At 70.8% G+C, this 222,268-nt stretch carries 230 protein-coding genes, 2 tRNA genes and 1 other RNA gene (2 of these 233 running past the window's edge); 120 read left to right on the plus strand and 113 right to left on the minus strand.

Annotated elements, in window-relative coordinates; translation table 11 throughout:
• Positions 1–573: the 5' portion of a lipase family protein gene (locus tag OG738_RS12705; RefSeq protein WP_329053838.1), read on the minus strand. It extends 651 nt beyond the left edge of the window; 573 of the gene's 1,224 nt are visible here — the first part of the coding sequence; its start codon is at positions 571–573; its stop codon lies off the left edge, out of view.
• A gap of 88 nt (positions 574–661) precedes the next feature.
• Between OG738_RS12705 and OG738_RS12710 the strand changes: the two genes are divergently transcribed.
• The gene (locus tag OG738_RS12710; protein WP_329053839.1) at positions 662–1,306 is read left to right on the plus strand and encodes a TetR/AcrR family transcriptional regulator; all 645 of its coding nucleotides are present in this window, start codon (positions 662–664) and stop codon (positions 1,304–1,306) included.
• Positions 1,307–1,311: 5 nt separating this feature from the next.
• On the opposite strand, the gene OG738_RS12715 is transcribed toward OG738_RS12710, so the two are convergent.
• The 3 genes from OG738_RS12715 to OG738_RS12725 all read right to left on the minus strand — a co-directional run bounded on the left by OG738_RS12715 (position 1,312) and on the right by OG738_RS12725 (position 4,660).
• The gene (locus OG738_RS12715) at positions 1,312–2,475 is read right to left on the minus strand and encodes a GGDEF domain-containing protein (protein ID WP_329056685.1); all 1,164 of its coding nucleotides are present in this window, start codon (positions 2,473–2,475) and stop codon (positions 1,312–1,314) included.
• Positions 2,476–2,797: 322 nt separating this feature from the next.
• On the minus strand, positions 2,798–4,060 hold the full coding sequence (locus OG738_RS12720) for an MFS transporter (protein WP_329053840.1): 1,263 nt from the start codon (positions 4,058–4,060) through the stop codon (positions 2,798–2,800).
• Positions 4,061–4,369: 309 nt separating this feature from the next.
• Positions 4,370–4,660 (minus strand): hypothetical protein, encoded by a 291-nt coding sequence (locus OG738_RS12725; RefSeq protein ID WP_329053841.1) that lies wholly within the window; start codon positions 4,658–4,660, stop codon positions 4,370–4,372.
• Between the two features lie 185 nt (positions 4,661–4,845).
• Between OG738_RS12725 and OG738_RS12730 the strand changes: the two genes are divergently transcribed.
• Positions 4,846–6,723 (plus strand): FAD/NAD(P)-binding protein, encoded by a 1,878-nt coding sequence (locus tag OG738_RS12730; RefSeq protein ID WP_329053842.1) that lies wholly within the window; start codon positions 4,846–4,848, stop codon positions 6,721–6,723.
• Here OG738_RS12730 and OG738_RS12735 read toward each other — a convergent pair.
• The 4 genes from OG738_RS12735 to OG738_RS12750 form a co-directional block, all read right to left on the minus strand.
• Positions 6,707–7,813 (minus strand): glycosyltransferase, encoded by a 1,107-nt coding sequence (locus OG738_RS12735; RefSeq protein WP_329053843.1) that lies wholly within the window; start codon positions 7,811–7,813, stop codon positions 6,707–6,709. The genes OG738_RS12730 and OG738_RS12735 overlap by 17 nt on opposite strands.
• A gap of 79 nt (positions 7,814–7,892) precedes the next feature.
• On the minus strand, positions 7,893–8,531 hold the full coding sequence (locus tag OG738_RS12740; protein WP_329053845.1) for an HNH endonuclease family protein: 639 nt from the start codon (positions 8,529–8,531) through the stop codon (positions 7,893–7,895).
• A gap of 193 nt (positions 8,532–8,724) precedes the next feature.
• Entirely contained in the window at positions 8,725–9,264 is a 540-nt protein-coding gene (locus OG738_RS12745) for a hypothetical protein (RefSeq protein ID WP_329053846.1), read from the minus strand.
• A gap of 247 nt (positions 9,265–9,511) precedes the next feature.
• Positions 9,512–10,192 (minus strand): hypothetical protein, encoded by a 681-nt coding sequence (locus tag OG738_RS12750; protein ID WP_442875895.1) that lies wholly within the window; start codon positions 10,190–10,192, stop codon positions 9,512–9,514.
• A 78-nt stretch (positions 10,193–10,270) separates the two neighbouring features.
• On the opposite strand from OG738_RS12750, the gene OG738_RS12755 reads away from it, so the two are divergent.
• A complete protein-coding gene (locus tag OG738_RS12755) occupies positions 10,271–11,557 on the plus strand; it encodes an adenylosuccinate synthase (RefSeq protein WP_329053847.1) in 1,287 nt (428 codons plus the stop codon).
• A gap of 3 nt (positions 11,558–11,560) precedes the next feature.
• Here the strand turns inward: OG738_RS12755 and OG738_RS12760 are convergent, their stop codons facing one another.
• The gene (locus tag OG738_RS12760) at positions 11,561–12,058 is read right to left on the minus strand and encodes an OsmC family protein (protein WP_329056687.1); all 498 of its coding nucleotides are present in this window, start codon (positions 12,056–12,058) and stop codon (positions 11,561–11,563) included.
• A 242-nt stretch (positions 12,059–12,300) separates the two neighbouring features.
• Here OG738_RS12760 and OG738_RS12765 point away from each other — a divergent pair, with 242 nt between their 5' ends.
• Positions 12,301–12,498: a hypothetical protein gene (locus tag OG738_RS12765; RefSeq protein ID WP_329053849.1), complete on the plus strand. Its 198-nt coding sequence runs from the start codon at positions 12,301–12,303 to the stop codon at positions 12,496–12,498.
• Positions 12,499–12,510: 12 nt separating this feature from the next.
• Here OG738_RS12765 and OG738_RS12770 read toward each other — a convergent pair whose 3' ends face one another.
• The 4 genes from OG738_RS12770 to OG738_RS12785 form a co-directional block, all read right to left on the minus strand.
• Positions 12,511–14,145 (minus strand): cation:proton antiporter, encoded by a 1,635-nt coding sequence (locus tag OG738_RS12770; RefSeq protein ID WP_329053851.1) that lies wholly within the window; start codon positions 14,143–14,145, stop codon positions 12,511–12,513.
• Between the two features lie 116 nt (positions 14,146–14,261).
• Positions 14,262–15,806 carry an amino acid permease gene (locus OG738_RS12775; RefSeq protein ID WP_329053853.1) on the minus strand — a complete coding sequence of 515 codons (1,545 nt, stop codon included), beginning with the start codon at positions 15,804–15,806 and terminating at the stop codon, positions 14,262–14,264.
• A gap of 70 nt (positions 15,807–15,876) precedes the next feature.
• Entirely contained in the window at positions 15,877–16,809 is a 933-nt protein-coding gene (locus OG738_RS12780) for a serine hydrolase domain-containing protein (RefSeq protein WP_329053855.1), read from the minus strand.
• Between the two features lie 40 nt (positions 16,810–16,849).
• A complete protein-coding gene (locus tag OG738_RS12785; RefSeq protein ID WP_329053857.1) occupies positions 16,850–18,001 on the minus strand; it encodes a glycerophosphodiester phosphodiesterase in 1,152 nt (383 codons plus the stop codon).
• A gap of 181 nt (positions 18,002–18,182) precedes the next feature.
• Here OG738_RS12785 and purD point away from each other — a divergent pair, with 181 nt between their 5' ends.
• From purD to OG738_RS12830, 9 genes are all read left to right on the plus strand, one after another.
• Complete coding sequence (gene purD, locus OG738_RS12790) at positions 18,183–19,457, plus strand: phosphoribosylamine--glycine ligase (protein ID WP_329053858.1); 1,275 nt, start codon at positions 18,183–18,185, stop codon at positions 19,455–19,457.
• A 114-nt stretch (positions 19,458–19,571) separates the two neighbouring features.
• Positions 19,572–19,952 (plus strand): hypothetical protein, encoded by a 381-nt coding sequence (locus tag OG738_RS12795; protein WP_329053859.1) that lies wholly within the window; start codon positions 19,572–19,574, stop codon positions 19,950–19,952.
• A gap of 25 nt (positions 19,953–19,977) precedes the next feature.
• A complete protein-coding gene (locus tag OG738_RS12800; protein ID WP_329056688.1) occupies positions 19,978–20,544 on the plus strand; it encodes a DUF3558 domain-containing protein in 567 nt (188 codons plus the stop codon).
• Between the two features lie 9 nt (positions 20,545–20,553).
• Entirely contained in the window at positions 20,554–22,131 is a 1,578-nt protein-coding gene (locus OG738_RS12805; protein WP_329053861.1) for a hypothetical protein, read from the plus strand.
• 2 nt (positions 22,132–22,133) lie between these two features.
• Entirely contained in the window at positions 22,134–22,892 is a 759-nt protein-coding gene (locus OG738_RS12810) for an ESX secretion-associated protein EspG (RefSeq protein ID WP_329053863.1), read from the plus strand.
• A 133-nt stretch (positions 22,893–23,025) separates the two neighbouring features.
• Positions 23,026–23,337, plus strand: coding sequence for a hypothetical protein (locus OG738_RS12815; protein WP_329053864.1), 312 nt, complete (start codon positions 23,026–23,028; stop codon positions 23,335–23,337).
• 20 nt (positions 23,338–23,357) lie between these two features.
• On the plus strand, positions 23,358–24,488 hold the full coding sequence (locus OG738_RS12820) for a transglycosylase SLT domain-containing protein (RefSeq protein WP_329053865.1): 1,131 nt from the start codon (positions 23,358–23,360) through the stop codon (positions 24,486–24,488).
• A 26-nt stretch (positions 24,489–24,514) separates the two neighbouring features.
• A complete protein-coding gene (locus OG738_RS12825; RefSeq protein WP_329053867.1) occupies positions 24,515–25,687 on the plus strand; it encodes a pyridoxal phosphate-dependent aminotransferase in 1,173 nt (390 codons plus the stop codon).
• Between the two features lie 101 nt (positions 25,688–25,788).
• A complete protein-coding gene (locus OG738_RS12830; RefSeq protein WP_329053868.1) occupies positions 25,789–25,980 on the plus strand; it encodes a hypothetical protein in 192 nt (63 codons plus the stop codon).
• A gap of 3 nt (positions 25,981–25,983) precedes the next feature.
• Here OG738_RS12830 and OG738_RS12835 read toward each other — a convergent pair whose 3' ends face one another.
• From OG738_RS12835 to OG738_RS12845, 3 genes are all read right to left on the minus strand, one after another.
• Positions 25,984–26,799, minus strand: coding sequence for an SAM-dependent methyltransferase (locus OG738_RS12835; RefSeq protein ID WP_329053870.1), 816 nt, complete (start codon positions 26,797–26,799; stop codon positions 25,984–25,986).
• A gap of 83 nt (positions 26,800–26,882) precedes the next feature.
• Complete coding sequence (locus OG738_RS12840; RefSeq protein ID WP_329053872.1) at positions 26,883–27,461, minus strand: HAD family hydrolase; 579 nt, start codon at positions 27,459–27,461, stop codon at positions 26,883–26,885.
• 16 nt (positions 27,462–27,477) lie between these two features.
• A complete protein-coding gene (locus OG738_RS12845; protein ID WP_329053874.1) occupies positions 27,478–28,500 on the minus strand; it encodes a threonine aldolase family protein in 1,023 nt (340 codons plus the stop codon).
• A 135-nt stretch (positions 28,501–28,635) separates the two neighbouring features.
• Here OG738_RS12845 and OG738_RS12850 point away from each other — a divergent pair, with 135 nt between their 5' ends.
• The 4 genes from OG738_RS12850 to OG738_RS12865 are packed head-to-tail and all read left to right on the plus strand — an operon-like array spanning position 28,636 to position 31,398.
• A complete protein-coding gene (locus tag OG738_RS12850; RefSeq protein ID WP_329053876.1) occupies positions 28,636–29,145 on the plus strand; it encodes a SigE family RNA polymerase sigma factor in 510 nt (169 codons plus the stop codon).
• Positions 29,138–29,851 (plus strand): hypothetical protein, encoded by a 714-nt coding sequence (locus OG738_RS12855; protein ID WP_329053877.1) that lies wholly within the window; start codon positions 29,138–29,140, stop codon positions 29,849–29,851. Before OG738_RS12850 ends, OG738_RS12855 begins: the two co-directional genes overlap by 8 nt.
• A gap of 34 nt (positions 29,852–29,885) precedes the next feature.
• The gene (locus OG738_RS12860; RefSeq protein WP_329053879.1) at positions 29,886–30,482 is read left to right on the plus strand and encodes a TetR/AcrR family transcriptional regulator; all 597 of its coding nucleotides are present in this window, start codon (positions 29,886–29,888) and stop codon (positions 30,480–30,482) included.
• Between the two features lie 13 nt (positions 30,483–30,495).
• Positions 30,496–31,398 carry a LysR family transcriptional regulator gene (locus tag OG738_RS12865; protein ID WP_329053881.1) on the plus strand — a complete coding sequence of 301 codons (903 nt, stop codon included), beginning with the start codon at positions 30,496–30,498 and terminating at the stop codon, positions 31,396–31,398.
• A 36-nt stretch (positions 31,399–31,434) separates the two neighbouring features.
• On the opposite strand, the gene OG738_RS12870 is transcribed toward OG738_RS12865, so the two are convergent.
• The 3 genes from OG738_RS12870 to OG738_RS12880 all read right to left on the minus strand — a co-directional run bounded on the left by OG738_RS12870 (position 31,435) and on the right by OG738_RS12880 (position 33,595).
• Positions 31,435–32,046 carry an NAD(P)-dependent oxidoreductase gene (locus tag OG738_RS12870; protein ID WP_329053883.1) on the minus strand — a complete coding sequence of 204 codons (612 nt, stop codon included), beginning with the start codon at positions 32,044–32,046 and terminating at the stop codon, positions 31,435–31,437.
• Positions 32,043–32,819, minus strand: coding sequence for an inositol monophosphatase family protein (locus OG738_RS12875; protein ID WP_329053885.1), 777 nt, complete (start codon positions 32,817–32,819; stop codon positions 32,043–32,045). The genes OG738_RS12870 and OG738_RS12875 overlap by 4 nt, the downstream gene beginning before the upstream one ends.
• A 77-nt stretch (positions 32,820–32,896) precedes the next feature.
• Positions 32,897–33,595 (minus strand): FadR/GntR family transcriptional regulator, encoded by a 699-nt coding sequence (locus OG738_RS12880; protein ID WP_329053887.1) that lies wholly within the window; start codon positions 33,593–33,595, stop codon positions 32,897–32,899.
• Positions 33,596–33,755: 160 nt separating this feature from the next.
• Here OG738_RS12880 and OG738_RS12885 point away from each other — a divergent pair, with 160 nt between their 5' ends.
• Genes OG738_RS12885 through OG738_RS12900 form a run of 4 tightly spaced genes read left to right on the plus strand, consistent with a single transcriptional unit; the run spans position 33,756 to position 38,854 of the window.
• Positions 33,756–35,054, plus strand: a complete 1,299-nt coding sequence (locus tag OG738_RS12885) for an ABC transporter substrate-binding protein (protein ID WP_329053888.1) — start codon at positions 33,756–33,758, stop codon at positions 35,052–35,054.
• 1 nt (position 35,055) lies between these two features.
• Positions 35,056–35,973, plus strand: a complete 918-nt coding sequence (locus OG738_RS12890; RefSeq protein WP_329053889.1) for a carbohydrate ABC transporter permease — start codon at positions 35,056–35,058, stop codon at positions 35,971–35,973.
• Positions 35,970–36,788: a carbohydrate ABC transporter permease gene (locus tag OG738_RS12895; protein WP_329053890.1), complete on the plus strand. Its 819-nt coding sequence runs from the start codon at positions 35,970–35,972 to the stop codon at positions 36,786–36,788. The genes OG738_RS12890 and OG738_RS12895 overlap by 4 nt, the downstream gene beginning before the upstream one ends.
• Before the next feature lie 14 nt (positions 36,789–36,802).
• Positions 36,803–38,854, plus strand: a complete 2,052-nt coding sequence (locus OG738_RS12900; RefSeq protein ID WP_329053892.1) for an alpha-galactosidase — start codon at positions 36,803–36,805, stop codon at positions 38,852–38,854.
• Here the strand turns inward: OG738_RS12900 and OG738_RS12905 are convergent.
• Genes OG738_RS12905 through OG738_RS12915 form a run of 3 tightly spaced genes read right to left on the minus strand, consistent with a single transcriptional unit; the run spans position 38,806 to position 41,331 of the window.
• The gene (locus OG738_RS12905) at positions 38,806–39,810 is read right to left on the minus strand and encodes a lactonase family protein (protein WP_329053893.1); all 1,005 of its coding nucleotides are present in this window, start codon (positions 39,808–39,810) and stop codon (positions 38,806–38,808) included. The two genes, OG738_RS12900 and OG738_RS12905, sit on opposite strands and share 49 nt — an antisense overlap.
• Positions 39,803–40,420 (minus strand): bifunctional 4-hydroxy-2-oxoglutarate aldolase/2-dehydro-3-deoxy-phosphogluconate aldolase, encoded by a 618-nt coding sequence (locus OG738_RS12910; protein ID WP_329053894.1) that lies wholly within the window; start codon positions 40,418–40,420, stop codon positions 39,803–39,805. Before OG738_RS12910 ends, OG738_RS12905 begins: the two co-directional genes overlap by 8 nt.
• Positions 40,417–41,331 carry a sugar kinase gene (locus OG738_RS12915; RefSeq protein WP_329053895.1) on the minus strand — a complete coding sequence of 305 codons (915 nt, stop codon included), beginning with the start codon at positions 41,329–41,331 and terminating at the stop codon, positions 40,417–40,419. The genes OG738_RS12910 and OG738_RS12915 overlap by 4 nt, the downstream gene beginning before the upstream one ends.
• A 123-nt stretch (positions 41,332–41,454) precedes the next feature.
• Between OG738_RS12915 and OG738_RS12920 the strand changes: the two genes are divergently transcribed.
• From OG738_RS12920 to OG738_RS12975, 12 genes are all read left to right on the plus strand, one after another.
• Positions 41,455–43,494, plus strand: coding sequence for a hypothetical protein (locus OG738_RS12920; RefSeq protein WP_329053896.1), 2,040 nt, complete (start codon positions 41,455–41,457; stop codon positions 43,492–43,494).
• Positions 43,495–43,510: 16 nt separating this feature from the next.
• A complete protein-coding gene (locus tag OG738_RS12925; protein ID WP_329053897.1) occupies positions 43,511–44,194 on the plus strand; it encodes an SDR family NAD(P)-dependent oxidoreductase in 684 nt (227 codons plus the stop codon).
• A 12-nt stretch (positions 44,195–44,206) separates the two neighbouring features.
• Positions 44,207–45,352, plus strand: coding sequence for a galactonate dehydratase (dgoD, locus tag OG738_RS12930; protein ID WP_329053898.1), 1,146 nt, complete (start codon positions 44,207–44,209; stop codon positions 45,350–45,352).
• A gap of 52 nt (positions 45,353–45,404) precedes the next feature.
• Positions 45,405–45,845 carry a hypothetical protein gene (locus OG738_RS12935; RefSeq protein WP_329053899.1) on the plus strand — a complete coding sequence of 147 codons (441 nt, stop codon included), beginning with the start codon at positions 45,405–45,407 and terminating at the stop codon, positions 45,843–45,845.
• Positions 45,845–47,182: an N-acetylmuramoyl-L-alanine amidase gene (locus tag OG738_RS12940; protein ID WP_329053901.1), complete on the plus strand. Its 1,338-nt coding sequence runs from the start codon at positions 45,845–45,847 to the stop codon at positions 47,180–47,182. Before OG738_RS12935 ends, OG738_RS12940 begins: the two co-directional genes overlap by 1 nt.
• 22 nt (positions 47,183–47,204) lie before the next feature.
• The gene (gene purB / locus OG738_RS12945) at positions 47,205–48,635 is read left to right on the plus strand and encodes an adenylosuccinate lyase (RefSeq protein ID WP_329053903.1); all 1,431 of its coding nucleotides are present in this window, start codon (positions 47,205–47,207) and stop codon (positions 48,633–48,635) included.
• 114 nt (positions 48,636–48,749) lie between these two features.
• Positions 48,750–49,568, plus strand: coding sequence for a substrate-binding periplasmic protein (locus OG738_RS12950; RefSeq protein ID WP_329053905.1), 819 nt, complete (start codon positions 48,750–48,752; stop codon positions 49,566–49,568).
• Position 49,569: 1 nt separating this feature from the next.
• Positions 49,570–50,337, plus strand: coding sequence for an ABC transporter substrate-binding protein (locus OG738_RS12955; RefSeq protein ID WP_329053906.1), 768 nt, complete (start codon positions 49,570–49,572; stop codon positions 50,335–50,337).
• A 7-nt stretch (positions 50,338–50,344) separates the two neighbouring features.
• Positions 50,345–51,121, plus strand: coding sequence for an ABC transporter substrate-binding protein (locus OG738_RS12960; RefSeq protein WP_329053908.1), 777 nt, complete (start codon positions 50,345–50,347; stop codon positions 51,119–51,121).
• Positions 51,122–51,182: 61 nt separating this feature from the next.
• Positions 51,183–51,944, plus strand: coding sequence for an amino acid ABC transporter permease (locus tag OG738_RS12965; RefSeq protein ID WP_329053909.1), 762 nt, complete (start codon positions 51,183–51,185; stop codon positions 51,942–51,944).
• Entirely contained in the window at positions 51,941–52,681 is a 741-nt protein-coding gene (locus OG738_RS12970; protein ID WP_329053910.1) for an amino acid ABC transporter ATP-binding protein, read from the plus strand. The genes OG738_RS12965 and OG738_RS12970 overlap by 4 nt, the downstream gene beginning before the upstream one ends.
• A 237-nt stretch (positions 52,682–52,918) precedes the next feature.
• Positions 52,919–53,800, plus strand: a complete 882-nt coding sequence (locus OG738_RS12975; protein WP_329053912.1) for an MOSC domain-containing protein — start codon at positions 52,919–52,921, stop codon at positions 53,798–53,800.
• Here OG738_RS12975 and OG738_RS12980 read toward each other — a convergent pair.
• Positions 53,683–54,489 carry an SAM hydrolase/SAM-dependent halogenase family protein gene (locus OG738_RS12980; protein WP_329053914.1) on the minus strand — a complete coding sequence of 269 codons (807 nt, stop codon included), beginning with the start codon at positions 54,487–54,489 and terminating at the stop codon, positions 53,683–53,685. The two genes, OG738_RS12975 and OG738_RS12980, sit on opposite strands and share 118 nt — an antisense overlap.
• A gap of 47 nt (positions 54,490–54,536) precedes the next feature.
• Between OG738_RS12980 and OG738_RS12985 the strand changes: the two genes are divergently transcribed.
• The 3 genes from OG738_RS12985 to OG738_RS12995 all read left to right on the plus strand — a co-directional run bounded on the left by OG738_RS12985 (position 54,537) and on the right by OG738_RS12995 (position 56,702).
• Positions 54,537–55,541 (plus strand): phosphoribosylaminoimidazolesuccinocarboxamide synthase, encoded by a 1,005-nt coding sequence (locus OG738_RS12985; RefSeq protein ID WP_329053916.1) that lies wholly within the window; start codon positions 54,537–54,539, stop codon positions 55,539–55,541.
• The gene (locus tag OG738_RS12990; protein ID WP_329053918.1) at positions 55,462–55,926 is read left to right on the plus strand and encodes an NADPH-dependent FMN reductase; all 465 of its coding nucleotides are present in this window, start codon (positions 55,462–55,464) and stop codon (positions 55,924–55,926) included. Before OG738_RS12985 ends, OG738_RS12990 begins: the two co-directional genes overlap by 80 nt.
• A 74-nt stretch (positions 55,927–56,000) precedes the next feature.
• Complete coding sequence (locus OG738_RS12995; protein ID WP_329053920.1) at positions 56,001–56,702, plus strand: DUF2334 domain-containing protein; 702 nt, start codon at positions 56,001–56,003, stop codon at positions 56,700–56,702.
• A 139-nt stretch (positions 56,703–56,841) separates the two neighbouring features.
• Here the strand turns inward: OG738_RS12995 and OG738_RS13000 are convergent, their stop codons facing one another.
• Positions 56,842–57,447: a TetR/AcrR family transcriptional regulator gene (locus tag OG738_RS13000; protein ID WP_329053922.1), complete on the minus strand. Its 606-nt coding sequence runs from the start codon at positions 57,445–57,447 to the stop codon at positions 56,842–56,844.
• 89 nt (positions 57,448–57,536) lie between these two features.
• On the opposite strand from OG738_RS13000, the gene OG738_RS13005 reads away from it, so the two are divergent.
• Positions 57,537–58,490, plus strand: coding sequence for an SDR family NAD(P)-dependent oxidoreductase (locus tag OG738_RS13005; RefSeq protein WP_329053924.1), 954 nt, complete (start codon positions 57,537–57,539; stop codon positions 58,488–58,490).
• A 17-nt stretch (positions 58,491–58,507) separates the two neighbouring features.
• Here the strand turns inward: OG738_RS13005 and OG738_RS13010 are convergent, their stop codons facing one another.
• The 3 genes from OG738_RS13010 to OG738_RS13020 are packed head-to-tail and all read right to left on the minus strand — an operon-like array spanning position 58,508 to position 60,889.
• The gene (locus tag OG738_RS13010) at positions 58,508–59,143 is read right to left on the minus strand and encodes an MBL fold metallo-hydrolase (protein WP_329053925.1); all 636 of its coding nucleotides are present in this window, start codon (positions 59,141–59,143) and stop codon (positions 58,508–58,510) included.
• A 33-nt stretch (positions 59,144–59,176) separates the two neighbouring features.
• A complete protein-coding gene (locus OG738_RS13015) occupies positions 59,177–59,947 on the minus strand; it encodes a tyrosine-protein phosphatase (RefSeq protein ID WP_329053927.1) in 771 nt (256 codons plus the stop codon).
• 3 nt (positions 59,948–59,950) lie between these two features.
• Complete coding sequence (locus OG738_RS13020; RefSeq protein WP_329053929.1) at positions 59,951–60,889, minus strand: ArsR/SmtB family transcription factor; 939 nt, start codon at positions 60,887–60,889, stop codon at positions 59,951–59,953.
• A gap of 61 nt (positions 60,890–60,950) precedes the next feature.
• On the opposite strand from OG738_RS13020, the gene OG738_RS13025 reads away from it, so the two are divergent.
• Positions 60,951–62,090, plus strand: coding sequence for an MFS transporter (locus OG738_RS13025; protein WP_329053931.1), 1,140 nt, complete (start codon positions 60,951–60,953; stop codon positions 62,088–62,090).
• A 34-nt stretch (positions 62,091–62,124) separates the two neighbouring features.
• Positions 62,125–63,621 (plus strand): aldehyde dehydrogenase family protein, encoded by a 1,497-nt coding sequence (locus tag OG738_RS13030; protein ID WP_329053933.1) that lies wholly within the window; start codon positions 62,125–62,127, stop codon positions 63,619–63,621.
• 94 nt (positions 63,622–63,715) lie between these two features.
• On the opposite strand, the gene OG738_RS13035 is transcribed toward OG738_RS13030, so the two are convergent.
• On the minus strand, positions 63,716–65,275 hold the full coding sequence (locus OG738_RS13035) for a GMC family oxidoreductase (RefSeq protein ID WP_329053935.1): 1,560 nt from the start codon (positions 65,273–65,275) through the stop codon (positions 63,716–63,718).
• Between the two features lie 160 nt (positions 65,276–65,435).
• On the opposite strand from OG738_RS13035, the gene purS reads away from it, so the two are divergent.
• Together purS and purQ are read left to right on the plus strand one after the other, a co-directional pair.
• Positions 65,436–65,675 carry a phosphoribosylformylglycinamidine synthase subunit PurS gene (gene purS / locus OG738_RS13040; RefSeq protein WP_329053937.1) on the plus strand — a complete coding sequence of 80 codons (240 nt, stop codon included), beginning with the start codon at positions 65,436–65,438 and terminating at the stop codon, positions 65,673–65,675.
• Positions 65,672–66,349 (plus strand): phosphoribosylformylglycinamidine synthase subunit PurQ, encoded by a 678-nt coding sequence (gene purQ, locus OG738_RS13045; RefSeq protein WP_329053940.1) that lies wholly within the window; start codon positions 65,672–65,674, stop codon positions 66,347–66,349. The genes purS and purQ overlap by 4 nt, the downstream gene beginning before the upstream one ends.
• 194 nt (positions 66,350–66,543) lie before the next feature.
• Here purQ and OG738_RS13050 read toward each other — a convergent pair whose 3' ends face one another.
• Together OG738_RS13050 and OG738_RS13055 are read right to left on the minus strand one after the other, a co-directional pair.
• A complete protein-coding gene (locus OG738_RS13050; RefSeq protein ID WP_329053942.1) occupies positions 66,544–68,289 on the minus strand; it encodes an ABC transporter ATP-binding protein in 1,746 nt (581 codons plus the stop codon).
• The gene (locus OG738_RS13055; protein WP_329053943.1) at positions 68,286–69,920 is read right to left on the minus strand and encodes an ABC transporter ATP-binding protein; all 1,635 of its coding nucleotides are present in this window, start codon (positions 69,918–69,920) and stop codon (positions 68,286–68,288) included. The genes OG738_RS13050 and OG738_RS13055 overlap by 4 nt, the downstream gene beginning before the upstream one ends.
• 346 nt (positions 69,921–70,266) lie before the next feature.
• On the opposite strand from OG738_RS13055, the gene purL reads away from it, so the two are divergent.
• A complete protein-coding gene (gene purL / locus OG738_RS13060) occupies positions 70,267–72,573 on the plus strand; it encodes a phosphoribosylformylglycinamidine synthase subunit PurL (RefSeq protein WP_442875896.1) in 2,307 nt (768 codons plus the stop codon).
• 65 nt (positions 72,574–72,638) lie between these two features.
• Here purL and OG738_RS13065 read toward each other — a convergent pair whose 3' ends face one another.
• Positions 72,639–73,274: a TetR/AcrR family transcriptional regulator gene (locus OG738_RS13065; RefSeq protein ID WP_329053945.1), complete on the minus strand. Its 636-nt coding sequence runs from the start codon at positions 73,272–73,274 to the stop codon at positions 72,639–72,641.
• Between the two features lie 92 nt (positions 73,275–73,366).
• Here OG738_RS13065 and OG738_RS13070 point away from each other — a divergent pair, with 92 nt between their 5' ends.
• Positions 73,367–74,290 carry an NADP-dependent oxidoreductase gene (locus tag OG738_RS13070; protein ID WP_329053947.1) on the plus strand — a complete coding sequence of 308 codons (924 nt, stop codon included), beginning with the start codon at positions 73,367–73,369 and terminating at the stop codon, positions 74,288–74,290.
• Here OG738_RS13070 and OG738_RS13075 read toward each other — a convergent pair.
• The 5 genes from OG738_RS13075 to OG738_RS13095 form a co-directional block, all read right to left on the minus strand.
• A complete protein-coding gene (locus OG738_RS13075) occupies positions 74,287–75,354 on the minus strand; it encodes a pentapeptide repeat-containing protein (protein WP_329053948.1) in 1,068 nt (355 codons plus the stop codon). The genes OG738_RS13070 and OG738_RS13075 overlap by 4 nt on opposite strands.
• Before the next feature lie 4 nt (positions 75,355–75,358).
• Positions 75,359–76,273 carry a hypothetical protein gene (locus OG738_RS13080; protein WP_329053949.1) on the minus strand — a complete coding sequence of 305 codons (915 nt, stop codon included), beginning with the start codon at positions 76,271–76,273 and terminating at the stop codon, positions 75,359–75,361.
• Between the two features lie 171 nt (positions 76,274–76,444).
• The gene (locus tag OG738_RS13085) at positions 76,445–77,314 is read right to left on the minus strand and encodes a lysozyme (protein ID WP_329053950.1); all 870 of its coding nucleotides are present in this window, start codon (positions 77,312–77,314) and stop codon (positions 76,445–76,447) included.
• Positions 77,315–77,507: 193 nt separating this feature from the next.
• Complete coding sequence (locus tag OG738_RS13090) at positions 77,508–78,308, minus strand: lysozyme (RefSeq protein WP_329053952.1); 801 nt, start codon at positions 78,306–78,308, stop codon at positions 77,508–77,510.
• Between the two features lie 99 nt (positions 78,309–78,407).
• The gene (locus tag OG738_RS13095) at positions 78,408–79,103 is read right to left on the minus strand and encodes a type VII secretion system-associated protein (protein WP_329053954.1); all 696 of its coding nucleotides are present in this window, start codon (positions 79,101–79,103) and stop codon (positions 78,408–78,410) included.
• Positions 79,104–79,164: 61 nt separating this feature from the next.
• On the opposite strand from OG738_RS13095, the gene OG738_RS13100 reads away from it, so the two are divergent.
• Positions 79,165–79,545 carry a sterol carrier family protein gene (locus OG738_RS13100; RefSeq protein ID WP_329053956.1) on the plus strand — a complete coding sequence of 127 codons (381 nt, stop codon included), beginning with the start codon at positions 79,165–79,167 and terminating at the stop codon, positions 79,543–79,545.
• Between the two features lie 12 nt (positions 79,546–79,557).
• Here OG738_RS13100 and OG738_RS13105 read toward each other — a convergent pair whose 3' ends face one another.
• Complete coding sequence (locus OG738_RS13105; protein ID WP_329053958.1) at positions 79,558–80,355, minus strand: SAM-dependent methyltransferase; 798 nt, start codon at positions 80,353–80,355, stop codon at positions 79,558–79,560.
• 200 nt (positions 80,356–80,555) lie between these two features.
• Here OG738_RS13105 and OG738_RS13110 point away from each other — a divergent pair, with 200 nt between their 5' ends.
• The 6 genes from OG738_RS13110 (at position 80,556) to arfB (ending at position 85,463) form a co-directional block, all read left to right on the plus strand.
• A complete protein-coding gene (locus tag OG738_RS13110; RefSeq protein ID WP_329053959.1) occupies positions 80,556–81,434 on the plus strand; it encodes a helix-turn-helix domain-containing protein in 879 nt (292 codons plus the stop codon).
• A 281-nt stretch (positions 81,435–81,715) separates the two neighbouring features.
• Positions 81,716–81,955 (plus strand): DUF397 domain-containing protein, encoded by a 240-nt coding sequence (locus OG738_RS13115; protein WP_329053961.1) that lies wholly within the window; start codon positions 81,716–81,718, stop codon positions 81,953–81,955.
• On the plus strand, positions 81,942–82,247 hold the full coding sequence (locus OG738_RS13120; protein ID WP_329053963.1) for a hypothetical protein: 306 nt from the start codon (positions 81,942–81,944) through the stop codon (positions 82,245–82,247). Before OG738_RS13115 ends, OG738_RS13120 begins: the two co-directional genes overlap by 14 nt.
• A gap of 123 nt (positions 82,248–82,370) precedes the next feature.
• A complete protein-coding gene (gene purF / locus OG738_RS13125; protein WP_329053964.1) occupies positions 82,371–83,897 on the plus strand; it encodes an amidophosphoribosyltransferase in 1,527 nt (508 codons plus the stop codon).
• Positions 83,898–83,927: 30 nt separating this feature from the next.
• Positions 83,928–84,998 (plus strand): phosphoribosylformylglycinamidine cyclo-ligase, encoded by a 1,071-nt coding sequence (purM, locus tag OG738_RS13130; RefSeq protein WP_329053965.1) that lies wholly within the window; start codon positions 83,928–83,930, stop codon positions 84,996–84,998.
• 48 nt (positions 84,999–85,046) lie between these two features.
• Positions 85,047–85,463 carry an alternative ribosome rescue aminoacyl-tRNA hydrolase ArfB gene (arfB, locus tag OG738_RS13135; RefSeq protein ID WP_329056690.1) on the plus strand — a complete coding sequence of 139 codons (417 nt, stop codon included), beginning with the start codon at positions 85,047–85,049 and terminating at the stop codon, positions 85,461–85,463.
• A gap of 72 nt (positions 85,464–85,535) precedes the next feature.
• Here arfB and OG738_RS13140 read toward each other — a convergent pair whose 3' ends face one another.
• The 3 genes from OG738_RS13140 to OG738_RS13150 form a co-directional block, all read right to left on the minus strand.
• Positions 85,536–86,207, minus strand: a complete 672-nt coding sequence (locus OG738_RS13140; protein WP_329053967.1) for a GNAT family N-acetyltransferase — start codon at positions 86,205–86,207, stop codon at positions 85,536–85,538.
• A 167-nt stretch (positions 86,208–86,374) separates the two neighbouring features.
• Complete coding sequence (locus tag OG738_RS13145; protein ID WP_329053968.1) at positions 86,375–87,034, minus strand: VanZ family protein; 660 nt, start codon at positions 87,032–87,034, stop codon at positions 86,375–86,377.
• Between the two features lie 260 nt (positions 87,035–87,294).
• Complete coding sequence (locus tag OG738_RS13150; protein ID WP_329053969.1) at positions 87,295–88,200, minus strand: Gfo/Idh/MocA family protein; 906 nt, start codon at positions 88,198–88,200, stop codon at positions 87,295–87,297.
• 66 nt (positions 88,201–88,266) lie between these two features.
• Here OG738_RS13150 and OG738_RS13155 point away from each other — a divergent pair, with 66 nt between their 5' ends.
• The 4 genes from OG738_RS13155 to OG738_RS13170 all read left to right on the plus strand — a co-directional run bounded on the left by OG738_RS13155 (position 88,267) and on the right by OG738_RS13170 (position 92,709).
• The gene (locus OG738_RS13155; RefSeq protein WP_329053970.1) at positions 88,267–88,899 is read left to right on the plus strand and encodes a hypothetical protein; all 633 of its coding nucleotides are present in this window, start codon (positions 88,267–88,269) and stop codon (positions 88,897–88,899) included.
• Positions 88,889–89,956 carry a CbiQ family ECF transporter T component gene (locus OG738_RS13160; protein ID WP_329053971.1) on the plus strand — a complete coding sequence of 356 codons (1,068 nt, stop codon included), beginning with the start codon at positions 88,889–88,891 and terminating at the stop codon, positions 89,954–89,956. Before OG738_RS13155 ends, OG738_RS13160 begins: the two co-directional genes overlap by 11 nt.
• Positions 89,953–91,551: an ABC transporter ATP-binding protein gene (locus tag OG738_RS13165; protein ID WP_329053972.1), complete on the plus strand. Its 1,599-nt coding sequence runs from the start codon at positions 89,953–89,955 to the stop codon at positions 91,549–91,551. The genes OG738_RS13160 and OG738_RS13165 overlap by 4 nt, the downstream gene beginning before the upstream one ends.
• A 333-nt stretch (positions 91,552–91,884) precedes the next feature.
• A complete protein-coding gene (locus OG738_RS13170) occupies positions 91,885–92,709 on the plus strand; it encodes an ECF transporter S component (protein WP_329053974.1) in 825 nt (274 codons plus the stop codon).
• On the opposite strand, the gene OG738_RS13175 is transcribed toward OG738_RS13170, so the two are convergent.
• Both OG738_RS13175 and OG738_RS13180 read right to left on the minus strand, forming a co-directional pair.
• Positions 92,700–93,554 carry a 3-hydroxybutyryl-CoA dehydrogenase gene (locus OG738_RS13175; protein WP_329053975.1) on the minus strand — a complete coding sequence of 285 codons (855 nt, stop codon included), beginning with the start codon at positions 93,552–93,554 and terminating at the stop codon, positions 92,700–92,702. The genes OG738_RS13170 and OG738_RS13175 overlap by 10 nt on opposite strands.
• Before the next feature lie 120 nt (positions 93,555–93,674).
• Positions 93,675–93,863, minus strand: a complete 189-nt coding sequence (locus tag OG738_RS13180; protein WP_329053976.1) for a DUF3073 domain-containing protein — start codon at positions 93,861–93,863, stop codon at positions 93,675–93,677.
• Between the two features lie 207 nt (positions 93,864–94,070).
• Between OG738_RS13180 and OG738_RS13185 the strand changes: the two genes are divergently transcribed.
• Entirely contained in the window at positions 94,071–94,967 is an 897-nt protein-coding gene (locus tag OG738_RS13185) for a hypothetical protein (RefSeq protein WP_329053977.1), read from the plus strand.
• 66 nt (positions 94,968–95,033) lie between these two features.
• Here OG738_RS13185 and OG738_RS13190 read toward each other — a convergent pair whose 3' ends face one another.
• The 3 genes from OG738_RS13190 to ygfZ are packed head-to-tail and all read right to left on the minus strand — an operon-like array spanning position 95,034 to position 97,712.
• Positions 95,034–95,969, minus strand: coding sequence for an asparaginase (locus tag OG738_RS13190; RefSeq protein WP_329053978.1), 936 nt, complete (start codon positions 95,967–95,969; stop codon positions 95,034–95,036).
• Positions 95,966–96,532, minus strand: coding sequence for an RsiG family protein (locus tag OG738_RS13195; protein WP_329053979.1), 567 nt, complete (start codon positions 96,530–96,532; stop codon positions 95,966–95,968). The genes OG738_RS13190 and OG738_RS13195 overlap by 4 nt, the downstream gene beginning before the upstream one ends.
• A gap of 49 nt (positions 96,533–96,581) precedes the next feature.
• Positions 96,582–97,712 carry a CAF17-like 4Fe-4S cluster assembly/insertion protein YgfZ gene (gene ygfZ, locus OG738_RS13200; protein WP_329053980.1) on the minus strand — a complete coding sequence of 377 codons (1,131 nt, stop codon included), beginning with the start codon at positions 97,710–97,712 and terminating at the stop codon, positions 96,582–96,584.
• A 135-nt stretch (positions 97,713–97,847) separates the two neighbouring features.
• Between ygfZ and OG738_RS13205 the strand changes: the two genes are divergently transcribed.
• Complete coding sequence (locus OG738_RS13205; RefSeq protein WP_329053981.1) at positions 97,848–98,696, plus strand: aminodeoxychorismate lyase; 849 nt, start codon at positions 97,848–97,850, stop codon at positions 98,694–98,696.
• On the opposite strand, the gene OG738_RS13210 is transcribed toward OG738_RS13205, so the two are convergent.
• From OG738_RS13210 to OG738_RS13250, 10 genes are all read right to left on the minus strand, one after another.
• A complete protein-coding gene (locus tag OG738_RS13210) occupies positions 98,675–99,100 on the minus strand; it encodes a hypothetical protein (RefSeq protein WP_329053982.1) in 426 nt (141 codons plus the stop codon). The genes OG738_RS13205 and OG738_RS13210 overlap by 22 nt on opposite strands.
• Positions 99,101–99,198: 98 nt before the next feature.
• Positions 99,199–100,047, minus strand: coding sequence for a biotin-dependent carboxyltransferase family protein (locus tag OG738_RS13215; protein ID WP_329053983.1), 849 nt, complete (start codon positions 100,045–100,047; stop codon positions 99,199–99,201).
• Positions 100,044–100,640, minus strand: coding sequence for a 5-oxoprolinase subunit B family protein (locus tag OG738_RS13220; RefSeq protein ID WP_329053984.1), 597 nt, complete (start codon positions 100,638–100,640; stop codon positions 100,044–100,046). The genes OG738_RS13215 and OG738_RS13220 overlap by 4 nt, the downstream gene beginning before the upstream one ends.
• Before the next feature lie 4 nt (positions 100,641–100,644).
• The gene (locus OG738_RS13225; protein WP_329053985.1) at positions 100,645–101,259 is read right to left on the minus strand and encodes an FABP family protein; all 615 of its coding nucleotides are present in this window, start codon (positions 101,257–101,259) and stop codon (positions 100,645–100,647) included.
• Positions 101,260–101,491: 232 nt separating this feature from the next.
• Positions 101,492–101,803 (minus strand): DUF1416 domain-containing protein, encoded by a 312-nt coding sequence (locus tag OG738_RS13230; protein WP_329053986.1) that lies wholly within the window; start codon positions 101,801–101,803, stop codon positions 101,492–101,494.
• Complete coding sequence (locus tag OG738_RS13235; RefSeq protein ID WP_329053987.1) at positions 101,803–102,639, minus strand: sulfurtransferase; 837 nt, start codon at positions 102,637–102,639, stop codon at positions 101,803–101,805. The genes OG738_RS13230 and OG738_RS13235 overlap by 1 nt, the downstream gene beginning before the upstream one ends.
• A 29-nt stretch (positions 102,640–102,668) precedes the next feature.
• Positions 102,669–103,100, minus strand: coding sequence for a DUF4395 domain-containing protein (locus OG738_RS13240; RefSeq protein ID WP_329053988.1), 432 nt, complete (start codon positions 103,098–103,100; stop codon positions 102,669–102,671).
• An 82-nt stretch (positions 103,101–103,182) separates the two neighbouring features.
• Positions 103,183–103,356 (minus strand): putative leader peptide, encoded by a 174-nt coding sequence (locus tag OG738_RS44660; RefSeq protein WP_442875897.1) that lies wholly within the window; start codon positions 103,354–103,356, stop codon positions 103,183–103,185.
• Between the two features lie 7 nt (positions 103,357–103,363).
• Positions 103,364–103,795, minus strand: a complete 432-nt coding sequence (locus OG738_RS13245; RefSeq protein WP_329053990.1) for a TlpA family protein disulfide reductase — start codon at positions 103,793–103,795, stop codon at positions 103,364–103,366.
• 10 nt (positions 103,796–103,805) lie between these two features.
• Positions 103,806–104,705: an LmeA family phospholipid-binding protein gene (locus tag OG738_RS13250; protein WP_329053991.1), complete on the minus strand. Its 900-nt coding sequence runs from the start codon at positions 104,703–104,705 to the stop codon at positions 103,806–103,808.
• Positions 104,706–104,859: 154 nt separating this feature from the next.
• Between OG738_RS13250 and OG738_RS13255 the strand changes: the two genes are divergently transcribed.
• From OG738_RS13255 to pstB, 6 genes are all read left to right on the plus strand, one after another.
• A complete protein-coding gene (locus tag OG738_RS13255) occupies positions 104,860–105,615 on the plus strand; it encodes a response regulator transcription factor (RefSeq protein ID WP_329053992.1) in 756 nt (251 codons plus the stop codon).
• Between the two features lie 67 nt (positions 105,616–105,682).
• On the plus strand, positions 105,683–106,588 hold the full coding sequence (mshD, locus tag OG738_RS13260) for a mycothiol synthase (protein WP_329053993.1): 906 nt from the start codon (positions 105,683–105,685) through the stop codon (positions 106,586–106,588).
• Positions 106,589–106,813: 225 nt separating this feature from the next.
• Positions 106,814–107,944, plus strand: a complete 1,131-nt coding sequence (gene pstS, locus OG738_RS13265) for a phosphate ABC transporter substrate-binding protein PstS (protein WP_329053994.1) — start codon at positions 106,814–106,816, stop codon at positions 107,942–107,944.
• A gap of 194 nt (positions 107,945–108,138) precedes the next feature.
• Complete coding sequence (pstC, locus tag OG738_RS13270; protein WP_329056692.1) at positions 108,139–109,059, plus strand: phosphate ABC transporter permease subunit PstC; 921 nt, start codon at positions 108,139–108,141, stop codon at positions 109,057–109,059.
• A 2-nt stretch (positions 109,060–109,061) separates the two neighbouring features.
• Positions 109,062–109,979, plus strand: a complete 918-nt coding sequence (gene pstA / locus OG738_RS13275) for a phosphate ABC transporter permease PstA (RefSeq protein ID WP_329053995.1) — start codon at positions 109,062–109,064, stop codon at positions 109,977–109,979.
• Positions 109,980–109,989: 10 nt separating this feature from the next.
• On the plus strand, positions 109,990–110,766 hold the full coding sequence (pstB, locus tag OG738_RS13280) for a phosphate ABC transporter ATP-binding protein PstB (RefSeq protein WP_329053996.1): 777 nt from the start codon (positions 109,990–109,992) through the stop codon (positions 110,764–110,766).
• Positions 110,767–110,845: 79 nt separating this feature from the next.
• Here pstB and phoU read toward each other — a convergent pair whose 3' ends face one another.
• From phoU to OG738_RS13325, 9 genes are all read right to left on the minus strand, one after another.
• Entirely contained in the window at positions 110,846–111,511 is a 666-nt protein-coding gene (gene phoU / locus OG738_RS13285; protein WP_329053998.1) for a phosphate signaling complex protein PhoU, read from the minus strand.
• Between the two features lie 83 nt (positions 111,512–111,594).
• On the minus strand, positions 111,595–113,067 hold the full coding sequence (locus OG738_RS13290) for an LCP family protein (protein WP_329056693.1): 1,473 nt from the start codon (positions 113,065–113,067) through the stop codon (positions 111,595–111,597).
• A 1,052-nt stretch (positions 113,068–114,119) separates the two neighbouring features.
• Complete coding sequence (locus OG738_RS13295; RefSeq protein ID WP_329053999.1) at positions 114,120–114,809, minus strand: GGDEF domain-containing protein; 690 nt, start codon at positions 114,807–114,809, stop codon at positions 114,120–114,122.
• A 120-nt stretch (positions 114,810–114,929) separates the two neighbouring features.
• Positions 114,930–115,493: an isopentenyl-diphosphate Delta-isomerase gene (idi, locus tag OG738_RS13300; protein ID WP_329054001.1), complete on the minus strand. Its 564-nt coding sequence runs from the start codon at positions 115,491–115,493 to the stop codon at positions 114,930–114,932.
• 86 nt (positions 115,494–115,579) lie between these two features.
• Positions 115,580–116,413, minus strand: a complete 834-nt coding sequence (locus OG738_RS13305) for an alpha/beta fold hydrolase (protein ID WP_329054002.1) — start codon at positions 116,411–116,413, stop codon at positions 115,580–115,582.
• Positions 116,414–116,450: 37 nt separating this feature from the next.
• On the minus strand, positions 116,451–116,978 hold the full coding sequence (locus tag OG738_RS13310) for a cysteine hydrolase family protein (protein WP_329054004.1): 528 nt from the start codon (positions 116,976–116,978) through the stop codon (positions 116,451–116,453).
• Positions 116,975–118,414: a purine-cytosine permease family protein gene (locus OG738_RS13315; protein ID WP_329054006.1), complete on the minus strand. Its 1,440-nt coding sequence runs from the start codon at positions 118,412–118,414 to the stop codon at positions 116,975–116,977. Before OG738_RS13315 ends, OG738_RS13310 begins: the two co-directional genes overlap by 4 nt.
• A 13-nt stretch (positions 118,415–118,427) precedes the next feature.
• The gene (locus OG738_RS13320; RefSeq protein WP_329054007.1) at positions 118,428–119,447 is read right to left on the minus strand and encodes an ADP-ribosylglycohydrolase family protein; all 1,020 of its coding nucleotides are present in this window, start codon (positions 119,445–119,447) and stop codon (positions 118,428–118,430) included.
• Entirely contained in the window at positions 119,444–120,142 is a 699-nt protein-coding gene (locus OG738_RS13325) for a GntR family transcriptional regulator (protein ID WP_329054009.1), read from the minus strand. Before OG738_RS13325 ends, OG738_RS13320 begins: the two co-directional genes overlap by 4 nt.
• An 84-nt stretch (positions 120,143–120,226) precedes the next feature.
• On the opposite strand from OG738_RS13325, the gene OG738_RS13330 reads away from it, so the two are divergent.
• Positions 120,227–120,724, plus strand: coding sequence for a DUF2199 domain-containing protein (locus OG738_RS13330; RefSeq protein WP_329054011.1), 498 nt, complete (start codon positions 120,227–120,229; stop codon positions 120,722–120,724).
• Positions 120,725–120,726: 2 nt separating this feature from the next.
• Here the strand turns inward: OG738_RS13330 and OG738_RS13335 are convergent, their stop codons facing one another.
• Together OG738_RS13335 and dusB are read right to left on the minus strand one after the other, a co-directional pair.
• Positions 120,727–121,386 (minus strand): VC0807 family protein, encoded by a 660-nt coding sequence (locus OG738_RS13335; protein ID WP_329054012.1) that lies wholly within the window; start codon positions 121,384–121,386, stop codon positions 120,727–120,729.
• A 145-nt stretch (positions 121,387–121,531) separates the two neighbouring features.
• Positions 121,532–122,671, minus strand: a complete 1,140-nt coding sequence (gene dusB, locus OG738_RS13340) for a tRNA dihydrouridine synthase DusB (RefSeq protein ID WP_329054014.1) — start codon at positions 122,669–122,671, stop codon at positions 121,532–121,534.
• Between the two features lie 60 nt (positions 122,672–122,731).
• Between dusB and OG738_RS13345 the strand changes: the two genes are divergently transcribed.
• Both OG738_RS13345 and OG738_RS13350 read left to right on the plus strand, forming a co-directional pair.
• Positions 122,732–123,694 (plus strand): Gfo/Idh/MocA family protein, encoded by a 963-nt coding sequence (locus tag OG738_RS13345; RefSeq protein WP_329054017.1) that lies wholly within the window; start codon positions 122,732–122,734, stop codon positions 123,692–123,694.
• 45 nt (positions 123,695–123,739) lie between these two features.
• Positions 123,740–125,524 carry a DUF2339 domain-containing protein gene (locus OG738_RS13350; protein WP_329054018.1) on the plus strand — a complete coding sequence of 595 codons (1,785 nt, stop codon included), beginning with the start codon at positions 123,740–123,742 and terminating at the stop codon, positions 125,522–125,524.
• Between the two features lie 27 nt (positions 125,525–125,551).
• Here OG738_RS13350 and OG738_RS13355 read toward each other — a convergent pair whose 3' ends face one another.
• On the minus strand, positions 125,552–126,169 hold the full coding sequence (locus OG738_RS13355; RefSeq protein ID WP_329054019.1) for a GNAT family N-acetyltransferase: 618 nt from the start codon (positions 126,167–126,169) through the stop codon (positions 125,552–125,554).
• A 103-nt stretch (positions 126,170–126,272) separates the two neighbouring features.
• On the opposite strand from OG738_RS13355, the gene OG738_RS13360 reads away from it, so the two are divergent.
• Positions 126,273–126,761: a DUF6328 family protein gene (locus tag OG738_RS13360; protein ID WP_329054020.1), complete on the plus strand. Its 489-nt coding sequence runs from the start codon at positions 126,273–126,275 to the stop codon at positions 126,759–126,761.
• Here OG738_RS13360 and OG738_RS13365 read toward each other — a convergent pair.
• A complete protein-coding gene (locus OG738_RS13365) occupies positions 126,737–127,129 on the minus strand; it encodes a VOC family protein (RefSeq protein ID WP_329054022.1) in 393 nt (130 codons plus the stop codon). The two genes, OG738_RS13360 and OG738_RS13365, sit on opposite strands and share 25 nt — an antisense overlap.
• Positions 127,130–127,209: 80 nt before the next feature.
• Between OG738_RS13365 and OG738_RS13370 the strand changes: the two genes are divergently transcribed.
• Complete coding sequence (locus OG738_RS13370; protein ID WP_329054023.1) at positions 127,210–129,033, plus strand: LamG-like jellyroll fold domain-containing protein; 1,824 nt, start codon at positions 127,210–127,212, stop codon at positions 129,031–129,033.
• Positions 129,034–129,134: 101 nt separating this feature from the next.
• Positions 129,135–131,339 carry an RNA polymerase recycling motor ATPase HelR gene (gene helR / locus OG738_RS13375; RefSeq protein WP_329054024.1) on the plus strand — a complete coding sequence of 735 codons (2,205 nt, stop codon included), beginning with the start codon at positions 129,135–129,137 and terminating at the stop codon, positions 131,337–131,339.
• A gap of 52 nt (positions 131,340–131,391) precedes the next feature.
• Here helR and OG738_RS13380 read toward each other — a convergent pair whose 3' ends face one another.
• The 6 genes from OG738_RS13380 to OG738_RS13405 form a co-directional block, all read right to left on the minus strand.
• Positions 131,392–131,868 (minus strand): Lrp/AsnC family transcriptional regulator, encoded by a 477-nt coding sequence (locus tag OG738_RS13380; protein ID WP_329054025.1) that lies wholly within the window; start codon positions 131,866–131,868, stop codon positions 131,392–131,394.
• A 214-nt stretch (positions 131,869–132,082) separates the two neighbouring features.
• On the minus strand, positions 132,083–133,426 hold the full coding sequence (lysA, locus tag OG738_RS13385; protein ID WP_329054027.1) for a diaminopimelate decarboxylase: 1,344 nt from the start codon (positions 133,424–133,426) through the stop codon (positions 132,083–132,085).
• A gap of 292 nt (positions 133,427–133,718) precedes the next feature.
• Positions 133,719–133,901: an RGCVC family protein gene (locus OG738_RS13390; RefSeq protein WP_329054029.1), complete on the minus strand. Its 183-nt coding sequence runs from the start codon at positions 133,899–133,901 to the stop codon at positions 133,719–133,721.
• A complete protein-coding gene (locus OG738_RS13395; RefSeq protein WP_329054031.1) occupies positions 133,898–134,935 on the minus strand; it encodes a fatty acid desaturase family protein in 1,038 nt (345 codons plus the stop codon). Before OG738_RS13395 ends, OG738_RS13390 begins: the two co-directional genes overlap by 4 nt.
• Positions 134,936–135,410: 475 nt before the next feature.
• Positions 135,411–136,316 (minus strand): dihydrodipicolinate synthase family protein, encoded by a 906-nt coding sequence (locus tag OG738_RS13400; RefSeq protein WP_329054033.1) that lies wholly within the window; start codon positions 136,314–136,316, stop codon positions 135,411–135,413.
• Positions 136,313–137,017 carry a GntR family transcriptional regulator gene (locus OG738_RS13405; protein ID WP_329056694.1) on the minus strand — a complete coding sequence of 235 codons (705 nt, stop codon included), beginning with the start codon at positions 137,015–137,017 and terminating at the stop codon, positions 136,313–136,315. Before OG738_RS13405 ends, OG738_RS13400 begins: the two co-directional genes overlap by 4 nt.
• A 62-nt stretch (positions 137,018–137,079) precedes the next feature.
• Here OG738_RS13405 and OG738_RS13410 point away from each other — a divergent pair, with 62 nt between their 5' ends.
• The 5 genes from OG738_RS13410 to OG738_RS13430 all read left to right on the plus strand — a co-directional run bounded on the left by OG738_RS13410 (position 137,080) and on the right by OG738_RS13430 (position 142,012).
• Complete coding sequence (locus OG738_RS13410; RefSeq protein WP_329054035.1) at positions 137,080–138,306, plus strand: extracellular solute-binding protein; 1,227 nt, start codon at positions 137,080–137,082, stop codon at positions 138,304–138,306.
• Positions 138,303–139,346 carry an ABC transporter ATP-binding protein gene (locus OG738_RS13415; RefSeq protein WP_329054037.1) on the plus strand — a complete coding sequence of 348 codons (1,044 nt, stop codon included), beginning with the start codon at positions 138,303–138,305 and terminating at the stop codon, positions 139,344–139,346. Before OG738_RS13410 ends, OG738_RS13415 begins: the two co-directional genes overlap by 4 nt.
• Positions 139,343–140,236 (plus strand): ABC transporter permease, encoded by an 894-nt coding sequence (locus OG738_RS13420; RefSeq protein WP_329054038.1) that lies wholly within the window; start codon positions 139,343–139,345, stop codon positions 140,234–140,236. Before OG738_RS13415 ends, OG738_RS13420 begins: the two co-directional genes overlap by 4 nt.
• Complete coding sequence (locus tag OG738_RS13425) at positions 140,233–141,060, plus strand: ABC transporter permease (protein WP_329054039.1); 828 nt, start codon at positions 140,233–140,235, stop codon at positions 141,058–141,060. Before OG738_RS13420 ends, OG738_RS13425 begins: the two co-directional genes overlap by 4 nt.
• A gap of 112 nt (positions 141,061–141,172) precedes the next feature.
• Entirely contained in the window at positions 141,173–142,012 is an 840-nt protein-coding gene (locus tag OG738_RS13430; protein WP_329054040.1) for a MerR family transcriptional regulator, read from the plus strand.
• Here OG738_RS13430 and thrS read toward each other — a convergent pair.
• The 3 genes from thrS to OG738_RS13445 form a co-directional block, all read right to left on the minus strand.
• A complete protein-coding gene (gene thrS / locus OG738_RS13435; RefSeq protein ID WP_329054042.1) occupies positions 142,002–143,249 on the minus strand; it encodes a threonine--tRNA ligase in 1,248 nt (415 codons plus the stop codon). The two genes, OG738_RS13430 and thrS, sit on opposite strands and share 11 nt — an antisense overlap.
• An 87-nt stretch (positions 143,250–143,336) precedes the next feature.
• Positions 143,337–143,804 (minus strand): heme-degrading domain-containing protein, encoded by a 468-nt coding sequence (locus tag OG738_RS13440; RefSeq protein ID WP_329054043.1) that lies wholly within the window; start codon positions 143,802–143,804, stop codon positions 143,337–143,339.
• Positions 143,805–143,829: 25 nt separating this feature from the next.
• Complete coding sequence (locus OG738_RS13445; protein ID WP_329054045.1) at positions 143,830–144,207, minus strand: VOC family protein; 378 nt, start codon at positions 144,205–144,207, stop codon at positions 143,830–143,832.
• Between the two features lie 33 nt (positions 144,208–144,240).
• Here OG738_RS13445 and OG738_RS13450 point away from each other — a divergent pair, with 33 nt between their 5' ends.
• Entirely contained in the window at positions 144,241–146,235 is a 1,995-nt protein-coding gene (locus OG738_RS13450) for a phosphocholine-specific phospholipase C (RefSeq protein ID WP_329054047.1), read from the plus strand.
• Here OG738_RS13450 and OG738_RS13455 read toward each other — a convergent pair.
• The gene (locus OG738_RS13455; protein ID WP_329054048.1) at positions 146,232–147,461 is read right to left on the minus strand and encodes a M20 metallopeptidase family protein; all 1,230 of its coding nucleotides are present in this window, start codon (positions 147,459–147,461) and stop codon (positions 146,232–146,234) included. The genes OG738_RS13450 and OG738_RS13455 overlap by 4 nt on opposite strands.
• Before the next feature lie 77 nt (positions 147,462–147,538).
• Between OG738_RS13455 and OG738_RS13460 the strand changes: the two genes are divergently transcribed.
• The 4 genes from OG738_RS13460 (at position 147,539) to OG738_RS13475 (ending at position 148,848) form a co-directional block, all read left to right on the plus strand.
• Entirely contained in the window at positions 147,539–148,021 is a 483-nt protein-coding gene (locus tag OG738_RS13460) for a tRNA adenosine deaminase-associated protein (protein ID WP_329054049.1), read from the plus strand.
• A gap of 23 nt (positions 148,022–148,044) precedes the next feature.
• Complete coding sequence (locus OG738_RS13465; protein WP_329054050.1) at positions 148,045–148,482, plus strand: nucleoside deaminase; 438 nt, start codon at positions 148,045–148,047, stop codon at positions 148,480–148,482.
• Positions 148,483–148,511: 29 nt separating this feature from the next.
• Positions 148,512–148,727, plus strand: a complete 216-nt coding sequence (locus tag OG738_RS13470) for a CsbD family protein (RefSeq protein WP_329054052.1) — start codon at positions 148,512–148,514, stop codon at positions 148,725–148,727.
• 33 nt (positions 148,728–148,760) lie between these two features.
• A tRNA-Ser gene (locus tag OG738_RS13475) sits at positions 148,761–148,848 on the plus strand.
• Positions 148,849–148,937: 89 nt separating this feature from the next.
• Here OG738_RS13475 and OG738_RS13480 read toward each other — a convergent pair.
• The 11 genes from OG738_RS13480 to OG738_RS13530 all read right to left on the minus strand — a co-directional run bounded on the left by OG738_RS13480 (position 148,938) and on the right by OG738_RS13530 (position 157,819).
• On the minus strand, positions 148,938–150,299 hold the full coding sequence (locus tag OG738_RS13480; protein WP_329054054.1) for a tyrosine-type recombinase/integrase: 1,362 nt from the start codon (positions 150,297–150,299) through the stop codon (positions 148,938–148,940).
• A gap of 15 nt (positions 150,300–150,314) precedes the next feature.
• Positions 150,315–150,527, minus strand: a complete 213-nt coding sequence (locus OG738_RS13485) for an excisionase family DNA-binding protein (protein WP_329054056.1) — start codon at positions 150,525–150,527, stop codon at positions 150,315–150,317.
• A 291-nt stretch (positions 150,528–150,818) separates the two neighbouring features.
• Entirely contained in the window at positions 150,819–152,222 is a 1,404-nt protein-coding gene (locus OG738_RS13490) for a DUF3631 domain-containing protein (RefSeq protein ID WP_329054057.1), read from the minus strand.
• Positions 152,222–152,734, minus strand: coding sequence for a hypothetical protein (locus tag OG738_RS13495; protein ID WP_329054059.1), 513 nt, complete (start codon positions 152,732–152,734; stop codon positions 152,222–152,224). The genes OG738_RS13490 and OG738_RS13495 overlap by 1 nt, the downstream gene beginning before the upstream one ends.
• A 246-nt stretch (positions 152,735–152,980) precedes the next feature.
• Positions 152,981–155,248, minus strand: coding sequence for a hypothetical protein (locus OG738_RS13500; RefSeq protein WP_329054061.1), 2,268 nt, complete (start codon positions 155,246–155,248; stop codon positions 152,981–152,983).
• Positions 155,245–156,219 carry a conjugal transfer protein TraI gene (locus OG738_RS13505; protein ID WP_329054062.1) on the minus strand — a complete coding sequence of 325 codons (975 nt, stop codon included), beginning with the start codon at positions 156,217–156,219 and terminating at the stop codon, positions 155,245–155,247. Before OG738_RS13505 ends, OG738_RS13500 begins: the two co-directional genes overlap by 4 nt.
• Positions 156,216–156,545, minus strand: a complete 330-nt coding sequence (locus OG738_RS13510; protein ID WP_329054064.1) for a hypothetical protein — start codon at positions 156,543–156,545, stop codon at positions 156,216–156,218. The genes OG738_RS13505 and OG738_RS13510 overlap by 4 nt, the downstream gene beginning before the upstream one ends.
• Complete coding sequence (locus OG738_RS13515) at positions 156,545–156,781, minus strand: hypothetical protein (RefSeq protein ID WP_329054066.1); 237 nt, start codon at positions 156,779–156,781, stop codon at positions 156,545–156,547. The genes OG738_RS13510 and OG738_RS13515 overlap by 1 nt, the downstream gene beginning before the upstream one ends.
• Entirely contained in the window at positions 156,781–157,170 is a 390-nt protein-coding gene (locus tag OG738_RS13520; RefSeq protein WP_329054068.1) for a hypothetical protein, read from the minus strand. The genes OG738_RS13515 and OG738_RS13520 overlap by 1 nt, the downstream gene beginning before the upstream one ends.
• On the minus strand, positions 157,167–157,577 hold the full coding sequence (locus OG738_RS13525) for a hypothetical protein (RefSeq protein ID WP_329054071.1): 411 nt from the start codon (positions 157,575–157,577) through the stop codon (positions 157,167–157,169). Before OG738_RS13525 ends, OG738_RS13520 begins: the two co-directional genes overlap by 4 nt.
• Before the next feature lie 2 nt (positions 157,578–157,579).
• Positions 157,580–157,819, minus strand: a complete 240-nt coding sequence (locus OG738_RS13530) for a helix-turn-helix domain-containing protein (protein ID WP_329054073.1) — start codon at positions 157,817–157,819, stop codon at positions 157,580–157,582.
• A gap of 202 nt (positions 157,820–158,021) precedes the next feature.
• Between OG738_RS13530 and OG738_RS13535 the strand changes: the two genes are divergently transcribed.
• Complete coding sequence (locus OG738_RS13535) at positions 158,022–158,378, plus strand: winged helix-turn-helix domain-containing protein (protein ID WP_329054075.1); 357 nt, start codon at positions 158,022–158,024, stop codon at positions 158,376–158,378.
• Here OG738_RS13535 and OG738_RS13540 read toward each other — a convergent pair.
• On the minus strand, positions 158,375–158,575 hold the full coding sequence (locus tag OG738_RS13540; RefSeq protein WP_329054076.1) for a hypothetical protein: 201 nt from the start codon (positions 158,573–158,575) through the stop codon (positions 158,375–158,377). The two genes, OG738_RS13535 and OG738_RS13540, sit on opposite strands and share 4 nt — an antisense overlap.
• A gap of 249 nt (positions 158,576–158,824) precedes the next feature.
• Between OG738_RS13540 and OG738_RS13545 the strand changes: the two genes are divergently transcribed.
• The gene (locus OG738_RS13545; protein ID WP_329054078.1) at positions 158,825–160,090 is read left to right on the plus strand and encodes a hypothetical protein; all 1,266 of its coding nucleotides are present in this window, start codon (positions 158,825–158,827) and stop codon (positions 160,088–160,090) included.
• Here OG738_RS13545 and cutA read toward each other — a convergent pair.
• The 4 genes from cutA to OG738_RS13565 form a co-directional block, all read right to left on the minus strand.
• Complete coding sequence (cutA, locus tag OG738_RS13550) at positions 160,025–160,366, minus strand: divalent-cation tolerance protein CutA (RefSeq protein WP_329054080.1); 342 nt, start codon at positions 160,364–160,366, stop codon at positions 160,025–160,027. The genes OG738_RS13545 and cutA overlap by 66 nt on opposite strands.
• Before the next feature lie 20 nt (positions 160,367–160,386).
• Positions 160,387–160,767, minus strand: coding sequence for a hypothetical protein (locus OG738_RS13555; RefSeq protein ID WP_329054081.1), 381 nt, complete (start codon positions 160,765–160,767; stop codon positions 160,387–160,389).
• A gap of 65 nt (positions 160,768–160,832) precedes the next feature.
• Positions 160,833–161,219, minus strand: a complete 387-nt coding sequence (locus OG738_RS13560; RefSeq protein ID WP_329054082.1) for a hypothetical protein — start codon at positions 161,217–161,219, stop codon at positions 160,833–160,835.
• A gap of 2 nt (positions 161,220–161,221) precedes the next feature.
• Positions 161,222–161,518, minus strand: coding sequence for a hypothetical protein (locus OG738_RS13565; RefSeq protein ID WP_329054084.1), 297 nt, complete (start codon positions 161,516–161,518; stop codon positions 161,222–161,224).
• Between the two features lie 31 nt (positions 161,519–161,549).
• On the opposite strand from OG738_RS13565, the gene OG738_RS13570 reads away from it, so the two are divergent.
• Positions 161,550–162,458, plus strand: a complete 909-nt coding sequence (locus OG738_RS13570) for a hypothetical protein (RefSeq protein ID WP_329054086.1) — start codon at positions 161,550–161,552, stop codon at positions 162,456–162,458.
• Between the two features lie 450 nt (positions 162,459–162,908).
• Positions 162,909–163,676, plus strand: a complete 768-nt coding sequence (locus tag OG738_RS13575; RefSeq protein ID WP_329054088.1) for an SDR family oxidoreductase — start codon at positions 162,909–162,911, stop codon at positions 163,674–163,676.
• Here OG738_RS13575 and OG738_RS13580 read toward each other — a convergent pair.
• Positions 163,669–164,241, minus strand: a complete 573-nt coding sequence (locus tag OG738_RS13580) for a hypothetical protein (protein ID WP_329054089.1) — start codon at positions 164,239–164,241, stop codon at positions 163,669–163,671. The two genes, OG738_RS13575 and OG738_RS13580, sit on opposite strands and share 8 nt — an antisense overlap.
• Positions 164,238–164,612: a hypothetical protein gene (locus OG738_RS13585; RefSeq protein WP_329054090.1), complete on the minus strand. Its 375-nt coding sequence runs from the start codon at positions 164,610–164,612 to the stop codon at positions 164,238–164,240. The genes OG738_RS13580 and OG738_RS13585 overlap by 4 nt, the downstream gene beginning before the upstream one ends.
• Before the next feature lie 320 nt (positions 164,613–164,932).
• On the opposite strand from OG738_RS13585, the gene OG738_RS13590 reads away from it, so the two are divergent.
• Positions 164,933–165,853: a TauD/TfdA dioxygenase family protein gene (locus OG738_RS13590; protein WP_329054092.1), complete on the plus strand. Its 921-nt coding sequence runs from the start codon at positions 164,933–164,935 to the stop codon at positions 165,851–165,853.
• A 100-nt stretch (positions 165,854–165,953) separates the two neighbouring features.
• Positions 165,954–166,379, plus strand: coding sequence for a limonene-1,2-epoxide hydrolase family protein (locus tag OG738_RS13595; protein ID WP_329056695.1), 426 nt, complete (start codon positions 165,954–165,956; stop codon positions 166,377–166,379).
• A gap of 293 nt (positions 166,380–166,672) precedes the next feature.
• On the opposite strand, the gene OG738_RS13600 is transcribed toward OG738_RS13595, so the two are convergent.
• Positions 166,673–167,620 (minus strand): CapA family protein, encoded by a 948-nt coding sequence (locus OG738_RS13600; RefSeq protein ID WP_329054094.1) that lies wholly within the window; start codon positions 167,618–167,620, stop codon positions 166,673–166,675.
• A gap of 126 nt (positions 167,621–167,746) precedes the next feature.
• Here OG738_RS13600 and OG738_RS13605 point away from each other — a divergent pair, with 126 nt between their 5' ends.
• From OG738_RS13605 to OG738_RS13625, 5 genes are all read left to right on the plus strand, one after another.
• Complete coding sequence (locus OG738_RS13605; protein ID WP_329054096.1) at positions 167,747–170,224, plus strand: endonuclease/exonuclease/phosphatase family protein; 2,478 nt, start codon at positions 167,747–167,749, stop codon at positions 170,222–170,224.
• Positions 170,225–170,364: 140 nt separating this feature from the next.
• Entirely contained in the window at positions 170,365–171,084 is a 720-nt protein-coding gene (locus tag OG738_RS13610) for a hypothetical protein (protein ID WP_329054098.1), read from the plus strand.
• Positions 171,081–172,283 carry a putative T7SS-secreted protein gene (locus OG738_RS13615; protein WP_329054100.1) on the plus strand — a complete coding sequence of 401 codons (1,203 nt, stop codon included), beginning with the start codon at positions 171,081–171,083 and terminating at the stop codon, positions 172,281–172,283. The genes OG738_RS13610 and OG738_RS13615 overlap by 4 nt, the downstream gene beginning before the upstream one ends.
• Positions 172,283–172,861, plus strand: a complete 579-nt coding sequence (locus OG738_RS13620; protein ID WP_329054102.1) for a hypothetical protein — start codon at positions 172,283–172,285, stop codon at positions 172,859–172,861. The genes OG738_RS13615 and OG738_RS13620 overlap by 1 nt, the downstream gene beginning before the upstream one ends.
• A 124-nt stretch (positions 172,862–172,985) precedes the next feature.
• Positions 172,986–173,414, plus strand: a complete 429-nt coding sequence (locus OG738_RS13625) for a YbaB/EbfC family nucleoid-associated protein (protein ID WP_329054103.1) — start codon at positions 172,986–172,988, stop codon at positions 173,412–173,414.
• Here OG738_RS13625 and OG738_RS13630 read toward each other — a convergent pair.
• From OG738_RS13630 to OG738_RS13655, 6 genes are all read right to left on the minus strand, one after another.
• Entirely contained in the window at positions 173,411–173,818 is a 408-nt protein-coding gene (locus OG738_RS13630) for a hypothetical protein (protein ID WP_329054105.1), read from the minus strand. The genes OG738_RS13625 and OG738_RS13630 overlap by 4 nt on opposite strands.
• Positions 173,815–176,544: an FtsK/SpoIIIE domain-containing protein gene (locus OG738_RS13635; protein ID WP_329054106.1), complete on the minus strand. Its 2,730-nt coding sequence runs from the start codon at positions 176,542–176,544 to the stop codon at positions 173,815–173,817. Before OG738_RS13635 ends, OG738_RS13630 begins: the two co-directional genes overlap by 4 nt.
• Positions 176,545–176,577: 33 nt before the next feature.
• A complete protein-coding gene (locus OG738_RS13640) occupies positions 176,578–176,823 on the minus strand; it encodes a hypothetical protein (protein WP_086677304.1) in 246 nt (81 codons plus the stop codon).
• 4 nt (positions 176,824–176,827) lie between these two features.
• Positions 176,828–177,088, minus strand: a complete 261-nt coding sequence (locus OG738_RS13645; RefSeq protein WP_086677306.1) for a hypothetical protein — start codon at positions 177,086–177,088, stop codon at positions 176,828–176,830.
• Between the two features lie 487 nt (positions 177,089–177,575).
• Positions 177,576–177,660, minus strand: a tRNA-Ser gene (locus OG738_RS13650).
• Between the two features lie 21 nt (positions 177,661–177,681).
• Positions 177,682–178,461, minus strand: coding sequence for a PP2C family protein-serine/threonine phosphatase (locus tag OG738_RS13655; protein WP_329054111.1), 780 nt, complete (start codon positions 178,459–178,461; stop codon positions 177,682–177,684).
• A 77-nt stretch (positions 178,462–178,538) separates the two neighbouring features.
• Between OG738_RS13655 and OG738_RS13660 the strand changes: the two genes are divergently transcribed.
• The 5 genes from OG738_RS13660 (at position 178,539) to OG738_RS13680 (ending at position 185,580) form a co-directional block, all read left to right on the plus strand.
• Positions 178,539–180,230, plus strand: coding sequence for an HsdM family class I SAM-dependent methyltransferase (locus tag OG738_RS13660; RefSeq protein ID WP_329054113.1), 1,692 nt, complete (start codon positions 178,539–178,541; stop codon positions 180,228–180,230).
• Between the two features lie 8 nt (positions 180,231–180,238).
• Positions 180,239–181,129 carry a serine/threonine-protein kinase gene (locus OG738_RS13665; RefSeq protein WP_329054115.1) on the plus strand — a complete coding sequence of 297 codons (891 nt, stop codon included), beginning with the start codon at positions 180,239–180,241 and terminating at the stop codon, positions 181,127–181,129.
• A 217-nt stretch (positions 181,130–181,346) separates the two neighbouring features.
• On the plus strand, positions 181,347–181,988 hold the full coding sequence (locus tag OG738_RS13670; protein WP_329054118.1) for a L,D-transpeptidase: 642 nt from the start codon (positions 181,347–181,349) through the stop codon (positions 181,986–181,988).
• A 111-nt stretch (positions 181,989–182,099) separates the two neighbouring features.
• Positions 182,100–184,925: a PQQ-dependent sugar dehydrogenase gene (locus OG738_RS13675; RefSeq protein ID WP_329054120.1), complete on the plus strand. Its 2,826-nt coding sequence runs from the start codon at positions 182,100–182,102 to the stop codon at positions 184,923–184,925.
• A gap of 130 nt (positions 184,926–185,055) precedes the next feature.
• A complete protein-coding gene (locus OG738_RS13680; protein ID WP_329054122.1) occupies positions 185,056–185,580 on the plus strand; it encodes a L,D-transpeptidase family protein in 525 nt (174 codons plus the stop codon).
• 4 nt (positions 185,581–185,584) lie between these two features.
• On the opposite strand, the gene OG738_RS13685 is transcribed toward OG738_RS13680, so the two are convergent.
• Entirely contained in the window at positions 185,585–187,102 is a 1,518-nt protein-coding gene (locus tag OG738_RS13685) for a 3-hydroxyacyl-CoA dehydrogenase (RefSeq protein ID WP_329054124.1), read from the minus strand.
• A 203-nt stretch (positions 187,103–187,305) separates the two neighbouring features.
• Positions 187,306–187,977, minus strand: a complete 672-nt coding sequence (locus tag OG738_RS13690; protein ID WP_329054125.1) for a TetR/AcrR family transcriptional regulator — start codon at positions 187,975–187,977, stop codon at positions 187,306–187,308.
• Between the two features lie 125 nt (positions 187,978–188,102).
• Between OG738_RS13690 and OG738_RS13695 the strand changes: the two genes are divergently transcribed.
• Positions 188,103–188,549, plus strand: a complete 447-nt coding sequence (locus tag OG738_RS13695) for a nitroreductase family deazaflavin-dependent oxidoreductase (RefSeq protein WP_329054127.1) — start codon at positions 188,103–188,105, stop codon at positions 188,547–188,549.
• On the opposite strand, the gene OG738_RS13700 is transcribed toward OG738_RS13695, so the two are convergent.
• From OG738_RS13700 to OG738_RS13715, 4 genes are all read right to left on the minus strand, one after another.
• Positions 188,539–188,736 carry a hypothetical protein gene (locus OG738_RS13700; RefSeq protein ID WP_329054129.1) on the minus strand — a complete coding sequence of 66 codons (198 nt, stop codon included), beginning with the start codon at positions 188,734–188,736 and terminating at the stop codon, positions 188,539–188,541. The genes OG738_RS13695 and OG738_RS13700 overlap by 11 nt on opposite strands.
• A 9-nt stretch (positions 188,737–188,745) precedes the next feature.
• Positions 188,746–189,411: a response regulator transcription factor gene (locus tag OG738_RS13705; RefSeq protein WP_329054131.1), complete on the minus strand. Its 666-nt coding sequence runs from the start codon at positions 189,409–189,411 to the stop codon at positions 188,746–188,748.
• The gene (locus OG738_RS13710; RefSeq protein ID WP_329054132.1) at positions 189,408–190,559 is read right to left on the minus strand and encodes a sensor histidine kinase; all 1,152 of its coding nucleotides are present in this window, start codon (positions 190,557–190,559) and stop codon (positions 189,408–189,410) included. Before OG738_RS13710 ends, OG738_RS13705 begins: the two co-directional genes overlap by 4 nt.
• A gap of 287 nt (positions 190,560–190,846) precedes the next feature.
• A complete protein-coding gene (locus OG738_RS13715; protein WP_329054133.1) occupies positions 190,847–191,518 on the minus strand; it encodes a hypothetical protein in 672 nt (223 codons plus the stop codon).
• A 175-nt stretch (positions 191,519–191,693) separates the two neighbouring features.
• Here OG738_RS13715 and OG738_RS13720 point away from each other — a divergent pair, with 175 nt between their 5' ends.
• The 11 genes from OG738_RS13720 (at position 191,694) to ffs (ending at position 203,499) form a co-directional block, all read left to right on the plus strand.
• Positions 191,694–192,443 carry a response regulator transcription factor gene (locus OG738_RS13720; RefSeq protein WP_033261680.1) on the plus strand — a complete coding sequence of 250 codons (750 nt, stop codon included), beginning with the start codon at positions 191,694–191,696 and terminating at the stop codon, positions 192,441–192,443.
• Positions 192,421–193,929 carry a sensor histidine kinase gene (locus OG738_RS13725; RefSeq protein ID WP_329054137.1) on the plus strand — a complete coding sequence of 503 codons (1,509 nt, stop codon included), beginning with the start codon at positions 192,421–192,423 and terminating at the stop codon, positions 193,927–193,929. Before OG738_RS13720 ends, OG738_RS13725 begins: the two co-directional genes overlap by 23 nt.
• Positions 193,930–194,047: 118 nt before the next feature.
• Positions 194,048–195,940, plus strand: coding sequence for a glycosyltransferase family 39 protein (locus tag OG738_RS13730; RefSeq protein WP_329054138.1), 1,893 nt, complete (start codon positions 194,048–194,050; stop codon positions 195,938–195,940).
• Between the two features lie 633 nt (positions 195,941–196,573).
• Positions 196,574–197,587: an ABC transporter substrate-binding protein gene (locus tag OG738_RS13735; RefSeq protein ID WP_329054139.1), complete on the plus strand. Its 1,014-nt coding sequence runs from the start codon at positions 196,574–196,576 to the stop codon at positions 197,585–197,587.
• Positions 197,584–198,525 (plus strand): ABC transporter permease, encoded by a 942-nt coding sequence (locus OG738_RS13740; RefSeq protein WP_329054141.1) that lies wholly within the window; start codon positions 197,584–197,586, stop codon positions 198,523–198,525. Before OG738_RS13735 ends, OG738_RS13740 begins: the two co-directional genes overlap by 4 nt.
• Entirely contained in the window at positions 198,522–199,310 is a 789-nt protein-coding gene (locus OG738_RS13745) for an ABC transporter ATP-binding protein (protein WP_329054142.1), read from the plus strand. The genes OG738_RS13740 and OG738_RS13745 overlap by 4 nt, the downstream gene beginning before the upstream one ends.
• A 25-nt stretch (positions 199,311–199,335) precedes the next feature.
• Positions 199,336–202,032 carry a sensor histidine kinase gene (locus OG738_RS13750; RefSeq protein ID WP_329054143.1) on the plus strand — a complete coding sequence of 899 codons (2,697 nt, stop codon included), beginning with the start codon at positions 199,336–199,338 and terminating at the stop codon, positions 202,030–202,032.
• A complete protein-coding gene (locus OG738_RS13755) occupies positions 202,029–202,463 on the plus strand; it encodes a roadblock/LC7 domain-containing protein (RefSeq protein ID WP_072475704.1) in 435 nt (144 codons plus the stop codon). Before OG738_RS13750 ends, OG738_RS13755 begins: the two co-directional genes overlap by 4 nt.
• Complete coding sequence (locus tag OG738_RS13760; RefSeq protein WP_329054147.1) at positions 202,463–202,816, plus strand: DUF742 domain-containing protein; 354 nt, start codon at positions 202,463–202,465, stop codon at positions 202,814–202,816. Before OG738_RS13755 ends, OG738_RS13760 begins: the two co-directional genes overlap by 1 nt.
• Positions 202,794–203,402 (plus strand): GTP-binding protein, encoded by a 609-nt coding sequence (locus tag OG738_RS13765; RefSeq protein WP_329054148.1) that lies wholly within the window; start codon positions 202,794–202,796, stop codon positions 203,400–203,402. Before OG738_RS13760 ends, OG738_RS13765 begins: the two co-directional genes overlap by 23 nt.
• Positions 203,403–203,404: 2 nt before the next feature.
• Positions 203,405–203,499, plus strand: an RNA gene (gene ffs, locus OG738_RS13770) — signal recognition particle sRNA small type.
• A 159-nt stretch (positions 203,500–203,658) separates the two neighbouring features.
• Here the strand turns inward: ffs and OG738_RS13775 are convergent.
• Positions 203,659–204,534, minus strand: a complete 876-nt coding sequence (locus OG738_RS13775; protein WP_329054149.1) for a spermidine synthase — start codon at positions 204,532–204,534, stop codon at positions 203,659–203,661.
• Between the two features lie 84 nt (positions 204,535–204,618).
• Here OG738_RS13775 and OG738_RS13780 point away from each other — a divergent pair, with 84 nt between their 5' ends.
• From OG738_RS13780 to OG738_RS13790, 3 genes are all read left to right on the plus strand, one after another.
• Positions 204,619–206,154 carry an ALF repeat-containing protein gene (locus OG738_RS13780; RefSeq protein WP_329054150.1) on the plus strand — a complete coding sequence of 512 codons (1,536 nt, stop codon included), beginning with the start codon at positions 204,619–204,621 and terminating at the stop codon, positions 206,152–206,154.
• A gap of 43 nt (positions 206,155–206,197) precedes the next feature.
• Complete coding sequence (locus tag OG738_RS13785) at positions 206,198–208,414, plus strand: DNA polymerase III subunit gamma and tau (RefSeq protein WP_329054151.1); 2,217 nt, start codon at positions 206,198–206,200, stop codon at positions 208,412–208,414.
• A 95-nt stretch (positions 208,415–208,509) separates the two neighbouring features.
• Positions 208,510–208,656, plus strand: coding sequence for a hypothetical protein (locus tag OG738_RS13790; RefSeq protein WP_329054152.1), 147 nt, complete (start codon positions 208,510–208,512; stop codon positions 208,654–208,656).
• A 16-nt stretch (positions 208,657–208,672) separates the two neighbouring features.
• Here the strand turns inward: OG738_RS13790 and OG738_RS13795 are convergent, their stop codons facing one another.
• Positions 208,673–209,521 (minus strand): N-acetylmuramoyl-L-alanine amidase, encoded by an 849-nt coding sequence (locus tag OG738_RS13795; protein WP_329054153.1) that lies wholly within the window; start codon positions 209,519–209,521, stop codon positions 208,673–208,675.
• 78 nt (positions 209,522–209,599) lie between these two features.
• Here OG738_RS13795 and OG738_RS13800 point away from each other — a divergent pair, with 78 nt between their 5' ends.
• Both OG738_RS13800 and recR read left to right on the plus strand, forming a co-directional pair.
• A complete protein-coding gene (locus tag OG738_RS13800) occupies positions 209,600–209,959 on the plus strand; it encodes a YbaB/EbfC family nucleoid-associated protein (RefSeq protein WP_329054155.1) in 360 nt (119 codons plus the stop codon).
• A 5-nt stretch (positions 209,960–209,964) separates the two neighbouring features.
• The gene (gene recR, locus OG738_RS13805; protein ID WP_329054157.1) at positions 209,965–210,561 is read left to right on the plus strand and encodes a recombination mediator RecR; all 597 of its coding nucleotides are present in this window, start codon (positions 209,965–209,967) and stop codon (positions 210,559–210,561) included.
• Here recR and OG738_RS13810 read toward each other — a convergent pair.
• Entirely contained in the window at positions 210,558–211,112 is a 555-nt protein-coding gene (locus OG738_RS13810; RefSeq protein ID WP_329054159.1) for a glucosaminidase domain-containing protein, read from the minus strand. The two genes, recR and OG738_RS13810, sit on opposite strands and share 4 nt — an antisense overlap.
• A gap of 58 nt (positions 211,113–211,170) precedes the next feature.
• A complete protein-coding gene (locus tag OG738_RS13815; protein ID WP_329054160.1) occupies positions 211,171–212,268 on the minus strand; it encodes a UDP-N-acetylglucosamine 2-epimerase in 1,098 nt (365 codons plus the stop codon).
• 84 nt (positions 212,269–212,352) lie between these two features.
• On the opposite strand from OG738_RS13815, the gene OG738_RS13820 reads away from it, so the two are divergent.
• The 9 genes from OG738_RS13820 to OG738_RS13860 form a co-directional block, all read left to right on the plus strand.
• Entirely contained in the window at positions 212,353–213,375 is a 1,023-nt protein-coding gene (locus OG738_RS13820; protein WP_329054162.1) for a glycosyltransferase family 2 protein, read from the plus strand.
• 8 nt (positions 213,376–213,383) lie between these two features.
• Positions 213,384–214,679, plus strand: coding sequence for a hypothetical protein (locus OG738_RS13825; RefSeq protein ID WP_329054164.1), 1,296 nt, complete (start codon positions 213,384–213,386; stop codon positions 214,677–214,679).
• 63 nt (positions 214,680–214,742) lie between these two features.
• Positions 214,743–216,722: a DUF6541 family protein gene (locus tag OG738_RS13830; RefSeq protein WP_329054165.1), complete on the plus strand. Its 1,980-nt coding sequence runs from the start codon at positions 214,743–214,745 to the stop codon at positions 216,720–216,722.
• Between the two features lie 59 nt (positions 216,723–216,781).
• Positions 216,782–217,483: a glycosyltransferase family 2 protein gene (locus OG738_RS13835; RefSeq protein ID WP_442875939.1), complete on the plus strand. Its 702-nt coding sequence runs from the start codon at positions 216,782–216,784 to the stop codon at positions 217,481–217,483.
• A gap of 12 nt (positions 217,484–217,495) precedes the next feature.
• Complete coding sequence (locus OG738_RS13840; RefSeq protein ID WP_329054167.1) at positions 217,496–217,930, plus strand: DUF2304 domain-containing protein; 435 nt, start codon at positions 217,496–217,498, stop codon at positions 217,928–217,930.
• Positions 217,931–217,934: 4 nt separating this feature from the next.
• The gene (locus OG738_RS13845; protein WP_329054169.1) at positions 217,935–218,468 is read left to right on the plus strand and encodes a uridine kinase family protein; all 534 of its coding nucleotides are present in this window, start codon (positions 217,935–217,937) and stop codon (positions 218,466–218,468) included.
• Positions 218,469–218,800: 332 nt separating this feature from the next.
• Positions 218,801–220,471 carry an ABC transporter substrate-binding protein gene (locus tag OG738_RS13850; protein WP_329054170.1) on the plus strand — a complete coding sequence of 557 codons (1,671 nt, stop codon included), beginning with the start codon at positions 218,801–218,803 and terminating at the stop codon, positions 220,469–220,471.
• Between the two features lie 86 nt (positions 220,472–220,557).
• The gene (locus OG738_RS13855; RefSeq protein WP_329054171.1) at positions 220,558–221,559 is read left to right on the plus strand and encodes an ABC transporter permease; all 1,002 of its coding nucleotides are present in this window, start codon (positions 220,558–220,560) and stop codon (positions 221,557–221,559) included.
• Positions 221,556–222,268: the 5' portion of an ABC transporter permease gene (locus OG738_RS13860; protein WP_329054172.1), read on the plus strand. 211 nt of this gene lie beyond the right edge of the window; only the first 713 of its 924 coding nucleotides appear in the window; its start codon is at positions 221,556–221,558; its stop codon lies off the right edge, out of view. The genes OG738_RS13855 and OG738_RS13860 overlap by 4 nt, the downstream gene beginning before the upstream one ends.

Consider the following 222,268-nt stretch of genomic DNA (forward strand, 5'->3'; position numbering starts at 1 on the left):
GGCAGGCAGGCTCGCCTCCGGCAGCCGCTGCGCCGCGCGGATCGCGTCGAGCACCGCGTGCCCCTCCGAAGCGCGGTTGACGTACGTGTGGTCGCCCGGCGTGCCGAGGCCCTCGTAGTCGGTGACGACGACGCCGTAGCCCCGCGCCAGCAGCCCGGCGATGAACGGCCCTTCGTACTCGAACCCGGCGGCAAGCGCTTTCGACGGCGCGCAGTCGTCACCCTCGCCTTGCGTGCCGACGGCGTAGGAGACGATCGGGCGCGGCCCTGAGCCGTGCCACACCGCGTGCGGGGTCAGCACCGTGCCGGTGACCGCGATCGGCGCGTCGTGCGTGTCGCGGCTGAGGTACATGATCCGCTGCACGCTCGCGTCAGCCTTGATCAGCTGGATCGGGTCGACGTAGAACGTCGACGCTTCGTGCCGGATGACGTCGCCGTTGCGGCCGGCGGGCAACGGCGACGGCGGGTCGTAGAAGGACGCGGCGGAGGCCTGCGGCGGGCCGAGTGCCACCAGGGCCAGTACGGAAGCCGTGGCGACCGCCGCGGAGAGGGCGCGGCGAGAGAAGATACGCATGCTTGCTCCTCGTTGAGCAGGACTAGTGCGCGGGGAACACCTTTTTGGACAGAGGTGTCGGAAAAAGAATCACGTGAGGTGGGCCACCATGTCAAGCCCGGCGCCGCGCGGTCGGCCGCGCAAGCTCCCCGTCGGAGAGCAGCGTGCGCGCGTGCTGCAGGCGACGGCGAAGGTCGTCGCGCAGCACGGGCTGCAGGGCGCGACGATCGAGCAGATCGCGCGGGAGGCCGGCGTCTCGCGCCAGGCCGTCTACGAGCAGTTCGGCGACCGCGCGACGCTGTTCGCCGAGGTCGTGGCCGAAACCGAGGACCGTGCGTTCGCCGCGATCGCGGGCCCGTCGGTGACCGACCCGCAGCCCGGCCTGCGGGCCTGGGCGCGCGCCAACTACGCCAACATGGTCACCTTCGTCGCGGACCGCCCGGAGGCCTACGGCGTGCTCCGCGCGGCCGAGCGCGCGGGCGACCCCGCTCTCACCCGGTTGAGGGAGCGGCTGGCGGTCGTCTACGCCGACGCGGCCCGCAAGCGGTGGGCCGCGCACGGCATCGACTCCGGCCGCGCCGACCGCGCGCTCGTCACGCTCTTCTTCGCGATGACCGAATCACTGGTGCAGGCGACCTGGGACGGCGAGCCGCCCGACCAGGAAGCCCTGATCGACCTGCTCACCGAGTTCACGGTCGGCGGCGTCGCCCGCCTCCAGACGAAGGCGAGCGACGTCATCGAGCGGCTGCGGTAGGCCGGCTAAGCCGCGGCCAAGGCGACTTCGGCGGACCCCACCACCCGGTTGCGCCCGCCGTGCTTGGCCGCGTAGACGGCCGCGTCGGCGGACGCCATCACTTCCTCGATCGACGACCCGTCGAGCGGGTAGGCGGCGACGCCGATCGACGCCGTCTGCCGTTCGATGTCGACGAAGGCGCCTTCGTTGGTCTTCGTGCTGATGATCAGCTCGCTGACCCGTTGCCGGATCCGCTCCGCCGTGACGATCGCGTCCTCCTTGGACGTCGACGGCAGCAGCGCCACGAACTCCTCGCCGCCGAACCGGCCGACCAGGTCGTGCGCCCGCGTCTCCTGCTTGACCACGGCGGCCACCGCCTTGAGCACGTCGTCCCCCGCGAGGTGCCCGTAGGTGTCGTTGATCCGCTTGAAGTGGTCGAGGTCGATCATCATGGCGCCGAAGCTGCCCTTGTCGCGCTCGGCGCGCGAGATCTCGCGCTGCGCGCCGTCCTGCCAGGTGGTGGCGTTCAGCAGCTGCGTTTTCTGGTCGGTGGTGGCCAGCTCCTCGAGCCGCTTGACCAGCACGGACCGCTGCAGCACGTACAGCGGCAGGATGACCAGCACCGACAGCAGCGCCTCCTGGCCGAGCACCATCACCAGCAGCCCGCCGACGCACAGCGTGGACAGTTCGAGCAGGTTGTCGTCCATGCCGCCGAGGCAGCTCTCGACCGTCGCCTCCTCCGGGTTGGCGAGGTAGAGGCCGAGGCCGGTCAGGGCCGCGTTGACCACGAAGTACACCGCCACCGCGAGCGAGACGGCGAGGACGCTCAGCCCCGGCGAGAAGTGCGTGACCAGCCCGGCCGAGCAGGCCGACAGCGTCGCGCTGGTGGCGTTCGCGGCGACCCGGTGCGGCTGGCCCGGGCGGGTGCCCGACCAGCTGCGCAGCGCCAGGCCGACGTACAGCGTCACCCCGAGCAAGGTGACCAGCTGCGTCGGCAGCAGGAGCGCGGCGGGCAGCAGCCACACCGACGTCATGTTCATGTGCGGGCCGTCGCTCAGGATGCGCCGCTGGCGCTCGATCCGACGGCTGACCTCGGTCTGGGCCAGGGCGAGCGCGCCCAGCAGGCCGAGGATGCCCACGTGCTTCAGCGTGATCGTGGTGGTGACCGTGGCGACGGCCGTCCAGCCCACCAGTACTGCGATCGCCGCGAGCGTGACGGCGATCCAGCGGGGCGGCCGCCGCCACAGCGCCCAGCCCGCAACACCAGAAATCACGCCTTGTCCAGACCGTTCCCCCAATGTGACCATTCTTCCCCCAAACCCTTGCGCTCGGTGGTGGTGATGAACCACTCACGGACAGTTTCAGCCCGTTTGCCGTCTGTCCACAAGGGCCTTAGGTGTGTACATTTTCCGGGACGCCGGATCGAAGGGTGGCCAGCGATGCGTTCCAGAGATCAGTGAGCCGGAGCCGCGCCGCAAGGTCGCGATGACGAAGCCAGCGTGTCGAGCGTGCTCAGGCGTGTTCGGCGCGCTGGGTCTCAAAGTCATGCCCACCTTCGCCCGCCCCCGAAGGCCGTGAGCGCCGCCACGCGAGCGCGAGCGGCGCCGTAAGTATCAATCCGGCAACGCCGAAGATCCCGACGGTCGTCTGCGCGCCGAAGTGGTCCGTCAGCACCCCGCCGATGAGCGGGCTGACGCCGAGCATCGTCGTCAGGCCGGTGTTGGACAGGCCCATCGTCTGCGCGCGGTTCTCGTCGGGCACGGCGAGCGTCAGCGACGCCGTCGCCTGCAGCAGCGCGACCGAGCCGAACGCGCCGGACAGGACGAACAGGATGATCGACACCCACGGGTTCGGCTGGGCGAAGCCGACCAGCATGGGCACGGCGCACAGCGCCGACAGCGGCCCGATCAGCTTCGGCCGGGCGTCCGCGGGCACCCACCGCGTGAAGATGAACGTGCCGATGACGCTGCCCACCGGGTCGGCCGCGAGCAGGAGCCCGACGAGTTCGGGGCCGCCGCCCGCCGATGAGACGTACGGGGCCGCGATCCCCTCGTAGACCGGCAGCAGGCCCATCAGCCAGGTGAACAGCACGAGCGCGCGCAGCGCGGGGTTGGCGAGCGCCACCCGCCCGCCGGTGCTGATCATGGCGAAGAACGACTTCCGCTTTTCGGCGTTCGCGGCCGGCGGCCGCGAACGCACGCCGAACCGGACGAAGCCGGCGGAGAGCAGGAACGTGGCCGCGTCGACGACCAGGGCCACGTGCGGGTCGAGGGCCAGCAGCAGCGCGCCGCCGCCGGCGAACCCGAGCAGCTGCGCCGACTGCACGGTCATGCTCCGCACACCCATGCCGACGACGAACCGGTCACCCTCGAGGATCTGCGGCAGCAGGGCGAGCTGGGCGGCCTTGAACGGCGGGTTCAGCAGCGAGACGCACGCGACCAGGACGCAGACCACCCAGAACGGCAGCGACGGGATGGCGACGAGCAGGATCAGGCCGGCCCGCACCAGGTCGACGGTGACCATCACGGTCCGCCGCGAGAACCGGTCGGCGAGGCCGGTCAGGAAGATGCCGCCGAGCAGCGAGGGCGCGAACGTCAGCGCGTAGGTGAGGCCGGTCAGCGTGGCAGAGCCGGTCACGGTGAAGACGAGGATGGACAGCGCGACTCTGGCCAGCTGGTCCCCGGCGATCGACAGCAGCTCCCCGAACCACAGCGCGCGGAACTCGGCGACCCCGAACACCTCGCGGAACGTGACGCGATCCCGCGGTGCTGCCATGCGCTTTCTCCCGACCTCTTGTGCAGACCGTGCCGTTCTCATGACCGCTGGTGACGAGAAGGCCGATCGGTCATGAGGCAGTCACGGTACGTGAGTTGCCTCAGCCAGTGTCCCGTGACTGTTGGTAAATCTCTAGGTTCTTTCGCCGGTATCCAAGGTGTCACGGAGCTTTCCTGAACGAGTCAGACGATAGCCCGCAGTGTCTGGCCGGTCGCCCAGGAGTCACCAATGGATCATTCCGTACCCGATGGCCGGAGGACCAGAGGCAAAAGTAGCCACCTCGCGTTGGCGAAGTCCGCAGGGTGGAACTCAGGCCCGGTGCTTTTCGATCACCTCGATCGACGCGCGGACCTGCTCGAAGGTGGGCGGGGCCGCCCGGTTGAACACGACGGTCAGGGACCGGCGGGGGATGATCACGAACTCGACGTCGACCCCGGCCGCCTCCGACGCGGCTTCGACGACGTCTCGCCAGTGCTTCGGGTCGATCCCGTCGGGGTCGGCCCATTCGTGCGCGAAGATCGCCCAGTTGCCCCTGAGCAGGGTGCCGACCACGTCCTGCGCGGTGTGGACGCGGTGCGGCGGACCTATCTCAGCGGCCAAGTCTTCGTCGTCGCGGCACAGCTGCGAAGGCCCGGGCGCCTGGGTGGACAACGGACAATTCCGCTCCTCTCGCCGACGTGCCCCGGGGATTCGGCGCCGCGGGCCGGAGTGTTTGGTTTTATTCCCGGAATTCCGGAGTATGGGAAGGACGCCCTGGTCCAGGGCCCCGGCGTAGCTTCGGCTCCATGGCCGAGCGCGCGCCGTTCACCCTCGTTGTCGTGGGCGCCGGACCCCGGGGGGTCGGCGTCCTCGAGCGGCTCGGCGCGAACGCGGACCTCCTGCGCGACCGGCGGCTCGAGGTGCACCTGGTCGACCCGTTCCCGCCGGGACCCGGCCGCGTGTGGCGCTACGACCAGTCACCGCTGCTGCGGATGAACTCCATGCCCGAAGACGTCACGATGTTCACCGACGACTCGGTGAAGATGGCGGGCCCGGTGCGGCCCGGGCCGACGCTGCTGGAGTGGGCGCGGAAGGTGCGTGACGGCTCGCTCGACGCCGAGGTGCCGCCCGACGTCGTCGCCGAGCTGACCGCGCTCGACAGCTTCGACTTCCCGACCCGGCGGCTGCAGAGCGCCTACCTGACCTGGTTCTACCGCACGGTCCTCGGCGATCTGCCCGACGGCATCGCCGTCGTCGAGCACGCCGCGCGGGCGGTCGGTGTCGACGGTCATACCGTCAGCCTGTCCGACGGGACGGCCGTCGCGGCGGACGCCGTCGTGTTCACGGTCGGGCACCTCGACGCGGACCCGGACGAGCGGGAGCGCGAGCTCGTGACGTTCGCCGCGCGGCACGGGCTCGCGTACTACCCGGCCGGCTACACCGCCGACGTCGACTACTCCGGCATCGCGCCCGGCGAAACCGTGCTGGTGCGCGGGTTCGGGCTGGCGTTCGTCGACCTGATGCTGCTGCTGACCGAAGGCCGCGGCGGCCGGTTCGAGGACCTCCCGTCCGGCGGCCTGCGCTACCACCCGAGCGGCGCGGAGCCGGTGCTGCACGTCGGCTCGCGGCGCGGGGTGCCCTACCACGCGAAGATCGGCTACCGGCTGCGCGGGAAACCGTTGCGGCTGCCCAGGTTCTTCGACGCCTACGCCATGGACGGGCTTCCCGGGGAGGCCCTCGACTTCCGCACGGACGTCTGGCCGCTGATCGCCAAGGAGCTTGCCTGGGGCTACTACAGCGAGCTGTTCACCGGGCACCCGGACCGCGTGCGCCTGGACTTCGTCGTGTTCGCCGACGCCTTCGCCGACCTGCCCTGGGATTCGCCGGGCATGCGGGACCTCGTCGAGCGGGCGGTCCCCGCCGAGGCCGACCGCCTCGACCTCGACCGGCTCGACCGGCCGCTGGCGGACCGCGAGTTCGGCTCGGCGGAGGAGTTCGGCAAGGGACTGCGTGAGTACGTCGAAGCCGACCTCACGCGCCGGGCGGACCAGGAGTTCAGCGCCGACCTCGGCGCGTTCATGGCGTTGCTCTCGGTCTACGGCCAGCTGCCCACGCTCGTCCAAAAAGGACGGTTGGCGGCGTCGTCGCAGGTGTCCGATATGGACGGCTGGTTCCACGGCTTCTTCTCGTACTACGCCAGCGGGCCGCCGCCGCGTCGGCTGGAGGAGCTGCTGGCCCTGCACCAGGCCGGTGTGGTTTCCTTCGCCGGCGCGGACATGCAGGTGACGGCGGACGCGGGTGCGTTCGTCGCGTCCAGTGCCAGCTATCCGGGGACGGTTTCGGCGCGGACGTTGGTCGAGGCGCGCCTGCCGGGCCCGAGCGTGACCCGCGCGGCGGACGGCCTGCTCCGGCAGCTGCGCGACACCGGCGAGCTCGCCGAGGAGACGGTGGCCGACCCGGTGACGGGCGCGTTGCTGCCGTCCGGCCGGATCCACACGCGGGTGTCGGACTCCCGCCTGCTCGACGGCACCGGCCGCCCCCATCCGCACCGCTTCGCCGTGGGCCCGCACACGAGCGCCCGCTCGGCGGCGGCGTTCACCCGCCCGCGGACGAACGCGGCGAGCTTCCGCCAGAACGACGCCGTGGCACGCGAGATCCTGGCGCTGGTCAGCTCGCCCAGCTGACGATCTCGGCCAGCACTCGCGACGGCGGGGGCATTTCCGCGATCTCGGCCGCGGTGCTTCGCGCGAGGTCGCGCGGCTTCGGATCGGTGAGCAGTTCGCGCGCCGCCGTTTCGATCGCGGGGATCCGGATCGCCTCGCCTGTCAAGGACTTCGCCGCGCCGAGCGCTTCGAGGTGCTCGGCGTTGGCGAACTGGTCGGCGCCCTGCGGCAGGATCAGCTGTGGCAGCCCGGCGGCGAGCGACGCGAGCACCGTGCCCGTGCCGCCGTGGTGCACCACCAGGCCCGCGTGCTTCAGGACCTCGGCCTGCGGCACGAATCCCGCGACGCGCACGCGGTCCGGCACCGAGCCGAGCAGCGAGGGATCGCCGGGGCCGAGCGCCACCAGCACGTCGGCGTCCAGCCGTGACAGCGCGCGGATCGCGCCGCGCAGCACCTGCGTCGCGCCGAAGACGACGGTGCCGAGCGTCAGGTAGACGAAGCCGTCTTCCGGGAGCGGCGGCAGCGGGACGTCCGGGTCGAACGGCGTCGGGCGCATCCGGAACACCGTCGGGACGGCCGCCGTGCCCGGGTCTCGGACGCTGTCGGGCCAGACGTCCACGCACGCGTCGCCGAACAGGGCGTCCGCGGGGAGGGTGCCCCAGAGCGGCCGCAGTCGTTCGGTCGCGACGGCCAGGATCTCCGGCGGCATCGACCGCCCGATCACGACCGAGACGGCCGGGATCCCCGCCCGGCGCGCGGCGATCCCGGCGCCGACGTCGCTCATCTCGTAGACGACCAGGTCCGGACGCAGGCCCGGAAGCAGCGGCGTCAGGTCCTCGAGCAGCGACTTCGGCAGCAACTCGGCGAACATCGTGACGCCGACGTCGAGGAAGCCGGCGTCCTCGCCGTGCCGCTTCTTGGCTTCGGTCTCCGCCTCGCCGATGCCGATGCCGGCGCGATGGACGTCGAAACCGAGGTCGCGCACCTTGGGCACGAACGCTTCGCCGGTGCCGAACACGACCTGGTGGCCCGCTGCAACGGCCGCGTTCGCCAGTGGCAGCAAGGGAAACAGGTGGCCGTACGCCGGGCGGCACGTGAAGAGGATCCGCACCGCCCTGAGCGTACTCGGCAGCCCTTGCCGACCGGAGCGATTTGCTGCGCCCACTGCCGCGGCGCGGACGTCCCGCCGGTCAGCAGCGGCCGAGCATGTCCGTCAGCGCGCTCTTCTCGGCGGTGTTGACCGTGAGCTTGAACTTGTACTTCACCGCGGTCCACATCTTCGCGTAGGTGCACCAGTAGCTGGTGAGCGGCGGCTTCCACTGGTCGGGCGACTTGTCGCCCTTCTCCTGGTTGACGTTGTCCGTCACGGCGATCAGCTGCGGGTCGGTGAGGTCGTTCGCGTACGCCTGGCGCTGCGCGGTCGTCCACGCCGACGCCCCGGTGCGCCACGCGTCGGCCAGCGGCACGACGTGGTCGATGTCCACATCGGACGCGGCCGTCCAGGTCGCGCCGTCGTACGGGCTCTTCCAGGTGCCGGACGTCGGGGCGCAGTCCGAACCGGTGACGACGTTCGTGCCGTCGCGCTTGAGGACCAGTTCGCGGGTGTTGCAGCTGTTGCCCTGGTCGATCCAGTGCGGGAACTTGTCCCGGCTGTAGCCGGTCTGCGAACCGTCGGCCTTGACGGTGAGGGCCGCGAGCTCCGACTTCGCCGTGGTCGTGGCCGGAATGCCCGGCGGAGTGGCCTCGGCGACGCTGATCAGCGTCCCGGAAAGCACGGTGGTGGCCGCGACGACGGTCAAGCAATGACGAACAGCACGCCTGGTTGGCATTTTGCTGCCTCCGTGTCAGGTGTGGGGACAGCTAACCCTGATACATCGGAGTGGCTGGTGCAACACGTATGGGTGACATACTGACGCAGCTGGGTTAATTCCTCATGACTTCGCCATCGCGGAATTGCGCTGTCGTTCTCGACGGAGCCCGGGCGGGCGGTCGGCCTGCCCGCCCGGACCGCATCCGCCCTGGTCAGCCGATTCCCAGCACCGACTCGGCCGTCGTCCAGTCGGTCAGCATGGCGTGCTGCGCGGCCGTCAGAGTGGCTTTTTTCGCGCAGACGGCTTTCTTCACCGCGTTTTCCACGCTGTCCTTCGAATACGAATTCTCGCTCCCCGAGTGCGGCTCCGGCCAAAGGTTCTTCGGATCCTTCGGCGCGCCGCCGAGTTCGAGCGGGAGGAAATGGTCTTCTTCGTAGTCGGAAAGGCTCGTGTCGGAATACCCGTAGTCCGTGATCCCCTGCACCTTCAGTTTGTTGGTGTAGGAGGTCGACGGCCGGATCGTCGCGGTCCAGCCGGAAACGCAGATGGTCGAGCCGATCGTCGACTGCGTGACGTCCGGGTTCAGCGCGCCGGGCGTGCAGGTCGGGTCCGGCAGCGGTAGATCCGCCTGTGAGCAGGTGGCTTCGGTGGTCGCGGTGGCCGCGCCGGCGACGCCGGTGACGCCGCCGGACAAAGCGGCGACCACGGCGATCGTGGTAAAGGAACAATAAAACGCGCGAATGGTGGGCATCTGACTGCCTCCGTGTCATCGGTGGGGACCGAATAACCATCAGACACGGAAGTGGCAGTAAGCAACACTTGTGGGTGACACTTAGTTAACGCCAGGTGACACCCGTGCGGTTAATGCGTTGCCGATGCAGCGGGAAACATTGTCAAAAAGGGCAATTCGCCGCCGGATTGCCCCGATATGCGCCGTATGACGCTTACCTGGCGGCGGTCAGCCCGGATGAAGAACTTTCATCCGAAAGTCGCGGGGTTCACGCCGCGCCGCGGACCAGCCGGAGGTCCTGCGTGTGCCGGTACCACGTCCACTTGGTCACCGCGCGCTCGTGGACGACGTCGTCGCTGACGGGCCGCGTCGGGATGCAGCCGATCTGGAACGCGCGCGAGTAGAGCGTCGTCGGCCGCTTGAACAGCGTCCCCTTGACGACCCGGACGGCCAGGCCCGGCCCCTCCGGATCCGGGACCACCTCGATCGACGACGCCGGCCCGCGCAGCGCCACCTGCTCGTCGGCGTAGGCCACGCCGCGGACCAGCCGCAGCACCCCCCGCCCGACGAGCACGCCGCCGACGTCGTCGCGGATCAGCGGCACCGGGTCGACCTCGCCGCGCAGGGCCAGCGCGACGGCCTGCAGCGGCGTCTTCGGCAGTCCCCAGAGCGCCGCGACGGCCGAGTCCGGCGACGACGGCACGAACCCGACCGACACGCCGGAGAGGGCGTCCTTGCGGAGCAGGCGCACGACGACCGCGGCGAGGTCCGCGTCGGTGCCCGACACGACGAGGTGATCGTGTTCGCCCAGCAAGGGGTCGATTTCCGTCTTGCCGGGGCGGCTGGGCACGCGGATCGATTCGACGTCATCGACATCTTCGAAGCCGGCCGCGGCCTCACCACAGGCCACCACTAGTCCGCGCACCCGCAGGACCTCCGTTACAGTCATGCACCGGCATTTCCTCAGCGCCACCGGTGTCCGTCCGGGACACTAAACCTCACGTCGTCGAACACCTTGGAGTGTCACATGCCGGCCATCGTGCTCATCGGTGCCCAATGGGGGGACGAAGGCAAGGGCAAGGCCACCGACCTGATGGGTGACCGGGTCCAGTGGGTCGTCCGCTACCAGGGTGGCAACAACGCCGGTCACACGGTGGTCCTGCCGAACGGCGAGAACTTCGCCCTGCACCTCATCCCGTCCGGCATCCTCACCCCCGGCGTGACGAACGTCATCGGCAACGGCGTGGTGGTCGACCCCGGCGTGCTGCTCGACGAGCTGTCCGGCCTCGAAGCGCGGGACGTCGACACGTCCAAGCTGCTGATCTCGGCCGACGCGCACTTGATCATGCCGTACCACGTGGCCATCGACAAGGTCACCGAGCGCTACCTCGGCAGCCGCAAGATCGGCACCACCGGCCGCGGGATCGGCCCCTGCTACCAGGACAAGATCGCCCGCGTCGGCGTCCGCGTGCAGGACCTGCTCGACGAGAAGATCTTCCGGCAGAAGGTCGAAGCCGCGCTGGAGTTCAAGAACCAGGTGCTGGTGAAGGTCTACAACCGCAAGGCCCTCGACGCGAACGAGGTCGTCGACGAGGTGCTGGCGGCCGGCGAGAAGTTCGCGCACCGCATCGCCGACACGCGCCTGCAGCTCAACCAGGCCCTCGAACGCGGTGAAACCGTGCTGCTGGAGGGGTCACAGGGCACGCTGCTCGACGTCGACCACGGCACCTACCCGTTCGTGACGTCGTCGAACCCGACGTCCGGCGGCGCGAGCGCGGGCTCCGGCATCGGCCCGGGCCGGATCACCACGGTGCTCGGCATCCTCAAGGCGTACACCACCCGCGTCGGCTCGGGCCCGTTCCCGACCGAGCTGCACGACGAGTCCGGCGAGTACCTGCGCAAGCAGGGCGGCGAGTTCGGCGTCACCACGGGCCGATCGCGGCGCACCGGCTGGTTCGACGCGGTGATCGCGCGCTACGCGGTGCGCGTCAACGGCATCACCGACTACTTCCTCACGAAGCTGGACGTGCTGTCCGGCCTGGAGAAGGTGCCGGTGTGCGTGGGCTACGAAGTCGACGGGTTCCGCACGCAGGACATGCCGATGACGCAGACCGACGTGCACCACGCGATCCCGATCTACGAAGAGCACCCCGGCTGGTTCGAGGACATCTCGGCGTGCCGCACGTTCGAGGAGCTCCCGGCGAACGCGCGTGCGTACGTCGAGCGCCTGGAAGAGCTGTCGGGCGCCCGGATCTCGGCGATCGGTGTGGGCCCGGGCCGCGAGCAGACGATCGTCCGCCACGAGTTCGTCTGACGTTCAGGTCAGTTTCGTGCTGACCGGGGTCTCGTTGCGGAAGAGGTCGAGCACCGGGCAGTGCTCGTCGACCTCGCGCTTGAGCTCTTCGTAGCGCTCCCGGCTCGCCGGACCCTCCAGTTCGACGGACACCCGCACGTCCCCGAAACCGGGGCGGGTGTTGAAGGAGAAGCCGAAGAAGCCGTGCAGGTCGAGGTCGCCGTCGACGGTGACCTTGACGGAGTCGAGCGGGATGCCGCGTTTCGCCGCCCAGAACTGGTAGGTGATGACCTGGCAGGACCCGAGGGCGGCGAGCGCGAACTCGACGGGGTTGGCCGCGTGGTCGGTCCCGCCGAGCGCCGGCGGCTCGTCGACGGTGAAGCTGTGGTCGCGCACCTTGACCTCGACCTCGGTCTTGGTCCCGGGCTTGAGGTCGTTGGCCACGCTGAAGGAGACGGCGGCGTTGTGCGGGTCCGCGTCGACGGCCTTGCGGGTGCCTTCGATGACGTCGGTCAGCGACATGGGGCTCTCCTCGATGATCGGCATTTCGCCACAGGGTGGGCGAATCTCGCGAGGGGCGCTCGGGTTCTCAAGTCCTGGGAGCACGGGTGCCCGCGATGCGGAAGCACTCGACCGGGGGACGCGAGAACGGTAACGCCGGCGGTAACGGAGCGATAACGAGAGGACAGACCCGCAGCCGGACAGCAGGAGAGCCGTTAGTGAAAAGGCACAGCGTGGAGCCGCCCAGCCGAGGTCCGATCGACGTGACCCGGGTCGCCGGGTTCCGCACCGCCACCGCCGATCCCGACGATCTGCGGCGCGCCGTCACCGCGTCGCCCGGCTTCGCCCGCGCGCACGTCGATCAGCAGGCCGCGGTGCTCGAACTGGTCCTGCAGACGGGGACCACTCAGCCGCGAAGCCGTCTTCGTTCCCTGACAAGGCTTCTGGCTCGCCGACGCTGACTCTCCACGGAGTCAGCTCATCCGGTTCGTGAGGTTCGTCGTCACCGAGAGCTCCTCGAGGTCCAGCTCCCGCAACACCTTCCGCAGGATCTCGTCGTCGAGCCGGCCCGCGCGGTTCTCCTGGAGCATTGCCTTGCGCTGCGTGATCAGGAGCTCCCGCCGCGCCTTCGCGTACTGCGCCTGCGGGCTTCCGGACCGCTCCTCGCCCGTCAACGTGATCGCCGCCTTCGCGAACCGGTAGCGCGTGTCGACGAGCCGTTCCAGGCGCTGCTTCAGCCGGTCGATCTTCTCGGGCGGCAGGTCCAGCGCGGCGAGCCGGTCGCGGCTGATCTCGCGCAGCCGTTCGTGCGCCGCCTTCTGGGCGACCTCGCGGGCGGCCAGCTCTTCGGCTTCGTCGCGCGACGCCTCCGACGGGTCCTGCACCTTCAGCACGCGGATCAGCGGCGGCAGCGTCAGCCCCTGGATCAGCACCGTCCCGATCGCCACGGCGAACGCGAACAGCTGGATCTCCTCGCGCCCCGGCGTACCGGCGGGGACACCGGCGGCCGCGGCCAGCGTCACGACGCCGCGCATGCCGGTCCACGAAAGCACCGCCAGCGACCGCCACGGCGGGGCGGGCCGGCCGCGGCCGAACAGCCGCAACGTCCGCGGCAGGAACGCGAAGACGAACACCGCCGGGATCCGCACCAGCATCGTCACCACCAGCACGACCACCGCGACCAGCGCGAGCGTCCCGTTGTCGCGGGCCGCGTGCTGGGCGCCGTCGAGCACGAACGGCAGCTGCAGCCCCATCAGCGCGAACACCAGCGCCTCCAGCAGGACGTCGATCGACGCCCACACCGATCTGTCCTGCATGCGCGTCGCGGGGGACGCGTACAGCGAGCGGTGCCCCAGGTAGAGCCCCGCGGCGACGACGGCGAGCACGCCCGACCCGCTGAACTCCGCGCCGAACGGGTGCAGGTGCTCGGCGGTGACGTACGCGCCGAACGGCACGACGATCCCGAACGCCGACTCCAGCAGCGGGTCGTCGAGCAGCCGGCGGACCAGCACCACGGCCGCGCCGATCGCCAGGCCGACCGCGATGCCCAGCACGGTCGCCACCCCGAACACCGCGAACCCGTGCCCGGCCGAGCCCGCCGTCCCCGCGACCGCGGCCAGCGCGACCTTGTAGAGCGTCAGCGCGGCGGCGTCGTTGACCAGGCTTTCCCCGGTCAGCACGGTCATCAGCCGGCGCGGCAGCCCGAGCTTGCGCCCGATCGCCACCGCCGTCACCGCGTCCGGCGGCGCCACCACCGCGCCGAGGACCAGCGCCGACGCGAACGGCACTTCCGGCAGCAGCAGGTGCACGACGACCGCGACGACCACCGCGGTCACCGCCACCAGCACCACGCCCAGCGCGACGATCGGGCGCAGGCTGTTCTTGAAGTGCGTCAGCGAGCTTTCCAGCGACGTCGAATAGAGCAGCGGTGGCAGCACGACGGTGAGCACCAGCTCGGGTGCCAGCTCGAACCGCGGCACGCCGGGGATCAGCGCGACCCCGAGCGCGACGACCACCACCAGCAGCGGCGCGGACAGGTTGTAGCGCCGGGCGAGCGCGGTCAGCGCCAGCGAGCCCGCGAGCACGCCCATCAGCGTCAGGATCTCCACGCGCGTGATCCTTCCCCAGGTGGGAAGCGCGCGCTCGGCTTCCCGGCGCGGCGAGGTCGTGAGTGAGAAACAGCGTTAGAACACTGTTTCTCACTCACGACCACTTGCGCCGAGCGTCAGCCGAGTTCCTTCAGCTCCTGCTCGACAGCTGCCAGTTCCGCCTCGGAGCCCTGGACCTTCGGGCCCGTGAACCACTTGCGGGCCGAGAGCACCCACCACAGGGCCGCGCCGCCGAGCACGACCAGGAACGCGATCGGCGTGTAGTTGAAGGAGTCCACCGTCACCGGCGAGACCTGCGGCAGCATGAACAGCACGAAGATCAGCACGACCCACACCGTCGCGACGATGCCGATCGGCTTGCCCCACTTGCCGAGCGTCCACGGTCCCGGCTCGAACGAATCCCCGCGCCGCACCCGCAGGAACACCGGGATCACGTACGCCACGTAGAGCCCGACGACGGCGATCGACGTCACCGCCGCGTAGGCCGTCGCGCTCCACAGGTACGGCAGCGCCAGGATCAGCGCGCCGCCGGCCGCGAGCCACACGGCGTTGGTCGGCGTCTGCGTGCGCTTGTTGATCTTGTGCCAGAACCCCGACCCCGGGATCGCGCCGTCGCGGGCGAACGCGTAGATCATCCGCGAGTTCGCCGTCACCGACGCCATGCCGCAGAACAGCTGCGCGCCGATGCAGATCAGCAGCAGGAACTTGCCGGTGACCGCGCCGGTCGCGTCGATGAAGATCTGCGCGGGCGGCACCCCGGTGGCGGAGTTGACCGCGCCGTCGTAGTCCTGGATCGCGAACGTCAGGCCGATCAGCAGGATCCAGCCCGCGACGAGCGAGACGACGATCGACATGACGATCCCGCGTGGTCCGGCCGTCGCCGCGCTCTTCGTCTCCTCGGTCATGTGCGCCGACGCGTCGTAGCCGGTCAGCGTGTACTGCGCGACCAGCAGGCCGAGCGCGAAGACGTAGAACGTCGAGCCCCAGCCCGTCTGGTTCACGAAGCTGCCGAACACGAACGACGCGTCCTGGTGCTTGGCCGGCACGAAGATCAGCACGCCGACGATCACCAGCACGCCGACGAGGTGCCACCACACGCTGACGTTGTTGAGGATCGCGACGATCCGGACGCCGAAGGTGTTCAGCAGGCCGTGCACCACGAGGATGATCGCGAGCAGCAGGATCGTGTGCCCCGGCGTCGCGGCGTAGCCCCACTGCAGGTCGAGGAACGCGTTGAGGAACAGCGCCGCGCCGAAGTCGATGCCCGCGGTGACCGCGATCTGCCCGATGAGGTTGAACCAGCCGGTGAACCACGACCACACGGGACCGGACTTGTTCGGCGCGAGCTTCGCCGCCCAGTAGTAGAGGCCGCCCGCGGTCGGGTAGCTCGAGCAGACTTCGGCCATGCCCAGGCCGACCAGGATCACGAACACCCCGACCAGTGGCCAGCCCCAGATCATCGCGGCCGGCCCGCCGGTCTTCATGCCGAAGCCGTAGAGGGTCAGGCAGCCGGAGAGGATCGAAATGATCGTGAACGAGACGGCGAAGTTGGAGAACGCCGACATCGTCCGTTTGAGCTCTTGCGCGTAACCCAGCTGGTGGAGGCGAGCGCTGTCGTCGTCGGCGTGCTCGGGAGTGGTCTGCTGGTCGGAAACGTCCATCGGGCACCTCTTGAAAGGTATGCGGCCAGACCATTGAATTCGCCGAAAGTAGCCCCGGTGCGAGGGGGTGTCAAGCCTTCGTCAAGAACTCGTCCAGCTGCCGCAGGAGGCGCCCGCCACCTCGGTGGTCGTTCGAGATCAGCGTCGCGGTGACCCCCGATGACCGCTCGTGCGTGCTCCGGAACGCGACGCCCTGGTCGCCACCTTCCAACCGCACCAGACCGGGGCCGGGCAGCCAGAAACCGAGCCCGTAGTGGTCCGCGCGCAGCATCCGGCCGACCCACTCGCCCGGCACGATCCGGCCGTCGAACAGAGCGGGCCAGAACTTCCGGAAGTCCGGCGCGGAGCTGTAGATCCCGCCGTCGCCGAAGCCTGCGACCGGCAGGCTGAACACGTTGGTGCGGCCGTCTTCCAGGTAGCCGGTGGCCGTCCGGCCGGGCAGCGCGTCCGACCGGAGGAACGCGGTGTCGGTCATCCCGGCGGGCTCGGTGACGCGCGTCCGGACCAGGTCCGGGAAAGGTATGCCCGCGACCCGTTCGGCGATCAGGGCCAGGACGGCGAACGCGCCGTTGTTGTAGTGGAACCGCTCGCCGGGCGGGAACTGCTGCGGGAACCCGTCGAGCGCGGCGAGGTAGTCGGCCGACGTGACGAGACCGGGCGGGGTCTCGGGCGGGTTTTCGTCGTCGCAGTAGTCGCCGATGCCGGACGTGTGGGTCAGCAGGTGCTCCACGGTCACGCGGTCGTCGATCAGCGGCAGGTCGTCGCCGAGGACTTCCCTCGCCGTGGTCCGCAGCTCGAGCCGTCCCTCGGCGACCAGGCCGACGACGACCAGCGCCGTGAACCCCTTGGTGCCGCTGGCGATCGCGAACCGCGTGTCGACGGTGTTCGCCACGCCGTGGGCGCGGTGGGCGTACCCGGAAGCCTCGGCGAGCAACGTCTCGTCACCGCGGCTGACCAGCACGACACCGGAGAAGCCGTCGAATGCCGTGAAGGGCACCTTCATGGACACAGCGTCCGTGCAGGTGCCCTTCATGGCAAAGCGATTACCGGCCCAGGAACGCGTGCAGCGACTCGAGCGCGGTGTCCGCCTGGTCGGCGAAGAAGCCGTCGACGCCGGCCCTGAAGAACGCGGCCTCCTCGGTGAAGACGTCACCGTAGGCGTCCGGCTCGGCCGACGAGCGCAGGTTCGCCGGCAGGAACGGGTTCTCGTTCCGGAACGTGTACGGCTGCACCTTGAGGCCGGCCTTGTGCGCGTCCGCGACGATCGCGGTCGGCGTACCCAGGTTGTCGTTCTTGTCCCGCGGGATGATCTGCGCCTTGTCCGGCCCGAGGTACTTCGCGTACTTCGCGACTTCGCGCAGCCCCTGCGCCGTGACGAGGTCGGCGTACGTCCGCTTGTCGCCCTTCGCGACGAAGTCCGCCGGAGCGCCCGAAGCCGACGTCAGCTGCAGCAGCGGCGTGCGGAGCTGCTTGTGCAGGTCGATCAGGTTCGACACCTCGAACGACTGGATGATCGCCGGCGCGTCCGGCCGGTCGAGGCCGTTGCGCTTGAGGATCGAGACCAGCTTCGGCTCGGTCGGGTTGCCGATCGACTGGAAGAACGTCGAGTGCTTGACCTCCGGGTAGGTGCCGAGCGTCCGGTGCAGCTCCTTGCCGAGCCGCTGGGTCAGGTCGAGCACCTCCTGGAAGGTGGCGATCTGGTAGCGGCCGTTGTAGAGCGTGTTGTGCGGTCGGTTCGCCGGGATCCGCTCGACCGCGCGCAGCGTCTTCAGCTCGGCGAGCGTGAAGTCCTGGGTGAACCAGCCGGTGGTCGAGACGCCGTCGATGACCAGCGTCTTCTTGCGGTTCGCGAACTCGGGGTGCTGCGCGACGTCGGTGGTCCCGCCGATCTCCGGCTCGTGCCGGGCGACGAGCCGGCCGTCCTTGGTCGGCACGAGGTCGACGTCGACGTAGCTCACGCCCATCCGGTAGGCGAGCTCGTACGAGGCGAGGGTGTGCTCCGGCCGGTACCCGGGCGCGCCGCGGTGTCCGATGATCACGGGGTCATCGTGGCCCCGTCCGTGCGCGGCCGCACCGGCGGACCCCCCGCTTTCGGAGGACGCTGCGGACGCGCTCGCCGAACCGACGGCGAGCCCGGTGACGCTCAGCAACGCCAGCCCGGCGAGTGCCAGTACCCCGACACGGTTGCGCTTCATCTGGTGACCTCTTTTCGTACAGGGTGTGCCCTGACTACCCGCGTCACCCTTGATGTCGCAAGCGTCCGAAGTGCGTATCCGGGCGAACCGGGCGGTGAACGCCCAGTGGACTCCTGCTCACACCCGGTGCCGGAGGACGGCGAAATGTCCGGCGCGGACCGGTGCGGATACGCTGTGCGGCGTGCGCGTACTGGTAATCGGGTCCGGCGCCCGTGAGCATGCACTCGTCCTCGCGGCGTCCGGCGACCCCGCGGTCACCGCCATGGCCTGCGCGCCCGGGAACGCCGGGACGGCCGCGATGGCCGAGCAGCTCGGCGTCGAGGCCGCCGACCCCGAAGCGGTCGCCGCGCTCGCCAAGGGCTGGCAGGCCGACCTGGTCGTGGTGGGGCCGGAGGTCCCGCTCGTCGCCGGGGTCGCCGACGCCGTCCGCAAGGCGGGCATCGCCTGCTTCGGCCCTTCGGCCGCGGCGGCTCGCATCGAAGGCTCGAAGGCGTTCGCGAAGGACGTCATGGCCGCGGCGAACGTGCCGACCGCGCGCAGCGAGGTGGTCGACAACCCGGCCCGCCTCGACGCCGCGCTCGCCCGCTTCGGCCCGACGTGGGTGGTCAAGGACGACGGCCTGGCCGCCGGCAAGGGCGTCGTCGTCACCACCGACTACGACGTCGCGCGCAAGCACGCGATCATGCTCCTCGACGGCGGCCACCCGGTCCTCCTGGAGTCCTTTTTGGACGGTCCGGAGGCGTCGCTGTTCTGCTTCGTCGACGGCCACACGGTCGTCCCGCTGCTGCCCGCGCAGGACTTCAAGCGCGTCGGCGACGACGACGCCGGCCCGAACACCGGCGGCATGGGTGCCTACGCGCCGCTGCCCTGGGCGCCGGACAACCTCGTCGACGAACTGGTCGAGACGGTCGTCCAGCCGGTCGCCGACGAGCTGGTCGCGCGGGGCGCGCCGTTCTCCGGCCTGCTCTACGCCGGGCTCGCGCTGACGTCCGACGGCCCGCAGGTCATCGAGTTCAACTGCCGCTTCGGTGACCCGGAGACGCAGGTCGTGCTGGCCCTGCTGCGGACCCCGATCGCGGGGCTGATGCACGCCACCGCCACCGGCAGGCTCGCCGAGCACCCGCCGCTGGAGTGGTCCGGCGGCGCCGCGGTCACCGTCGTGATCGCCGCCGACGGTTACCCCGGCAAGCCGCGCACCGGCGACGTCATCACCGGGGCCGAGCTGGAGGGCGTGCTGCACGCGGGCACCCGCCGCCGCGACGACGGCGCCGTGGTCTCCTCCGGCGGCCGCGTGCTCTCGGTCGTCGGCACCGGCAAGACGCTCAAGTCGGCGCGCAGGCACGCGTACGAGACCGTCGAGAAGGTCCACCTCGCCGGCTCGCACCACCGCACGGACATCGCGCTCAAGGCAGCGAACGGCGAAGTCGGCGCGCCGACGGCCAAGCAGCGCGCCTGATGCGGGGAACCGGCGGGGGACGGAGTTCGTCCGAACTCAGCCTTCTGTCACACCCGGGTTGGTAGCCTCGACGGGAGTCGGCCGGTCACTGTCCGTATGACGTCAGGGGAGCGCATGTCAGGACCCTCGTACGACCTCAGCTCGGCGGTCCCCGTGGCACCGGCGGCCGCGGACGTCCTGGTCCACCCGGACAAGCTCCTGGACGTCGCCCGGATCGTCGAGGAGCAGGCGAACTCCCTCGAAGACCAGCTGCTGACCAAGCTCGGGCTGCTGCGGATCGACGCGCCGTCGGCCGACGTGATCAGCACCCAGTCGATCGACGCCTGGAACACCCTCATCGCCGACGGCGACCGCTCCTACGCGGGCCAGGTCCGCGAGTACGTCGCCGGCCTGAAGCGCCTGGTTTCGCAGCTGCGAGACGCCGCCAAGGACTACCAGATCAGCGACGAGGAGAAGGCGGCGGTGTTCGGTGACCGCGGCAAGCACGGTGCGTAGCCGGCGGCTGCGGATCACCGGGGGCGTGCTCGCGACGGCGGCGCTCGCCGGCTGCTCGGCGGGCACCGACGGCACCCCCTACCCGGTCGAGACGGCCGCGACCGCCGCGTCGCAGAGCGCCAAGGCGGCCCAGCTGCCGCAGCGTCCGGCCGAGCTGACTCTGCAGGGCGTCGACCTGTGCGAGGTCTTCCCCCAGGTGCAGCTCGACGCCATGAAGATCACCAGCGCACCCCGCGAAGCACCGCCGGAAGACGGGCCGACCTGCGTGTTCGACGCGGACGGCGCCGAGCCGGTGCACGCTTACCACGTGCGTGCGGTTTCGGCGGACCTCGACGAGTGGATCACCGGGTCCCGCAAGAAGAACAGCATGACCACCGAGCCGAAGACCATCGGCGGCTACCCGGCGCTGACGAACTACCGCGCGGCCGGCGACCCCGCCGACTGCGAGACGCTCGTCGGCGTCGCGCGGGGCCAGACGCTGGCCGTCCAGACCTTCGCCATCACCCGCGGCAAGCTCACGCAGCCGCAGCTGTGCGAGATGTCGGCGCACGCCGCCGACATCGCGCTGCAGTCCTTGAAAGCACGCAACTAGGGAGGGCGCGTGGAATTCTCCGAGCTCGCGGCCGGCATCCAGAACCACCGGTTCGACGGCTGGACCAACACCGCGATCGCCGACCAGATCACGCGGATGGTCAACGGCGACGGCACCGGCAGCATCGGCACGGCCGTCGACGCGCTGAAGGCCGTCGCGACCGCGCTCGCCCACACCGACCAGACGCTGCGCGCCCAGCTGCTCGAGCTCGGCGTCGAGTGGCAGAGCCAGGCCGGCGGTGCCGCCAGCCAGGTGCTCACCGAGCAGGCCGGGTTCTCCCAGGACGCGACGACGAAGGTCGCGCACGCCGCGGAGATGGTGTTCGAGCAGGGCGAGTCGTTCAACCGGACCAAGTACAAGCTCCCGGACGCCGAGACGGTCCGGAAGGGCGCGGGCGGCTACACGCTCACCGACGGCGTGCTGCTCAGCCTGATCGGGTTCGAGACCGATCACGCCCGGCAGGTCGAGGCCGCGAACGACGCCAAGGCGCAGGCGACCCAGGCGCTGAACGACTACGCGAGCGAGAGCGGCACCAACCTGCTGTCGACGCAGTCGCTGTCCGATCCCGAGTCGCTGAAGCTGGCCGCGCCCGGCATCGCGCCGGGCGTGCTGGACGTCGCGGGTGCCGCCGTCGCGGTGACGCCGGACGGCGGCGTGAAGCCGGCTTCGGACAAGGTCCGCTCGGTGCACGTCGACCCGCCGGTGGTGCAGCCGGTGTCGCACACCGTCCACGCGGACCCGCCGACCCCGGTCTACGGCGTCGCGGCGCAGCAGCCGTCCCGGTCCGTCGCGCAGCCGCCACGTCGGACCGGCACCAGTGGCACGGCTCCCGTGCAGCACACGACGGCTTCGTCGACGACGCCTGCGAGCGCGAAGCCGCCGGCATCGGTGCCCGGCCCCGGCTGGGTCAACGCTCCCGGTCGCGGCCCGTCCTCCGGCGACTCCTCCCACTTCTCGCCCGGTCTCTCGGTCGGGGGCGGCGAGCAGTTCGTCCCGCCGGGTGCGCCCGGCGCCGGGCCGCCCGGCTCGTCGCCGGCGACGGCACCGATCAAGTCGCTCGGCGGCGGTGGGGCGTCCGGCGCCGGCTCGACGGGTGTCGAAGGGTCGCTCGGCGGCACCAACCGCGGTCCCGACGGGGTCTTGGCGAAGGGCCGCACGGTCGGCGCGATGCCGCAGGCGCCGCTCCCGCCCGGCCAGTTCACGTCCGAACGCGGGTTCGTGGCGAAGCCCGGCGCGACACCGGGCGAGCTCGGCGCGGGCGCGGCGGCGGTTGGTGCGGGCGCGGCCGGCGGCGCGCTGAGCGGCGATCGCGAGCGTCTGAAGCGCGAGAAGGGCCAGGCGAAGGGCCCGGTCCGGCCGCTGCCGGTCGGCGAGCTGCCCGAGGAGGAGGCCGTCGCGCTGCGGAAGTCGGAGCAGATCAGTCCGAAGCAGCAGCCCGGCGAGTCGAGGTTCCTGTCCGAGGCGGCCCCGCAGGAGGACGACGCCGAGCACGTCCGCCGCTACGGCGTCGACGACCAGGACCTGTTCGCCGACCAGCGGATGGTTTCGCCCGACGTGATCGGCGACCACAGCGGGGACGGGCGCTGACCGTGTCGCTGGTGCTGTCCGCGCGGGAGTTCGACGTGGTCTGGGAGTCGCTGGGCCTGCCCCGCCGCCACGTCGCGCTGGACGTGCCGAGCGAAGGAACCACCCGCGGCGAGCGGGCCGCGGTCGTGGAAGCGGCGTGGGCGTCGCTGAGCGAGCGGCGCCTGGCCCGCAACGGCCGGGTGTCGGGAGAGGTGGCGGACCTGCTGAACCTGCTGGCGCGCCCCCAGTCCGGCATCGACGTGTGGGTGTGGGCCGAGCGCGAGATCCGCGGCCGCGCGGTGAGCGTCCGCGGCCAGGCGGTCCTGGCGGTGGTGGACCACGGCGAGGTCTGGCTGATCCCGGCCACCGAGGACGGCCTCCCGGAGGCGGCGGTCTCGGTGGCGGGCGACCTCGGCCCGGGCATCGGCCAGACGGTGAGCATCCCGTATTCGTCGTTGAAATCCGCCGACGCGGCCGCTCGCGGTGACGCGAAAGCGCTGGTCACGGCGTTGGAGGATCAGGGCGTGGAGCTGTTCCAGGCCCAGGAGCTGTCGGGCATGCTGCTGGGCCAAGAGGCCCGGGGCCAGTTCGGCGCGGAACGGGTGGGCCGCGACGGAGTGGTCCACCGCGCGGGCCGCGTGCTGGCGTTCTTCGACACGGACGCGGGCCGGTACCTGTTCCAGGTGGCCCCGGACCGCGACGGCCGCGAGTGGGCGACGGTGACCCCGGCGGACAACGCCCTGCTGGCGACCCGGATCCGCGAGCTGATGGCGGAGGCCTGAGCCCCGCCGGGTGGAAGTTGCCGGGATCGGTACGCGTACCCCTCCGGAAGTCATAAAGTAACCGTGGGAACCGTCCTGGTCATCACGACGTCTGATCGGGCGGACACAAGCTTTCCGAAGGGGATGACGAACCGTGCCTGTCTACGACGCCGACTCGATGGCCATCGCGGCCGGCCAGGTGGAGAAACTGAAGGACGAGTTCGAGAAGTCCAAGCACAAGGTCACCGGCCTGGACCACGAAAAGGAAAGCCCCTTCGGTGGGATGGACGCGACGGGCGAGGCCCACGGCGCGGTCGGCAAGTTCAAGGACGGCGTGCACAGCCAGTTCGACGCCGCCGGCAAGCACATGGAGGCGCTGGGGTTCGCCATGCGCAAGGCCGCCGGCCTGATCACCGAGACCGACCAGGTCGGGGCGAGCGACCTCAAGCTGCACGTCGACAAGTGAACTGAGCAGGGGGCACGAGAGTGGGCTTGAACGGGAACGGCGCCGGAACGCCGGACAACTGGGCCGCCTTCATGCAGAAGGTCGACCAGGTCGAAAAGGTCGACCTGAACAAGATCACCGCGGCGGCGGCGCAGTTCCACGAGGCGGGCAAGAACGCCGGCGACCACACCGCGTCCTTGAAGAATTCGACGGACGCGCTCAACGGCGGCGTGTGGGCGGGCCCGGCGGCGGAGCAGTTCTTCGCCTACGTCCGCCAGGTGCGGGACGCCGGTACCAAGGTGCAGACGCACCTCGAGGACGTCGCCAAGGACCTCGACAGCCTCGCGTCGACCCTCGAGCAGATCAAGAAGAACGTCGGGGACAAGCAGCTGGCCGCGGAGAAGGCGGTCAACGCCCGCAACCAGCAGGCCCAGACCGAAATGGACGCGGCGGCCAAGGCGGCCGCGGCCCACGAACAAGACCCGAACAAGCCCGCGCCCAGTCCGACCTCCGCGGAGATCAAGGCGAAGGCGGCGACCGACATCCACACCATCACCGCCGGCTTCGACGGTGACGTGACCGGCCTGCAGACCCAGGCCGACACCGCGATCAAAGCGTCGCAGACGCTGATGTCCCAGCAAATCGAGGGCGGCTACGACCAGGTCCCGCTGCCGAGCAGCTCCGCGACCGCGCCCCAGAGCGCCGGCGGCATCCACAGCAACGGCTCCTCCCACCACGGCGGAGGCGGTGGTGGTGGCGGCGGTGGTGGTGGCGGCCTCGGCCCGAGCGGCGGCCCGCCGTCCTCGCCGCCTCCCGGGAACGTCCAGCAGTGGATCCAGGAAGCCATCAAGGAGCTGCAGGCCGCCGGGGTGCCCGTCACGGATGCCGACATCCCCAACATCTGGGCGATCATCCAGCACGAGTCCGGCGGGAACCCGAACGCCATCAACAACTGGGATTCCAACGCCGCTGCCGGGCACCCCTCCAAGGGACTCATGCAGTGCATCGACTCGACGTTCAACGCGCACAAGCTGCCCGGGCACGACAACATCTACAACCCGGTCGACAACATCATCGCCGGTGTCCGGTACTCCTTCGACCGCTACGGCGGCCTCGGGAACGTGCCCGGCATCAAGGCCATGGCCCACGGCGGTGCCTACCAGGGGTACTGAAGCCCGGCGCCAACTAGCCTGGCCGCATGGTCGATCCCGGAGCCGGGCCCGCGCTGCGGGCCGCCGTGCCGCCCTTCCACGTCATGGACGTCCTCTCCGCGGCCGGCGCCCGGCAGCGCAGTCACGGCGATCTCGTGTCGCTGGCGGCCGGGCAGCCGTCCGCGTCCGCGCCGAAGCCCGTTCTCGACGCTGCCCGCGAAGCGCTGGGCCAAAGCGCCCTCGGCTACACCGAGCAGCTCGGGATCCCGGAGCTGCGCGCGGCCGTCGCCGGGCACTACCAGCGGAAATACCAGCTCGACGTCAGCGCCCAGGACGTCGTCATGACCACCGGGTCGTCCGGGGGCTTCCTGCTCGCGTTCCTCAGCGCCTTCGACCCCGGCGCCAAGGTCGCGATGGCCCGGCCCGGCTACCCCGCCTACCGCAACCTGCTGGCCGTCCTCGGCTGCGAAGTCGTCGAGTTCGCCACCACCGCCGAGACGAACTTCCAGCCGACCGTCGCGCTGCTCGACGAGCTCGGGCCGATCGACGGCCTGATCGTCGCGAGCCCCAGCAATCCCACCGGGACCGTCCTGCCGCCCGGGGAGCTCGCCGCGATCACCGGCTGGTGCTCGTCGCACGGCGTGCAGCTGATCAGCGACGAGATCTACCACGGCATTTCCTACGGTGCCGAGCTCGACTGCGCGTGGCAGTACGGGCGCGAGGCGCTCGTGCTCGGCAGCTTCTCGAAGTACTTCGCGATGACCGGCTGGCGACTCGGCTGGATGCTCGTTCCGCAGCGCCTCCACCGCGCGGTCGACGTCCTGACCGGCAACTTCACCATCTGCCCGCCCGCGGTGTCGCAGTACGCGGCGCTCGCCGCCTTCACGCCGGAGGCGTACGCGGAAGCCGACGCACACGTCGAGCACTACCGCGCCAACCGCGACCGGCTCTTCGCCGGCCTCGAGAGCATCGGTCTCGGCAAGCTCGCCCCCGCCGACGGCGCCTTCTACGCGTACGCCGACGTCAGCGCGTACACCGACGACAGCCTGAGCTGGTGCCAGCGGCTGCTCGCCGACACCGGCCTCGCGATCACGCCCGGCATCGACTTCGACCCGGTCGACGGCGGCAAGTACGTCCGGTTCTCCTTCGCCGGCAGCGCCGAGGACGTCGACGAAGGCGTCCGGCGGCTCGGTGGGTGGCTGCGCCAGGGGGAACCCTGATTCATCCCTGAACGTTGGCTCGACGAGGGGAGTTTCCCCGGCCGGGATGTCAGAGTGGAGTCATCGGGCCGGAGGGGCCACGGGAGCAATCGGAGGAAGCCATGTTCTGGAAGATCGTCGGCGGCCTGATCGTCGCCTGGGTGGCGTTCATGGTGCTGGGCGCTGTGATCGGCTTCGTGTTCAAGGCCGTCCTCTGGATCGCCATTATCGGCGGCATCGCCTTCCTCGGCGCGGCCGGTTACCGCGCGATCACCGGCGGCAAGAAGGACCCCAGGCGCATCAACCGTTATTGAGTCTTACGGGATCCGCGCCACGCCGCCCAGCCACGTCCAGTTGACCGGCGTCAGCGGCGTCAGGCGCGGCCCGTCCGGCCACCACAGGTGCGGCGCGGTCAACCCGGGCTCGAGCAGGTCGAGGCCGTCGAAGAACGACGCGATCTCGGCCCGCGTGCGGTAGAGCGTGTCGAGCCCGGTGCCGCTGAGCCGCTTCTGCAGTGACGTGGCAACGGCGGCCGCTTCGGAGCCGTCGTCCGGGTTGTGCTGGTGGAGCAGGACCAGGTACGACCCCGGCGCCAGCGCGCCGACATAGGACTGGACGACCTGCCGGGCGCGTTCCAGGTCCGTGATGTGGTGGACGATGGCGCACAGCACGAGCCCGACGGGCCGATCGAAGTCGATGAATCGCTTCACATCCGCGAGGGTCTCTTCGGGGCTGAGGAGGTCGCTGCCCGAGATGTGGGTGAAGTCGTTGTCGACGAGCAGCGCCCGGCCGTGCGCCTCCACGACCGGGTCGTTGTCGACGTAGACGACGTGCGCCTCCGGGTTGTACTTCTGCGCCACCTGGTGGGTGTTCTCCACCGTCGGGAAACCGGAGCCGAGGTCGAGGAACTGATCGACGCCGAGCCGTTCGGTCAGGTACCGGACGGCGCGGATGAGCCACTGCCGGACTTCCCGCGCCATCGCCTGCGATTCCGGCGCGATCTCCAGGATCTCCCGCAGCACCACGCGGTCGGCTTCGTAGTTGTCCTGCCCGCCCATCAGCGCGTCGAAGACGCGGGCGATGCTCGGCCGGTCGAAGTCGACGCGGGCCGACGGTCGTTCGCTCGTCGTCATGGCGGCCTACCGGGGGTCGGGGTCCGTGCAGCCTAGGCCAAGGTGGATCACCGCCGGTAGGCGGACGTGCGGTGCGGGTGAGCTCAGCCGAGCCACGCCTGGGCCGCGTCGGCGCCGTTCCACACCTGCGCCTTGAGCCCGACCGCCCGCGCACCCTCCACATTGGACGGACGGTCGTCGAAGAACAGGCAGTCGGCCGGCTCCGCGCCGAGCTCGTCGAGCAGCAGGCGGAAGATCTTCGCGTCCGGCTTGACGCACCGGACGTCGCCCGAGAACAGCGTCACGCGGAAGTGGCGCGCCCACTCCTGCTCGCGGACCCATTCGCCGAAGACCACCGGCGCGTTCGACAGCAGCGCGAGCGACGCGCCGGCCTCGGAGAGCGCTTCGAACAGCGCCTGCGACGACGGTTCCAGGTGACCCCAGCCCTCGACGTCGATGCGGGTCAGCTCGTCCGACAGCTCTTCGTCGACGGACACGCCCACCGCCTTGCCGACCGCCTGCCAGTACTCGAGCGGAGTGCTCCCGGCGTCGAAGGGAATCCGGTAGTCCCAGTACGCCTTCTCGAACTCCGGCAGCGGCGCGCCCATCGCCTCGGCCATGGCCGGGCGGGCCACGCTCGGCTTGCTCAGCACGTCGCCGTAGTCGAACACGATCCAGTTCACGGTTCCCCCAGGGAGTTCACGCGCCGGCCTTGATCCGGCGCAAGGCTTCTTCGACGTCGGTCGCGCTCAGGTCCCGGTGCGTGACGAACCGGACCTTGCCCGCCATCGGCACCGCGCGGATCCCGAGCGAATCGAGCCAGGCCAGCGCGGTCGGGATGTCGGGCACCTGGGCGAGCACGATGTTGGTGTCGGGGACGTTCGTCGCCCAGCCGTACTCGGCCAGGCCCTCGGCCAGGCGCCGCGCGTTCTCGTGCGACTCGGCCAGCTCGGGGACGCGGTCCAGCGCGACCAGGCAGGCCGCGGCCAGGACGCCGCCCTGCCGGACGCCGCCGCCGAGCATCTGCCGCATCCGGCGCGCCCGTTCGACGAACGCGGCGCTGCCCGCGACGACCGAGCCGACCGGCGCGCCGAGGCCCTTGCTGAAGCAGGCCGAGACGGTGTCGACGCCGACGGTCAGCGCGGCCGGCGGCACTCCGAGCGCGACCGCGGCCTGCCAGAGCCGGGCGCCGTCGAGGTGCACGGTCAGGCCGGCTTCCTTCGCGACGGACAGCAGCTGGGCGTGCTCGTCGGGCGGGGTCACCGCGCCACCGGCGGCGTTGTGCGTGTTCTCGAGGCAGAGCAGAGATGTCCGTAATGTGAAGTACGGTCCGGGCTGTCCGATCGCGGCCGCGAGGGCGTCGGGCGAAGGGCGGCCCGGGCCGCCGTCGTGCTCCAGGATGTCCGGCATCCCGCCGGCCAGCCACGCCGCCGAGCCCAGCTCGTTGGCCAGCACGTGGGCACCGCGCGTGGCCAGGAACCGGTCGCCGCGCTGCAGGTGGAGGCTCAGCGCGACGAGGTTCGCCATGGTCCCGCTCGGCACCCACAGGGCGGCCGGCATGCCCAGGACGTGCGCGGCGCGCTCCTCCAGCGCCTGGACCGTCGGGTCGCGCTCGAGGACGTTGTCGCCGACTTCGGCGGACGCCATCGCCGCGCGCATCGTGTCATCCGGACGGGTGACGGTGTCGGAACGGAAGTCCAGCGGCGGCAGCGTGAAGGTCACGGAGCGATCACATCACACCCACCTCGCGGGGATCAATGAGCCCTCGGGTGGTCGAACCCACTCGGTCCGTGCAACCGTGGACGCCCCTGATTCCGTCCTACCCACCGACGACGACAGAGCGGAGCACGACTGCGCGTGGACCAGCGCGACGAGCAGGAGTTCGCGGAGTACTTCGCCGCCAGGCGGGACGCCGTGCGCCGGACCGCGTACATGCTCTGCGGCGACTGGCACCGGGCGGACGACCTCGCGCAGACGGCGTTCGTCGCGCTGCACCGGAGGTGGAAGAAGATCAGGGATCGCGCGGCGACCGACGCGTACGTCCGCAAGACGCTCGTGCGGGCGTCGATCGACGAATCGCGGCGTCCGTGGCGGCGCGAGTGGCAGACCGAGACGCTGCCGGAGCCGGTGGACGACTCGCCCGGCCTCGACGAGCTCGTCGCGACCAGGGAAGACCTGCTCACGGCGTTGAAGGAAGTGCCGCCCCGGCAGCGGGCGGTGCTGGTCCTGCGGTTCTTCGAGGGACTCGACGTGACCAGCGCGGCGACGGAGCTCGGCTGCAGCGAAGGCAACGTGAAGAGCCAGACCGCGCGCGGGCTGGCGAACCTCAAGCAGGTGCTGGAACGGGAGGTGGAGACCAATGGATGAGCAGGAGCTGCGCTCGTTGTTCTCCGCCGCGCCCGGCGACGCGCCTTCGGCGACGTTCACGCAGGACGACGTCGTCCGCGAATCCCGCCGCCAGACCGTCCGCCGCAACCGGATCACCGCCGGGGTGAGCGCCGCGGCGCTGGTGGTCGTCGGGTTCGGTGCATACGGAGTGCTGTCCGGGGGTACCCCCGAGTCGCTGACGTCCGCGAGCAACGGCGTGATGTCGTCGCAGTCCGGGCCGGGATCGGGGCAACCCGGCGTGAGCCCGGCACGTCCTGAAGTCGGTGGGGAGTCACCGAACTTCTCGTCCGCACCACCTCGGCAGGGAGGTGACCAGGGCGGGAAGACCGGCCAGCTGGCCGAAGGCGCCTCCGGGTGCGAACAGGTGGACGGGGAGCTCGCCACCGCCCTCGCTGGCGAGCTCCCCGGCCACGTCGCCGGTACCCCGGCCGTGCCGGGCGGCGCCTGTTCGACGGTGTCGCGCTCCGCGGGGTTCCCGGTCCCGGGCGGTGAGGTGTCCGCCGCGTTGTACCCGAAGGGCGTCCCGGTCGTCTTCAAGTCCCAGCCGGCCGGCGCGGTCACGGCCCAGGTGGCCACCGCGTCCGGTGGGGTGCTGGTGCTGGTCAGCGTGCCTTCGGCCGGGGCGACGGCACCGTACGCGAGCCAGGTCGCCGCGTTCGCGCACGCTCTCGCGCCCCAGTTCTGAGCCCGGGTCCGCCCGGTTGGCAGAATGACCGGTCATGACCGCTGCGACCACCCCGAAGGGGGAACGACGGCGCACCGCGCTCGTCGAGGCCGCCGCGAAGCTGCTCGTCGAGGGCGGGTTCGACGCCGTCCGGCACCGGGCGGTCGCCGAGCGCGCCGGGCTGCCGCTCGCCTCGACGACGTACTACTTCGACTCGCTGGAAGAGCTGGTCACGGCGGCCGTCGAGCACCACTCGAACGCCGAGCTGGAGACGGGCCGCCGCCGGCTGGAGGAGCTGGCGACGCGCAACCGCGGCGTCCAGGCGACCGTCGACCTGGTGCTGGAGATGCTGCTGGGGCCGGAGACCGACGACCCGGAGGCCGACGCGGAAGCCGTGCTGCTGCGGTACGAGCGCCTGGTCGCGACCGGTCGCCGCCCGTACCTGCGGCCGCTGATGCGGACGTTGTCGGTCCAGCTCAACGAGCTGCTGACGGAGATCTTCGCGCGCTCGGGCACGCCGGTTTCCCCCGACGAACTCGAACGGCTGGTGGCGCTGGTCGACGGCGCGGTCGTCAACGCGCTGATCGCGATCGACCCGGCCCCGCGCGCCGCGGCGTCGCGCATGTTGCAGGCGGCCCTGGACGGTTCCTAGCTACTGTCGCCGAGTGGATCTGAACCTGCTGACCGCCCTGGACGCGCTGCTGGAGGAGAACTCCGTACAGGCGGCCGCCGACCGGCTGCACCTGACGCCCCCGGCGATGAGCCGCACGCTGGCCAGGATCCGGGCGACGACCGGCGACGACATCCTGGTCCGCACCGGCCGCACGATGACCCCGACGCCCCGCGCGCTGGCGATGCGCGACGAGGTGCGGGCGCTGGTGGCCCGCGCGAACCGCGTCCTGGCCCCGGCCCGCACGGTCGACCCGGCGACGCTGCGGCGCACGTTCACCATCCAGGGTCACGACGCGCTGCTGGCGGCGCTGTTCCCGGCGTTGCTGCGCACGGCGTCGGCGGAGGCGCCCGGCATCGGCCTGCGGCTGCTGGCGGAGGCCCCGGTGGACACGCCGGACCTGGCCCGCGGCCACGTCGACCTGCAGGTCGGGGCGACGGTGCCGGCAACCCCGGAAATCAGTCACGAAGTGGTCGGCGAGGACCGCCTGGTGCTGGTGAGCCGAGCCGGCGTGCGCCTGGACGTCGAGGAGTTCGCGGCGGCCGAGCACGTGATCGTGTCGCGACGGGGACGGCTGCGCGACGGCGTGGACAAGGCGCTGGCCGAGCTGGGCCTGCGCCGCCGCGTGGTGGCAGCCCTCCCGACGGCGGCGCTGGCCCTGCAGGCGATCGCGCACAGCGGCGTCGTGGGAGTGCTGGCCGACCGGGCCACGGCGCTCGCGCGGGCGGACATCGGGTTGGCGGCGACGGAGCTGCCGCTGGACCCGCCGCCGGCCCCGGTCGTAGTGAGCTGGCACAGCCGCTACGACACCGACCCGGCCCACGACTGGCTGCGCGCCCACTGCCGGACGGCGCTGGCGGACGTGCTGACGGGGTCTGCCGCGGCTGGTCGTGAGTGAGAAACAGTGTTCTAACACTGTTTCTCACTCACGACCTCAGGTGGGCAGTGCCACCAGCACTTCCCCGCGCGGCCCGTCTTCCGCCGCGTCGAGCATCGCCGCCGCCACCGTCGCGTGGCTGATCGTCGACGGGAACAGGCGGCGGGGCACTTCGCCGACTCGCACCGAGCGCCGGGTCGGGCTGATCGGGCCGGTCTTCATCGGGCCCACGTGGACCACCGTCCCGCCCATGCCGAGGATCGCCGCGTCCGCGCTCGTCTTGTCCGGCAGTTCGTCCTTCAAGAAGCGTGCCAGCAGAGTGCGGGTCAGCCAGCCCGCCGCCCCCGCGGAGGGCCCGGTCCCCAACGCCCCGACGGACACCGCACGCGACGGCGCCGCGGCCACGACCGCACGAGCCCCGGCCGTCAGCACGCCCGGCGGGTCACCCTTCCGCAAGCCCAGCGCGTCGAGCACGGTTTCACTGCCCCGCAACGCATCCGCGATCCCGGTGGCGTCGTGGACGTCGGCCGCGATCGGCGTCAGCCGCTCGGCGGGAGCCGGCGAAGGGCGACGGCTGATGGCCACCACCTCGTGCCCGCGCGAAAGCGCCTGCCGCACCAGCTCGCTGCCCACCGCGCCCGAAGCGCCGAGCACCGCCACCCGGCTCATCGCAGCACCTCGAGCGCCGAGGCGTGCAAACCCGGTGCGGCGACGAGGATGTCGGCCGCGTTGACGTCCCAAGCCGAACCCGCCAGGTCCGTGACGATCGCGCCCGCTTCCCCGGCCAGCAGGGACCCGGCCGCCGTACCCGGCAGGTCGGGTTCGTACTGCCAGAACACGTCGTACTGCCCGGAAGTCAGGCCCAGCAACGGAAACACCGTCGGGATCGTGTTGCGCACCAGCAACGCCCGCGAAGCCATCTCGACGAACGCACTCGCGAACCGCTCGTAAACACCACGGTCGTTGCCCGCCTGGCTGGCCGTCACCGCTGCCGCCGAAAGGTCCGTCTTGGCCGACACGCGCAACAGTTCTCCGTTGAGACGCGCTCCCTGCCCGCGCGCCGCCGTCCACGTCAGGTCACCGATCGGCCGGCGGACGACGGTCCGCTCCGGCTGCCCGTCCGTCACCAGCGTGATCGTCACGCCCCACTCCGGCAGGCCGTGCACGTGGTTGACCGCGCCTTCGGCGCCGTCGACCACCCACCACCGCCCCGGCGGCACGACCCGGCCGCGCTCGTCTTCGTCCCACCAGTCCACGCCGGGCACGGCGCCGTCGAGCGCCTCACGCACGATCGTCGTCGAGGTCGCTTCGAGCTGGGTGCCGAGCTCGTACATCGCCGCCCGGCCGGGCGGCCGGCTCGCCGGGTCGTACGAAGCGAGCAAAGCCAGCCCGGCCTTCTCGGCCGCCTGAACCATCAGCGTCAGCACGTTGTCGTTGGTCATGAAGCCATTACGGCACGACCGGCAGCCTGATTCAAATGCAATCTACTTAATCGACGAGTTACCGCCGCGCAGTTGTCTCAGTCCTTCCGCTGCGCCTTCGCCAGGTCGTCGCGGGACTTCGTGACGAGGGCGAGCATCGCCTGCTCCGCCGCCGTGGGATCGCCGGCGACGATCGCGTCGAGCACCTTCCGGTGGCTCGGCACCGGGTCCTCCGCCGCCGACGCCCCGTGCACCAGCTTGTCGCGCTCGGCCAGCCCGATCGCGATGATCCGTTCCATCCGCATCAGGAAGTTGTTGTGGGTGGCGGTCATCAGCCGCCGGTGGAACGCGAGGTCGGCCTGGACGCTCGCCTCGGCGTCGTCGGCCGCGGCCATGTCGGCCAGTGCCTCCCGCAGCGATTCGACGTCCTCCTCCGACGCCCTCTCGGCCGCGATCCGCGCCGCCGCCGGTTCGACGACGGTGCGCACCTCGGTCAGCTCGTCGAGCAGGCCCGGGTCGTCGGCGGCCGCGGTCTGCCAGCGCATGACGTCGGCGTCGAGCATGTTCCACAGCTCGCGCGGCTGGACGAACGTGCCGCGCTTCTGCCGCGCGTCGATCATCCCCTTCGCGGCCAGCACCTTCAGGGCTTCGCGCAGCGCGGTCAGGCTGATGTCGAGCTCCTCGCGCAGCGCGGGCAGGTCCAGGACGGTGCCCTCGCCCCACTCGTCGGAGAGGATCCGGCTGGCCAGTGCCTCCACGGTCTGGCCGTGCAACCCGCGTGGCCGGTGTTCGGTCAATGGAGGGGCCCTCTCAGCTGGCAGGTCGTGATCGGAGCCATCCTACGCCGCACACGAAGTCGTCATAAATTATGAATACATCTTGACACCGGCGTCGCCCGGTTGCACTCTTTGGCAGCAGTCACGCCCGAGCGGGCGCCACCGACAAAGGGGTCACGACATGACGAGTGCAGGCCTGTCCCGCCGTCGTTTCCTGCGCAACGCGAGCCTGGCCGGGCTGGGCGCCGTCGGCTCGGGCAGCTTCCTCGCCGCCTGCGCCACTTCCGCGAACACCGGCCCGGTCAAGCAGGCCGCGGGCGCGGTCACCGTCCAGTCGAACCTGTCCTCGCCCGAGGCGAAGAAGGCGATCGAGGCCCTGGCCAAGGCGTTCGGCGCGAAGGGCGGCGCGACGGCGACGGTCAACACCGTCGCGTCGGAGACCTTCCGCACCCAGCTGCCCAGCTACCTCACCGCGGCCACCCCGCCGGACACCTACACGTGGTACCCGGGTTCGCTGCTGTCCGGCTACGCGCGCAAGGGCCTGCTGCTCGACGTCGGCGATGTCTGGCAGACGATGGGCGACTACAGCGCCGCGTTCCGGGCCCTCTCCGGCGACGGCGCCGGGCACCAGGTCTTCGTCCCGACGTCCTACTACTGGTGGGGCTTCTTCTACCGGAAGTCGAACTTCGCGAAGTGGGGCGTGCGACCGCCGACGAACTGGACCGAGTTCCTCGCGCTGTGCGAAACGGTGAAGGGCAAGGGAATCGCGCCGATCGGCCTCGGTGCGGGCGGCACCACGCCGTGGACCGCGTCGGCGTGGTTCGACTACCTGAACATCCGGATCAACGGCGCGCCCTTCCACCGCGAGCTGCTCGCCGGCAAGCGGCGGTTCGACGACCCGCGCGTCAAGAAGATCTTCGACCCGTGGCGCCAGGCGCTGCCGTACTTCGACCCGAACGGCACCGCGATCGCGTTCCAGGACGCCACGACCGTGCTGCTGCAGGGCCGCACCGGCATGGTCCTGACCGGCACGTTCTTCGCCGACGCCGCCCCGAAGGACGCGCTCGGCGACCTCGACTTCTTCCAGTTCCCGATCCTCGACCCGGCGGTGCCGGTGGCCGAGGAGGGCCCGACCGACGGCTTCTTCGCCAGCGCGCGCACCCCGCACGTCGCCGAAGTCAAGGAATGGTTCAAGTACGTCGCGACGGCCGAAGCGCAGGAGCTCTACATCAAGAACTCCTCCGGCACGGTCCTGCCGACCAACCCGACCGCCAAGGACAACGGCACCCCGCTGGTCCAAAAGGGACGCAAGATGCTCGCCGACGCCAAGGAGATCACGCAGTTCTTCAACCGCGACTCCTCCGACGCGCTGCAGCCGACCGCCGACGCCGCGTTGATCCGGTTCATCCAGAAGCCCACCGAGCTGGACTCGATCCTGAGCGACTGGCAGACCGCCGCGCAGAAGGTCTGGCAGTCCTGAGATGGCGGTGCTGACCGCCGACCGGCCGAAGACCGCGGCGCGGGCCCCCAAGCGTCCTCGCCGATTTTCTCCGGTGCTGCTGGCGTTCGTCCTGGTGCCCCTGGTCGTCGAGGGGTTCTGGGTGTTCTGGCCCGCGTTGCAGGGGTTCTACCTCGCGCTGACGAACTGGGACGGCGTCTCGGCGCCCACGTTCGTCGGCGCCGGGAACTTCGCCGAGATGTTCTCCGACGACATCTTCAAGACCGCCGCGCTCGACACGGTGATCTGGCTCGTGCTCTTCGGTGGCCTCTCGGCCGTCGGCGGGCTCGCGCTGGCGACGCTGCTGCAGAAGGAGCGTCGCGGCGTCGGCTTCTACCGGGCCGCGCTGTTCACGCCGGTGGTGTTTTCGCTGGTCGCGACGTCGTTGATCTGGCAGGTGAGCTACCAGCCGGACGGCGTCGTCAACAAGGTGCTCGGCGCCGTCGGCCTCGGCAGCTGGCAGCACGCCTGGCTGGCCGACCCGAAGACGGCGCTGTACGCGGTGCTCGTCCCGGCGCTGTGGCGGCAGCTCGGGTACGTGATGGTGCTGTACCTGGCCGGGCTCAAGGGCATCGACCCGGCGCTGTACGAAGCGGCCAAATTGGACGGTGCCACGGCGTGGCAGCAGTTCCGCAACGTGACGTGGCCCCAGCTGCGCAGCGTCAACTCCGTCGTGCTGTCGGTGATCATCATCGACTCGCTGCGGTCGTTCGACGTCATCTGGTCGATGACGAAGGGCGGCCCGTACCACTCGTCAGAGGTGCTGAGCACGTACATGTACGCGACGGCGTTCCAGTCGCTGCGCTTGGGCTACGCGTCCGCGCTGGCCGTGGTGATCTTCGTGCTGGCGTTCGGCGTGATCGTGACCTACCTCGTGCGCGCGTTCCGGGAGGACTCGTGAAGACGCGGACCGCCGGGTTCCACCTGCTCGCGGGCGGGCTCTCGGTGCTGTGGCTGCTGCCGATCCTGCTGGTGCTGACGACGAGCGTGCGGTCCTTTTCGGACATCGCGTCGAACGGCCTCGGCGCGCTGCCGGCGTCGTTCACTTTGGACGGTTTCGGGCAGGCGTGGGGCGACGGCGGTGGCGGGCACGCGATGCTGAACAGCCTGCTCGTCACCATCCCGACCGTGCTGCTCGCGCTGCTGCTGAGTTCGGTGGCGGCGTTCGCGCTGAGCCGGTACGACATCCCGTTCCGCCGCACGATCATCCTGGTGATGCTGTCCGGAAACCTGCTGCCGCCGCAGATCCTGCTGGTGCCGGTGGCGAAGCTGGCCGAGCTGCTGGGCATCTACGACACGCTGACGGCGCTGATCGTCGTGCAGGTCGGCTTCGGGCTCGGGTTCTACACGTTCGTGCTGCAGGGGTTCATGCGGTCGATCCCGGGCGAGATCCAGCAGGCGGCGTTGATCGACGGCGCCGGCGTCGCGCAGATCTTCTGGCGGATCATCCTGCCGATGACGCGTCCGGCGCTGGCCGCGCTCGGCGCGCTGGCGTTCACCTGGACGTTCAACGACCTGCTGTGGTCGATCACCGTGCTGCGCACCGGGACGGTGATGCCGGTGACGCCGGCGCTGCTCGGGCTGCAGGGGCAGTACGTGTCGAACTGGAACGTCATCGCGGCCGGCTCGGTGATCGCCGCGGTGCCGACGGTCGCGGTGTTCCTGCGGTTCCAGAAGCACTTCATCTCCGGACTCGCGATCGGGGCGATCAAGTGACGTGGACCTTGTCCATGAAGTCCACTTCGTACACCGTGGCGATGGACCCCTCTTCTCGATGGGCGGAACTCGTCGCATGGGGGCCGTCCGGGGTCGAGGACGGGCCGTCGGTGTTCACGAACGCGGGCGCGGTGCACTTCATCACCGAGGCCGACGCGGCGCCGGTGGAGTACGCCCCGCTGGGCCTGCGCCCGTTCTCCGGCGCGGACGTCTCGGTGCGCGGCGGTTCGTGGTGGCGGTTCGACTCCGCGTCTTCCGGCGACTCTTTGAGGTTGGCTTTCCTCGACGAGCTGACCGGGCTCCGCGCGGTGCTCTGCTATCGCCCGGTGCCCGAAACGGATGTGCTCACGCGGTGGGTCGAGTTCGAGAACACGGGTTCGTCGACGCTGGAGTTCGACCGGCTGGGCTCGGCGGGCGTCTGCGTGCCGACAGTGTCCGGCGCCCGGCTGACGTACTTGACCGGGCAGTGGTCGCAGGAGTTCACCCGGCGCTCGCTGGAGCTGCCGGCCGGCGGGTTCCGGATGGAGAGCCGGTTCGGCGTCCCGGGTCACGCGCACGTGCCGTGGCTCGCGGTGCAAGACGCTTCCGGCGGCCCCGCCTGGGGCGTCTCGCTGGAGTGGCCGGGCTCGTGGTCGATCGAGGCGGATGTCGAACCTTCGGGCTTGACGCGCATCCGAGCGGGCCGGCTGCCTTCGCCAGGCCCGGTCCTGTTGGAACCAGGCGCTTCGCTGACGACGCCGGCGGTCGCGCTGGCGTCCAGTGTGGACGGAATCGCCGGGCTGGCGTCCGTGTGGCACCACTACGACCGCGTGCTGGCCGGTGCACGGTGGCGGCGCCCGCGCCCGGTGCTCTACAACTCCTGGGAAGCGACCGGCTTCGACGTCCGGAGCGCGCACCAACTCGAGCTGGCGAAACGGGCGGCGGACATCGGCGTCGAGTTGTTCGTCGTCGACGACGGCTGGTTCACCGGCCGCGACGACGACACCGGCGGCCTCGGCGACTGGACCCCCGCGGAGGAGTCCTTCGGCTCCTTCGTCGACTCGGTCCGGGAGCTGGGCCTGGAGTTCGGGCTGTGGGTCGAGCCGGAGGCGGTCAGCCCCAAGTCACGTCTGTACGCCGCGCACCCCGACTGGGTGTACCGCATCGACGGCCGCCCGGCGACGCTGATCCGGAACCAGCTGCTGCTCGATCTGGGTCTTCCCGAGGTGGTCGCGTTCGTCAAGTCCACTTTGGACACACTGCTGTCGGCGTATCCGATCTCGTACCTGAAGTGGGACATGAACCGGCCGCCCACGGAACGCGGCCGCCCGGGCTCGCCGTTCGCGGACCTGGACGCCGAGCACGTCGCGGGCTACATCTCGGTGTTGGACCACCTGCGTTCGCACCATCCCCACGTCACGATCGAGGCGTGCGCGGGCGGCGGCGGCCGCACGGACCTGGCGACGGTGGCCCGCACGGACGTCGTCTGGCCGAGTGACAACACGGGTCCGCTGGACCGCCTCACGATCCAGGACGGGTTCCTGCTGATGCACGCGCCGCACCTGATGAGTTCGTGGGTGACGGACTCCCCGGGCGTCTTCGACCCGCGGCCGCGGTCGCTGCGGTTCCGGTTCGTCACGGCGATGGCGGGCGTGCTGGGGATCGGCGCGGACCTCTCGCGCTGGCCTACCCACCAGCTCGCGGAGGCGGCTTCGCTGATTTCTCTGTACAAGTCGATCCGCGGCGTGCTCCACCACGGCGAGGCCCGGGTCCTGCACGGCCCTTCCGAGTCGACGGCGGCGACCCAGTACACCTCGGCGGACGGCGACACGGTGGTCGTGCTGGCGTGGAGCACCGGACCGCTCACGGGTGCACCGCTGGTGCCGGGCCGGTCTACGCGAGTACGTCTCGGAGTGTGCCCGGAATCGTCTTATGTGGACGATTCCGGGGCACGGTACTCGGGGGTGCACCTGAAGTACGCGGGCCTCCCGTTCGACTGGACCACCGACCACGACGCCGACGTCGTGATCCTGCGGCGTCAGGGCAGCGAGACCGGCAACACGAACGTCGGTGACCCGGTCGGGTAGTAGCGCAGCTCCGCCTCACCCGACGCCGTCAGCGTGAATGCCGTGATCGCATCCTCCGACTGGGCCGCGACGTAACAAGTCCCGTCCACCAGGGCGAAGTGCCGCGGGTTCGCGCCGCACGGCTGGTCGGCCACCGCGGCCGCGTCGTCGAGGGCGAACTCCGTCACGCAGTCCGGGCCGCGGTTCGACACGTACATGCGTGAGCCGGCCAGCTCCAGGTGGGCCACCAGGTTCGGCGTCACCGAAGACAGCGTCGACGCGGTCGAAGCGACGACGTCGAACGCGCCCGGGGACGTCTCCCGGACCGTCACCAGCGTCCCGGCCAGCTCCCCGACGACGTACGCCAGGTCCGTCCCCGGCCGCCGCACCAGCTGGCGCGGCCCCGTGCCCGGCGGCAGCGACGAGACCGCCAGCGCCTCGAGCGAACCGTCGGAAGCGAGCGTGTAGCTGCGGATCTCGTCCGTGCCCAGGTCGACCGCGCTCACCACCGTCGAATCGGCCGACGGGACCGCCATGTGGACGTGCGCCGCCTCCTGCCGATCGGCGTCGGGGCCGCTGCCGGTGTGCTGCACCAGCGCGGTCCGAGACTCCAGCGCACCCGAAGAAGACAGCGAGAACACCGCCAGACTGCCGCCGGTGTAGTTGGCGCACAACAGGAACCGGCCGTCCGGCGTCACCGCGAGGTGACACGGGTGCGCGCCGCCCGTCTCGGCCGTGCCCAGCACCGACAACGCTCCCGAAGGCGACATCGAAAGCGCCGTGACCGCGCCGGAGGCCGTCTCGTTCGCCGCGTACAGCACCGGCAACGACGGGTGCCGCACGAGCCACGACGGCGACTCGAGCGGCAGCGAAGCCACTTCGGTCAGCGAACCGGAAGCGGACCGGGAGAAGGTCGTGATCCCGGTACCGTTCCCCGCGTCGCCGGTGTAGCACCCGACGAAGACCAGCTCAGCCATGCGCGCTCCTCAACAGCGTCTCGACCCGGGCGGCGATCTCCGCGGTGGTGCCGCGGGTCAGCGCGGAGCCGACCCCGCACGCCACCGCGCCCGCCGCCAGCCAGCCTGGCACGTCTTCCGGGCCGATGCCGCCGGTGGGCACCAGCGGCGCCTGCGGGAGCGCCGCCCGCACGTCCTTCACCCACGACGGCGTCAGCGCGGACGCGGGGAACACCTTCACCGCGTCGGCGCCTTCTTCCAGCGCCCGCACGATTTCGGTCACCGAGCCCGCGCCCGGGAACGCCGCCGCGCCGTACCGGTGCGCGGTACGGATCACCGCCGCGTCCACCGAAGGCGACACCAGGAACCGCGCGCCCGCACGGATCGCCAGCACCGCCGACGCCTCGTCGAGCACCGTGCCGGCGCCGATCGTCGCGTCCGGGTACGCCGCGGACAGCCCCGAAATCGCGTCGAGCGCGCCCGGGTTCGTCAGCGGCAGTTCGATCGAGCGCAGCCCCGCTTCGATAGCCGCGCGGGCCGCCGAAACCGCCGACTCCGCGTCGTGCGTGCGCACGATTCCGACGACGCCCTGGCGCACCGCGTTCGCCGTGATCTCCCAGCGATAGGTCATCGGTCCACCTCCGTGCCGAGCAGTGCCTTGCTGAGTTCGCCCCGGTCGGGCAGGCCTTCCAGGTCGGTCCGCGTGCCGACGACCAGCGCCGCGCAGGCCGCGCCCGCCCGCAGTGCCTCGTCCGGCGACGCGCCCCGCAGCCACGCCGAGAGGTACCCCGACGTCAGCGCGTCACCCGCCCCGACCGGGTCGACAATCCGCGTGACCAGGCTCGGCTGCGACCATGAGCCGGCAGCCGTCACCGCCCGCGCGACCTTGTCCCGCTGCTTGACGACGACCGTCTGCGCCCGGCCGGCGAGCAGCGCTTCCGGGGCCTGCCCCAGCAGTTCGAGTTCGTCTTCGCCGGTGAAGACCAGATCCGCCCTGGTCAGCAGCGGTCCGACCGTCTCGCGCCAGCGATCCGGCTTCGCGAGCTTCAGCCGGACGTTCGGGTCGAAGGACACCCAGGCGCCCGAAGCGCGTGCGAGCGCGAAGAGTGTCTCGACGGCTTCGCGCGCGTCGGAGGACAGCATCGCCGTGATGCCCGAGACGTGGACGAGTCGAGCGCCGTCGAGACCCGCTTCGCGCACGTACGCAGCCGAAAGGCGCGAAGCAGCGGAGCCGCTTCGGTGGTATTCGACCGTCTCGGTGTCCCTGATCAGGAACCCGGTGTACGCGTCCGGATCGACTTCGACGCGCGAGACGTCGACGTCGTCCGCGCGCAGGGTCGCGAGCACGTGCGCGCCGGACGGATCGTCGCCGACGCGGCTCAGCCAGCGGACGCGGTGGCCGAGCCGGGCCAGGCCGACGGCGACGTTCGTCTCGGCACCGGCGACGGACGACGTGAAGGTGCGGGCGCGCCGCAGCGCGACGCCGGGCTCGGCGAGCAGCAGCCGCATCGTCTCGCCGAGGGTGACGACTTCGGTCTTCATCGGGGAGAGCATAGCGCGTGAAATCTTAATTTAGGATTTATTCTTGACGGAAGCCGAGACACCCCGGCATGCTGCTCCCGGCTTCGCTCGACGCTGTTTCAACGAAGAAGGGTGTCCGGCAACATGCTTCTGAAGAGATCCCTCGCGGTGGTCGCCGCGGTCGCAGCCGCGTTCACCTCGGCTCCCGCGCAGGCCACGCCGGCGGTAGACCAAGGCGCTCCCGACTACTACGACAGCGGGCTCGCGAAGACCCCGTACATGGGCTGGAACACCTACTACGGCCTCGGCGCGCCCAGTGAGGCGTCGGTCAAGTCCGTCGCGGACTTCCTCGTCTCCAGCGGCCTGCGCGACGCCGGCTACCGCTACGTCTGGATCGACGGCGGCTGGACCGCCCCGGACCCGCGCGACGCCCAGGGCAACCTCCACGAGGACCGCACCAAGTTCCCGAGTGGACTGTCCACTTTGGTCACCTACCTGCACGGTAAAGGCCTGAAAGCCGGCATCTACACCGACGCGGGCGCCTCCGACGGCAAGAACTGCGCGGCCGGCTCCGGTGGTTACTACGCGCAGGACACCAAGCGGTTCGCCAGCTGGAAGTTCGACGCCGTCAAGGTCGACTTCCTCTGCGGCATCGCCCAGAACCTCAAGCCCGCCGACGCGTTCACGCAGTTCAGCAAGGCCCTCGCCAAGGCGGGCCGTCCGATGGTGCTGAACGTCTGCAACCCGGTCACCGACGAGTGGGGCGTCCCGCACGGGCCCGACCAGGTCGCCGGCATCGCCTACAGCTACGGCCCGCTCGTCGCCGACTCCTGGCGCACCAGCACGGACATCGCGTTCGGCACGCCGTACCAGGGCATCTGGACCGACGTCCTGCGCAACCTGGACGCCAACGCCGCGCACCCCGAAGCGAACGGGCCGGGCCACTACAACGACCCCGACTACCTCATCCCGATGCGCAAGACCGAACAGGGCACCTACGAGCTGAACGAGGAGGAGTCGACCACCCAGTTCGTCATGTGGGCGGAGATGGCCTCCCCGCTGATCCTCGGCTCGGACCCGCGCACGCTCCCGGCGTCGATGATCAGCACGCTGAAGAACCCGGAAATCGTCGGCGTCAACCAGGACCGCCTCGGCGTCCAGGGCGTGCGCGTCGCGACGACCGGGACCACCGACACCTACAGCAAGGTGCTCTCCCGCGACGGCGACCGCGCGGTCGTGCTGCTCAACCGCGGTGAGACGCCGACGCGGATGACGCTGAACTTCGCCGACGCCGGGCTCGAGAGCCGGGTGTCCGTTCGCGACCTTCGAGCGAGGGCCGACCGCGGCAGCGCGACCGGCTCGTACACCGTCACGGTTCCCGCGCACGGCACCGCGTTCCTCCGCCTGCACGGCACCGACCTCGTCCCGGGCGACGACCTCGGCGGCACCGCGTCCGCCAGCCCGGCGATCGTCCGCGCCGGCGGCAAGACCGTGGCGTTCTTCCGTGACCAGAGCGGGTCCCTGCAGGTCAAGGGCCTCGACGGGCCGCGCCAGGTCGGCGGCGAATTCCTCGGCCAGCCAGCCGCGGTCGCCACGGCCACCGGCATCGACGTGTACGTCCGCGGTCTCGACAACGCTCTCTACCAGCGCAGTTTCACCAAGAAGTGGGGCAACTGGAAGCGGCTCGGCGGGACGCTGACCGATTCGCCGTCCGTCACGAGCGATGGCGCGGTCTTCGTCCGCGGCGCCGACGGCCAGGTCTGGCAGCGGACCAGCGCCGGTCAGTGGTCCGGTCTGGGCGCACCCGGCGGCAAGCCGATCTACGGCCGTCCCGGCGCGGCGACGTCCACCAGCGGCACAGTCGTCGCGGTCCGCACCGCCGACGACAGCGTCTGGGCACGCACGAAGACCGGCGACACCTGGTCGGACTGGACGTCCATCGGCGGGACGGTCAGCAGCAGCCCGACGCTGGTCGCGGTCGGCGCGAAGGTCGCGCTCACCGCGTCCGCGAGCGACTACTCGCTGTGGGCCAACGAGTGGTCCGGCTCCTGGGCCGGCTGGTTCAAGCGGCCGGCGTACCCGAGCGGGAGCATCGTGGGAACCCTCGGCGCCGCGTCCGACGGCGCGTCGCTGTGGTTCGCCGCCCGCGGGCCGGACGACCATGTCCACGTAGCGAAGTTCTAGGAATCAGGAGAAGGCGATGTCCACGCGTACGGCGGTGGTGACCGGAGCGGCGTCCGGGATCGGGCTGGCCACGGCCCGGAAGCTGCTCGACGACGGCTACCGCGTGCTGGGCGTGGACATCGCCGAACTCCCCGAGGGCGTCACGCCGGTCCGGGGCTCGGTCAGCGACGAGACGACCTGGGCGGCCATCGGCGAGGTGGACGCCCTGGTCAGCAACGCCTACGTGCCGAGCACCGGGCCGCTGCACGAGATCGACCGCGCCGAGTGGGAACGCCAGCTCGACGTCAACCTGACCGGCACGTACCTGGCGCTGAAGGCCTGCCTGCCGTCGCTGCGGGCCCGGGCGGGGGCGGTCGTGCTGGTCTCGTCGGTGCACGCGCACTTCGGGCTGCCGGGCCACCCCGCGTACGCCGCGAGCAAGGGCGCGCTGGTCGCGCTGGCCCGGCAGCTCGCCGTCGAATACGCCCCGGACGTCCGGGTCAATTCGGTGCTGCCGGGGCCGGTGCGCACCGAGGCCTGGAACCGCATCTCGCCGGAGGACCGCGAACGCAGCGCCCGGGCGACCCCCGCCGGCCGGCTCGGGCGGCCGGACGAAGTCGCGAACGTGATCGCGTTCCTGCTCTCGGACGCCGCGTCGTTCGTCACCGGAGCCGAGTTGACCGTCGACGGCGGCTGGTCCGCCGCCAAGGATTCCGCGTAGAGGGGGGACACTGTGAAGATCACCGGGGTTGAAACGTTTCTGGTCGCGCCGCGCTGGCTGTTCCTCAAGGTCAGCACGGACGAGGGCGTCAGCGGCTGGGGCGAGCCCGTGGTCGAGGGCCGCGCGGAGACCGTGCGCGCCGCCGTGCACGAGATGTCCGAGCTGCTGATCGGTCAGGACCCGCTGCGCATCGAGGACCACTGGCAGGTGCTGCGCCGCGGCGGGTTCTACCGCGGCGGCCCCGTGCTTTCGAGCGCGCTGGCCGGGTTCGACCACGCGCTGTGGGACATCGCCGGGAAGGTCCGCGACGCGCCGGTGCACGAGCTGCTCGGCGGCCCGGTGCGCGACCGCGTCCGGGTCTACAGCTGGGTAGGCGGCGATCGGCCGTCCGGCATCCGCGAGGCCGTGTCCGCGCAGGTCGAGGCGGGTTTCACGGCGGTGAAGATGAACGTCGCCGGCCCGTTGGCCGCGATCGCGTCGCCCGCCGAGGCGGCCGCCGCGGTGGCGCGTGCGTGGGAAGCGCGGGAGGTGCTCGGCCCGCACCGCGACCTCGCGATCGACTTCCACGGCCGCGTCTCGCCCGCGATGGCGCGGCGGCTCGTCAAGCTGCTGGAAGACGTCCAGCCGATGTTCGTCGAGGAACCCGTGCTGCCGGAGACGCAGGGTGAGGCGCTGCGCTCGATCGTCGAGGCGTCCACCGTGCCGGTCGCGGTCGGCGAGCGGCTCTATTCGCGCTGGGAGTTCAAGCCGGTGCTCGACGCGGGCGTCGCGGTGGTCCAGCCGGACCCGTCGCACGCCGGTGGCATCTCCGAGCTGCGGCGGATCGGCGCGCTGGCCGAGCTGTACGGCGCGTCGCTCGCGCCGCACTGCCCGCTCGGCCCGATCTCCCTGGCCGCGTCCCTGCAGGTGGCCTTCGCGACGCCGAACTTCCTGATCCAGGAACAGAGCGTCGGCATGCACTACCACGAGGGCCGCGAGCACGCGTACCTCACGGACCCGTCGGTCTTCGCCTTCCAGGACGGCTACGCGGCCCGCCCGCTCGGGCCCGGGCTCGGCATCGAGGTCGACGAAGCGGCGGTCCGGCGTGCCGACGAGGTCGGTCACACCTGGCGCTCGCCGGTGTGGCGCCACGACGACGGCGGTCTCGCCGAATGGTGACCTGGCTCGACCGCAGCTGCGGCTGTCCGCGGAGAACACCAGCTCACGGCCGGTGCGCTGGGCACTGTGGAACGTCACCCAGCTCCCCGGCGGCGGCTCGGTCGTCGCGGGCCTCCGGCGGCCCGACGTCGTCGCGCTGGTGGCCGGAACCGGCACGCTGGAGTACACAGTGGACGGTGATCGCCTGGTCGTCCCGCCGCAGGACGTCGTCGGCAAGCTCGGCGTGCCGGGGACTGCGGGCTGGGTGACGTACGGGCCGCTGACCCTCGCGTTCGACGTCGACCCCGCGGGCGAGTACCCGGACGAGGGCTCGCCGCTGGAGATCTGGCTGGAGCACCCGCTGCCGGCACCACTCGCGGAGCTGGGCGACCTGGACCCGCCGGCGCGGATCGTCGAGCTGGAGGTGCTCGGCCCGCTGACCGCGCTCGAGCCCGGTGCGTTCACGAACCTGAACATCCGTGCCACGGTGGGGAATCTCTGCAAAGATGCCTGATGACCTCCACCGTCAGAAGCCTGGTCGCCGTCGCGTTCGCGCTGGTGATCCCGTTCGCGGTCCCCGTCACCGCGAGCGCGCAGGACACTCCGGCCCCGGAATGTCCTGCCGATCTCGACTGCCGGTTCGTGCCCGCGGCCTACGACTGGTCGAGCACGGACCACAGCAACCCCAACAACTACGGCAACTACGACCCCGCGAACCGGCCGGACGACGGCCAGCAGATCAAGTACATCGTCATCCACGACACCGAGAGCCTGCCGAGCAGCACGGCCGGCCCGTACGACCAGGCCATCGCCACCTTCCAGAAGCCGTCCAGCGGTTCGAGCGCGCACTACGTGATCCGCTCGTCCGACGGCCAGGTGACGCAGATGGTGCCGACGAAGGACGTCGCCTGGCACGCGGGCAACTGGACGATGAACGAGCACTCGATCGGCATCGAGCACGAAGGCATCGCGACGCAGGGCGGCACCTGGTACACCGAGCAGATGTACCGCGCGTCCGCGGAGCTCGTGAAGTACCTGGCGGCGAAGTACCACATCCCGCTGGACCGCCGGCACATCCTCGGCCACGAGGACATCTCCCGCGAGCGCACGACGAACTTCGCGGCCGCGCACTGGGATCCGGGCCCCTACTGGGACTGGAACCACTACATGGACCTGCTCGGCGCGCCGACCAAGGCGACCGGTCCCGCGGACAGCCAGGTCGTCACGATCCGCCCCGACTTCGCGACCAACCAGCCGGAGCTGACCGACTGCGCGAGCGCTCCCTGCACGACGCTGCCGGCGCACGGCGCGAACTTCGTCTACCTGCACACCGCGCCGGACGCGGCGTCCCCGCTGATCACCGACCGCGTCGTGCACCCGGACGGCACGGCCGGCACGACAGCGATCGACGACTGGAGCGACAAGGCGGTCGCGGGCCGGTCGTACGTGCTCGCCGGTGAGCAAGGCGACTGGACGGCGATCTGGTACGGCGGGCAGCAGGCGTGGTTCGAGAACCCCGGCCACCGCGCGACCGTGCCGGCTCGCGCCCAGCGCGTGACCGCGGCCACTTCGGTGCCGCTGTACGGGCGCGCGTTCCCCGAGCAGTCCGAATACCCGGCCGAAATCCCGTTCGACCCGATCTGGACGGTCGGCGCCATCCCGTGGACGCTGCCCGCGGGCCAGAGCTACGTCGTGACCGGCGAGTTCCGGGCGGAGAACTACTACGCGCGCTTCGACCCGGCGGGCGTGCCGGCCAACCACACGCTGGTCACCGGCGCGGCGATGTACCTCCAGCTCTCCTACAACCACCGGGTGGTCTACGTGAAGGCGTCCGACGTGCAACCCTGCTGACCTGCGCAGGTATCGTGAGGGCGTGACGGACAAGCCCCGCATTCCGAACGTGCTCGCCGCCCGCTACGCCTCGGCGGAGCTGGTCTCGCTCTGGTCGCCGGAGCAGAAGGTCGTCCTGGAGCGGCAGCTCTGGATCGCCGTCCTCAAGGCGCAGAAGGACCTCGGCGTCGAGGTGCCCGACGGCGTCGTCGAGGACTACGAGCGAGTGCTGGACGACGTGCGGCTGGATTCGATCGCCGCCCGCGAGCGCGTCACCCGGCACGACGTCAAGGCGCGCATCGAGGAGTTCAGCGAGCTCGCCGGGCAGGAGCACATCCACAAGGGCATGACCTCGCGCGACCTCACCGAGAACGTCGAGCAGCTGCAGCTGCTCCGCTCGCTGGAGCTCGTGCGCACCCGCGTCGCCGCGGTACTGGCACGGCTGGCCGCCCTCGCCGTCGAGCACGCCGACACCGTCATGGCCGGGCGTTCGCACAACGTCGCCGCGCAGGCCACCACCCTCGGCAAGCGGTTCGCGACGGCGGCCGACGAGCTGCTCGTCGCCTTCGCCCGGCTCGACAACCTCATCGAGCGCTACCCGCTGCGCGGCATCAAGGGCCCGGTCGGCACCGCGCAGGACATGCTCGACCTGCTCGGCGACGAGTCCACTTTGGACCAGCTCGAGGACCGCGTGATGCAGCACCTCGGGTTCCGGGAGCGGTTCGTCAGCGTCGGCCAGGTCTACCCGCGCTCGCTCGACTTCGACGTGCTGTCCACTGTGGTCCAGCTCGCCGCGGCGCCGTCCAGCCTGGCCAAGACGATCCGGCTGATGGCCGGCCACGAGCTGGTCACCGAGGGCTTCAAGCCCGGCCAGGTCGGCTCGTCCGCCATGCCGCACAAGATGAACACCCGCTCGTGCGAGCGCGTCAACGGCCTGGCCGTCGTGCTGCGCGGCTACCTGTCGATGATCGGCGAGCTGGCCGGCGACCAGTGGAACGAGGGCGACGTCTCGGACTCCGTCGTCCGCCGCGTCGCGCTGCCGGACGCGTTCTTCGCGCTCGACGGCCTGCTGGAGACGTTCCTCACGGTCCTGGCCGAGTTCGGCGCCTTCCCGGCGGTGATCGAGCGTGAGCTTGATCGCTACCTGCCGTTCCTCACCACGACGAAGGTGCTCATGGCGGCGGTCCGCGCGGGTGTCGGACGTGAGACGGCCCACGAAGCCATCAAGGAGAACGCCGTCGCCGTCGCGCTGGAGATGCGTGAGCGCGGTCTCGCCGAGAACGACCTGCTCGACCGGCTCGCCGCCGACGAGCGCATCCCCCTCGACCGTGGCGAGCTGGACAAGCTGCTCGCCGACCGGATTTCCTTCACCGGCACGGCCGGCCGTCAGGTGGAGCAGGTGGCCGAGCGCGTCTCGCGGGTCCTCGAGCGGTTCCCGGATGCTTCGGGCTACGCGCCCCAGCCGATCCTGTGAGCTGACGCACTCGTCCACGGACTGGAACGAATCCACTCGAACGGGCGAAATCCCTAGTCTCGATCGCTGACCACGGAGCGCTGCGAAGCGCTAGTCCTCACCATGGAAGAAGCGATGAGATCCACGCTGTCCACAATCGCCGCCGTCCTCACCGCGGGCGCGCTGACGCTGACCCTGGCCGCCTGCGGTGGTTCCGACGCGGGGTCGACCACCCTGCGCGTCGGGACCCTCAGCGACGCCCCGCCCTCGATCTACCTGGAGAACGGCCGCTTCACCGGCTACGACAACGAGCTGCTGCGCGACATCGCCCAGCGTGAGGGCTTCCAGGTCGAGTTCGTCGGCACCGAGTTCTCGAGCCTGCTGGCCGGCGTCGCGACCGGCAAGTTCGACATCGGCAGCTCGACGATCTCCAGTACCGAGGCGCGCAAGAAGACCGTCTCGTTCTCCAACGGCTACAACACCGGCTTCACCACGATCGTGACCGCGAAGGGCGCGAACCTCAAGGCCCCGGCGGCGTTCGCGGGCAAGCGGCTCGGCGTCGTCCAGGGTTCGGTGCAGGACGAGTTCGCGGGCAAGACCGCCGGCGCGCAGGTCGTCCGCTTCCCGGACTACAACGCCGGCTTCGCGCAGCTGAAGAACGGCACGCTCGACGGCTGGGTCGTGCCGCAGGACATCGGCCAGAAGTACCTGGACCAGAACCCCACGGTCCCGCTGGAGCTCGGCTACACCGTCGAGGACAAGGACACGCCGTCGGCCTTCGCCGTCGCGAAGACCAACCCCGACCTGCTGAAGAAGCTGAACGACGGCCTCGCCAAGGCGATCGCGGACGGCTCGGTCGCCCGCATCTACGGCCAGTTCTACAAGACGACGCCGTTGGCGAAGGAACTCCAGCAGGGTGGGCCCGGCCTGCCCGTCAAGAACGTGGCTGCGTGACATGAAGAAGCTGATCGTCACCGTGCTGGCCGCCGCCCTGACACTCACCGCGTGCGGCGGAGGCTCCGACAGTGCTTCCTCGACGCTGCGCGTCGGCACCCTCAGCGACGCGCCGCCGAACGTCTTCCTCAAGGACGGCGACTACACCGGCTTCGACAACGAGCTGCTGAAGGCCATCGCGGCCAAGCAGAACCTGAAGCTGGAGTTCGCCGCGACCGACTTCTCCGCGTTGCTCGGCCAGGTCGCCTCGGGCCGCTACGACATCGCCAGCTCGGCGATCGCGCAAACCGACGAGCGCAAGAAGACGGTCGACTTCTCGGCGGCGTACGACTTCGAAACCATGAGCATCCAGGCCAAGCAGGGCACGCCCGTCACCGACGAGCGAGGCCTGGCGGGCAAGCGCGTCGCCGTCATCCAGGCGACCGTCGGCGACCACTGGCTGACCGGAACGGTGCCCACCGCCCAGGCCGTGCGGTTCCCGGACTACGCCGCCGCGCTGACCGCGTTGAAGAGCGGCGCCGTCGACGCGTACATCCTGGACCAGAGCATCGCCGAGAAGAACGTCACCGACGACCCGGACGCCAAGCTCGTCGTCGTGAAGAGCTTCGTCACCGACGTGCCGCACGGCTTCGCGGTGAAGAAAGGCAACGCCGAGCTGCTCGGCAAGATCAACGACGGGCTCGAGCAGGTGATCTCCGACGGGACCTGGCTTAAGCTGCACCAGCAGTTCCTGCCGACCGCTCCGGTGCCGGCCGGGTTCCAGGGTTAGGAGAAGCATGAAGAAGACACTGGTCACGGCGCTCACCGCGACGTTGCTGGCCGCGCTCACGGCGTGCGGTGGCTCGGACAGCGGGTCGGGCACCCTGCGCGTCGGCACGCTGAGCGACTCGAAGCCGAACGCCTACCAGGAGAACGGCAACTACACCGGGTTCGACAACGAGCTGCTGAAGGCCATCGCGGCCAAGGAAGGCCTGAAGCTGGAGTTCGCAGCGACGGAGTTCTCGGCGTTGCTCGGCCAGGTCGCGAACGGCACGTTCGACATCGGCAGCTCGGCGATCTCCCAGACCGAGGCCCGCAAGAAGACCGTCGACTTCTCCGCGCCGTACAACTACCAGTCGCTCGGCATCGAGGCCAAGGAGACGGCCGGCATCACCGACGAGAACTCCTTGGCGGGCAAGCGGATCGGCGTCGTCCAGGGCACCGTGTCCGACACCTGGCTCGGCTCGAACGCGCCGACCGCGCAGGCCGTCCGCTTCCCCAATGACGCGGCCGCCCTCAACGCCCTCAAGACCGGCGCGATCGACGGCGCGGTGTTCGACCAGGCCACCGCCGAGGACTACGCGAAGAACAACGCCGACGCGAAGCTCAAGGTGACCAAGGCGATCACCACGACCATCCCGCACGGGTTCGCGTTCAAGAAGGGCAACACGGACCTGATCAACAAGATCAACGACGGCCTCAAGAAGGTCATCGCGGACGGCACGTGGGTCAAGGTGCACGACCAGTTCGAGCCCACCGCGCCGGTGCCGGCGGAGTTCAAGGCGGGGCAGTAGTCCACTGTGAACGAATCAGTAGCGCCAAGCGCTTCCGTTGCGGGTGGGGGGTGGGTGACGGGTGGGTGACTTCGTCAACACGTTCCTCGACTGGGACTACATCTCGCAGGTCCTGCCGGACCTGCTGAAGACCGGATTGCTGAACACGCTCATCCTGTCGGTGTCGTCGGCGCTGATCGGCACCGTGCTGGGCATGCTGCTGGCTGTGCTGGGCCTGTCCACGAAGTGGTGGCTGCGTTGGCCCGCGCGGGTCTACACCGACATCTTCCGTGGCCTGCCGGCCATCCTGACGATCCTCCTGATCGGCCAGGGCCTCGGCACGCTCGCGCGGGACGTCGTCGGCACGAACCCGTACCCGATGGGCATCCTGGCGCTGTCCCTGATCGCCGCGGCCTACATCGGCGAGATCTTCCGGGCCGGTATCCAGAGTGTCGACAAGGGACAGCTCGAGGCCAGCCGCGCGCTCGGGATGAGCTACACGAAGTCGATGCTGCTGGTGATCATCCCGCAGGGCGTCCGGCGAGTGCTGCCCGCGCTGGTGAACCAGTTCATCGCGCTGGTCAAGGACTCCAGCCTCGTGTACGTGCTCGGCCTGCTGTCCGGGCAGCGCGAGCTGTTCCGGATCGGCCAGGACCTCGCGGCCAACACCGGCAACCTGTCGCCGCTGGTCGCCGCCGGAGTGTTCTTCCTGGTGATCACGGTGCCGCTGACGCATCTGGTCAACTACATCGACAAGAAACTCCGGACCGGCCGCAAGGTGCGCGCCGACGAGCCCGACGACGGTGAGCTGGACCTGGTGTCCAGTGGAAAGGTGCGCTCGTGACCACGGCGGTGCGCTCGTCCAGCGTGGAACTGCGCGACATCCACGTCAGCTTCGGCACGCTGGAGGTCCTCCGCGGGGTGGATCTCCACGTCGAGAGCGGCACGACGACGTGCGTGATCGGGCCGTCCGGCTCCGGCAAGTCGACGTTGCTGAGGTGCGTGAACCGCCTGCAGGAGCCCGATTCCGGCGACCTGCTGCTCGACGGCGAGTCCGTGATCAAGGCGGACCCGGACGCCCTGCGCCAGCGCGTCGGCATGGTGTTCCAGCACTTCAACCTCTTCGGCCACCGGAGCGTGCTGGACAACATCGTGCTGCCGCTGCGCAGCGTGAAGAAGCTGAGCAAGGAGGAGGCGGCGGCGATCGCCCGCGCCCGCCTGGCAGACGTCGGCCTCGCGGAGAAGGCCCCGTACCGCCCGAGCGCCCTCTCGGGCGGCCAGCAACAGCGCGTCGCGATCGCCAGGGCGCTGGCCATGGAGCCCGAGGTGATGCTCTTCGACGAGGCCACCAGCGCACTCGACCCGGAGCTGGTCAAGGGCGTGCTGGACCTCATGGCCGGCTTGGCTTCGCGCGGGTTGACCTTGATCGTGGTGACGCACGAGATGGGCTTCGCGCGCAGCGTGGCGGACGAGGTCGCGTTCATGGACGCGGGCCGCATCGTGGAGCAAGGGCCGCCGGCCCAGCTCTTCGACGCACCACAAAGCCCGCGCCTGCAGCGATTCCTGTCCCAGGTGCTCTAGCGGACCCGCTCGACGGAGACGGTGCCGTATACAACGACCATCGCGCACAACGACCATCGCACAACGACCATCGCACAACGAGATGCCCCACCCTCCGGACCCGGACGCCAATCAGCTCGCTCGGCCCCACCAGTGGTGCGGTGATGGATTCCGGCCCGTGGGCAGCCGCGAGCCCGGCCCGCCGCCGTCCGTCCGAAACCGGACGATCCGGCGGCTGGTGCCCGGTAGCCTGCGGACATGGCGAGGATCGCGCGGCTGACGTACTATCCGATCAAGGGCTGTGCCGGGACTTCGGTGCCGGCCGCCGAGGTCGGGCCCGCCGGGCTGGCGCACGACCGGGTCTTCCAGGTCGTCGCGCCGGACGGCGACTTTCGCAGCCAGCGCCGCTACCCGGTACTGGCCTCGGTCCGGCCGGAGGTCCGCGGTGACCGGCTCGCGCTGTCGGCGCCGGGTTTCGACGACTTGGAGCTCGACATCCGGCGCGACGGCCCGCGCCACCCCGGCTCGACGTTCTCCTGGCACGGCACCGGCATCCACCAGGGCGACGAAGCCGCGGAGTGGTTCTCGGAGCTGCTCAGCCTGCCGTCCGTCCTGATCGGCGTCGCGCCGGACCACGAGCGCGTCACCAGTGGCGAGATTCCGGGAACCGCCGCCTTCGCCGACGGGCACGCGCTGCTCGTCGCCGGTGAGTCCTCTTTGGACGCGTTGAACGAGCGGATCGCGTCCCGAGGTGGCGAGCCGGTGCCGATGGATCGCTTCCGGCCCAACGTGATCATCTCGGGCTGGGCCGAGCCGCACACCGAGGACGAGGTCCGCGTGATGACCGCGGGCACCGCGAAGTTCGGCTACGCCAAGCAGTGCGTGCGCTGCACGGTCCCGATGGTCGACCAGGAGACGGGCCGGAAGGCCGGCCCCGAGCCGATCCGCACGCTCGCGAGCTACCGCCGGCACCCGGACGGCGGTGTGATCTTCGGGATGAAGGCCGCGGTGGTGCGCCCGGGTCAGGTGGCGGTCGGCGACGAGGTGATCGTGCACTCCTGGGCCGGCCCCAGCCCGAGCACGGCGGCGGCGGAACCGCCGTTGACCGCGACCGCGAGCCGTCCGGCGGAGTCGGTGTAGAGCACGCTCGCACCGGCGGGCACGTCGGCGAACGTGCGCCCGATCTCAGTGGTCACCGCGATGCGCTCGCTGTGGACCGAGACCGCGCCGGACAACCCGGACAGCTCCAGGTCCGCCGGTGTCGCTGCGAGCTGGACGTTGCCGAAGTGGTCCACCGTCAGCACCTCCGACACCAGCTTCCCGGGGAACGCCGCCACGAACGGCTCCGGCAGCTCGACCAGGTCGTCCACCGGAGGGCCGAAGTCCGACGGCGCGACACCCAGCGCCAGGTGCGCCCCCGCGGGTGCGAAGACGTCCCGGCCGTGGAACGTCGCCGACGTCACCGGCAGCCGCAGCGACGGCTCCGCCAGCTCGTACGCCGCGAGGACCCCGCCGAGCGCGTGCGCGGCCGGCAGCAGGAGGCCGTTGTCCGGCCCCACCAGCAGCCCGCCCTCGGCGACGACGACCACCCCTAGCCGGGCGGTGCCGACACCCGGGTCGACGACGGCGACGTGCACCGCCTCCGGCAGGAACAGCACGGTCTGGGCCAGCGCCATGGCCCCGTGCCGGACGTCCTGGGGCGGCACCTCGTGCGTCACGTCGATCACCCGCACGGCGGGCGCCAGCCGCGCGATCACGCCGTGGCAGGCCGCCACGAAGCCGTCGCGCAGGCCGTAGTCGGTGGTCACCGAGATCCAGTCGTACGCCATGCCAGCATCATCCATGGTGGCGGAGGGTGCCCGTTAGGGTTCAGCGCGTGACACCCCTCCCCACACGCCGGAGGCTCGCCGCCGGCAAGGTCCGTGACCTGTATGCCGTGGGCGACGACCAGCTGCTGCTCGTCGCCTCCGACCGCATTTCCGCCTTCGAGCACGTGTTCCCCACCGCCGTCCCGGACAAGGGCCGGGTGCTCACCGCGATGAGCGTGTTCTGGTTCCGCGAGCTGGCCGACGTCCTCCCCAACCACCTGGTGGCCTGCGACGGCCCCCGCATCCCGGAGGCCTTCCGCGGCCGGGCCCTGCTGGTCGAACGGCTCACGATGCTGCCGGTGGAGGCCGTCGTCCGCGGTCACCTCGCCGGCCGCGGGTACGCGGAGTACCGCAAGTCGGGCTCGGTGTGCGGGATCGCGCTGCCGCCCGGCCTGGCCGAGTCGGCGCGGCTGCCCGAGCCGATCTTCACCCCGTCCACCAAGGCCCGTCCCGGGGAACCCGACGAGAACATCGACTTCGACACGTTCGCGGACATCCTCGGCCGCACGCTCGCCGAAAAGGTCCGCGAGGCATCCCTGGAGCTGTACCGCCGGGGCGCCGCCCGGGCGGCGGAGCAGGGTCTGCTGCTGGCCGATACGAAGTTCGAGTTCGGCACCCGGCCCAACGGCGAGCTCGTGCTCGCCGACGAGCTGCTGACCCCGGACTCGGCCCGCTACTGGCTCGCCGACGGGCACCGGCCCGGGCGGCCGCGGCCGTCGTTCGACAAGCAGCACGTGCGCGATTGGCTGGTCGGCCCCGCCTCCGGCTGGGACTGCGTGTCCGCGTTGCCGCCGTTGCCGCCCGAGGTGGTGACCGCCACGCGCGACCGGTACCTCGAGGCATATCGCCGCGTCACCGGGCTTTCCCTGGCAGACTGGCCGCGTGATCCTGCTGATCTGCGGAAGCCTGCGGGCAGGCTCGGGCAACGCGGCGGTGCTGGGGACCGTCGCGACCCTCACCGCGAGCAAGACGTACACCGGCCTCGGCGACCTGCCGCACTTCAACCCGGATGACGACCGCGACCCGCTGCACCCGGCCGTCGCGTCGCTGCGGGCGTCGATCAAGGAGGCGGACGCGATCCTGATCTGCACGCCGGAGTACGCGGGTGGCCTGCCGGGCTCGTTCAAGAACCTCCTGGACTGGACGGTCGGCGGTGGCGAGATCTACGGCAAGCCGGTGGCGTGGATCAACGCGTCCTCGGTGGCGGCGCCCACGGGTGGCCGAGACGCGCACGACTCGCTGCGCAAGGTGCTGACGTACGCGGGCGCGAAGATCGTCGACGAAGCGTGTGCGCGGATCCCGGTCTCCCGGGTGGACGTCGCCGACGGCCAGGTCGCCGACCCCGACCTGCGAGGGCGGATCGCGGTGGCGGTGCAGCGCCTGCGTGAGGGCGTCTGACCCTTCCGGCAACGGTCGCTCGCCCGTTCTGCGCAGTTCACGGCGACGTCAGACGCGTGCGTCCCAATGGTGGCGTGGACGCTCGCTTGCTGGTTTCGCTGTCGGGAATCACCCCGCGCACGCTGCACCGGTGCGCCGACCTCGCGGCCGAGCTCGACCGCCGCCGGGTGCCGCTGTCGGTGCTGTACGCCGCTCGCACCGGCGGAGGCCCGGTGACGGAGTGGGTGCGCACGCGCGCCCGGACCGGCGATTCCGTGCTGCTGCACGGGTACGACCACACCGTCACGCCCACGCACCGCACGGTGTACCTGGGCAAGAAGGCGGAGTTCGCGACGCTGCCGGCCCACGAGGCACGGCTCCGGCTGATCGCGGCGAAGGCCGCGCTGGACAACGCCGGCCTGACGGTCGACGGCTTCGCGCCGCCGCGCTGGATCGCTTCCCAGGGCACGCTGCAGGCGCTGGCGGAGCACGGGTTCCGCCTGTGCGCGGACCTCGGCGCGGTCCGCGACCTCGTCACGGGCGAGGTCCGCCGGGCGCGCGTCCAGGAGTTCACGAGCCAGTCGCACCGCACGGAAACGGTGCGCTGCTTCACACTGGTACTGGCGGCGGCCCGCGCGGCCCGCCGGGGCGGGCTGGTCCGGCTGGGGGTGGACGCCACGGACCTCACCCGCCCCGGCCTCCGCCAGGCCCTCCTCGACGCCGTCGACGTGGCGCTGGAGAACCGCGCGTACGGCGCCACCTACGGCTCGCTGCGGGCCGAGGCTTATTCCGGCTAGCCCGGTGATCAACCGGAGCTATCTCATCAGCCACGACGGCCGGACAAGCCGCACTGCCACGGCCTGAACGACGCGCTGGACACAGCTTCACTCTGGAGTTGTCAAACATCGTCCCTCAAGGGGATTGAGCCCGTGCCGATCAGTGCGCCGGGTTCGGATCGAGGAGCACGTCGAGTCGTCCGAAGGCCACGTCGACCGCCGGGGCGAGTGCCGGGGCGTCGGCACCGGCCAGCCTGCTGCCCGCCTGGTAACAGGCCACGGCGATCTGCGCCGCCAGCACCGCGACCTCCCGGGGCGTACCGCGCTCCAGCAGGATCGCTTCGCCCAGCTCCGCGAACCGTTGCAGCTTCCGCGCGCTGCGGTCCTTGAGCTCCGGGTTCTGCTCCAGCAGGCGCTGGTGCATTTCGTAGTGCGCGGCATCCGCCGTCGCCTCCGCGCACACCTCCAGCACCAGGGCGCGGACCTGCTCCAGTGCTGCCGGAAGGTTCTGGGGCGCCTCGCCCGGCAACGCCCGCTGCCGCTCCGCCAGGTGATCCAGCAGCTGCTGCTCGTCTGAGAACACCACCTCCTGCTTGTCGCCGAAATACCGGAAGAACGTCGTACGCCCCACCTCCGCGCGCTCGGCGATGTCCGTGACCGTGACCTCGGTGAAGCCACGCTCCGCGAACAACTCGAAGGCGGCCTCCACGATCTGCTCGCGAGCTTGTTTCTGCTTCCGTTCCCGCAGCGAGGGGCGTTGTCCCATGGCTACACAGTAGCGGAACCGGTATCGAGTCCGCTACGGTACTGAGTACCAGATCGAATCGAGTACCTGATCGGATGAAGGGCGACACCATGACCGAACCGACGAAGACCTTGCTCATGACCGGGGCGAGCCGAGGTCTCGGCCGCGCCGCGGCGGAACGGCTGCTGCGGGACCGGCCGGACCAGCTGCTGCTCGTCGTCGTGCGGGAAGAAGAGGCGGGGTACCGGCTCGCGCGGGAACTGGCCGCGCACACGGGGAACGCGAACGTCCGGGCGGTGTCGGGCGACCTCGGTTCCCTGGCGGAGGTGCGGGCGGCCGCGGAAGCCGTGCGGAAGATGCTCGACGAGGGGGAGATCCCGCCGCTGGCGGGGTTACTGGCCAATGCGGGCGCGCAGATGGCGTCGGCTACCAAGGCGACGGCGGACGGCTTCGAAGCGACGTTCGGGATCAACGTCCTGGCGAACTACTTGCTGCTCCGGATGCTCGCCGACCGGTTCGAGCCGGGCGCGCGCGTGGTGGTCACCGGCAGCGAGTCGCACTTCGGCGACGTCCGGCACAACCTCGGCCTCGTTCCGGCGCCCCGGTGGACCGATCCGCGAAGCCTGGCCAGGCCGGGCAGCGGCCCCGAAGCCGAAACAGTGACCGCGGGACGCCGGGCCTACTCGACGAGCAAGCTCGGCGTGCAGTACCTGGTGCACGCGTTTGCGAGGCGGCTTCCCGAGGTCGACGTCTACGCCTACACCCCAGGGCTGGTCCCTGGCACCGGACTCGCCCGCGACGCGAGCGCGATCCAGCGCTTCGGCTTCCAACGCCTGCTTCCGCTGTTGTGGGCGACGCCGATCGCGTCGAGCCCGCAGACCGCGGGAGTGAAGCTGGCCGCGGCCATGACGGCACCCCGGCCGGCCGAGTCCGGGGCGTACCTCGACCGCGGCCGGGTCGTGCCGTCTTCGGATGAGTCGTACGACGAGGAGCGGGAGGAGGAGCTGTGGCGGGTAGCGGCAGCGTTGTGCGGTGTGCCGGTCGGTCCGTCGCCGGTGTCGTGACCGGCACGCCCGGCGGCCTAGAACTTCGCGGGCTCGGCCCGGTCGAGCACCTTGACCTCGGTGCCTTCCGGCGCGAGGTTGCCGAACAGGCCGTAGTGCAAGGCCGGGTTCGCCAGCACGGCTTCGTGGATCGGCACGGCGACCCGCGGCGCCACGGCCCGCAGGTAGTCGACCGCTTCGCCGGCCTTTAGCCAGGGCGCGCCCGTCGGCAGGCCGAGCACGTCGATCTTCTGCTCCGGCACGAAGAACGAGTCGCCGGGGTGGAAGAACGCGCCGTCGTCGAAGACGTAGCCGATGTTCGGGATCACCGGGAGGTCCGCGTGGATGACGGCGTGCTCCCCGCCGACGGCCTTGATCGAGGTGTCCCCGACGGCGAACGCGTCACCCACATTGGCGACGTCGAACGGCAGGCCCAGCTTTTCGATCTCGGGAGCCGAGCCGGGATCGACGATCAGCTTGGCGTCCGGGTTGCCTTCGAGGACCTTCGGCAGCCGGTCGACGTCCAGGTGGTCGAAGTGCTGGTGCGTCACCAGTACGGCGGACAGTTCCCGCTCGCCCTCGAACCCGGTGGAGAACGCGCCGGGGTCGATCAGGATCCGCTCGGAGCCGGTCTCCAGCAACAGGCAGGCGTGTCCGAAATGGACGATACGCATCGATGTTCTCCTTCGCAGGTGGTCGATTCCAGCCTAGTCCCGGTTCGTCAGCCGGTGCCGGATGTCGTCGAGGTGCTCGCGGCCGACCCCCGCCCCGAGGAGATACTGCTCGACGTCGAATCCGTCGAGCGTGGCCCGGATGGCCGCCGCGGTCGTCGTGCCTCGCTCCGCGAGGAGAGCGGCGATGACCGGGCCTTGGTCTTCGGTGTCCAGTTCGGCGAACAGCGGTTTCACGGCCTCGGTGGACAGGTCGTAGTCCGCGGCGATGGCGTCCGGAGCGGCGCCCGCCAGCGCAAGCAGCAGGAGCGCGACCAGACCGGTCCGGTCCCGCCCGGCGCCGCAGTGGAACAGGACGCCACCCGGGGCGGACCTGGCGATCGCTTCGATGACGGCGGCGCAACGCTCGGCTTTGCGCTCGAGGAAGAGGCGGTAGTAGAGCGGGGTGCCGTTCAGCCGCTCGCGGTTGACGTGCCGCCAGAACTCGATGTCGCCGATGTCGTCGAGGGGAACTTCGACGCGGTCGATGCCGGTCGGCGTGGTCACCCGGGCCGCGACGGCGAACCGCGCCGAGCCCGCCAGCGCCGTCGGAGCATCCCTCGTCGGCCGGATCTCGTCGGCGTTGCGCAGGTCGATGACCGTCCGGACGCCCGACTCCCGCGCTTGGGCCCAGCCCGCGTCGGTGACGAACCGGAGGTCCGCAGCTCGGAGGTAGGCACCGTGACGAGTCGTACGTCCCGCTCCGGTCGGCAGGCCGCCGAGATCCCTGGTGTTGTGGAAGCCTTCCCACGCCACTGCTCTGTCCATGAGTCAGAGTTTGCCGGTGAGCAACGCGTCGCCCAGCTCGGTCCGCCGGTACAGCACCCGGTGCCCACGACGTTCCGACGCCAGCAACCCCGCCCCGCGCAACGCCGTGAGGTGCGCGGAAACCGTCGCCGGCGCCAAGTCGTGGCGGCGGGCCAGTTCCGTCGTCGCCGCGGGACGGTCGAGGGTGGCCAGCAGCAGTGCCCGCGTGCGGCCGAGGACCTCGACCAGGGGTTCCGGCGGTGCCGTGGCGGACGTCCACAGCGAACCCACGCCCCGGGCCGGGTAGAGCAGCGAGACCTGCCACGGCGGCACCGTCACCACGCCGACGTCCGGCCACGCGAACACCGCCGGGATCAGCAGCAACCCGCGCGAATCGATCTCCAGCCGCTCACGCGCGTGGACGTCGACGAGGACCGACGTGTCCGACAGGCGCACGTGTGGGTGCAGCCCGGCCAGCATCGACGCGATCCCGCCCGAACCCAGCTGCCGCGTCCGGAACGCGATGTCCGCCGCCAGCAGCTCACGCAGGCGAGGCCACTCCGGCGCCAGCAACGCGGTCCACACCGTCTCGAGCTGGTCGGCCAGCAGGTCGCGCGCGGCCGCCGGGTCGGCCGGCAGCAGCGACAGGTCGGCGTCGACCATCCCCAGTTCCAACGCCACCTGCGAAGGTGGTGTCGCCCGCACCGCCCGCAGCTGGGCCGAAGCCGTCGTCTCCGGGCCGTCGGGTGGTGGGCTCAGGAACTCGGTGATGTAGTGGCGCGCGCCCAGGACCGCCGCCAGCTCGGGCACGTCGAGCGCGGGCGCGCCGGACGTCCACGGCAAGGTGGCCGGGTGCCCGCGGACGCCGAGCAGCGTCCGGACGGCGCCCAGCACCTCCTCCAGCGGCGAGATCGCGAACCGGACGCGCTGCGCGCCGGCCGCAGTCAGGACCAGCTCGATCATCGGAGATTCGCCCGCACCCGAATCAGTGTGCCTCAAGCAAGCCCCGAACGAGCGTGTGAGCATGTCGTTGTTCACCCATCGCGCCTACTGGCGCTGGTCGACGGGCGTCCAGTTCGCCCGGCTCCCGGCGACCATGGCGCCGCTCGCGTTCACCCTGCTGACCACCGCGACGACCGGCTCCTACCGGCTCGGCGGCGTGCTGATGTCGGTCTACGTCGCCGCCGAGATGGTGTGCGCGGTGCCGGTCGGGCGGCTGCTCGACCGGGTCGGCCCCGCCCGCGGACTACCGACGTTGCTGCTCCTGACCGCGGCCGGGTTCGTTGCCGTCGCCTTGGCCGCCGACGCACCCGCGCCGGTCTTGGTCGCGATGGTCGTGCTACCCGGCATCGCGGGCGGGGCGCTGTCCGGCGGCTTCCGGACACTGCTCGCGGAGACCGTCGACGACGAGCTGCTGCCCCGTGCGATCTCCGTCGACGCGATGATCCTCGAAGGCGTGCTCATCGGCGGCCCGGCGCTGGTCGCGCTGCTCGACTTGGCCGGCACGTTCGTCCCGCTCGCCGCGATGGCCGTCGCCTGCGTCGCGGCCGCCGCGCTCGTTCCCCGCCGCACGGGTGAGCGCGAACGGGTGGAATCCGGCGACGACGTCCCGCCCGCGCGGCTCGTCAGCTACCTGCCGTGGCTGTGCTGCGCGTTCACCGTCGGGTTGCTGCTGTCGACGATCGAGGTCGCGCCGCTCCCGCTGGTCCAACGGCTCGGCGCGCCGGAGACGACAGCGCCGGTCGTGATCGCGGTGCTGAGCGGGGCGAGCATCGCGGGCAGCGCGCTCTACGCGTGGCGCGGCAAGACCGGCGACCCGCGGCTGTTCCTCGCCGGCTTCGTCGTGGGCGGGCTCGCGCTCGCCGCCGACCTCGGCTGGGCCGGGCTGCTCGGGTCGGTGGCCGTGATCGGCGCGTGCACGGGACCACTGGTGGCCGCGACCTCGGTCAACCTGCAGCGACTGCTACCGAAGAACCGCAGGTCAGCGGGGTTCTCGCTGAGCTTCACCGTGCAGGCGGGCGGGTTCGGGCTCGGCTCGCTGGCCGTCGGCGTGCTGCCGTTGTGGCTCGCACCGTTGTTCGGTGTCTTTGCCGCGGCGATCGCGGGTGCAATGCTGGTGGCGAAGCCCGCGAGAGCTATTGGCACGATGTCAGTAACGTCGTAACCTGGGCTGACCCGCTACCTCCAGGGAGACGCCGATGACTGCCGTCCAGCCGAAGCCGACGTCGGTCGGCGAGACCTTCGACTCGCTCAGCCCGGCGACCGACGAGGTGGTCGGAACCTACCCCGTGCACACCGCCGAGGACGTCCAGGCGGCCGTCGCGCGGGCGCGTGTCGCGGCGAAGTGGTGGGAGGACCTCGGGTTCGCCGGCCGGGCGGAACGGCTGAAGAGCTGGAAGGGCGTGCTGACGCGCCGGCTCCCGCAGCTGTGCCAGGTGGTCCGCGACGAGACCGGCAAGCCCATCGCCGACGCGCAGCTCGAGAGCGTCCTGGCCATCGAGCACATCGCGTGGGCGGGCAAGCACGCGAAGAAGATCCTCGGCAAGCAGAAGCGCTCGGCCGGACTGCTGATGTCGAACCAGGCGGCGACCGTCGAATACCAGCCGCTGGGCGTGGTCGGCGTGATCGGTCCGTGGAACTACCCCGTGTTCACGCCGCTCGGCTCGATCGCGTACGCGCTGGCCGCGGGCAACGCCGTGGTGTTCAAGCCCAGCGAATACACGCCGGGCGTCGGGAAGTGGCTGGTCGACGCGTTCGCCGAGATCGTGCCGGAGCAGCCGGTGCTGCAGCTGATCACCGGCTTCGGCGAGACGGGCGCGGCGCTGGTGCGAGCTGGTGTCGACAAGATCGCGTTCACCGGCTCGACAGCCACGGGCAAGCGGATCATGGCCGCGGCCGCCGAGACGCTGACGCCGGTGGTCATCGAGGCAGGCGGCAAGGACCCGGTGCTGGTCGACGCGGACGCCGACCTCGACGCGGCAGCCGACGCGACGGTCTGGGGCGCGTTCTCCAACTCGGGCCAGACCTGCATCGGCGTCGAGCGGGTGTACGTCCACGAGAAGGTCCACGACGAGTTCGTCGCGAAGGTCGTCGAGAAGTCGAAGGACGTGCGCGCGGGCTCGGACGAGGCCGCGCAGTACGGCCCGGTGACGATGCCGTCGCAGCTGGGCGTGATCAAGCGCCACATCCAGGACGCGCTGGCCCGCGGCGGCAAGGCCGTCCTCGGCGGCGAGGAAGCGGTCGGCGACCGCTACGCCCAGCCGACGGTGCTCATCGACGTCCCCGAGGACTCCGAAGCGGTCACCGAGGAGACGTTCGGCCCGACGGTGACGATCGCGAAGGTCCGCGACATGGACGAAGCGGTCGAGAAGGCGAACAGCACGAAGTACGGCCTGGGTTCGACGGTGTTTTCGAAGTCCCGCGGTGTCGAGCTGGCCGAGAAGCTGCGTACGGGCATGACGGCGATCAACGCGCCGCTTTCGTTCGCCGGCATCGCGTCCCTGCCGTTCGGCGGCGTGGGCGACTCGGGCTTCGGCCGCATCCACGGCCCGGAAGGACTGCGCGAGTTCGCTCGCACGAAGGCGATCGCGCGGCAGCGGTTCACGGCGCCGCTGACGCTGACGTCGTTCAGCCGCAAGCCTTCGACGGACGCGATGGTGGCGAAGCTGGTGACGATCCTGCACGGCAAGCGCTGAGTGGGCGGGCCGCGGCCCCCGGTATCCAGTTTAGTGCGGGGCACCGACAGTTTCGGGGCTGTGGACGCGAGTTGTCCACAGCCCCGAAACCGTCTTACCGCCCGCGAATCAAATCCGCTGCCTTCTCCGCCACCATGATCGTCGGCGCGTTCGTGTTTCCGCGCGGCACCACCGGCATCACCGACGCGTCCACGACCCGCAGCCCCTCGACCCCCTGAACCCGCAGCCGGGGGTCGACCACCGAACCGATCGCGCACGTCCCGACCGGGTGGTACAGCGTCTGCGTGTTCTCGCGGATGTGCTCGGCCAGCTCGGAATCGCTCAGGTCGTGCCGCGCGGGCAGGAACGGCTGGTCCAGGAATCGCTTGAGCGGGCCGACGCGACCGATCTCGATCAGCGCGCGCAGCCCGGCGATCATCGTCTCCATGTCCCGGGACTCCGCGTAGTAAGCCGGGTCGATTTCGGGCTTCCACAACGGGTTCGCCGACTTCAGTCGCAGCCGGCCGCGGCTCGCGACGTCCACCAGCGTTGCCGCCGACGTGAAGCCGGGGACGGTCGGCTCGCGCAGGCCGTTGTCGTAAAACAGCGTCGGCGCGACGTGGATCTGCATGTCCGGCGCGGGAAGCCCGTCGGTGGTCGGGAAGAACGCGCCCGCCTCGCCGATGTTCGACGTCAGCGGCCCGCGCTTGGTCAGCTGGTAGCGAACCAGGCCACGAGGGGTGGCCGCGTCGACGAGGTCGGTGGTGCCGCGCGTGGACCAGATGATCCCGCAGGCCGGGTGGTCGTGCAGGTTCTCGCCGACGCCGGGCAGCGCCGCGACGACGTCGATGCCGTGCTCGCGCAGGTGCTCGGCCGGGCCCACGCCGGAAACCATCAGCAACTGCGGCGAGTTGATCGCGCCACCCGAAAGGATCACCTCGGCCGAAGCGTGCGCGGTGCGCTCGACGCCGTTGTCCAAATAGGACACGCCGACCGCGCGCGTGCCTTCGAAGACGACGCGGGTCGCGGGCGCGCAGGTCTTCACCGTGAGGTTCGGCCGGTCGAGTGCCGGGCGCAGGTAGGCGTCGGCGGTGGACCAGCGGCGGCCCTTCTTGCAGGTGACCTGGTAGACGCCGGCGCCCTCTTGGCTCTCGCCGTTGAAGTCGTCGGTGCGCTTGAGGCCCCACGTGACGGCCGAGTCGACCCAGGCGTGCGACAGCTCGTGGGTGAAGCGGCGGTCCTCGACGTGCAGCGGGCCGTCGGTGCCGTGCAGCGGGCCATCGAGCCGCTGGTTGCCCTCGGCGCGCTTGAAGTACGGCAGGACGTCGTCCCAGCCCCAGCCCTCGGCGCCGTGGGAATCGCGCCAGCCGTCGTAGTCGGCGCGGTTGCCGCGGATGTAGATCATCGCGTTGATCGACGAGCAGCCGCCGAGCATCTTGCCGCGCGGCCAGTACGAGGGCTTGCCGGTGTGCTTCTGCTCGACGGTCTCGTAGTTCCAGTCCCACTTGGTCTTGAACAGCGAGGGGAACGCCGCCGGGATGTGGATTTCGTCCGCGGTGTCCTCCCCGCCCGCTTCGAGCAGCAGGACCTGGGCGGCCGGATCTTCGGTGAGCCGGCTGGCCAGCACGCACCCGGCGCTGCCCGCGCCGACGATCACGTAGTCGTAGGAGTCCACGGTGCCTCCACAGCTGTTGGCGCGATGTCAACGACTCATCATGGCGCAGCGGCGCGCCGTCGGCCAGTCTAGGTTTCCCGGCGGCCCCCGCGGCGTGCCGAACTGGGTGAACTATGCTCGCGGGGTACCCACGACCTGCGTGAATAAGGAGCAGCCTGCCGTGGCCCGAGTTGTCGTCGACGTCATGCCGAAGCCCGAAATCCTCGACCCGCAGGGACAGGCCGCGCTCGGCGCCGCCGGCCGTCTCGGCTTCACCGGGATCAAGGAGATCCGCCAGGGCAAGCACTTCGAGATCGAGGTCGACGACACGGTCGACGACGCGACGCTCGAGAAGATCGCCGAGGGCTTCCTCGCGAACCCGGTCATCGAGCAGTGGACGATCACGCGGGCGGACGCGTGAGCGCGCGCATCGGGGTCATCACCTTCCCGGGCACGCTCGACGACGGCGACGCGGCTCGCGCGGTCCGCTACGCCGACGCGGAAGCCGTGCCCCTGTGGCACGCGGACGAGAACCTGCACGACGTCGACGCGGTGGTCGTCCCAGGCGGCTTTTCCTACGGCGACTACCTGCGCGCGGGCGTGATCGCCCGGTTCGCGCCGGTGATGACGCCGGTGATCGAGGCGGCGCGCGCGGGCATGCCGGTGCTCGGCATCTGCAACGGGTTCCAGATCCTGTGCGAGGCGGGGCTGCTGCCCGGCGCGATGATCCGCAACCAGGGCCTGCACTTCATCTGCCGCGACCAGTGGCTGCGCGTGGAGAACAACGCGACCGCGTGGACGACGCGGTACGAGTCCGGCGCCGAGATCCTCGTCCCGATGAAGAACATCGACGGGTGCTACGTGGCCGAGCAGTCCACTTTGGACGAACTGGAGGCCGAGGGGCGCGTCGTGTTCCGGTACGTCGGCGGGAATCCGAACGGGTCGCGCAACGACATCGCGGGGATCCGGAGCGAGAACGGGCGGGTCGTGGGGTTGATGCCGCACCCGGAGCACGCGATCGACGCTCTGACGGGGCCGTCGGACGACGGGCTCGGGATGTTCTTCAGCGCGGTGGACGCGCTGGTCAAGGCTTGAGGGCGGCCCTCGGCCCCCGGTAACCATTTTACCGGGGGCCACCGACAGTTCCGGGGCTGTGGACGTGAGTTGTCCACAGCCCCGGAGCCCCGCCAGTTCTGGTCAGTGCCGACCCGCGCCGGCACTGACCGCTTGCCCGACGCCGAGTCGCTCACCGGTAGATCTCCACCTGGGGAGCGCCGAAGCGGTCCGGATCAAGAAGCCGCGGCCACCAGGCGTGCGTACGAGCCGCCCGCCGACAACAGCTCGTCGTGCGGCCCGAGCTCCGTGATCCGGCCGCCCTCGACCACCGCGACCCGGTCGGCCGCGGCCGCCGTGTGCAGGCGGTGGGCGATCGCGATCACCGTGCGGCCGGCCAGGACGCTGTTCAGCGACTTCTCCAAGTCGCGCGCCGAGCCCGTGTCCAGCAGCGACGTCGCCTCGTCCAGCACCAGCGTGTGCGGGTCCGCCAGCACCACCCGGGCCAGCGCCAGCTGCTGCGCGATCGCCGCCGGGACCGGGTGCTCACCCGAACCCAGCTTCGTGTCGAGACCGGACGGCAGCGACGCCACCCAGTCCGACGCGCCCGCCGACGTCAGCGCCGCCAGCAGCTCGTCGTCCGTCCAGTCGCCGTCCGCACGACGCGCCGGGAGCGCCAGGTTCTGCCGCAGCGTCCCGGAGAACACGTGGTGCTCCTGGGTCAGCAGCAGGACCTCGCCGCGCAGGACGTCGTCGGCCAGTGACGAGACGTCCTGGCCGCCGATGCGCACCGAGCCCGCCGACGGCGCCGCGATGCCTGCCAGCAGCCGGCCGAGCGTCGACTTGCCCGCGCCGGACGGCCCGACGATCGCCAGCCGCTCGCCGCGCGGAACCCGCAGGTCGATGCCGTGCAGGACCTCGCGGTCGGCGGTGTAGGCGAACCGGACGCCGTGGACGTCGATGTCACGCCCGCGCGGCACCTCCGTCACCTTCGGCGACTCCTCGACGGCCACCTCGCGGACGCCCAGGATCCGGCGCGCCGCGGCCGCCGCGACCTGCAGGTCCTCCAGCCAGAACAGCGCTTCGTTCAGCGGCGCCGACATCGCCTGGACGTACAGCAGCATCGTGGTGATCTCGCCGAGTCCGGCCCAGCCGCGCGTGTACGCGAGCAGCCCGAGCGGCAGCATGACCGCCAGCGGCAGCACGTAGCTGATCTCCAGCGACGGCAGCCACCGCAACTGCAGTGCCCGCATTCGCCGCTCGCCGAGGATGCTGCGGTCCAGCGCGTCGTACGCCGCGCCGACGCGCCGCTCGGTCAGCCCGAGCGCCTCGACCGTGCGCGCCCCCTCCGCCGTCTCGTGGACGCTGGTCGTCAGGTCCGCCCAGCGGTCGAGCATCCACTGCATCACCGACGGGATCCGCCGCTGGTACCAGACGTTGACGCTCACCAGCAGCGGCACCGCGACCAGCAGCCCCAGCGAGAGCAGCGGCGACGTCAGCACCATCGCGACGACCGTGAACACGACGGTCACCGCCGCGATCAGGATCTCCGGCGCCGCGAACCGCGCGGCGTGGTCGATCCGGCCGAGGTCGGTCGTCGCGCGGCTGAGCAGGTCGCCGGTGCCGGCCGCCTCGACCGTGCCGAGCGGCAGCTGCAACGCCGTCCCGACGAACTCCTCGCGCGTCTCGGCCAGCACCAGCTCGCCGAACACCGCGCCGCGCATCCGCGCGATCTTCCGCGCGACCGCCTGCAGCACCAGGATCCCGACGAACACCGCCGCCAGCACGTCGACGCGGCCCGTCGTCGTGCCGGCCGCGACGTCGTCGACCAGCGAGCCGAGCAGCTGCGGGCCGGCCAGCCCGATCAGCGTCGCCACGCACAGCGCGCCGAGCAGCAGTCCGAACTCGCGTTTGTGGGCCGCCGCCGTCTTCAGCGCCCAGCGCCGGACGTCCCGCCGGGACGCCGTGGGGAGCCGTTTCATACCGTCACTGCCTTCGTCGTGAAAACCTCGTCGGCCACATGTGTCCATAGTGGACTCTGGCTGAACACCACCGTCGTCTTGCCGCGGCGCAGCGCCGCGACGCGCTCGGTGATGCGTGCCTCCGTGTGCGCGTCGACCGCGGAGGTCGGCTCGTCCAGCACCAGCACGTCGGCGTCGGTCGCCAGCGCGCGGGCCAGGTTCAGCCGCTGCCGCTGGCCGCCGGACACCTCGCGGCCGCGCTCGCCGATCACCTCGTCGACGCCGTCGGGCAGCGCCTCGACGATGTCGTCGGCATCGGCCGCGTACAGCGCTTCGGTGATCCCGACGCCACTAGGCCGTGCCGGTGCCAGCTGCTCGCGCAGCACGCCCGAGAACCAGATGTCCTGGTTGTGCGCGAAGACGACCCGCCGTCGCAGTTCCGCGAGTGCGACCTGGTCCGCCCGAACGCCGCTGACCAGCACTTCTTCCTCTTCACTTGGGTCGGCGAACCGCGCGAGGCGGTCGGCCACCGCTTCGCCGTCGGCGCCGAAGTCGACGACCGTCAGCCGCCCGGCCGCAACCCGCACACCGGACTCGGTGTCGACCAGCTCCAGCGGCCCGTCGGGCAGCCGCACCGGCGTCTCCGGGTCGGCCAGCTTCGGTCGGATCGCCAGCAGCGTCACCACCTTCCGCGCGGCGACCAGGCCGGACGTGATCGCCCCGACGGCTTCGGTCGCGGCCGTGACCGGCCAGATCAGGAACGCCGAAACGCCGTAGAACGCCACCAGCTGCCCGACGCCGATCTCCCCGGACACGGCCAGCCGCGCGCCCAGCCAGGTGATCACCACGGTGACCAGGCCGGGCATCGCGATCTCGGCCGCGGCCAGCCACGCCTCGGCCTTGCCGACCTCGATGCCGGCCCGCCGGACCCGCTGGCTCGTCTCGCGGAAGCGGGCGAAGAACCGCCGCTCGCCGCCGATGCCGCGCAGGATCCGCAGGCCCGACACGATGTCCGCGCCGAGCGCGTTGACGTCTCCGCGCTTCTCACGCTGCTTCGCCTTGCGCTTCTGCAGCGGCGCCAGCAGCGGCCCGATGCCCAGCACCGCGACCGGCACGCCGACGAGCGCGACCACGCCGAGCAGCGTCGACGTCGAGACCAGCCACACCGCCACCACGACGAACGCCAGCAGCGAGCCGAACGCCCGCCCGGTCATCTCGATGGTGTTGCCGATGTGGTTGACGTCGGTCGTCGAGATCGCGACGAGGTTGCCCGTGGTCGTCTTCTCGCGCAGGCCGGCGCCGACGCGCGTGGTGTGGGCCGACACCGCGCGCTGCGTCGAGCCCGCGCCGTGCAGCCACAGGCCGTAGTTGATGAAGTGCAGCCAGGTCCCGGTCAGCGTCTGCACCACCCCGAGCAGGGCGGCGGCGAGCGCCCAGCGCCAGACGGCGGCGCCGTCGTGCGCGCTGACGGCGCCGATGCCCTGGCCGATCACCAGCGGCACCAGCGCACCCGGCAGCGCCCACACGACGCCGAGCGCGGCGGCGCCCAGCACCGTGCCGAGCCGGGCTCGGAACACGGCTAGCAGGAAGCGGCTCGCGCTCGGCCGCGCGGGCAGCCGCAGCGGCGGAAAGGGATACGTGGCGGAAAGCACGATTCCCGACGGTAAGCCGCCGACCAGCGGAAGGCGACCGATTTTCCACGCCCGGGTCGCCCGCTCCCGCGCCCCTGGGCCTCCGCCGGTTCAGTTCCCCGGCTGGTGGGGACTCGCTGCCGTGGCGCCCCAGCCACCCAGCACCCCGGCTCGTGGGGGGACCCCCCGGTTTCAACGTTACTCGTGGGGACCGACAATTCCGTGCCTGCGCACCGGAGTTGTCCCCAGGCCGCATCGGGCGCTTCCGCCGCCCTCGATGTCGCCTCGCTCACACCCGCCCGCACCTGTCCGTTTTCGGCGGGCCCACCGTCCGGGGCGACCGGGTGCGCCCCGTATCCTGGCGGCCGTGGCGAACCCTGACACGGACACCGTGACCAGCACCGTTGACACCACCGAGCGCGCCGGGGCGACCCCGGACCACAACCAGCCCTACCGCGAGCTGGGCCTCGCCGACGACGAGTACGCCCGCATCCGGGAAATCCTCGGCCGCCGGCCCACCGACGCCGAGCTGGCCATGTACTCGGTGATGTGGAGCGAGCACTGCTCCTACAAGTCGTCGAAGAAGCACCTGCGGTACTTCGGGGAAACCGCCACCGACGAGATGAAGGCCAAGATGCTGGCCGGCATCGGCGAGAACGCCGGTGTCGTCGACATCGGCGAGGGCTGGGCGGTCACCTTCAAGGTGGAGAGCCACAACCACCCGTCCTATGTGGAGCCCTACCAGGGCGCCGCGACCGGCGTCGGCGGCATCGTCCGCGACATCATGGCCATGGGCGCGCGGCCCCTCGCGGTCTCGGACGCGCTGCGCTTCGGCCCGGCCGACGCCCCCGACACCAAGCGCGTGCTGCCCGGCGTCGTCGCCGGCGTCGGCGGCTACGGCAACTGCCTCGGCCTGCCGAACGTCGGCGGCGAGCTCGTGTTCGACCCGTCGTACGCCGGAAACCCGCTGGTCAACGCGCTTTGCGTCGGCGCGATGCGCGTCGAGGACCTGCACCTGGCGTTCGCGTCCGGCACCGGCAACAAGATCATCCTGTTCGGCGCGCGCACTGGCCTCGACGGTATCGGCGGCGTTTCCGTCCTGGCGAGTGACACCTTTTCGGGTGACGAGTCGGCGTCCGGCCGCAAGAAGCTCCCGAGCGTCCAGGTCGGCGACCCGTTCACCGAGAAGGTGCTCATCGAGTGCTGCCTCGAGCTGTTCGCGCAGAAGCTGGTCGTCGGCATCCAGGACCTCGGCGGCGCCGGGCTGTCCTGCGCGACGTCCGAACTGGCCGCGGCCGGCGACGGCGGCATGCACATCTACCTCGACCGCGTTCCGTTGCGCGCCACCGGGATGACGCCCGCCGAGGTGCTCTCGAGCGAGTCGCAGGAGCGCATGTGCGCGGTCGTCTCGCCGGAGAACGTCGAGGCGTTCATGGCGGTCTGCCGCAAGTGGGACGTCATCGCCACCGACATCGGCGAGGTCACCGACGGCGAGCACCTGGTCATCACCTGGAACGACGAGGTTGTCGTCGACGTCCCGGCGCACACGGTGGCCCACCAGGGCCCGGTGTACGACCGGCCGATCGAGCGTCCGTCCACTCAGGACGCGCTGATCGCGGACACGTCGGCGTCGCTGCCGCGTCCGTCCACTCCGGACGAACTGCGCGCGGACGTGCTGCGGTTGATCGCCTCGCCGAACCAGGCGTCGAAGGAATGGGTGACGTCGCAGTACGACCGGTACGTGCGGGGCAACAGCGTCCTGGCGCAGCCGTCGGACTCGGGCATGATCCGGATCGACGAGTCGTCCGGCCGCGGCGTCTCGGTGGCGACGGACTGCAACAGCAAGTTCGTCTACCTGGACCCGTACCGCGGCGCGCAGCTGGCGCTGGCGGAGGCGTACCGCAACGTGGCGACGGGCGGCGCGACGCCGGTGGCGGTGTCGGACTGCCTGAACTTCGGCGCCCCGACCGACCCGGGCGTGATGTGGCAGTTCGAGCAGGCGGTGCACGGCCTCGCGGACGGTTGCGTCGAGCTGGGCATCCCGGTGACGGGCGGCAACGTGAGCTTCTTCAACCAGACGGGCTCGACGGCGATCCTGCCGACGCCGGTGATCGGCGTCCTCGGCGTGATCGATGACGTGACCCGCCGCATCCCGACGGGCATCGGCGCGGAGGCGGGCGAAACCCTGCTGCTGCTGGGCGAAACGCACGACGAGCTGGACGGTTCGGCGTGGGCCCGCGAGCTCCACGGCCACCTCGGCGGCGTTCCGCCAAGGGTCGATTTGGCCCGCGAGAAGCTGCTGGGCGAGATCCTGGTGGCGGGTTCCCGCGACGGCATGATCTCGGCGGCGCACGATCTTTCGGACGGCGGCCTGATCCAGACCCTGGTCGAGACCGTCCTCATCGGACAGTGCGGCGCCCGGGTGTTCCTCGACGACGCCCAGGACCCGTTCGTCCAGCTGTTCTCCGAGTCGTCGGGCCGGGTGCTGGTGGCGGTCCCGCGCACCGAGGAGCTGCGGTTCACCGAGATGTGCACGGCGCGTGGGTTGCCGTGGCGGAAGACCGGTGTGGTCGACCCGGAGTCGGGGAAGCTGGAGCTGCAGGGGATCACGGAGTTCACGCTGGACGAACTGCGTGAGGTGTGGGAGAGGACGCTCCCTGCTTTGTTCGATTGAGGCTTCACCTCGATCTGTCCACAGCCTGGTTCGGTTGTGGACAGGTCGGGGGTTGCCCCGCGGTTTCAAGGGTTTCGTCGCACCCCGCCGGTAGACTGGACTCGGGGACGCCCCCCAGGGATGGGCGGGGGATGTTCGGCCGGGCCGGTTTCTGCGGCAATGGCGAGGAGGTCCGCCGCGCCGTCCGCGAGCAGCTGCCGGAAGTCGGCCTCCTCGTCGGCCACCCACCGCTCGCTCGCCACCCGTAGCACCGCCAGCCCGACGTCGGTTGCCAGTCGCGCCGTCTGTCGATCGCAGCCGCGTTCCGCCAACGCCGAAGTCAGCGCCGCCGACAGGTTCGTCGCCTTGATCAGCTCCCGCTCCTGCAACGGCGGATTGGCGGCCACCACCGCCGCCCGCTCTCGCAGGAACGGTCGCGGGCGGAACACCTCCGGCGCGGTCGCGAACGCCGCCAGCAGCGTTGGCAACGCGCCCGTTCCCGAGGGAACCGCGGAAATCTCCGCTACGAACCGGGAAACCAGCTCGTCGTCGCCGAAGAGGACTTCGCGCTTGTCGCTGAACCAGCGGTAGAACGACCGCTCCGTCAGGTTGGCCCGCTGCGCGATCTGGGCGACCGTCGTGCGGTCGTAGCCCTGCTCGGTGAACAGTTCCAGCGCGGCCCGCTCGAGCCGGCCGCGTGCGTTGCCTTCCCAGCGAGCCATGCCCCGAGCTTAGCGACAGCAGATGCTGTCGTCACTCTGGTAGCGTGAGCGACGACAGCATCTGCTGTCATCACCTCCGACGAGGAGACTCCATGCGCACCCTCCGCTTCCACGAGTACGGCGCCGCGCTCGATGTCCTGCGCCTCGAAGACGCCGAGCCGCCCACGCCCGGACCTGGGCAGATCCGCGTCAACGTCGAGGCCTGCGGGCTCAACCCGGCCGACTGGGCGCTCTGCGACGGGCTCTTCGCCGGCGGCCTGCCGCGCGGCGTCGGGCTCGAGGTGTCCGGCATCGTCGACGCGCTCGGCGACGGCGTGACCGGCGTCGCGGTCGGTGACCCGGTGCTCGGCCCCGCTCCCTTCACCGGGCCGACCGCCGGCGCGTCCGGCCAGGCCCTCCTCGACGTCTGGTTCGCGCGAGCCCAGGGACTCGACGCCGTCCAGGCCGCGGCACTGCCGATGGCCGTCGAGACGGCCTACCGGGGCATCGACACCCTCGGCGTCCGCGGAAACCAGACCGTCCTCGTCCACGGCGCGGGCACGACCGTCGGGTACGCCGCGACGCAGATCGCGATCGAGCGCGGGGCGCGCGTCATCGCCACCGCCGGCGAGACCTACGCCGATGCCCTGCGTGCGATCGGCGCCGACGTCACCGCGTACGGCGACGGAATGGCCGAGCGCGTAACGGAATTGGCGGGCGGACTGGTCGACCTCGCCCTCGACGCCGCACCGCCCAGCAACGCGCTGCCCGCGCTCGTCGCCACGGTCGAGACGCCGAAACACGTCCTGACCCTCAGCGACTTCGCCACCGCCCGCGAAGTGGGCGTGCGGTTCAGCGGCCCCGGCGGGGAAGGCGTGATCCGCCCCGAAGTCATCGGCGAGTACGCGAAACTCGCCGCCGAAGGACGCTTCTCCGTCCCCGTGGCCCGCACGTTCCCGCTCGACGACTGGCGCGCGGCCGTCGAGCTGAGCCAGTCAGGACGCGCCCGCGGCAAGCTCGTCCTGCTGATCGGCTAGCCGGCCTCGGCGACGATCCGGGATTCGCCGTCGCGCAGCTCTTCGGTCGTCCAGTTCGCAGGTAGCCGGAGGTCCTTCTCCACGAGCACTCTCGTGTTGTACAAGGAGATCTGCGATGGCAGTTCGGCGAATCGCAGGTCCGTCTGACCTCGGAAGCAAGTTCGCCGCAGGTCCAGGGACCCGGTTGCGTTCACCCCGGTGAAGAGCGCGTCGTTCGCGAACTCCGCGTCCTTGAACGTGGTCGGCCCGGCGAACGTCGTCTCGGTGAAGTCGGCGAGCTCGGCGAAGTGCGTGCCGCTGAACCAGGCGCGGCCGAGGAAGCGCGTGCCGCGGCACCGGAACATCCCCGCCAGACGGCCGGATCCCGTGCCCGCGCCGGTGAAATAGGCCTGACCGGTGAAGACCGTGCCGCTGAGGTTCGTGCTGCTGTACAGGCTCGCATAGCGCAGCCAAAGATCGCGAACCCGCCGCTTGGAGAGGTCGAAGTACTCGAGCGTCGCGCCGGTCAGGTCCAGGTCGTACGCCGGGCCTTCGGCGTCACGTGCCGGCAGCAAGTCCGTGATCAGGCGCTGCGCCGTGAGCCGGACCGTGAGCTCACGCTCCGGTTCCGGATCTCCGGAATCCGGTTCGGGACGCCGGAAGGGCCGCCGCAAGTACGAACACAGCACGTCCAGCACCGTCTGCGTGTAGTCCGGCCGGCTGCGCGCCAGCCCCGCCAACGCGTGCAGCGCTCCCACACGCACCTGGTCGGCCGCGTGCCCGAGCAGCTCGACGGCCTTCGCGAACCGCTCGTCCGCCACCCGCTCGCGGTCCTGCTCGGCGCGCTGCGACTCGAGTTCGTGACGGCGTCGCTCGATGTCCTGGCGTCGTTCTTCGACCCGGCGGCGCCGGTCGTTCAGCCAGAGCGCGTACAGCGCCACGACCGCGCCGCCGGCGAGGCCGCCGGTCTTCAGCGCGTCACTGCGGCTGGTGGCGGGGTCGGTCAGCAACCAGCCGCCGACCCCCACCAGCAGCACCACCGACGCGAGGAACGTCCACGCCAGCGGTGATCGCCACAGCTTCACCGGGTCAGGAAACCAGCATCGTGCTGACGCAGAAGCCCTTGTCGTCGAAGTTCGTCGCGCTCAGCGTGCCCTTGACGTTCTTGCCGGCGGACGTCCCGGTGACCTGACCCTCGACGAGGAACTGGTCGTCCGGCACCTCGCCGAGCGTCAGCTGCAGCGGCGGCTTGAGGAACGTCTTGAGCCACGAGTCGAGCAGGTCCTTCGAGTCCGCGCAGCCCAGCGCCAGCGCGCCCGCGTTGTCGCCCGCGTTCAGCTTGTCGATGAAGCCCTGCAGCACGCCCTTGGCGTCGGCGCCCCCACCCGACCCGCTCGGCGACGACGGCTTCGTGGTCGGCGTGGTCTTCGGGGTGGTCTTCGGCGCCGTCGGCTTGGCCGACGTGCTGGCCGGGGCCGCGGTGTTGTTGTCCTTCGACAGGAAGAATCCCGGCGCGACGAACCCGGTGATCCCGACGCCGGCGAGCAGGACGACCAGGACGCCGACGGCGATCCACAGCCCGGTCTTGCCCTTCTTCGGCGGCGCCGGCGGCCCTCCGAAGCCCTGGCCGTAGCCACCGGGCTGCTCCCAGCCCGACATCTGGCCGCCCTGGTTCGGGTTCCAGGCCTGCTGGCCGTACTGCTGCGCGTTCGGGTCCGCCCACGCCGACTGCTGCTGCGCGTTCGGGTCGGCCCACCCTTGCTGTTGCTGGGCGTTCGGGTCACCCCACTGCGGCTGCGGGCTCGCCGGGAAGCCGCCCGACGGGTAGCCCTGCTGCTGGCTCGGGTCCCAGCCCTGCGGGTACTGCTGCGTCGGGTACGGCTGCTGCTGGTTGGGGTCCCACCCACCCTGCTGCGGGTACGGCTGCTGGAAGCCACCGGACTGCGGCTGCTGGCCGTACGGGTCGGGCTGGCCGGGCTGGCCCGGCTGAGGCGGGTACGTCATCTTTCGTGCCTTCCGGGCGCTGGGTGTTCGTGCGCTTCCGACGTCCGCAAGGCCCGTGCGGTTCCCCCAGGACGTGGTGAGCAGCATTCTGCAAGCTCGGACGGTACGGCATGAAACCGGCTCCCGGGCCGGACGACGCGAAGTCGTCACAGTCCGGGAGCCGGTCGGGGATCAGCCGTTGGCGAGGGCCTGGAGCCGGTCGTAGGCACCGTTGAAGGTGTCCTGGTCGAGCGGGCTCGAGGTGTACTGCCAAACGGTGTAGAAGCCCCAGTTGTAGGGCAGTGCGCCGACCGACGACGAGTACCGCGCGACCCAGAGCGGCGCCGTGCTGGAGAAGTCACCGCTGACGCACTGGCCCCACCAGTCCGCCGAGGTGTAGATCACCGGGTAGCGGCCGGTCTTGGCGTGGTAGGTGTCGTGGAAGTCGAGGATCCACGCCGTCATCGCCGCCTTGCTCAGCCCGTAGCAGGTCGCGCCGTACGGGTTGTACTCCATGTCCAGCGCCCCCGGCAGCGTCCGGCCGTCCGGGGACCAGCCGCCGCCGTGGGCGAGGAAGTAGTTCGCCTGCGCCGCGCCGCTCGCGGTGTTCGGGGTCGCGAAGTGGTAGGCGCCGCGGATGAAGCCCTGGTTGTAGGAGCCGTTGTACTGCTGGGCGAAGTACGGGTTCGTGTAGCTGGTGCTCTCGGTGGCCTTGGTCCAGACGAACCGCTTGCCCTGGTTCCACCAGCTCGCCCAGTCGACGTTGCCCTGGTAGCCGGCGACGTCCATGCCGGCCACGGTGGCCAGCACCTGGCCGGGGATGGCCTGGCCGGGCTGCGGCTGCTGCGCCGCCTTCTGCGTGTCCGGCGTCGACTTGTCGCCTTCGACGCGCCGGATCTGCGACCCCAGTTCGTGGTCGTGCTGTGCGATGTCCGCGTTGATCGCGGCCGCGGGGTCGACTTCGGGGGAGAAGGTGCTCGCCTGGGCCGTGCTGCCGAGCAGGAGCAGCGTGGCCGGGACGATCAGGGCAGCGAGCAGCCGCCCTCTTCGGGAAGTGGACATCGTTGAATCCCTTCACAGATACCCTCGCTGAGGACGGCTTACTGCAGGTAGCCGTCCGTGCACGATTGTTGAGGACGAGATGGCTTCTTGTCACTCAGTTCCGTGAAATTGGGTATACGCGTGGGTGATTTTCCCGGGAAGCCGATCGTCAATTGGTGACTGGTTAACACCTATTACTCGAGCGGGGGACCGTTCAGCCCAGCGCGAGGGCGCGCAGCCGGTCGGCCGAGCCGTTGAACCAGTTCTGGTCGCCGGGCAGGGAACCGCTGTCCGCGAACTGCCAGATCGTGTGGACGCCCCAGCCGGCGGGCAGCTCGCCGATGAAGGTGTTGTAGCGGGCGATCCACAGGGGATTGCCGCCGAAGCCGCCGTCGTTCGCGGTGCAGCGCTTCCACCAGCTCGTCGACGTGTAGATGGTCGGGTAGCGGCCGGTCGCGGCGTGGTAGGTGTCGGAGAAGTCGTGGATCCAGGCGACCATGCCCGCGGCGTCCTTGCCGTAGCAGGTTTCGCCGTAGGGGTTGTACTCCGCGTCGAGCGCGCCGGGCAGCGTCCGGCCGTCGGCCGACCAGCCGCCGCCGTGGGCGAGGAAGTACCCCGCCTGCGACGCGCCGTCGGAGATGTCCGGCCGGGCGAAGTGGTAGGCGCCGCGGATCAGGCCGGCGGCGTAGGACCCGTTGTACTGCTGGGCGAACTGCGGGTTGACGAAGCCGGTGCCCTCGGTCGCCTTGACGTAGACGAATTTCGCGCCCGTGCGCGCCGCGCCGGGCCAGTCGACGGCGCCCTGGTGACCGCTGACGTCGTGCCCGAGCTGCTGGTCGTCGGTCGCGTAGAGCACGCCGGGCACCGCGTCGACGCCTTCGACCTTCGCGATCTGCGAACCGGCGAAGTGGTCTTCGGCGCCCGCGTAGTTGTCATCGGCCTTCGCCGGCGCCTGCCCGGCGACGAGCAGGACGGCAGCGGCCAAGGGCAGCAGCGCAGGACGTATCACCCTCATGCTCCCCACCCGTCTCGTGAGACTTCTCCAGCCTCACGATGCACCCGAGTCGCCGGATCGGCGACTCGGGTGGTCACTCGATGGGGTTAAACCCGCAGGTCAGCGCTGTTCGTCGGCCAGCGCCTTCAGCAGGTGCTCGGCCGGCACGACGGCGGTGATGAGGTCGTGCGGGTTGACCGCGACGGGGTGCCCGCCGAGCAGGCCGACGATGTCGCGGCCGAGCACGGCGCGGGCGTGCGGCCACTCGCGCGGCACGAGCGCCTTGCGGGTGTAGGCGGGCACCATGACCCGGCCGTCGGTGTTGTGGAAGCCGATCACCGTGCGCTGCACCGGCGACATCGCGTAGACGAACAGCGTCGAGTCGAGGACGACCTTCGGCAGGTCCGACGGCGGCCGGTGCTCGGTGCGGACGAGCTGCAGCATCTGCTCGAGGTCGTTCGACGGCTCCGGGAAGCCGAGCGCCTTGGGCGAGGGCCGGTAGCGGTCGTTGGGGTGGAAGTCGGCGGCGACGTCGCCCGCGCCGTTCACCGGGTAGGCGCCGACGACCGCCCACGACGGCACCGGGCCGTTCGGGTCGAAGGCTTCGTCGATGACGTAGAGCCAGCTGTTGGGGTTGGCGCGGGCGTTCGAGCGCATCTCGGCGGTGATCTCCGGCGTGCCGTGCTTGCCGGAGCGCCGCGCCTGCTGGCCGCGCCGCGCGGCGCGGTTGTGCTTGCTGTGCTTGCCGGGGCGATCGGGCCCGCTTCCGGTGGGCTGCTGCGAAACCGTCCGATCCGCCTCGTCCCGCTGCGCCATCTCATCCCCACGTTCTCGGGTGTGCCTGAAGACTCTTGGTGCGCCACTCTACTGTTTGCCCATGGCCTCTTCGCGTTCGGTCGACCCCGGACAGTTACGTGCGGCGGTGCTGGCGATTTCCGCGTGGCTGCAAGGCGACGCGCCCGATCCCGCGCGGCCGGAACTCGCCGCGGCGGTCCGCCTCAGCCTGCGCGCGCTCGCGGCCGACGCGCCGGGCCGCACGGTCGAGGTCCGCGTGCCGCCGTTCGCGGCGGTGCAGTGCGTGGAAGGCCCGCGGCACACCCGCGGCACCCCGCCGAACGTGATCGAGACCGACCCGCGCACGTGGCTCGAACTGGCCACCGGGCTACTGGACTGGACCACCGCGGTGGCGGACGGCCGGGTGACCGCATCGGGCACCCGGGCCGACCTGTCCCACTGGCTCCCCCTCGTCCGCCTGTGACGGACGAGGTGCCTACGGCTTGCGGCCGACGCCGCCGGCGATCGTCCGCTGGGCGACGTTCAGCTCCTTGAGGCGCGGGCCGTCCGGCCACCAGTCGGCGCACAGCGTCACGCCGGGTTCGACCATTTCGAGGCCGGGGAACAGGGCCTCGATCTCCTTCTGCGTCCGGAACGTGCCGGAGCCCATCGGGCTGTGCACGAAGAAGTCCTCCATGCGGCGCGCGGTCTTGGAGTCCTCGTTCTCGGGGTCGAAGAAGTGGCTGAGCCCGACGAAGGAGCCGGACGGCAGCGCGTCGACGTACGCACGCATGATCTGCGCCGGCCGGTCGTGGTCGCCCTTGAAGTGGTGCAGGGTGCCCATCTGCAGCAGCACGAGCGGCTGCGTGAAGTCGATGTGCTCGCGCACGACCTCGTTCTCGAGGATCCGCTGCGGCTCGAAGATGTCTTCGGCGACGAAGTGGGTGTGCTCGTTCTCTTCGAGCAGCGCCCGGCCGTGGGCGAGGACCACGGGGTCGTTGTCGACGTAGACGACCTTGGTCTCCGGGTTGATCCGCTGGACGACCTGGTGGGTGTTCTCGGCGGTCGGCAGGCCGGAGCCGAGGTCGAGGAACTGGGTGATGCCCGTCTGGCTGGCGAGGAAGCGGCAGGCGCGGATGAGGAAACCGCGGTTTTCGAACGCGAGGTCCTGTGCCTCCGGAGCGGCCTGCTGCACCTTGTGCAGGACCTCCCGGTCGATCTCGTAGTTGTCCTTCCCGAGCAGGAAGGCGTCGTACACGCGCGCGATGCTCGCTCGAGTCGGGTCGACCCCCACGGGAACTCGTTCGGTCCGGGTCGCGGCGTCGGGCATGATGAACCTCGCAAGTTCTGTGTTGAAAGTCTCGTACTCTACGTAGAGTAGGGCTCCACACGCATGCGGTAAACCGGGTCACCTCTTTGCGCAGGACGGCCTAGCGTGTACTTTCGGTAGTCGGGCTAGAACCCCCTGGTGACGTGAGCGCGGAAGGTCCGGGAATGAACGCGGTGAACGCGTCCGCAGGTGAACAGAACATCGGCCCCACGGCGCGCCGGATGATCCTGGGCTCGCAGCTTCGCCGACTTCGCGAAGAGGCCGGCATCACCCGTCAGCAGGCCGGGTACAACATCCGGGGCTCCGAATCGAAGATCAGCCGCCTCGAGCTGGGCCGGGTCGGCTTCAAGGAACGCGACGTCACCGACCTCCTGACGATGTACGGCGTCGAGGACTCGACCGAGCGCCAGACGTTCCTCGACATGGTCAAGCAGTCGAACGAGCCGGGCTGGTGGCGGCGCTTCGGCGACACGATGCCGAACTGGTTCACCGACCTCGTCGGCCTCGAAGAAGCTGCCGCGCGAATCCAGATCTGGGAGCCGCTGTACGTGTCGGGCCTCCTGCAGATCGAGGCGTACGCGCGGGCGATCTTCAGCCACGGCCGCCCGGAGATGGCCGACGAGCGCGTCGACCAGCTGGTCGCGCTGCGCATGCGGCGGCAGAAGATGTTCAGCAGGCCGGACGCGCCCCGCGTGTGGATGGTGCTCGACGAGTCCGTCCTGTACCGCCCGATCGGCGGGATGAAGGTGCTCAAGCAGCAGATCGAATACCTGCTGGAGATGAGCGCGCTGCCGCACGTGTCGGTCCAGGTCCTGCCGTACGCGCGCAGCGGGCTGTCCGCGGAGCACGCGTTCTCGCTGCTGCGGTTCGGCGAGCCGGAACTGCCGAACATCGCCTACGTCGAGTACCTGACCGGCGCGCACTACATCGAGAAGCGCGAAGAGATCGAGAAGTACAGCCGCGCGCTGGACATGCTGGCGGTCGACGCCGAGACGCCTGAGCGCAGCCGCTCCCTGCTGGCGAAGCGGCGCGCCGAGATCTGAGAACGCCCTGGTGAACCGGTTCGCCGGTGGTGACGTGTGCCCGGTGAACGGTCTCTTCATGTCCCGATGAACGGTAACTACTCGTAGTGGTTAACCCGTTAGGGTCACTAACTATCACCCGATAGGTTAACCGTGACCTCGTGATTCTTTACCGTGCGAGAACTTTGCAAGAAATTCTGCACGTGCATTTACCGCTGCAGGCACACGTGCTAGCCTTCGATACGCGGGCAAATGCACATGCAGATGCATTGCTCGAAGTTTCCGCATCGAGAGGTGGGACCATGGCTGAGCGATTCGAGAACGGCATCCCGGCCGATCGGCTGTCCGAGGCCGAGTGGCGCAAGGCGAGCTACAGCGGTGCCGTCGGCAACTGCGTCGAGGTCGCGCCGCTTTCCAACGGCGAGATCGCGATGCGCAACTCGCGCTTCCCGACCGGCCCGGCGCTCGTCTACACGCGCGCGGAGATGGCGGCCTTCCTGGCCGGCGCGAAGGACGGTGAATTCGACGATGTCCTCGGCTGAGGCCGTCGCCCCCGTCTACGACATCGAGACCGGACTGCAGGAACTGGTGGCTCGCGGTTACCAGTTCGTCCACCCCGCCGACGACCGCGGCGAGGTCCTCGCCGTCGTCGGTGTGCGGGTGCACGACGACGTGGTGGACGTGGTCCGACTCAACGCCGAAGACGACGTCGTGGCGACCCGGATGCCCGGCACCGAGGAGAACATCTTCGAGCCGGAGCGCTGGCTGTGGCGCCGCCGCGGCGAAGGCGCCCAAGTGCTCACGGAGATCCTCTCGCTGCCGGATGCTTGCTAGACCCAGACCTGAAGGCTCCAGGCCCTGTCCGAAGTGGTCAGTACCACGTCGGGCGGGGCCTGACCCATGTCCGCACCGTCTACACTGAAGCCGGCCTGACCACGTCTTCCCAGGAGCTCCTCGGTGGTTTCCGACCCGCAAGTCGTGTCCGACCAGCCCGACCCGGAACCCCGCGAGGAGTGTGGCGTCTTCGGCGTCTGGGCTCCCGGGGAAGAAGTGGCGAAGCTGACCTACTACGGCCTCTACGCCCTGCAGCACCGCGGGCAGGAGGCCGCCGGCATCTCCGTCTCCGACGGCTCGCAGATCGTGGTCTTCAAGGACCTCGGCCTGGTCAGCCAGGTGTTCGACGAGCAGATCCTGCAGTCGCTGCAGGGGCACATCGCCGTCGGCCACTGCCGGTACTCGACCACCGGCGCGACCATCTGGGAGAACGCCCAGCCGATCTTCCGCACCACCGACACCGGCAGCGGCCTGTCCTTCGCGCACAACGGAAACCTCGTCAACACGGCCGAGCTGCGTGAACGCACCATCGAGGCGGGCCTCAAGCCGCACGCGGGTCTCACCGGCTCGTCCAGCGACTCCGACCTGATCTGCGGCCTGCTCGCCGCGAACGCCGCCGACAAGGGCATCGAAGCCGCCGCGATGGACCTGCTGCCGACGCTGAAGGGCGCCTTCTGCCTGGTCTTCGCCGACGAGAACACGCTGTACGCCGCGCGTGACCCGCACGGGGTACACCCGTTGGTGCTCGGCCGGCTCGAACGCGGCTGGGTCGTCTCCAGCGAGACGGCGGGCCTCGACATCGTCGGCGCGTCCTTCGTCCGCGAGGTCGAGCCGGGCGAGCTCATCGCGATCGACGCCGCGGGCCTGCGTTCCTCGCGGTTCGCGAACCCGGACCCCAAGGGCTGCGTCTTCGAGTACGTCTACCTCGCCCGCCCCGACACGACGATCGCCGGCCGCGGCGTGCACGCCACCCGCGTCGAGATCGGCCGGCGGCTCGCCCACGAGCAGCCCGTCGAGGCCGACCTGGTCATGCCGGTGCCGGAGTCCGGCACGCCCGCCGCGATCGGGTACGCGCAGGGCTCGGGCATCCCCTACGGCACCGGCCTGGTGAAGAACGCCTACGTCGGGCGCACGTTCATCCAGCCGTCGCAGACCATCCGCCAGCTCGGCATCCGGCTCAAGCTGAACCCGCTGCGCGACGTCATCCGCGGCAAGCGCCTGGTGGTCGTGGACGACTCCATCGTCCGCGGCAACACCCAGCGCGCGCTCGTCCGGATGCTGCGCGAGGCCGGCGCGCTCGAAGTGCACGTCCGGATCGCGTCGCCGCCCGTGCGCTGGCCGTGCTTCTACGGCATCGACTTCGCGTCGCGGGCCGAGCTGGTCGCGAACGGCGTCGACCTCGACGGCATCCGGCGCTCGATCGGAGCCGACTCCCTGGGCTACATTTCCCTGGACGGCCTGGTCGCGGCCGCGGAACAGCCGAAGTCGCGGCTGTGCACGGCGTGCTTCTCCGGCGAGTACCCGATCCCGCTGCCGGAGGACGCGCTGATCGGGAAGCACCTGCTCGAGAGCCTCGACTCGGTCAATGGCGCGGCGACCCCGGTCAGCCCCGCCGGGTACGGTGCCGAGGACGCCGTCCGGCGTCCCTAGCAGTTCCTTCCAGTAGGGAGTCCTTCCACCGTGAGCGAGTCCACGAGCGCCACGTACGCCGCCGCCGGGGTCAGCATCGACGCCGGCGACCAAGCCGTCGAGCTGCTCAAGCCGCACGCCGCGCGGGCCACGCGCCCCGAGGTCCTGGGCGGCGTCGGCGGTTTCGCCGGGCTCTTCTCCCTGAAGCTCGACAAGTGGAAGGAGCCGGTGCTCGCGTCGTCGACCGACGGCGTCGGCACCAAGATCGCCGTCGCGCAGGCGCTGGACAAGCACGACACGGTCGGCATCGACCTGGTCGCCATGGTCGTCGACGACCTGGTCGTGACCGGTGCCGAGCCGCTGTTCCTGCAGGACTACATCGCCGTCGGCAAGGTGCACCCGGAGAAGATCGCCGCGCTGGTCGGCGGCATCGCCGAGGGCTGCGTCCGGGCCGGCTGCGCGCTGCTCGGCGGCGAGACCGCCGAGCACCCCGGCCTGATGGGCGAGCACGACTACGACATGTCGGCCACCGGCGTCGGCGTCGTCGAGGCGTCGCAGCTGCTCTCGCCGGAAAAGGTCCGCCCGGGTGACGTCGTGCTCGCGCTCGGCTCGTCGGGCCTGCACTCGAACGGCTACTCCCTGGCCCGGCACGTGCTGCTGGACATCGCGCGGATGCCGCTCGGCGGCCACGTCGAGGAGTTCGGCCGCACCCTCGGCGAGGAGATGCTGGAGCCGACGCGGATCTACGCGAAGGACTGCCTCGCGCTGGCCGCCGAGACCGAGGTCCGGACGTTCGCGCACATCACCGGTGGTGGCCTGGAGGCCAACCTGGCCCGCGTCATGCCGCGCGGCCTGGTTGCCCGGCTCGAACGCGGCACCTGGACGCCGGCGCCGGTGTTCGCGCTGATCGGCCAGCGCGGCAAGGTCGAGCGGGCCGAGCTGGAGAAGACGTTCAACATGGGCGTCGGCATGGTCGCGATCGTCGGTGCCGAGGACGTCGACCGGGCGCTGGCCATGCTGACCGCGCGGCACGTCCCCGCGTGGATCCTCGGCGACGTCCAGCCCGCGGGCGACGTCGACGGCCCGCGCGCGGTGCTTTCGGGCGATCACCCGCGGTTCTGAAACTCCCTTGGTGCGGCTGGCACACTTGAGGATGTGGCAGCCGAAGACGTGGTGGTCGGCTCCCGGTTCGTGATCCCGGGAGCCGAGTTGAGCGAGCGCTTTTCCCGCTCGTCCGGCCCGGGCGGCCAGGGCGTCAACACCACGGACTCGCGGGTCGAGCTGTCCTTCGACGTGGTTTCGTCGCCGTCGATCCCCGAACACCTGCGTGACCGCGTCTTGGCCGGGCTCGGCTCACGGCTGGTCGACGGCGTCCTGACGATCGCGGCGAGCGAACACCGCTCGCAGCTGCAGAACCGCGAAGCCGCGCGCGGCCGCCTGGCGAACCTCCTGCTCGACGCGTCGGCCCCGCCGCCCGCCAAGCGGCGTCCCACGAAGCCGTCCCGCGGTTCGAAGGAACGCCGCCTGGCGTCGAAGAAGCGCCGGAGCGACGTGAAGCGTGGCCGCGCCGGCCGCTTCGACGATTAGCTCAGCGCCAGGTGCACGCATTCGCCCGCCGGCTGGTAACCGACGCGGGCGTAGACGTTCCCGATCCCCAGGTCACCGGGGGGTGAGGAACGCCGTGTGCGCACCGGCTTCGTGCGCTTCGCGGGTGAGCCGCGCGGTGAGCGCCGCGGCGATACCACGCCCGCGGTACGGCTCGAGCATGGCGATGCCGGCGACCTCGGTGGTGCCGTCGATGATTTCGAGCGCGAGGCCGCCGCCGACCACGGCCCCGGTGGCGACGTCCTCCGCCAGGAGGTGCCGCGTCTGGGTCGCGGACTTCAGTCGCTCGACCTCTTCGTCGCCGATCTCCGCGGGTTCGCCGAACGCCGTGTTCTGCGCCGACCGCATGCGCCGGATGTCCTCGCCGGACTCCGGTGCGCGCAGGCGGATCCCCGCCGGCGCGGGCCGGTCGACGAACCCGGCCGGCGTGCAGGTCATCAACGGCACCCGGCGTTCGAGCCCGTACCCCGCCGCGACCAGCAGGTTCTCCAGGTCGGGAGCGGCGTCGGTGAAGTACTCGAGCCGCGGGAGCAGGCCCCGCCGCCGGTACGCCTCGGTCAGCGCGTCGATCTCGGCCGCCGTCGGCCGCGCGCCGTCGTCCGGGATCGCGTAGTTGAGCATCGGGTGCGCCGTGCCGGGCGAGTAGGTGGCCAGGAACGGGCCGACCCGCTCGGTTTCGCGGCCGCGCGGCGCCGTCTTGCGGACGCAGGCCTGGATGGCAGACATTCGAGCCTTTCGAAAGCACGTCAAGGAACCGCGGCCCGGGATGGGCAGGCGGAACGCTGGGCGTCGGGCCTAGCGGAGGCCGACGCCGGAGGCGGCGTCAGTCATCGGCGGTCAGTCCTTGACTCGAAGGGGCTCTTCCCGCCCAGCTTGGCATGGCGGGCAAGCGGTTATTGGCGCTCCTGGTGCGCGATCGCCGCGTAGCGCGTGTCCCAGACCGAGCGCGGGACCCGCATCCGGAGCGCTGGTGCCTCGCAGATCGTCCGGCGTTGCACCGGGATGACGACCGGGGCCGGCGACGGTGGCAGGTCGAGCGAACGCCAGCCGCGCCGGCTCAACGCCGCGCCGAGTGTCGCGCCCGCGGTGTTGAGCAGGACGTCGTCGGTCGAGGTCACCCGGCCGGTGTGGATCAGATATTGCGTACCTTCCACCAGCACGGACGCGATCAACGCCGCCAGCGCGACCCGCAGCAGCGTGCGCAGGCGGCGCATGCGCAACGGGAGCAGGGCACCGAGCGGGCTGAGCAGCAGGACGTTGCCGATCACCTGCCAGAGTGAGCCGTCGTCGGCGAAGGCCGCCGTGATGTCGGCGCCGGGAACGAGGTCGAGCGTGCTCTCGCCGGAGTCGCCGACAGGCATCGTGACCAGGCAAAGCACCAGAAAGGCGATGAGCAGGACGGCGCTGTCGACACCGGCCGTCGCGGTCGCGTAGCGAGCGGGGAGCCGTCGGCGGCGCCGGGCCGCGAGCAGTGGCCAGCCGAGCAGCGCGTACGGCAGCGCGATGGCCGAAATCGGAATCATCCCCCAGAAGGCGCGCAGCAGGGCTTCCATGCGCTTCCTCTCTCGAACCCCTCAAGAACCTTCGATGCGCGTGCCCTCCCAAGATCACCTTCGCATCGCAAGATCAACTCGGCAGTCCGAGCAGGCCGCACTATTCGGTGATCTTTCCGGTGGCGGCGTTTGTCTTTCCGTGGTTCGGTCGGGAGGCGCACTGTCCACAGTGGAGCATGTGGACAACCCTGTGGAAGAAATCGGAGAGTTTGTGAGGAACTCTTACTTCACAACGCAAACCCGGGAACCGGGCCTGTGTACTACTCGGCGAGCTTGCGGGCCTGCTCGAGGAGGTTCTGCAGGTGCAGGCCGCGCCGGACGTCGCACGGGTGCCTCGTGGTGCCGCTGGCGATCATCGCCGCGAAGTCGTCCAGGAGCGCGGTGTAGGACTCCTGCGCGGAGCCCGGTTTGCGCCCGAGCGTCCGGTAGCCGTGCTGCCCCCAGACGGCAACCTCGACCACGGTCGGCTGCACCGGCAGCCGCAGCGAGAGCGTCGCGGTGCTGACCACGCCGTTTTCGTGCGCGAGCATCAGGTGCCAGAGGTCGCCGGGGCTCTGCCGGGCCGCGACGACCTCGGTGATCGGGCCGAGCGCGGCGTCCAGCATGTCGAGCGCGTGCGGGCCGATGTCGAACAGCGCGCCGCCGTCGTCCTGGCGCCACTCCGAGGCCGCGTACTGGCCGCCGAGCAGGGCGCCGGACAGCCACCGCGCGCCGCCTCCGGCCCAGCCGCCCGCCTGGGCGAGCCCGGCGAGCCACTCCTGGGTCTGCGCCGAGTACCGCAGCGTCAGCACGACGAGCGCGGCGACGTCGGCGTCCGCGACGGCGTCGGCCAGCCGCCGCGCACCGGCGAGGTCGGCGGCGATCGGCTTCTCCAGGATCAGGTGCTTGCCGGCTTCGGCGGCGCGCACGCCCAACTCGGCCTGGATCGACGGTGGAACCGCGAGCGCGACCGCGTCCACCTGCTCGAACAGCTCCTCGACGCTGCTCGCGGCGACCGCGCAGTGCGTGTCCGCAAGCGCTTGCGCGGCCTCGGGCCGCCGGGCCCAGACCGCGGTCAGCGCCGTGCCCGGGTGATCCGCCAGGCCGGGCGCGTGGATGGTCGTCGCCCACGGGCCGGCGCCGATCAGGCCGACCCGCAGCTGTCCGTCCGCGATGAGCTGTCCCACGGGCCGCAGTCTAGGTGTGTCGCCAGTCGCGCCGGAACCGCGTCCGCCGCTGGTTAAGGTTCTTGCATGATCGCCGCTCGCTTCGCCCGTTTCTCCGCCGTCTGTGTCCTTCTCCTGGGCGCCTCCTTCGCGGGCGCCGCGCCCGCCTCGGCGACCGGCACCGACGGGTCCTGCGCCGAGGGCGCGGGGGTGACGGTGGTCGTCGACTTCGGCGACCTGGGCCCGCAGCCGCTCGTCCGCTGCGCGCCCGGCACGCCCGCGAACGGCATCGCGGCCCTGCAGGAGGCCGGGATCGACGTCGCCGGCTCGCAGAAGTACGGCCTGGCCGTGGCCTGCCGGATCGACGGCAAGCCCGGGCCGGACGTCGAGTCGTGCGCGGGGATGCCGTCGGCGACGGCGTACTGGAGCTACTGGCACGCGTCGGCGGGCGGGGCCTGGGTGCCGAGCCAGGAGGGCGCGCAGACGTCGAAGCCGGCGCCGAACGGTTTCGAGGGCTGGGCGTTCGCGCGGCCGAAGTCGGCGAACGACCTGCCGACCCCGCCTCGCGTCGCCCCGGTGCGGCAGACTGCTGCTCCGGCGCCCGCTCCGGCGAGCGAAGGCAGTTCGTTCCCGTGGGGCCTGGTCATCGGGGCCGTCGTGATCGTGCTGGTCGGCTGCGCGGGCGTGGTCGTCGCGATGCGCCGCCGGCGTGCGCAGTAGGGCGCTGCACCCCGGCGCCTGGTGGGTCTGGGCGCTCGCGCTGGCCGTCGCGGCCAGCCGGACGACGAACCCGCTGCTGCTCGGCCTGATCATCGCCGTCGCGGGGTTCGTCGTCGCGAACCGGCGGGGTGACGCGCCCTGGGCGCTGGCGTTCCGGCTGTACGCGTACGTCGGCGCGCTGATCGTCGCCTCTCGCGTGCTGTTCCGGATCCTGGTCGACGGCGGCGACGGCGGGCACGTGCTCTTCACGCTGCCGCGGATCCCGCTGGCCGCCGGGCTGTCCCTGCTCGGGCCGACGTCGGCGGAGGCGCTGCTCGGTGGGTTCTACGACGGTCTCCGGCTGGCGACGATGATCGTCTGCGTCGGTGCGGCGAACGCCCTGGCCAACCCGAAACGCCTGCTCAAGGCGGTTCCCGGCGCGCTGTACGAGGTGGGCACGGCGGTGACGGTGGCCCTGACCGTGGCACCGCAGCTCGTCGAAAGCGTCCAGCGCGTGCGACGGGCCCGGCGGCTGCGGGCCGGGCGGACGCGCGGGCCGCGGGCGGTCAAGGGCATCGTGGTGCCGGTGCTGGAGGACGCGATGGACCGCTCGCTGCGGCTGGCGGCCGCGATGGACTCCCGGGGCTACGGGCGCCGGGCGTACCTGAGCCCTGGCGTGCGGGTGCTGATCGCGTCCTGCGTCCTGTTCGGCCTGGTCGGCGTGTGCGTCGGCGTCTACGGCGTGCTCGACGGGACGTCGTCGTGGCTCGGCGTGCCGCTGCTGGCGGTGGGGCTGGCGGTGGCGGTCGCGGGGTTCGTCCTCGGCGGCCGGCGGGTGCGGCGGACGGCGTACCGGCCCGATCCGTGGCGGTGGCCGGAGACGCTCGTCGTGCTCGCGGGCGTCGGGTCGTGTGTCCTGCTGTTCGTCTCGGCGCGGGTCGATCCGGCGAACCTGTACCCCTCGTTGAGCCCGTTGCGGTGGCCGGAGGTTTCCTTGGTGCACGTGGTGTCCCTGCTCGTCGCGGTCCTGCCGGCGTTCGTGGCGCCTCGCCCGCCTTCGTCGGAGGTGGTTCGGTGATCGAGTTCTCGCGGGTCACGGTGACCTACCCGGACGCCTCGCGGCCGGTGCTTTCGGACGTCTCGCTGCAGGTCGAGGAGGGTGAGCTGTGCCTGGTCGCGGGGCCGACCGGGGCCGGCAAGTCGACGTTCCTCGGCGCGGTCAACGGGCTCGTCCCGCACTTCACCGGCGGCCTGCTGGCCGGGCGGGTGCTGGTGAACGGGCTGGACACGGCTTCTCACCCACCGCGTGAGCTGGCTTCGGTCGTCGGCGTCGTCGGGCAGGACCCGCTGGCCGGCTTCGTGACGGACACCGTCGAGGAGGAGCTGGCGTACGCGATGGAGCAGCTCGCGGTGGCGCCGGAAGTCATGCGCAAGCGCGTCGAGGAGACCCTCGACCTGCTGGGGATCGCGGAACTGCGGAACCGTCCACTTCGGACTCTGTCGGGCGGGCAGCAGCAGCGCGTCGCGATCGGCTCGGTGCTGACGGCGCACCCCGCGGTGGTCGTGCTCGACGAGCCGACGTCCGCACTCGACCCGACGGCGGCCGAGGACGTGCTGGCGGCGATCACCCGGCTGGTGCACGACCTCGGGACGACGGTGGTCGTCGCGGAGCACCGGATGGAGCGGGTAGCGCAGTACGCGGACCGGCTGCTGTACCTGCCGGGCGACGGTTCGGTGCGGTCCGGGCCGCCCGCCGAGATCCTGGCGACGTCGTCGATCGCCCCGCCGATCGCCGAGCTGGGGCGGCTGGCGGGATGGTCGCCGCTGCCGTTGTCGGTGCGGGACGCGCGGCGGGTCGCGGGGCCGCTGCGCTCGCGCCTCCAGAAATTGTCGGTGGTGGGTTCTACTCTCTCGGTGACCGGTCAAGCACTGGACGTGAGAGGGGTGGTGGTCCGATACGGAGATGTCCTGGCGGTGCGCGGGGTGGACCTGCGCGTCGGGCAGGGGGAAGTGGTCGCGCTGATGGGACGCAACGGCTCCGGCAAGTCGTCGCTTCTCTGGGCGGTGCAGGGCAGCGGCCCGAGGTCGGCGGGGAAGGTCGACGTCGGAGGCGCGGACCCCGCGTCGCTCAAGCCACGAGTGGCCCGTCAGCGCGTCGGGCTGGTCCCGCAGACCCCGGCCGACCTGCTGTACCTCGATTCGGTCGACGCCGAGTGCGCACAGGCCGACACCGAATCGGAGGTCGCGGCGGGCACGGCCCGGGCGCTGCTGGACCGGCTGGCCCCCGGGATCGCCGGTGAAGCGCACCCCGGCGACCTGTCCGAAGGGCAGCGACTGGCGTTGGTGCTGGCGGTCCAGCTGGCGTCGGCCCCGCCGGTCGTGCTCTTGGACGAGCCCACCCGCGGCCTGGACTACCACGCGAAACGGCGCTTCGCGGCGACCCTGCGAGAGCTGGCCTCGCAGGGCCACGCGGTGCTGCTGGCCACCCACGACGTCGAGTTCGTGGCAACGGTGGCCCACCGCGTGGTGGTCATGGCCGAGGGCGAGATCGTCGCGGACGGCCCGACCAAGGAGGTGATCGTCGCCTCCCCGGCGTTCGCGCCCCAGGTGGCGAAGATCCTGGCGCCCGAGCGGTGGTTGACGGTGGACGAGGTCGCCGAGGCGTTGGCATGAGGACGAAGGCGGAGGGGGTGGGGGCGGGGCGGGGGACACCGACTGCGGAGGTGCGGGCGGGTGCCTGGTGCCTCGGATCGCTCAGCGGCCGCCTCGGCCTGCCACGCGGGCTCGCCGGCCGAGGTGCCTGGCGAGCGCGGCTTGGGAGATGGTGGCGTGACCGGCTTCGTCGGCCTGCCACGCGCGGCCGCGGCGGCGGCATGACCGACTCTCTCGGCGCGTCGCGCTCAGCTTGGGAGGTGGTGGCGTGATCGGCTTCCGTCGGCCCGTCGCGCGTGGCTTGGGTGGCGTCGTGACCGTCCTCGGCCCGCCGAGCGTGGCTGGGGCGGCGGCATGACCGACTTCCTCGGCCCGTCGCGCGCTGTCCGCGTCACCCTTCAGCCCGCGCTGGTCCTCGGCACCGCGACCGTCCTCGGCCTCGCGATGTTCTGCTGGCCGCTCTTCGCGCACCCCTCGCCGACGGCAGCCGCGCACACCGTCGACGCGCCCTTCGTCTTCATGGCGACGTTGCCGGTGCTGATCCTCGTCGTCCTCGCCGAGATCTCCCGCGGGGGCATCGACGCCAAAGCGCTCGCCCTCCTCGGGGTGCTCTCGGCAGTCAATGCCGGACTGCGGCCGCTCGGGGCCGGGACCGGTGGGATCGAGCTGGTGTTCTTCCTGCTCGTGCTCGCCGGGCGGGTGTTCGGGCCGGGCTTCGGGTTCGTGCTCGGCTCGACGTCGCTGTTCACGAGCGCGCTGCTCACCGCCGGCGTCGGGCCGTGGCTGCCGTTCCAGATGCTCGCGTCCTCGCTCATCGGGCTCGGTGCCGGGCTGCTGCCGCGGAAACCGCGGGGGAAGGCGGAGATCGTCCTGCTCGTGGCGTATGGCGTCTTCGCGGCCTACTTCTTCGGGCTCCTCATGAGCCTGTGGTCGTGGCCGTTCCTCGCCAGCGCCGACACCCAGCTCGCGTTCGTGGCCGGTGCGCCGTTGCTGGACAACCTGCACCGGTTCGCGGTGTTCACCGTCCTGACTTCGACGCTCGGCTGGGACACCGGCCGCGCGATCACGAACGCGGTCGCGATCGTCCTGCTCGGGCCGGCCGTCCTGGCGGTGCTGAGGCGCGCCGCCAGGCGGGCCGCGTTCGATGCGCCCGTGCGGTTCGACGAGACTCAGCTGTAGGAGTAGAAGCCCCGGCCGGACTTTTTGCCCAGCAGGCCCGCGTCCACCATGCGCAGCAGCAACGGCGGCGACGAGTACAGCGGCTCCTTGAACTCCGCGTACATCGAGTCCGCGATGGCCTTGATCGTGTCCAGCCCGATCAGGTCCGACAACCTGAGCGGCCCCATCGGGTGGGCGGTGCCCAGCTCCATGCCGCGGTCGATGTCCTCCGCCGACGCGAAGCCCGACTCGATCATGCGGATCGCCGAAAGGAGGTACGGCACCAGCAGCGAGTTCACGATGAACCCGGCGCGGTCCTGGGAACGGATGACCGTCTTGCCCAGCGCCGTGGTCGCGTGCTCCTCCGCGCGGCGGGCCGTCTCCTCGCTGGTCAGCAGCGAGGGCACCAGCTCCACCAGCGGCAGCACCGGCACCGGGTTGAAGAAGTGGATGCCGACCACCTGCTGCGGCCGGCTCGTCGCCATGCCCAGCTTCATGATCGGGATCGACGACGTGTTGGACGCGAACAGCGCGTCCTCCGCCTCGACGATCTTGTCGAGCTGGCGGAAGACGTCGACCTTCGCCTGCTCCTGCTCGAGGATCGCCTCGACGACCAGTTCGCGGTCGGCGAACTCGGCGATGTCCGTCGTGAAGCGGAGACGGCTCAGCGCCGCGTCGGCGTCCTCCGGGGAGAGCTTGCCGTTCTTGACGCCGCGTTGCAGCGACTTCTCGATCCGGGCCTTGCCCGCGTCGAGCGCCGGCTGGTTCACCTCGGTGACCACGACGTCCAATCCGGACCGCGCGTGCACCTCGGCGATGCCGGACCCCATGAGGCCCGCCCCGACGACTCCAACCCGACTTACCACCGGCTCACTCCTTCATCCGCTTCGCAGACCCGCGCTCTTGACACGATTGTGGGCAGCACGCAGCACGCGAGGGCGGTCGCCGGATGTGTCCCGGCTACGCCCTCGCGCGGTTACGCGTGCTCAACGACGGTACTCGTCGTACCCGTCGTCGTACGGGTCTTGATCATCGCTGTCGGACTCCTCGTGGTGGACACTGGAGGAGTTACTCGACAGCTCGCGCTGCAAAGCATCGAAGTCGGTCTCGTGCGAGCTGTACTTGAGCTCGCGCGCCACCTTCGTCTGCTTGGCCTTAGCCCGGCCGCGCCCCATGGCTCGACCCCCTCGCACAGGGGCGGGGCGGCCGGGGGAATCGGCGGCCCCGCATCGTCTCGACAATTCTTTCCTGCTCACACCGTACCGTGTCCGGGGGGTTCGATGCGACGTGGCACGGTGTGCCGGTGGTGACAGTGTCCGCCGGACACCGGTTACCGGCCGGTCGGTGGCGATCGGTGCAGGTAGGCGTGCCACGATCTACTCGTGCTCCGTCCCTTCGTGGCCTACTTGCGGGTGTACGAACCCCTGCTCGCCCTGGGCGACCCGCCGGACGAACGGCTGCGTGCGGCCGTCGCGGCGGCCAAGCTCCGGCCGACGGACGCGGGCGCGCGCGAGCAGGCCATGTGGCTCAAGTCACAGGTTGCCGCGCCACGGCGGCTGCTGCCCGCCGAGCTCGCCGACGGACGTCCCGCGCCGAGCCTGCAGACCGACGTCCTGGTGCTCGCCGCCGAAGACGTGCCGGACGGCAAGGGCGAGCACGGGCCGTTCGTCTGCCCGCTCGAACTGCGGGCCCGGTCGGCCGCCGCGCTGGTCACCTTCCTCGGCGACGCGCACCCGGCGCTGAAGAACGTCGTCCTCGACGAGGGCGGCTTCACCCAGGAGTCGATCCGCGCGCGGACGAAGTCGGCGATGGCCGACCTGAGCACGTCGGCGTCGCACACGCTGTCGACGACCTGGACCGTCCCGCTGCCGTGGTTCGTGCTGATCGACCCGGACGAGCGTCGGCTGGTGCTCGGCAGCGGCCGCGACGACCCGAAGCGCGAGCTCTCGTGGCGCACCACCCTCGCCGACGCGCAGCACCGGGCCCGCGAGGCCGGCGAGCTGCTGGAGCAGACGTTCGGGGATTCGGGCCCGGGACGCGTGCTGTTCGAGACGCGCCGCTGGCTGGACAACTTCCACGCGGACTCGGTGGTCGAGCTCGACTACGGCGGGCTGGTGCAGTTGTTCGCGGACCCGATCCTGGAGTCCGACAACACCGCGGACGAGGTGCACGACATCCTGGACGCCCTGCGCTCGGGCAACGTCGAGGAGCTGGCGGAGCTGTTCTCCGACCTGCGCGAGTTCTGGGGCGACCTGGCAGCGAAGGAAAGCTCGAACTAGCCGGGGCGACGCTTTCCGTCCCCGAAACTGTCGGTGCGTACCGATAGCGTGGAAAACGGGGGCTGCTCAGCCGCGCAGCTCCGGCACTCGCACTTCGCCCACCGGGCGCCCGCCGCCGAGCACCGAGCCGAGGGCCAGACCCTCGAGCCCCGCAACGTCCACGCCCAAGTACCGCAACGCCTCGACCACCAGTGGCGCGCAGGCCCGCTTGTTGCCGTCGTCGATCTTCATCGCCGCCGCGAAGCCGTCCGGGAGCGCGAACGCGTGGACGCCCTCCGCGCCGCCCTTGGACACCAGACCGTCCACGGCGGACATCAGCTCCGTGTTCTCGCGGCCCGTTCCCGCGACCAGCCACGGGTGCGCGTGCATCGCGGTCGCCACGGAATGCTCCGGTCCGGACGAGGCGAGCGCCACCCGCCCGAACGCGCGGGCCAGCCCGGTCAGGGAGAACGCGAACAGCGGCGCGCCGCAGCCGTCGACACCCGTGTGGGCGATCGGCTCGCCGGTCAGCTCGGACACCGCCGACGCGATCGCCTGCTGCAGCGGATGGTCCGGGGCCTCGTACCCCGAGGTCGGCCGGCCCGCGCGGACGCACGTCGTCAGCATCGCCGTGTGCTTGCCCGAGCAGTTCATCATCACGCGCCGCGGCTCGGCGGCGTCGCGCATGCTCGGGACGTGCAGCGGGAAGTCGGGTGGGCACGCCAGGTCGTCTTCCTGAAGTCCGGCCGCGGCGAGCAGCTCGAGGACTTGCTTCACGTGACCCGGCTCGCCGGAGTGCGACGCGCACGCCAGGGCGAGGTCTTCGCCGGTGAAGTCCAGGCCCGCGCGGAGCATCCCGACGGCCTGCAGCGGCTTGTTCGACGAGCGCGGGAAGAACGGCGAGGTGACGTCGCCGAGGGCGAGGCGGGCGTCACCTTCGGGGCCGGTGATCACGAGCGCGCCGCGGTGGACGCTTTCGACGAAACCGGATCGGACGACTTCGGCGAGGACCGGGTTCGTCACTGCTCGCCGCGCCCGCCTTCGTTCTCCAGCAGTTCGTCCACAGTGGCCGAACCCTGCTGGTAGCGCTTCGCGATCTCCGCGTTCAGCGTGTCCATCACGCCTTGGACCTCGCGCCGGAAGGAGGACACCGACAGCTCCTCGCTGGCGTAGGTGTCCAAAGCGGAGGCGAGCTTCTCGTCCGTCAAGGACTCGACGTCGGTCAGGTCGGTGTCGCCGATCAGGGCTTCGGCGTGCCGCCGGTGCTCGCCGGCGCGCGACGGTTCGAGCTGCTGGTGGCGCCCGGAACCCGCGGCCGGGCCCAGCGCGTTGTCCGCCAGGATCGTGGCCAGCTGGTCGACGATGCTCGACTCGCCGCCCGAGCTGCGCCGCGCCTGCTCGGCTCGGACGATGTCGATCCGGGCGTGCAGGAGACGGCGCAGGTAGGACAGATCCGTCTCTTCCTGCGCGGCTTCGTCGCGCCGCTCGCGCAGCACCTTCAGCGGCAGTTCACCCAGGCCGCTGAGGTACCCCGGGCCGAGCACGCGGTCGATCCGCCGCCTGCCGCCGGGCCGCACTTCGATCACAGCGCAGTTTATCCCGGTTGAGCGTGATCTCGCTGTCAGGGGCTTTCCTTCAGCCACGAAGTTGCGCTGCCGCCGCACGGCCGGGGGCGGGCTGCTCGGACGGGACGGAATCCGGGTCGATCGCGGCTTGGACGAGGTTGTCCTCGGACCCGGCCAGCAGCTCGGCACCGACCGGCGTCGAGCGCTTGACCAGCGCCAACGCGATCGGCCCCAGCTCGTGGTGCTGGATCACGGTGCCGATCCGGCCGACGGTCCGGCCGTCGAGCAGCACCGGGTCGCCGGGTTCGGGCGTGACCTCGGGCGAACCGTCCAGGTGGAGCAGGACGAGGTTGCGCGGCGGGCGTCCCACGTTGTGGACCTTCGACACCGTCTCCTGGCCGCGGTAGCAGCCCTTCGCGACGTGCGCGGCCGAGCCGACCCAGCCCACCTCGTGCGGAATCGTGCGGTCGTCGGTGTCGATGCCCAGCCGCGGCCGCAGCGACTCGACGCGCAGGGCGTCGAACACCCAGCTGCCGGCCGCGCGGGCGCCCGCGTCGGTGAGCCGCTTCCACCAGTCCAGCAGCGCGGCCCGCGGCACCGCCAGGTCGACGCTGTTCCGGCCCGGCCACGGCATCCGCCGCGCGAAGCCGCCACCCGGGAGCGCCGAGACCGCGTACGGCTCCGGGCCGACCTCGGCACCGGCCGCGCTCAGCACGCGTTCGGCGTCCGGGCCGAGCACGGTGAGCAACGCGAGCTCGCCGGTCGCGTCGCGGATGTCCACCTTGGACCAGAACTTCATGGCTTCGAGGTACTCGCGCAGCGTCTGGGGGCCGCCCTTGGGGAGCGCGCTGGTCACGCTCGTGCCGGGGTCGGTGTCGAGGTACACGGTGCCGTCGAGGTGCGCGAGCACCATGTGCGTCTCGACGCGGCCCTGGCTGTCCAGCACCAGCGCTTCGGTGCCTGAACCTTCGGCCAGCTCGGTCACGTGCTGCGAGATCACCAGGTGCAGCCACGACAACCGCTCTTCGCCGGTGACGGCGAGGAACTCGCGGTGCGAGCGGTCGATCACGACCACCCCGCGCGCGGCCGTGCGCTGCTCCGCGAAGGGGTCTCCCCAATGCCAAGAGATACCGGCTTCGGCATGATCGTCGGGGGCGGGGATCGATCCGGGCACGTCCAGCAGTGGCGAGCGGTACGGCATACCGCCCAGCCTAGGTGAGTGCCAATCCGGCCAAAAGTAGGCCGACACCCACGTGCGGTACGCAACCGTTATCGCAAAGCCGTTCGGCCGTGGCTGTGGTCGGATTGGCACCGGCCGGCGCAGTACCGTGTCGGCATGCGCGTGCTCGTCTTCCTCGACGGAACCCCGGCCGACCCCGACACCGCCCAGATCAAGGTCGACGACCTCGGCCTGCTACGCGGCGACGGCGTCTTCGAGACGATCCTGGTCGTCGACGGCAGGCCCCGCGAACTGCGCCCGCACCTCCAGCGGCTGGCCCGCTCGGCGGCGATGCTCGACCTCCCCGAGCCCGACCTCGCCGCGTGGGAGAGCGTCGTCACGCAGGTGCTCGAGCGGTGGACCGGCAGCCGCGAAATGACGCTGAAACTCGTGTACACCAGGGGTTCCGACGGTGATCCGGCCGCCGCGCCGACCGGGTTCGCGCTCGGCTCGGAGGTTCCGCCGTCGATCTTGAAGGCACGCGCCGAAGGCGTCGCCGCGATCACCCTCGACCGCGGTTTCCCGCCGGACCTCGCCGAGCGCGCGCCCTGGCTGCTGCTCGGCGCGAAGCCGTTGTCGTACGCGGTGAACATGGCCGCGGTGCGCGAGGCCAGGCGCCGCGGTGCCGAAGATGTGATTTTCACCGCCGCCGACGGTTCGGTCTTCGAAGGGCCGACGTCGACCGTGGTGCTCGCCAAGGGCCGCACGCTCTACACACCGCCGTCGAGCATCGGCATCCTCCCCGGCACGACGCAGGCCGCGCTGTTCCGCGGCGCGGAGAAGGCCGGCTGGGTGGTCAAGGTGGAGCCGCTGACCGTGCGTGACCTCGTCGAGGGTGACGGCGTCTTCATGGCGTCGAGCGTGCGCAAGCTGACCCGGGTGCACACGCTGGACGGCGAACGGCTGCCCGACTCCTCGGCGGCGTACGCCGAGCTCGTGGCCGCCTACGAGGCCGAGTACGCCTGACCGAGGCTGATCCGGACGACGGCGGGAGCGACCTCTTCGGCGCGGTAGGCGGCGATCTTGTGGTGGCCGTCGATGATCAGCTCGCGGTCGCCGTCGGCCAGCACGACCGCGACCGGGCGGTGGCCGGTGCGGATGGCGGTCCGGTAGTAACCGACGCGGGCCTCGTCGGACGGCGGCCAGACGTCGGTCGGGGTGAGCAGCTGGTCGTCGGGAAGCCGTTCCGGGCCGGTGACGTGGTAGTCGCCGTCGACGAGCAGGTCGAGGACCGGGCCGAGCGTGGTGGCGAGCGGGCGGCGCAGCTGACCGGTGGCCAGGGCGATGCGCAGCGACTGCGGCAGCTCCGCCCGCGCCCGCGTGTTCACGTCGAGGAAACCCGTGCCACCGCTGATCGTCACCTGTTCCACGCCTATCAGGACGGGTGACGGCGCGACATGGTTCCAGCTCTCACGCGGACGGGTGCACCGGGTGATCGGGGTCTCACCCGCGTGGCGGTACGCCTTGGTCAGGACGGCCGGAACCGGATACGGGTACCCGGCCGGGCCTGCGCGAGCGCGCTCAGCGCGGCCGGCCGCACGACGGCCGCGACGGGGTACCCGCCCGTGGTCGGGTGGTCGGCGAGGAACACCACCGGCAGCCCGTTGGGCGGCACCTGGATCGCGCCGGTGAGGACGCCTTCGCTGGGCAGTTCGCCGTCGATCGAGCGGCGCAACGGGGTCCCGTCCAGGCGCAGGCCGACGCGGTTGGACTCCGCCGTGACCGTCCACCACGCCGACAGACCGCGGGCCGGGTCGTCGAGCCAGTCGTCGCGGGGGCCGAGCGTCACCGGGACGACCAGGTTCGCCGGCGCCGCCGCCGGGACGACGACGTCCGCGCCCGCCGGGATCCCGGCCGGGGCGCCGAGCGGCAGCACGTCACCGGCTTCCAGTGGCGCGGGGCCGATGCCGGACAGGACGTCGCGCGAGCGGCTGCCCAGCACTTCTTCGACGGCGATCCCGCCGGAGACCGCGAGATAGCAGCGCAGGCCGGTCGTGGGCGTGCCGACCGACAAAGTCTGGCCGGCTCGCACCACCACCGGCACGTGGGAGCCGAACGGACGGCCGTCGACGGCCACCGGGACCGCCGGGCCGGTGACCGCCACCGTCGCCGAGGCCGTGAGCCGCACCTCGATGCCGCCCAGCAGGGCTTCGATGCCGGCGGCCGGCGGAGTGTTGCCGACCAGCCGGTTCGCCAGCCGCAGTGACACGGTGTCCAGCGCGCCGGACGGCGCCACGCCGAGGTGCGCGTAGCCGGGCCGCCCCAGGTCCTCGACCAGCGCGTACCGCCCGGGGTCGAGGACCTCGAGCGACCTCATCGGACGGCCCGGAAGCGGACGCGGTCGCCCGGCGCGAACAGCGCGGGCGGGTCGGCGTGCGGGTCGAACAGCGTCGCCGACGTGTGCCCGAGCAGCCGCCACCCACCCGGCGACTCGCGCGGGTAGACGCCGGTGAACTCGCCCGCCAGCCCCACCGACCCGGCCGGGACGCGGGTCCGCGGCGACTCCAGCCGCGGCTGCCGCAACGGCGCCGGGAGCCCGGTCAGGTAGCCGAATCCGGGCGCGAACCCGGTGAACGCGACGGTGTACGCGGCCTCGGTGTGCAGTTCGACGACGGCGTCCGTGGACAGCCCGGCGTCGTCGGCGATCAGGGAAAGGTCCTCGCCGTCGTAGCGGACGTCGAGCGTGACCTCGCGCGGCTCGCCGGCGGGCGGGTGCGTCAGATCGGCGTCGGCGAGCAGGGCTTTCACGTCGGCGACCCCGCCGACGACCAGGAGGCTCCGAGCGCCGGGCACCAGCTCGACGACGCCGGGCGGGCGGGCGGCGGACACGGTGGCGTGGGCCGCCCGCATCTGGTCGAGGGAGTCGCAGTCCAGCAGAGCGGCGTCCTCGCCACACCGCCGCCAGCGCACGGCGTCAGCCGACGACGCGGCGCAGCAGGGCCGAGGTGTGCGGCTGCATCTCCTGGCCCATCATCGCGCGCTCCTCGACGTAGCCGAGGGAGCCCTCGACCAGGCCGTACAGCCGCTGGGCCGCCGTGACGTCCTTGGCCGTGGCCGTGCGGATCAGTGCGTCGGTGCCGAGCTCCCAGGACGTCTGGCTGCGCGGCTTGCCGTAGTACAGCTCGACGATGCCTGTGTTGTGCGTGAGCAGCAGCTCGATCGTGTCGTCCTCCTGCGGCCGCCAGAAGCCGGACTCGCGGGCGGCGGGGCGGATGACGGAGCCGTCTTCGGCCAGCAGCCACGAGCGGGACTCGTGGATGAGGAACGGGCGGCCGTCGTGGGAGATCGTCAGCTGCTGGGCGAACTTGCGAGGGCCCTCGATGGTCGGGTAGTCGACCTCGCCCTCACCGCGCCAGACGCCGACGAGCGGCAGCAGCGCGAGGCAGGCGTCATGGAGGTTCGGCCCCTCACGCAGGTTCGCGGTGTCGTTGGGGATGGGCAGGTCGTCCCACAGCGGAAGGTTGCGCACGCGGGTGCTCTCCGCGCGGATCTCCGCTGCCGCGATGGCTTCGTCGCCGCTGGCGCTCATCGGTCAGCGCTGGTCCGCGTACAGGCGGTAGACGACGTACACGGCGAACCAGGTGATCGCGACGCCCGCCAGCACCAAGAGGGTCGTAAACAAGGCTTCCACGGCTGGCAGCTTAGTCCGCGACCCGCCGCGGGGCCCGGCCCAGGGTCGCCGCGGTGAGCACGGTCACCCGGCCGGAACGCCGTGAAGGCCTCCCTGCCGGAGCAGGAAGGCCTTCACGGGTGAAACGAACTCAGCCGACGGAAATGGCCAGCTGGTGCAGGCCGGGCCCGTCCGCCGTGACGGACGCCTCGCCGTTGCCGGTGCGGTGCAGCGCGCGGACCGTCCACTCGCCCGGGGCCGCGTAGAAGCGGAAGTCGCCGTCGGCCGACGAGACCACCTCGCCGGTGAAGTCGCCGCCGCCGTCCAGGAGCCGGACGAACGCGCCGCCGACCGGCCCGTTCGCGCCGGTCACCTTGCCGGCCAGCACGACCTGGCCGCGCGTGTCGTAGTCCGCGGGCGTGGCCTCCTGGGCCGGTGCGCCGCAGCTGTCGTCAACCGCCATCACTTCGCTCCCAACTCGACCGGCACGCCGACCAGCGAGCCGTATTCCGTCCACGAACCGTCGTAGTTCTTGACGTCCTCGTAGCCCAGCAGCTCGTGCAGCGCGAACCAGGCGATGGAGGACCGCTCACCGATGCGGCAGTAGGCGATGGTGCCCTTGCCCTCGTCGATGCCCTCGTCCTTGTAGAGCTCCTTGATCTCGTCCTCGGTCTTGAAGGTGCCGTCCTCGTTGGCGACCTTCGCCCACGGCACGTTCAGCGCGCCGGGGATGTGGCCGGGGACCTGGGACTGCTCCTGCGGCAGGTGTGCCGGGGCGAGCAGCTTGCCGGAGAACTCGTCCGGCGACCGGACGTCGACGAAGTTCTTCGCGCCGATCGACTGGACGACCTCGTCGCGGAACGCGCGCAGCGACAGGTCCTGGTCCTGAGCCTGGTATTCGGTGCGGTCGCGCTTGACCTCGTCGGAGTTCAGCTCGCGGCCGTCGAGCTCCCACTTCTTGCGGCCGCCGTCGAGGAGCTTGACCTTGTCGTGGCCGTACAGCTTGAAGTACCAGTACGCGTACGCGGCGAACCAGTTGTTGTTGCCGCCGTACAGGATCACGAGGTCGTCGTTCGAAATGCCCTTCTCCGACAGGAGCTTCTCGAAGCCCTCCTTGGAGACGAAGTCGCGGCGCACCCCGTCCTGCAGGTCCTTCCGCCAGTCGAACTTCACCGCGCCCCGGATGTGGCCGGCGTCGTAGGCGGTGGTGTCCTCGTCGACCTCGGCGAACACGACGCCGGGGGTGTCCAGGTTCTCCTCGGCCCACTGGGTGGTGACCAGGACGTCTTCACGGCTCATGAAACGGACTCTCTTTCTGGGGTTGAACTTCAGGACGCGCGGGCGGGGGTGAAGCGTTTGATCAGCAAGTACATTTCGCAGCCCAGGCAGAAGTTGAAGGCCGCGTTGAGGAAGGCCGCGAACAGCGCGAACGCCGTCGCGACGATGCCGAGCGGGGCGATCCCCGCGGCGAAGCCGATCGTGCCGACGATGGCGAAGACGAACCCGACGGCCTGGGCGAACCGCAGCGGCGCCGCGTCCTCCCGCTCGTCGGTCGGGCCGAGGCGCGGGGCCACGAGCGTGCGGTACACGATCGAGTAGGGCGCCGGCTTCAGGCCGACGAACGCGCCGATGGCGAACACGACGGTCTGGATCGCCAGCAACGGCCACCACTGGGTGACCAGGACGACCGCGAGCACGATCGTCGTCAGGATGGCGGCGAACCGCGGGCCCCGCGGGTCGACGGCCGGTCCGGCGGACATGGTTCCTCCAGCTGGAGCAGAGGGGGTGCGTGCGAACGGCACGCGGCAGCGGCATCAGGGCTGGGGCAGGACCGGACGTGCTTCAGCGCCGGTCGGCGTGGGTGCGACACAGGCTGCTGCGGACGCGGCAGAGGTCGACTGCGCGTCGCTGCGTCAAGAAGGTGGTCAGCCCGGTCACGGGTGCGAGGGTACCCAGAGCTCCCTCAGAGTGGGAACCACGTTCATACCTTGGGACGATTCCCGGTACGTGGGACATGCCCTGGTCAGGACGTCCGAGTCGTGAGATGCGGCTTCAGCGCGGCCAGCAGCTCGGGGCCCTTGGGGACGCCGCCGACGCGCAGCAGCTCCCGGCCATCCGGGGTCAGCGCGATCGTGGTCGGGGTCCGCAGCACCGACAGCGACTGCGCGACCTCCGGCTGGTTCGTGACGTCCAGCTCGACGTGGTGCAGGCCGTCGGTCCGCTCGGCGAGCGGCTCGAGCACCGCCTTCGCGTGCCGGCACGGCGCGCAGAAGGTGGTGGAGATCTGGACCAGCGTCACGGCGGACGCCGGGTCGAGGGCGGCGGCGACGGGGCCGGGCAGCTCCCGGGCGGGCGAGGTGCGCGCGGTCCGCACCCGGCCGTTGCGGGCCTTCAGCAGCGCGCCGACGGCCACGCCGGCCACCAGCACCGCCACGAGCACCCACAGCCCCGTCACCGGCCGCCTCCTACTTGCTCAGCTGCGCGAACGACACGTTCGTCGCCTCGCCCTTGATCGTCACCGATCCGCTCTGCACCCGCACGCCGGTCGGGGTGACCGACAGCGGCAGGTCCTTGGTGTTGATCGACGCGTTGAAGTTCGGCATCAGCGCCTTCTGCACCGCTTGGGGAACGACGGTGGTCTCCTGGTCATTCCCGAACTGCAGCCGCTTGGGGAGGAAGTTGATCGTCCCGCCCTTCGCGTCCGCCTCGATCATCGCGAAGCAGAAGATTTCCAGATCCTTGCCCGCGAACTGAAGGTGTCCCGAGATGCGGACGCCGGTGCTCGACTGGTCCTGGTCGGCCTGGCCTCCGGTGGTGGTCGTCGTGGTCGGCGTCGGCTCGCTCTGCCCGCTGTCGCCGTTCTCGACGTAGTCGGTGGTCGCCGGCTCGATCCGCAGGTCCTTGATCTTGTCCAGCGGCGAGATCCGCGCCAGGTCGGCGGCCTTGATCGTGACCGAGCCGGTCAGCTTGCCGATCGTGATCGCCTTCGTGTTGCCGTTCGTGATGTCCGACAGCGGCGCGGTGACGTCTTCGAGCTCGGCGTTGAGCGCGACGTCCTGGAGCTTGTCGCCGACCGGCACGCCGGCGGCGGACACGCTGATGTGACTGTAGTCACCACCGAGCGCCTGCGTGAGGAACGGGAAGCCGTGGATCGTCACCGACGGGTCGTCGGTCAGCTGGAGCTGCGTGCGGGCCTTCTGGGAGATCATGTGCTCGGCGTACGCGGCGGCCCCGAAATCGGCGCCGACCAGCAGCAGCACCAGCACGACGAGGGCGATCACCCAGCGCCGGGCCCGGCGTCCGCGGCGCCGCGCGTCCGGCCTCGGTGCGGGTCGGTCGTCCCGGGTCACGGGCCTGCTCACCATCGCGTCCGTACTCCTGTTCGTCGGGGACACCGGGGGTTTCTCCAGGTGTGATCGATCCAGCAAGGGTTAGGTGCCCGGCCGTTCAACCGCTATTCTCACTTAGCACCGGCAAACGCCACCTGTGAGGCGACGACTTGTGAAGGCGGTGCGGCTGATGAGCCTGGACCTTCTGGTACTGACTGCGGAAGCCGACGCCACCTCGGTGCTGCCCGCGCTGGACCTGCTGCCGCACACCGTACGCGTCCGCGCTCCCGAGGTGACCGCCCTGCTCGACGCGGGCCACCGCGACGTCATCGTCCTCGACGCCCGCAGCGACCTGGCCTCGGCGAAGAGCCTCTGCCGGCTGCTCAAGGGCACCGGCGAGGAGGAGGCGGCCACGCCGATCATCGCCGTCGTCGGCGAGGGCGGGCTCGTCGCCGTGAGCGCCGAGTGGCGCACCGACGACATCCTGCTGCCCACCGCGGGCCCGGCCGAGGTCGACGCGCGGCTGCGGCTGGTCACGACCCGCGACGGCGGTTCCGCCCAGGTCGAAGCCGAGCTGCGGGTCGGCGAGCTGGTCATCGACGAGGCGACCTACACCGCCCGCCTGCGCAAGCGCACCCTCGAGCTGACCTACAAGGAGTTCGAGCTGCTCAAGTACCTCGCCCAGCACGCCGGCCGGGTGTTCACCCGCGCCCAGCTGCTGCAGGAGGTCTGGGGCTACGACTTCTTCGGCGGCACGCGCACGGTCGACGTGCACGTCCGGCGGCTGCGCGCCAAGCTCGGCCCGGAGCACGAGCAGATGATCGGCACCGTGCGCAACGTCGGCTACAAGTTCGAGCGGCCCGCCAAGGGTGTCGCACCGCGCCCCCCGGCTCCGGCCCCAGCCCCGACTGAGGTGCCGGCGGAGACCCCCGAACTCGCGCACTGACCGCGTCACACCTCCCAGGACGCACTGAAAGCCGTCGCGTTGCCTCGACCGCGGGTACGGTCACGGGGTGAGCGGAGACGGCGAATGGCGCCAGGAACTGGACGAGAAACAGCTCGAGGACGTCCGCGGGCTGCTGCTGGCCGTGCGTGAGGCCGACGGGCGGCCCGAGGTCGATGCCCAGGGGCCGCTGCCCGGTGAGTTCGACGGCGGTGAGCACCTCGTCGCCTGCATCGAGGGTGACGTGGTCGGTTACGCGCATCTCGACACCACGGGCGACTCCTTCGACCACCAGGTCGCCGAACTATTCGTGCACCCCGCCCACCGCAACCGCGGCTACGGCGCGAAGCTGCTCGAGGCGGTCGACCAGCGGGCCGCGGTCGGGTTCCGCGTCTGGGCGCACGGCGACCACCCGGCGGCGCAGCGGCTGGCGCACAAGACCGGCCTGGAGCGCAAGCGCGAGCTGCTGATCCTGCACGCCGACGTCAAGGACGCGGACTGGCCTGAGCCGCGGCTGCGCGAGGGCGTCTCGCTGCGGACGTTCGTGCCGGGGCAGGACGAGGACGCCGTCATCCGCGTCAACGCGCTGGCCTTCGACTGGCACCCCGAGCAGGGCGCGCTGACCGCCGACGACCTGCGCGCCGACGAAGCGCGGGCTTGGTTCGACCCGGAAGGCTTCTTCCTCGCCGAGCGAAAAGGCGAGGTCATCGGCTTCCACTGGACGAAGGTCCACGAGCCGACGCCGGGCCGCTTCGACGGCGAGCGCGTCGGCGAGGTCTACGTCGTCGGCGTCGACCCCGCGGCGCAGGGCGGCGGCCTCGGCCGGGCGCTGACGCTCGCCGGATTGCGGTACCTCGCGAGCCGCAGGCTGCGGCAGATCATCCTGTACGTCGAAGGCGACAACGCCCCGGCGCTCGCGGTCTACACCAAGCTCGGGTTCACGCCTCACGAAACCGACGTCCAATACGGTCGGTGACAACGATCAACGCCGTGCGAACACTTCGTCACGGTGCGCGAATGCGCAGGTCACGGCCGGGACACGGCCGGCTATCGGGGCAGTAGCACTGCTCACATCCTGAGCCTTGTTCACTTTGCGTTCATCTGGAGAGGGCCGACCGTCCACCGGCGCTGCCTAATGTCCGGATCCGGCGCGGCAGCACGCCGCGACGACCCGGTCAAGCTCCTGATGGAGGAAACAGCAGTGAAGATCATGCGGCCCCTGAGCGCGGTGGGCATCGTCGCGAGCGCCGCCCTCGTGCTCGCCGCCTGTGGTTCCGACCCCGCGGCGTCCAACAGCAGCAGCTCGAACTCCGCTTCGGCGCCCGCTGCCACCGGCACCGCCGACGTGGCCTGCGGTGGCAAGAGCCCGCTGTCCGCGGAAGGTTCGTCGGCCCAGAAGAACGCCATCGACATCTTCACGCAGCAGTACGGCAAGAAGTGCTCCGGCCAGCAGGTGAACTACAACCCGAGCGGTTCGGGCGCCGGCGTCAAGCAGTTCAACGCCAACCAGATCGACTTCGGCGGCTCCGACTCGCCGGTCACCGGCGCGGACCTCGACGCGGCCACCAAACGCTGCGCGAGCCCCGCCTGGAACATCCCGATGGTCGTCGGCCCGGTGGCCGTCGCCTACAAGCTTTCCGGTGTCGACAAGCTGACGCTGACCCCGTCGGTCATCGCCAAGATCTTCAGCGGTGGCATCACCAAGTGGAACGACCCGGCCATCAAGGGCGTCAAGGGCAACGAGAGCCTGAACCTGCCGGACAAGGCCATCCAGGTCGTCTCCCGCTCCGACGAGTCGGGCACCACCGACAACTTCCAGAAGTACCTCGGCGCGGCGGCGAAGGCCGACTGGACCAAGGGTGCCGGCAAGAAGTTCAACGGTGGCGTCGGCAACGGTGCGCAGGGCTCCAACGGCGTCGCGACCGCGGTGAAGGCCTCCGACGGCGGCATCACCTACGTCGAGGGCGCGTTCGCCAAGGACGGCCTGACCCCGGCCCTCATCGACAGCGGCTCCGGCGGTGTCGAGCTCAACGCGGCGAACGTGGCGAAGTCCCTCGACTCGGCCAAGTTCCTGCACGACGGCACGAACGACCTCGCGCTCGACCTCAACGGCATCTACGCCAGCAACACCCCGGGTGCCTACCCGCTGCTGCTGACGACCTACGAGATCGTCTGCTCGAAGTACGCGAACGCGGACGTTGCGAAGGCCGTCAAGGCGTTCCTGACGGTGGCCGCCACCGACGGTCAGCAGCCGCTGTCCGCCAAGGGTTATGTGCCGATCCCGCAGTCGCTGCAGACCAAGGTCCTGACCGCCGTCCAGGCGATCTCCTGACTGTTGCGACTGAGATCCGAGTGATAGAGGCTGGTCAGAACTAGCTGATGAGCGAGTCATCCTCGACGCGAACGCCCACCGGCGACCCCGGTGGGCGTTCGTCGTCCGCCACGACGCCCCCGGAGGTCCCGATTTCGGAGCAACCAGGCTCCTCGGCGGCGCCGCAGCCGCCCGCGAGCGAGAAACCGAAGAAGGTGCGACCCGGTGACCGCATCTTCCAGAACCTGACCACCGGGGCCGGGATCTTCGTCGTCGCCCTGATCGGCCTGATCGGGATCTTCCTGCTCATCCAGGCGATTCCGGCGCTGCAGGCCAACAAGGCCAACTTCCTCACCAACCACGGCTGGTCGACCAACGACCCGGCGAACATGTCGTTCGGCATCCTCGACCTGCTCGAGGTCACGGTGGCGACGTCGCTCGTGGCGCTGGTCATCGCGATGCCGATTTCCCTGGGCATCGCGCTGTTCCTGACGCAGTACGCGCCCGCCCGCCTCTCGCGCCCGTTCGCCTACGTCATCGACCTGCTCGCCGCGGTCCCCTCGATCATCTTCGGCCTCTGGGGCATCCTCGTGTTCGCCCCGGCGATCGAGCCGTTCTCGCAGTGGATCAACGACACGTTCTCGTGGTTCCCGCTGCTGGCGCCCGGCAACGTCTCGCCGAGCGTGCGCGGCACGATCTTCACCGCCGGCATCGTGCTGGCCGTGATGATCCTGCCGATCATCACGTCGCTCTCCCGCGAGGTGTTCGAGCGGACGCCGACCCCGCACATCGAAGGCGCGCTGGCGCTGGGCGCCACGCGCTGGGAGGTCATCCGCACGACCGTGCTGCCGTTCGGCAAGGCTGGCTACGTCGGCGCGTCGATGCTCGGCCTCGGCCGGGCGCTCGGCGAGACGATCGCGCTGGCGGTCATCCTGCTCATCCCCCAGGGCAAGAACTTCGACTGGAGCCTCTTCGACGGCGGGTCGACGTTCGCGTCGAAGATCGCCGCGAACTACAGCGAGTTCAACAACGAGACCTCGGCCGGCGCGTACATCGCGGCCGGTCTCGTGCTGTTCGTGCTCACGTTCCTCGTCAACTTCGCCGCGCGTTCGGTCATCGGGAAGAAGGTGGACTGACCATGACCGCCTCCACGCTCGAAGCGCCCGCGACCACGCCGGCGTTCCAGCAGGTCAGCCTGGCCCGCAAGGTCAAGAACGGCCTCGCGACCACGCTGGTCTGGCTCTCGTTCCTGATCGCCGTCGTCCCGCTGGTGTGGGTGCTGTACACGGTCGTCGCGAACGGCATCAAGCGCATCCCGTACAGCAACTGGTGGACCCAGGACTTCGGTGACGTCCTGTCCGACGAGGTCGGCGGCGGCGTGCTTCACGCCATCATCGGCAGCCTGCTGCAGGGCCTCGTCTGCGCGATCATCGCGGTGCCGATCGGCATGCTCGTCGCGATCTACCTCGTCGAGTACGGCCGCGGCAAGCTCGCCAAGGCCACCACGTTCATGGTCGACATCCTCTCCGGCGTCCCGTCGATCGTGGCCGCGCTGTTCATCTACGCGCTGTGGGTCACCTCGCTCGGCCTGCCGCGCAGCGGGTTCGCCGTGTCGCTCGCCTTGGTGCTGCTGATGATCCCGGTGGTCGTCCGCTCGTCGGAGGAGATGCTGCGGATCGTCCCGGACGACCTGCGCGAGGCGTCGTACGCGCTGGGCGTGCCGAAGTGGAAGACGATCATGAAGATCGTCCTGCCGACGGCCCTGTCCGGCATCGTCGGCGGCATCATGATGGCGCTGGCCCGCGTGATGGGCGAGACCGCGCCGCTGCTGGTGCTCGTCGGCTACTCGGCCTACACGCACTGGGACATCTTCAGCGGCGAGCAGGCGGCGTTGCCGCTGCTGATGAACAACGAACGCGTCAGCAACCCGATGGACCCGGGCTCGGTCGGCTTCGACCGGATCTGGGGCGCGGCGCTGACCCTGGTGCTCATCATCGCCCTGATCAACCTCCTCGCCACCGTGTTCGCGCGCCTTGTCGCCCCGAAGAAGAAGTGAGCTGTCAGCCATGGCCAAGCGAATCGACGTCAAGGACGTGGACATCTACTACGGCAAGTTCCACGCCGTGGACGGCGTCACCCTCTCGGTGCCGCCGCGCAACGTCACCGCGTTCATCGGCCCGTCGGGGTGTGGCAAGTCGACGGTGCTGCGCACGCTGAACCGCATGCACGAGGTCATCCCCGGCGCCCGCGTCGAGGGCGACGTCCTGCTGGACGGCGAGAACATCTACGCCTCGGCCGTCGACCCGGTCCAGGTGCGCCGCACGATCGGCATGGTGTTCCAGCGCCCCAACCCGTTCCCGACGATGTCCATCAAGGACAACGTCGTCGCGGGCCTGAGGCTGGGCGGCACCAAGGGCAAGAAGACCCTCGACGACATCGCCGAGCGCGCCCTGCGCGGCGCGAACCTGTGGAACGAGGTCAAGGACCGCCTCAACAAGCCGGGCGGCGGCCTGTCGGGCGGTCAGCAGCAGCGGCTGTGCATCGCCCGCGCGATCGCGGTCCAGCCGGACGTCCTGCTGATGGACGAGCCGTGCTCGGCCCTGGACCCGATCTCCACGCTGGCGATCGAGGACCTGATCGGCGAGCTGAAGAAGGACTACACGATCGTCATCGTCACGCACAACATGCAGCAGGCGGCGCGCGTGTCCGACCAGACGGCGTTCTTCAACCTGGCCGGCGTCGGCCAGCCGGGCCGGCTGGTGGAGCTCAACGACACGGAGAAGATCTTCTCCAACCCGGACGAGAAGGCCACGGAAGACTACATCTCCGGGCGTTTCGGCTGAGTGGTCCCGCTCCTGTGTCCTTTGTGGATCGACGAAGAAAGCCCCCGACACCGGTCGGGGGCTTTTCTCGTACCAGGACTCAGATGTCGTCGTCGGAGCCGTAGCCCGGCATCTTGCCGGTCACCACGAAGATCATCCGCTTCGCGACCGACACCGCGTGGTCGGCGTAGCGCTCGTAGAAGCGGCCCAGCAGCGTCACGTCGACCGCCGCGGCCACGCCGTGCGGCCACTCGCGGTCCATCAGGACGGTGAACAGGTGGCGGTGGATGTCGTCCACCTGGTCGTCGTCGGACTCCAGGCTCTTCGCCGCCTCGACGTCCTTCGACTTGATGACCTTTTCGGTCGACCGGGCCAGCTTGACCGCGACCTCGCCCATCTCGGCGAAGTACGGGCGCACCGCCTCGGGCAGCACCGGGTCGGGGTGACGGCGCCGGGCGGCCTTCGCCACGTGCAGTGCCAGGTCGCCCATCCGCTCCAGGCTTTCCGCGGCGTGGATCGCCGCCAGCACCGTGCGCAGATCGGTCGCCACCGGCGCCTGCAGGGCCAGCAGGGCGTACGCCTGCTCCTCGCACAGCGCGCGGGCGTCGTCGACCTTCGCGTCGTCGCTGATCACCTGCTCGGCGAGACCGAGGTCGACCTCCAGCAGCGCCCGCGTGGCGCGCTCCATGGCGTCGGCGACCTGGACCGACATCCCGGCCAGGTTGTCGGCGAGCTGTTCGAGTTCGACATGGTAAGCCTCACGCATGGCCCAACCCTACGGCCAACCGTGACCAAACACCGCATCGCCGGGTGAACCGCACGTGAACCCGGACTAACGATCCTCGTGGATCAGCCCGTGGTGCCGGTCTTCTTGCTGGTCGACGTCTTGCTGGTGGTCGTCTTGGTGGTCGTCTTCGACGACGACGACGACGAGGACGACTTCGACGTGCCGGTGCCGGCCGGCGGCGTCTGCTCGGCCGCCGGGACCGGCGCGTTCGGGTCCGGCAGCGGGGCGTTGCTGCGCAGCGCGTCGAAGAGGGCCTTCGCCTTGCTGCGGACGAGCACCTCGTTGCCGCGGCTGTTGGCCATTCCGGTCGTCGGCACGGTCAGGAACGAGATCTTCGACTGGTCGAGGCCCTTCATCGACTGCGCCAGCGTCATCATCTGCTTGACGCCGAGGTTGTCGCCGAAGGTGGCCTTCGCGAACGCCGTGATGAAGCCGCTCAGCTTGCCGGGGTCCAGCACGACGTCCGACGACATGACCTTCTTCAGCAGCGCGCCGATGAACTCCTGCTGCCGCTTGATGCGGCCGTAGTCCGACGTCGGGTCGCCCTTGACGTGCCGCGCGCGGACGAAGTTCAGCGCCTGGTCACCGGAGATCGTCACGTCGCCGGTCTGCAGCAGCACCTTGCCGAGGACGGTGTCGTCGATCGGGATCTCGTTGTGGACGGTGACGCCGTGCACCGCGTCGACCATCTCCTTGAAGCCGTTGAAGTCGATGCCGACGAAGTGGTTGATCCGCAGGCCGGTGAGCTGCTGGATCACCTTGGTCACGCACGACGGGCCGCCGACCGCGTAGGCGGTGTTGAGCTTCGCGATCTTCTGCTCGGGGACCTTCTCGTCGGTGTTCTTGCTCTGCGCGGGGTCCCAGCGCTGGCACTCGGGCCGGTCGATCTCGAGGTCGCGCGGGAACGACGTGACGACGACCCGTTTCCGGTCGGCCGGGATGTGCGCGACCATCACGGTGTCCGAGCGCGCGCCCGGCGTGCTGTCCGCGGTGCCGACGCCCTCTTCGGCCGACGCGCCGTCGCGGGAGTCCGAGCCGACCATGAGGAAGTTCTCGTCGTTGGCCTGCGCGTCGGCGTCCTGGATGTCGGACGAGTTCTCGTCGAGCGCGGAGACCTGCGTGAACTTGGCGTCGAAGTACGTCTGGGCGCCCCACGCGCCGCCGATGCCGAGGAACACGAGACCGGCGACGACGGCCGCGGCGATCCGGCCGAACCGGACCGAGCGCTCGATCTTCCGGGCCTTCTTCTCCTGGAGCCGGGTCTGCGCGGCCTTCTCGGCGTCGTCGTCTTCTTCGGGCGAAGGCGCTTGCGTGACGACGCGCTGAAGCGCCGTACGCGTGCTCTCGATCAGCGAAGTCGGCGAGAGGCGCTCACGGCGTTCGCGCCGCTTCGCCTCCTCGGCCTCCATCTCGTCGTGCGCGGCCGAGAACCGGGCGAGGGTGTGGTCGATCTTGCGGCGGTACTGCGTCGCCTCGTCGATCGCTTCCATCTCGTCGGTCATGGTCAGCGGGTCCAGCTCGGCCCGGGCGGGCACCGCGCCCGGACGCCGCTTCGGAGGCTCGGGAGCCGGGCGCTGCGGAGCCGGTGCGTCGGCCGCGGACCGGTTCGGCGCGGGGGCCTCGGGGCGCTTGGCCGCCGGCGATTCCGCGGTGGGCCGCTTGCGTGCGGGCGCCTCCGGGGGCGCCACGGCCTCGGCCGCGGGACGGCGAGGTGCGGCATTGTCGGGGACGGCCGCGGGGCGTCGAGGCGGGTCGGTGGCCGGGCGCTGGGGCACGGCGCCGTCGGGAGCGGCCACGGGACGCCGTCGGGGCGCGCTGTCGTCGGCCGTGGGGCGCTGACGGGCGCTGTCCGGGCGGCGGGGCGTGCCGTCGTCGGCCGCGGGGCGCTGGGCTGCGCCGTCCGGGGTAGCCGCGGGGCGGCGCAACCGCCGGGGCGGCTGGGCGGCGGCCGATGTCTGCTGCTGGCCCGGGTTCGGGGCCGGCGGGCGACGCTGGAGCGGTGCCTCGGGCAGCGGCGAAGCCGCCGTCGTGCGGCGCGGCTGACGCGGTCGCGGCGGGCGCGGTTGATGCGTGGCGTCCGTGGGTACTGGGTTCTCGGCGGGCGGCTGCGGTGCCCGCGAGCGCGGCGGCTGCGCGCTCCGCGCCGGAGCCGGCTGAGCAGGCGGTTCGGCGGCCCGCGCCCGGCGTCCTGGCTGCTCGGGACGGTCCTCGCGGCTCGGGAGGGGGCGGACGCCGGTGGACTTGGCGACGACGTCGGAGACGCTGATCCCGCCCTGGTCCTCCATCGACCGGCGTCGGCCGGTCCGGGGCCGCGCGGGACCGTCCGAACGGCGACCGGTTCCCGGGCTGTCGTGCTCGTCCGGCACTCGGTCTCCTTTCGCGCGATCGAAGGCGGGTTCGTGACTTGGCCGTCTTCCCCCGCGAGAGGTGATCGTTCCCCCGGAGGTTTTCGTTATCGTACGGATATCCCCCGTTCGTGACGACACCCTCCCGGAATTTTCTTCACCTTGAGTCGACGAACGGCCGCTCACCGTCGACAAACGGGTGAAGGCTGCCCGCAGCTTTCCGGGGTAAGGCGGGGTTTACGTTACTCAGAGTGGGTTATTAACTGCGTGCTTTGTGCGTCGTGATAGGCGACTTTGTTCCGCCCGGCCCGTTTGGCCGCGTAAAGCAGATCGTCCGCGCTGCGCAGCTGGCGCTCGGGCGGCGTCGGGGCGTCCGGCCCCTCGTGGGCGAGCCCGGCGCTGATGGTCACGTGCAGTCCCGGCTGGAGTTCTGACCAGGGGTGACGGGCGACGCGCAGGCGTGCCGCGTCGACGATGCGGACCGCGTGCCCGGCGTCGACGCCCGGCAGCCACAGCACGAACTCCTCGCCGCCGTACCGGGCGCAGAAGCCCTCCGGCGGCAGCTCCTCCTGGAGCAGGTCCGCCACCCGGCGGAGGACGCGGTCGCCGACGAGGTGACCGTACGTGTCGTTCACGCGCTTGAAGCGGTCGAGATCGACGAGCGCGATGCCCAGCGCCGGCCGCGGCCGGGCGGCCGTCCGATCGGTGAACGGTCCGTACAAGCGCTCGTCGAGGTACCGGCGGTTGAAGCTCGACGTCAGCGCGTCACGCAGGCTGCCGTCGCGCGCGATGTCCAGCGCGGAGCGGAGGTGCTGGTAGGCGCGGCGCCAGTCGCCCTGGGTGGCGAAGAGGGTCGCGACGGCCTCGTGCAGGCGCAGCAGGTCCGGCGGCTGCGGGCTCCGGCGCAGCACGCCTTCGTCCCCGGCGACCATGCCCACCTCCACCACGCATTGGTTGTCGTCGCAGTGGAGGCCGCGCTTGAGACGTGGGCGTGGGCGAAGGTGAATTTCGCTCAAACGGGACTACGACGGTGACTCTCCGGAGCGGTACCGTCAGAGCGCGGCGAACGGCTCGATGCCCTTGAGCTGAGGGAACTGGTCCTTGGCCCAGTAACTCACATTGGCCGTTTCGTCGACCAGTAGCTCTTGGTAGTCGGTCCAGCTCACCCAGCGCCAGTCGCCGACCTCGGCCGGGTTCGGCTCGGGCTCGGCGTCGGCCCAGGCGGCGAAGACCGGGCAGAACTCGTTCTCGACGATCCCCTGGAACGGCGGCGTCCGGTAGCGGTAGCTCGGCAGCACGCAGTGCAGCCCGGACAGCGACGGCAGCCCGATCTCGTAGGCCGCGCGCCGGCGGACGGCGTCTTCGAGGGCTTCGCCGGGCGCGGGGTGACCGCAGACGCTATTGGTCCAGACCCCCGGCCAGACCTTCTTGTGGAGCGCGCGCTGGGTGATCAGCAGCGCGTTGTCGCTGCGGCGCAGGACGTAGCAGGAGAAGGCCAGGTGCAACCGGGTGTGCTCGTGGTGGCTGGCCAGCTTCGGGCCGGTTTCGCCGGTGGGCACGCCGTCCTCGGTGACGAAGACGACCTGCTCGGTCTCGGGTTCGGTCGCGGTATCCACGGCCCCAGTGAACACGACCGGCCGGACCGCCTCGTACCGCGAGCCGGGTGGGTTACCGGCGGTCCGCCCGGCCGGGTGACGGGCCGCTACCGCGCGTCGAGGTGCTCGACGATGAGCGACGTCACGGCTTCCGGCGCCTCTTCCGGCACCCAGTGCGTGACGTCTTCGAGCATTTCGAACCGGTACGGCCCGGTGACCCAGTTCGCGGTGTCGAGGGCGGCGGTCGAACCGAACGAGACGTCCTCGGTGCTCCAGACGTACAGCGTCGGCACGGAGATCTTGCCGATCTTCCCACCCGGCCGGCCCGCGCGGTACCAGTTGAGCGCCGCGGTGAGCGCGCCCGGCTCGGTGAGCCGTCCGACGTAGTCGTCGATCTTCGACGGCGGGATGCGCCGCTCGAACATCTTCCGCAGCGCGCGGGCGTCGTTCTCCAGCATCCGGCGCTCGGTGACGCGGGTCTGCCGCCACTCGGTCATGTAGCGCGTCCGCAGGTGCTGGTCCTCGTCGTTCTTCATGGCATCGGCGAGCGCGGCGGGGTGCGGCGTCGAGACGACGGTGAGGCTGCGCAGGCGTTCGGGGTGCGCGTCGGCGGTCCACCACGCGACGGCGCCACCCCAGTCGTGCCCGACGAGGTCGAACTTCGGCCACCCCAGCTGTTCGGTGATGGCGACGACGTCCTCGACGAGGTGGTCGATCGAGTAGTCGGTCGCCTGTTCCGGCCGGACATCGGGCGAGTAGCCCCGCTGATCCGGCGCGACGGCCCGGTACCCGAGCACCCCCAGCGTGGCGACCTGGTGCTCCCACTCGACGGCGGCTTCGGGAAAGCCGTGCAGCAGCAGCACGGGCCGCCCGTCTTCGGGCCCGGCGGCGATGGCGTCGAAGGAACCGGCCTCGGTGGGGATGCTGATGTGGTCGATCACGAGCCCGAATCTACTTCGCCCGGTTGAACGTCCGGTGTCAGCCCAGCACCTCGTCCGTCGTGGCGACCTTCACCAACGGCTCGTAAAGCCGCATGATGTCCAGCGCCTTCGCGTGGCTCTCGTCGTCCACGCCCGCGCACGCGTCGGACACCACCGTCACCGACACGCCCGCGTCCGCCGCCGCCAGCGCTGTCGACAGCACGCAGCAGTCCGTCGACACTCCCGCCAGTACCAGCCGGGCGCCGCCCACGCGCGTCGCCAGGCGGGGGGTCCACTTGCCGAACGTGGTCGCGTCCACTGTGGACTTCGGCTCGAACTCGGAGATCACCTGGTACAGCGGCGCGTCCGGCGGACGCAACGCGAACGGCCACTGCTCGTAGTACTGCTTCCAAGCCCCTTCCGGGCGCGCCGGCGCGATGAACCGCGTGAACACGACGTCGTCGCCGAACGCGTCCACCAAGCGGTGGATCGGCGGGAGCACCTCGGCGAAGCGCGGGGTGAACCACTCGCTCGCCGGGGTGGCGAAGACGTTCTGCAGGTCGATGACCGCCAGGATCGACCTCACGCCGCCTCCTGCGCGCGGATGCGTTGCCGCGTGAGCAAAGTGACGGCGAAACCGAGCGCCAGCGCCACCAGGACGCCGAGGTTCGCGAACGCCCACGAGCCGTCGCGGCCGCCGAGGCCGACCGGCTCGAGCAGGTAGCCCTGCCACTTCAGCCAGTCCGCGGACGTGTTCGTCACCAGGCCCCAGCCGAGCGCCGTCGCGAGCAGCACCAGCGCGATCGGCCCGACCCGGACGTCGCCGTAGCGGCCGGCCGGGTCGAACAGGTCCGGCTCGGCGTAGTCGCGCCGGCGCAGCAGGACGTCCGCGAGCATCACGCCGCACCACGCCGCCACCGGCACGCCCAGCGTCACCAGGAAACCCTGGAACTGGCCGAGGAACTCGCCGCCGAAGAACACGATGTAGACCGTGCCGAGCACCATGATCACGCCGTCCAGGAGCGCCGCCACCGGCCGCCGCACGCGCAGCCCGGCCGACAGCAGCGCCAGCCCGGACGAATAGATGTCCAGCACCGCGCCGCCGACCAGGCCGAGCACCGCGACGATCGCGAACGGCACCAGGAACCACAGCGGCAGCACGGTCGTGAGCGCGCCGATCGGGTCGGCCGCGATGGCCTTGCTCAGGTCGGGCGACGAGCCGGCCAGCAGCAGCCCGAACACCAGCAGCACCAGGGGTGCCACCGACGCGCCGAACGTCGTCCAGCCGACCACGCCGCGGCTCGACGACGAGCGCGGCAGGTAGCGCGAGTAGTCCGCGGCCGCGTTGACCCAGCCGAGGCCGAAGCCGGTCATCAGGAACACCAGCGCGCCGACCCACTGCTGCGCCGAGCCGGCCGGCAGCGCGCGGACGGTGTCCCAGTGCACGTCCCCGGCGACCAGCACGACGTAGACGATCGTCAGGACGCCGGTGATCCAGGTGATCCACGTCTGCAGCTTCATGATCGCGTCGAAGCCGAGCACCCCGGCCACGACGGTCAGCGCGGCGACCACGACCAGCGCGATCACCTTCGTCGGCGTCCCGCCGCCCCAGCCGAGGCGTTCGAACACGGTCGACGTCGCGAGCGTCGCCAGCGCGGCCAGCACGGTTTCCCAGCCGACCGTGAGCAGCCACGAGATCGCCGACGGCAGCCGGTTGCCCCGGACCCCGAACGCCGCGCGCGAGAGCAGCATCGTCGGCGCCGACCCGCGTTTGCCCGCGATCGCGATGAACCCGCAGAGCAGGAACGAGAACAGGATGCCGACGACACCGGCGACCAGCGCCTGCCAGAACGAGATGCCGAAGCCGAGCGTGAACGAGCCGTAGCTCAGCCCCAAGACCGACACGTTCGCGCCGAACCACGGCCAGAACAGCTGCCGCGGGCGGCCGCGGCGCTCGGCGTCGTCGATCACGTCGAGGCCGTTGGTCTCCACCTGGAGCTTCCGGCTGCCCGTTTCGGTCATGGCCCGTCCCTGGTCAGTAGGTGCTCCGACTCTGCCCGGTCCGTCGTCTCAGCGCGAGCAGTTCGTCGACCAGCGGCCCGAATTCGAGCCGGTTCACCGATAGCACGGTCTCGACGACGTCGGGGCGGAAGGCGTCGACGCCGTGCGCGGCACCGAGCATCGCGCCGCAGATCGCCGCGACGGTGTCGGTGTCGCCGCCCAGCCCGGCGGCCAGGCGCAACGCCGCCGGCGGGTCGTCGCCCATGGCCTCGGCCAGCGCGAACGCGGCCACGACGGACTCCTGCGACGCGACCGACGTCCCGATCACCCGGGCGACCGCGTCGGCGACGGCGTCCGGCTTCATGCCCCGCACCCAGCCGCGGGCCCAGTGGATCCGGGCCGCGATCTCGCCGCCGGGCGCCCAGTGCCCGCGCTCCCCGCCGACGACGGCCGCGCGCTCGCCGGCGTCGAGCGCTTCGGGCAGGCTCGCGCCGTCGACCCCGGCGGAGACGGCGGCCGCGACCGCGGCGGCCGACGCGATGCCGAGGCTGGTGTTGTGCGTGACGCGCGCGGTCGCGACGACGGCGTCGACCAGCCGGTGGAGATCTTCGGCGGGCGTCGCGATGCCGACCGGCGTGACGCGCATGGCGGCACCGTTGGTCGTCCCGGTCCGGCCGGCCTCTTCGGCCGGGACGCCGTCCTGCAGCAGGGAAAGCGCGCGTTTCGTCGACGGTCCGAGCAGGTCCGCCGAGCCACGGCGAACCATGTCCGCCTCCCAGATGAGCAGGGCGTCGGCGAAGACGTGCGGCTCGACGGTGCCGCGGCCGTCGATGAGGAGGCGGGCCAGCAGGACGGCCTGCTCGGTGTCGTCGGTGACCGACCCGGCGGGCATCGAGGGCGCGACCGGCTGCTCGGCGACGGCGGTGAGCAGGCCGGTGACCGGCCCGTAGGCGGCGGCGATCGCGGCGCGGGACATGGACTGCGTCGGCATGCCGAGCGCGTCGCCGACGGCGAGCCCGGTGAACGCGCCGACCGCCCGGTCCCGCGCGTTCACCGGTGTCCGAAGGTGAGGTGGAACTGGAACCGGTCCGGGTCCAGCAGGCTGACGACCCGCTCGACGAGCCGGCCTTCGACGTCGACCGAAGTGCGTTCGGCCCGGAGGAAGAGCTCGCCGATGCTGCGGCCGAGGAGCCCGGCGGTGTGGGCGTCGAGGCGTTCGGTGCTGATCCACTGGTCGCCACCGACGGAGATCCGCCCGGCGGCTTCGAGGGTCTTGGTGAGGGAGCCGTCCCGCAGGCCGGTCTCGGGGAGCTCGGCGAGCGGACCGGCGGCGGAGACGGTGGCGGTTTCGAGCGAGACGCCGCGGTCGTGCTCCCGCCGCAGCCGCTTGACGGCGACGTAGGTCTTCTCGCCGAACTCCTCTTCGAGGGCCCGGTCTTCGACGGTCTCGATGCCGAGGAGCTGCGTGGTGACGGGCGCGCCGGCGTCGGCGAGGGCGCGGGCCCAGCCGAGCCGCTGGTCGAGCTGGACGCCGTCGAAGGTGACGAACGACCCGACGCCGGCCTGGGTGGAGATCAGTTCGAGCTGCTGGAGCTCGGAGAGGGCGCTGCGGACGGTGCCGCGGCTGACCTGGTACTGCTCGGCGAGCTGGTTCTCACCCGGGAGACGCTCGCCGTGCGCGAGGCGACCCGAGCGGATCAGGTCGGAGAGGTCGCCGACGAGCTGCTGCCGCTTGCTGTACATGTACATACCTGTACACGCTGCGTTCGTCCTGGTCAAGCGCGGAAATCGGCGGTGGTCGTGCTCGCCGCCGGATAAGGTCCGCTGGTGAGGATGCGAACCAGGGCTGAGCCGAGCTGTTACTGCTGCGGTAAGAAGCTCGATCCCGGTCACCTGGCGTGGAACTACGTCTGGCCCGATCTGCTCGCCGTGCTCGCCAAGCGCGAGCGCAAGAAGGCGCTGCGGTTCCATTCGGACGCGTTCCTCGTCGCCGACGGCTTCGGGGCGGCCATCCGGGTCATCCTGCCGATCCACCTGGATTCGGGGCACACCGCGACGCTCGGTGTCTGGCTGGGGCTGGACGGCGAGGACGCGAACCGGGTCAACAGCGCCGCCCGTGACGGTGGTGCCGCGTGGATCGGGTGCACCTTCGACGGGACGCTGCTCAACCACGTCCCGCCGTTCCCGGACACGTACTACTCGCGGATCACCGCGGTCGCCTCCGAAGAGCGGACGCTGGCCCGGGTGACCGACAGCGCGGACGAGGCGTTCAAGCGGATCCTCACCGGAACCTGGCCGCACGCCGAGTTCCTCCGCGCGCGGCCCCGCTGACGTCAGGCGGCGACGAGCTGCTGGACGCCGGCTCCGGCCTCGCGGGCCACCAGCTCGCCGGCTTCCTTCGCCACCGCCCCGGCGACCAGCATGATCACCGCGAACGAGCCCACGAAGAGGACGGTGCTCAGCCAGACCATGGTCGAGACGGGCAGGGTGCAGGCGCCGACGACGCGAGCAGCGCTTTCGAGCACGAACCCGACACCCCAGATGATGCTGCTGCGCCGCAGGACGGTGGCGAACCTTCGGTTGCCCTGCAGGCGTTCCCAGGCGGCTTCGTGGTCGGCCTTGCCGTGGGTGAGGAACGGGCGCAGGGCCTTCGTCATGATCGGCTGCGCGGTGAACGCGGAGACCAGGATGACGAGCCCGGTGATCCCGCTCCCGATCGAGTCCTTGGCGATCATCATGCGCGCGTCGCCGGAGACGAAGGTCAGCAGCATCCCGGCGACGTTGGTCACGAGGACCACGAGCGCGAGGCCGTTGACGGTGCGGTTCTTGGCGAACTGGTAAAGGGTCCGGGCCAGCGGGAAGACCCCGGAGAGGGCGAGCGCGGTGAAGTCGCTCGCGCCGAGCGAGTGGAGTCCGTAGTAGACGCCGAGCGGGACCGCGATTTCGATGCCGAGGGTCTTGAGCGGAGCGGCGGGTGCGTTGTCATTCGTCATGCGAAAAGCTTGGCGCGGTACGGGGTTCCGCGGAGATGCGATCCGCCACGATCAGGGGATGACAGATGTCACGACCTCACGTTCGGCACGGCCGGGTCGTCGTGCGGGTATGGCGACATTCCTGCGTTCACGATCGGCCTGCAGCTCAGCCGCCCGAGTGCATGTCTTCCGCCTCGGGGACGCAGTCGTCGTCCGGGTCGTCCAGCCAGCCGTGCGGCAGTGTGACCTTGCCCGGCGAGCCCTGGCGTCCGCGGGGGCCGTCGGCGTTGGCGGGGAACGGGGCGTCGTGGTCGAGGCGGCCGATGAGGTCGTCGAGTTCGGTCAGGCTGGACACCATCGCGAAGCCGCGCCGCAGTTCCGAACCGACCGGGAAGTTCATGAAGTACCAGGCCATGTGCTTGCGCAGGTCGCGCAGGGCCTTGGTCTCGCCATCGTGCTGGATGAGCAGCTCGGCGTGCCGGCGCAGGACGCGCGAAACTTCCCCCAGGTTGGGCGGGGTCGGCAGCGGGCGGCCCGCGAACGCGGCCTCCAGCTCGCCGAACAGCCACGGCCGGCCCAGGCAGCCGCGGCCGACGACCACGCCGTCGCAACCGGTCTCGGCGACCATGCGCAGGGCGTCGGCGGCGCTGAAGATGTCGCCGTTGCCGAGCACGGGGATGCTGGTCACGGCCTCCTTCAGCGCCGCGATCTTCGTCCAGTCGGCCTGGCCGGAGTAGCGCTGCGCGGCGGTGCGCGCGTGCAGGCTGACCGCGGCCGCGCCCTCGGCTTCGGCGATGCGGCCGGCGTCGAGGTAGGTGCGGTGGTCGTCGTCGATGCCGATGCGGAACTTGACCGTGAACGGCACGTCCCCGGCGGCCTTCGCGGACTCCCGGACGATCGCCTCGAACAGCTTCCGCTTGAACGGCAGCGCCGCTCCGCCACCCTTGCGCGTCACCTTCGCGACCGGGCAGCCGAAGTTGGAGTCGACGTGGTCGGCGAGCCCCTCCCCGACGATGATCCGGACGGCTTCGGCCATGGTCTTCGGGTCGACGCCGTAAAGCTGCATGGACCGAGGCTTTTCGTTCGCCCCGAAGGTCATCATGTGCATGGTCCCGGGGTGCCGTTCGACGACGGCCCGCGCGGTGATCATCTCGCACACGTAGATACCGGCGCCGTACTCGGCGCACAGCTGCCGGAAGGCGACGTTGGTGATGCCGGCCATCGGAGCGAGCACCACTGGCGGATCGACCTGGTAGGGGCCGATCTTCAGGGCGGGCTTGCTCAAGGTGGCGGTCACGTCCTCCATTGTCGCCTGTGGTGTCGATCACGTCGACCAGGGGCAGCCGAACGACCGTAGGGTTCGGACATGACCGAGAAGCCCCTGCGCTGGGGAATCATGGGGACCGGCGGCATCGCCCGTGCCTTCGCCGAAGACCTGAAGCTGACCGGGTCCGGCGTCGTCGCCGCGGTCGGGTCGCGGACGGCCGAAAGCGCCGCTGCCTTCGCCGAGCCGCGAGGCGTCCCTACCCGGCACGGCAGTTACGAAGCCCTCGCGAACGATCCGGACGTCGACGTCGTCTACGTCGCCACGCCGCATCCCCTGCACCACGGCAACGCGCGGCTCGCGCTCGAGGCAGGCAAGCCCGTGCTGGTCGAGAAGCCGTTCACGATGAACGCCGCCGAAGCCCGCGACCTCGTCGCGCTGGCGAGGGACCGAAACCTCTTCCTCATGGAAGCGATGTGGACGCGCTTCCTGCCGCACATCCGGCACGTCCGCGAGCTGCTGCCGAGCCTCGGCGACGTCGTCACCGTCGCCGCCGACCACGGCCAGTGGTTCGCCGAAGACCCCGCCTTCCGGCTGTTCGCACCCGGACTCGGCGGGGGCGCCCTGCTCGACCTGGGGATCTACCCGGTTTCGTTCGCGTCGATGGTCCTCGGCACGCCCGAGCGCGTCGTCGCGATGGCGACTCCCTCGTTCACCGGCGTCGACGCGCAGACGTCGATGCTGTTCGGCTACGCGAGCGGCGCGCAGGCCGTGCTGACCTGCACGTTGAGCGCGGTTTCGCCGACCACCGCGTCGATCGTCGGCACGGACGCGCGGATCGAGATCGACGGGCCGTTCTACGCACCCGCGTCCTTCACGCTCATCCCGCGCGACGGCGAGCGGAGCCGCTTCGAGTACGTCGACGAGGGCCGTGGCCTGCGGCATCAAGCCGACGAGGTGGCGCGGTTGCTGGCCGCCGGCGAGACCGAGAGCCCGCTCATGCCGCTCGACGAGACCGTCTCGATCATGACGACCATGGACCAGGTACTCAGCGCGGTTGAGTAGTGCTACGGATCCGCCGGTGGCCCCTGGTGGGTGACCCTGTCCGGTATGACCACCGAAGCGGACGTGCTCCTCCGGCTCGCCGGCGAGATCGACGACCTGGGGCGTCGTCTCGCCGTGGTGGGCGCCGAACTGCGGGCCACGCGGGCCCAGGCTGAGCAGGCCGAGCCGCGCCAGGAGGCCAAACAGCCACCACCCCAGCCCTGGCCCCAGCCGCAGCACATGCCGCCGCCGTGGCCGCAGAACCCCTGGCAGCCGCCCCAGCAGCGCCATGTCCCGCCGCCGTCGCCCTACCTGCCGCCTCCGCCGCGTCCGACGCTGGGCGAAAAGCTCGGCAGGGAGGGCGCGGGCAGCCGCGTGCTGGCTTGGGTCGGCGGGGCCGTGACGCTGCTGGGGGTCGTCCTGCTGCTGGTGCTGGCCGTCCAGCGGGGCTGGCTCGGGCCGCTGCCGCGCGTGCTGGTCGGCGCCGCCTTCGGGCTCGCGCTGACCGGCGCCGGCGGCCGGCTGCACCGCAAGCCCGCCGGCCGCACCGGGGCGTTCGCCCTCGCGTGGACCGGCATCGCGACGCTCTACCTGGACGCTGTCGCCGCGACGTCGCTGTACGACTTCCTGCCGGTGCTCGCCGGGCTCGCCGTGAGCCTCGCCGTCGCCGTCGGCGGCCTGCTCGTGGCCTTGCGCTGGGGGTCGCCGCTGCTCGCGTCGGTCGTCGTCGTCGGCTGTGCGATCTGCGCGCCGATGATCACCCGCGGATGCACGCCGGAACTCGTCACGTTCCTGCTGATGGTCCAGCTCGCGACGACGCCGGTGCAACTGCGCCGCGACTGGTCGTCGCTGACGCCGGCCGCCGGGGTGCCGCCGCTGCTCGCCTCGGTCGTCAGCACCGCGGCCGGGCACGGCGGCTGGGCGAACCCGGCTGCGGCGCTCGGTGCGGGAGCCATCGGCGGCACGCTCGCGCTGATCGTGCTTCGCCGCCGCGAAAACGACCCCGCCGCGCTCGCCGTGCTGGCGGCGGCGATCGTCCCGACGCTCGTCGCGGCGCTGCCGCTGCCCAAGCTCCAGGCCGTGCTCGTCGTGGCCGGTGCCGGGGTCGTCCTGCTGGCGGTCTGGGCGGCCCGCCGCTGGTGGCCGGGGCTCGCCGGGCACCTGGCCGGGCTCGCCGGGCTGCTGGCGATCCTGCAGGCGACGGTCACCCAGTTCGACGGCCCGGCCCGGGCCGCGGTGCTGCTCGGCGAGGCGCTGCTGCTCGTCGTGGCCGCACTGGGCGGTCGCAACCGGTTCGCGTTGGGCACCGCGCTCGGCTTCGCGGCGATCGGCGGCCTGGTCGGTGTCTTCTTCGCCGTCACGCCGGCTTTTCTGATGGTGTACCGGAACCGGCCGGCCGGCGACGTCGCCGGCGCGCTCGCGGTCGCCTTGCTGCTCCTCGCGGCGTCGGTCGTGCTGCCGTGGGCGGCGCAGCGGCTGGAGGTCTTCCGCGGGCCGGTCGACGACCTGCCGATCTGGCTCGTCGCCGGGGTTGCCGCGCTGTACGGCGCCGCCGGGGTCGTGCTGTGCGGGTCGCTCCTGGCCTTGCCCGACCGCGCCGGGTTCCTCCTGGGCCACGCGCTGATCACGGTGTCCTGGACGATCGCGGCGCTCGTGCTGCTCCTGCGCGGCATCGACGTCGTCGGCCTGCGCGTGAGCGGGCTCGTCCTGGTCGGCGCGGCGGTCCTCAAGCTGGTGCTGTTCGACCTGGCGGCTTTGGACGGCCTGGCGCGGGTTGGCGCGTTCCTCGGCGCGGGCCTGGTGCTGCTCGCGGCCGGCACGCGGTACGCCAGGCGCGTCGCTTCGCGCTGACGCGGGAGAAGATCGGCCGGCTGACCGTCAGTCCACAGTGGACAACTCAAGGCGCATGACCACGCGTCGAGGCGTCGGATGGCTTACTTCCGCAAAGCCCGCGTCGGCGAACACCTGGCGGGCGCCGACGTGCAGCTCGCCCCACGTGATCTCCTTGCCCGGCTGGGTGATCATCGGGTACGCCTCGAGCGCGCGGGCACCGCGTTCGCGGGCGAAGCCGATCGTGGCGCGGGCCAGCGGGTAGGTGAGGCCGCGGCCGCGGTAACCCTTGCGGACGGCGAAGCACGTCACCGCCCAGACGCCGTCGTCGTCCTTGTCCTCGGCGCGCCCGGTCCACGGGACGCGCGTGCCGCGCAGCTTGGGGTAGGCGGTCCGCGGCTCGACGGCCACCCAGCCGGCGGGCTCGCCGTCGACGTAGGCGACGAGCCCGCTGGTGGGCGCGCCCGGCCGGCCGCACGCCGTCTGGGTCCGCAGCATGGCGGTGCGCTCCTCCTGCGTGGAGTCGCGCCAGATCCAGCCGGCGACCTTGAACCGCTGGCACTGGCAGCGGCCGGGGTAGTCGGCGGTCCCGAAGATCGCGACAAGGTCGTCCCGCGACGCCTCGTTGGCGGGCACGACGGTCACGGCGGAAACCGGCTCGGTCATGGTCCTGCAGCCTAGATCGACAGCGGCGGCCGAGCACCCACCCGAGGCCGGGCGGTGCTGGATCAGCGGGTGGAACCCGGATCGGCCACGTATCTTCTTTCTTGTGGCGGAACACACCGGCGAATCCCGGAACGAGCAGCTGACTCGCAACGTCGGGGAGTTGCTGCAGGAGCTGCGGGTCGCGCAGGCCGGCGTGCAGATCCTCTTCGGCTTCCTGCTGTCGGTCGTGTTCACCGACCGGTTCCACGACGCGAGCGGGTTCGAAAAGTCCCTGCACCTGTCCGCGGTCGTGCTCGCGGTCGCTGCGACGGCGTCGCTGACCGCGCCCGCCGCGTGGCACCGGCTGCTGTTCCGCACCGGCAGCCGGGAGCGGATCCTGGCCATCGGCAACCGGCTCGTGCTGGTCGGGCTGGTCTGCCTGGCCCTGGCGATCACCTCGACCGTGGCGCTGATCGCCAAGGTGGTCTACGGCGGGATCGCCATGACCGTCATGGGCGTGCTGTCGCTGCTGCTCTTCGGGCTGCTGTGGTTCGCCATGCCGTTCCGGCTGAACCCGAAACCCGCCACTCAGCCGACCGGGCCACCCAAGTAGAGCGTGTCCTCCTGGACGAAGCAGAGCGGGTTGCCGAAGGGGTCGTCCGCGTAGAACGACCGTTCGCCCCAGAACTGGGTCTCGATCGCGTCGTCGATCCAGCGCGGCTCGGCGGCACGCACCAGCCGGAACGTTTCGTCGACGTCCTCGACCGCGAGGTAGACGATCCGCGGGTCGCGCTGCGGGCGCGGTTCGCGGTGCTCCAGCGGCGCCTCGACGCAGGCGAGCACCACGTCGCCGCAGGTGAAGTAGTGCCGGTTGACCGCGATCCGCTCGCCGGGGTGCCCGAGCACCCGCGCGTAGAAGGCGACCGCGACCTCGATGTCGTCGACGGGCTGGATCAGCCGGAAGACCCGCGGTCCGCTCATGGCGCGAACAGTACCGCTGTTCATCCCGAGTTCGGCGGCAGTTGCCGGGGCGGTCGGCCGGCGCCCGTAGCTTCCGGCGCGTGACTGACACCTCTCGCCGGAACTTCCTCCTCGGCGCGGGCGCCGCCGCCGCGGCGACCCTGCCGGCCGTCGCCCTCGGCGCGCCCGTCAATGCCGCCGAAGCGCAGGGCCACCACCGCCCCGACGCCGAAGATCCGCGCTTCACGCTCGTGGTCATGCCGGACACGCAGTACCTGTTCGACGAGGACCGTGGTGACGCGGCCCCGCTCGACGCCTCGCTGCGCTACGTCCTCGACGAGTCGGCTGACAACGTTGTCTTCCTCGCTCACCTCGGAGATCTCACCCAGAACGGCCGCGTGGACGAGTTCTCGCGCATCAGCAAGTCGTTCCAGGTCCTCGACCGCCGCCGGTTCCCGTACAGCACCCTCGCGGGCAACCACGACATCGACGGCTCGAAGGACGACCAGCGCGGCCCGTCGCCGTACCTCGACGCGTTCGGCCCGCAGCGCCAGCGCAATTCCCCGACGTTCAAGGGCGCGTCCAAGGACGGCTACAACACCTACCACGTCTTCCGCGGCGGCGGCCGGGAGTGGCTGCTGCTCGCGCTCGACTGGCGGCCGTCCGCGGGCGGCCTGAACTGGGCGAAGCAGGTCCTGGCGCAGCACCCGACGCTGCCCGCGATCCTCACCATCCACGAGCTGGTCTGGGCCGACGACGACCACCAGGCCCAGTTCTCGACGTTCGGCGAACTCGTCTGGAAGGAGCTGGTCGACGGCAACGACCAGATCTTCCTGACGCTGAACGGGCACTACTGGCCGACCGGGCGCACGGTCCGCAAGAACGCCGCCGGCCATGACGTCCACGTGCACATCGCCAACTACCAGGACCGCTACTACGGCGGCAGTGCGATGGTCCGGCTCTACCAGTTCGACCTCGCGCGCGGCGTGGTCGACGTCCGGACGTTCTCGCCGTGGCTCGCCGCGCAGGACCACCTGTCCGAAATGCAGCAGGTCGAGGTCGAACGCAGCGGCGCCGCCGACTACTTCAGCCTGGAGATCGACTTCGCCGAGCGCTTCAAGGGGTTCGCGCCGGTGCCGGTCCCGCCCGGTCGCCCCGCGAAGCAGCTGCTGGTGCCGGGGACCGTCGCCTACTGGCGCTTCGAAGGCGGCCAGGACGGCGTCGTGGTGCCCGACGACGTCGTCGTGCGCGACCAGACCGGCCGCGGCAACGACCTCACCCGCGTCACCGCGCCGGGCAGTGGCCCGGACGCGCTGAAGTACTCGAGCCGGTTCTCGCCGCGGCAGCCGTCGCGGGCGAGCCTGAGCTTCGACGGCGGCCGCGACCCGAGCCGCGGCGCGTACCTGCGCACGGTCGACGCGGCGCCGATGAACGAGCTCACCTTCGAGCGCGGCTACACCGTCGAGGCGTTCTTCTGGCTGCCGGCGAACTTCAAGGACGGCCACCACGGCTGGTGCGGCCTGTTCGCCCGGCAGGGCAGCGGCGCGGCCGCGGGCAAGACCGGCGACGACCCGAAGGAATCGGCCGCCACACTGTCCCTTTCGGACGGTGGGGAGCTGCAGTGGGCGGTGTTCCCGCTGAACCAGAACCGGATCTCGACGAGCTGGGGCCACGAGCTGCCGGTCGAGAAGTGGTGGCACGTCGCCGTGGTCAACGACGGCCGCCGCACGACGGTGTTCGTCGACGGCTGCCCGGTGGTGCGGAACCCGGCCACGCCGGCGGTCGGGCTCGCGAACCCGGGCGGCTCGTGGCTGGTCGGCGCGTCCTCCTACGAGGGCAAGGTCGACCGCAGTTTCGCCGGGCTGCTGGGTGACGTGCGGGTCGTGGACCGGCCGCTGAACCCGCGTGAATTCATGCTGGGCTGACGGGCTTGACAGCGGGTGGACAATGAAAATTCGGCGTGCTCTCCAGAATGGATGGAAGAACCCGCCGAATGTTCCATCAGTCTAGCCGCTGTGAGGGGAACTTGTCAAACCAGGGGTACGACGAGGAATTGCGGGAAGAACGGGCCTACGTCGCCGGGCTGTACGCGCGGCTCGACCGCGAGCGCGCGGTGGCGCAGGCCCGCTACCACGGCGCACTCGGGCAAACCGGGCTGACCCCAGGAGAACGGGAAACCGACGTCCGCTGCCGGTCGCGGGAAGCGGCCCGGCTGGACGTCGCCGACAACAGCCTTTGTTTCGGCCGCCTGGACGCCGTTTCCGGGGAAACCAGCTACATCGGCCGGATCGGGCTGTTCGACGCGGAAAACGACTACGAACCGTTCCTGCTGGATTGGCGGGCGCCGGCGGCACGGCCGTTCTACGTCGCCACCGCGGCGACGCCGGAAAACATGCGCCGCCGCCGTCAGTTCCGCACGCTGGGCCGAAAGGTCGTCGATTTCACCGACGAAGTCCTCGGCCGTCCGCAGGCGGGCGAACGCGGGGACGCGGCGCTGTTGGCGGCGGTCAACGCGCCGCGCGGCGAGGGCATGCGGGACATCGTCGCGACCATCCAGGCCGAGCAGGACGAGGTCATCCGGCTCGGCCACCAGGGCGTCCTGGTGGTCGAAGGCGGGCCCGGCACCGGCAAGACGGCCATCGCGCTGCACCGCGTGGCGTACCTGCTCTACACCCACCGCGAGCGGATGTCGCGCACCGGCGTCCTGGTGGTCGGGCCGAGCCCGCTGTTCCTCGACCACATCGGCCGCGTGCTGCCCTCGCTCGGCGAGTCGGACGTCGTCTTCCGGACGCCCGGCGACCTGGTGCCCGGGCTGCACGTCACCGCCGAGGACCCGCCGGAAGTGGCGCGGCTGAAGGGGTCGCTGAAGATCCTCGACGTGCTCAGCGCGGCGGTCGCCGACCGGCAGAACGTGCCGGACGAACCGGTGCCGGTCGAGCTGGCCGACGTCACCGTGGAGCTCGACGCCGACCTCGCGGCCGGCGCCCGGCTGGAGGCGCGCCGGTCCGGGTTGCCGCACAACGAGGCCCGCGCGGTCTTCCGCGAGCACGTCACGGCGGCCGTCGCCGAGCGGGCCGTCGCGAAGATCGGCGAGGGTTGGCTGACCAGGGCGGACCGCGGGGCATGGGCGGACCTGCGCGCCGACGTCCTCGACGAGCTGGCCGAGCACGAAGACCTCGACGGCACGCTCGCGGCGCTGTGGCCGGAGCTGACGCCAGAGACTCTGCTGGCGCCGCTGTACATGTCGCCGCGCCGGCTCGAAGCCGCCGGGGCCGACCCGGCGCTGTTCCGCGCGGACGGCGCGGCCTGGACGGTCTCGGACGTGCCGCTGCTCGACGAGCTGGCCGATCTGCTCGGCCGCGACGTCACCGCCGAACGCGCGGCCGCAAGACGTCAGACGGAGGAAGACGCCGAGTACTCCGCCGGGGTCCTGGAGCTGCTCAAGCTGGACCGCGAGGAAATGGACGAAGACGTCCTGCTGGCCGCCGAGCACCTGCTCGACGCCGGGGACCTGGCCGATCGGTTCGTCGAGCGCGACACCCGCGACCTCGCCGAGCGCGCGGCCGCGGACCGCGACTGGACGTACGGGCACGTCGTCGTCGACGAGGCGCAGGAACTGTCCGAAATGGACTGGCGGACGCTGATGCGGCGGTGCCCGAGCCGGTCGTTCACGATCGTCGGCGACCTCGCGCAGCGTCGCAGCGCGGCCGGAGCGACGGCGTGGGAGCCGATGCTCGCGCCGTACGTCGCCGATCGGTGGGCGTACCGGGAGCTGACCGTGAACTACCGGACCCCGGCGGAGATCATGGCCGTCGCCGGCGCGCTGCTGGCGGAGTTCGCGCCGGCCGCGCGGCCGCCGGAATCCGTGCGCGCGTGCGGAGTCCGGCCGTGGTCCCGGCGCGTTGCGGACGGCGAGGTGCAGGACGCCGTCGACGAGTTCGAGCGCGACGAGGCCGGCCGCGAGGGCACCAGCGTCGTCATCGGGCCGCCCGGCGTGCCGGGCACGATCCCGCCGTCGGCGACGAAGGGCCTGGAGTTCGACGCGGTCCTCGTCGTCGAGCCGGAGCGGATCCTGGCCGGGGGCGCGCGTGGCGCGGCCGAGCTGTACGTCGCGCTCACCCGCGCGACGCAGCGCCTCGGCGTCCTGCACCGGGATCCGCTCCCGGCGGTGCTGGCCGGGCTCGCCGAAGCGGGCTCGCCCGCGCGGTCCGGCCACCGCCGGTTCCTGTAGCGGCTCGTGAGTGAGAAACAGCGTTAGAACACTGTTTCTCACTCACGACGGGCTACGCCGTGAGCCGGCCCCATGCGTAGTTCTGCTTGGCCAGCTTCAGGTACACGAACAGCTCGGTCCCGGACACGCCGTCGATCTTGCGGATCTCCTCGCCCAGCACTTCGAGCATGTGGTCGTCGTCCCGGCAGACGAGTTCGGCCAACAGGTCGTAGCGCCCGGCGCACAGCACGACGTAGTGCACGTGCGCGAGCTCGGAGAGCTTGTCCGCCACCACGCGCGGATCAGCGCCGTCGACGCTGATGCCGACCATCGCCTGGCGCGTCAGATCGACGTTGGCCGGGTCGGTCACCGCCACGATCTGCATGAGGTCGTCGCGCAGCAGCCGCTGCACGCGCTGGCGGACGGCTCCCTCCGAAAGCCCGACCGCCTTCGCGAGCGCGGTGAACGACGCGCGGCCGTCCTGCTGCAGCAGGGCGATCAGTGATCTGTCCGTGTTGTCCAGTCCGCGCGCACGTGAATCGTCACCCATGCCGTCCCTCCCTGTGTTTCGGCATGTGATTTGTCAAGTGCGCAGCGTATCGAGACCTGACCAGAAAGCGAGACCCCCGCGCCAGCTTCACGTGATCCGGCGCGAGGATCGTGATTTGCCGAGGAATCGGTGGCTGTGGAGGAAATTCACGAGTCATTCCGGGGCGGGTTCGAGCGCCCGCGCGGGCGTGCTGCCAGCCGGTCAGTGCCCAGGCCTAGCCCAAGTCGCGACGGCTGAGGTCCTCCTCGGTTTCGCGGCGCACGAGCAGCGTCGCGACGCCGTTCTTGACGCCGACCAGGGGCGGCCGGCCGACCTGGTTGTAGTTCGACGCCAGCGAGTGGTGGTACGCGCCGGTGCACGGCACGGCCAGCAGGTCACCGGCGTGCAGGTCGCCGGGCAGGCTGATGCCGTCGGCGAGGACGTCGCCGGATTCGCAGTGCCGTCCGACGACGGTCATCGGGGTGCGCTGCGCCTTCGACCGCCTGCCGACCAGGCGGGTCGTGTAGCGGGCGCCGTAGAGCGACGGCCGCGCGTTGTCGCTCATGCCGCCGTCGACCGCGACGAACGTCCGGGTGCCGCGCTTGACCGCGCACACGCGGTACACCGTGATCCCGGCCGGCCCGACGAGTGCCCGGCCCGGCTCGATCGTCAAGCGTGGCAAGGGAAAGCCGTGCGCTGCGCACTCGTAGGCCAGTGCGACGCGCAGCCGTCGCGAGTAGCCGCCCAGGTCGAACGCGGGCTCGCCGCCGACGTACGGCACCGCGTGCCCGCCGCCGAGGTCGAGCTCCCGCAGCGTGACGCCGTGCGTGTCGCGGATCCGGACGAGCACCTCGGCCATCCGGCGCGCGGCGGCCTCGTACCGGTCGACGCGGGAGACTTGCGAGCCGATGTGGCAGTGCAGGCCGCGGAGCCGCAACCCCGGTTGGCCTCGTACGGCCTTCACGGCCGCGTCGACGTTGTCGGGAACGCCGTCGAGGAGCGAGAAGCCGAACTTCTGGCCCTCGGTCCCGGTGCTGATGGCGGTGTGCGCCCCGGCCGCGACGCCCGGCGTCACACGGATCATCACCTGCTGCGCACCGGGGACGAGCGCGCCGAGCTGCTCGATCTCGTCGAGCGAGTCGACGACGATCCGCCGGACGCCGTACGCGAGAGCCGCCTTCAGGTCTTCGGGCGTCTTCGCGTTGCCGTGCAGCAGCATGCGCTCCGCGGGGAAGCCGACTGAGCGCGCGACGGCGATCTCGCCCGCGGAGCACGTGTCGAGCGACAACCCCTCTTCGGCGACCCAGCGGAGTACGGACCGCGTACACAGCGCCTTGCTCGCGTACGCGACTTCGACGTCCGGCAGCGCGCGCCGGTACTCGCGCGCGATGTCGCGGACCTGCTGCTCGTCGATGAGGTAGGACGGCGTCCCGAAGCGGGCAGCGAGGTGGCTGACCCGCGCGCCGGCGAAGAGGAGTTCGCCGTCTTCGCCGAGTCGGGTGCTTCGCGGCCAGACTCCGGGCTCGAGGTGATCGTCGGCTTCGCAGCCGAGGCTGGGAAGAAGCTCGCTGAGCGTCACAGGTGCCTCCGGGCATCACGCGGATCGGACTCGGTCAGGACACCGCCGACTCCTTCGCCGCGCGTCCCCCGCGAATGCCGTCCTGACGGGTTCCGGGGCGCCGCTGACGCCTTGTTAACGCGCGAGTAACTTCGGCCACACCCGCGGCTGACCTGCGCAGAGCTGAATTTCCGTGGGGCAGTCGTCACACGAGGCCGAGCTTGCCGCGGGCGCGTCCCGACTGGCTCGCCTGACGGCGGGTCAGGCCGGCCGCCCGGTTCGACGGAAGGCCGTTGCCGCGTGGCCGCTCTGGTCAGCTTGCCTTGTGGTCCGCCGCCGTGCCGCAGACGCAGCCGCGGTCGGTTCCCTGGCCGGCCGCTGTTGCCGCGCAGTAGCGGCGGGCTATTGCGTCGTGCGCCTCCCATGGGTGGGGGCAGTTCGGGCACTGCGGTTCGGTGCGCGGTACCTCGGGTGCGTCGGGCGCCGGGGCCGTCATGCCGGTGCCGCCTTCGTCCGCAGCGGCTCGCCCACCGCGTGGAGGTGCTGCAGCACGTAGCCGTACGAGCGGGCCCAGCCGCACTGGGCGTAGGAAATCCCGTGCCGCTCGCAGAACTCCCGGACGATCACCTGCGCGTGCCTGAGGTTCGGCCGGGCCATGCTCGGGAACAGGTGGTGCTCGATCTGGTAGTTCAGCCCGCCGAGCGCGAAGTCGACGATCCGGCCGCCGCGGATGTTGCGCGAGGTCAGTACCTGCTTGCGCAGGAAGTCGAGCCGGTGCCCGGCCGTCAGCATCTCCATGCCCTTGTGGTTGGGCGCGAACGAGCAGCCCATGTACAGGCCCCACAGGAACTGGTGCACCAGGATGAAGATGATCCCGGTCAGCGGCGACAGCACGATGAACACCGCCGCGAGGTACGCCGCGAGGTGCGCGATCAGGAGCGCGGACTCCAGCTTGCGCCGGCGAAGATCCTTGCGCAGCACCGCTTTCACGCTCGAGACGTGCAGGTTCAGGCCTTCGAGCAGCAGCAGCGGGAAGAACAGGAACGCCTGGTACTTCGCCACCCAGCGCAGGAACCCGCGCTTCTGCGAGCTCTGCGCCTTGCTGAACGCGAGCGCGGCGATGTCGACGTCCGGGTCCTCGTCCTCGTTGTTGGGGTTCGCGTGGTGCCGCGCGTGCGTGCCGACCCACCAGCCGTAGCTCAGCCCGGTCAGTCCACCGTGGACGAACCCGGTGGCGTCGTTCGCCCGGCGGCTGCGGAAGATCTGCTTGTGCCCGGCGTCGTGGCCGATGAACGACAGCTGCGCGAACATCATCGCGAAGAACGCCGCGAGGAACAGCTGCCACCACGAGTCGCCGAGGTAGGCGAAGGCGACCCAGCCGCCGCCGAACGCAGCGAGGTTGAGGCCGATCCGGATTGCGTAGTACCGGCGTCGCCGTCGGAGGAGTCCCGCGTCCTTGACGAGGCGGGACAGCTCGGCGAAGTCACTGCCGGCTGTGGCGGGGGTATCTGGAACCTGGGTGGAGGTCATCGGCGTCACCGCTCTGGCTAAGTCGTAAAGGCTTGTCCAGCAACGGTTTCCGGCCCCGACGGGGTCCGGGTCCGGTCCGGGAAAGGGCACTGGGGCCTGGTCGCGGTAGGCACCGCGTCCTGTCCCCAGCCTCCCATCCCGCCGCCGTCATGGCAATTCCCCACGGCCTGCCGAAGAGGTGTACAGTCAGCCACATCGGGATGAAAGGTGACTTACCACACACCCGAAACTTTCCGGTCGGGCAGCTCCGACCGGGGGACAGGAGCCGAGTCCGGGTCCGGAACCCGCTCGTAGGCAACCATGTCGGCCGTTCGGCCGGCGAGCAGCCGCCCGTAGTCGCGCAGAGCGACGCCCGAGGCGCCCAATGGGGTTGCTACAGCTTGTTTCTTCCGGCGCGACTCCGGTCATCAGGTGGCTCGTCGGCGAGCCGGACTTCCGCGTCACCGCGCTCCGGCACGCCGACGAACCGCCACCTTCACGAAAGCCCCCAGGACGAAAGCAGTCCGAAGAGCCGTTCGCGTTCGGCTCCCGTCAGCAGCCGGCTCGGCGGCCGGACGTCCGGACGGCACAGGCCGAGCTGCCCCAGCGCGTCCTTGACGACGCTGACGTTGTTGGCGTTCCCGTTCGCGGCGCGCAGCTCCTCGAACGGCCGGATCCGCTCCCAGACCGTCATCGCGGCCGGATAGTCCCCTGTGGACAGTGCGTGGAACATCTCCAGTGAGATCGCCGGGTCGACGTTCACCAGGCCCGACGTGAAGCCCGTGGCGCCGACGGCGAAGTACCCGGGCGCCGAGAGCTCGGCCAGGCCGGCGATCCACACGAACCGTTCGAAGCCCGCGTCGCGCGCGACCGACCCGAACCGCACCGGGTCCGGCACGGCGTACTTCACGCCGATGACGTTCGGCGCCGCCTCGCCGAGGGCGTGCAGCTGCTCGCCGCCGATCGCCGGGTTGCGGACGTAGAGGACGACGCCCAGTTCGGGTACCGAGGCGGCGATCGCGGCGTGGTAGTCGACCCAGCCTTCGCCGGAGACGTACGGGTGCACCGGCTGGTGGATCATGATCATGTCGGCCCCGGCGTCGCGCGCGTGCGCGGCGGCCCGCGTGGCCGACGCGACGTCGTGGCCGATCCCGGCGAGCACGCTCGCCCGGCCGGCCACGGCCTCGACGGTGACCTCCAGGCACTGCCGCGCTTCGGCGGCGTCCAGCGCGTAGAACTCGCCGGTGTTCCCGTTCGGCGTCACGACTTCGATGCCACCGGTGATCAGGCGGTCGACGAGTTTCGCGTACGTCTGGCCGTCGACGGCGCCTTCGGCGTCGAACGGCGTGACCGGGATGGCCACCACCCCGGAAAGCCGCCGCCTCTGCTGCTCGAACGTCATCGGGCCCCCTTCGGATCGCCGGTCTCTGTGGTGCTTTCGCCGGGAAGCCCGAAGGCGATCCGGTCGATGAAATCGGTGATGTGCCTGCGAAGCAGGTGCTCGGCCTGCCGGGCGTTCCCGCTCTCGGCGGCCGTCAGGATCGCCCGGTGCTCGCCCGCTTCGCCCTGCCACGTCGGGCTGATGCCCCAGCCGGTGACGGTGATCAGCGCGGCCTGGTCGCGCAGCCCGTCGAGGATTTCGACCAGCAGCGGGTTCCCGCAGCCGGAGTAGAGCGCGCGGTGGAACAGCCGGTTGGTCAAGCTGGCCTTCGCGCGGTCGGCGGCCGCCCTGCCGGTGCCGACCTCGGCCAGGACCTGGCGCGCCGGCTCGAAATCCGCCCCGCGCTCGACAGCGCGTCGGACGGCTTCGGGCTCGAGAAGCGCGCGCAGGTCGTACACCGCGTACGCGCTCTCCGCGTCCATGACCCGGACCGCGGCCCCCTTGTACGTGCTCATCGTGACCAAACCGGAACCGGCCAGGATCCGCAGCGCTTCGCGCACCGGCGTCTTCGACACCCCGAGCAGGGCGCCCACCTCGGTCTCGACGAGCGTTTCGCCCGGCCCGAACTCCCCGCTCAAGATCGCGTCCTTGATCGCGTCGCGCACGAAATCCGTGCGCGAGACGGGCGGCGGCGGCCTCCGGGCCGAAGAAGTGCTCGCCACTGGCATGTCCGATCTGATATACGATGCGACATACAACATTATCATGGACCCAGGGAGCAGCCATGCAGCGTCGCACCGGCTTCCGATTCCGACGAGTGCTCCTGGCGACCGGCCTCGCCGCCGGGCTGGCGGCCTGTGGCGCGCCCGGCGGTGACGGCGGCCAGGCGGCGGCCCCGTCGGCCGTGCCGGACAAGCCGAGCAAGCCCGTCACCCTGAACATCCTCGACATCGCCGGCAACCTCCAGCTCACCAAGCAGATGATCGAGAACTTCAAGGCCGCGCACCCCGAAGTGCTCTCGAAGGTCACGTACTCGACCGCGCCCGCGCCGAGCATGGCGGGCAAGCTGAAGGCCGAGCAGGACGGCGGCGTCGCCCAGACGCACCTGGTCCTCAGCGGCACCGACGGCCTGTCCGCCGGCATCGCGAACGGCACGCTCGCGAAGGTCCTCCCGGACTTTTCGAGCCGGTTCCCGAACCTGATGCAGAACTACCTCGAGCCCGCGGCCAAGATGCAGGAGCTCGCCAACGGCTACGGCGTCGAGGTCGTCTACTACCCGTCCGGTCCGTTGCTGGAGTTCAACCCGGGAGCGGTCCCGGCGGCGCCGGCGTCCCCGCAGGAACTGCTCGACTGGGCGAAGGCGCACCCGGAGAAGTTCCAGTACGCGCAACCGTCGAACTCGGGTCCGGGCCGGACGTTCCTGATGGGCCTGCCGTACCTGCTCGGCGACAAGGACCCGAAGGACCCGGACAAGGGCTGGGACAAGACCTGGGCATACCTGCAGGAGCTGGGCAAGTACGTGAAGTACTACCCGTCCGGCACCACCGAGACGATGAAGAACCTCGCGTCCGGCTCGGTGGACATGATCATGTCGACGACCGGCTGGGACATCAACCCGCGCAAGCTCGGCACGGTGCCCAACACGGTCAAGACCGCGATCATGCAGCCGATGCACTGGGTCACCGACGCCCAGTACGCCCTGATCCCGAAGGGCCTCTCGCCCGACCAGGAGTCGGCGATCCTGCAGCTGATCGCGTGGATGCTGAAGCCGGACCAGCAGGCGATCGCCTACGACGACGGCTACTTCTACCCCGGCCCGGCGGTCAAGGACGTCACGCTGCAGATGGCGCCGCAGAAGAGCCAGGACACGATCAAGCAGTTCGGGCGCCCGGAGTACGAGCAGTGGATCGCGCAGTACCCCAAGGAGACCTCGCTGCCGGCCGAGCAGCAGGTGAAGGCGTTCGACAAGTGGAACCAGCTGGTCGGCGGCTCGAAGGTCGGCAAGAAGTGACGTTCGAGCAGCTCCGGCTGGACGGGGTGTCCCGGAGCTTCGGCACCGCGAACGCCCTCAGCGGCCTCGACCTCGCCATCGTGCGCGGCGAGTTCGTGGCCCTGCTCGGCCCGTCCGGCTGCGGCAAGTCGACCGCGCTGAACTGCCTGGCCGGCCTGCTGCCCCTGACGGGCGGCAGCATCTGGCTCGACGACGCCCGCATCGACGGCCAGCCCCCGGAGCGGCGCGGGTTCGGGATGGTCTTCCAGAACTACGCGCTGTTCCCGCACATGACGGTCCGTGCCAACGTCGGCTTCGGCCTCAAGATGCGCAAGGTCGGCCGCGCCGACGCCCGGCGGCGGGTCGACGAGGCCCTGCGCCTGGTCCAGCTCACCGATCACGCGGCGAAGTTCCCCGCGCAGCTCTCCGGTGGGCAGCAGCAGCGCGTCGCCATCGCACGGGCCGTCGTGCTGGAGCCGCCGGTCGTCCTGATGGACGAGCCGCTGTCCAACCTGGACGCCAAGCTCCGGCTCGAGATGCGGATGGAGATCCGCCGCCTCCACCAGACGCTCGGCTTGACCACGGTGTACGTCACGCACGACCAGGAGGAGGCCCTGTCCCTGGCCGACCGCCTGGTGGTCCTGCGCGACGGCACGGTCCAGCAGGTCGGCACGCCCGAGGAGGTCTACGCCCAGCCGGTGAACAGCTACGTCGCGTCGTTCATGGGCTACCGCAACCTCCTGGACGTGACGGTCACCGGCACCACGGGCTCGTCGGTCACCGTGGCGGGCGCCGGCGTCCGGCTGACGGGCCGTGGGTCAGTCACCGAAGGCCCGGCCAAGGTGGCGATCCGCCCGGAGGACTTCGAGGTCGGCGACGGCGCGGCCAACGCCCTCGACGTGACGGTCGAGATCGTCGAGTACCACGGCCGCGAGCTGTCGGTCTCGGCCCGCCTCGAGAGCGGGACGCCGGTGTACTTCCGGACGGACAAGCGCCTGGCCCCGGGAGACACAGCCAAGATCGGTGTCCCGGCCGAGCGGGTCCTGGTGTTCGCGCCATGACCGCCGTCGCGAGCGCCCGGCCCGCACTGCGTCACCGCTTGGCGGAGCGCGGCATCGACCGCACCCTGTTCCTCCTGGTACCTGGTCTGCTGGTCATCCTCTGCCTGTTCCTGTACCCCTTCCTCTACGGTCTCCAGCTGTCCTTCGCCCCGCGCCAGGGCGGGGTCTTCGCCAACTACGCGCGGTTCTTCGGCGACCCGTACCTGCGCGACACCGTCTGGACGACGCTCGGTATCGCGCTGCCCGCGACGTTCGTCAACGTGCTCGCCAGCATCCCGATCGCCTACGTGATGCGCGGCCGCGTCCGCGGCAAGCGCCTCCTGACGACGATCCTCGTCGTGCCGATCACGCTCGGCACGGTGCTCACCGCCCAGGGCCTGATCATGTACGGCGGCCCGGCCGGCTGGCTGAACAAGGTGCTCACCGTCCTCGGCATCACCGACGACCCCCTCCCGCTGATCCACAACTACACCGGCGTGCTGCTCTCCCTGGTGATCACCGGTTTCCCGTTCTCCTTCCTGCTGACGCTGTCCTATCTCTCGGGCATCGACCCCTCCTTGGAGAAAGCGGCCGCGACGCTCGGCGCGAACTGGGTCCAGCGCTTCCGGCGGATCACGCTGCCCCTGCTCGCTCCCGGCCTGGCGATCACCTTCTGCCTTTCGTTCGTGATGGCGTTCTCGGTCTTCCCCTCGGCGCAGCTCGTCGGCGACCCCGCGAACGAGACCCGCGTCATCTCGATCGCGGCCTACCACGCCGCGTTCGAGGAGTACGACTACTCGATGGGCTCGGCCGTCGCGATGCTCATGGCGGTGGTCATGCTGATCGTGATCGGCCTGGTCATGACGTGGCGCGCCACGCTGTACCGCGGAGCCACCGGAGGCAAGGGATGACCGGTTGGGTCGCGCGTCCCGGACGTTGGGTCGTCTGGGCCGTCGTCGCGTTCTTCTTCGTCAACCTGGCCGGCGTGGTGCTCTCGGTGGTCGTCGACTCGTTCGGCGTCCAATGGTTCGGTACCTGGCTCCCGGACGGCTTCACCACCCACTGGTACGCCGACGCCTGGCGCGAGTTCGACCTCTCCGACGTCCTCCTCACCACGGCGATCGTCGCGCTCGTGGTGATCGCCGTGTCGGTGGCGGTCGGCGTCCCGGCCGCCTACGCGCTGGCCCGCCGCTCGTTCCCCGGCAAGCGCCTGGTGATGCTGCTGTTCGTGCTGCCGATCCTGATCCCTCCCATCACCTACGGCATTCCGCTCGCCACCGTGCTCTACAAGTTCCACCTGGCCGGCACGATCACCGGCGTCATCCTGGCGAACCTCGTGCCGTCGGTGCCGTTCGTGGTGCTGACGATGACGCCGTTCATCGAGCAGATCGACCCGAAGATCGAAGCCGCCGCGCGCATGTCCGGTGCGCGCACGGTCTCGGTGTTCACCCGGATCCTGGGCCCGCTGCTGCTGCCGGGCATCCTGGCCGCCTCGATCCTCGTGCTCGTCCGGACGGTCGGCATGTTCGAGCTGACGTTCCTCACCGCCGGCCCGGACTCGACGACCCTCGTCGTGGCGCTCTACAACTCCGTGTTCGCCGCGGGCATCCGGGCCAACCAGTCGGTCGACGCCATGGCGACCATCTACACCGCCTCCATGCTCGTGCTCCTCATCGTCGCGTTGCGGTTCGTGAACCCGACCCAGCTGGTGACCCGGATCCGGGAGGAGACCTAGTCCGTTCGTTCATGTGTTCGACTTTACCGCGGAAAGTCGAACAAGTGATCGACACGATCGGGCGAACCTGGTTCCTTGCGCCTCCCCCGAGGGGAGGTGTCACGCTGGCGGCATGCGGTATTCGATCGGCGAGCTGGCCCGCCGCACCGGGCTGACGATCAAGGCCGTCCGGTTCTACTCCGACCGCGGTCTCGTGCCGCCGTCCGGGCGCAACGCCGCAGGTCATCGCCGTTACGACGACGCCGCGCTCGCCCGCCTCGACCTCATCCGCACCCTCCGCGAGCTGGGCGTCGACCTCGCCACGATCCGGCGGGTCGTCGACGGCGAAGCGACCGTCGCCGACGTCGCGGCGAGGCACGCCGAGGCCCTGGAAGTGCAGATCCGCGTGCTGCGCGTGCGTCACGCGGTGCTGGCGGCCGTGGCGAAACGCGGCTCGACCCCGGAGGAGACGACCCTGATGCACGAGCTGGCCCGACTGTCCGAAGTGGAACGACGTCGCCTGGTCGACGCCTTCCTCGCCGAGGCCCTGGGAGGCCGCGCCGACCTCGACGGCATCGCCCGCACGCTGACCCCGGAACTGCCGGAGGACCCACGCCCCGAGCAGCTCGAAGCGTGGATCGGGCTGGCCGAACTGCTGCGGGACAAGGAGTTCCGCGCGATCCTGCGCCGGCTCACGGAACAGCACGAAGGTGGCCTGCGCCGCGACTTGGCCGCCGAGGTCCGCGACGCCGTCACGCCGGCCCTGGAAGCCGGAGTCGCGCCGAGGTCGCCGGAGGCCACGGCGATCGTCGGCGGGCTCGGCCGTGACCCCCGTCAGGTGCGGGAATGGCTCCGCCTCGTCAACGATCCCCGGCGCGAGCGCTACCTGCGGCTGCTCGCGGTGGTCAACGGCTGGGCCGCGCCGGACAGCCTGGCTCCGGCGTTCGACTGGCTGACCGCGGCTACGGCCTGACCTCGGCCCTGATCCACGCCAGCGCGTCAGCCGCCGGCCGCGCGTCGACCCGGCGTCCGTCGCGCAGCCGCAGGGAAAGCTGCCCGGCGGCGACCTCCTGTGGCCCGAGCACGGCCTGGAACGGCACCAGCCGGCCGTCCCGGATCCGCGCGCCGAGGCTGCCTTCGGACGCGATCTCGACCCGCAGGTCGTCACACCGGTCCAGGATTTCCTGTGCGTAAGGGATTTCGGCGGAGGACAGCGGGAGCAGCCGCAGTTGCACCGGCGCCAGCCAGGCCGGGAACGCGCCGCCGTGCACCTCGACCAGCTGAGCGACCGCGCGTTCGACGCTGCCGATGATGCTGCGGTGCACCATGACCGGCCGGTGTTTCGCCGCGTCCGCGCCGACGTACTCGAGGCCGAACCGCTCGGGCATGGGGAAGTCGATCTGCACGGTGGACAGGGTCGATTCGCGGCCCGCGCCGTCGACGATCTGGACGTCGATCTTCGGCCCGTAGAAGGCCGCTTCGCCCTCGACCGCGTCGTACGGGAGCCCGTCGAGGACCGAACGCAGGATTCCCACCGCGTGGTCCCAGTTCCCGGGAACGTACTTCCCGCCGTCGCCGGGCAGGGAAAGCCGGTAGCGGGCCGGGCTGATGCCGAGTGCGCCGTAGGCCTGCCGGATCAGGGCCAGCGCGGCGGCGGCCTCGGCTTCGACCTGGTCGGGGGCGCAGAAGATGTGCGCGTCGTTGAGCTGGATCGCGCGCACGCGGCTCAACCCGCCGAGCACGCCGGAAAGCTCACTGCGGTACATCCCGCCGATTTCGGCGATGCGCAGCGGCAGTTCGCGGTAGCTGCGGCCGCGCGAACGGTAGATCAGCGCGTGGTGCGGGCAGAGGCTCGGCCGCAGCACGAGCTGCTCGCCGCCGACGTCCATCGGCGGGTACATGTCGTCGCGGTAGTGCGACCAGTGGCCGGAGATCTCGTACAGCTCGCGTTTGCCGAGGACGGGGGAATTGACGTGCCGGTATCCCGCGCGGCGTTCGAGACCGCGGACGTACTCCTCCAGGCTGTGGCGGACGATCGCGCCGTCGGGCAGCCAGTAGGGCAGCCCGGCGCCGATGAGCGGGTCGGTGTCGAACAGGCCGAGCTCACGGCCGAGCTTGCGGTGGTCGTGCATTGTGGACTCCTCGTGGACGGCGAGGCGGGTGACCACAAGACGAAGCCCGGGGCGACCGCCCCGGGCTTCGGTGAGCATGCTTCAGCGCGCCGGGACACTTTCCGGCGTCGTCGTGTTCGCTGCGCGCTGCATGGTTTCCACGGTACCCACGCCCGCCAGCCGTTTTCACGAAGCCAGGAACAGCTCGAGCTGCTCGACGACGAACGCGTGGTCGTCGGCCTGCGGCAGTCCCGAAACGCCCACCGTCCCCACCGGGCCCACGCCGCGCACCAAGACCGGGAACACGCCGCCGTGAGCCGCGTACTCGTCCGGGTTCAGGCGGGAGTCCTGCTCGAACGAGCCGCCCTTCGCGCGGAACTGGGTGCCCACGTAGAACGAGCTGTGGCCGTAGCGGTCCACCACGCGGCTCTTGCGGTCGATCCACGCGTCGTTGTCCGCGGACGTCCCGGGCAGCGCCGCGTGGAAGAGGCGCTGGCCGTTGCGCCGGACCGAGATCGTCACCGGCAGCCCGCGCTCCCTCGCGGCGGCCAGCAGCTGGGCGCCGAGAGCCAGGGCCGTCTCGTTGTCGAACCGGGCGAACTGGAGGCGTTCCTCCTGGTCAGCGAGCTGGGCGAGGCGGTCGGCTTCGGTCATGGGACTATTAAATCAACACTGTTGTTTAATTGCCAGTGAACTCCGTCAGGGACAGCACGTTCCCGTCCGGATCGGTGAACCAGGCGATGCGGCCGCCGGGCGTGGTCCAGATCTTGTCGGTGTCCTGTGGCAGCGTGTCGAACGTGAGGAACTCCACGCCCCGGTCGCGCAGCCCGGCCACCGCCGCCCGGATGTCGTCGACCGCCCAGCCGAGCACGGTGAACGGCTGCGGCGTGAACTCCGCGACGGCGGTGACGCGGAGCATGGTCGCGCCACTGCGGAACACGCACGCGAAGGGGGTCTGCTCGATGAACTCGAGCCCGGCGACATCCGTGTAGAAAGCGCGCGAGCGCTCCAAGTCGGTCGACGGTGCGAAGGCGACCAGTTCCGCTGAGTTGAGCATGGGCCTCACCTCTCTCGGCGGCGAAGGTACTCCTTGTCCAGGCCGCTGACGTGGAGAAAGCTCACGCCCGAGGAGGTGGGCATGGGCCGGATCCGGCGGCGCACGGTGCTCGGCGGGGCGGCCGCGGCCACCGTCGCCGGCTCGCTGTCGGCCTCGTGCGCCGTGCCCGCGCGGAAGGGGACGATCGACGACGTCCGCCACGTCGTGGTGCTGATGCAGGAGAACCGGTCGTTCGACCACTACTTCGGCACCATGGCCGGCGTGCGCGGCTTCGGCGACCGCGCCGCCCTGCGCGACGTCTTCCGCCAGCGCGGCAAGGGCGCGCCAGTGCTGCCGTTCCGCGTGGACACGTCTGTTGTGGACGGCCAGGACCTCAGCGAGCTGCCACACGACTGGAACAGCACGCACCGCGCGTGGAACGGCGGCGCGTACGACGCCTGGGTGGCGGCGAAGGGCCCCATGACGATGGGGTACTTCACGCACGACGACATCCCGTTCCAGCGCGCGCTGGCGAGCGCCTTCACGCTGTGCGACCACTACTTCTGCTCGATTCAGGGCCCGACGCAGCCGAACCGGCTGTTCCACTGGACCGGCACGATCGACCCGGACGGCGTGGCGGGCGGCCCGGTCACCCACAACTTCCCGGACTACGAGCCGTCGTTCCACTGGACGACCTACCCGGAGCGGCTCGAGTCCGCCGGGATCACGTGGCGGATCTACGCGAACGACGAGGAACGCGGCGTCCCCGAGCACTTCGTCGGCGACTACGGCGACAACCCGCTGTGGCTGTTCCGGAACTTCCACGACGCGCTGTACTCGATGGACCCGGCGAAGCGGCGGCTGGCCGAGCGCGCGAACCTGCGCACGAAGCTGCTGCCCGACTCCGGCCAGGGCAAGGACCTCGACCACGTGCTGGCCGCGTTCCTCGCCGACTGCGCGGCCGGGACGCTGCCCGCGGTGTCGTGGGTCGTGGCCCCGTACGGCTACTGCGAGCACCCCGCCGCCCGGCCGGTCGACGGCGGCGCGTACGTCCAGCGGATGCTGAAAGCGTTGTGGGACAAGCCGGAACTGTGGGAATCGACCGTCGTCTTCATCAATTACGACGAAAACGACGGCTTCTTCGACCACGTCGTCCCGCCGACACCGCCACCCGGAACGCCGGGCGAGTACCTGCCGGGAAACCGGCCGGAGAAGGGTGCGGCGTCCGGACCGCCGCTGCCGATCGGGCTGGGGCCGCGGGTGCCGATGACCGTCGTCTCGCCCTGGAGCCGCGGCGGCTGGGTGAACTCGCAGGTCTTCGACCACACGTCGGTGCTGCGCTTCCTCGAGACGTGGACCGGGGTGCGCGAGCCGAACATCTCGGCCTGGCGTCGCGCCATCTGCGGCGACCTGACCAGCTGTTTCGACTTCCGCGCGCACGACACGACCATCCCGCTGCTGCCGGACGCGAACGCGTTGCGCGCCGACGCCGACCGGACGCAGCCCCGGCTGCCGAAGCCCGGTCTGGGCCCGGGGGCGCTGGTGCAGGACCCCGGCACGGCGAAGGCGCGCCCGCTGCCGTACCAGCCGGTCGCCTGGGCCGTGGCCGAGCCGGGCGCGCTGAAGCTGCACCTGGCCAACCACGGCACGCAGACGCTGCAGCTGGCCGCGTACGCCTACCACGCGGGCGGGGCGTCACAGCGCTTCGACGTCGGCCCGAACACCGAGCTGGCGGGCCAAGTCCCGTACGCCGAGTCCTACGACATCGCGATCCACGGCCCGAACGGCTTCGTCGTCGAGGCCTCCGGCAAAGCGGGCCTCGACGCTTCCGTCACGTTCACCCCGGAGCCCGCGTTGCGCGTCACGGTGACCAACAGCGGGCCCGCGCCGGTCGCGCTGAACGACGTCACGATCGCGCCGGAAACCTCGCACGACTTCCCGGTGCCGACGAAGAACGGCTGGTACGACGTCACGTTCGAGGCACCGGGCTGGCGGCGCCGCTTCGCCGGGCACCTCGAGGACGGCCGCCCCTCGCGGACCGGCCCCTAACGCAGGGCGTCCAGCGCGAACGCGGCGAGCATCGCGACGCCGCTCGGCATCGCGTCCTCGTCGAAGAGCACGCGGTTGGAGTGGTTCGCCGCCGCTTCGGCCGGGTCGACGCCGGGCGGGCACGCGCCCAGGAACGCGTACGCGCCCTGAACCCGTTGGAGGACATAGGAAAAGTCCTCGGCACCCATCAGTGGATCCGCCATCAGCTCGACGTTCTGCCTGCCGAGCACGGCCTCCCCGAGCCCCAGGACCTCGGCGGCGACGCGGTCGTCGTTGACGGTCACCGGGTAGCCCGGCTCGACGTCGGCGACGACGCGGCAGCCGTACGCCGCGCCGACCTGCTCGCACACCTTGTACAGCTCGTCGCGGACCAGCGCGCGCGTCGGCTCGGACAGCGTGCGGATCGTGCCCTGCAGCTCGGCGGTCTCCGGGATGATGTTCGTCGTCGTGCCGGCCTGGATCCGCGTCACGGAGAGCACCGCCGGGTCGAACACGCTGACCCGGCGGCTGATCATCGTGTGCAGCGCGCCGACCATCGCCGCGGCCGCCGGCACCGGGTCGATCGTGTGCTGCGGCGCGGAGCCGTGGCCGCCCTTGCCGGTGACGTGCACCGTGAACGAGTCCGCCGACGCCATCTGCGGGCCCGGCCGGACCGACAGCAGCCCGCTGCGGAGGTTGGCGAGGATGTGGACGCCGAACGCGCGCTCGACCCGCGTCCCGGCGGCGTCGAGCACACCTTCGTGGATCATGAACCGGGCGCCGTGGTGCCCCTCCTCGCCCGGCTGGAACATGAACACGACCGACCCCGCCAGCTGATCTTTGCGCTCGGCGAGCAGCCGGGCCGCCGAGGCCAGCATCGCGACGTGCGTGTCGTGCCCGCACGCGTGCATCGACTCCGCGTCCTCGGAGGCGAAGTCCAGCCCCGTCTCCTCGGTCAGCGGCAGCGCGTCCATGTCGCCACGCAGCAGCACCGCCGGGCCGGGGCGCGCGCCGCGCAGGACGGCCGTCAGCGACGTCGTGGCCTTGCCTTCGGTGATCTCCAGCGGCAGGCCGTCGAGGGCTTCCCGGAGCGCCGCCTGGGTGCGCGGCAGGTGGAGCCCCTGCTCCGGGTGGCGGTGCACGACGCGCCGGAGCGCGACCGTGCGGTCTTGCAGCGCCCGCGCGTCGTCGAGGAGGCCGGCGAACGGCGTGCCGGGCAGCGTGGGCAGGTCAGTGGGGCCGGTCATGGTCCCGATAGTGCCCCATGCGGCGCTTCGGGCGCACCGTGCGTGCGTTCGGTCGAGCGGCGGAATACGGTGTGCGCATGGCGGTGGATGAGCCGGTCACGGGCTTCGCGGTAGCCGTGGTCCGGGAAGACGGTCGGTGGCGGTGCAGCGCGCTCGACCCGGGGGCGTTGACCGAGCTCGACGCGGCGATCACAGAACTGGGCAAACTACGGTCCACCGGCGCGTCCTTCGGGCTGCTGGCGGTCGACGACGAGTTCTTCGTCATCGTCCGGCCGAGTCCACGGGGGCCGTCGCTGCTGCTCTCGGACGCGGCGGCGGCGCTGGACTACGACATCGCGGCGGACGTCCTCGACGTCCTGCGCGTCGATCCGCCGGACGAAGAGGACGACTCCGTCTGGCCCGAGGGCGACCTGGAGATCCTCGCCGACCTCGGGCTGCCCGGGCCGGAACTGGAGGTCATCGTCGGCGAGGTCGACCTGTACCCGGACGAGCAGCTGCAGATGGTCGCGCAGCGCTGCGGGTTCGGCACCGAGTTCGCCAAGCTCCTGGACGAGCTCTGAGACGGCCGTCCGACACCGAGGCCGTGGAGGCCGCGCTCGAAGCCGCGCGCGCTCCCGGCTCGGACGTGCCGATCGGGGCGGTCGTGTTCGGCCCCGACGGCCTCCCCCTGGCGGCGGCCCGCAACGCCCGCGTCGAGCTGGGCGACCCGACGGCGCACGCGGAGATCCTCGCGCTCCGCGCGGCGGCGGGCGTGGTGGGCGACGGCTGGCGCCTGGAGGGCTGCACGCTGGCGGTGACGCTGGAGCCGTGCACGATGTGCGCGGGCGCGCTGGTGCTGGCGCGCGTTTCCAGGCTCGTGTTCGGGGCGTGGGAGCCGAAGACGGGCGCGGTCGGGTCGCTGTGGGACGTCGTACGCGACCGCCGTCTCAACCACCGCCCGGAGGTCCACGGCGGCGTGCTGGCCGCGGAGTGCGCGTCGGTGCTGGAGACGTACTTCGCGATGCGTCGCTGTCTCCCGTAGCGGGTACCTCTTGGGCAAGGAGGTACGTGATGACGATGAAGGACAAGGTCCGCCAGACCATGGGCGGCGCGCGCGAAAAGCTGGGCGCGGCGACGGGCAACCGCCGTCTCGAAGCCTCCGGACGCATGCAGCGCCGCCGCGCACAGGTGGCCGAGGTGGCCCACGACCTGCGCTCGAAGGCCCGAGGCCTGATGCGAGACGCGCAGGTCAGGCGTCGGCCGGACCGCCCCGCCGACCCCTGGTGAGGGCCGCGCGGCCGCTCGGGTATTGTTCTCGGCGGTGGCGTGTCCGAGCGGCCGAAGGAGCACGACTCGAAATCGTGTGACGGCTAATCCCCGTCCGTGGGTTCAAATCCCACCGCCACCGCTCTCAGCAGCGAAAACGCCGGACCTCCCGCGAAGGGAGGTCCGGCGTTTTCGCTGAGGGTCTCAGTTCGGGTCTCAGTTGACCTCTGATCAGGCGGGTACCAGGGCTCCTTCTGGGCCGTCTTCGTCCTCGTCTTCGTCGTCCGGAGCGGCCCACATGTGGGCACCTACCTGCTCCGCCACCGACGTCACCAGCTCGGTGTTGACGTGCATGTACCGCTTCGCCACGGCCGCGTTGGACCAGCCCATCAGCTCCATCACCGCGGGCAGCGGGACCTTGAGCTCCAGCAGCACCGTGGCGGCGGTGTGCCGCGCGTCGTGGAGCCGCGCGTTGCGCACGCCTGCCAGGCGCAGCAACGCTTTCCACGCCCGGTTGTCCGGCGTCGGGTGCGTCGGCCGGCCGATCGGCGTGGCAAACACCCAGTCACCCTCCTCCCACAAGTTGGCCGCCGCTTCGCGCTCGTCCTCCTGCTGGCCGCGGTGCGCCTCCAGGGCCTCGATCACGGGCCGGGGAAGGCCGATGACGCGGCGCCCGGCCCGCGACTTCACCTCACCGACGACCAGGCCGCCGCCGAACCGCTCGGGGCAGTAGGCGCCGTGCTCGTGCCCGCACGGCTTGTCCGGCGTGCACCCGTGCTGCCAGTTCAGTTGCTGGATCGAGCGGCGGACGGTGATCGTGCCGGCACCGCGTCGCGCCGGGCACTCGGCCGCGGTGAGCTTGCGGCGGCAGGCTTCGCCGCGCGCGCACCCGTGCTTCCACGTGATCGTGACGTCGGACCACTTCAGTCCGAGCGCTTCACCTCGCCGGAGCCCGAGCGAAAGCGCCACGATGAACCGCGCGCCGTTCCGGATCTCCCCGGCCGCGGTGATCAGCCGCCGCGCCTCCTCGCGCGAGAACGGCACGATCTCTTCCTCCACCACGCGCGGCGCTTTCGCGATGCGCGCGGGATTCTCCGCGATGTGCCGCCGCCGTACCGCTTCGTTGAGCGCCGCGCGGACGGTCCGGTGCGCGAGGTGCACAGTGGATGGCTTGAGTCCTTTTCGGAGGATCTTCCGGTAAGCCGCCTCCAGGTGCTCAGGCTGCAATTTGTCGAGCCGGTGCGCGCCGATGGTCGGAATGAGGTGCCTGTACACCGACGCGCGGTATCCGACCATCGTCGTGAGGCGAACCGTTGGTGCCGCGATGTTCTCGACCCAGTGGGTTAGCCACTGCTCGACGGTCAGTCCTCGGCCGGCCTTGCGCACGCGGCCGGAATCGCGCTGGCGCTCAAGCTCTCGCACAGCTTCGATGACTTCCGCTTCCGTCTTTCGCTTCACGTGGCGTCGGTCTGGCTTACCGTCGTCACGGATTCCCATAGTGACGCGGCCGTGCCATTTCCCGTCCTTTCCGAGATAGATGGAACTCGCGCCGTTCGGCGCACGGGTTCCTTCGGGGCGTTGCTTGCGTGGCATTGGTTTTCCTTCCGATCATGCGGCGCGCTGGGCCGCGGTGAGCTTGGCGATGTAGTCAGCGATGGCGGTGTCGGGAACGCGCCGGAGGTGGCCAACCTGAACGGTTTCGATATGGCCAGCCTTGATGAGCTTGAACATGGTGGTTCGGCCGACGCTGAGGCGTTTGGCGGCGGCTTCGACCTTGAGCAGCTCGCGCGGTTGCATGGTCGTGTCGGGTGGGGTCGTCATGACGGTTTCTCCTTCTGCTCCGGCCGGGGCCGGAGCGTTGCGGGGGTTGTGCGGATGCGTGGGCCAGGTGGGGACGCACGCTGCGGTGTGGACCTGCTCGGTTGCTGCTGCCCCTCCTGCCAGCCGTGGCGAGGTGGCTGGGTCGCAAGCTGGCAGGAGGGGGTGTGGGGAGCCGGTAGCGCCGGGTGGCGCTACCGGGTGGCTGGACTTGTCCGCTACTGCCGCTACCGCCGCTACTTGCCTGGTCAGAGTGGTAGCGGATGGTTGGGCGGTAGCGGCTGTATCCGCTACCTAGTCCGGGGGGCCGGGTGGCGGGTGGCGGGCGGTAGCGTTCGTATCCGCTACCGCTTCGGTGTCCGCTACCGCGTTGACCTGCGGGGTAGCGGCGGTAGCGGCAGTAGCGGACGTAGGCAGGTAGCGGCCCCAGGCGTCGGCGAGCCCGCCCTCGCCGTGGACGTAGTAGCCCTTGGAGACCTTCGCCTTGCCGCCGCCGGGGTCCTTGCGCTTGAGGTTCTTGCTCGTGACCCGGTAGGGCTCCAGTTCCTTGGCCAGCCGGCGGGCGTCGAGCGTTTTGCCGTGGCCGTCGAGGTCGCCCCACGGTGCCTCGTCGAGCGAGCACAGCGCGTCGAGGATCTCGGCGGTGGTCAGGTCGGTGGCACCTCGGGCGGTGAACAGGTCCCGCAGGTCTGCCAGCAGCCGGATGCGCAGGCCGCCGCTGTTGCGGCTGGCCGCTGCGACGGTGACGAAGTGGACGCAGGCCGCCCGAGCGGTGTCCGGCCAGTCGCCCCCGGCGGCGTCGGCGATGGCGATCAGCGGACGCCAGATCTCCGCGGACCGGTCGCGGACGCCCTCGGGCATGACTGGACGGCCCTTGGCCACCTTGTCGGTGACGGTGGACACCCACGCCGCGAGCTGTTCCCGCAGCGGCGCGGCTTCGGCCTCCACTTCCTCTTCCCAGAACTCGGCGACTTCCTCGTCTTCGCGGCGCCGTTGCATGTGGACGGTGATGGCGCGGGTGGTGATGGTGTCGGGCATGTTCCCGGCGATCCCGGCGAGCGCGGCCGGGGCGTAGACGGGGAACCGCTGGACCTTCATGGCCTTGGCGTCGCCGACGCAACGGGCGATGGTGGCGGACCGCTTGTACCCGGCGTTGAGCAGGCCGCGCAGGTCCTCGTTGTTGCCACCGTTCTTCGGGTTGAAGATCGTGTCCACCTCGTCGAACAGAATGGTGATCGGTCCCTCGTTGACCATCCGGAACAGCGCGGGCGTGGTGGCGGAGATGGTCATCTCCGGCGCCCGGACCAGGAACTGAGCGACCTCCAGCACGCGCGTCTTCCCGCTGCCCGGCTCCACGCTGGACAGGATCAGGCGCGGGGTGACGTAGAAGTGGTCCGCGGCGTGGGTGTGGGCGTACCAGAGCGCGAGCATGGGCGCGCAGTGCTTCGACGGGAACACGTTGTACCGCGCGACGAACGCGGTCACCCGGTCCAGTACTTCGTGTCCGGGCAGGACGGTGGCGTGTTCGGCGCGCCAGATCGTCTGGCAGTTCTCGGTGCAGAAGTCGTCCGACGGCGACCCGGTGAGCGAGCGTCCGCACTGGCAGCACGTACCCGCGTGCTCCGGTGTGCCGATCGTGGCGTCGATCGCCGACACGGTGTCCTCCACGGTGGTCAGGGGTCCCTCCTGTGTGGTCATCAGGCCGCCTTCCGCAACGGAGCAGGTTCGGTGATGCAGGCGGCTTGGTAGCGGGTCCACAGCTCGTCGACGGTGGTGTCGTCGGTCAGCTCGCGCAGCACCTCGGCGGGCGCGTCCTCGGCGGCCTGGGCCAGCCGCCGGGCGTGGGTGGCCACGGCGGCGCGCCACGCGGCCTCCAGCACGACGGCCTTGAGGTGCGGGCCGAGCGCGGCCGGCGGGGCGTCGCGGTAGGTGTCGATCAGCCAGCCCGTGAGCCAGTGGCGGCGGTGCTCGCCCGGTGCCTGCCCGGTGGTGACGGCGTGGGCGTACAGCGCGACGGGCGCAGGCGCGTGCCCGGCGGCGACGGTTTCGATGGCCAGCTGGGCGACGTGGGCGGCCATGCCGTGGCCGAAGTCGTCGGCGCGCATCCCGGCCAGCGCCACCCGCGCGGCGGGCGCGGACAGCTGCATGAGCGCGCCGAGGAACTGCCGTCGCGGGTCGGTCAGGGCGTCGGTCGCGGTGTCGGTCGCCATGGCGGCCTCCCAAAGTCTTGATTACCGTGCGTGGTGACGTGTGGGCGTGCGGGGGCTGTGACACTTGCCGCGCCGCCCCCTGGGGGTGGGGTCTGGGGCGGGGTGAGGCTGTCACCTGCGGGAACGTCCGCAAGTGTCACAAGTGTCGTCGTGGCTGGTCAGGTGACGTTCTGTTGTGTCACGCGGGTTGTGACGGTTCGCGGCGCGCGCCGGGCCGCGCCCGCCGTGCCGTCACAACCCCGGCGGTTACTGTGTGTTGATCTCGGTGCGGCTTTCGGCGGCCTGGACGGCGGCGAGGATGTCGGCGAAGCGGTAGCCGCGGGCCTGCTTGTCCTCCCCGTCCTCGCCCGGGATGCGGACCTGGTCGGGCTTGAGCCCGAAGTCGGCGACGGCGTGCGCCAGCGCCTTGCCCGAGCCTCGCCCGAGGGCTTCGGCCAGCTCGCCGGAGGACACCGCGGCGCGGGCGTCCACGTCCCCGGCCTGCCAGGCGGCGAGGTCGTCGGCCAGGTAGTCGACGATCTCGCCGAGCACGCCGAGGCGGGCTTGGCGCTGTTCGTCCTCGAACGCGGCCCGCTGCGCCACGGCCGCGTCCTCCGGACTCGTGGAGCCGCACAGCTGCGCGGCGGCGACCCCGGCCGCCTGCAAGGTGGCGGTGTCCCACTGGGGGCGGCCGGCCTGGGCAGCGCGGCGTGCCCGCTGCTCGGCGACCTGGTTGTCGAACCACGTCACGCGGGTGGGGATCGGCTCGTCGCCTTCGGCGCAGCCTTCCAGGAAGAACGTGCCGGTGTCGTTGAGCCGCGAGCCGCGCTTGGGCCGGTAGTTGCCCGGGGTGTAGCCCTCGCTGATGGCGTTGTCGCCGAACAACAGGCGGGTCTGGAAGTCGGCCAAACCCGGCCCGGCGGCCTTCCACGCCACCTCGGCGGCCACGGAGTCGCCGAGGGAGTCCTTCTTCGCCGACTGGGACGCGAAGATGATGACCACACCGGCCTTGCGCGCCACCCGCAGCAGCGCCACTGCCAGCGCTTTCGCGTCCTTGGTCAAGCGCGGGAACTCGTCGAGCACCACCGCCAGCGCCGGGTACTCGGGCGAGGGCTGCCACTCGTCACCCATGCCCAAGCGGTCCTTGATCCGAGTACGGGCGTTGGCGATGCCCAGAGCGATACTGAGGGCCTGTTCGCAGTCCTCCGGCGACAGGGCGCGCAGGCCCATGGCGGCGGCCTGGGGAGCCTGGCCGACGCCGGAGGGGTCCAGGTCCCACAGGATCGCGTCGGTGGTGTGGGCCAGACCGTCCACAATGGCGCGGATGAGTCCGGACTTCCCGCCGCCGGAGGCGGCCAGGATGATCGCGTGGGTGGACAGGAACGACGCGGACATCAGCCGACCGTCCAGCCGCATACCCAGCTCGATCGGGTCGGCCAGCCGCCGGGAACCGTTGCCGTACACGGGAAGCGGCGGCATCTTGGCCCACGGGTCGGACTCGATGATGCGGGTGGTGAACCGCGCCCGGCGGTCTGTGTGGGGCTGGACCAGGACGCCGTTCTGCCGCACGTCCAGGTCGGTTTCGATCTGCTCCAGCTTCTTGATGACGTCGGCCGGCCGCTTGCCCGAGCCGCCGACGATCTGGCTTTCCAGCTCCCAGCCCCACATCGTGCGGCGCCCGGCGATCGGATTGGTCTCCACGCCCTGGGCCAGCAGCGAGCGGCGCAGCAGCTCCAGTGCGGCGCGGTCGTGGCGGGCGTCGGCGATCGGCAGCACCGGCAGCTGGCTGCCGTCCTCGGCGACGGTGCCGACGCGCTTGCGGTTGCGGCGCTTGAAAACCTTGCGCAGGTAGGCCCAGCCGTTCACCGTCAGCGCCGCCACGACCGCGCCGCCGACGGTCAGGTCGATGGTGGCCACGGCCTGGGAGTACTCCCACACCGGCCACCCGTTGATCGACCAGTCGATCACCGCGGGGGCCTCGGCCAGCGCACCCACGGTGTAGAAGAAGAACGCCGGGCGGGAGACCAGCGCGCGGCCGATCTTGCCCAGCTGTTCCTCGCGGTGCTCCTGAATGCGCATCTGGGTGCTGACCCGGTCCGGGATCGGGTCGTTGCGGTGGCTACCGCCCTCGCGGTGCTCCGCGGCGGTGCGCCAGTTGTGGAACTGCTCCCAGGACGCCCACACACCCACGACCGGCCCGGCCAGCACGCCGGTGGTGTAGGCGACGACGGCGCCGGTCGTGCGGGTCCGCGGGTGCGTGGCCACTGTGACGGTGGTGCGTGCCAGCGCTCCGGCACCCGAGCGGGTGCGCTGGGCGGCCGTGCGGGCGCCGCGGGCGACGGTGGCGGCGCTCTGCTGGTAGCCGCGGTAGCGCTCGACGGCCTTGGCCCGCTGGATGCGGGTGTACTCCTCGACGGTCAGGACCTCTCCTTCGATGGCGGTGTCCTCGGCCACGGTGGCGGTGTCGGGGCGGACGGGCAGGTGGTGCACCGGGGCCAGCTGGCCGTGCTCGTCGTTGCGGTCGGTGGTGGTCATGCGTGCTCCTTCAGTACGTCGCGCACGGCGCGGGCGTCGTCCATCCCGCAGTGCAAGGTCTTCTGCAGCGCCCGCGCCGAGGGCGCGGCGGGCAGGGTGCCGGTGGTGATCAGGTCCCGGGCGCGGGCCAGCAGCGCGGGCGGCGCGGCGGGCAGCGAGGGGGCCGGTACGGGCGCGTTTCCCCTGTACGTAGCGGGGGTAACGCCCGTCTCCGCCCCGCCGGGGGTGGTGTGGTGGTCGAGCTGGGCGAAGGCGTTCCAGACGATCGGCAGCGCGGTCACCACCGCCACCGCGACGATCGGCCCGAGGATGTGCAGCACCAGCCCCGACACCGTGAAGGTGCCCGCGATGCCGGGCAGGTGGGGCCAGGCGTTCATGCCCAGGGTGAGCCCGAGGAACAGTCGCTCGACCCGCACCAACCTGCGGTCGTCCAGGGGCCGGCCGCGGGTGGCCATGAACGCCCGCGCGGCGACCACGGTCAGCAGGGCCAGGGACATGAACGGCTCCACCAGCCACGCGAACACCCACCCCGGCGACCACGCGGACGCCCCTTCGGCGGCGAAGCGCTGCACCCCCGCGGTGGACCAGGCCAGCGCCAGCACCAGCGCCACCCCGCCGGTGACGGTCAGCACCAGCCGCCAGCGGGCGGCTTGCCACGCCCGCACCGCCGGGTCCTGCCCGAGGGTGTGCAGCGCGGCGGCCTGGCGGCCCTGCTTGCGGCGGCGCCGCACCCGCGGGGTGTCCAGCGCCAGCGGTGCCTCATCTGCCAGCAGCGGCGCCAGCTGGCGCGCCTCGGCCACTTCCGCGCGCATCGCTCGCACCCGGCGCGACACAGCGTCATCCGCGCCACCGATCACGTCCCCGGCCGGGGCAGGGTCGGTGGTCTCGGCGAGCCAGCCCGCGACCTGCTCGGCGAACTCGCCCGGCTCCTCGCTCGGGTCCGGTCCACCCGTCGTTGTTGCCGTGCTCATGCCTGCTCACCTCCGTCTCGCGTCTCGTCCGTCGTCTTGGCGGTGCGTGCCGCGCGGTCGACGCGCAGCTCATGGGTGGCCCAGACCAGCGCCACCAGCACGGTGATCGCGGCGAACCACACGGTCACCGTGACCGCGAGCGACCCGGTCACCGCGATGGCGACCACCTCGCCCAGGTGGCAGCCGAACCACACCGCGGCCCGCTGCGTGGCGGCCGGCCCGGCCGGGCCGGTGCTGGTCACGTCGGTGCTGGCCCGGCGGGTCAGCGGCGCGTGGGTGTCCGGCCTGGTCCCGGCCGGCGGGGTGTTGTGCTTGGGGGTGGGCATTACGCGCCTCCTGCCTGCCTGGGGTGGGCGTAGAAGTCGTTGACCGGTCGTCGGGGCGGTGCGCTGGCCTGGCGCGTCGCGGCGTCGTTGAGCAGCCCGAGAGCCGTTTCCAGCACCAGAGCCAGCAGGACCAGCGGAATCCGGATCAGGTGCAGGGCCAGGAACGCCAGCAGCGAGCCGGTGAACAGCACCAGCCGCCAGGTCCCGAAGCGGCGCACTACGTCGAACAGCGACATCACGCCACCTCCCGCCGCGTCCGCGCGGCGGCCTTGGCCACCCGGGCGGCGCACTTGAGCGACTGCCGCTCGGTCGCGCCCGGCCACACGTCGCCGTCACCGGCGCGGTGGCGGGCGGCCAGCTCGCGCAGCTGCGCGCGGCCGACGGTTTCCAGGCCGGCCAGCGCCTGGCGGGCGGCCTCGTCGACCAGCAGCCCATACCGGCCCGGGACGGGGCCGCCGTGGGCGATGGCCAACCCGATCTCGTCGGCGGCCAGCACGACCGGGCCGCGCCCGGTGTCGGCCGCCCACAGCCCCACCCGCGCCAGCGGCGCGCCGTCGGGGCCGGGCTCCGGCGGGGCCGGAGCCAGCGCCACACCCGAGACGGTGGTGAACCCCGGCCCGCTCACGCCACACGCTCCAGCGAGCGCCGTGGCGCCGGGACCTTGGTGCCCGGGGTGAACACCTGAACCGAGCAGGTCCACACCATGTCCAGCCGTTCGCTGTCCCAGGTGCCGGACTCGATCTCCGCCAGGCCCAGCCGCTCGTCGTTGATCGCGCTGCCCCCGAGCGCCCACGCGGTCTCCATCACCAGCCGCCGGACTTCGCCCGGGTCGGCCAGCCAGTCGGTGACCTCCGCGCGGGAGCACCCGTTGGTGATGTACATCAGCACCGCGGCGATGTCCTCAATGGACAGCGGCAGGGCCACGGTCATCGTGGCGGCCACCCGGGAGGGGTTGTCCTCGCGGTGCACCGGGGTGAACTTGACGTGCTTGCCGTTGACCTTGCCGACGGTGGGGGCCGTGGTGATCCGCATGATCAGGCCACCTCCGCCGTCTCGTCGTCCGCGGCTTCCGGCGACTGGTCGCCCTCGACGAAGTCCGCGTAACCGCGCTCGGCGCAGGTGTTCAGGTACACGTTCACCGCGGTGCCCGGGATCCGGATCGCACCCCGGCCCGCGCCGACCTTCAGCACGTCCAGTTCGCCGGCCTCGATAGCTCGGTAGACCGTGGACCGCGAGACGTCCAGCAGTTCCGCCACCGCCTTCACGCGGAACATGGCGTTATCCTCAACTCGCATCGTGGCTCCCAAGGTTTCGATGCAGGCCCCGGCCGGTGTTCCAGCACCGCCGGGGCCGCTTGCGTTGTGTGCGCTCTGTGCGACACCAGAGACGCTACGGAGGACAGAATACCTAGGCAAGTCAGACATAGCTGTTATCACCTGAATGGCCTAGCTTGGCTATCCGCGTACGCTGAACGACGTGGAGAACTTCGATCCCGACGACCCCCGCGCGTCGTACCAGCTGGTCGCCGACACCATCCGCGCCCGCATCGAGGACGGCACATACCCGGTGGGCCACAAGCTGCCGCCGCACCAGGTGGTGGCCGATGAGTTCGGTGTCTCGGTCGGCACGCTCAAGCGGGCGTACGCACTGCTCCAGGACGCCCGGCTGATCTCGACCCGGCAGGGGATGGGCACCTTCATCCGCCAGCAGCACGCCGAGCCGGCCACCGACGCCCCGAACCGGCCTGCGACGCTGGAGGACGCGTTCGTGCAGATCGAGGCCCTGAACGCGCGGCTTGCGGCCGTCGAACGTCAAGTAGGGCTGCATGACTAGTTCCCGACCTGCCGGAAGAACGACACCAGGCCGTCGATTACGTCCCCCGCCATACCCGCGAGGTTCTTGGCCCAGGTCGCAGCGTCGGCGGGGTACTTCACGACCAGGACCAGTAGTGCGATGGCGACACCGGTTCCGATCAGTTTGGGAAGCAGGCCGCCGCTTGTCTTCAGGCCGGGAAATGAACTCTTGGCCATTGCGTCTCCTGTGTTACCTCGGTGCGCCCCGCTGTTCGGGTGTCGCTGACGTCATCCAGGAAACCGCTGGTCGCAGGGGTGCAATAAGGCCACATTGAGTACCCACGGTGGGTAAACCCGCCGGTAACATGAGTCTCGGATGGCCCCGCTACGGGAGGATGGGTTATGCCAAGGCAACGGCCTGCGGACTACCTCTCTCCGGAGGTGCTCACTCGTCCAGACTTCAAGGCGGCATGTGCCGCACGGGACTTGGGCGGCATCTTCAAGGTGGCAAAGCAGTGGGGTGGCGTCGGTTTCTCGGCATCGCACATCGCGCGACGCTGCGAGCTGACCGTTTCCCGGGTGCAGGACTACATCAGCGGTCGGGTGCAGGCGCAACGAGTCGAACTCTTCGAACGGGTCGCGGACGCGCTGCGCATTCCGGGACAGATGCTTGACCTAGCCCCGCGGCACTGGGAAGGCGACTCGGGAGAGAGCAATTCCGCAACCGAAACTCTCAATGGAGATGGAGGTTCTTCGGTGCTCCGCCGCGATTTCATGAAGCTCGGTGTCGGACTCGCAGCTACCACAATTGCTGGCGCTCCGGCCAGGACCAGTGGGACCCGACTTGGGTCCAGCACGGTAACCGAATTGCGCGACAACATGGTTCGTCTGCGACGGCTAGATGACCATCTTGGGGGCGCGGACACCTACCAGCTTTACCTGACTGAAGTTCAGAAAACGGCCGCTCTGCTTAAGAACGGCAACTTCTCGGGTGAGACCCGGCGTGCGCTGTTGACCCTTTTTGGTGAGCAGGCGCAACAGGCCGGCTGGGCGGCGTTCGATGCTGGTTGGAACGACGACGCTAAGAGTCTCTTTGAGCGCAGTTTCAAAGCGGCCAACGAGGGAGGCAACCCCGAATTGGCTGGTAACGCCCTATGCCTCCGCTCGTATCAGCTCCTTTCCCTGGGGCAGGCTGCGACGGATTTGACGGACAAGTCCTTGGAAGTCGCGGCCAGGTCAGCGCAGCCCGCAGTTAAGTCGTTGCTGTACCAGCGCGGCGCCTGGACGTACGCGGTTGCGGGAAACGCTGAACAGACCGCGTTCGCGCTTGGCCAGGCCGAGGAAGCGCTCGGAGACACTCGTGTGCCAGCGGAAGCGCCGGACTGGGCGAGCTGGGCTCATAACCAGACCGAACTGGAAATCATTGCCGGGCGTTGCTGGACGGAGCTTCGCCGCCCGCTCAGGGCCGTTCCGGCGCTTGAATCGGCGATGGCGAAATACGACGACAGCCACGCACGGGACAAGTCGCTCTACCTCTCGTGGCTGGCCGACGCGTACTTGGACGCGGGCGAGGTCGAGCATGCGGCTACGTCTCTCGGCAGGGCGTTCGACCTGTCCTCGAACGTGGCATCAGCGCGGCCTCAGCAACGTCTCGGGGCAGTGCTTGATCGGTTCGAGGACCACAAGTCAGTGGCCGGCGTCGCCGACTTGCTTGCTCGTCGTCCGGCGAACCCAGTCCAGGTAGGGCGCTAGCCCGGCCGCCAAGGGCAATGCCGTGATCTCCGGGTTCGTCCACTCGTGGTGCTCGACCAGGTGCTGTTCGAGGTCCGCATAGGCGTCCGCGGTCGTCTTGAACAGCACCTGCCACTCATCGCCGGTACCGAATTCGCCCTGGTGCCAGAACACGCTCGTCACCGGCCCGACCACCTGAGCACCAGCTGCCAGACGCGCCTCGACGGCGCTTCGAGCTAAGGCCGTTGCTGCGTCCTTCGAGGGGGCCGCTACCTGAACCTGCCACACGTCCGTCATGCAGGCGAGGGTACCCGCGGCTAAATCTCCGTGCTGAACTCACCACGTCTGATCAAGACGGCAACAGTGCGACCGGGCAAATGGCGCGCCATTCGTGCGGAAACAAGAACCTTCCAGCCCTCGTTCCGAAGGAACGCCAGGTCGGGAAACGCCTCGTCTGGCAGGTTATACGGCTCGGCCACGTAAACCCACTCGTCCGCGCTATCGTCCCACACGCGATAGATGTGGTCGCACCAGAACGCCGGACGCTCGATTTCTTTCCTATGATGTCGCCCCCGAAGGGCTGACGCGGGACTCTCTCCGTCATCCCAGCCGCGAAATGAAGTATCACCTTTGCAGCATGGGCACGGCGCTAATTGGTTGAACTCCGGATTGTGGTCGTTCAGCATCGGCGGCTCCATGACGACAAGCCTAGCGCTTCGACTTCGCCGCCCGACATAGCTCAACCTGTCGTGTGGGCGGGGACTTAGGGCTCGTTGTCGGCCGGGCCGGGCGTGTCGCCGGGTGGACGAAGTGGGATGTCCGCTGCTTTGACGAGTCGTACCTGCCGGGAGGGCTCATCTTCACGCTTGTCTTCGGTGCTGCTGGCTTCGTTGTGGCGCGTCTGGAACTGGCCGGCCTCTTCACCAAATTGCCTTAGGTCGTGCTCGGGCGTGGCGACGTGGGCGCCTAGCACGTTGTCCCACGGGACGTAGAAATCCCAGCCTGTCGCTGTGCCGACGATCCAGTCGATGAGCGTGAGGCGCAGCCCGTGGTCGTCTAGTTCCTGAACTTCGCCAACCCAGTAGCGTGAACCTGATACCGGTTCACGTAGCGCAATGCCGACCCAGTAGCCGGGGGCCAGGCCCTTCACGCTCACTCCTGCTCGCCCGAGTTGTTGTGCTGGTCGCTGGTCGGGGGTTCGAGGTGTTCGAGGACCTGGCCGACCATCTGGGTCAATGAGCGGAGCTGGGCGTCGATCGAGTCGAACCGCCCGGTGTGCTCTTGCAGGACGTCGGTGTGCTCCTGCTGAGTGCGCTGGACCGCCCGCAGGTCGGCACGGATCTCTTTGACGTCGTCGTCGACGCGCAGCGCGAGCCAGCGGGTTTCCGCGTGGTCGACGGCGAGCTTGCGCACCGCGCGGCTGAGGTCGTCGTTCTCGTCGGCTGCCATAGGAGCACTCTACCGGGTCCGGCAGGGGCGTATGGGCTGGTCAGGCGCCGACTTCAAGGACCTGGTAACACTCTCGTCGGCGTTTCGGCTGGTCGAGCAAGCTGAAGAGAGCAAGAATTCGCCGATGGGTGAGCCAGAGCAGTTGATGATGGACCAGCGGATCTTGGCTGACTTGGCCAAGATTTTTGATCGAGTCGACGCGCTTGCCGGGGTGATTGAAGACGAGCATCCGCCTCCGATTGCGGGCAGCACCTTGGCTGAGGACGACGTAGCCACTGATCCGTTCCATATCTCCCATGCAGCCATATGGGGTTTGGTCAGTGCTGTCGATCATGTCAAAGCTCTTCGCACGCTGGTTGTCGATAGCCACACCGTTCCTGCGCGGGCACCGTTCACGCTACTGCGCGCAGCCCTTGAGAACGCCGCAACGACGGTGTGGCTGTTGGCCCCAAGTGAACGCGCCGAGCGCGTGTTGCGGCGACTGCGGCTCCAGTGGGCCAACATCAAGGATGACGAGAGCGCTCGTCAGCTAATTGATCACGCTCAAACGGTTCCTACTAAGGACAAGAAGAGACGGCTTCAAGACATCGGTCGAGCGGCCGGGCTGTCATCGAGCGAAGTTAGCCTAATCGCATCAAGGACAGTTGGGTTCTCCAGCATCGTCGAGACTGCGGGTCGCGAAGGGAACGGCCTAGAAGCCGACATCATGCTGCTGGTGTGGAAGCTGTGTAGCGGGATCGCGCATGCAAAGTCCTGGGCGGTCCTCGGGCTGCTTGACCGTGACCAGATCAAGCGTGTGACCGAGAACGTTGCACAGGTTCGTCTGTCTGCACCTGACTCGGCCCTGTTGAACATAACCGGACTTGCGGCCGCGGCTATTCAGGAGGGTTGGCGCCTGTTTGCCGCCGCATGGCAGCCGACGCAGCCCAACAAACGCTGAGGCTTGCAGCAGGGTCTCAGATGAGGTCTCAGTTCGGCCAGGTTCGGCGGTGTAGCTGGTGTTGCACAGTTCGCGCTGACCTGCGGGAATGCACCCTTTCAGACCCCTTTGGACAGGTAGGCTCGGAACTCGAAATCGTGTGACGGCTAATCCCCGTCCGTGGGTTCAAATCCCACCGCCACCGCTCGCGAGTGGGCGAGGTGTGTCGACGGAAAGCGTCGACGTGCCTCGCTCGCCGTGTTTCTGGGGGCGAAGCCCCCAGGCCCCACCCGGGGGCTCCGCCCCCGGACCCCCGGTGTGGTCACCGTTGTGGGTGGCCGAATGTGAAAGACATCCCCTCTCGAACCGCCGGTGACACGTAGAGGGTTGTGCGTCAGCCGTGGTGCTTGACTTGAAGGGCTCTTGAAGTGTGACCGTGATCGGCAGAACCCGATCACCAGGGAGCACACCATGAAGGTCCTCGTCACCGGGGCCACCGGCAACACCGGCCGGCACGTCGTCCGCGGGCTGCTCGAGCGCGGCGAAGACGTCCGGGTCCTCGTTCGCGATCCGGCCAAGGCGCCTGGCGGCGACGTAGTCCGAGGCGACATCACCGACCCGGCCGAAGCCGCGGAGGGGGTCGACGCCGTCTATTTCCTCTGGCCCTTCTACTCGGCCGAAGGAATCGACAAAGCCGTAAAGCCTTTCAAGGACAAGAAGATTGTCTACCTTTCGTCGGTCGCCGCCGAAGACGGCGGGTTCTGGGGTGAAGTCGAGCAGGCCATCATCGGCGTCACCGACGACTGGACCTTTCTCCGCGTCACCGGCCTCGCCACCAACACCCTCGGGTGGGTGGAGCAGGCGAAGACCGGCACCGTGCGGGCGCCGTACGGGCAAGCCAAGCGCTCGCTCGTCCACGAAAAGGACGTCGCCGACATGGCGATCGAAGCCTTCACCGAAGATCACGCCCAGCAGATCTACCTCGTCACCGGCCCGGAAGCCCTGAGCCAGGCCGAGCAGGTGAAGATCATCGGCGACGCGCTCGGAAAGCCCGTCCGTTGGGAAGAACAGCCGCTGGGCGAAGCAAGAGCTCATCTGGGCGAGGAATTCGCGGCGAGCGCGCTGCCCTACTGGGCGTCCCTCGTCGACGAGCCGGAACCCGTCTCGCTGGACGTCGCGAAGGTCACCGGGCACCCGGCAAGGCCCTTCGACGACTGGGCGCGGGAACGGTTCAGCTGAGCTCGACCGCCGGTGCCGTCACGGGTTCCAGTTCCGCCACCAGCGTGGACAACGAGGCCACCTTCAGGGAAACCGTCCGGACCACTGCCGTGCACGCCGTGCTGACCGTGCTCACCACTTCGGCCGATCGGTCGTCCGCGAGCACCGCCGCGACGGACGCCGAAGCCGACGCCGCGATCGCGGTGATCTCCGCGGCGGCCGACACCGCCAGTTCGTCCAGGTGCGAAGCGATCCGGACGCCCAGAGCGGCCGTGGCTGCGGCCGCGCGGGCCGCCGCGCCGTACTGACCGTCCACTGTGTCCGCCCAGAGGCCGAACGTCTCCGCGCTGCCGCCGGTCTCGGCCTGCTCGACGCCGGTGCGGAACTCCGTGGACGCCGACGTCACCAGCAACGCGCCCGCGTCGACCGCCGAAGCGGACGCGCTGATCGACGACGGCGAACAGTCCAGGTGCCGCAGGGCCGCGACCGGGTCCGGGGCGCCGATCCGGCCCGCGGCCGCGCGCAACGACGCCAACGAAGAAGCAGCTGACGTCAACGCCGGGTGCTCGAACACCGGAGACGTCACGGCGCCACCGCCAGCCGGCCCCGGAAGCCGGTGCTCCGGGTGCTCTCCGCCGCCATGCGCAGCCGGCCCGCCAGGTCGGACGTCGCGTCGCCGAGGACGCGCGCGTCCGCTTCGCGTGCCGCCAAGGCCGCCGACCAGCGGGCCGCCAGCTCGCGGGCCTGCGGGGAGATGCCGAACGGCGTCGAATCGACGCGGGCCTCGGCGAACCTGCCCGCCGCCTTGTCGTCGGCGGCCGTGGCCTGGTCGAGCAGGTCGGCTGCCGCGCGGAGCCGGTCGTGCCTCTTCAGGGGGTTCCGGGTGGTGGAGCCACCGGCCCCGGGGCGAAGCTCCGGGATGTCACTGTCGATCCGCGAGCCTCTGCCTTCCGGCATGGGGACCTCCGTCGTCAAGGGCGCTCACCCGATCGTGGAAGATCTTGCCTCATGCTCCCGAGCCGCCCGCATCGCGGTGACCTGCGGCGTTGACCGCGTTCCACCAAGTGGACGTCTTGACCGCAGGGCGGGAAGAAAGCGACCATGGGCACATGCCCGCCACCTCGGAAAGCACGCCTGTCCGGTGGTTCGGCCGCGCCTCCAAGCGGTCGGTCGGGGAAGGCACCGTGGAGCTCCTGCTGCGCCGCGGCCGCCTGGGCTCGCCCCCTGCCTGACGCGAGCCCGGCGTCCGAATTCCCGCAAACCCTTGGAGCACAACCATGTCCGTAGACCTGCCTGCCCGGCCGCTGCGCGAGGCCGTCACACCCGCCGACGGTCTCCTCGAAGGCCCGCGCGTCCTGCACCGAAGCGGCAGCGGCGAGCCGTACGACCTCTTCACGCTGCGCCCGCTGGGCCCGGTGATCGGCGCCGAGATTGACGCCGTCGACCTGGCCGAGCCGCTCACCTCCGAGCTGCGCGAGGAGCTCAACCGCGCCCTGCTCGAGTGGAAAGTGGTCTTCTTCCGCGACCAGCACATCACGTCGGCGCAGCAGCGCGCCTTCGCGGCGAACTGGGGTGCGCTGGAGACCAACCCGTTCATCCCGAAGGGTGACGACGACGCCGTCACGCGCTTCGAGCGCACCGCCGCAATGCCCGGCTACGAGAACATCTGGCACGTCGACGTCACCTGGCGGCCCCACCCCGCGCTCGGCTCGGTGCTGCGGCTGATCGAGGTGCCGCCCGTCGGCGGCGACACGCTGTGGGCCGACATGGCCGCTGCCTACGACAACCTGCCCGAAGACGTCCGCACCCGCATCGACGGGCTCACCGCGGTGCACGACTACCTCCCCGGCTTCGACCGGTTCTCCGATCCCGCGCTCCTGGCGCAGTGGCAGGAGCAGTTCCCGCCGGTCGAGCACCCGGTGGTCCGGACGCACCCGGAGACCGGACGGCGCACCCTGTTCGTCAACCAGGCGTTCACCACGCACATCGTCGGCATGGACCGCGCCGAGAGCGACCGGCTGCTGCGGTACCTGTTCCTGCAGGCTCACACGCCGGAGTTCCAGGTGCGGTTCAGCTGGCGGCCGAATTCCGTGGCGTTCTGGGACAACCGCGCGACGCAGCACTACGCGGTCAACGACTACCACCCGCACGTCCGGATCGCGGAGCGCGTCGCCATCGCGGGCGACCGACCGTTCTGACCCTTAGCCTGGGGTCATGACCGATGAACCCCAAGCTGAGACATTCCGGGGCTCCGCCCCGGGCCGGGGGCTCCGCCACCCGGAGCCCCCCGAAGAAGCAGTGGTGACCGGTTTCCTGAAGGCCCTAGAGGACCTCGACATCGACCGCGCCCTGACGTTCGCGGCGAGCGACATCGTGTACCAGAACGTGCCGTTGCCGCCCGCCCGCGGCGTCGCGGCGGTCGAGAAGCAGCTGCGGCTCATGGCCCGGTTCGGCTCCGGGTTCGAGGCGCGGACGCACCACATCGCCTCCGACGGCAACGTCGTGCTCACCGAACGCACGGACGTGCTGCGCCGCGGCGCGTGGGAAGCGGAGTTCTGGGTCTGCGGCACGTTCGAGGTCGAAGCCGGCCGCATCGTGCTCTGGCGCGACTACTTCGACTGGACGACAGTGCTGGCCGCGAGCGCGAAGGGTGCCGGGCGGGTCGCGCTCGCCGGCGCGCGCACGCTTTTCGGTCGCTACAAGGCGAAGCAGGCCGTGCGCTAGACCCGGTGTTCGCCGCGGTCGTGGTCCCGAAGGTCCACGACCGCGGCTATCCCCAGCACCAGCACGAACACGCAACTGAGAACAATCAGCCCCCACATGATGGTTCTCCCTCCCCCACGTGTTCGTGCTGGTCGAGAGCTGTCGAGGAGTGGTCTGTGCCACTTTTCCGGCGGCTCACGCAGACCGTACCGCCGCTTCATACGGGTTGTTCCCGGTCTTAGGGAGCATTTAAGGCAGATGCGCCGGATGGGTGACAGAGGCCCTGGATTCTGTAACAGTCCGCGCGCGAGCCGTCACGCGCCCAGGCCCGAAACCGACGCGATTCCCTCTCGGACGGACACCGTCGTCGAGCGCTTCGCCGAGACGTCCGCGACATACCTCAGCACCTTGCCCGCTTCCTCCCCCGCGAGTGGTACGCACTCGTTGTCGGCGTCGCGCCGCACCGGGATCAGCTCGAGCCGGGGTTCGTCGCCGAACATGCAGCCGGCCAGCAGCCCGTCGACGTGCCGGCCGCGCATCGACGGCCAGTCGAAGACGAGGTTGCCGAGGCTGTAGAGGATCGGCCGGCCGCGGTACACCTCGACGGCCTGGATCGTGTGCGGCCCGTGTCCGACGACGAGGTCGGCGCCGGCATCGATCGCGGCGCGGCCGTAGGCGACCTGGTATTCGGTGAGTTCGGCGCCCGGCAGGCCCCAGTGCATCGAGACGACGACGTGGTCATTGCCGGACTTGGCCCGCCTGATGTCGGCGACGAGCCGTTCCAGGTGCTCGGGGACCGGCGTGGTGCGGACGAGCGGCGGCCGGCCAGGGACCTCCATGACGTGCGGATCGGGCTGGTACGCCGTGGTCGCAAACGCTTGCGCGACCCCCGGGAAGTCTGGCTGCGCGCTCTGACCGCGGGAGCGAAGTGAGGTGTAAGCGAGGAAGGCGACCTTTTCGCCCGACCGCTCGAGCACCGCGGGTGCGTGCGCGGCGTCGAGGTCCGCGCCGGCGCCGCAGTGCGCGATCCCGGCGTGGTCGAGGACCGGGAGGCTCGCCATCGAGGTGAGGTCGTTGGCGCACGAGACGACGTCGATGCTCGCCGACGACAGCGCTTCGGCCATCGGCGCGTCGAGGGACCCTTCGAGGTTGACGAACCGGAGGTCGGCCCCTTTGAGCAGCGGGTCCAGGTGCTCGAACGCCTCCGACGGCGTCGCGCGGCCCTGAACGTTGACGTCTCCGCCGAGCACCAGCGTGATCACGAAACCTGCTCTGCCGAACGAGTGACGACGAAAGTAGTTGTTACGAATCGTTGCATCTTTGTCTTCCTCCTCCTCATCTCTTCGGGGGACTATGCCACGACTGTTCAAGCACAAAGGGGACTCAGGGTGATCAAGACCCACAGATCCAAGACCGCGCTGACGGTGGCCGTCGCGTCGGGCTTGGTGCTCGGCGGAGTGGCCGCACCGGTCGCGCTCGCGGCACCCAGCGCCGACGCGGTGATCGCCGAGGTCTACGGCGGTGGCGGCAACTCCGGCGCCACGTTGACCAACGACTTCGTCGAACTCGCCAACCACGGTACCGGCGCCACGAGCGTCGACGGCTTCAGCGTCCAGTACCTGTCCGGCTCGCCGAGCGCGTCCAGCACCTGGCAGGTGACGCAGCTGGCCGGCAGCGTCGCGCCGGGCGGGCGCTACCTCGTGGCCGAGGGCAAGGGTTCCGGCGGCACCGTCGCGCTGCCGGCACCGGATGCGACCGGCGCGATCGCGATGTCCGCGACGGCGGGCACGATCGCCCTCGTCTCCGGCACCAGCGCGCTGACCTGCAAGACCGCCGCGGACTGCGCCGCCGATCCCCGGATCAAGGACCTCGTCGGGTTCGGCACGGCGACCGTGCGCGAAGGCAACCCGACCGCCGCGCCGTCCAACACGACGTCCGTCGCCCGCGGCACTTCGCTGGCCGACACCGACGACAACGCGGCCGACTTCACCGTCGGCGACCCGTCCCCGACGAACACCAAGGGCGAGACGACCGGCGGCGGCAACCCCGGTGCGCCGGGCACCCCGGCGAAGATCCACGAAATCCAGGGCACCACGCGCCTTTCGCCGTTCAAGGACCAGAAGGTCAGCGGCGTCACCGGGGTCGTCACCGCGACGCGGACGTTCGGTTCGTCGCGCGGGTTCTGGCTCACCGACCCGAACCCGGACAACGACCCGCGCACCAGCGAGGGCCTGTTCGTCTACACCGGCTCGACCAGCCCGGCCGTCGCGGTCGGCGACGCGGTGACCGCGGCCGGCACCGTTCGCGAGTTCTACCCGGACGCGCCGGCGACGTCGAACTACCAGTCGCTCACCGAGCTGAGCAGTGCACAGTGGACGGTCGACTCGCACGGGAACGCGCTGCCCGCGCCGACCGTGCTCGACCCGGACACCGTGCCGACGACGTACGCGCCGTCGCCGGGCGGGAACATCGAGTCGCTCCCGCTGGAGCCGTCGAAGTACGCGCTGGACTTCTGGGAGGCGCACGAGAGCGAGATCGTCAGCGTCACCGACGCCCGCGTCGTCGGCCCGTCGAACTCGTTCAACGAGCTGTACGTGACGAGCAAGCCGGACCAGCACGAGTCCGTGCGCGGCGGCAGCGTCTACCTGGGCTACGACCAGCTCAACAGCGGTGTCATGAAGGTGTCGTCGCTCATCCCGTTCGACCAGCGGCCGTTCCCGAAGCTCAACGTCGGTGACGTGCTGACCGGCACCACGTCGGGCCCCGTCGAGTACAGCAACTTCGGCGGCTACACGCTGTTCGCCAGCGTGCTCGGCACCGAAAAGGACAACGGGCTGCAGGCCGAGACCACGCGCAAGCAGCGCTCGGGCGAGCTCGCCGTCGCGACGTACAACGTCGAGAACCTGGCGCCGAGTGACCCGCAGGCGAAGTACGACCGGCTCGGCGAGGCGATCGTGACGCACCTGGCGACGCCGGACATCGTGAACCTGGAGGAGATCCAGGACAACACGGGCGCGACCGACGACGGCACCGTGGCGGCGGACCAGACGCTGCAGAAGTTCACCGACGCCATCGTCGCCAAGGGCGGCCCGCGCTACCAGTGGCGCTCGATCGACCCGGTGAACGACCAGGACGGCGGCCAGCCGGGCGGCAACATCCGGGTGGCGTTCCTGTTCAACCCGGCTCGCGTGTCCTTTGTGGACCGTCCGGGTGGGACTTCGACTTCGGCGGTCGGCGTCGTTCGTGAGCACGGGAAGACGCACCTCACGGCGTCGCCGGGTCGTGTCGACCCGACGAACGAAGCCTGGACGACCAGTCGCAAGCCGCTGGCCGGCGAGTTCGTCTTCAAGGGCCGCACGGTGTTCGTCATCGCCAACCACTTCAACTCCAAGGGTGGCGACCACCCGACCCACGGCCGGTTCCAGCCGCCGGTGCGCAGTTCCGAGGTGCAGCGGCAGAAGCAGGCCACGGTGCTGCGCGGGTTCGTCGACTCGCTGCTGGCGTCCGACAAGAACGCGAACGTCGTCGTGGCCGGTGACCTGAACGACTACCCGTTCTCGCCCGCGGTCCAGACGCTCACCGCCGGTGGCGCGCTGAAGGACCTGATCGCTTCGGTGCCCGAGGCCGAGCGGTACAGCTACGTGTTCGAGGGGCAGTCGCAGGTGCTGGACCACATCCTGGCGTCGAAGGCGCCGCGCGGGGTGGACTACGACGTCGTCCACATCAACGCGGAGTTCGCCGACCAGGCCAGCGACCACGACCCGCAGGTGATCCGGTTCCGGCCGAGCACCGGCAACGCGATCCAGGACGGCATCAACGACCTGCTCGACTACCTGGAGCAGGTGCTGGACAAGTACTTCCCGTAAGCCGTTGGGGCAGGAAAGGCCATCGTCGGGGGCGGGTTGCCCCGATGGTGGCCTTTTCCCGGTCCACTCCACCGGGTGACGATGGAACCGCGTAGCGTGCGGTGCCGTCTTACCTTTTGACGGACCACAGGGGAGGTGGCGTGGACGGGTATGCGGTGAAGGTCGACGAGCTGGGCAAGCTCATCGACGACCTCGACACGGCGGCGGGCAAGATGGCCGACGCCGACAAGAAGCTCGGCGGCGGCGGGGCGTTCGGGTCCTTGGGCACGGCCGACCTGGGCAAAGCGGGCGGCGAGTTCGAGGAGGCCTGGGGCTACGGCATCGGCCGCCTCGGCGAGGCGGCTTCGGGGATCACGGAGCGGCTGAAGCAGGCGAAGCAGAAGTACGAGCAGATCGAGGCGGAGTTCGGCGCCGAGCTGAACAAGTTCGGCTCGGCGGTGCTGGGCGGCGGCGACGACCCGACGTTGCCCCAAGGACAGCGCGGGAACTACCCCCGGGTCGGCGGGCCGAGCGGTGGCTCACCGGGGCCGCTGGGCAACGTGCTGGGTGACGACGGCATGGTCGGCGGGGGCGTGACGGGCGGGGTGCCGGGGATCGGCGATCTGGCCGAGCGCAAGGATCCGGGCGCGGACCTGGGTGGCGGCATGGTCGGTGGCGGTGTGATGGGCGGGGTGCCGGGGATCAACGACCTGGCCGCGCGCAAGGATCCCGGTGGCGGCATGGTGGGCGGCGGTGTGATGGGCGGGGTGCCCGGCAGCAACGACCAGGCCGAGCGCGGGGACCCGGATCCCGGTGGCGGCATGGTCGGCGGCGGCGCGACCGGCGGCATCACCGACATCCTGGACGGGCGTGACCGATGAGCACCCAGGACTTCCCGGCCCTGGGTTTCGACCCGGCGCCCGGCGACCTCGACGGCGTCACCGACCTGGCGGGCAAGTACCGCGCGGTGAGCAAGGACCTGGCCGAGGCGGACGATTCGCTGCGGCAGATCGTCCGCAAGCAGGGCATTTGGCAGGGCGAGGCGAGCGAAGCGTTCGCGCGGCGCATCGGCCCCCTGCCGCAGTACCTCGAGGGCGCGGCCCGTTCGATGGGCGAGGCCGCGGACGCACTCGAGCAGTGGTCCCAGGATCTTGGTGACCTGCAGAAACGCGCGAAGGACCTGGAGGCACGGGCAGAGGCGGCGGCCAAGGCGGCCGAGGCGGCGCGGGCGAACCCGGACCTGGCGCTCGCGAACCGGACGTTTCCGGACCAGCCGTCCCTGCAGATCGCCCAGCAGCTCCTGGACAACGCGGGCCGGCAGCTCCAGTCGGCGATCGACGGCTGCCAGAACATCCAGGACGCGGCGAAGCAGCTGCAGCAGGAGCACGGCGAAGCGGCCGGCCGGGTCGCGGAGGCACTGCGGAAGGCGAAGGAGCTGGCCCCGGACGAGCCGGGCGTCCTCGACAAGCTGAGCGACGCGGTGGGCGGCGCCCTGTCCGACCTGACGAACACCATCGCGGACGGGGTCGACCAGGCGTGGGACTTCGTCCAGGACCACGCGGAGCTGATTTCGAAGCTCTCGGACGTCGTGGGCGACATGGGCAACGGCATCGGCGTCCTGAGTGACCTCGCACCGCCTCCGGCCGACAAGGTCATGAGCGGGATCGCCACCGGCTTGGGGCTCGGCGCACTCACCGGTCATGCGGTGGCCAAGGCGGCCGGAGCCGACGTCTCGACCGAGACGCTGACCTTCGACGCGCTTGGCGCGGCCACGTCGCTGGCCGGCGCCGCTGACGTCCTTCCGGACACCGCGATCAAGGTGGCGACCTACGGCTTGTTCGCCGAGCAGGGGATCGGTGAGGGCGTGGGCGGCAAGGACTTCGAAAGCCCCTGGGACGACTTCCAGAACTACTGGGTGCCCAAAGACTCGAGTCAGGCGGCGGTGGCCGCGGGCACGCTCGTCGTCGGGCCCGCGGCGTGGGCGGGGGTGGCGGTCTGGAACGCGGCCGACGCCGGTATGCAGGCTGACAACGCACCGGCGCGTCAGCGTGAGCGGGCGGAAGACGAGGTGTGGAACTGATGCCGCTGCAGATCGACCTCCCTCCGGGCTTCTCGGGCATGCCCGTGGGCACCGGCGACCGGCTGAACCGCAGCCACGCCTGGATGGTGGCGGAGAACGTGGCCGCCGGGGCCGGGACGTCCATCGAAGAGTTCGGCAGCTACCTGATGGCGCTGGTGCCGGCCATGCAGGCCAACGGCATCCGGGTGTTCGGCAAGTTCGCCGTCGGCACCCGGAAGGGCGATGTCGCGACCTTGACGCTGGGCGTGACGCAGTGGCCCGAGACCGCGCCCGCGAACCGGGACGCCGTGGTGGCGGCGCTGGCCGAGCAGTACCGGGGCCGGCACAAGCACGCGGTCGTGCGTCCGGTCCGGCTTCCGATCGGCCCGGCGATCGTCGCCATCAGTGAGGGCGAGTTCCGCCTCCCCGAGAAGGGTGTACGCGCGCAGATCAAGGGCGAGTACCAGATTCCCCTGCCGGACAACCGGTCCGTGGTGATCCTGTCGGTGGTCGCGGAGTCCGAGGATGCGTGGCCCGCTGTCGCGGAAGCCACGGCGAAGGTGGCCTGGAGCCTGCGCAGCGACGAGGCGGCCGGATGACGTCGGGATCGTCCGGTTCGCGCGCAGCCAGAGGTCACGCGAGCAACAGCTGGCGCCTGACCGTCAACCGGCTCGCCAAGCACTACAAGTTCGTCCACACACCGCAGCACCCGGGGAGGGTGGCATGAGCGACAACGCGCAGCTGATCGAGGAAATGCGCTGGCAGCTCAAGCAGATCGAAGACCGCAAAGCCGACAACCAGCGCCTCCTCGCGGGCATCGCCGGGAGCAACCACACCACCGTCACCTCGCCGGATCGGTCCGTGACCGTGCTCGCCGGGCCTGGTGGTGTCGTCAGCGAAGTGCGGCTCGCGCCCGAAGCCATGCGGTTCGACGCCGTCACGCTGAGCCGGACCATCACCGCCGCCGTCCGGGAGGCCGTCGCCGCGGGCGGGCGGCTTGCGGAGCGGGCGCCGGTGCCGCCGGGCGGGGCACCGCAGCAACCGACCTGGCAGACGCCGGCGCAGCCAGCCCGGCCAACCCGGCCGGCCCCGCAACGCAGGGCCGCCCCGGGGGAGGACGACGAGCCCTACGGCACCGTCTTCGACGTCTAAACCGGCGGGTGCTGCTCTCCGCGCTTCGCCGCCGCCCGCTTGGCGCGCCAGCCCAGGGCCAGGACCGCCTGGACCAGCTCCTGGTAGCTCGGCTTGACCTCTTCGAGGTACCGCTCCAGGTACGCCGGGCGCGCCGTCGGGACCGGGCGGGGTTCGTCGCCCGGGGGAAGCCACAGCAGGCCCTGGATGTTGTGCAGCGCCATCTTCCACCAGCGCGTCGCGCGTTCGGCCGCGCGGGCCTCGCGCTCGGTTGCCACCTCGATCGCGGTCTGGGCTTCCTCGATCTCGCCCTGCAGCTCTTCGGCGCGTGCCAGCTCCCAGGCGCGCAGGTTCTCCGCCGAGCCTCGGGAGAGGGCGATGATTTCCTTGTACCGCATGGCCGCGGTGGCACCGTCGTCGGTCATCGGTCGTTCTCCGGGCGCTGGAACGGGATGATCACTTCAGGGGCGCCGTGGGTCGTGCGGTCGAAGAACAACGCGCGACCCGGGCGTGGCGACCAGTGCACCACCTGGCCCGCCGCGAACGGCGCCAGCTCGTTGCCCTGGACGTCGAGCGCCGCCCACGTGCCGATGTCGTCGGTGCCCGCGAAGCCCAGCGTGTCCTTGAGCCGGGCGATGCTGCGCCACCAGCCGATCGTGTGGACGCCGTGGCCCGGGCCCTGCTTCAGCACCATCCGCAGGTGGTCGAGACCGCTCTTCAGCTGCCCGACGGCCTTCGCCTCCAACGCCGGCAGCGCCGCGTCGACCCCGTACAGCAGCAGGATCTTCGCGCCGCCCGCCATCGCGCCGGTCATCGACTCCAAAGTGGCCGTCAGGTCGTCGACCAGGGTCGCGGTGTGGCCGTCGGCGCGCAGCCGGTCCGTCAGCTCCAGCACCGCCGGGGCGCACGCCTCGATCGTGCAGCCCAGCACGAACTCGACTTCACCCGGCTCGTACTGCCGGGCCAGCGACCGGGCCGAAGAGTCCATGATGGACAGTGCTTCGGCGGTCGCGGACCCGAGCACCGCGATGTTGCGGCCCGGCGCCCACGACAGGTCGACGCCGCACGCGGCCTCGGTGACGTCGATCGACTGGCCCAGCAGCGCCCGCGGCCGCGAGCTCGGCTTGAGGTCCAGGTACGCCGGGAACTGTTCCAGCACCGGCGAATGCGCGCCGTCGAACAGGCGCGGGCGCGGGAACCGGCCCTGGTACTCCTCCCACAGCCGGTGCTGCAGCCGGACGAACACGTCCTTGCTGCTCGCGTCCGGGATGTGGGCCAGCTGGTTGCCGTGCGCGACACCGGAGTCGTGGTTGATCACCCCGTGCCACTTCGGGGCGGACACCGCCGCGTTGTTCGTTTCGGCCAGCACGCGCCGCGCCTTCGGCATCGCGATCCGCAGCGTGCACTGCTCGAACACCGCCGGCTTGCCCCAGAACGCTTCGATGCCGGCGACGTCCTGGCTGGCCAGCACCAGGTGGATGCCCTGCGAACGACCGCGCCGCGCGATGTCCTCGAGCAACTGGGTCGCCGTGGCCGTCACCTGGTCGCGGCCCGCGAAGAGGTACTGGAACTCGTCGATCACCGCGACGATCCGCGGCCAGTGCCCGCCCGGGTCGGCTTCCCTGAGGTCGGCGAGGTTCGTGACCTCGTGCTCCTTCGCGGCCGCGGACCGGCGCCGCAGCTCGTCGGCCAGGAACCGCAGCAGCGCCAGGCCGAACTCGCGGTCGGTGTTGACGTTGACGCCGACGAGCCGCGCGTGCGGCAGCCAGCTCGCGTCCTTGCGCCCCGGCGCCAGCCCGGCGAACGAGACGCCTTCCTTGAAGTCCAGCAGGTACAGCGCCAGCTCGTCCGGCGAGTACCGCGCCGCCAGGCTGCCGAGCAGCGCGTACAGGAAGTTCGTCTTGCCCGAACCGGACGGTCCGCCGATCAGGGCGTGCGGGCTCGCGTCGCCGATGACGACCTCGACCGGCTCGCCTTCGAAGAACCCGACCGGTGCGCGCAGTTCCCGCGCCGAGCTCTCGTGCCCGATTTCGGCCGGCAGCAGGTCGTCGAACGACCGTGGCCCGCCCTGCTTGGCGATCAGCGCCGCGGCGATCCGGTCGGCGGCCCGGATGACCTGCCCGGACGGCATCGGCGGATCGAGGTCCACGACCAGGTCCGTGCCGGTCATGCTGCTGATCGCGTGCCGATCGTCGATCAGGCTCAGCGTTTCGACCGACGCGCTCACGGCAGTCGGCACGTCGATCATGATCAGGCAGATCCCCGCGGCCAGCGCCCCGCTCGCGACGCGCTTGAGGTCGCGGGCGCGTTCCGGCTCGAGCGTTTCGCCGTTGCCGTACAGCACGGCGATGCGGAACGGCTCGACCCGCTCCTGCCGGGCGATGCGCAGCTCCCGCAGCGACGTGTGACCCGCCTGCATGCCGGTCGCGTGGATGCGGCGGATGTGCCCGGCCAGCTCGTCGAGGAGGTCCTCGAGCCGGCCCGGGTCGTACAGCGAAAGCGCGCTCGTGCGGCTCAGCGGGTAGAGGTCGGGCAGGATCGCGGTCAGCTGCCCGATGTCCCACAGGTGCACGCGCACCGCGCCGGGTTCGAACGTCGAGAGCACCCGGATCAGCAGGTTCTGCACGATGCCGTCGATGGTCGGGCGCGTCTTCGGCGCCGACGTGATCGCCAGGTGCGACTCGTCGAGCAGCGGGACGGCGACGTCGAACGTGCGGGTGGCGTCGCTCCCGGACGCCGTCGCGGAACCGACGCGCCACAGGCCGGGCGAGGTGATGCCGGCGTTGTGGCCGACGCGCCCGAGCCAGTCACCGGGCGGCAGTCCGGCCGGGCCGGGTGCGTTCTGCGAGACGAGTTCGCGCAGTGTCGCGGGGCCGTTGCCCCAGTCGGTGTAGAAAGCGCTTCGCACGCTGCCGAGCGCGCCGAACACCTCGTGCGCGGCAGGGTGCTTGGACCACTCGCTCTGCTGTTCCGGAGTGGCGTGGTTCATGCCGACGCGGACGATGTCGCGCTCCAGCTCGAGTTTGGCGAGGTCGGCCTCCGCGGCTTGGCGCGCTCCGGCCGCCGCGCCCAGCACCAGTCCGATCTGGTGGCGTACGCGGTCGAGCGCGGTTTCGACGCGGTTGCGTTGTTCGGCTGCCCTGTTGGCCATCGGCGTCCCCAAAAACGGTGTCCCCTGCAAGGATTACAAACGCGACCGGTATCCGCTCACCAGATCTTCCGCGGAGGCCAGGCGGCCGAGGAGCTGGTCCAGCCCCTCGCCGGCCTGTGCGTACTGCGAAGGGAGCCAGGGATCGGCCTTGGCCTGGGCGTCCACGAGAGCTTGTCGTGCTTCCCCGAGCAGGCTGGTGGCCCGTTCGGAGTGGGCGCGCGCGTCGGCGAGCCCGGTGACGACAGCGGTGAGCAGCTGGTGGAGTTCGGCTAGCGTCATCCGGCTAGAGACGCGCCGAGTAGGAGTCCGCTGAGGAAATGCTCGCTTGGACGGTGCTCTGCAGACCGTTGATGCCCTGCAGGGCTTCCGCGAGCAAACCGTGGGCCTGACTCACTTCGTGCTGGCTGCTGCCTTGGGTCGCCTGCGACAGCGACTGCTGCGCTTCTTCGAGAGACTGCGCTGCCTGTTGCAGGGCGGCGATGCTCGCGGACGCCTTTTCGTTGGCGAGTGCGATGCCAGCGCGGATCTCTTCGACTCCGGCCATCGGGCCTCATACTCCTCGGAATCGGGATGGTTGAGCGGGGGACTTCTATTGAAACAGATCCAACGACTGAGCGTGATCATCTGATTGTGCGGAGTGATCGCGGCCGCGAAATCAGCAAGGCCCCGGACGTGGGAACATCCGGGGCCAGACCGATCACGGTGTGTGCTGGGGGTGGCCCGGCACCAGAACCGCGCGCGATACGTCGTTGGCCAGCGCTACCCCAGGTCAGAGCGGTTTTCGTGCCACTGCTGGCCTTTCTGGAAGGGGCGGGCGTGGTTCGCGGTGAGACTAGCGCGACCGGAGCGCCGGGCTGCGATCAGCCCCACTCGTAACTCACTGTGGGGCCTCAAAATTTCCGCGCGACGGTTCGAGAAGGTTTCACATTGAGACAACCGGCGCAGTCGCCGGGCCGGGGCACGTCACCGGTTCCGGTCCGCGAACGACGAAACGCCGGGCGCGGGGCCCGGCGTCTCATCCGATCAACGTGCGGAGGATACAGGATTCGAACCTGCGAGGGCGTGAACCCAACACGCTTTCCAAGCGTGCGCCTTAGGCCGCTCGGCCAATCCTCCGCAGGAGACGATACCGGATGCTCATCCCCGGTCGCGAAGGTGGGTCTCGGCCTCGGACGCCGCGACGACGTCGGCCACCACGCACGTGATGTTGTCCGGGCCGCCGCCTTCGTTGGCCAGGCGGATCAGCTCCGGGATCACGTCGGCCGGGGCGGCGCCGGCGTCCAGGACGTCGCGGAGGATGGCTTCGGTGACCGGGCCGCTCAGGCCGTCCGAGCAAAGCAGGTAGCGGTCGCCCTGCTTGGCCTTGAACGTCCAGATGTCGGGTTCGCTGGAACCCGTCGTCTGCAGCGCTTTCATCAGCAGTGACCGCCGGGGGTGGGAGGCCGCGTCCTCGGCCGCGACTCGGCCGTCCTCGACCAAGGCCTGCACGAGCGTGTGGTCACGGGTCAGCCGGCGGAGGCCGCCTTCGCGCAGCAGGTAGCCGCGGGAGTCGCCGATGTGGGCCGCCGCGAACTCGACGCCGTCGAACATCAGCGCCGTCAGCGTCGTGCCCATGCCTTCGGTCGTCGGCTCGTTCGACGCGACCTCGGCCAGCCGCTCGCCGATGGACTTGACCACGCCGGTCAGCGTCGCCGCCAGGTCGACGCCCGTGAGGTCCATCCGCCGGAGGTCGACGTCGAGCTCGCGCAGCACGTCGACCGCGGTCGCGCTGGCGACTTCGCCGTGCGGCTGGCCGCCGATGCCGTCGGCGACGGCGAGCAGGCGGGAACTCGCGTACAGCGAGTCCTCGTTGACCTGGCGATGCTGGCCGACGTCCGACCCCGCGGCGTACCGGAGGACGTACCGATCGTGTGTCATGCCCCCATGAAAGCATTGGTTGACTGAGTTCACAAGCAACTCGGCTGAATGGAGCACTCTCCGATAGAGTTCCCGCCATGGACGACGACGCCACGGTCAGCGCGGCCGACATCGCGCGGCTCGCCGGGGTCGGCCGGGCCGCGGTGAGCAACTGGCGCCGTCGGTACCCGGACTTCCCGTCGCCGGTCGGCGGCACGGCGTCCAGCCCGTTGTTCGGCTTGTCCGCCGTCGCCGGCTGGTTCCGCGCCCGCGGCAAGAACTTCGAGCTGTCCGCGGGCGAGCGCGCGTGGCAGCGCCTGCGCGCCCTCGGTGACGACCTCGACCTCGCCGAGCGCGTGAGCCGCGCGGGCGTCTTCTTCGCCTTCCAGGGCGGGATCTTCGACACTTTCGACAGCAAGCTCGACGACCCCGAACTGCTCACCCTGCTCAGTGAGATGACGCACCGGGCCGGCCCGCTCGAGTCGTTCGAACTGTTGTGCCGCCGGTACTTCGAGGCGCATTCGCGGCGGTTGTCGGCCACGCCCGAGCCGGTCGCCGAGCTGATGGCCCGGCTCGCCGGCCCGGTCGCGACGATCCTCGACCCCGCGTGCGGCTTCGGCGCGCTGGCGCTGGCGAGTGGCGCGAAGACCGTGCTGGGCCAGGACAGTGACCCGATGACGGCGTCGATCGCCACGCTGCGGCTGCGGTTGCGCGGCATCGAAGCCGAGGTCTACGCGATCGACGCGCTGCGCGAAGACGCCTTCGCCGATCGGACCGCCGAAGCCGTGCTGTGCGATCCGCCGTTCAACGAACGGGCCTGGGGGCACGACGAGCTCGTCGGCGACGCGCGCTGGGAGTACGGCCTGCCGCCGCGCGGGGAGCCCGAACTCGCCTGGGTGCAGCACTGCCTCGCGCACGTGGAACCCGGCGGGCCGGTGGCGATCCTGATGCCGGGCGCGGCGGCCGGGCGCCGCAGCGGGAAACGCATCCGCGGCAACCTGCTGCGCGCGGGTGCCGTCCGCGCGGTCGTCACGCTGGCGGCGGCGGGTCCCGACCTCTGGCTGCTGCGGCGGCCGGTGCCCGGGCAGCGCCCGCCGTCCACCGTGCTGCTGGCCGAGGCGGGCGACGATCTGTCCACAGTGGACGAGTTATGGCAGGAGTTCCACGCGCACCCCGAGTCCGGCGTCCGGATCATCGACCTCCTCGACGACGACGTCGACCTGACACCGGCCCGGCGCCGCGGCCGCGACGAGGACCTCGGCCAGGCGTTCCAGGCCGTGCGTGGCCGGTTCGCCGAACTGGCGCCGACGCTGCCGCCGCTCGAGGCGGCCGACGCCGAACCGGCGTTCACGACGATCGGCGAGCTGGTCAAGGCCGGGGTCGTCGAGGTCAAGCACGCGGCCCGCGCGGACGCCGAGCCCCCGGTCGCCGAGGCGGGCGACGTCGTCGCGTCCGTGACCGGGATCGCGTACGTCCACAGTGGACCGGCGGAGGCGGTCGGCCCGGGGCTGACCGTGTACCGCGTCGACCCGGACCGGCTGGACGCGGACTTCCTGGCCGGCTGCCTGCGCGCGGCCGACCTGCCCGCCGCCTCGGCGTCGACCCGGATCGACGGCAGGCGCGTGCGGATCCCGCGGGTCGCGATCGACGTCCAGCGCGAGTACGGCCAGGTCTTCGGGAAGCTCGCCGAGTTCGACGCCGTCCTGCGCGAGACGGCGGAAACGGGCCGGGAGCTGGTCCGGCTAGGCTTCGCGGGACTTGTCGAAGGACGGCTCAGGCCGGGCCGTTAGGGGAACGGATGCTGATCGCCGACCGCTACGAGCTCGACGAGCTGCCGCTCGGGCGCGGCGGGATGGGCGCGGTGCACGGCGGCCACGACCGCAGGCTCGGCCGGCGCGTGGCGATCAAGCTGCTCAGGCTGCCGGGCCGCGACGAAGAGCTCGAAGCCCGCTTCGCGCGCGAAGCACGGATCCTGGCGACGCTCGACCACCCCGGCGTACCGGCGTTGTACGACTACGGCACCCACGACGACCGGTTGTTCCAGGTCATGCAGTTCGTCGACGGCGTGACGGTCGCCGACCTGCTCGCCGAGCACGGCCCGCTGCCGGTGCCGTGGGCCGCGGCGATCGCGGCGCAGGCGTGCGCGGTGCTGACCGCCGCCCACGCGCTCGCGGTGTGCCACCGCGACCTCAAGCCGTCCAACCTGATGCTCGGGCCGGACGGCGGCGTCAAGGTGATGGACTTCGGCCTCGCGGTGCTGCGCGAAGCCGACGCCGCGCAGTTCACGCGGGCCGGGCAGCTGCTGGGCACGCCGTCGTACATGGCGCCCGAGCAGATCCAGCGCGGCGGCGCCGAACCGCGCAGCGATCTCTACGCGCTCGGGTGCGTGCTGCACGAGATGCTCACCGGGCAACGGCTCTTCGACGGGCCCACCGCGTACGCCGTGTTCGAGCGGCAGGTCAAGGAGTTGCCGCCGCCGGTGCCGGGCGTGCCGAAGCAGCTCAACGCGCTGCTCGCGGAGATGCTGGCGAAGGACCCGGAAGCGCGGCCGCCCGGGGCGGCCGCGCTGTACGAGCGGCTCGGCGTGTTCGTCGGCGCGCTGCCGCCGCTGCCGGGGTTCCTGGTGCCGGCGTCGGTGCCCAGTCCGGGCCGGATGTACGCCCGGATGCTGGGACGCGTCAGCGGCTGAGCGTCGCCGGCCGCTGGTCGGCGAGCGGCAGGCGGGTGAGCGTGACCGACGCCGAGGTCAGTGCGGGGCCGGGTGGAACCCGGGCTCACCCCCCCCCGGGTGGCGGCGCCACCCGTCCGGGCTACCCAAATCGTGACCTTCCCGGCCGAACCTCGACCGGGTGACCGCCGTCTTTACTGTGTCCACAAGCGATGATCGAGTATGGGGGTAACGGATCGTGAAGAGGCTTCTGGCGGGAGCGGCCGCGCTGGCCACCGCGTTCGTGCTGGCCGCCTGCTCCGGCGGCGGGGCGGCAGCCGGGGGGTCGAACGCCGGCGGCGGGGCCGTCGCGGCCGGCGCCGGGGGCGGGGCGCCGACGACGCCGAGCACCACCGCGGCCCCCACCACGACGAGCAGCGCCACCCCGGCGCCGTCGACCACGAAGCCGGCGCCGACCAGCACCACGGCCAAGCCGAAGCCGAAGCCCAAGCCGGCGGCTCCGGCGAGCGACCCGGGCGTCCCGTGCGCCGCCGCGGCCGCCGCGTCGGGCACCGCCGCCTGCGTCGACCTCTCCGCGCACAAGGCGTGGATCCTGCAGGACGGCAAGGTCGTCTACGGGCCGGTGCCGATGCTGCCGGGCCGCAAGGCCAACCCGACCCCGACCGGCACGTTCCACGTGCTGTCGAAGGAGAAGGTGCACCTGTCGAAGGAATTCGACGACGCGCCGATGCCGAACTCGGTGTTCTTCTACCCGGGTGACGCCTTCCACACCGGCAGCCTCTCGGTGTACTCGCACGGCTGCATCCACCTGTCGGCGGGCGCGTCCCTGAAGTTCTTCACCACCTTGCACGTCGGTGACGTCGTCCAGGTCGTTCCGTAATCACTTACTGACTCATCCGGACAGTAGGTCACAAACAGATAAATTCACTCGGCCGAGTGCAACTGGCCCCCCTGTTCAGGCGATAGATGATCGCTTGGGAAGGGGGGCCAAATGGCCTTGGGAAAGCTCAGAGCAGTACGTCACGCTCTCGTGGCGGCGGTGCTGACAGGGGCGCTGCTGCCCGTCGTGACCACGGGGGTGGCGGCCGCGGCGGCACTTCCGCCGGGGTTCGTCCTGCAGGACACCAGCACCGGACTGGGGAACTACCAGCTCACCGACTTCGCCTACCTGCCGGACAACTCGGTGCTGGCGACGGCGAAGGACGGCCGCGTCCAGTGGGTGCCGGTGGGCGGCACCCCGAAGACCATCGCGACGCTGCCGGTCCGCACCGACGAGGACCTGGGGCTCGTCGGGCTGGCCGTGGCGCCGGACTACGCGACGTCGCACACCATCTACGTCACGCGCTCGATCAACTACAGCGGCAGCGGTTTCGGCCTGCGGCTGGCGCGGTTCACGGTGGCCGTGGACGCGGCCGGGGCGCCGACCGGGCTGACCGGCGAGCAGATCCTGTTCGAGGTGCCGGGCATGTCCAACGTCCACGCCATCGACAGCGTCGTCGCCGCCACGGACGGGACGCTCTGGCTGTCCATCGGCGACAACGGCGACTTCACCAAGGTCGACGCGGGTTCGCTGCGCGCCCAGGACATCAACCAGCCCTACGGCAAGATCCTGCACCTGACCGCCGACGGCAAGGGCGTGGAGAGCAACCCGTACTACGACGGCAACCCCGTTTCGACCGCGAGCAAGGTGTACGCGCGCGGGTTCCGCAACCCGTTCCGGTTCAGCATCGACCCGAACCTCGGCCTGCCGGTCGCGGGTGACGTCGGCTGGAACAACTGGGAAGAGGTCGACGTCGTCCAGCGCGGCGCGAACGCGGGCTGGCCGTGCTGGGAGGGCACCCACCCGACGCCGGGCTACAGCACGCTCGCGGCCTGCGCCGGCGTGGCGAACCAGGCGCCGATCTTCGAGTACGCGCACGGCAGCGCGGCCATGCAGGGCAACAGCGTCACCGGCGGGATCGTCTACAACGGATCCAGCTACCCGGCGGCCTACCGCGGCTCGTACTTCTTCGGCGACTACGTCCGGAACAAGATCTGGACCCTGCGCTACGACGACCAGGGCAAGCTCACGCAGGCCCCGGAGAACCCGCCGGTGTTCACCGACATCGGCGGCCCGACGAAGTTCGCGGCGGCGCCGAACGGCGACATCGTCTTCTCCGACATCCTGAGCGGCAACCTGCGGCGGCTGAGCTACTCGGTCGGCAACACCGCGCCGGTGGCGAAGGCCACGTCGGTCACCGACCCGGACACCCGCACGGTGTCGTTCGACGGCTCCACGTCCGTCGACTACGACGGCGACCTGCTGAAGTACGACTGGGACTTCGGTGACGGGACCACCGCCGCCGACGCCGGGCCCACGGTCAGCCACCAGTACGCGGCGGGCACTGCGTCGTTCACCGCGAAGCTGACGGTCCGGGACACGCTGAACGCCACCGGTACGACCACCATCGCGGTCGCGCCCGGCAACCACACCCCGCAGCTCACGCTCACCACGCCCGGGGACACCGCGACCTTCGCGGTGGGCCAGCAGGTCAGCCTCAGCGCCACCGCGACCGACGCCGAGGACGGCACGCTGCCGATCACGTGGACCTCCGCGGTCCGGCACTGCCCGAGCGAGGCGACGTGCCACGCGCACCCCGGCATCGGCGGCACCGGGACGAGCTTCGCGCAGCCGTTCACCGAGCACCCGGACTCCCGGATGGAGTTCACCGCGACGGTGACCGACAGCGCGGGCGTCGTCACGTCCAAGACGTACACCGCCATGCCGCGCCGGCACCGGATCACCCTGCTCAGCACGCAGCCCGCGGCGCTGAGCATCCCGGTCGAAGGCGGTGTCAACACGGCACTGGTCACCGAGGGCGCCAGCTTCGACGTCGAGGCCGCACCGCTGGGCATCGACGGCGTCTCGAAGTTCACCGGCTGGCAGAACGGTCCGACCGACACGACGTGGGTGGTCACCGTCGGCACCGCCGACATGACGCTGACGGCGAGCTACGCGACCCCGATCGACCAGCGCTACGACGCCGACCCGGCGTTGCAGGCGAAGCTGGGCCCGCCGACCGGGTTCGAGACGGCCGACGGGCCGGTCCACTACCGGCTCTACCAGTTCGGCCGGCTCTACTGGAGCGCCGCGACGGGGGCGAAGTACGTCACCGGCCCGGTGCTGGACAAGTACGTCGCCCTCGGCGGACCGAGCGTGCTCGGCGCACCGACCAGCGACACGGCGTCCACTTCGGACGGCGCGCAGTTCAACGACTTCGTCAACAACGGCAACGTGGGGTCGATCTACTACACGGACGCCACCGGTGCGCACGCGGTCTACGGTGAGATCCGCAAGAAGTGGGCGGCGCTCGGCTACGGGCAGATCCTGGGTTACCCGACGAACGACGAAGACGGGACCCCGGACGGCATCGGCCGCTTCAACCACTTCCTCAAGGGCGCCAACGTCGGTTCGATCTACTACACGCCTTCGACGGGCGCGCACGCGATCTACGGCGAGATCCGGAAGAAGTGGGCGGCGTACGGGTACGAGAAGGGCCTCGGCTACCCGACGAACGACGAGGACGGGACGCCGGACGGCATCGGCCGGTTCAACCACTTCAGCCTCGGTCACTCGATCTACTTCACGAACGCGACGGGTGCGCACGTCGTGAAGGGCGAGATCCGCAAGCGGTGGGCGGCCCTCGGGTGGGAGCGGTCCTACCTGCGGTACCCGACGACGGACGAGTACGTGACGGGCGGGGTGTACCGCAGCGACTTCCAGGGCGGCTACATCACGTACACCCCGGCGACGGGAGCGGTCGACCGCCCCTGGTGAAGCCGAACCGAACCGGCTCAGGCCGTCTCCGGGAATTACCGGGGGCGGCCTGAGCCGTTTTCGGGGAACCTCGCCGCGGGTCGCGCGTCTTGAGAGGCAGAGAACGGGAACCACGGATCTGGGGGAGTACATGCGTATTCGGCGCGCGCTGATCGGTCTGTCCACTTTGGTCGCCGCGGCGGTACTGACCGGCTGTTCGGCGGGGCAGACCGCGGACGTCCGGCTGGCGGCAGGCACGCCCTCGCCGACGTCGGCTTCGCCCAGTCCGTCCACTTCGGACGCGCCGAAGGCCGAGATGGCACCGGGCGTGCCGTGCACGATCACCGCGAAGGCCTGCGTTTCCCTTTCGGGGAAGCAGGCCTGGCTGCTCGACGAGGGCAAGATCGTCTACGGCCCGGTGAAGATCATGCCGGGCAAGAAGGGCAGCACCACGCCGGTGGGCACGTGGCACGTGCTCTCCAAGGAGAAGATGCACCTCAGCCGCGAGTTCGACAACGCACCGATGCCGAACTCCGTGTTCTTCTACAACGGCGTCGCGTTCCACCAGGGCAGCTTGGCGAAGTACTCGAACGGCTGCGTGCACCTCTCCGCCGGAGCGTCGCTGAAGTTCTTCTCCTCGCTGGACAAGGGTGACGAGGTCCAGGTCGTGCGCTGACGGCTCAGGACCGCAGGTCCGCCGGCGTGGTCCCGGCCGACGTCAGCGGCAGCCCGAGCGCGACCCGCTCGGTCAGCCAGGGGCTCGGCCGGTACCGCGGGTCCCCGGTGGTCGCGGCCAAGCCGCGCAGGATCCGCAGCACCACGTCGCCGCCGACCAGGTCGCCCCAGGCCAGCGGGCCACGCGGGTACCCGAGGCCCAGCCGGACCGCCGTGTCGATGTCCGCCGGCGTCGCCAGGTGCTGGCCCGCGATGAAGCACGCCGTGTTGACGATCGAGGCCAGGAGGCGCTGGGCGATCGGGGCCGGGCCGTCGCGGACCACCGTCACCGGCTTGCCCGTCGCCGCCAGCGCGCCCCAGGCCGCGCGGCCCGCCGCCGGGTCGAGTCCGGGGTGGACGGACATCGTCAGGCGTCGTTCGTAGCCGCCCAGCGGATCAACGCCGGCGACGCGGTCCAGCGGCAGGCCCGCGCGCGTTCCGGCGTCCACAGTGGACTCGCCGTAGAGCGGGACGAGCAGGACGGAGTCGGGGTACGCGTCCGACACCACCTGGACACCGGCCGCGGACAGCACGCGGGCCAGGTGCTCGTCCGCCGTGAACACCGGGCTCGACGGCTTCGGCGGCGCTGCCGGCTCTTCGGGGACCTGCTGCTTCCCCTCGGCGTAGGAATAGAAGCCCGAGCCGTTCTTGCGCCCGAACAGTCCCGCCGCGACCCGCGGCCGCGTCAGCCACGACGGCCGCAGCCGCGGTTCACCGTGGAAGCCGCTCCAGATGCTCTCCAGCACTGCGTGGGAGACGTCGAGACCGGTCAGGTCGAGCAGCTCGAACGGCCCGAGCTTCAGGCCGAGCACGTCGCGCGCGACGCGGTCGACGTCGGCGGGCTCGGCCAGCGCCTCGGCGAGGACCTGCAGCGCCTCGGTGTTCAGGCCGCGGCCGGCGTGGTTGACCAGGAAGCCCGGCGCGTCCTTCGCCAGCACCGGCTCGTGACCCCAGCTCCTGACCAGTTCGAGCGCCTCGGCGGGCAGCCAGTCGTGCGTGCGCGTGCCCGGGACCACCTCGACCAGGCGCATCAGCGGCACCGGGTTGAAGAAGTGCAGGCCGATCAGCCTGCCGGGGTCGGCCAGCTCTGCGGCGATCTCGGTGACCGACAGCGAGCTGGTGTTCGTCGCGAAGATCGTCTCCTGTGGACAGACGCGCTCGAGGCCGGCGAAGAGGGCCCGCTTGGTCTCGATGTCCTCCCGCACGGCCTCGACGACGAGGTCGACGCCGTCCGCGGGCGCGTCGGGCGCGTCCACCGCGACCAGCCGGTCCTTGACCGCGCGCGGGTCGTCGAGCTTGCCCTTCGCGGCGAGCTTGTCGACCATCCCGCCGACGTACTCGATCGCTTCGGCGACGGCTTCGCGGCGGACGTCGGCCAGTTCGACGGTCACCCCCGCGGCCGCGGCGAGCTGGACGATCCCGCGGCCCATCACCCCGGTCCCGATCACCCGGATCCTGCCGACCTTCCCGGCCCACCCCGTCACGTCGTGCCCGCCTTTCCCGCCGATGTTCTTCGCGCCGACGGTACCGTCTCGGTCGCGCCGGGGAAGCGGCTGACGCGGGCGGAAAGCCGAGAACGGGCGCCGCTGGAGCGTTCGGCGCCGGGTGTGCTGCGGGCTGGCTGGTGGCGCACGCGCTCCGGGACCCGGCGGTCCCGCGCTCTCGAGGACGGCCTGCTGCCGAGCTCCTAGAGGCCGACGAACTCCGCCATCCGCGTCGCCGTGTGCGCGAAGAACGCGTCGGCCGGGTCGACGCTGCCGACGTACTGGCCGAACAGGTCGAAGCTGATCGCCCCGAACAGCTGGGTCCACGCCATGATCAGCCGGACCACGGTCTCGGGGCCGGCGACGATGCCGAGGACCTTCGTGAGCGTCTCGGCCTGGGCGCGCAGCTCGGGCGCGACTTCGCCGTCGATCGCCCGCAGCTCGGTGTGCGTGAGCACCTTGACCAGGGCGAGCGCGACGCGGCCGGCGGGCACGACGGTGTCCTGGGGTGCCTCGTAGCCGGGGATCGGCGAGCCGTAGATCAGCGCGTACTCGTGCGGGTGCGCGCGGGCCCACTCGCGCGTCGCGTGCCAGATCGCGAGCCAGCGCTCGCGCGGGGCGCCCTGGCCCGGGTCGGCCTTCTCAGCCGCCTCGCCGATCGCGTTGTAGGCGTCGACGATCAGGTCGGTCAGCAGCCGGTCGCGGCTGGGGAAGTACCGGTACAGCGCCGACGACACCATGCCCAGTTCCCGCGCCACCGCGCGCAGCGAAAGCCCGTGCGCGCCGACTTCGGCGAGCTGGCGGCGGGCCTCGTCCTTGATCTCCTGGGTGAGTTCGGCGCGGGCGCGTTCGCGCGCGGTCCGGGTCGCGGTCATGGGATCAGTGTGCCATGACGAGAGCGGCGCACAAAATCGAGAGCAGTGCTCTTGACAGTGCGGCGGAGAGGGTGTTCACTGCTCTTAACCGAGAGCACTGCTCTCCCGAAACTTCGGAGGACACCATGACTGCCGCCCGCTACATCGAGCCGAAGACGGCCACCAACGCGTTCAACGAGATCGTCGCGAAGCTGACCAGGATGGGCGTGAGCGTCTGGGGCAGCCGGGTGCTGACCGTCGTCGGCCGCAAGAGCGGCGAGCCGCGGTCGGTGCCGGTCAACCTGCTGACCGTCGACGGCGTGCGCTACCTCGTCGCCCCGCGCGGCGAGACGCAGTGGGTGCGCAACCTGCGCGCCGCCGGCCAGGGCACACTGCGCGTCGGGCGCCGCGTCGAGGAGTTCACCTTCCGCGAGCTGGGCGACGACGAGAAGCCGGGCATCCTGCGTGCCTACCTCAAGCGCTGGAAGTTCGAGATCGGCGTGTTCTTCGACGGCGTCGACGCGAAGGCGTCGGACGAGAAGCTGCGCGAAATCGCGCCCGGCTACCCGATCTTCGAGATCTTCACGAAGTAGGTTTGCGCCGCGTCAGGTTCGCCGCGATCAGGACGACGCCGACCAGGAACGCGACGAGCCCGATCAGGAACCACAGCTTCTGCCCGGTCATGAAACTGCCGGTGATCACGCCGATGCCCTGCAGCACCCAGACGGCGCCGACCAGCACGAGCACGACCCCGACCGCGAAGGTGATCCAGCGCCTCATCGGGCCAGCTTAGGCCGGCCGGTCGTCCGGCACGAGCTTGTGCCGGTAGGCGTAGACGACGGCGTGCACGCGGTCGGGCAGCCCGAGCTTCGACAACACCCGCGAGACGTGTGTCTTCACGGTCTCCTCGCCGACGTGCAGCTGCCGTGCGATCTCGGCGTTGCTGCAGGCGGTGGCGATCAGCAGCAGGACCTCCCGTTCGCGGGAGGTCAGCCGGGCCAGCTCGGGCGGTTCGGCGGCCGCGGGTTCGAGCACCGACGTGAACTTCGCGACCAGCCGCCGGGTCACCGACGGGTCGATCAGCGCGTCGCCGCGCGCGGCCACCCGCATCGCCGCGACCAGCTCCTCCGGCGCCAGGCTCTTCAGCAGGAACCCGCTCGCCCCGGCACGCAGCGCGCGGTAGACGTACTCGTCGGCGTCGTAGGTGGTGAGCACGAGGACGCGGGTGTCGTTGCCCGGCGCGGCGAGGATCGCCTCGGTCGCGGCGAGGCCGTCGAGGCGGGGCATCCGGACGTCGAGGACCGCGACGTCCGGGCGCAGGCGCGCGGTTTCGGCGACGGCTTCGCGGCCGTCGGACGCCTCGCCGACGCAGGTGAAGTCGGGCTGCGTGTCGAGCAGCGCGCGCATCCCGGACCGGAACATCGCGTGGTCGTCGGCCAGCAGGACGCGGATCATGCGCTCTCCACCGGGAAGGTCGTGCGCAGCTGCCAGTGCCCGCCGGTTTCGCCGTAGGAGACCTGGCCGTCGAACAGGGTGACGCGCCGGCGGATCCCGGCCAGGCCGCGGTGCGCGTGCTCGCGTTCCGGGGTGCGGTTCGCGCGCAGGCCGTTGGTCACCGAGAGCACGACTTCGGTGCGCCCGTGGCTGAGCTCGACTTCGACCGGGCCTTCGCCGTGGCGCAGCGCGTTCGTCAGGGCTTCCTGGGCGATGCGGTACAGGGCGACGTCGAGGGAGCCGGGCAGGTCCCTCGGTTCGCCGCGCAGGGTCAGCCGGGTCGGCAGGCCGGCCGTGCGGACGGTTTCGACCAGCTCGTCGAGGTTGTCCAGCCCGGGCTGCTCGGCGTTGGTTTCGGCGTGCAGCAGGTCGAGCATGCGGCGCAGGTCGGCCATCGCCGAACGGCTGGCGGATTCGACCGCGCCGAGCGACTTCCGCACGGGCGAATCACCGTCGGGGAGCCCGAGCCGGGCCGCGCCGGCGTGCACGCCGATGGCGCTGACGTGGTGGGAGATGACGTCGTGCAGGTCGCGCGCGATGGTCGTGCGCTCCTCGGTGACGGCTCGCCGCACGGCCTCTTCTTCGTGCTGGCGCCGTTCGTCCGCCTCGCGCTGGAGGTCGGCGATGTAGGCGCGGCGGGCCGTCGTGTAGCGGCCGACCAGCCAGGGCAGGAGGGCGTCGACGCCGACGTTGATCGCGATCAGCCGCCAGTCCCAGCCGCCCTTGCCGGTTTCGAGGCAGCCGATCAGCACGCCGGTCAGCAGCGCGAACAGCGCCAGGACCGACGGTTTCGGGCGCAGCCACGCGCCGGCCCGGTAGCCGGCGATGAGGATCCCGGAGTTGTTGCCGATCTCGGCGGCGGGGAGGTGGCCCAGCAGCAGCGGCCCGCCGGCGAAGAGGACGGCGTGGGCCAGGGCGACCCAGCCGGAGTACCGCGCGGGTCCGGCAAGGGCGGCGTTGACGGCGATCCCGCCGAGCAGGACGACCCAGGCCCGCCAGCCGGCGGCGTCGAGCGGGCCGCGGAGGGCGAAGAGGGCACCGTCACAGACGACGCAGACCAGCGCGACCAGCAGCGACTGGCGTCGCAGGGATCCGCTGATGTCGAGCACACCCGCAACTGTGCCCTAGTAGGAGGGCGCGGTGGGCGGGAACGCCCCGACGCGGCGGGAGGGGTGCGCGGCACCGGGGCGCTCCCTGGACGGGAGAGTCAGGGGACGGGTCGAGGTTCGCTGGCCGGTCGGTCGGCGGACGCCCCGAAGTGGCGTTGGGTGAGTGGGCCGCACCGAACGCCACTTTGGGCTGCTTTGGGGTACATCGAACACCGCGTGGGCCGCTTCCGGCACATCCGCCGCCACGTTGGGCTGCATGGAGCCGCTTGGCGGTCCCTGCCTCAGTCTCAGGTCGTCGGGCGGGCCGAGTAGTTGCCGCCGCCCCGGCGCTGGCCGCCCGTGCGCTGGCCCTCCTGCAAGGCCTGGCCCAGCGAGGTCGCCGTTGCCGTGGTGCCGTCGACCTTCGCCACCACCGTCACGTTCGTGTCGCCCTGCTTCACGTCGCCCGTTTTCTGGGTGGATCCGTCGAGCGTGTACGTCTGCTTGTAGCCGTCCTTGCTCGTCAGTGTCACCGATGTTGCGCTCAGGGCCGTGACGTCGCCCGTCTGGAGGCGCTCGGTCGTGTAGCCGCCGCTGCCGTTCGACACCACGAAGTCGCCGTGGAGTGCCTCGCGCAACGCCGCCATTCCGCCGCCGAAGCCGTTGCCGAAGCCGCCGTTCGGGCCGCCGCCCTGGCCGGGAAACTGGCCGCCGCCCGGGCCGCCGAAGCCGCCGGGGCCCTGCTGGGCCGAGTTGTCGGCGCTGCTGGTGCTCGCCCAGATCGCCGCGCCGCCGCCGGCCGCGATGACCACGGCGATGCCGGCCGCGATCGCCGTCTTCTTGCCGGACCAGCCCTTCTTCGGCGTGGCCGCGGCCGGGTCGCCCCAGTTGGCCGGGGCCGGTTCACCCCAGGCCGGGGTGCTCGCGGCGGGTGCCGGGCCGCCTTCGGGCGGCGTGTTCGGCGTCGGCTCGGTCGTCATCGTGTCCTCCGGTGGTACCCACACTGGTCCAGCCCAGGTTCACCGCCGAGGCTGTGTTTGAGCTGTGCGAGGCGTCAGCACGCGCTGTGGCTCCCTTACCCGGACGAAGGATCTTCACAGGAAACGCACAGTGAGAGCACAGTGAGTACTGAAGACCCGCCGAGAAGATGGCACTATGACCGCTATGAACGCCACGTCGCCCGGCCCCGGCAAGGCCGACCTGCGCCGCGCCGACGGGAGCCCCGTCCGGGTCCTCGTCGTCGACGACGAGGCGACGCTGGCCGAGCTCGTGTCGATGGCCCTGCGCATGGAGGGCTGGGAGGTGCGCAGCGCGGGCGACGGCACCGAGGCCGTCCGGATCGCGCGCGACTTCCGGCCCGACGCCGTCGTCCTCGACGTCATGCTCCCCGACTTCAGCGGGCTCGAGGTGCTGCGGCGGATGCGGTCCGAGGCGCCGAACCTGCCGGTGCTCTTCCTGACGGCGAAGGACGCGGTCGAGGACCGCATCGCCGGGCTCACCGCGGGCGGCGACGACTACGTCACCAAGCCCTTCAGCCTCGAAGAGGTCGCGTTGCGCCTGCGCGCGCTGCTGCGCCGGGCCGGCGGGGTGACCGGCGCGAGCGGGTCGACGCTCGTCGTCGGCGACCTGACCCTCGACGAGGACAGCCGCGAGGTGCACCGCGGCGGCGACCTCGTGCCGCTGACCGCGACCGAGTTCGAGCTGCTGCGCTACCTCATGCGCAACCCCAAGCGCGTGCTGTCGAAGGCCCAGATCCTGGACCGCGTGTGGAGCTACGACTTCGGCGGCCAGGCCAACATCGTCGAGCTCTACATCTCCTACCTGCGCAAGAAAATCGACGCCGACCGCGAGCCGATGATCCACACCATGCGGGGCGCCGGGTATGTCCTCAAGCCAGCGGGCTGAGCGCCTCCGGTCGCGGGCGCAGCGGCCGTGGTCGCTGCGGCGGCGGCTGATCGTCCAGCTCGCCGCGCTGCTCGCGCTGGTGTGCCTGGTCGTCGGCGTGGTCACGGAGTTCGCGCTGAGCGAGTTCCTCGTCGGTCAGCAGGACAAGCGGCTGGCCGCGGCGAGCGACCGCGCGTCGCACGGCGGGGAACGGCCGCCGCCCTGGACGTACGGCGAAGCGCCGCCGCCGGACCCGTTGCGCGTGCTCGGCCAGGGCGAGGGGACGCTCGCCGTCGTCCAGTCCGGCTCGCAGGCCAAGGCGGGCGTGCTCGACTCCAGCGTCGGCGCGCCGTCGAAGCGGAAGGCGCCGATCAAGACCGTCGAGCGCGACCAGGTGCTGGCGCTGCTGGCCCTGCCGTCGGACGGGAAGCAGCGGAGCATCAACCTCGGCGGGAGCCTCGGCGACTACCGCGTCGTGTCGACGACCTCGCCGAACGGCGAGAAGACGGTCATCGGCTTGCCGCTCAAGGATGTCGACGACACGCTGTGGCGGCTGGGGTTCATCCTCGGCGGTGTCGCGCTCGCCGGGATCCTGGTCGCCGGCGCGGTCGGCGCGGCGACGATCCGGCGCACGATGAAGCCGCTCGACCGGCTGGCCGCGACGGCGACGCGCGTGTCCGAGCTGCCGCTGGACCGCGGCGAAGTCGCGCTGTCGGAACGGGTTCCGGACGCCGACACCGACCCGAACACCGAGGTCGGCAAGGTCGGCTCGGCGCTGAACCGGATGCTGCAGCACGTCGCGAACGCCCTCACCGCGCGGCACGCGAGCGAGAACCGCGTCCGCCAGTTCGTCGCGGACGCCAGCCACGAGCTGCGCACGCCGCTCGCGGCGATCCGCGGGTACGCCGAGCTCACCCGCCGCAGCGGCGAGCAGGTGCCGCCGGACGTCGCGTTCGCGATGAGCCGCGTCGAGTCCGAGTCCCGCCGGATGACGACGCTGGTGGAGGACCTGCTGCTGCTCGCGCGCCTCGACTCCGGCCGGCCGGTGGTGCACGAGTGGGTGGACCTGTGCCGGCTGGTGGCCGACGCGGTCGCGGACGCGCACGTCGCGGGCCCGGACCACAAGTGGCTGATGGACGTCCCCGGCGAGCCGATCGGCGTCCTCGGCGACGCGGGCCAGCTGCACCAGGTGGTGATCAACGTGCTGGCCAACGCGCGTACGCACACCCCGGCGGGCACCACGGTGACGACCACACTGTCCACTTCGGACGGAGTGGTCCGGCTGCACGTGGCCGACGACGGCCCGGGCATCCCACCGGACGTCCTCCCGGACGTCTTCGAGCGCTTCGCCCGCGGCGACAACTCGCGCTCGCGGGCGGCGGGGAGCACCGGGCTCGGGCTGGCGATCGTGGCCGCGGTGGTCGGGGCGCACGGCGGCCGGGTCGGCGTGAACAGCAGGCCGGGGCGGACGGAGTTCGAGATCACCTTCCCGGAGGCGGCCGGCTAGGAACGCCGCCGCCAGTGCAGCCGCGCCATGATCCTCATCACCCGTCCTCGGTCGATGCACAGCGCACGCACAGCTTCGGCACAAGTTCACCACATGTGGCGCCGACACGGTCGGAACCATGACGACCACGCTGTCGGCGCCCGAACACGCCCAGCCCGCGCCCGAGGCCGCCCGGAAACCGCGGTGGGTCAAGCCTTCCGTGGCCGCCCTGCTCGTCGGGACCGGCCTGCTCTACCTGTGGGACCTGGCGAAGACGGGCTGGGCCAACGACTTCTACGCGATGGCGGCCCAGGCCGGCACGTGGAGCTGGAAGGCGCTGTTCTTCGGGTCGCTCGACCCGGGCAACGTCGTCACGGTCGACAAGCCGCCGTTCTCGCTGTGGATCATGGGCCTGTCCGGTCGGCTCTTCGGCTTCTCGAGCTGGAGCCTGCTGGTGCCGAACGCGCTCGCCGGCGTCGCCTCGGTCGGGCTGCTCTACCTGGCCGTGCGCCGCCTTTCGGGACCGGGCGCCGGCCTGCTCGCGGGGGCCGGACTCGCGCTGACGCCGGTCGCCGCGCTCATGTTCCGCTACGACAACCCCGACGCCTTCCTCGTGCTGCTGCTCGTCGCGGGCGCCTACTGCGTCGTGCGCGCGCTCGAACACGCGAGCACCAAGTGGCTGCTGCTCGCCGGGGTCGCGATCGGGTTCGGCTTCCTCGACAAGATGCTGCAGGCGTTCCTCGTGCTGCCCGCGTTCGTGCTGGTGTACGCCGTCGCGGCGCCGACGTCGCTCGGCCGCCGCATCGGCCAGCTCTGCGCCGCGGCCGGGGCGGTGGTCGTCTCCGCGGGCTGGTGGATCGCGGCCGTCGCGCTGTGGCCGGTCGCGGACCGGCCGTACATCAGCGGGTCGACCGACAACACCGTGCTGGAACTGGCTTTCGGCTACAACGGTCTCGGCCGGATCTTCGGTGAGGGCCGGGGCGGAGGCGGTGGCGGGACGGTCACGCCGCCCGCCGGGGTGGAACTGCCCGCGGGCGGCCGTGGTTTCGGCGGCGGTTTCGGCGGCGCGACCGGGCTGACGCGGTTGTTCAGCGGCGAGTTCGGCGGGGAAGCGTCGTGGCTGCTGCCCGCCGCGTTGATCGGCCTGGTCGCCGGCCTGTGGTTCACCCGGCGCGCGCCGCGCACCGACCGGACCCGCGCGGCGCTGCTGCTCTGGGGTGGCTGGACGGTCGTCACCGTCGTCGTGTTCAGCTACATGAGCGGCATCATCCACCCGTACTACACGGTCGCGCTGGCGCCCGGGATCGCCGCCACGCTGGGCATTTCCGCACGCGAGCTGTGGCGCGGCCGAGCGAACTTCGCGGCCCGCGCGGTGCTGGCCGTGATGCTCGCCGTCACCGCGGTCTGGGGCTTCGTGCTCCTCGCGCGGACGCCGGACTGGCAGCCGTGGATCCGCTACGCGGCGCTCGTGCTCGGCGCGGCCGGCGTCCTGGCGCTGCTCTTCGGCGCGGACCGGCTCCGGCGGTTCGCCCCGGGCGTCGCCGTGCTCGGCCTGTGTGGCGCGCTGCTCGGGACGGCGTCCTTCACCCTGGCCACGGCGGCGACCCCGCACTCCGGCGGTACGCCGTCGTCCGGCCCGGCCGTCGCGAGTGGACGCGGGTTCGGCCGTGGCCCCGGCGGCTTCGGGCAGGGGCAGACCGACGCCGCGGTGATCGACCTGCTGAAGAACACGACGACGAAGTGGGCCGCGGCGCAGAGCGGCGCGATGCAGTCGGCCGGGCTGGCGCTGTCGAGTGGACGGCCGGTGCTCGCGATCGGCGGCTTCAGCGGCAGCGACCCGGCGCCGACGCTGGCGCAGTTCCAGCAGTACGTCGCCGCCGGCGACATCCACTACTTCGTCGCGGGCGGACGCGGTGGTTTCGGCGGCGGCCGCGGGACCTCGGGCGAAATCCAGACCTGGGTCGAGCAGAACTTCGCTCCGGTGACCGTCGGCGGCTCGACGATTTACGACCTGACGAAATCGATCGCTTGACCGAAATTGCGCATTGTTTCAGGCGTGTTAACAGTCGCGGAATCATTCGGCGGACCGGCGGCGAGTGCGGTAACTGATTGCACGAACACGTGTTCGATCATGGTCTCGATGACCGGCATATTCCGAACGATTGTTCGGATCGCCCGGGTCGCCGTTGGTGATGATCTCGGCACTCCTCGCGGTCGCGGTAACGACGAGGGCCGATCACTCGTGCGGCTGCACGGGAAAGGCGTGCGCTGAGCCGGTGATCTTGGCCGGGCGGCCGACAGAAATGCGTACGATCTCGATCTTCGAGATCGTCGATGTTGCTGGTTAACACGGTTGATGGTCACTCGTTCGGATGCATCACTGGGGCGTTGTGGGGATCTTGTGCTACTCGCTAGGCTCTCCGCCGGGAGAGGGACAAGGGGTGGCTGACCCAGTGCGCTGAGTGCTGGGTTCTTGGCGTGCTCCCGGTCCTGTTCTCTCGCCATGACCCGATCAGGTGCGGCTGGAAGAGAGCAGTGATGACCGTGCGCGGTGGCGCAGCCCGACCGGATCCGCCTCCTCGTCGTCACCACCCGTAGTCCCGAGCACCGCGATTCCCCCTTTGGTACGGCACCACTCCACTTCCCCCGCAACCTGGAGTTCGTTGTGATTTCCCGTTCCCGCCCCCGTCTGCTGACGGTGCTCCTGACCTTGCTGACCCTCGCCGGAGTCGCCGCCCTTTCGGGCTGCAGCGACAGTTCCGCGACCGGCACCGGCAGCAAGATCACCCTCGGGTTCAGCGCCTGGCCGGGCTGGTTCCCCTGGCAGGTGGCGCAGGAACAGGGGCTGTTCGCCAAGAACGGCGTGAACGTCGACCTGAAGTACTTCGACAACTACACCGACAGCATCAACGCGCTTTCGAGCGGCGCCATCGACGCGAACAGCCAGACCCTCAACGACACGCTCTCGTCGGCTTCCGGCGGCGCGAAGCTGTCGATCGTGCTGGTGAACGACAACTCCAACGGCAACGACAAGATCATCGCGCGGGACGGGATCACCAGCATCGCCGACCTCAAGGGCAAGAAGGTCGCCGTCGAGCAGGGCGCCGTCGACCACTACCTGCTGCTGCTGGCGCTGCAGGAGGCGAAGCTGACCGAAAAGGACATCCAGCTGGTCAACCTCCCGACCGACGCCGCAGCCGCCGCGTTCAAGGGCGGCCAGGTCGACGCGGTCGCCGCGTTCGCCCCCTTCACCTCGACGGCGCTGGAGCGCGCGGGCAGCCGCGCGATCTCGTCGTCGGCCGAGTTCCCCGGCGCCATCCCGGACCACCTCGTCACTTCGCAGAAGCTGGTCAAGGACCGCCCGAAGGACGTCCAGGCGCTGGTCAACACCTGGTTCGACACGCTGAACTGGATCAAGAACAACAAGGCCGCGGCCGTCTCGATCATGGCCAAGCGCGGCGGCGTCTCCGACGCGGACTACAAGAGCTACGACGCCGGCACCACGATCTTCACGCGGCAGCAGAACCTCGACGCGTTCACCCCCGGCGTCACCGCGCAGCACCTCGACTTCCAGGCGAACAAGATCATCGACTTCATCACCAGCACCGGCCTCGCGCAGCAGCGGCCGTCGCTGGACGGGCTGTTCGACGACCAGTTCGTGAAGGCCGCGCCGCAGTGACCGGTCCGACCCAGCGCACCACCCCGGCGGTCACGGCCGACGAGCGGACCGCCGAGGCACTGGAGGCCGAGCAGCGGCTCGCCGAAGCGCACGAGTCCGGCCGGGGCCGCCCGGCCTGGGCGCCGCTGCCGCGGCGGGCCGGGCTCAAGACGTCCGCGTCACCGCTGTTCTCCTTGCGGACGCCGGTTTCCGCGTCGGCCCGCTGGGCGCTGGCGGCGCTGTCGTTCGCCATCCCGCTCTTGGCCTGGGTCGGGCTGACCGTCAGCGGGGCCGTCGACTCGACGTTGCTGCCGTCGCCGGTCGCGGTCCTCAAGGCCGGAGCCGGCATGGCGGGCAGCGGTGAGCTCTTCGACGACCTCTGGACGACGACCCAGCGGGTGCTCGAAGGCTTCGGTCTGGCCGTGCTGGTTTCGGTGCCGCTCGGCATCCTGATGGGCAGCTTCAATGCCGGGCAGGCGTTCTTCGAGCCGCTGATCGGCCTGCTGCGCTACCTGCCGGCGAGCGCGTTCATCCCGCTGCTGATCATCTGGCTCGGCATCGGCGAGCCGTCGAAGATCGCCATGCTGTTCATCGGGACCGTCTTCTTCAACACGCTGATGACCGCCGACGTCGTCCGCGGCGTGCCGGGCGCGCTCCTCGACGTCTCCTACACCCTCGGCGCACGCCGGGGCGAGGTGCTGCGCAAGATCGTCGTGCCGCACTCGCTGCCGGGCATGATCGACGCGATCCGGGTCAACGCCGCCGCCGCGTGGAACTTCGTCGTCGTGGCCGAGCTGATCAACTCCTCGGCCGGCCTCGGCTACCGGATCGTCCGCGCGCAGCGGTTCGTGCAGACGGACAAGATCTTCGCCGTGCTCGTGGTCATCGGGATCGCCGGGCTGGTCATCGACGTCCTGCTGCGCCTGCTGCGCACCCGGGTCGGGAAGTGGGCGGCATGACGCTGGAACTGCGGAACGTCGCGAAGGACTACACCGTCCGCGGCAAGGTGACGCGCGCGCTCGACGGCGTCGACCTCGAGGTGCTGCGCGGCGAGTTCGTCTGCGTCGTCGGCGCGAGCGGCTCGGGCAAGTCGACGCTGCTTTCGCTGGTGGCCGGGCTCGGCAAGCCGACCGAGGGCGAGATCGTGCTCGACGGCGTCCCGGTCACCGGGCCGGGCCCGGACCGCGGGCTCGTCTTCCAGGCCGGCGCGCTCTACCCGTGGCGCACCGTCGAGAAGAACGTCGCGTTCGGACTCGAGCTGCTGCCGGTCGACGCGGCCGAGCGCGCCAAGCGCGTGGACTGGTACCTCGCCGAGACCGGCCTGCACGCCGTGCGCAAGTCGCTGCCGAAACAGCTTTCCGGCGGCCAGAAGCAGCGCGTCGCGATCGCGCGGGCACTCGCCTGCGAGCCGGACGTCCTGCTGCTCGACGAACCCTTCGGTGCCTTGGACGTCCAGACCAAAGAGGACATGCAGGTGCTCATCCGCCAGGTGTGGGCCGACACCGGCACCACGGTGCTGATGGTCACCCACGACGTCGAGGAAGCGGTGTTCCTGGGCGGGCGGGTCGTGGTGCTCGCCTCGGACCCGGGCCGGATCGCCGCCGACGTCGAAGTGACGCTGCCCGCCGAACGGGACCTGGCGGTGAAGCGCGAGCCGGCGTTCCTCGCGTTGCGCGCCCGGATCGAGGACCTCGTCCGGGAGCAGCACCGCGGCCACGTGAGCCGGGTGGCCGCGGTCGAGTGAGAGCGGAAGACGGGAAGGTGGCGGGATGAGGCACGGCGGGGCGAGCGCGAAACGGGCCGACAGCGGGGGAATCCTCGCCCGGCTCGGCATTCGCGGCAAGCTGAACCTGCTGCTCCTGCCCCCGCTGGTCGCGGTGGTGCTGGTGTCGGTGCCGTTCGTGCTGACCCAGGCGAACAGCGCGCTGGCCGCGACGCAGTCGGCGACGGTCGCGCGGCACACCCAGCAGCTCGGCGGCCTGGTCTGGCAGCTGCAGCGCGAACGGCTGCTGACCGGCGCCTTCGTCGCGACGCCGTCGATGTCCGCCGACCAGATGCTGCAGCAGCAGAAGACGGTGGACGCGGCGGTCGAGAACGTCCGGTCGTCGCTCGGTTCCGACGCGCCGGACGAGCTTTCCGCGGCACTGACCCGGATCGGCTCGCTCACCGAGCTGCGGCAGAACGCGCAGGCCCGCGGCGTCGCGCTCGACAGCGTCGCCCGCACCTACCACGCGGTGATCGGCGCGGTGATCGATTCACTGCGGCTCGTGCCGCAGCTCACCAGTGACGCCGAGGGCACGCGTGAGCTGACCGCGCTCGAGGCGCTGCTGCGCGCGAACGAGGAGAACTCGCTGCGCGGCATGGCGTTGATCGTGACGGCGGTGTCGCCGGAGGCCGGCCGGTCCATCCTGGACGACGCGACCCAGCAGGCGCCGATCTTCACCGACCGGTTCGTCCAGCAGGCCGACGACTCGTCCGACAGCGAGCAGGCCGCCCTGGTCGTCAACGTCGAGCAGAGCGAAGCCGGCCGCCGGATCGACGACCTCGCCGCCCGGATCGACAACCCGCGGGACGCCGCCGGCACCACGCAGTACGTCACCGACGTCCTCACCGCGTCGGAAAGCCAAGCGGGCCAACGCAAGCTGGTCCAGGAACGCGTCACCGGCGAGATCGCCGACTCGGCGACCGGCCGCGCCGACGCCGCGACCCGGCTCGCGTGGACGGTCGGCATCGGCGCCGGCGCGCTGTTCCTGCTGGTCGCGTTCCTCGCCATCGCGGTGTCGCGCTCGATCGCCGAGCCGCTGCGGAAGCTGACCACCGCCGCGACGTCGGTCGCCGACCTCGCCGGCACCGAGCTCGTCCGCGTGACCGACACCGAGGAGGCCGAGGAGCTGGCCCCGCGGCTGGCCACCATCGACGTCGTCTCCGGCGACGAGCTCGGCAAGCTGGCCGCCGCGTTCAACCGGGTCCAGACCACGGCGGCCGAGCTGGTCGAGCGGCAGGCGCTCACCCGGCGCAACACCAGCCTGATGTTCGCGAACGTCGCCAAGCGCACGCAGAACCTCGTCGGCCGCCAGCTCGCGCTGATCGACGAGGTCGAGCGCAACGAGCAGGACACCCGGCTGCTGGCCAGCCTCTACCGGCTCGACCACCTCTCCACCCGCCTGCGCCGCAACGCCGACAACCTGCTCGTGGTGTCCGGCACCCGCGACGACACGCGCATCGCCGGCCCGATCGAGCTGTCCACGGCCCTGCGCTCCGCGCTCGCCGAGATCGAGGACTACCAGCGCGTCAAGCTCGGCGTCGTCGCGGAGATCCTGCTGTCGTCGGCCCTCGGCGCGGACCTGGTGCTCGTGTTCGCCGAGCTGCTGGAGAACGCGACGTCGTTCTCGCCGCCGGGGTCGATGGTCGAGGTCGACACGATGATCCTCGCCGACGGCTCGTGCCTGGTGAACATCGTCGACCACGGCATCGGCATGACCGCGCAGAAGATCGCCGAGGAGAACCAGCGGCTCGTCGAGCGAGAACGGCTCGAGCTGGCGCCGACCAGCGTGCTCGGCCTGTTCGTGGTCGGCCGCTTGGCGCGGCGCCACGACCTGGGCGTCGAGCTGCTCGCGACGCCGACCACCGGCGGCGTGACCGCCCGGCTGACGATCCCGCCGTCGCTGTTCAGCCACCGCTCCGGGCTGCTCCCGAAGGCCGAGCCGGCACCGGTGATCCCGGCGCAGGCCGCGCGGCCCGCCCCGCCGGCCGCGCGCCCCGCGGCCGTCGCCTCCCCGGTGTCCACTTTGGACATTCCGCGGCCGGTCGAGCCGCTGCCGTCGCCGGCGATCCCGGCGCTGCTCGGCATCCCCCGCGGCAACGGCTTCCGCTGGTTCAACCAGCCGGAACCGGTGTGGCCGGACGCCGAACCCGCCGACGAACCCACGGCCGAACCGGACTCCGAGACGCGAGGCGGCCTGCGACGTCGCGTCCGCGGCGCCCAGCTGCCCAGCCCCGGCACCACCGCGCCGGTGGCCGACGACAAGCCGCGCCACGACCCGGAGGCGACCAAGGCCGCGATGGACGGGTTCCAGAGCGCCTTCGCCAAGGCCGCCGAGGTCAGCGCGATGGAGGTCGACCCGCCGTCCGCGCCGCCGACCGTCGTCACCGAACCCGTGTCGCCGCCGGTGCGCGTCCCGGCCACGCCGGCCGCCGGCCTCCCGGCCGCCCCGCAGTCCCGGGACGGCCTGGTCCGCCGCGTCCCCGGTGCCCAGCTCGCCCCCGGCCTGCGTCAGCAGCCCGCGGGCAGGCCGATCGCCCGAGCCGTCGTGAACCGCACCAGGCGGGACCCGGCGGCCGAGCGAGCGGCGTTCGACGCGTTCGCCGCCGGCCTCGCCAAGGCGGACGTGGTGACGGCAGACAGCCCGCCGCAAGGCGTGGTCGCCGGTCGTGTGACGGAACGAGCAGAAGAGAGCAGGAAATGAGCATCCCCGCAGCTGGCGTCAGTGTCGAAGCCCAGAACTTCAACTGGCTGGTGAGCCGCTTCGCGCAGCACACCGCGGGCGCCATCGCCGCCATCGCGGTCTCCGCCGACGGCTTGCTGATCGCGATGTCGTCGGAGCTCGAGCGGTCCAACGCCGACCGCCTCGCCGCGATCTCCTCCGCGATGCTCGGCCTCGCCCACGGCGTCTCCGAAAGCCACCCGCTCGGCGCGCCCGACAAGGTGATCATCGAGCTGGAGCACGGGTACCTGCTGGTCTGCACCATCAGCATCGGCTGCTCGCTCGGCGTGCTCGCCAACAAGCAGGCCAGCCTCGGCACGATCGCCTACGAGATGGCGATGTTCGCCAACCGCGCCACCGAAGTCCTCACGCCGGGCCTGATCGAGGAGCTCAAGAACACCGTAGGTTCCTGATGACCGAGGAGCCGGACACCTCGCTGCTGCGGCCGTACCTGATGACCTCGGGGCGCGCCCAGCCGGTCGACCAGAGCCTCGAGATCGAGGCACAGGTCATGACGTCCCGCCTCGGTGCGGCGTCGCACCCGAAGCTGACGTTCGAACGGCAGGAGATCGTCTCCCTCTGCCGCAGCACCATGTCGGTCGCCGAGGTGGCCGCCATGCTCGGCCTGCACATCGGCGTCGCCCGGGTGCTCGTGGCCGACCTCGCCGAGCTGGGCTACGTCGTCGTCCGGCGGCCGGGGAACCACAACTCGCACGACCTCGGCATGATCGAAAGGGTCATTCGTGGACTCGAAGCCATTCACTGAACCGGCGGCCCGCCCGCCGGCCCCGGTCAAGATCGTCATCGCGGGCGGCTTCGGCGTGGGCAAGACGACGGCGGTGTCGTCCATCTCGGAGATCAAGCCGCTGACCACGGAGGCGGCGATCACGTCGGTGGCGGCGTCCGTGGACCGCACGGGCCACGTCCCGGCCAAGACCACCACGACCGTCGCCCTCGACTTCGGCTGCATCACGATCGACGAAGAGGTGAAGCTGTACCTGTTCGGCACGCCCGGCCAGGACCGCTTCGGCTTCATGTGGCAGGACCTCGTCCACGGCGCCCTCGGGGCGCTGGTGATCGTGGACACCCGCCGCATGGACGACTGCTACCCGGCGGTCGACTACTTCGAGAACGCGGGCCTGCCGTTCGTGGTGGCGGTGAACATGTTCGACGGATCGCTGGGCCACAACCTCGAGGACGTGCGGTGGGCGCTGGCGGTGAGCGAAGACGTCCCGCTGATCACCTTCGACGCACGGCAGAAGCTTTCGGTGCGGGACGCGCTGCTGGCGGTACTGCACAACACGTTCAAGAAGGCCCGTGCCCAGGCGGCCGCGGAGACTTCGCTACACTGATCCACGGACCCCGCGCGGCGTCCACCCTGTGAACCTCCCCAGGGCCGGAAGGCAGCAAGGATAAGCAGGCTCTGGCGGGTGCGCGGGGTCCCCTTCTTTTCGGCTCCGGCTCTCGGGGCTTCGCCCCTTCGCCGGGCCTTCACTTCGTCCTTTCACCCGGGGGCCGAGCCCCCGGACCCCCACGGTGCCTCGCCCGCGACCTGCCAGGTCTGCCGCGGCCCCTGAGCACGCGCGGGTGGGTGGTCTGCCGACCTCTTTAGAACAGGCCCAGGATGTCTTCTGGGGGCTGGGGGGATGGTGGGTGGTTCTCGTCTGTGAGGGGGGTTGCCCTGCCTGCCAGTTTTTGCAGCTCCGCGCCTTGGAGGCACCTTGCCGGGAATGCTGCTGAGGCCGTTCGCTGGGCTATCTGTGCTGTTGGGAGTGGTGCGGCCGATGCTGCGAACACCAAGTTGCCGAAACGGCGGCCCTTCAGTACTGCCGGGTCCGCCAGCAGCAGGACTTCTGGGAACACCGCACGCAGCGTTGCCAGGAAGCGGCGGGCAAACGGGAGGCCGGTGCCGTCCGTGATGTTCGCCAGGTAGGTGCCCGTCGGACGCAGGATCGTCGCGAGCGCGCTCGTTGCCTCCAGGGTCGCCAGGCCGCCCGCCAGGGTCGCGCGCTCGAACGCGTCGACCACCGCCAGGTCCGCCGTGTCCTCGCGGCGGGTCGCCAGGCCGGCCCGGCCGTCCGTCACCCGGACGCGCAGGCCCGGCACCCGTAGCCCGAGTTGCGCGCGGACCAGCTCGACCAGCTCGCCGTCGGCGTCGAACACCAGCTGGCGCGATCCCGGGCGGGATGCCGCCACGTACCGCGGCAGCGTGCACGCCGCGCCGCCGATGTGCAGTGCGTCCAGCGGGCCCGGCGGCAGCTCGTCGACGACGTCGCCGAACCGGCGGACGTAGTCGAACTCGAGGTTGGCCGGGTCGTCGAGGTCGACGTACGACTGGGCGACCCCGTCCACCGACACCAGCCATGCGTCGGCCCGGTCGGCGTCGCGGAGGAGCTCCGCCGTCCCGAACCTGACCGGGTACCGCCCGGCCACCGGACCGGACTTTCGCGTACGGCTCACGAAATCCGAGGTTATCGGAAACATTCCGCCCGTCCTGGCGATAGGGGAACGGAACGATCATCGATCGAGGGGGTTCTTCCTTTGCGTGCGAACGCAGTAATCGTTGCCGTGGCCCTCGCGGCCGGCGTCTTCGCGACGTCGGCGGCCGCGGACGTCCTGCCCGACCGGGCCCAGGCCGTGGGGTACCTGGAAACCGGCGGCCCCGGCGTCGCCGAAGCCGCCGAGGCGGCCTTGCTCGGCACTCCGGCCGACCTGCAGGCCTTCCTGACCACCGGGCGCGACCGCGCCCAGGCCACTGACGAGCGGGTCCTCGTCAGCCAGGCCATGAGCGCCGGTGGCCCGGCCACCAAACGCGCCGCCCAGCAGGCGCTCGACGGCACCCAGGCCGACATCCGCGAGTTCCTGGCCCACGGCCTCGCGCAGGCCCGGATCGCCGACGACCGGATCGCCGTCGGCCAGGCCATGAGCACCGGCGGCCCAATCGTCAACGCCCGGGGGCAGAAGGCGCTCGACGGCACGCCCGCCGACGTGCGTGCCTTCCTCGAGACCGGCTTGCAGCAGGCGAAGGACACCGACGAGCGCATCGCGGCCGACCAGGCCCTCGCCGCCGGCGGCCCCGAGGTCCAGGCCGCCGCGCAGACGGCGCTCGACGGCACCCCGGACGACGTCCGGTACTTCCTGTCACTGTGGCGGAAGGTCGCCGCGGACGGCGACGCCGAGGTCGCCGCGGTCCAGGCACAGCTCGACTTCGGCAAGGCGGCCGCCGGCAAGCACAGCGCAATCGGGGTGCAGCTCGCGAAGAGCCGCGCTGCCACGATCGCGTCGGACGCGCGCAAGGCCAACGCCGACCGGCTTGCCACGCAGCAGGCCAAGGGCCAGCAGGACGGCGGGGCCGCCGCGGCCGCCGAAGCCGCCGCGCAGCAGGAGGCCCGCGACGCCGCGGCCCACGCCGCGCAGGCCAAGACGGACAACGACAAGCTGCTCGCCGACGCGGCCGACCCGGCGCTGACCGTGCCGAACGGCCGCCGCGCGTCGGTCTACCTGCTGCGCAACGGCGGCGCGGCGGTCAAGAACGCCGCCCGCGCCGCGCTGAGCGGTTCCGACGACGACGTCGTCACCTTCGTGCGCAGCGGGCTCGCCATCGCGCAGGAGATCGACGACCGCGCCGCCGTCGCGGCGATCGCGAACGACGCTTCGGCTCGTCCCGGACTGCGGCAGGCCGCTCGTGACGCGCTCGCCGGGCCGTACGCCGGCGTCGCGGCGCTGCTGCGGACCGGCGACTACCCGGGCCGCGACACCGACGACCGCGTCGAGGTCGACCAGATCATGGCGGCCGGCGGCCCGGCGACGACGTCGTGGGCGCAGAAGGCGCTCGATGGCACGGTCGCGGACATCCGCGAGTTCCTGGCCCACGGCCAGTACACCGCGCACCTGATCGACCTGGACGTCTACGCGACCCGGACGCTGTCCGAGGGGCCTGAGGTGACCGCGGTCGCGCAGGGCGTCCTCGACGGGCCGGACTCGGGCCTGCAGGCGTACCTGGACAACGAGCTGCCCAAGGCGCGGGCGCGCGACGCCTTCACTGCGCAGCACGTCGCCAAGGTCGACGCTCTGGTCGCCGCGGTGAACGCACTGAGGTCCTGACCGCACGGCGAAGGTTGTCGGACCCTGACGGTAGTCTCGCGGCGTGGCTCTCGCGCTGTACCGCAAGTACCGTCCGGCAACCTTCGCCGAGGTCGTCGGGCAGGAGCATGTGACCGAACCGCTCCGCACGGCGTTGTCCGCCGGGCGGATCAACCACGCCTACCTCTTCTCCGGCCCCCGCGGCTGCGGCAAGACGTCGAGCGCGCGCATCATGGCGCGCTCGCTGAACTGCGTGAAGGGGCCGACGCCGGATCCGTGCGGCGAGTGCAACTCGTGCAAGGCGCTCGCGCCCGAGGGGTCCGGCAGCGTCGACGTCACGGAGCTCGACGCCGCCAGTCACGGTGGTGTCGACGACGCCCGTGAGCTGCGCGACAAGGCGTTCTACGCCCCCGCCGAGTCGCGGTACCGGGTGTTCATCATCGACGAGGCGCACATGGTCACCACGCAGGGCTTCAACGCCCTGCTGAAGATCGTGGAAGAGCCGCCCGAGCACGTCATCTTCATCTTCGCGACCACCGAGCCGGACAAGGTGCTGACCACCATCCGCTCGCGGACGCACCACTACCCGTTCCGGCTGATCCCGCCGGGCGCGATGCGCACGCTCCTGGAGAGCAACGTCGCGGCCGAGGGCGTCGAGGTCGAGCCGGCGGTGTACCCGCTGGTCATCCGGGCCGGCGGCGGTTCGGCGCGCGACACGCAGTCGGTGCTGGACCAGCTGCTCGCCGGTGCGGGCCCGGTCGGCGTCTCGTACTCGCGGGCGGTGGCGCTGCTGGGCGTCACGGACGTCGCGCTGATCGACGACATGGTGGACGCGCTCTCGACCGAGGACGCCGCGACGGTGTTCGGCACGGTCGAGAAGGTCACGGAGGCCGGGCACGACCCGCGCCGGTTCGCGACCGACCTGCTCGACCGGCTGCGCGACCTGGTGCTGCTGCGCGCGGTGCCGGACTCCGCGGGCGGGCTGGTGTCCGCGCCGGAAGAAGAACTGGCGCGGATGGTCGGCCAGGCCGAACGGCTCGGTCTCGGCACGCTCTCGCGGTACGCCGACATCGTCCACAATGGACTCCTGGAGATGCGCGGCGCGACGTCGCCTCGGCTGGTGCTGGAGCTGTTGTGCGCGCGGATGCTGCTGCCGTCGGTGACGGAGGCGGAGAAGGCCCTGCTGGCCCGCATCGAGCGCCTGGAGCGCCGCGCGACCCTGGCCGGCGGGGGTGGCGCGCCCGCCGAAGGCGGAGTGGAGCCTCCGGTGCGGGGGGCGCCGGACCGCGAGTTTTCGCGCCCTTCGCAGCGCTCCGCATCGGCCGGCCCGGCGCCGGTCGCGGCCCCGGAGCCTGAGCCTGCTTCGCGACCCGCGCCGTCGGCTCAGCCTGCGGATGGCGGGCCGGGAACGCGCGCGCCCGCTGCTCCCGCGGCCCAGTCCGGGGACGGAGGGTGGGGCACGCCGCGCACGCCGGGCGGTGGCACGCCCGCTCCGGCGGCCGCAAGCACGGACGCTTCGGCGAGCCGGCCCGCCGAGGGCGGCTCGGAAACTCGTGCGCCCGCTGTCGCGGCTCAACCAGCGGATGGCGGCTGGGGCGCCCCGCGCACGCCCGGCGGCGGCACGCCCGCGCCCGGTGGCTCGGCCCCGGCCGCCGCGACCGCTGGGCCGGCCCCGGCTGCCGCGCCGGGGGCGCTGGATGCCGCGGCGATCCGGAACGTCTGGCCGCAGCTCATGACCGCCCTGCGCAAGTTCACCGGCGGCCGGAGCCTCGAGGCCATGCTCACCCAGGCCACCGTGGCGACCGTCGAGGGGAATGCCCTCACGCTCACCCACAAGTCCGAGCCGCTGGCCCGCCGCCTGTCCGACCAGGACAACGCCCGCAAGATCGCCGGCGCGCTGACCGACGTCGTCGGGGGCGAGTGGCAGGTCCGCTGCGTCCACGGCAACGCCCCGGCCGCGCCCGCCGCGCGGACGCAGCAGGCCGCGCCCGCGCCGGAACGGTCGTTCACCCGGCAGTCGGCGGCCCCGGCCGCCCCGCCCGCCGAAGCGCCGGCCCGGCCCGCGCCGACGCCCGCCGCCGCACCCGCCCGGCCCCGCGTGACCACGGCCGAGCCGGACATCCCGCTCCCCCCGGAACCCTCCGACGAGGACGACGAAGACCTCTACAACGAGGACGCCAGCCCCGCCCCGCCACCGCCCCCACCGCCGCCGGACCAGGACCCGGACGAGCTGGCCCGCAAGCTGATCTCGGACCACCTCGGCGCCCGCCCCCTCGACTGACCCCGACGGTCGGCTCGCGTACCCGGGGAGTCGCCGCACGTACCGGAACAGTCGGCTCGCCGAGCCGACCGCCGGGGTGTGAGCCGACTCTGCCGGTGCGCGAGCTGACTCTGCCGGTGCGCGAGCTGACCGCCCAGGCACGTGAGCCGACTCTGCCGGTACGCGAGCTGACCGTCGAGGTGCGCGAGCTGACTCTGCCGGTGCGCGAGCCGACCGTCGGGGTGCGCGAGCCGACCGTGTAGGTACGGGTCAGGATGCTCAGGAAGCCAGGTAGGCCTCGATCGCCGCCGCGATGGCGGATGCGTACTGCTGGCGGCCCTCCGCGCTGGTCATCCGGGCCGCTTCCGCCGCGTTGCGCATGTTGCCGCACTCGACGAGCACCGCGGGCCGCGTCGAGAGGTTGAGCCCGGCGAGGTCCGTGCGGGCCGAAAGGCCGTTGCCGCCGATGTAGTTCGACGTGCTGAAGCCGTCCGAGCGCATCGTGTCCCGGACGACCTGCGCCAGCCGCGTCGACGGCTCGCCCTGCGCGGCATTCAGCGGCGGCGACGAGTACGCGACGTGGAAGCCCGCCGCGCCGGCCGCCGTCGAACCGTCGGCGTGGATGGAGACGACGGCGTCGGCCTTCGCGTCGTTGCCGATCGCGGCCCGGCGGTCGACGCAGGGGCCGACGCCGGTGTCGTCCTGTCGCGTGTAGACGACGCGGATTCCCTTGTCCGCCAACGCTTTCCCGACCCGCTGGGCGACGTCGAAGGTGAACGCGTGCTCGGGGTAGCCGGCGTTGGTCGCGGTGCCGGTGGTGTTGCACGGCTTGGTCTGCCCACGTCCGGCGGGTACCAGCCGGTTGATCTCCGCCGGGTGCGAGCCGTTGCCGCCGTTGTGCCCGGGGTCGAGCACGACGACCTTCCCAGCCGTGGGCGGCGGCGCGGCAGCCGAAGACGACGGCAGCGAGGGTGACGGCGGAGGCGGCACCGTCGTCGGTGTCGGCGTGACCGTCCGGGTGGTCACGGGCGCGGGCTCCGGCGCGGCCGGAGCGGCACCGGAGCAGCCGGTGAGCAGCAGGGCACCGGCCAGCAGGAGGGGGGCAATCGCGCGTCGCACGGCGACCACGGTGCCACAACCCGGCCCGGCCCGTGGCGCGACTACCCTGGTGGACGACACAGGCGTGCAGAGAGGACCGAGCGAACCATGGTGCAACCCGGCGGCGGTTTCGACATCTCCCAGCTGATGCAGCAGGCCCAGCAGATGCAGCAGAAGCTCGTCGAGGCCCAGGAAGAGCTCGCCAACACCGAGGTCAAGGGCAGTGCCGGCAGCGGGAAGGTCGTCGCGACCGTGACCGGCGACAGCCAGCTGAAGGACCTGCAGATCGACCCCGAGGTCGTCGACCCCGAAGACGTCGAGACGTTGTCCGCCCTGGTCGTCGCGGCCGTGCGCGACGCGTCGGCGAACGCGCAGAAGCTCACCGAGCAGAAGCTCGGCCCGCTGGCCAACGGCCTCGGCGGCGGTGGCGGCATGCCGGACCTCGGCGCTCTCGGCTTCGGCGGCTGACGAACTTGTACGAAGGTGTCGTCCAGGACCTGATCGACGAACTCGGGCGCCTGCCCGGGGTCGGGCCGAAGAGCGCCCAGCGGATCGCGTTCCACCTGCTGGCCACCGACCCGGCCGACATCGGGCGGCTGCAGGACGTGCTCGGCAAGGTCAAGGAGGGCGTGCAGTTCTGCGAGGTCTGCGGCAACGTCTCCGAGCAGCAAAGGTGCCGCATCTGCCGCGACGAGCGCCGCGACCTCACGGTCATCTGCGTGGTCGAGGAGCCGAAGGACGTCCTCGCGGTCGAGCGCACGCGCGAGTTCAAGGGCCGCTACCACGTCCTGGGCGGCGCGCTCGACCCGCTGTCGGGCATCGGCCCGGAGCAGCTGCGGATGCGTGAGCTGCTCAAGCGCATCGGCGAGGCGGACATCTCCGAGATCATCATCGCGACGGACCCCAACACCGAGGGCGAAGCGACCGCGACGTACCTGGTCCGGATGCTGCGGGACTTCCCGGGCCTGAGCGTGACGCGTTTGGCGTCGGGGCTGCCGATGGGCGGTGACCTGGAGTTCGCGGACGAGCTGACCCTGGGCCGCGCGCTCTCGGGCCGCCGCGCGCTCTAAGCGTCGAAGCGGCGCAGGTCGTACAGGTCCATCAACCTGATCACCTTGTTCGCGTACTCCGGGTCGGTGGCGTACTTCCGCGCCACCGCCCGGACGAACGCGTCCGGATCAGCACGCACCGGCAGCGCCGCCGCGTAGTTCGGCGAAGTCGTCAACAGGCGGCCGTAATCGCGGAACGAGTCGGAAACCGACGCGTACGAGCGGAAAAACGCATCCACCGGGTGACACGGCGACGGAACGCACTCCGTCGTCGGGTACCGGGCGCACCGCAGGGCGATCGGCCCCGGGCTCGTCGGCGTCACGCACTTGAAGCCGAAGTAGTTCAGCTCGGCCGTCGACAGCTTGCTGCGGCCCCAGTTCGACTCCAGGATCGACTGCGCCACCGTCACCGACGCCGGGATGTCGTACGCCGTGTGGATCGCCCTCGCGATCGGGCCCGCCTCGCCGACGTACGACTCCTGGTAACCCGAGTCCAAAGCCGCCGAACGGACCGAGTCCTGGTCGATCACCGGCGCAAAGACGAGCAGCGCCGCCAGTCCGATGTGGATCATGGCCGAACGCTGCCCGATCCGCCGGGAAAGAGCGACCCGAAGGTCACCCTGAAGAGGGTCAGCAGTAGCCGAGCTGCGCCAGCGTGTCGACGATGATCTCGGACGGGTGGTACTTGTCCATCCAGGACTCACCACGCCGGTTCTGGTACGTGTCGAGGAAGTTCTGCAGCTTGTCGCCGCGCATTTCCGTCAGCACGACGGTCTCGCCGAGGTGCTGCGGCGTCTCCGTGCGCTCGCGGTGCACTGCGCACGGCAGGCCGAGGTAGTAGCACTCCGCCGAAAGACCACCCGAGTCGGTGACGACGTACTCGGCGCGCGCCACCAGCGGCAGGAACTTCAGGTAGCGCATCTTCGGCTGGACGATGAACTGGTCGTCGAAGATGGTGCCGATGCCCAGCGCGCGGATCTTCTCGCGCTCCGGCGCGCCGGCCATGTACAGGATCGGCATCTTGCGGCTCTGCTCGCGCAGGATCTCCAGCGCTTCGCGGTACTTGTCCGGGCGCGAGACCAGTTCGAAGCGGTGCAGCGTGGCGAGGCCGAACTTCTCCGGCAGGTTCGGCACGTCCAGCGGTTGGTTGATGGCGAGGCGCATGGCGTCGATCGCGGTGTTCGCCTCGGTGTCGACGACCACGCCGCGGGCGTTGCGGAGGTTGTTCACCTCACGCGCGCTCGGCGCGAAGTGGATGTCGACGATCTTCGCCGCGATCTTGCGGTTGAGCTCCTCGGGCAGCGGCGACAGGATGCTGCCCGAACGCGCGCCCGCCTCGACGTGCCCGACGCGGGACTTGAGGATCCGCTTGCCGATCAGCGAGCCGTACGGCGTCGTGAACGTATCGCCGTGCACCAGCACCAGCGGGGGACGGCCGTCCTCGTTCAGCGCGGCGCGCAGCTCGTGACGGCGGCTCCAGGCGGTGCGCATGACCTGCGCGGCCCAGCCCGGCACCTGCGCCGGCGACTCGAGGTTGTGCGCCTTCTCCTCCGGCACCAGCCAGACGTCGGGCGCGGGCATCCGCAGGTCGGCGAGGACGTCCGCGACCTCGTCGACGTGCTGTGCGGTGAACCAGATCTTCGGCCGCATCCCGCGCTCGCGGATCCCGTGGTAGACGGGCGCGATCTTGATCAGTTCCGCGGTGGTGCCGAGAATGAAGGAAATCACCGTGAAAGCCCATTTCTGGTCGGGTGCGGTGGCGTAAGGATACTGGCCGACCCGCCGCGGGGGCCGCCGGGTAGCCTCGGCCCGGTGAGTGCGAACCCGCTCCTCCCCTCGCTCAGCGTCGTGATCCCGGTCTACAACGAGCAGGACTGGATCGAACGCAGTGTCGGCGCGCTGCTCGCCTCCGCGGCGGAGGCCAGCTGGCCGATCGAGGTCGTCGTCGTCGACGACGGCAGCACGGACGCCACCCCCGCGCGGCTCGACGAGCTGCGCGAACGCCACGGCATCACCGTGCTCAGCCAGGCCAACTCCGGCCGCTTCGAGGCCCGGCGGGCGGGCATCGCCAAGGCCTCCGGGAACCAGATCCTGCTGCTCGACAGCCGGGTCGTGGTGGACACCGGCGCGCTCACCTTCCTGCGCGACCAGCTGGTCGACCACCCCGAGCGGACGGTCTGGAACGGGCACGTCAACGTCGCTTCCGAGGACAACCCGTACGCCGGTTTCCTGGCCGGGCTGGTGAAGATCCCGTGGCGCCGCTACTGCGCGAATCCGCGCCTGATGTCGTTCGGCATCGAGGAGTTCGACCTGTTCCCGAAGGGCACCGGATTCTTTTCCGCGCCCCGCGCGGTTCTCGAGTCGGCTTCGGACGCTTTCGTTTCCCTGTTCGACGACGTGCGCTTCGCCAGCGACGACACCGGCGTCCTGCGCTGGATCGCCGAACGCCACCGCATCTTCCTGGCCCCGGAGTTCTCCGCGACCTACCACGGGCGCGAGAGCTTCAAGAAGTTCGCCGCCCAGGCGTACTTCCGCGGGACGACCTTCGTGGACTCCTACCTCGGCTCGCCCGGTCCGGCCCGCACCGGCCTGTTCGCCGCGTTCGGCGTCGGCGTGCTGGGCCTCGGCCTGGCGCTGCGCAAGCCGAAGACGGCGGTGGTGCTCGCGGCTGCCGGATCCGCGGCGGCCGGTGCCGCCGTGACGCGCTTCGGCGCGACGAACGCGGAGGCCAAGGCCGTCGCGAAGCTCGCACCGGTGTTCGGCGCGAGCTTCGGCGCCGGTGCCGTCCGCGGTCTCGTCATGGCGCTGCGCGCTCGTCGGCGGCGGGGACGATGAGCTCGCCGATGACCGAGGAGGCCGACGGGCGCAGCCTGGCGAAGGAGACCGGGCGCTCGGCCGGGCGGATCGGCATTTCGCTGCTCGTCGCGATCGCGCTCGGGTACGCGCTGACGCTGGTCGCCACCCGCTGGCTCGGGCCGGGCAACAGCAAGGTCTACCTCTCGTTCTGGGGCATCCTGATGGGCCTCGGCAGCGCGTTGTCGCCGCTGGAGCAGGAGCTGTCCCGCCAGTCCGCGGTGGCCGCGCTCGACGGCGGCAAGGCGGGCAAGCCCGCGCTGCGCGCCCTGACCGTCGGCGCCGTGGCGGTGGCCGTCGTCGCCGTGTTGACGATGGTCGTGCCGGTGCTGTCGGACCGGCTCTACGCCGGCAACACCGCGCTCGGCGTCATCGTCCTGTGCGGCGCGATCGCGTTCGCCTGCCAGTTCGCCGCCCGCGGCCTGCTGGTCGGGCAGCAGCGGATCAAGCCGTACTCCGGGCTGGTCGTCGCCGAGGCGGCGGTCCGGGTGGTCGTGCTGCTCGGGATCGCCGCCGCCGGGCTCACCGGCGTGACGTCGTTCGCGATCGCCGCCGCGACCGGCTCGTTCGCCTGGCTGCTGTTCGTCAAGCCGGTCACCGGGCTGGTCGACCCGCACGCCGACGGCGAGGGCTGGGGGCCGATCACCGGCCGCATCCTCGTCCTGCTGACCGGCGCCGCGCTGACCGCGAGCGTCATCACCGGCTACCCGGCGATGGTGAGCCTGCTCGCGCCCGGCGGGTCCGTTCGCGACGTCGGCGTCCTGTTCGCGACGCTCACCGTGTCCCGGGTGCCGCTGCTGCTGCTCTCCCCGCTGCAGGCGCTCGCCGTGCCGACCGTGGTCCGGCTCTCCGGCACCGAGGAGGGGCAGCACCGCCTGCGTAAGCTGCTCGCCGTCGGCGCGCTCGGCACGATCGTGGTCGGCGTCGTCGGCGCACTGGTCGGCTGGCTGATCGGGCCGTGGCTCGTGTCGCTGCTCTACGGCTCGGACTTCGTCGCCCAGGGCTGGTGGGTGGCGTGGATGGTGTGGGGTGCGGTGCTGCTCACGGCGCTGCAGCTGATGACCGCCGTGCTCGTCGCCCGCAAGGAGGCGAACAAGGTGCTCGTCTCGTGGGCGGTGGTCGCGGCCGCCACCGCGGCGACGCTGCTGCTCGTGCCGGGCGACCCGATCCTCAAGGCGGTCGCCGGGCTGGCCGGGGGGCCCACGCTGGGTCTCGTGGTCGTGTTGATGTTCGTCTTGCGGCGCCCGGGCAACGTGCGGCCCGCTCCGGACGTCCCAGTAGGGTGACCCCGGCCGGACCCGGGACAGGATCGGCGGGAGAACGCCGGTGAGGTTGGACAGCGGAAAACCATGAACGTACTTCTGGTCGTGCTCGCCTTCTGGCTGCCGGGCCTCGTCTTCGGGGCCGCGATCCGGCTGCGCGGCTGGCTGCTCGCCGCGGCCGCGCCGATCCTCACCTTCGGCATCGTCAGCCTGGGCGTGCCGGTGCTCGGCGGCCTCGGCATCCGCTGGACGACGCTCGACGTCGCGCTGTGGACGCTCGTGCTGTCGGCGGTCGGCTTCGGGCTGGCCTTCCTGGTGCAGCGGTTCACCGCCCGGCGCCACCCGGACTGGGCCGAGCAGGACGCCGCCGTCGCGGCCCCCGCGCGGTCCCTGCGCGAGCACCTGCTGATCGGCGCCGGTGTCGGCGCGGGCAGCCTCGTCGGGATCGTCACGTTCCTGCGTGGCGCCCGCGGCCTCAACCAGGTCCAGCAGGGCTGGGACGCGCCCTTCCACGCCAACCTGGTGCGCTGGATCGCCGAGCACGGCGACGCCCGGCCGTCGACGGTCGGCACCATCGCGAACCTGCCGAACCAGACGAACTACTTCTACCCGGACACCTACCACGCCCTGCTCGCGCTGGTCTTCGACAAGGCCGGCCTGGCGATGATGCCGACGCTGAACATGGGCGCGCTCACGGTGATCCTGTGCGTGCCGATCGGCGTCGCGGCGATGTGCCACGTCTGGCGGATGCCCACCCTGGCCGTCGCCGCGGCCGCCGCGGTGTCGGCGTCGTTCACCAACTTCCCGTACGACTCGCTGTGGCGCGGCCCGCTCTGGCCCTACGTCGCCGGCGTCGCGCTGATCCCGGCGATGCTCGCGCTCGGCCGCCTGCTGCTGGAGCCGCGCGGGGTGGCCGGCCCGGTCGCGATCGGCATCGGCGTCGCCGGCCTGATCGGCCTGCACACCAGCGTCGCGTTCGTCGTCGTCGTGTACTTCCTGCTGATCCTGGTCGCCGTGCTCTTCAAGTTCGAGCGGATCGACTGGCGCCGGTCCGCGGCCTCGCTCGGGGCCACGATGGCGCTCGCCGTCCTCTGCGGGCTGCCGCTGGCCTTGCCTTCGCTGTACAACGCGGGGGGCGTGACCAGCGCGTTCTGGAGTTCCGAAGCGACCGTGACCGGCGGGCTCGGCGAGACGCTCACGTTCTCGCCGATGGCCGCGTTCCCGCAGTGGTGGATCGGCGTGCCGGCCCTGATCGGGATCTTCCTGCTGGTCCGGCACCGGCGGATGCTGTGGATGGTCGCCGCCTACGTCGTGTTCGGCGGGCTGTTCGCGGCCACCGTCTCGCTCGAGACGCCACTCATCCACGCCCTGACCGGCATCTTCTACAACGACCACTGGCGGATCGGCGCGCTCGTCCCGCTGTCCGGCGCGGTCGCGTTCGGCGAGTTCACCGACACCGCGGCCCGCTGGTTCGCGCGCAAGGCGGGCACCCGGCTGCCGAACTTCTCCCCGGCGACGCTCACCACGGTCGGCGTCGTGCTGCTGGTCGTCGTCGTGGGCGGCCTGAGCCGCGGCGGGTACATCGGCCGCAACGCCGCCCGGCTGCAGATGAACTACGGCCCCGGGCCGACGGTCAGCAACGACGAGCGCCAGGCGTTCGACTGGCTCGCCGCGCACGTCGCGCCGGGCGAGCGGGTGATGAACGGCAAGGCCGACGGCTCGGTCTGGATGTACGCGCTCGACGGCGTCCAGCCGGTCGAGTGGACCTTCTACGGCGCCGAGATGGACACCCCGGCCGGCTACCTCAGCGTCTACCTCGACGACATCGACCGGTTCCCGCACGTGCGGGAACTGCTCACGAACCTCAAGGTCCGCTACGTCTTCGTCGGCAAGGGCAAGGTCACGCCGGACACGAACAGCGGACCCGGCCTCAGCCACCTCGACACGACCCCCGGCTTCAAGGTCGTGTTCCGCAACCCCGGCGCTTCCGTGTACGAGATCGAAGGCCAGCAGGGCGTTGTCGCAGCTGGGGCGGCTCCAGGGTCCGCGGCCGGTAACGGGCAGTGAAAGGCTAGAGTGATCGCGTGTCCAGCACCTCCGTGACCAGCCGCCGCGTGCTCATCGTGATGCCCGCGTTGAACGAGTCCGCGAGCGTCGCTTCGGTCATCGAGCAGGTGAAACGCGCGCTGCCGGACGGCGACCTGCTGGTCGTCGACGACGGCTCGGTCGACGACACCGCCAAGCTCGCCCGCGCGGCCGGCGCCGAGGTGGCGCGGCTCGCGGTGAACCTGGGCGTCGGCGGCGCGATGCGCACCGGCTTCCGCTACGCCGCCGCGCGCGGGTACGACGTCGTCGTGCAGGTGGACGCGGACGGCCAGCACGATCCCGAAGAGCTCGACGCGCTGCTGCGCGGCCTGGACGACGCGGACATCGTGATCGGCTCCCGGTTCGCCGGCAAGGGCTCCTACAAGGCGAGCGGGCCGCGCAAGTACGCGATGGTCGCGCTGTCGCTGGTGTTCTCGCGGCTGGCGAAGACCAAGCTCACCGACGTCACGTCGGGGTTCAAGGCGATGGGGCCACGCGCGATCCGGCTGTTCGCCGGCTACTACCCGGCAGAGTACCTCGGGGACACCGTGGAGTCGCTGGTGATGGCCATCCGGGCCAAGCTGACCATCAAGGAGATCCCGGTCGTCATGCGGGAGCGCGCGGGTGGCACGCCCAGCCACTCGCCCGTGAAGTCGGCCGTCTACCTGAGCCGGGCCGGGCTCGCGCTGCTGCTGGCGCTGGTGCGCCGCCGGCCCGCGGTCGACTCCTCCGACTCGGCGTAAGGGGAAGCAGAAATGGCCGGTTGGCGCATCCTCAGCATCGTCGTCGCCTGCGTGGTGCTCTTCGTCGTCCTCGAGATGATGCGGCGGCGGAAGCTGCGCGAGAAGTACGCGGGCGTGTGGCTCGTCGTCGCGGTCGGCGTGGTCGTCCTCGCGGTGCTGCCGCAGGCGGCCGAGTTCCTCGCCAAGCACACCGGCGTGCAGACGCCGTCGAACTTCGTCTTCCTCCTCGCCGGCGTCGTGCTGGCCCTGGTGTCGCTGCACCTGTCCACCGAGGTCGGGCACCTGGAGGAAGAGGTGCGCACGTCGGTCGAGGAGATCGCGCTGCTGCGCTGCGAACTCGAGGACGCCAAGCGCGAGCTGGCCGCCCGGATCACCGAGCTGGAGGCGCGGACCACCGCGCCGGACGACGTCAAAGGGCTGCCCGAGGTCGAGCGCGTCAGCAAGTGACCGGGTGATCGAAGCCCTGCTCGCCGCGCCCGCCCGGTTGGGGGCGGTGCGGTTGCTGGCCGTCGACGGCCCGTCGGGCGCCGGAAAGTCCACTCTGGCCGCTCGGGTCGTCGAAGAACTGCGTTCGCGCGGGTGCCGGACCGAGCTGGTGAGCACCGACGCCTTCGCGACGTGGGACGACCCGGTTTCCTGGTGGCCACGGCTGGTCGACGGCGTTCTCGAGCCGCTGGCGAACGGCGTCGAAGGCGCTTACCGGCGGATGGACTGGTCCGGTGGGACGCCCCGGCCGGGTGAGCTCGTCCGGGTGCCCGTGCCGGATGTGCTGGTGCTGGAAGGTGTCTCGTGTGGACGCACTTCGGTAAGAACCCTGCTTTCGCACCTCTGCTGGCTCTCCGGCGGAACGGAGGCCGAGCGGCTGGCTCGTGCCACCGCACGCGACGGCGAGGCCGCACGGGCCGAACTGGGCCGCTGGCAACGGTTCGAGCGGGGCTGGTTCGCCGTCGACGGCACTCCCGACGCCGCCGGAACCCGACTTTAGTCGGAAACCGAACGGTCACCGTGCGTGTACGTACCGCTCCGGATCGATCAAGCAAACTTCGTGCCTCCACCACGTCCGGGCTAACGGTGGTACCGCCATCTGAGTTAGTGATCCGGCACTGGGCGGAGCGGTTGACCTAAAATGGTCACATTCTGTCGCGATTTATGGACACATTGCGGTCAAATCGACGCCCACGTAGCGCGATCGTAACCTCACGTACTTAAGCCCGGGCCGACTTCCCGCTAGTGTCGCTGGGCACACCGACCGTCCACCCGAGTTCCTGACCGACCGGACGGTGACTTTGAACCCGAACATCTCCCAAGGGGTGCCAGATGCAGCAATTGCGGCTGACCCGAACACGCCGCGTGGCCCTGATCGGGCTCGCCGGCGCGCTCGCGGTTTCGCTGTCCGCCTGTGCGCAATCCAAGCGTGACGAGGGCGCCGGGGGTGGTACCGGAGGCACGATGATCTTCGGTGCGGCCGGTAACCCGAAGATGTTCGACCCCGCGTTCAACGACGAGGGCGAGACCTTCCGGATCACGCGGCAGATCTACGACACGCTGATCCAGAACAAGCCGGGCACCGCCGACCTCGAGCCCTCCCTCGCCGAGAAGTGGGAGTCGAGCAACGACGGCAAGACCTGGACGTTCACCCTCAAGTCCGGCGTGAAGTTCTCCGACGGCACCCCGATGGACGCCACGGCGGTCTGCTTCAACTTCGACCGCTGGTACAACATGAAGGGCGCCGCCGCCCAGAGCCAGATGATCTACTACGGCGACGTCTTCGAGGGCTTCGCCAAGAACGAGGGCGACGCGACCGGCGACCCGGTCTACAAGAGCTGTGAGGCGAAGGACCCGACGACCGCGGTCCTGAACCTGAACAAGGCCAAGGGCGCCTTCCCGGCGGCCTTCACGCTGCCGTCGTTCGCCATCTCGAGCCCGGCCGCGCTGAAGCAGTACAACGCGGACACGGTCACCCAGAGCGGTGACTCGTTCACCTACAGCGACTACGCGAACAAGCACCCGGTCGGCACCGGCCCGTTCAAGTTCGAGAGCTGGGACCAGGCCAAGGGTGAGATCACCCTGGTGCGCAACGACACCAGCCCGTCGCCGGCGAAGCTCGACAAGCTGATCTTCAAGGTGATCCCGGACGAGAACGCCCGCAAGCAGGCGCTCAAGGCCGGCGACATCAACGGCTACGACTACCCGAGCCCGGCGGACTACGGCCTGCTGCGCAACGACGGCGAGCAGGTGCTCATCCGCCCGTCGTTCAACGTGCTGTACCTGGGCATCAACCAGGCCAACAACCCGAAGCTCAAGGACGTCAAGGTCCGCCAGGCGCTGGCCTACGGCATCAACCGCGAGCAGTTCGTGAAGTCGAAGCTGGCCGAGGGTTCCGAGGTCGCGACCGAGTTCGTCCCGAAGGTCATCTCGGGCTACACCGACGACGTGACGAAGTACCCGTACGACCCGGAGAAGGCCAAGCAGCTGCTGCAGCAGGCCGGCGCGACCGACCTGACGCTCAAGTTCTACTACCCGACCGAGGTCAGCCGGCCGTACATGCCGAACCCGGCGGACACCTTCACCGCGATCTCCGAGGACCTCAAGAAGATCGGCATCAAGATCGAGGCCCACGCCGAGCCGTGGAACGGTGGCTACAAGGACGACGTGCAGAAGGCGGGCAAGCAGGACCTGCACCTGCTCGGCTGGACCGGTGACTACAACGACGCCGGCAACTTCGTCGGCACGTTCTTCGGCCGGGAGAAGAAGGAGTTCGGGTTCAGCAACCCGCAGCTGTTCTCGGCACTGAGCGCGGCGGACGCTTCGCCGGCCGGTGACGCCCACGCCAAGGCGTACCAGGAAGTGAACAAGCAGATCATGGACTACCTCCCGGCGGTCCCGATCGCGTACCCGACCCCGGCGATCGTGGTCGGCCCGAAGGTCAAGGGTCTGGTGGCGAGCCCGCTCACCGACGAGCGTTTCAACACCGTGACCGTGAGCTGATTCTGGATTTCAGCCGTAGGCAGGGGGTGGGTGCTACCGCACCCACCCCCTGCGCCTGATCCCGGGCTGGCAACAAAGGACTGCAAGTGCTCCGTTTCCTCGTGCGTCGGCTGCTACAAGCGATCCCGACGCTCTTCATCCTGTCCATCCTGGTCTTCGCCTGGCTCCGGTCCCTGCCCGGCGGCCCCGCCGCCGCCCTGCTGGGTGACAAGGCGACGCCGGAGAAGATCGCCAACCTCAACCACGTGCTGGGCCTCGACCAGCCGATCTTCATCCAGTACTTCGGGTTCCTCGGCCGGGCGATCACCGGCAACTTCGGCAACTCGCTCGTGTCGACCCAGCCCGTGATGGGCGAGATCGCCACCTTCCTGCCGGCGACCATCGAGCTGGGCATGTCCGCGATGATCATCGCGGTCGTCCTCGGCATCCCGGCCGGCTACCTGTCCGCGCGGTTCCGCGGCGGGCCGGTGGACAACGTGATCATCGTGCTGAGCCTGATCGGCGTCGCGGTGCCGGTCTTCTTCCTCGGCTACATGATGCAGGACATCCTGGCCGCGCCGCTGGGCCTGCCGTCGCAGGGCAGGCAGGCCGCGGGCCTCGACGCCACGGCGATCACCAACTTCGCCATCCTCGACGGCATCATGACGAGCGAGTGGGACGCCGTCTGGGACGCGATCAAGCACCTGATCCTGCCCGCGTTCGCCCTCGCCACCATCCCGCTCGCGGTGATCACCCGGATCACCCGCGCGTCGGTGCTGGACGTCCTCAACGAGGACTTCATCCGCACGGCCAACTCGAAGGGCCTGACGCAGCAGGTGGTCCGCACCCGGCACGTCCTGCGCAACGGCCTGCTGCCGGTGGTCACGACCATCGGCCTGCAGACCGGTGCGCTGCTCGGCGGCGCCGTGCTGACCGAGCGGGTGTTCAACTTCCGCGGCCTCGGCTTCCTGCTGGCCGAAGGGATCGAACGGCGTGACTACCCCCGGCTGCAGGCGCTGCTGCTGTTCGGGGCCGTGGTGTACGTCCTGGTGAACATGCTGGTCGACATCTCGTACGGGATCATCGACCCGAGGGTGCGTGTGCGATGAACACTCTGCTCAACAAGAAGAAGGAACCGATCGACAAGCTCGCCGCGGCGAGCGGCCGCAGCCTCGGCGGGGACGCACTCCGCCGGATGCTGCGCAGCCCGGTCGCGATCACCGGTGGCGTCATCACCGGCTTGTTCCTCATCGTCGCGATCTTCGCGCCCCTGCTGGAGCCGAAGGACCCGGACGTCCACTACCTCGGCGACCAGATCCGGCCGAACTTCATCCCGGGCGCGCAGGCCGGGTTCCCGCTCGGCGTGGACGACTTCGGCCGCGACTTCCTGTCGCGGCTGATCGCCGGCGCCCAGCAGACCCTGATCGTCGGCGTGCTCGCGACGATCGTCGGGGTGCTCATCGGCGTGATCATCGGTGGTCTGGCCGGCGCGTTCGGCGGCTGGGTCGACACCGTCCTCATGCGACTGGTCGACGTCATGCTGTCGTTCCCGTCGCTGCTGCTGGCCATCTCGATCGCGGCGCTGTTCGCGAAGCCGAGCCAGTGGACGGTCATCCTGGCCGTGTCGATGATCGGCGTGCCGATCTTCGCCCGGCTGCTGCGCGGTTCCATGCTGTCGCAACGGGATGCCGACCACGTGCTGGCGGCGACGTCGCTGGGCGTCAAACGCGGGACGATCGTGTTCCGGCACATGCTGCCGAACTCGCTCGGCCCGGTCATCGTGCAGGCGACCCTCACGTTGGCCACTTCGATCCTGGA

This window comes from Amycolatopsis sp. NBC_01488 (assembly GCF_036227105.1).
Classification (GTDB): domain Bacteria; phylum Actinomycetota; class Actinomycetes; order Mycobacteriales; family Pseudonocardiaceae; genus Amycolatopsis.

What these genes read in the sequence shown, in the direction of transcription:
- OG738_RS13570 (WP_329054086.1), top strand. Translation starts at nt 161,550, where the DNA reads ATGGGCTGGTCAGGCGCCGACTTCAAGGACCTGGTAACACTCTCGTCG.
- OG738_RS13635 (WP_329054106.1), bottom strand. Translation starts at nt 176,544, where the DNA reads ATGGCCAACAGGGCAGCCGAACAACGCAACCGCGTCGAAACCGCGCTC.
- OG738_RS13690 (WP_329054125.1), bottom strand. Translation starts at nt 187,977, where the DNA reads ATGACCGCGACCCGGACCGCGCGCGAACGCGCCCGCGCCGAACTCACC.
- OG738_RS12775 (WP_329053853.1), bottom strand. Translation starts at nt 15,806, where the DNA reads ATGGACGTTTCCGACCAGCAGACCACTCCCGAGCACGCCGACGACGAC.
- OG738_RS13120 (WP_329053963.1), top strand. Translation starts at nt 81,942, where the DNA reads ATGTCCTCGGCTGAGGCCGTCGCCCCCGTCTACGACATCGAGACCGGA.
- OG738_RS13365 (WP_329054022.1), bottom strand. Translation starts at nt 127,129, where the DNA reads ATGAGCGGACCGCGGGTCTTCCGGCTGATCCAGCCCGTCGACGACATC.
- OG738_RS13625 (WP_329054103.1), top strand. Translation starts at nt 172,986, where the DNA reads ATGAGCGACAACGCGCAGCTGATCGAGGAAATGCGCTGGCAGCTCAAG.
- OG738_RS13775 (WP_329054149.1), bottom strand. Translation starts at nt 204,534, where the DNA reads ATGTTTCCGATAACCTCGGATTTCGTGAGCCGTACGCGAAAGTCCGGT.
- OG738_RS12910 (WP_329053894.1), bottom strand. Translation starts at nt 40,420, where the DNA reads ATGACCTATCGCTGGGAGATCACGGCGAACGCGGTGCGCCAGGGCGTC.
- OG738_RS13760 (WP_329054147.1), top strand. Translation starts at nt 202,463, where the DNA reads ATGACCGAGGAGCCGGACACCTCGCTGCTGCGGCCGTACCTGATGACC.
- OG738_RS12830 (WP_329053868.1), top strand. Translation starts at nt 25,789, where the DNA reads ATGTTCTGGAAGATCGTCGGCGGCCTGATCGTCGCCTGGGTGGCGTTC.
- OG738_RS13485 (WP_329054056.1), bottom strand. Translation starts at nt 150,527, where the DNA reads ATGACGACCCCACCCGACACGACCATGCAACCGCGCGAGCTGCTCAAG.
- OG738_RS12975 (WP_329053912.1), top strand. Translation starts at nt 52,919, where the DNA reads ATGGCGAGGATCGCGCGGCTGACGTACTATCCGATCAAGGGCTGTGCC.
- OG738_RS13455 (WP_329054048.1), bottom strand. Translation starts at nt 147,461, where the DNA reads ATGACCGGCCCCACTGACCTGCCCACGCTGCCCGGCACGCCGTTCGCC.
- OG738_RS13745 (WP_329054142.1), top strand. Translation starts at nt 198,522, where the DNA reads ATGACGCTGGAACTGCGGAACGTCGCGAAGGACTACACCGTCCGCGGC.
- OG738_RS13020 (WP_329053929.1), bottom strand. Translation starts at nt 60,889, where the DNA reads ATGATCGAGCTGGTCCTGACTGCGGCCGGCGCGCAGCGCGTCCGGTTC.
- OG738_RS13620 (WP_329054102.1), top strand. Translation starts at nt 172,283, where the DNA reads ATGCCGCTGCAGATCGACCTCCCTCCGGGCTTCTCGGGCATGCCCGTG.
- OG738_RS12940 (WP_329053901.1), top strand. Translation starts at nt 45,845, where the DNA reads ATGACCTCCACCGTCAGAAGCCTGGTCGCCGTCGCGTTCGCGCTGGTG.
- OG738_RS13575 (WP_329054088.1), top strand. Translation starts at nt 162,909, where the DNA reads ATGAAGGTCCTCGTCACCGGGGCCACCGGCAACACCGGCCGGCACGTC.
- OG738_RS13000 (WP_329053922.1), bottom strand. Translation starts at nt 57,447, where the DNA reads ATGGGACAACGCCCCTCGCTGCGGGAACGGAAGCAGAAACAAGCTCGC.
- OG738_RS13480 (WP_329054054.1), bottom strand. Translation starts at nt 150,299, where the DNA reads ATGCCACGCAAGCAACGCCCCGAAGGAACCCGTGCGCCGAACGGCGCG.
- OG738_RS13525 (WP_329054071.1), bottom strand. Translation starts at nt 157,577, where the DNA reads ATGCGGATCACCACGGCCCCCACCGTCGGCAAGGTCAACGGCAAGCAC.
- OG738_RS12915 (WP_329053895.1), bottom strand. Translation starts at nt 41,331, where the DNA reads ATGAAGACCGAAGTCGTCACCCTCGGCGAGACGATGCGGCTGCTGCTC.
- OG738_RS12875 (WP_329053885.1), bottom strand. Translation starts at nt 32,819, where the DNA reads ATGACCAACGACAACGTGCTGACGCTGATGGTTCAGGCGGCCGAGAAG.
- OG738_RS13470 (WP_329054052.1), top strand. Translation starts at nt 148,512, where the DNA reads ATGACGATGAAGGACAAGGTCCGCCAGACCATGGGCGGCGCGCGCGAA.
- OG738_RS13050 (WP_329053942.1), bottom strand. Translation starts at nt 68,289, where the DNA reads ATGAAACGGCTCCCCACGGCGTCCCGGCGGGACGTCCGGCGCTGGGCG.
- OG738_RS13630 (WP_329054105.1), bottom strand. Translation starts at nt 173,818, where the DNA reads ATGACCGACGACGGTGCCACCGCGGCCATGCGGTACAAGGAAATCATC.
- OG738_RS13085 (WP_329053950.1), bottom strand. Translation starts at nt 77,314, where the DNA reads ATGTCCACTTCCCGAAGAGGGCGGCTGCTCGCTGCCCTGATCGTCCCG.
- OG738_RS13030 (WP_329053933.1), top strand. Translation starts at nt 62,125, where the DNA reads ATGACTGCCGTCCAGCCGAAGCCGACGTCGGTCGGCGAGACCTTCGAC.
- OG738_RS13250 (WP_329053991.1), bottom strand. Translation starts at nt 104,705, where the DNA reads ATGGTGAGCAGGCCCGTGACCCGGGACGACCGACCCGCACCGAGGCCG.
- OG738_RS13755 (WP_072475704.1), top strand. Translation starts at nt 202,029, where the DNA reads ATGAGCATCCCCGCAGCTGGCGTCAGTGTCGAAGCCCAGAACTTCAAC.
- OG738_RS12740 (WP_329053845.1), bottom strand. Translation starts at nt 8,531, where the DNA reads ATGCCAACCAGGCGTGCTGTTCGTCATTGCTTGACCGTCGTCGCGGCC.
- OG738_RS13025 (WP_329053931.1), top strand. Translation starts at nt 60,951, where the DNA reads ATGTCGTTGTTCACCCATCGCGCCTACTGGCGCTGGTCGACGGGCGTC.
- OG738_RS13705 (WP_329054131.1), bottom strand. Translation starts at nt 189,411, where the DNA reads ATGATCCGCGTCCTGCTGGCCGACGACCACGCGATGTTCCGGTCCGGG.
- OG738_RS12890 (WP_329053889.1), top strand. Translation starts at nt 35,056, where the DNA reads ATGGCGGTGCTGACCGCCGACCGGCCGAAGACCGCGGCGCGGGCCCCC.
- OG738_RS13660 (WP_329054113.1), top strand. Translation starts at nt 178,539, where the DNA reads ATGGACGACGACGCCACGGTCAGCGCGGCCGACATCGCGCGGCTCGCC.
- OG738_RS13425 (WP_329054039.1), top strand. Translation starts at nt 140,233, where the DNA reads ATGACCGGTTGGGTCGCGCGTCCCGGACGTTGGGTCGTCTGGGCCGTC.
- OG738_RS13750 (WP_329054143.1), top strand. Translation starts at nt 199,336, where the DNA reads ATGAGGCACGGCGGGGCGAGCGCGAAACGGGCCGACAGCGGGGGAATC.
- OG738_RS13345 (WP_329054017.1), top strand. Translation starts at nt 122,732, where the DNA reads ATGACCGAGAAGCCCCTGCGCTGGGGAATCATGGGGACCGGCGGCATC.
- OG738_RS13155 (WP_329053970.1), top strand. Translation starts at nt 88,267, where the DNA reads ATGATCGCCGCTCGCTTCGCCCGTTTCTCCGCCGTCTGTGTCCTTCTC.
- OG738_RS13090 (WP_329053952.1), bottom strand. Translation starts at nt 78,308, where the DNA reads ATGAGGGTGATACGTCCTGCGCTGCTGCCCTTGGCCGCTGCCGTCCTG.
- phoU (WP_329053998.1), bottom strand. Translation starts at nt 111,511, where the DNA reads ATGCGTGAGGCTTACCATGTCGAACTCGAACAGCTCGCCGACAACCTG.
- dusB (WP_329054014.1), bottom strand. Translation starts at nt 122,671, where the DNA reads ATGGAGGACGTGACCGCCACCTTGAGCAAGCCCGCCCTGAAGATCGGC.
- OG738_RS12710 (WP_329053839.1), top strand. Translation starts at nt 662, where the DNA reads ATGTCAAGCCCGGCGCCGCGCGGTCGGCCGCGCAAGCTCCCCGTCGGA.
- OG738_RS13315 (WP_329054006.1), bottom strand. Translation starts at nt 118,414, where the DNA reads ATGACCGAAACGGGCAGCCGGAAGCTCCAGGTGGAGACCAACGGCCTC.
- ygfZ (WP_329053980.1), bottom strand. Translation starts at nt 97,712, where the DNA reads ATGCCGTACCGCTCGCCACTGCTGGACGTGCCCGGATCGATCCCCGCC.
- OG738_RS13800 (WP_329054155.1), top strand. Translation starts at nt 209,600, where the DNA reads ATGGTGCAACCCGGCGGCGGTTTCGACATCTCCCAGCTGATGCAGCAG.
- cutA (WP_329054080.1), bottom strand. Translation starts at nt 160,366, where the DNA reads ATGACGGACGTGTGGCAGGTTCAGGTAGCGGCCCCCTCGAAGGACGCA.
- OG738_RS13540 (WP_329054076.1), bottom strand. Translation starts at nt 158,575, where the DNA reads ATGGCCAAGAGTTCATTTCCCGGCCTGAAGACAAGCGGCGGCCTGCTT.
- OG738_RS12855 (WP_329053877.1), top strand. Translation starts at nt 29,138, where the DNA reads ATGGATGAGCAGGAGCTGCGCTCGTTGTTCTCCGCCGCGCCCGGCGAC.
- OG738_RS13390 (WP_329054029.1), bottom strand. Translation starts at nt 133,901, where the DNA reads ATGACGGCCCCGGCGCCCGACGCACCCGAGGTACCGCGCACCGAACCG.
- OG738_RS13335 (WP_329054012.1), bottom strand. Translation starts at nt 121,386, where the DNA reads ATGACGAATGACAACGCACCCGCCGCTCCGCTCAAGACCCTCGGCATC.
- OG738_RS13350 (WP_329054018.1), top strand. Translation starts at nt 123,740, where the DNA reads ATGACCACCGAAGCGGACGTGCTCCTCCGGCTCGCCGGCGAGATCGAC.
- OG738_RS12960 (WP_329053908.1), top strand. Translation starts at nt 50,345, where the DNA reads ATGAAGAAGACACTGGTCACGGCGCTCACCGCGACGTTGCTGGCCGCG.
- OG738_RS13615 (WP_329054100.1), top strand. Translation starts at nt 171,081, where the DNA reads ATGAGCACCCAGGACTTCCCGGCCCTGGGTTTCGACCCGGCGCCCGGC.
- OG738_RS13380 (WP_329054025.1), bottom strand. Translation starts at nt 131,868, where the DNA reads ATGGGTGACGATTCACGTGCGCGCGGACTGGACAACACGGACAGATCA.
- OG738_RS13665 (WP_329054115.1), top strand. Translation starts at nt 180,239, where the DNA reads ATGCTGATCGCCGACCGCTACGAGCTCGACGAGCTGCCGCTCGGGCGC.
- OG738_RS13330 (WP_329054011.1), top strand. Translation starts at nt 120,227, where the DNA reads ATGCGAACCAGGGCTGAGCCGAGCTGTTACTGCTGCGGTAAGAAGCTC.
- OG738_RS13655 (WP_329054111.1), bottom strand. Translation starts at nt 178,461, where the DNA reads ATGACACACGATCGGTACGTCCTCCGGTACGCCGCGGGGTCGGACGTC.
- OG738_RS13840 (WP_329054167.1), top strand. Translation starts at nt 217,496, where the DNA reads ATGGCCGGTTGGCGCATCCTCAGCATCGTCGTCGCCTGCGTGGTGCTC.
- OG738_RS12870 (WP_329053883.1), bottom strand. Translation starts at nt 32,046, where the DNA reads ATGAGCCGGGTGGCGGTGCTCGGCGCTTCGGGCGCGGTGGGCAGCGAG.
- OG738_RS13170 (WP_329053974.1), top strand. Translation starts at nt 91,885, where the DNA reads ATGACCGACTTCCTCGGCCCGTCGCGCGCTGTCCGCGTCACCCTTCAG.
- OG738_RS13510 (WP_329054064.1), bottom strand. Translation starts at nt 156,545, where the DNA reads ATGCCCACCCCCAAGCACAACACCCCGCCGGCCGGGACCAGGCCGGAC.
- OG738_RS12980 (WP_329053914.1), bottom strand. Translation starts at nt 54,489, where the DNA reads ATGGCGTACGACTGGATCTCGGTGACCACCGACTACGGCCTGCGCGAC.
- OG738_RS13460 (WP_329054049.1), top strand. Translation starts at nt 147,539, where the DNA reads ATGGCGGTGGATGAGCCGGTCACGGGCTTCGCGGTAGCCGTGGTCCGG.
- OG738_RS13440 (WP_329054043.1), bottom strand. Translation starts at nt 143,804, where the DNA reads ATGACCGAAGCCGACCGCCTCGCCCAGCTCGCTGACCAGGAGGAACGC.
- OG738_RS13490 (WP_329054057.1), bottom strand. Translation starts at nt 152,222, where the DNA reads ATGACCACACAGGAGGGACCCCTGACCACCGTGGAGGACACCGTGTCG.
- OG738_RS13420 (WP_329054038.1), top strand. Translation starts at nt 139,343, where the DNA reads ATGACCGCCGTCGCGAGCGCCCGGCCCGCACTGCGTCACCGCTTGGCG.
- OG738_RS12950 (WP_329053905.1), top strand. Translation starts at nt 48,750, where the DNA reads ATGAGATCCACGCTGTCCACAATCGCCGCCGTCCTCACCGCGGGCGCG.
- OG738_RS13830 (WP_329054165.1), top strand. Translation starts at nt 214,743, where the DNA reads ATGAACGTACTTCTGGTCGTGCTCGCCTTCTGGCTGCCGGGCCTCGTC.
- OG738_RS13505 (WP_329054062.1), bottom strand. Translation starts at nt 156,219, where the DNA reads ATGAGCACGGCAACAACGACGGGTGGACCGGACCCGAGCGAGGAGCCG.
- OG738_RS13835 (WP_442875939.1), top strand. Translation starts at nt 216,782, where the DNA reads ATGCCCGCGTTGAACGAGTCCGCGAGCGTCGCTTCGGTCATCGAGCAG.
- OG738_RS13110 (WP_329053959.1), top strand. Translation starts at nt 80,556, where the DNA reads ATGAACGCGGTGAACGCGTCCGCAGGTGAACAGAACATCGGCCCCACG.
- OG738_RS13235 (WP_329053987.1), bottom strand. Translation starts at nt 102,639, where the DNA reads ATGAGCCGTGAAGACGTCCTGGTCACCACCCAGTGGGCCGAGGAGAAC.
- OG738_RS12730 (WP_329053842.1), top strand. Translation starts at nt 4,846, where the DNA reads ATGGCCGAGCGCGCGCCGTTCACCCTCGTTGTCGTGGGCGCCGGACCC.
- OG738_RS13180 (WP_329053976.1), bottom strand. Translation starts at nt 93,863, where the DNA reads ATGGGGCGCGGCCGGGCTAAGGCCAAGCAGACGAAGGTGGCGCGCGAG.
- OG738_RS12780 (WP_329053855.1), bottom strand. Translation starts at nt 16,809, where the DNA reads ATGAAGGTGCCCTTCACGGCATTCGACGGCTTCTCCGGTGTCGTGCTG.
- OG738_RS12835 (WP_329053870.1), bottom strand. Translation starts at nt 26,799, where the DNA reads ATGACGACGAGCGAACGACCGTCGGCCCGCGTCGACTTCGACCGGCCG.
- OG738_RS13400 (WP_329054033.1), bottom strand. Translation starts at nt 136,316, where the DNA reads ATGACGTTCGAGCAGCAGAGGCGGCGGCTTTCCGGGGTGGTGGCCATC.
- OG738_RS13005 (WP_329053924.1), top strand. Translation starts at nt 57,537, where the DNA reads ATGACCGAACCGACGAAGACCTTGCTCATGACCGGGGCGAGCCGAGGT.
- OG738_RS13295 (WP_329053999.1), bottom strand. Translation starts at nt 114,809, where the DNA reads ATGGTCGCCGGGGACGAAGGCGTGCTGCGCCGGAGCCCGCAGCCGCCG.
- OG738_RS13240 (WP_329053988.1), bottom strand. Translation starts at nt 103,100, where the DNA reads ATGTCCGCCGGACCGGCCGTCGACCCGCGGGGCCCGCGGTTCGCCGCC.
- OG738_RS13715 (WP_329054133.1), bottom strand. Translation starts at nt 191,518, where the DNA reads ATGACGACCGAGCCGACGCCGAACACGCCGCCCGAAGGCGGCCCGGCA.
- OG738_RS13720 (WP_033261680.1), top strand. Translation starts at nt 191,694, where the DNA reads ATGACCGCTATGAACGCCACGTCGCCCGGCCCCGGCAAGGCCGACCTG.
- OG738_RS13645 (WP_086677306.1), bottom strand. Translation starts at nt 177,088, where the DNA reads ATGGCCGGAGTCGAAGAGATCCGCGCTGGCATCGCACTCGCCAACGAA.
- OG738_RS13530 (WP_329054073.1), bottom strand. Translation starts at nt 157,819, where the DNA reads ATGTTCCGCGTGAAGGCGGTGGCGGAACTGCTGGACGTCTCGCGGTCC.
- OG738_RS13585 (WP_329054090.1), bottom strand. Translation starts at nt 164,612, where the DNA reads ATGCCGGAAGGCAGAGGCTCGCGGATCGACAGTGACATCCCGGAGCTT.
- OG738_RS13065 (WP_329053945.1), bottom strand. Translation starts at nt 73,274, where the DNA reads ATGGCTCGCTGGGAAGGCAACGCACGCGGCCGGCTCGAGCGGGCCGCG.
- OG738_RS12720 (WP_329053840.1), bottom strand. Translation starts at nt 4,060, where the DNA reads ATGGCAGCACCGCGGGATCGCGTCACGTTCCGCGAGGTGTTCGGGGTC.
- OG738_RS12785 (WP_329053857.1), bottom strand. Translation starts at nt 18,001, where the DNA reads ATGAAGCGCAACCGTGTCGGGGTACTGGCACTCGCCGGGCTGGCGTTG.
- OG738_RS12745 (WP_329053846.1), bottom strand. Translation starts at nt 9,264, where the DNA reads ATGCCCACCATTCGCGCGTTTTATTGTTCCTTTACCACGATCGCCGTG.
- OG738_RS13675 (WP_329054120.1), top strand. Translation starts at nt 182,100, where the DNA reads ATGGCCTTGGGAAAGCTCAGAGCAGTACGTCACGCTCTCGTGGCGGCG.
- OG738_RS13515 (WP_329054066.1), bottom strand. Translation starts at nt 156,781, where the DNA reads ATGTCGCTGTTCGACGTAGTGCGCCGCTTCGGGACCTGGCGGCTGGTG.
- OG738_RS13565 (WP_329054084.1), bottom strand. Translation starts at nt 161,518, where the DNA reads ATGGCAGCCGACGAGAACGACGACCTCAGCCGCGCGGTGCGCAAGCTC.
- OG738_RS13070 (WP_329053947.1), top strand. Translation starts at nt 73,367, where the DNA reads ATGCGCACCCTCCGCTTCCACGAGTACGGCGCCGCGCTCGATGTCCTG.
- OG738_RS13010 (WP_329053925.1), bottom strand. Translation starts at nt 59,143, where the DNA reads ATGCGTATCGTCCATTTCGGACACGCCTGCCTGTTGCTGGAGACCGGC.
- OG738_RS12825 (WP_329053867.1), top strand. Translation starts at nt 24,515, where the DNA reads ATGGTCGATCCCGGAGCCGGGCCCGCGCTGCGGGCCGCCGTGCCGCCC.
- OG738_RS13410 (WP_329054035.1), top strand. Translation starts at nt 137,080, where the DNA reads ATGCAGCGTCGCACCGGCTTCCGATTCCGACGAGTGCTCCTGGCGACC.
- OG738_RS13205 (WP_329053981.1), top strand. Translation starts at nt 97,848, where the DNA reads ATGCGCGTGCTCGTCTTCCTCGACGGAACCCCGGCCGACCCCGACACC.
- OG738_RS13700 (WP_329054129.1), bottom strand. Translation starts at nt 188,736, where the DNA reads ATGAGGCGCTGGATCACCTTCGCGGTCGGGGTCGTGCTCGTGCTGGTC.
- OG738_RS13225 (WP_329053985.1), bottom strand. Translation starts at nt 101,259, where the DNA reads ATGAGCGCCAGCGGCGACGAAGCCATCGCGGCAGCGGAGATCCGCGCG.
- OG738_RS13695 (WP_329054127.1), top strand. Translation starts at nt 188,103, where the DNA reads ATGACTGCCGCCCGCTACATCGAGCCGAAGACGGCCACCAACGCGTTC.
- OG738_RS44660 (WP_442875897.1), bottom strand. Translation starts at nt 103,356, where the DNA reads ATGTCCCACGTACCGGGAATCGTCCCAAGGTATGAACGTGGTTCCCAC.
- OG738_RS12920 (WP_329053896.1), top strand. Translation starts at nt 41,455, where the DNA reads ATGCTTCTGAAGAGATCCCTCGCGGTGGTCGCCGCGGTCGCAGCCGCG.
- OG738_RS13395 (WP_329054031.1), bottom strand. Translation starts at nt 134,935, where the DNA reads ATGACCTCCACCCAGGTTCCAGATACCCCCGCCACAGCCGGCAGTGAC.
- OG738_RS13115 (WP_329053961.1), top strand. Translation starts at nt 81,716, where the DNA reads ATGGCTGAGCGATTCGAGAACGGCATCCCGGCCGATCGGCTGTCCGAG.
- OG738_RS13495 (WP_329054059.1), bottom strand. Translation starts at nt 152,734, where the DNA reads ATGGCGACCGACACCGCGACCGACGCCCTGACCGACCCGCGACGGCAG.
- OG738_RS13080 (WP_329053949.1), bottom strand. Translation starts at nt 76,273, where the DNA reads ATGACGTACCCGCCTCAGCCGGGCCAGCCCGGCCAGCCCGACCCGTAC.
- OG738_RS13215 (WP_329053983.1), bottom strand. Translation starts at nt 100,047, where the DNA reads ATGAGGTCGCTCGAGGTCCTCGACCCCGGGCGGTACGCGCTGGTCGAG.
- OG738_RS13640 (WP_086677304.1), bottom strand. Translation starts at nt 176,823, where the DNA reads ATGACGCTAGCCGAACTCCACCAGCTGCTCACCGCTGTCGTCACCGGG.
- OG738_RS13095 (WP_329053954.1), bottom strand. Translation starts at nt 79,103, where the DNA reads ATGGCGCAGCGGGACGAGGCGGATCGGACGGTTTCGCAGCAGCCCACC.
- OG738_RS12860 (WP_329053879.1), top strand. Translation starts at nt 29,886, where the DNA reads ATGACCGCTGCGACCACCCCGAAGGGGGAACGACGGCGCACCGCGCTC.
- OG738_RS13140 (WP_329053967.1), bottom strand. Translation starts at nt 86,207, where the DNA reads ATGTCTGCCATCCAGGCCTGCGTCCGCAAGACGGCGCCGCGCGGCCGC.
- OG738_RS13430 (WP_329054040.1), top strand. Translation starts at nt 141,173, where the DNA reads ATGCGGTATTCGATCGGCGAGCTGGCCCGCCGCACCGGGCTGACGATC.
- OG738_RS13725 (WP_329054137.1), top strand. Translation starts at nt 192,421, where the DNA reads ATGTCCTCAAGCCAGCGGGCTGAGCGCCTCCGGTCGCGGGCGCAGCGG.
- OG738_RS13555 (WP_329054081.1), bottom strand. Translation starts at nt 160,767, where the DNA reads ATGGAGCCGCCGATGCTGAACGACCACAATCCGGAGTTCAACCAATTA.
- OG738_RS13230 (WP_329053986.1), bottom strand. Translation starts at nt 101,803, where the DNA reads ATGGCGGTTGACGACAGCTGCGGCGCACCGGCCCAGGAGGCCACGCCC.
- OG738_RS13255 (WP_329053992.1), top strand. Translation starts at nt 104,860, where the DNA reads ATGAGCCTGGACCTTCTGGTACTGACTGCGGAAGCCGACGCCACCTCG.
- OG738_RS13810 (WP_329054159.1), bottom strand. Translation starts at nt 211,112, where the DNA reads ATGATCCACATCGGACTGGCGGCGCTGCTCGTCTTTGCGCCGGTGATC.
- pstA (WP_329053995.1), top strand. Translation starts at nt 109,062, where the DNA reads ATGACCGCCTCCACGCTCGAAGCGCCCGCGACCACGCCGGCGTTCCAG.
- OG738_RS13445 (WP_329054045.1), bottom strand. Translation starts at nt 144,207, where the DNA reads ATGCTCAACTCAGCGGAACTGGTCGCCTTCGCACCGTCGACCGACTTG.
- OG738_RS13325 (WP_329054009.1), bottom strand. Translation starts at nt 120,142, where the DNA reads ATGTACATGTACAGCAAGCGGCAGCAGCTCGTCGGCGACCTCTCCGAC.
- OG738_RS13730 (WP_329054138.1), top strand. Translation starts at nt 194,048, where the DNA reads ATGACGACCACGCTGTCGGCGCCCGAACACGCCCAGCCCGCGCCCGAG.
- thrS (WP_329054042.1), bottom strand. Translation starts at nt 143,249, where the DNA reads ATGCTCACCGAAGCCCGGGGCGGTCGCCCCGGGCTTCGTCTTGTGGTC.
- OG738_RS13590 (WP_329054092.1), top strand. Translation starts at nt 164,933, where the DNA reads ATGTCCGTAGACCTGCCTGCCCGGCCGCTGCGCGAGGCCGTCACACCC.
- OG738_RS12905 (WP_329053893.1), bottom strand. Translation starts at nt 39,810, where the DNA reads ATGGCTGAGCTGGTCTTCGTCGGGTGCTACACCGGCGACGCGGGGAAC.
- OG738_RS13355 (WP_329054019.1), bottom strand. Translation starts at nt 126,169, where the DNA reads ATGACCGAGCCGGTTTCCGCCGTGACCGTCGTGCCCGCCAACGAGGCG.
- OG738_RS13145 (WP_329053968.1), bottom strand. Translation starts at nt 87,034, where the DNA reads ATGGAAGCCCTGCTGCGCGCCTTCTGGGGGATGATTCCGATTTCGGCC.
- OG738_RS13100 (WP_329053956.1), top strand. Translation starts at nt 79,165, where the DNA reads ATGGCCTCTTCGCGTTCGGTCGACCCCGGACAGTTACGTGCGGCGGTG.
- OG738_RS12925 (WP_329053897.1), top strand. Translation starts at nt 43,511, where the DNA reads ATGTCCACGCGTACGGCGGTGGTGACCGGAGCGGCGTCCGGGATCGGG.
- OG738_RS12760 (WP_329056687.1), bottom strand. Translation starts at nt 12,058, where the DNA reads ATGTCGCTGACCGACGTCATCGAAGGCACCCGCAAGGCCGTCGACGCG.
- OG738_RS13850 (WP_329054170.1), top strand. Translation starts at nt 218,801, where the DNA reads ATGCAGCAATTGCGGCTGACCCGAACACGCCGCGTGGCCCTGATCGGG.
- OG738_RS12795 (WP_329053859.1), top strand. Translation starts at nt 19,572, where the DNA reads ATGTCAGGACCCTCGTACGACCTCAGCTCGGCGGTCCCCGTGGCACCG.
- OG738_RS13825 (WP_329054164.1), top strand. Translation starts at nt 213,384, where the DNA reads ATGACCGAGGAGGCCGACGGGCGCAGCCTGGCGAAGGAGACCGGGCGC.
- OG738_RS12955 (WP_329053906.1), top strand. Translation starts at nt 49,570, where the DNA reads ATGAAGAAGCTGATCGTCACCGTGCTGGCCGCCGCCCTGACACTCACC.
- OG738_RS12885 (WP_329053888.1), top strand. Translation starts at nt 33,756, where the DNA reads ATGACGAGTGCAGGCCTGTCCCGCCGTCGTTTCCTGCGCAACGCGAGC.
- OG738_RS12900 (WP_329053892.1), top strand. Translation starts at nt 36,803, where the DNA reads ATGAAGTCCACTTCGTACACCGTGGCGATGGACCCCTCTTCTCGATGG.
- OG738_RS13015 (WP_329053927.1), bottom strand. Translation starts at nt 59,947, where the DNA reads ATGGACAGAGCAGTGGCGTGGGAAGGCTTCCACAACACCAGGGATCTC.
- OG738_RS13680 (WP_329054122.1), top strand. Translation starts at nt 185,056, where the DNA reads ATGCGTATTCGGCGCGCGCTGATCGGTCTGTCCACTTTGGTCGCCGCG.
- OG738_RS13500 (WP_329054061.1), bottom strand. Translation starts at nt 155,248, where the DNA reads ATGACCACCACCGACCGCAACGACGAGCACGGCCAGCTGGCCCCGGTG.
- pstB (WP_329053996.1), top strand. Translation starts at nt 109,990, where the DNA reads ATGGCCAAGCGAATCGACGTCAAGGACGTGGACATCTACTACGGCAAG.
- OG738_RS12750 (WP_442875895.1), bottom strand. Translation starts at nt 10,192, where the DNA reads ATGACTGTAACGGAGGTCCTGCGGGTGCGCGGACTAGTGGTGGCCTGT.
- OG738_RS12755 (WP_329053847.1), top strand. Translation starts at nt 10,271, where the DNA reads ATGCCGGCCATCGTGCTCATCGGTGCCCAATGGGGGGACGAAGGCAAG.